204 protein-coding genes, 1 tRNA gene, 1 pseudogene and 3 riboswitches (1 of these 209 cut by a window edge) are annotated in these 230,686 nt (G+C 60.0%); of the genes and pseudogenes, 105 read left to right on the top strand and 101 right to left on the bottom strand.

Going from position 1 to position 230,686, the window contains the following annotated elements; translation table 11 throughout:
* From odhB to mdh, 6 genes are all read right to left on the bottom strand, one after another.
* Positions 1–1,018, bottom strand: the 5' portion of a protein-coding gene (odhB, locus tag OO25_RS13030; protein ID WP_040180595.1) for a 2-oxoglutarate dehydrogenase complex dihydrolipoyllysine-residue succinyltransferase. It extends 536 nt beyond the left edge of the window; only the first 1,018 of its 1,554 coding nucleotides appear in the window; it begins with the start codon at positions 1,016–1,018; the stop codon falls past the left edge of the window.
* A gap of 6 nt (positions 1,019–1,024) precedes the next feature.
* Entirely contained in the window at positions 1,025–3,982 is a 2,958-nt protein-coding gene (locus OO25_RS13025) for a 2-oxoglutarate dehydrogenase E1 component (protein ID WP_040171235.1), read from the bottom strand.
* A 264-nt stretch (positions 3,983–4,246) separates the two neighbouring features.
* Positions 4,247–5,131, bottom strand: coding sequence for a succinate--CoA ligase subunit alpha (gene sucD / locus OO25_RS13020; protein ID WP_014873464.1), 885 nt, complete (start codon positions 5,129–5,131; stop codon positions 4,247–4,249).
* 74 nt (positions 5,132–5,205) lie between these two features.
* The gene (locus tag OO25_RS22800; RefSeq protein ID WP_139044783.1) at positions 5,206–5,724 is read right to left on the bottom strand and encodes a hypothetical protein; all 519 of its coding nucleotides are present in this window, start codon (positions 5,722–5,724) and stop codon (positions 5,206–5,208) included.
* 4 nt (positions 5,725–5,728) lie between these two features.
* Positions 5,729–6,922, bottom strand: a complete 1,194-nt coding sequence (gene sucC / locus OO25_RS13015) for an ADP-forming succinate--CoA ligase subunit beta (RefSeq protein WP_040180593.1) — start codon at positions 6,920–6,922, stop codon at positions 5,729–5,731.
* Between the two features lie 613 nt (positions 6,923–7,535).
* A complete protein-coding gene (gene mdh / locus OO25_RS13010; protein ID WP_014873467.1) occupies positions 7,536–8,498 on the bottom strand; it encodes a malate dehydrogenase in 963 nt (320 codons plus the stop codon).
* A gap of 163 nt (positions 8,499–8,661) precedes the next feature.
* On the opposite strand from mdh, the gene OO25_RS13005 reads away from it, so the two are divergent.
* Positions 8,662–9,417 (top strand): sulfite exporter TauE/SafE family protein, encoded by a 756-nt coding sequence (locus OO25_RS13005; RefSeq protein WP_040180591.1) that lies wholly within the window; start codon positions 8,662–8,664, stop codon positions 9,415–9,417.
* Between the two features lie 110 nt (positions 9,418–9,527).
* Here OO25_RS13005 and OO25_RS13000 read toward each other — a convergent pair whose 3' ends face one another.
* The gene (locus OO25_RS13000) at positions 9,528–9,857 is read right to left on the bottom strand and encodes a hypothetical protein (protein ID WP_096707435.1); all 330 of its coding nucleotides are present in this window, start codon (positions 9,855–9,857) and stop codon (positions 9,528–9,530) included.
* A 384-nt stretch (positions 9,858–10,241) separates the two neighbouring features.
* On the opposite strand from OO25_RS13000, the gene OO25_RS12995 reads away from it, so the two are divergent.
* The 15 genes from OO25_RS12995 to OO25_RS12930 all read left to right on the top strand — a co-directional run bounded on the left by OO25_RS12995 (position 10,242) and on the right by OO25_RS12930 (position 22,142).
* Complete coding sequence (locus OO25_RS12995; protein ID WP_040180589.1) at positions 10,242–11,096, top strand: CoA ester lyase; 855 nt, start codon at positions 10,242–10,244, stop codon at positions 11,094–11,096.
* A gap of 35 nt (positions 11,097–11,131) precedes the next feature.
* Positions 11,132–11,680, top strand: a complete 549-nt coding sequence (locus OO25_RS12990; protein WP_040180587.1) for an NnrU family protein — start codon at positions 11,132–11,134, stop codon at positions 11,678–11,680.
* A 6-nt stretch (positions 11,681–11,686) separates the two neighbouring features.
* Positions 11,687–11,890 carry a DUF1737 domain-containing protein gene (locus OO25_RS12985; RefSeq protein WP_040104187.1) on the top strand — a complete coding sequence of 68 codons (204 nt, stop codon included), beginning with the start codon at positions 11,687–11,689 and terminating at the stop codon, positions 11,888–11,890.
* A complete protein-coding gene (locus tag OO25_RS12980) occupies positions 11,890–12,921 on the top strand; it encodes a MaoC family dehydratase (RefSeq protein WP_040180585.1) in 1,032 nt (343 codons plus the stop codon). The genes OO25_RS12985 and OO25_RS12980 overlap by 1 nt, the downstream gene beginning before the upstream one ends.
* An 81-nt stretch (positions 12,922–13,002) precedes the next feature.
* Entirely contained in the window at positions 13,003–13,635 is a 633-nt protein-coding gene (locus OO25_RS12975) for a histidine phosphatase family protein (protein ID WP_040180583.1), read from the top strand.
* Positions 13,636–13,667: 32 nt separating this feature from the next.
* On the top strand, positions 13,668–14,357 hold the full coding sequence (locus tag OO25_RS12970; RefSeq protein WP_040171221.1) for a DUF1194 domain-containing protein: 690 nt from the start codon (positions 13,668–13,670) through the stop codon (positions 14,355–14,357).
* Between the two features lie 191 nt (positions 14,358–14,548).
* The gene (gene sdhC, locus OO25_RS12965; protein WP_040171217.1) at positions 14,549–14,932 is read left to right on the top strand and encodes a succinate dehydrogenase, cytochrome b556 subunit; all 384 of its coding nucleotides are present in this window, start codon (positions 14,549–14,551) and stop codon (positions 14,930–14,932) included.
* A gap of 18 nt (positions 14,933–14,950) precedes the next feature.
* Positions 14,951–15,322 carry a succinate dehydrogenase, hydrophobic membrane anchor protein gene (gene sdhD, locus OO25_RS12960; RefSeq protein ID WP_014873477.1) on the top strand — a complete coding sequence of 124 codons (372 nt, stop codon included), beginning with the start codon at positions 14,951–14,953 and terminating at the stop codon, positions 15,320–15,322.
* Between the two features lie 15 nt (positions 15,323–15,337).
* Complete coding sequence (gene sdhA, locus OO25_RS12955) at positions 15,338–17,143, top strand: succinate dehydrogenase flavoprotein subunit (RefSeq protein WP_040180582.1); 1,806 nt, start codon at positions 15,338–15,340, stop codon at positions 17,141–17,143.
* A gap of 87 nt (positions 17,144–17,230) precedes the next feature.
* On the top strand, positions 17,231–18,142 hold the full coding sequence (locus OO25_RS12950) for a hypothetical protein (RefSeq protein WP_242407043.1): 912 nt from the start codon (positions 17,231–17,233) through the stop codon (positions 18,140–18,142).
* Entirely contained in the window at positions 18,142–18,276 is a 135-nt protein-coding gene (locus OO25_RS23375) for a hypothetical protein (protein ID WP_255352596.1), read from the top strand. Before OO25_RS12950 ends, OO25_RS23375 begins: the two co-directional genes overlap by 1 nt.
* Positions 18,277–18,292: 16 nt before the next feature.
* Complete coding sequence (locus OO25_RS12945; RefSeq protein WP_014873480.1) at positions 18,293–19,072, top strand: succinate dehydrogenase iron-sulfur subunit; 780 nt, start codon at positions 18,293–18,295, stop codon at positions 19,070–19,072.
* A gap of 212 nt (positions 19,073–19,284) precedes the next feature.
* A complete protein-coding gene (locus OO25_RS12940) occupies positions 19,285–19,485 on the top strand; it encodes a hypothetical protein (RefSeq protein ID WP_040180578.1) in 201 nt (66 codons plus the stop codon).
* Between the two features lie 507 nt (positions 19,486–19,992).
* Positions 19,993–21,174 (top strand): type III PLP-dependent enzyme, encoded by a 1,182-nt coding sequence (locus tag OO25_RS12935; protein ID WP_040180576.1) that lies wholly within the window; start codon positions 19,993–19,995, stop codon positions 21,172–21,174.
* Positions 21,175–21,266: 92 nt separating this feature from the next.
* Positions 21,267–22,142 carry a DUF1989 domain-containing protein gene (locus OO25_RS12930; protein WP_040180736.1) on the top strand — a complete coding sequence of 292 codons (876 nt, stop codon included), beginning with the start codon at positions 21,267–21,269 and terminating at the stop codon, positions 22,140–22,142.
* Between the two features lie 74 nt (positions 22,143–22,216).
* On the opposite strand, the gene deoD is transcribed toward OO25_RS12930, so the two are convergent.
* The 3 genes from deoD to OO25_RS12915 form a co-directional block, all read right to left on the bottom strand.
* A complete protein-coding gene (gene deoD, locus OO25_RS12925) occupies positions 22,217–22,921 on the bottom strand; it encodes a purine-nucleoside phosphorylase (protein ID WP_040180572.1) in 705 nt (234 codons plus the stop codon).
* Positions 22,922–22,944: 23 nt separating this feature from the next.
* Positions 22,945–23,262, bottom strand: coding sequence for an H-NS family nucleoid-associated regulatory protein (locus OO25_RS12920; RefSeq protein WP_040180570.1), 318 nt, complete (start codon positions 23,260–23,262; stop codon positions 22,945–22,947).
* Positions 23,263–23,382: 120 nt separating this feature from the next.
* Positions 23,383–25,350, bottom strand: coding sequence for a protein meaA (locus OO25_RS12915; RefSeq protein ID WP_040180569.1), 1,968 nt, complete (start codon positions 25,348–25,350; stop codon positions 23,383–23,385).
* 341 nt (positions 25,351–25,691) lie between these two features.
* Here OO25_RS12915 and OO25_RS12910 point away from each other — a divergent pair, with 341 nt between their 5' ends.
* The 6 genes from OO25_RS12910 to OO25_RS12885 all read left to right on the top strand — a co-directional run bounded on the left by OO25_RS12910 (position 25,692) and on the right by OO25_RS12885 (position 32,715).
* On the top strand, positions 25,692–27,095 hold the full coding sequence (locus OO25_RS12910) for a 1-acyl-sn-glycerol-3-phosphate acyltransferase (protein ID WP_040180567.1): 1,404 nt from the start codon (positions 25,692–25,694) through the stop codon (positions 27,093–27,095).
* A 161-nt stretch (positions 27,096–27,256) separates the two neighbouring features.
* A complete protein-coding gene (ccrA, locus tag OO25_RS12905; protein ID WP_040180566.1) occupies positions 27,257–28,537 on the top strand; it encodes a crotonyl-CoA carboxylase/reductase in 1,281 nt (426 codons plus the stop codon).
* A 320-nt stretch (positions 28,538–28,857) separates the two neighbouring features.
* Complete coding sequence (locus tag OO25_RS12900; RefSeq protein ID WP_024098459.1) at positions 28,858–29,577, top strand: LuxR family transcriptional regulator; 720 nt, start codon at positions 28,858–28,860, stop codon at positions 29,575–29,577.
* A gap of 94 nt (positions 29,578–29,671) precedes the next feature.
* Complete coding sequence (locus OO25_RS12895) at positions 29,672–30,313, top strand: acyl-homoserine-lactone synthase (protein ID WP_040180563.1); 642 nt, start codon at positions 29,672–29,674, stop codon at positions 30,311–30,313.
* Between the two features lie 108 nt (positions 30,314–30,421).
* Complete coding sequence (locus tag OO25_RS12890; protein ID WP_040171190.1) at positions 30,422–31,960, top strand: AAA family ATPase; 1,539 nt, start codon at positions 30,422–30,424, stop codon at positions 31,958–31,960.
* Complete coding sequence (locus OO25_RS12885; RefSeq protein ID WP_040180561.1) at positions 31,957–32,715, top strand: SDR family oxidoreductase; 759 nt, start codon at positions 31,957–31,959, stop codon at positions 32,713–32,715. The genes OO25_RS12890 and OO25_RS12885 overlap by 4 nt, the downstream gene beginning before the upstream one ends.
* Positions 32,716–32,810: 95 nt before the next feature.
* Here OO25_RS12885 and OO25_RS12880 read toward each other — a convergent pair whose 3' ends face one another.
* The 18 genes from OO25_RS12880 to pcaF form a co-directional block, all read right to left on the bottom strand.
* Positions 32,811–33,701: a TIGR02186 family protein gene (locus OO25_RS12880; protein ID WP_040180558.1), complete on the bottom strand. Its 891-nt coding sequence runs from the start codon at positions 33,699–33,701 to the stop codon at positions 32,811–32,813.
* A gap of 1 nt (position 33,702) precedes the next feature.
* Entirely contained in the window at positions 33,703–34,626 is a 924-nt protein-coding gene (locus OO25_RS12875) for a sulfite exporter TauE/SafE family protein (RefSeq protein WP_014879074.1), read from the bottom strand.
* 233 nt (positions 34,627–34,859) lie between these two features.
* On the bottom strand, positions 34,860–35,825 hold the full coding sequence (locus tag OO25_RS12870; protein WP_040171186.1) for an ABC transporter permease: 966 nt from the start codon (positions 35,823–35,825) through the stop codon (positions 34,860–34,862).
* Positions 35,825–36,919 (bottom strand): ABC transporter permease, encoded by a 1,095-nt coding sequence (locus OO25_RS12865; protein WP_040171184.1) that lies wholly within the window; start codon positions 36,917–36,919, stop codon positions 35,825–35,827. Before OO25_RS12865 ends, OO25_RS12870 begins: the two co-directional genes overlap by 1 nt.
* Positions 36,920–38,449, bottom strand: a complete 1,530-nt coding sequence (locus tag OO25_RS12860; RefSeq protein ID WP_014873497.1) for an ABC transporter ATP-binding protein — start codon at positions 38,447–38,449, stop codon at positions 36,920–36,922.
* 198 nt (positions 38,450–38,647) lie between these two features.
* Entirely contained in the window at positions 38,648–39,643 is a 996-nt protein-coding gene (locus OO25_RS12855) for a BMP family protein (protein ID WP_040180556.1), read from the bottom strand.
* Positions 39,644–39,772: 129 nt separating this feature from the next.
* Positions 39,773–40,189, bottom strand: a complete 417-nt coding sequence (locus OO25_RS12850; protein WP_040180554.1) for a GNAT family N-acetyltransferase — start codon at positions 40,187–40,189, stop codon at positions 39,773–39,775.
* 64 nt (positions 40,190–40,253) lie between these two features.
* Positions 40,254–40,850, bottom strand: a complete 597-nt coding sequence (tsaB, locus tag OO25_RS12845; protein ID WP_040180553.1) for a tRNA (adenosine(37)-N6)-threonylcarbamoyltransferase complex dimerization subunit type 1 TsaB — start codon at positions 40,848–40,850, stop codon at positions 40,254–40,256.
* The gene (locus OO25_RS12840; RefSeq protein WP_014873501.1) at positions 40,840–41,403 is read right to left on the bottom strand and encodes a NifU family protein; all 564 of its coding nucleotides are present in this window, start codon (positions 41,401–41,403) and stop codon (positions 40,840–40,842) included. The genes tsaB and OO25_RS12840 overlap by 11 nt, the downstream gene beginning before the upstream one ends.
* 162 nt (positions 41,404–41,565) lie before the next feature.
* Positions 41,566–42,021, bottom strand: coding sequence for a universal stress protein (locus OO25_RS12835; RefSeq protein WP_040180550.1), 456 nt, complete (start codon positions 42,019–42,021; stop codon positions 41,566–41,568).
* Between the two features lie 86 nt (positions 42,022–42,107).
* The gene (locus OO25_RS12830) at positions 42,108–42,974 is read right to left on the bottom strand and encodes a branched-chain amino acid aminotransferase (protein WP_040171169.1); all 867 of its coding nucleotides are present in this window, start codon (positions 42,972–42,974) and stop codon (positions 42,108–42,110) included.
* Between the two features lie 126 nt (positions 42,975–43,100).
* Positions 43,101–43,868 (bottom strand): Phenylacetic acid catabolic protein, encoded by a 768-nt coding sequence (locus OO25_RS12825; RefSeq protein WP_040180546.1) that lies wholly within the window; start codon positions 43,866–43,868, stop codon positions 43,101–43,103.
* Between the two features lie 62 nt (positions 43,869–43,930).
* Complete coding sequence (locus OO25_RS12820; protein ID WP_040180543.1) at positions 43,931–45,004, bottom strand: 2Fe-2S iron-sulfur cluster-binding protein; 1,074 nt, start codon at positions 45,002–45,004, stop codon at positions 43,931–43,933.
* A gap of 9 nt (positions 45,005–45,013) precedes the next feature.
* Positions 45,014–45,487, bottom strand: a complete 474-nt coding sequence (gene paaD, locus OO25_RS12815) for a 1,2-phenylacetyl-CoA epoxidase subunit PaaD (RefSeq protein WP_040180541.1) — start codon at positions 45,485–45,487, stop codon at positions 45,014–45,016.
* 70 nt (positions 45,488–45,557) lie between these two features.
* Positions 45,558–46,331: a 1,2-phenylacetyl-CoA epoxidase subunit PaaC gene (paaC, locus tag OO25_RS12810; protein WP_175304833.1), complete on the bottom strand. Its 774-nt coding sequence runs from the start codon at positions 46,329–46,331 to the stop codon at positions 45,558–45,560.
* Positions 46,331–46,615 (bottom strand): 1,2-phenylacetyl-CoA epoxidase subunit PaaB, encoded by a 285-nt coding sequence (gene paaB / locus OO25_RS12805; RefSeq protein WP_008557866.1) that lies wholly within the window; start codon positions 46,613–46,615, stop codon positions 46,331–46,333. Before paaB ends, paaC begins: the two co-directional genes overlap by 1 nt.
* Before the next feature lie 74 nt (positions 46,616–46,689).
* Positions 46,690–47,667 carry a 1,2-phenylacetyl-CoA epoxidase subunit PaaA gene (gene paaA / locus OO25_RS12800; RefSeq protein ID WP_040180536.1) on the bottom strand — a complete coding sequence of 326 codons (978 nt, stop codon included), beginning with the start codon at positions 47,665–47,667 and terminating at the stop codon, positions 46,690–46,692.
* A 23-nt stretch (positions 47,668–47,690) separates the two neighbouring features.
* Entirely contained in the window at positions 47,691–48,893 is a 1,203-nt protein-coding gene (gene pcaF, locus OO25_RS12795; RefSeq protein ID WP_040180534.1) for a 3-oxoadipyl-CoA thiolase, read from the bottom strand.
* A 351-nt stretch (positions 48,894–49,244) separates the two neighbouring features.
* Here pcaF and OO25_RS12790 point away from each other — a divergent pair, with 351 nt between their 5' ends.
* From OO25_RS12790 to OO25_RS12760, 7 genes are all read left to right on the top strand, one after another.
* On the top strand, positions 49,245–50,891 hold the full coding sequence (locus OO25_RS12790; protein ID WP_040180733.1) for a sulfatase-like hydrolase/transferase: 1,647 nt from the start codon (positions 49,245–49,247) through the stop codon (positions 50,889–50,891).
* Between the two features lie 274 nt (positions 50,892–51,165).
* On the top strand, positions 51,166–53,259 hold the full coding sequence (locus OO25_RS12785; protein ID WP_040180532.1) for a 3-hydroxyacyl-CoA dehydrogenase NAD-binding domain-containing protein: 2,094 nt from the start codon (positions 51,166–51,168) through the stop codon (positions 53,257–53,259).
* Between the two features lies 1 nt (position 53,260).
* A complete protein-coding gene (locus OO25_RS12780; protein ID WP_040180529.1) occupies positions 53,261–54,436 on the top strand; it encodes an acetyl-CoA C-acyltransferase in 1,176 nt (391 codons plus the stop codon).
* A gap of 89 nt (positions 54,437–54,525) precedes the next feature.
* Positions 54,526–55,725 carry an acyl-CoA dehydrogenase family protein gene (locus tag OO25_RS12775; RefSeq protein WP_040180528.1) on the top strand — a complete coding sequence of 400 codons (1,200 nt, stop codon included), beginning with the start codon at positions 54,526–54,528 and terminating at the stop codon, positions 55,723–55,725.
* Positions 55,722–56,867, top strand: a complete 1,146-nt coding sequence (locus OO25_RS12770) for an acyl-CoA dehydrogenase family protein (protein WP_040180526.1) — start codon at positions 55,722–55,724, stop codon at positions 56,865–56,867. The genes OO25_RS12775 and OO25_RS12770 overlap by 4 nt, the downstream gene beginning before the upstream one ends.
* Complete coding sequence (locus OO25_RS12765) at positions 56,848–57,312, top strand: PaaI family thioesterase (protein ID WP_040180523.1); 465 nt, start codon at positions 56,848–56,850, stop codon at positions 57,310–57,312. The genes OO25_RS12770 and OO25_RS12765 overlap by 20 nt, the downstream gene beginning before the upstream one ends.
* Positions 57,313–57,375: 63 nt before the next feature.
* Positions 57,376–58,881, top strand: a complete 1,506-nt coding sequence (locus OO25_RS12760) for a class I adenylate-forming enzyme family protein (RefSeq protein ID WP_040180520.1) — start codon at positions 57,376–57,378, stop codon at positions 58,879–58,881.
* 64 nt (positions 58,882–58,945) lie between these two features.
* On the opposite strand, the gene rpe is transcribed toward OO25_RS12760, so the two are convergent.
* Entirely contained in the window at positions 58,946–59,635 is a 690-nt protein-coding gene (gene rpe, locus OO25_RS12755) for a ribulose-phosphate 3-epimerase (protein ID WP_040180518.1), read from the bottom strand.
* A gap of 176 nt (positions 59,636–59,811) precedes the next feature.
* Between rpe and phnC the strand changes: the two genes are divergently transcribed.
* The 5 genes from phnC (at position 59,812) to OO25_RS12730 (ending at position 64,653) form a co-directional block, all read left to right on the top strand.
* Entirely contained in the window at positions 59,812–60,630 is an 819-nt protein-coding gene (gene phnC, locus OO25_RS12750) for a phosphonate ABC transporter ATP-binding protein (RefSeq protein WP_040171131.1), read from the top strand.
* 57 nt (positions 60,631–60,687) lie between these two features.
* A complete protein-coding gene (phnD, locus tag OO25_RS12745) occupies positions 60,688–61,596 on the top strand; it encodes a phosphonate ABC transporter substrate-binding protein (protein ID WP_040180517.1) in 909 nt (302 codons plus the stop codon).
* 159 nt (positions 61,597–61,755) lie between these two features.
* Positions 61,756–62,625 (top strand): phosphonate ABC transporter, permease protein PhnE, encoded by an 870-nt coding sequence (gene phnE / locus OO25_RS12740; protein WP_040180514.1) that lies wholly within the window; start codon positions 61,756–61,758, stop codon positions 62,623–62,625.
* Positions 62,622–63,992, top strand: a complete 1,371-nt coding sequence (phnE, locus tag OO25_RS12735; protein ID WP_040180513.1) for a phosphonate ABC transporter, permease protein PhnE — start codon at positions 62,622–62,624, stop codon at positions 63,990–63,992. The genes phnE (OO25_RS12740) and phnE (OO25_RS12735) overlap by 4 nt, the downstream gene beginning before the upstream one ends.
* 46 nt (positions 63,993–64,038) lie before the next feature.
* A complete protein-coding gene (locus OO25_RS12730) occupies positions 64,039–64,653 on the top strand; it encodes a chloramphenicol acetyltransferase (RefSeq protein WP_040180510.1) in 615 nt (204 codons plus the stop codon).
* Positions 64,654–64,696: 43 nt separating this feature from the next.
* On the opposite strand, the gene phnF is transcribed toward OO25_RS12730, so the two are convergent.
* Complete coding sequence (phnF, locus tag OO25_RS12725; RefSeq protein ID WP_040180507.1) at positions 64,697–65,431, bottom strand: phosphonate metabolism transcriptional regulator PhnF; 735 nt, start codon at positions 65,429–65,431, stop codon at positions 64,697–64,699.
* A gap of 108 nt (positions 65,432–65,539) precedes the next feature.
* On the opposite strand from phnF, the gene phnG reads away from it, so the two are divergent.
* From phnG to phnN, 7 genes are read left to right on the top strand one after another with little or no spacing between them, the layout of a single operon-like run.
* Positions 65,540–66,016 (top strand): phosphonate C-P lyase system protein PhnG, encoded by a 477-nt coding sequence (phnG, locus tag OO25_RS12720; protein WP_052463870.1) that lies wholly within the window; start codon positions 65,540–65,542, stop codon positions 66,014–66,016.
* The gene (gene phnH, locus OO25_RS12715) at positions 66,016–66,612 is read left to right on the top strand and encodes a phosphonate C-P lyase system protein PhnH (protein WP_040180506.1); all 597 of its coding nucleotides are present in this window, start codon (positions 66,016–66,018) and stop codon (positions 66,610–66,612) included. Before phnG ends, phnH begins: the two co-directional genes overlap by 1 nt.
* A 3-nt stretch (positions 66,613–66,615) precedes the next feature.
* The gene (locus tag OO25_RS12710; RefSeq protein ID WP_040180505.1) at positions 66,616–67,725 is read left to right on the top strand and encodes a carbon-phosphorus lyase complex subunit PhnI; all 1,110 of its coding nucleotides are present in this window, start codon (positions 66,616–66,618) and stop codon (positions 67,723–67,725) included.
* Between the two features lie 42 nt (positions 67,726–67,767).
* Complete coding sequence (locus OO25_RS12705; protein WP_024098421.1) at positions 67,768–68,625, top strand: alpha-D-ribose 1-methylphosphonate 5-phosphate C-P-lyase PhnJ; 858 nt, start codon at positions 67,768–67,770, stop codon at positions 68,623–68,625.
* A complete protein-coding gene (phnK, locus tag OO25_RS12700) occupies positions 68,625–69,395 on the top strand; it encodes a phosphonate C-P lyase system protein PhnK (protein ID WP_040180503.1) in 771 nt (256 codons plus the stop codon). The genes OO25_RS12705 and phnK overlap by 1 nt, the downstream gene beginning before the upstream one ends.
* Positions 69,396–69,404: 9 nt before the next feature.
* On the top strand, positions 69,405–70,088 hold the full coding sequence (phnL, locus tag OO25_RS12695; protein WP_040180502.1) for a phosphonate C-P lyase system protein PhnL: 684 nt from the start codon (positions 69,405–69,407) through the stop codon (positions 70,086–70,088).
* Entirely contained in the window at positions 70,085–70,657 is a 573-nt protein-coding gene (gene phnN / locus OO25_RS12690) for a phosphonate metabolism protein/1,5-bisphosphokinase (PRPP-forming) PhnN (protein WP_040180500.1), read from the top strand. The genes phnL and phnN overlap by 4 nt, the downstream gene beginning before the upstream one ends.
* Here the strand turns inward: phnN and OO25_RS12685 are convergent.
* Complete coding sequence (locus tag OO25_RS12685; protein ID WP_040180498.1) at positions 70,639–71,322, bottom strand: DUF1045 domain-containing protein; 684 nt, start codon at positions 71,320–71,322, stop codon at positions 70,639–70,641. The two genes, phnN and OO25_RS12685, sit on opposite strands and share 19 nt — an antisense overlap.
* Before the next feature lie 52 nt (positions 71,323–71,374).
* On the opposite strand from OO25_RS12685, the gene OO25_RS12680 reads away from it, so the two are divergent.
* A complete protein-coding gene (locus OO25_RS12680) occupies positions 71,375–72,517 on the top strand; it encodes an alpha-D-ribose 1-methylphosphonate 5-triphosphate diphosphatase (protein ID WP_040180497.1) in 1,143 nt (380 codons plus the stop codon).
* Between the two features lie 73 nt (positions 72,518–72,590).
* On the opposite strand, the gene OO25_RS12675 is transcribed toward OO25_RS12680, so the two are convergent.
* Genes OO25_RS12675 through OO25_RS12645 form a run of 7 tightly spaced genes read right to left on the bottom strand, consistent with a single transcriptional unit; the run spans position 72,591 to position 79,134 of the window.
* Positions 72,591–73,070 (bottom strand): class I SAM-dependent methyltransferase, encoded by a 480-nt coding sequence (locus OO25_RS12675; RefSeq protein ID WP_014879105.1) that lies wholly within the window; start codon positions 73,068–73,070, stop codon positions 72,591–72,593.
* Complete coding sequence (locus OO25_RS12670; RefSeq protein WP_040180495.1) at positions 73,071–73,829, bottom strand: polysaccharide deacetylase family protein; 759 nt, start codon at positions 73,827–73,829, stop codon at positions 73,071–73,073. It abuts the gene before it with no gap.
* The gene (locus OO25_RS12665) at positions 73,826–74,968 is read right to left on the bottom strand and encodes a glycosyltransferase family protein (RefSeq protein ID WP_040180493.1); all 1,143 of its coding nucleotides are present in this window, start codon (positions 74,966–74,968) and stop codon (positions 73,826–73,828) included. Before OO25_RS12665 ends, OO25_RS12670 begins: the two co-directional genes overlap by 4 nt.
* Positions 74,965–75,555 carry a histidine phosphatase family protein gene (locus OO25_RS12660; RefSeq protein ID WP_040180492.1) on the bottom strand — a complete coding sequence of 197 codons (591 nt, stop codon included), beginning with the start codon at positions 75,553–75,555 and terminating at the stop codon, positions 74,965–74,967. The genes OO25_RS12665 and OO25_RS12660 overlap by 4 nt, the downstream gene beginning before the upstream one ends.
* Entirely contained in the window at positions 75,552–76,670 is a 1,119-nt protein-coding gene (locus OO25_RS12655) for a glycosyltransferase family 4 protein (protein ID WP_369808860.1), read from the bottom strand. Before OO25_RS12655 ends, OO25_RS12660 begins: the two co-directional genes overlap by 4 nt.
* The gene (locus OO25_RS12650) at positions 76,667–77,926 is read right to left on the bottom strand and encodes a glycosyltransferase family 4 protein (protein ID WP_040180491.1); all 1,260 of its coding nucleotides are present in this window, start codon (positions 77,924–77,926) and stop codon (positions 76,667–76,669) included. The genes OO25_RS12655 and OO25_RS12650 overlap by 4 nt, the downstream gene beginning before the upstream one ends.
* Complete coding sequence (locus OO25_RS12645) at positions 77,923–79,134, bottom strand: glycosyltransferase family protein (protein ID WP_175304832.1); 1,212 nt, start codon at positions 79,132–79,134, stop codon at positions 77,923–77,925. Before OO25_RS12645 ends, OO25_RS12650 begins: the two co-directional genes overlap by 4 nt.
* A 441-nt stretch (positions 79,135–79,575) precedes the next feature.
* On the opposite strand from OO25_RS12645, the gene OO25_RS12640 reads away from it, so the two are divergent.
* On the top strand, positions 79,576–81,918 hold the full coding sequence (locus tag OO25_RS12640) for a mechanosensitive ion channel domain-containing protein (protein WP_040180730.1): 2,343 nt from the start codon (positions 79,576–79,578) through the stop codon (positions 81,916–81,918).
* 4 nt (positions 81,919–81,922) lie between these two features.
* On the opposite strand, the gene OO25_RS12635 is transcribed toward OO25_RS12640, so the two are convergent.
* From OO25_RS12635 to OO25_RS12615, 5 genes are read right to left on the bottom strand one after another with little or no spacing between them, the layout of a single operon-like run.
* Positions 81,923–83,299, bottom strand: a complete 1,377-nt coding sequence (locus OO25_RS12635; protein WP_040180488.1) for a CoA transferase — start codon at positions 83,297–83,299, stop codon at positions 81,923–81,925.
* Positions 83,300–83,336: 37 nt separating this feature from the next.
* A complete protein-coding gene (locus OO25_RS12630) occupies positions 83,337–84,491 on the bottom strand; it encodes an ABC transporter permease (RefSeq protein ID WP_040180487.1) in 1,155 nt (384 codons plus the stop codon).
* Positions 84,488–85,516 (bottom strand): ABC transporter permease, encoded by a 1,029-nt coding sequence (locus OO25_RS12625; protein WP_040180485.1) that lies wholly within the window; start codon positions 85,514–85,516, stop codon positions 84,488–84,490. Before OO25_RS12625 ends, OO25_RS12630 begins: the two co-directional genes overlap by 4 nt.
* A 12-nt stretch (positions 85,517–85,528) precedes the next feature.
* The gene (locus tag OO25_RS12620) at positions 85,529–87,472 is read right to left on the bottom strand and encodes an ABC transporter substrate-binding protein (RefSeq protein ID WP_040180483.1); all 1,944 of its coding nucleotides are present in this window, start codon (positions 87,470–87,472) and stop codon (positions 85,529–85,531) included.
* Positions 87,465–89,243: an ABC transporter ATP-binding protein gene (locus tag OO25_RS12615; RefSeq protein ID WP_040171084.1), complete on the bottom strand. Its 1,779-nt coding sequence runs from the start codon at positions 89,241–89,243 to the stop codon at positions 87,465–87,467. The genes OO25_RS12620 and OO25_RS12615 overlap by 8 nt, the downstream gene beginning before the upstream one ends.
* Positions 89,244–89,519: 276 nt before the next feature.
* Here OO25_RS12615 and OO25_RS12610 point away from each other — a divergent pair, with 276 nt between their 5' ends.
* The 3 genes from OO25_RS12610 to OO25_RS12600 all read left to right on the top strand — a co-directional run bounded on the left by OO25_RS12610 (position 89,520) and on the right by OO25_RS12600 (position 91,557).
* Positions 89,520–90,029, top strand: coding sequence for a class I SAM-dependent methyltransferase (locus tag OO25_RS12610; RefSeq protein ID WP_040171083.1), 510 nt, complete (start codon positions 89,520–89,522; stop codon positions 90,027–90,029).
* 112 nt (positions 90,030–90,141) lie between these two features.
* Positions 90,142–90,771, top strand: a complete 630-nt coding sequence (locus OO25_RS12605) for a glutathione S-transferase family protein (protein ID WP_040180480.1) — start codon at positions 90,142–90,144, stop codon at positions 90,769–90,771.
* A gap of 120 nt (positions 90,772–90,891) precedes the next feature.
* Positions 90,892–91,557 carry a TetR/AcrR family transcriptional regulator gene (locus OO25_RS12600; RefSeq protein WP_014879118.1) on the top strand — a complete coding sequence of 222 codons (666 nt, stop codon included), beginning with the start codon at positions 90,892–90,894 and terminating at the stop codon, positions 91,555–91,557.
* A gap of 9 nt (positions 91,558–91,566) precedes the next feature.
* Here the strand turns inward: OO25_RS12600 and OO25_RS12595 are convergent, their stop codons facing one another.
* A complete protein-coding gene (locus OO25_RS12595) occupies positions 91,567–94,989 on the bottom strand; it encodes an indolepyruvate ferredoxin oxidoreductase family protein (protein WP_040180478.1) in 3,423 nt (1,140 codons plus the stop codon).
* A 139-nt stretch (positions 94,990–95,128) separates the two neighbouring features.
* Between OO25_RS12595 and OO25_RS12590 the strand changes: the two genes are divergently transcribed.
* Positions 95,129–95,599 (top strand): Lrp/AsnC family transcriptional regulator, encoded by a 471-nt coding sequence (locus OO25_RS12590; RefSeq protein WP_040171079.1) that lies wholly within the window; start codon positions 95,129–95,131, stop codon positions 95,597–95,599.
* A gap of 48 nt (positions 95,600–95,647) precedes the next feature.
* On the opposite strand, the gene OO25_RS12585 is transcribed toward OO25_RS12590, so the two are convergent.
* A complete protein-coding gene (locus tag OO25_RS12585) occupies positions 95,648–96,040 on the bottom strand; it encodes a DUF3307 domain-containing protein (RefSeq protein ID WP_014873552.1) in 393 nt (130 codons plus the stop codon).
* A 294-nt stretch (positions 96,041–96,334) separates the two neighbouring features.
* On the opposite strand from OO25_RS12585, the gene OO25_RS12580 reads away from it, so the two are divergent.
* Both OO25_RS12580 and OO25_RS12575 read left to right on the top strand, forming a co-directional pair.
* Positions 96,335–99,292 (top strand): ABC transporter transmembrane domain-containing protein, encoded by a 2,958-nt coding sequence (locus tag OO25_RS12580; RefSeq protein WP_040180477.1) that lies wholly within the window; start codon positions 96,335–96,337, stop codon positions 99,290–99,292.
* A gap of 70 nt (positions 99,293–99,362) precedes the next feature.
* The gene (locus tag OO25_RS12575; RefSeq protein ID WP_040180476.1) at positions 99,363–100,211 is read left to right on the top strand and encodes a fumarylacetoacetate hydrolase family protein; all 849 of its coding nucleotides are present in this window, start codon (positions 99,363–99,365) and stop codon (positions 100,209–100,211) included.
* A gap of 99 nt (positions 100,212–100,310) precedes the next feature.
* Here the strand turns inward: OO25_RS12575 and OO25_RS12570 are convergent, their stop codons facing one another.
* From OO25_RS12570 to OO25_RS12535, 8 genes are all read right to left on the bottom strand, one after another.
* Complete coding sequence (locus OO25_RS12570) at positions 100,311–101,543, bottom strand: mandelate racemase/muconate lactonizing enzyme family protein (protein ID WP_040180474.1); 1,233 nt, start codon at positions 101,541–101,543, stop codon at positions 100,311–100,313.
* A 29-nt stretch (positions 101,544–101,572) separates the two neighbouring features.
* Positions 101,573–102,664, bottom strand: coding sequence for a Zn-dependent alcohol dehydrogenase (locus tag OO25_RS12565; protein WP_040180471.1), 1,092 nt, complete (start codon positions 102,662–102,664; stop codon positions 101,573–101,575).
* A gap of 146 nt (positions 102,665–102,810) precedes the next feature.
* Positions 102,811–104,160 carry a lyase family protein gene (locus OO25_RS12560; RefSeq protein ID WP_040180470.1) on the bottom strand — a complete coding sequence of 450 codons (1,350 nt, stop codon included), beginning with the start codon at positions 104,158–104,160 and terminating at the stop codon, positions 102,811–102,813.
* A 181-nt stretch (positions 104,161–104,341) separates the two neighbouring features.
* Positions 104,342–105,130 carry a 3-oxoadipate enol-lactonase gene (gene pcaD, locus OO25_RS12555; protein WP_040180467.1) on the bottom strand — a complete coding sequence of 263 codons (789 nt, stop codon included), beginning with the start codon at positions 105,128–105,130 and terminating at the stop codon, positions 104,342–104,344.
* A 94-nt stretch (positions 105,131–105,224) separates the two neighbouring features.
* Positions 105,225–106,427, bottom strand: coding sequence for an endonuclease/exonuclease/phosphatase family protein (locus OO25_RS12550; protein ID WP_040180464.1), 1,203 nt, complete (start codon positions 106,425–106,427; stop codon positions 105,225–105,227).
* Positions 106,428–106,464: 37 nt separating this feature from the next.
* Positions 106,465–107,439 (bottom strand): threonine/serine dehydratase, encoded by a 975-nt coding sequence (locus OO25_RS12545; protein ID WP_040180463.1) that lies wholly within the window; start codon positions 107,437–107,439, stop codon positions 106,465–106,467.
* On the bottom strand, positions 107,436–108,254 hold the full coding sequence (locus OO25_RS12540; protein ID WP_040180460.1) for an alpha/beta fold hydrolase: 819 nt from the start codon (positions 108,252–108,254) through the stop codon (positions 107,436–107,438). The genes OO25_RS12545 and OO25_RS12540 overlap by 4 nt, the downstream gene beginning before the upstream one ends.
* Positions 108,255–108,306: 52 nt before the next feature.
* Positions 108,307–108,993, bottom strand: coding sequence for a haloacid dehalogenase type II (locus OO25_RS12535; RefSeq protein WP_040180458.1), 687 nt, complete (start codon positions 108,991–108,993; stop codon positions 108,307–108,309).
* 187 nt (positions 108,994–109,180) lie between these two features.
* Here OO25_RS12535 and OO25_RS12530 point away from each other — a divergent pair, with 187 nt between their 5' ends.
* Positions 109,181–109,609, top strand: a complete 429-nt coding sequence (locus OO25_RS12530; protein WP_040171057.1) for a peptidylprolyl isomerase — start codon at positions 109,181–109,183, stop codon at positions 109,607–109,609.
* Positions 109,610–109,691: 82 nt separating this feature from the next.
* Positions 109,692–110,786: a nitronate monooxygenase family protein gene (locus OO25_RS12525; RefSeq protein ID WP_082035333.1), complete on the top strand. Its 1,095-nt coding sequence runs from the start codon at positions 109,692–109,694 to the stop codon at positions 110,784–110,786.
* A gap of 53 nt (positions 110,787–110,839) precedes the next feature.
* On the opposite strand, the gene OO25_RS12520 is transcribed toward OO25_RS12525, so the two are convergent.
* The 3 genes from OO25_RS12520 to fabA are packed head-to-tail and all read right to left on the bottom strand — an operon-like array spanning position 110,840 to position 113,424.
* Positions 110,840–111,631 (bottom strand): enoyl-ACP reductase, encoded by a 792-nt coding sequence (locus tag OO25_RS12520; RefSeq protein WP_014873565.1) that lies wholly within the window; start codon positions 111,629–111,631, stop codon positions 110,840–110,842.
* 6 nt (positions 111,632–111,637) lie between these two features.
* A complete protein-coding gene (fabB, locus tag OO25_RS12515; RefSeq protein ID WP_040171054.1) occupies positions 111,638–112,867 on the bottom strand; it encodes a beta-ketoacyl-ACP synthase I in 1,230 nt (409 codons plus the stop codon).
* A gap of 47 nt (positions 112,868–112,914) precedes the next feature.
* Complete coding sequence (fabA, locus tag OO25_RS12510; RefSeq protein ID WP_040180455.1) at positions 112,915–113,424, bottom strand: bifunctional 3-hydroxydecanoyl-ACP dehydratase/trans-2-decenoyl-ACP isomerase; 510 nt, start codon at positions 113,422–113,424, stop codon at positions 112,915–112,917.
* A 235-nt stretch (positions 113,425–113,659) separates the two neighbouring features.
* Between fabA and irrA the strand changes: the two genes are divergently transcribed.
* A complete protein-coding gene (gene irrA / locus OO25_RS12505; protein WP_014873568.1) occupies positions 113,660–114,076 on the top strand; it encodes an iron response transcriptional regulator IrrA in 417 nt (138 codons plus the stop codon).
* Positions 114,077–114,082: 6 nt separating this feature from the next.
* Here irrA and OO25_RS12500 read toward each other — a convergent pair whose 3' ends face one another.
* Positions 114,083–114,991, bottom strand: a complete 909-nt coding sequence (locus OO25_RS12500) for a LysR family transcriptional regulator (protein WP_040180454.1) — start codon at positions 114,989–114,991, stop codon at positions 114,083–114,085.
* A 124-nt stretch (positions 114,992–115,115) separates the two neighbouring features.
* On the opposite strand from OO25_RS12500, the gene OO25_RS12495 reads away from it, so the two are divergent.
* Entirely contained in the window at positions 115,116–115,913 is a 798-nt protein-coding gene (locus OO25_RS12495; RefSeq protein ID WP_040180452.1) for a phytanoyl-CoA dioxygenase family protein, read from the top strand.
* 39 nt (positions 115,914–115,952) lie between these two features.
* On the opposite strand, the gene OO25_RS12490 is transcribed toward OO25_RS12495, so the two are convergent.
* Positions 115,953–116,822, bottom strand: coding sequence for a glycosyltransferase family 2 protein (locus OO25_RS12490; RefSeq protein ID WP_175304831.1), 870 nt, complete (start codon positions 116,820–116,822; stop codon positions 115,953–115,955).
* A gap of 142 nt (positions 116,823–116,964) precedes the next feature.
* On the opposite strand from OO25_RS12490, the gene miaB reads away from it, so the two are divergent.
* From miaB to trpB, 17 genes are all read left to right on the top strand, one after another.
* Entirely contained in the window at positions 116,965–118,290 is a 1,326-nt protein-coding gene (gene miaB, locus OO25_RS12485) for a tRNA (N6-isopentenyl adenosine(37)-C2)-methylthiotransferase MiaB (protein WP_040180449.1), read from the top strand.
* Between the two features lie 214 nt (positions 118,291–118,504).
* Complete coding sequence (locus OO25_RS12480; RefSeq protein ID WP_040180729.1) at positions 118,505–119,065, top strand: OmpA family protein; 561 nt, start codon at positions 118,505–118,507, stop codon at positions 119,063–119,065.
* Between the two features lie 11 nt (positions 119,066–119,076).
* Positions 119,077–119,379, top strand: coding sequence for a hypothetical protein (locus OO25_RS12475; RefSeq protein ID WP_014879141.1), 303 nt, complete (start codon positions 119,077–119,079; stop codon positions 119,377–119,379).
* A 153-nt stretch (positions 119,380–119,532) separates the two neighbouring features.
* Positions 119,533–120,540, top strand: a complete 1,008-nt coding sequence (locus OO25_RS12470; protein ID WP_040180448.1) for a PhoH family protein — start codon at positions 119,533–119,535, stop codon at positions 120,538–120,540.
* 122 nt (positions 120,541–120,662) lie between these two features.
* Positions 120,663–121,193: an rRNA maturation RNase YbeY gene (gene ybeY / locus OO25_RS12465; protein ID WP_040171032.1), complete on the top strand. Its 531-nt coding sequence runs from the start codon at positions 120,663–120,665 to the stop codon at positions 121,191–121,193.
* Positions 121,194–121,198: 5 nt separating this feature from the next.
* The gene (locus OO25_RS12460) at positions 121,199–122,098 is read left to right on the top strand and encodes a hemolysin family protein (RefSeq protein WP_040171029.1); all 900 of its coding nucleotides are present in this window, start codon (positions 121,199–121,201) and stop codon (positions 122,096–122,098) included.
* Entirely contained in the window at positions 122,095–123,606 is a 1,512-nt protein-coding gene (lnt, locus tag OO25_RS12455) for an apolipoprotein N-acyltransferase (protein WP_040180446.1), read from the top strand. Before OO25_RS12460 ends, lnt begins: the two co-directional genes overlap by 4 nt.
* Before the next feature lie 61 nt (positions 123,607–123,667).
* A riboswitch (SAM-SAH riboswitch) is annotated at positions 123,668–123,716 on the top strand.
* A gap of 6 nt (positions 123,717–123,722) precedes the next feature.
* The gene (gene metK, locus OO25_RS12450; protein ID WP_040171023.1) at positions 123,723–124,904 is read left to right on the top strand and encodes a methionine adenosyltransferase; all 1,182 of its coding nucleotides are present in this window, start codon (positions 123,723–123,725) and stop codon (positions 124,902–124,904) included.
* Between the two features lie 165 nt (positions 124,905–125,069).
* Positions 125,070–125,789 carry an ATP-dependent Clp protease proteolytic subunit gene (locus OO25_RS12445; RefSeq protein WP_040180727.1) on the top strand — a complete coding sequence of 240 codons (720 nt, stop codon included), beginning with the start codon at positions 125,070–125,072 and terminating at the stop codon, positions 125,787–125,789.
* 92 nt (positions 125,790–125,881) lie between these two features.
* Entirely contained in the window at positions 125,882–126,646 is a 765-nt protein-coding gene (locus OO25_RS12440) for a tRNA (guanosine(46)-N(7))-methyltransferase TrmB (RefSeq protein WP_040171022.1), read from the top strand.
* Between the two features lie 133 nt (positions 126,647–126,779).
* Positions 126,780–128,129: a 3-phosphoshikimate 1-carboxyvinyltransferase gene (aroA, locus tag OO25_RS12435; protein WP_040171018.1), complete on the top strand. Its 1,350-nt coding sequence runs from the start codon at positions 126,780–126,782 to the stop codon at positions 128,127–128,129.
* Complete coding sequence (cmk, locus tag OO25_RS12430; protein WP_040180445.1) at positions 128,126–128,731, top strand: (d)CMP kinase; 606 nt, start codon at positions 128,126–128,128, stop codon at positions 128,729–128,731. Before aroA ends, cmk begins: the two co-directional genes overlap by 4 nt.
* A 326-nt stretch (positions 128,732–129,057) precedes the next feature.
* On the top strand, positions 129,058–130,737 hold the full coding sequence (gene rpsA / locus OO25_RS12425; RefSeq protein ID WP_014873584.1) for a 30S ribosomal protein S1: 1,680 nt from the start codon (positions 129,058–129,060) through the stop codon (positions 130,735–130,737).
* Positions 130,738–131,070: 333 nt separating this feature from the next.
* Positions 131,071–131,355, top strand: a complete 285-nt coding sequence (gene ihfB, locus OO25_RS12420; RefSeq protein WP_008560927.1) for an integration host factor subunit beta — start codon at positions 131,071–131,073, stop codon at positions 131,353–131,355.
* Positions 131,355–131,705 carry a lipopolysaccharide assembly protein LapA domain-containing protein gene (locus tag OO25_RS12415; RefSeq protein WP_014879148.1) on the top strand — a complete coding sequence of 117 codons (351 nt, stop codon included), beginning with the start codon at positions 131,355–131,357 and terminating at the stop codon, positions 131,703–131,705. The genes ihfB and OO25_RS12415 overlap by 1 nt, the downstream gene beginning before the upstream one ends.
* 7 nt (positions 131,706–131,712) lie before the next feature.
* The gene (locus OO25_RS12410) at positions 131,713–132,366 is read left to right on the top strand and encodes a phosphoribosylanthranilate isomerase (protein ID WP_040180444.1); all 654 of its coding nucleotides are present in this window, start codon (positions 131,713–131,715) and stop codon (positions 132,364–132,366) included.
* Between the two features lie 155 nt (positions 132,367–132,521).
* On the top strand, positions 132,522–133,775 hold the full coding sequence (gene trpB / locus OO25_RS12405; RefSeq protein WP_040180443.1) for a tryptophan synthase subunit beta: 1,254 nt from the start codon (positions 132,522–132,524) through the stop codon (positions 133,773–133,775).
* Positions 133,776–133,852: 77 nt separating this feature from the next.
* On the opposite strand, the gene OO25_RS12400 is transcribed toward trpB, so the two are convergent.
* The 7 genes from OO25_RS12400 to OO25_RS12370 form a co-directional block, all read right to left on the bottom strand.
* Complete coding sequence (locus OO25_RS12400) at positions 133,853–134,236, bottom strand: DUF2237 family protein (RefSeq protein ID WP_040180442.1); 384 nt, start codon at positions 134,234–134,236, stop codon at positions 133,853–133,855.
* 9 nt (positions 134,237–134,245) lie between these two features.
* Entirely contained in the window at positions 134,246–135,409 is a 1,164-nt protein-coding gene (locus OO25_RS12395; protein ID WP_040180439.1) for a serine hydrolase, read from the bottom strand.
* A gap of 77 nt (positions 135,410–135,486) precedes the next feature.
* The gene (gene pth, locus OO25_RS12390; protein ID WP_040170989.1) at positions 135,487–136,233 is read right to left on the bottom strand and encodes an aminoacyl-tRNA hydrolase; all 747 of its coding nucleotides are present in this window, start codon (positions 136,231–136,233) and stop codon (positions 135,487–135,489) included.
* 198 nt (positions 136,234–136,431) lie between these two features.
* Positions 136,432–137,061 carry a 50S ribosomal protein L25/general stress protein Ctc gene (locus OO25_RS12385; RefSeq protein WP_040170986.1) on the bottom strand — a complete coding sequence of 210 codons (630 nt, stop codon included), beginning with the start codon at positions 137,059–137,061 and terminating at the stop codon, positions 136,432–136,434.
* 124 nt (positions 137,062–137,185) lie between these two features.
* Positions 137,186–138,352, bottom strand: a complete 1,167-nt coding sequence (locus OO25_RS12380) for an alpha-hydroxy acid oxidase (protein WP_040170984.1) — start codon at positions 138,350–138,352, stop codon at positions 137,186–137,188.
* A 136-nt stretch (positions 138,353–138,488) separates the two neighbouring features.
* Complete coding sequence (trpA, locus tag OO25_RS12375) at positions 138,489–139,280, bottom strand: tryptophan synthase subunit alpha (protein ID WP_040171747.1); 792 nt, start codon at positions 139,278–139,280, stop codon at positions 138,489–138,491.
* Between the two features lie 112 nt (positions 139,281–139,392).
* Positions 139,393–139,905 (bottom strand): acyloxyacyl hydrolase, encoded by a 513-nt coding sequence (locus OO25_RS12370; RefSeq protein WP_040180725.1) that lies wholly within the window; start codon positions 139,903–139,905, stop codon positions 139,393–139,395.
* Positions 139,906–140,201: 296 nt separating this feature from the next.
* Between OO25_RS12370 and ychF the strand changes: the two genes are divergently transcribed.
* The 4 genes from ychF (at position 140,202) to OO25_RS12350 (ending at position 144,174) form a co-directional block, all read left to right on the top strand.
* On the top strand, positions 140,202–141,299 hold the full coding sequence (gene ychF, locus OO25_RS12365) for a redox-regulated ATPase YchF (protein ID WP_040170983.1): 1,098 nt from the start codon (positions 140,202–140,204) through the stop codon (positions 141,297–141,299).
* Between the two features lie 155 nt (positions 141,300–141,454).
* A complete protein-coding gene (locus OO25_RS12360; RefSeq protein ID WP_040180438.1) occupies positions 141,455–142,375 on the top strand; it encodes a nucleoside hydrolase in 921 nt (306 codons plus the stop codon).
* Between the two features lie 176 nt (positions 142,376–142,551).
* Positions 142,552–142,641: transfer RNA gene (locus OO25_RS12355), tRNA-Ser, on the top strand.
* A gap of 63 nt (positions 142,642–142,704) precedes the next feature.
* Complete coding sequence (locus OO25_RS12350) at positions 142,705–144,174, top strand: tyrosine-type recombinase/integrase (protein WP_040180437.1); 1,470 nt, start codon at positions 142,705–142,707, stop codon at positions 144,172–144,174.
* Here the strand turns inward: OO25_RS12350 and OO25_RS22795 are convergent.
* Positions 144,158–144,438: pseudogene (locus OO25_RS22795) on the bottom strand (Bro-N domain-containing protein). The gene OO25_RS12350 and the pseudogene OO25_RS22795 overlap by 17 nt on opposite strands.
* Before the next feature lie 1,053 nt (positions 144,439–145,491).
* On the opposite strand from OO25_RS22795, the gene OO25_RS12340 reads away from it, so the two are divergent.
* Positions 145,492–146,127 carry a recombinase family protein gene (locus tag OO25_RS12340; protein ID WP_040180433.1) on the top strand — a complete coding sequence of 212 codons (636 nt, stop codon included), beginning with the start codon at positions 145,492–145,494 and terminating at the stop codon, positions 146,125–146,127.
* Positions 146,128–146,130: 3 nt separating this feature from the next.
* Here the strand turns inward: OO25_RS12340 and OO25_RS22570 are convergent, their stop codons facing one another.
* Entirely contained in the window at positions 146,131–146,784 is a 654-nt protein-coding gene (locus tag OO25_RS22570; protein ID WP_082035332.1) for an Eco29kI family restriction endonuclease, read from the bottom strand.
* A complete protein-coding gene (locus OO25_RS12335) occupies positions 146,781–147,986 on the bottom strand; it encodes a DNA cytosine methyltransferase (RefSeq protein ID WP_040180432.1) in 1,206 nt (401 codons plus the stop codon). Before OO25_RS12335 ends, OO25_RS22570 begins: the two co-directional genes overlap by 4 nt.
* A 373-nt stretch (positions 147,987–148,359) precedes the next feature.
* Between OO25_RS12335 and OO25_RS12330 the strand changes: the two genes are divergently transcribed.
* Positions 148,360–149,058 carry an SDR family oxidoreductase gene (locus tag OO25_RS12330; RefSeq protein WP_040180724.1) on the top strand — a complete coding sequence of 233 codons (699 nt, stop codon included), beginning with the start codon at positions 148,360–148,362 and terminating at the stop codon, positions 149,056–149,058.
* A 20-nt stretch (positions 149,059–149,078) separates the two neighbouring features.
* Here OO25_RS12330 and OO25_RS12325 read toward each other — a convergent pair whose 3' ends face one another.
* Both OO25_RS12325 and OO25_RS12320 read right to left on the bottom strand, forming a co-directional pair.
* Positions 149,079–150,176, bottom strand: a complete 1,098-nt coding sequence (locus tag OO25_RS12325) for a DegT/DnrJ/EryC1/StrS aminotransferase family protein (RefSeq protein ID WP_040180431.1) — start codon at positions 150,174–150,176, stop codon at positions 149,079–149,081.
* A complete protein-coding gene (locus OO25_RS12320) occupies positions 150,176–150,610 on the bottom strand; it encodes an FdtA/QdtA family cupin domain-containing protein (RefSeq protein WP_040170965.1) in 435 nt (144 codons plus the stop codon). The genes OO25_RS12325 and OO25_RS12320 overlap by 1 nt, the downstream gene beginning before the upstream one ends.
* A gap of 425 nt (positions 150,611–151,035) precedes the next feature.
* Here OO25_RS12320 and OO25_RS12315 point away from each other — a divergent pair, with 425 nt between their 5' ends.
* On the top strand, positions 151,036–151,980 hold the full coding sequence (locus OO25_RS12315) for a glycosyltransferase (RefSeq protein WP_040180430.1): 945 nt from the start codon (positions 151,036–151,038) through the stop codon (positions 151,978–151,980).
* A gap of 29 nt (positions 151,981–152,009) precedes the next feature.
* Here OO25_RS12315 and OO25_RS12310 read toward each other — a convergent pair whose 3' ends face one another.
* Complete coding sequence (locus OO25_RS12310; protein WP_040180429.1) at positions 152,010–152,672, bottom strand: GntR family transcriptional regulator; 663 nt, start codon at positions 152,670–152,672, stop codon at positions 152,010–152,012.
* A 161-nt stretch (positions 152,673–152,833) separates the two neighbouring features.
* Between OO25_RS12310 and OO25_RS12305 the strand changes: the two genes are divergently transcribed.
* From OO25_RS12305 to OO25_RS12285, 5 genes are all read left to right on the top strand, one after another.
* The gene (locus OO25_RS12305) at positions 152,834–153,793 is read left to right on the top strand and encodes a dihydrodipicolinate synthase family protein (RefSeq protein WP_040180428.1); all 960 of its coding nucleotides are present in this window, start codon (positions 152,834–152,836) and stop codon (positions 153,791–153,793) included.
* Complete coding sequence (locus OO25_RS12300) at positions 153,784–154,728, top strand: proline racemase family protein (protein ID WP_040180427.1); 945 nt, start codon at positions 153,784–153,786, stop codon at positions 154,726–154,728. The genes OO25_RS12305 and OO25_RS12300 overlap by 10 nt, the downstream gene beginning before the upstream one ends.
* Positions 154,728–156,158, top strand: a complete 1,431-nt coding sequence (locus tag OO25_RS12295) for an aldehyde dehydrogenase family protein (protein ID WP_040180425.1) — start codon at positions 154,728–154,730, stop codon at positions 156,156–156,158. The genes OO25_RS12300 and OO25_RS12295 overlap by 1 nt, the downstream gene beginning before the upstream one ends.
* Positions 156,159–156,211: 53 nt before the next feature.
* Positions 156,212–157,462 carry an FAD-binding oxidoreductase gene (locus OO25_RS12290; RefSeq protein WP_040180424.1) on the top strand — a complete coding sequence of 417 codons (1,251 nt, stop codon included), beginning with the start codon at positions 156,212–156,214 and terminating at the stop codon, positions 157,460–157,462.
* A 167-nt stretch (positions 157,463–157,629) separates the two neighbouring features.
* Positions 157,630–159,912, top strand: a complete 2,283-nt coding sequence (locus tag OO25_RS12285; protein ID WP_040180422.1) for a methyl-accepting chemotaxis protein — start codon at positions 157,630–157,632, stop codon at positions 159,910–159,912.
* 144 nt (positions 159,913–160,056) lie between these two features.
* On the opposite strand, the gene OO25_RS12280 is transcribed toward OO25_RS12285, so the two are convergent.
* The 8 genes from OO25_RS12280 to OO25_RS12245 all read right to left on the bottom strand — a co-directional run bounded on the left by OO25_RS12280 (position 160,057) and on the right by OO25_RS12245 (position 167,788).
* Positions 160,057–161,208 carry a M56 family metallopeptidase gene (locus OO25_RS12280; RefSeq protein ID WP_040180421.1) on the bottom strand — a complete coding sequence of 384 codons (1,152 nt, stop codon included), beginning with the start codon at positions 161,206–161,208 and terminating at the stop codon, positions 160,057–160,059.
* Entirely contained in the window at positions 161,198–161,593 is a 396-nt protein-coding gene (locus OO25_RS12275; RefSeq protein ID WP_014873615.1) for a BlaI/MecI/CopY family transcriptional regulator, read from the bottom strand. Before OO25_RS12275 ends, OO25_RS12280 begins: the two co-directional genes overlap by 11 nt.
* A 155-nt stretch (positions 161,594–161,748) precedes the next feature.
* Positions 161,749–162,027 carry a DUF2160 domain-containing protein gene (locus OO25_RS12270; protein ID WP_040172601.1) on the bottom strand — a complete coding sequence of 93 codons (279 nt, stop codon included), beginning with the start codon at positions 162,025–162,027 and terminating at the stop codon, positions 161,749–161,751.
* A complete protein-coding gene (locus OO25_RS12265; protein ID WP_008561997.1) occupies positions 162,027–162,824 on the bottom strand; it encodes a carbohydrate ABC transporter permease in 798 nt (265 codons plus the stop codon). The genes OO25_RS12270 and OO25_RS12265 overlap by 1 nt, the downstream gene beginning before the upstream one ends.
* Before the next feature lie 14 nt (positions 162,825–162,838).
* Positions 162,839–163,702 (bottom strand): carbohydrate ABC transporter permease, encoded by an 864-nt coding sequence (locus OO25_RS12260; RefSeq protein WP_008561161.1) that lies wholly within the window; start codon positions 163,700–163,702, stop codon positions 162,839–162,841.
* Positions 163,702–164,817: an ABC transporter ATP-binding protein gene (locus OO25_RS12255; RefSeq protein ID WP_040172605.1), complete on the bottom strand. Its 1,116-nt coding sequence runs from the start codon at positions 164,815–164,817 to the stop codon at positions 163,702–163,704. The genes OO25_RS12260 and OO25_RS12255 overlap by 1 nt, the downstream gene beginning before the upstream one ends.
* Positions 164,818–164,824: 7 nt before the next feature.
* Positions 164,825–165,901, bottom strand: a complete 1,077-nt coding sequence (locus tag OO25_RS12250; protein ID WP_040172608.1) for an ABC transporter ATP-binding protein — start codon at positions 165,899–165,901, stop codon at positions 164,825–164,827.
* Positions 165,902–166,054: 153 nt separating this feature from the next.
* The gene (locus OO25_RS12245) at positions 166,055–167,788 is read right to left on the bottom strand and encodes an ABC transporter substrate-binding protein (protein WP_024098336.1); all 1,734 of its coding nucleotides are present in this window, start codon (positions 167,786–167,788) and stop codon (positions 166,055–166,057) included.
* Between the two features lie 327 nt (positions 167,789–168,115).
* On the opposite strand from OO25_RS12245, the gene OO25_RS12240 reads away from it, so the two are divergent.
* Positions 168,116–169,246: a class I SAM-dependent RNA methyltransferase gene (locus OO25_RS12240; protein ID WP_040180420.1), complete on the top strand. Its 1,131-nt coding sequence runs from the start codon at positions 168,116–168,118 to the stop codon at positions 169,244–169,246.
* Between the two features lie 28 nt (positions 169,247–169,274).
* On the opposite strand, the gene OO25_RS12235 is transcribed toward OO25_RS12240, so the two are convergent.
* Positions 169,275–170,183, bottom strand: coding sequence for a 2-dehydro-3-deoxygalactonokinase (locus OO25_RS12235; protein WP_040180418.1), 909 nt, complete (start codon positions 170,181–170,183; stop codon positions 169,275–169,277).
* A 777-nt stretch (positions 170,184–170,960) separates the two neighbouring features.
* Here OO25_RS12235 and OO25_RS12230 point away from each other — a divergent pair.
* From OO25_RS12230 to OO25_RS12220, 3 genes are all read left to right on the top strand, one after another.
* Positions 170,961–171,686 (top strand): sugar transferase, encoded by a 726-nt coding sequence (locus tag OO25_RS12230; RefSeq protein ID WP_040180722.1) that lies wholly within the window; start codon positions 170,961–170,963, stop codon positions 171,684–171,686.
* Positions 171,687–171,760: 74 nt separating this feature from the next.
* Entirely contained in the window at positions 171,761–172,834 is a 1,074-nt protein-coding gene (locus OO25_RS12225) for a CpsD/CapB family tyrosine-protein kinase (RefSeq protein ID WP_040180416.1), read from the top strand.
* Between the two features lie 72 nt (positions 172,835–172,906).
* On the top strand, positions 172,907–174,193 hold the full coding sequence (locus OO25_RS12220) for a chain-length determining protein (RefSeq protein WP_040180415.1): 1,287 nt from the start codon (positions 172,907–172,909) through the stop codon (positions 174,191–174,193).
* Between the two features lie 33 nt (positions 174,194–174,226).
* Here the strand turns inward: OO25_RS12220 and OO25_RS12215 are convergent, their stop codons facing one another.
* Complete coding sequence (locus OO25_RS12215) at positions 174,227–175,591, bottom strand: oligosaccharide flippase family protein (RefSeq protein ID WP_040180413.1); 1,365 nt, start codon at positions 175,589–175,591, stop codon at positions 174,227–174,229.
* A 144-nt stretch (positions 175,592–175,735) separates the two neighbouring features.
* On the opposite strand from OO25_RS12215, the gene OO25_RS12210 reads away from it, so the two are divergent.
* The gene (locus OO25_RS12210; RefSeq protein ID WP_040180411.1) at positions 175,736–176,953 is read left to right on the top strand and encodes a glycosyltransferase family 4 protein; all 1,218 of its coding nucleotides are present in this window, start codon (positions 175,736–175,738) and stop codon (positions 176,951–176,953) included.
* 18 nt (positions 176,954–176,971) lie between these two features.
* Here the strand turns inward: OO25_RS12210 and OO25_RS12205 are convergent, their stop codons facing one another.
* The 8 genes from OO25_RS12205 to OO25_RS12170 all read right to left on the bottom strand — a co-directional run bounded on the left by OO25_RS12205 (position 176,972) and on the right by OO25_RS12170 (position 195,911).
* Entirely contained in the window at positions 176,972–177,814 is an 843-nt protein-coding gene (locus OO25_RS12205) for a glycosyltransferase family 2 protein (RefSeq protein ID WP_040180409.1), read from the bottom strand.
* On the bottom strand, positions 177,811–180,381 hold the full coding sequence (locus OO25_RS12200) for a hypothetical protein (RefSeq protein ID WP_040180408.1): 2,571 nt from the start codon (positions 180,379–180,381) through the stop codon (positions 177,811–177,813). Before OO25_RS12200 ends, OO25_RS12205 begins: the two co-directional genes overlap by 4 nt.
* Positions 180,378–181,280 carry a hypothetical protein gene (locus OO25_RS12195; protein WP_040180406.1) on the bottom strand — a complete coding sequence of 301 codons (903 nt, stop codon included), beginning with the start codon at positions 181,278–181,280 and terminating at the stop codon, positions 180,378–180,380. Before OO25_RS12195 ends, OO25_RS12200 begins: the two co-directional genes overlap by 4 nt.
* Positions 181,277–181,990 (bottom strand): 4'-phosphopantetheinyl transferase, encoded by a 714-nt coding sequence (locus OO25_RS12190; RefSeq protein ID WP_040180404.1) that lies wholly within the window; start codon positions 181,988–181,990, stop codon positions 181,277–181,279. Before OO25_RS12190 ends, OO25_RS12195 begins: the two co-directional genes overlap by 4 nt.
* Positions 181,987–186,633 carry a MupA/Atu3671 family FMN-dependent luciferase-like monooxygenase gene (locus tag OO25_RS12185; RefSeq protein WP_040180402.1) on the bottom strand — a complete coding sequence of 1,549 codons (4,647 nt, stop codon included), beginning with the start codon at positions 186,631–186,633 and terminating at the stop codon, positions 181,987–181,989. Before OO25_RS12185 ends, OO25_RS12190 begins: the two co-directional genes overlap by 4 nt.
* Positions 186,630–187,700, bottom strand: a complete 1,071-nt coding sequence (locus OO25_RS12180) for a glycosyltransferase family 2 protein (RefSeq protein WP_052465672.1) — start codon at positions 187,698–187,700, stop codon at positions 186,630–186,632. The genes OO25_RS12185 and OO25_RS12180 overlap by 4 nt, the downstream gene beginning before the upstream one ends.
* On the bottom strand, positions 187,697–194,182 hold the full coding sequence (locus OO25_RS12175; protein ID WP_040180400.1) for a type I polyketide synthase: 6,486 nt from the start codon (positions 194,180–194,182) through the stop codon (positions 187,697–187,699). Before OO25_RS12175 ends, OO25_RS12180 begins: the two co-directional genes overlap by 4 nt.
* Positions 194,183–194,447: 265 nt before the next feature.
* Positions 194,448–195,911, bottom strand: a complete 1,464-nt coding sequence (locus OO25_RS12170; RefSeq protein ID WP_040180399.1) for a membrane protein — start codon at positions 195,909–195,911, stop codon at positions 194,448–194,450.
* 161 nt (positions 195,912–196,072) lie between these two features.
* On the opposite strand from OO25_RS12170, the gene OO25_RS12165 reads away from it, so the two are divergent.
* Complete coding sequence (locus OO25_RS12165; RefSeq protein ID WP_040180397.1) at positions 196,073–196,825, top strand: WecB/TagA/CpsF family glycosyltransferase; 753 nt, start codon at positions 196,073–196,075, stop codon at positions 196,823–196,825.
* A 19-nt stretch (positions 196,826–196,844) separates the two neighbouring features.
* On the opposite strand, the gene OO25_RS12160 is transcribed toward OO25_RS12165, so the two are convergent.
* Together OO25_RS12160 and OO25_RS12155 are read right to left on the bottom strand one after the other, a co-directional pair.
* Positions 196,845–197,828 carry a glycosyltransferase family 2 protein gene (locus tag OO25_RS12160; RefSeq protein ID WP_040180395.1) on the bottom strand — a complete coding sequence of 328 codons (984 nt, stop codon included), beginning with the start codon at positions 197,826–197,828 and terminating at the stop codon, positions 196,845–196,847.
* Complete coding sequence (locus OO25_RS12155) at positions 197,828–198,937, bottom strand: glycosyltransferase family 2 protein (protein WP_040180393.1); 1,110 nt, start codon at positions 198,935–198,937, stop codon at positions 197,828–197,830. The genes OO25_RS12160 and OO25_RS12155 overlap by 1 nt, the downstream gene beginning before the upstream one ends.
* Positions 198,938–199,121: 184 nt before the next feature.
* On the opposite strand from OO25_RS12155, the gene OO25_RS12150 reads away from it, so the two are divergent.
* Complete coding sequence (locus OO25_RS12150; RefSeq protein ID WP_242407042.1) at positions 199,122–200,060, top strand: glucokinase; 939 nt, start codon at positions 199,122–199,124, stop codon at positions 200,058–200,060.
* A gap of 26 nt (positions 200,061–200,086) precedes the next feature.
* Here OO25_RS12150 and OO25_RS12145 read toward each other — a convergent pair whose 3' ends face one another.
* The 3 genes from OO25_RS12145 to OO25_RS12135 all read right to left on the bottom strand — a co-directional run bounded on the left by OO25_RS12145 (position 200,087) and on the right by OO25_RS12135 (position 207,069).
* The gene (locus tag OO25_RS12145; RefSeq protein WP_040180390.1) at positions 200,087–203,752 is read right to left on the bottom strand and encodes a translocation/assembly module TamB domain-containing protein; all 3,666 of its coding nucleotides are present in this window, start codon (positions 203,750–203,752) and stop codon (positions 200,087–200,089) included.
* A complete protein-coding gene (locus OO25_RS12140) occupies positions 203,749–205,692 on the bottom strand; it encodes an autotransporter assembly complex family protein (RefSeq protein ID WP_040180388.1) in 1,944 nt (647 codons plus the stop codon). The genes OO25_RS12145 and OO25_RS12140 overlap by 4 nt, the downstream gene beginning before the upstream one ends.
* A 144-nt stretch (positions 205,693–205,836) precedes the next feature.
* Complete coding sequence (locus OO25_RS12135; protein ID WP_040180387.1) at positions 205,837–207,069, bottom strand: urate hydroxylase PuuD; 1,233 nt, start codon at positions 207,067–207,069, stop codon at positions 205,837–205,839.
* 181 nt (positions 207,070–207,250) lie between these two features.
* Between OO25_RS12135 and OO25_RS12130 the strand changes: the two genes are divergently transcribed.
* On the top strand, positions 207,251–208,225 hold the full coding sequence (locus OO25_RS12130) for a LysR family transcriptional regulator (RefSeq protein ID WP_040180385.1): 975 nt from the start codon (positions 207,251–207,253) through the stop codon (positions 208,223–208,225).
* Between the two features lie 85 nt (positions 208,226–208,310).
* Here OO25_RS12130 and uraH read toward each other — a convergent pair whose 3' ends face one another.
* Positions 208,311–208,682: a hydroxyisourate hydrolase gene (gene uraH, locus OO25_RS12125; RefSeq protein WP_040172655.1), complete on the bottom strand. Its 372-nt coding sequence runs from the start codon at positions 208,680–208,682 to the stop codon at positions 208,311–208,313.
* Positions 208,683–208,836: 154 nt separating this feature from the next.
* Between uraH and puuE the strand changes: the two genes are divergently transcribed.
* From puuE to OO25_RS12110, 3 genes are all read left to right on the top strand, one after another.
* The gene (gene puuE, locus OO25_RS12120; protein ID WP_040180383.1) at positions 208,837–210,252 is read left to right on the top strand and encodes an allantoinase PuuE; all 1,416 of its coding nucleotides are present in this window, start codon (positions 208,837–208,839) and stop codon (positions 210,250–210,252) included.
* A 43-nt stretch (positions 210,253–210,295) separates the two neighbouring features.
* Complete coding sequence (locus tag OO25_RS12115) at positions 210,296–210,781, top strand: ureidoglycolate lyase (RefSeq protein ID WP_040180382.1); 486 nt, start codon at positions 210,296–210,298, stop codon at positions 210,779–210,781.
* A gap of 140 nt (positions 210,782–210,921) precedes the next feature.
* Positions 210,922–212,349: a uracil-xanthine permease family protein gene (locus OO25_RS12110; protein WP_040180380.1), complete on the top strand. Its 1,428-nt coding sequence runs from the start codon at positions 210,922–210,924 to the stop codon at positions 212,347–212,349.
* 105 nt (positions 212,350–212,454) lie between these two features.
* Here OO25_RS12110 and OO25_RS12105 read toward each other — a convergent pair whose 3' ends face one another.
* The 4 genes from OO25_RS12105 to OO25_RS12090 all read right to left on the bottom strand — a co-directional run bounded on the left by OO25_RS12105 (position 212,455) and on the right by OO25_RS12090 (position 215,970).
* Positions 212,455–213,516 carry a type I glyceraldehyde-3-phosphate dehydrogenase gene (locus tag OO25_RS12105; protein ID WP_040180378.1) on the bottom strand — a complete coding sequence of 354 codons (1,062 nt, stop codon included), beginning with the start codon at positions 213,514–213,516 and terminating at the stop codon, positions 212,455–212,457.
* 48 nt (positions 213,517–213,564) lie between these two features.
* Complete coding sequence (locus OO25_RS12100; protein ID WP_040180377.1) at positions 213,565–214,077, bottom strand: hypothetical protein; 513 nt, start codon at positions 214,075–214,077, stop codon at positions 213,565–213,567.
* 111 nt (positions 214,078–214,188) lie between these two features.
* Positions 214,189–215,019 (bottom strand): bifunctional allantoicase/(S)-ureidoglycine aminohydrolase, encoded by an 831-nt coding sequence (locus OO25_RS12095; RefSeq protein ID WP_175304828.1) that lies wholly within the window; start codon positions 215,017–215,019, stop codon positions 214,189–214,191.
* Between the two features lie 180 nt (positions 215,020–215,199).
* Positions 215,200–215,970: an IclR family transcriptional regulator C-terminal domain-containing protein gene (locus OO25_RS12090; protein ID WP_040180370.1), complete on the bottom strand. Its 771-nt coding sequence runs from the start codon at positions 215,968–215,970 to the stop codon at positions 215,200–215,202.
* Between the two features lie 401 nt (positions 215,971–216,371).
* Between OO25_RS12090 and OO25_RS12085 the strand changes: the two genes are divergently transcribed.
* The 9 genes from OO25_RS12085 (at position 216,372) to queF (ending at position 225,798) form a co-directional block, all read left to right on the top strand.
* On the top strand, positions 216,372–217,823 hold the full coding sequence (locus OO25_RS12085; protein WP_040180369.1) for a glutamine synthetase family protein: 1,452 nt from the start codon (positions 216,372–216,374) through the stop codon (positions 217,821–217,823).
* Positions 217,824–217,946: 123 nt separating this feature from the next.
* Positions 217,947–218,052, top strand: a riboswitch (glycine riboswitch).
* Position 218,053: 1 nt separating this feature from the next.
* Positions 218,054–218,122: riboswitch (glycine riboswitch) on the top strand.
* 102 nt (positions 218,123–218,224) lie between these two features.
* Positions 218,225–218,431 (top strand): hypothetical protein, encoded by a 207-nt coding sequence (locus OO25_RS12080; protein WP_139044781.1) that lies wholly within the window; start codon positions 218,225–218,227, stop codon positions 218,429–218,431.
* A 30-nt stretch (positions 218,432–218,461) separates the two neighbouring features.
* Entirely contained in the window at positions 218,462–218,824 is a 363-nt protein-coding gene (gene gcvH / locus OO25_RS12075; protein WP_024098303.1) for a glycine cleavage system protein GcvH, read from the top strand.
* Positions 218,825–218,965: 141 nt separating this feature from the next.
* Positions 218,966–221,815, top strand: a complete 2,850-nt coding sequence (gene gcvP, locus OO25_RS12070) for an aminomethyl-transferring glycine dehydrogenase (RefSeq protein WP_040180366.1) — start codon at positions 218,966–218,968, stop codon at positions 221,813–221,815.
* A 145-nt stretch (positions 221,816–221,960) separates the two neighbouring features.
* The gene (locus tag OO25_RS12065) at positions 221,961–223,199 is read left to right on the top strand and encodes an acyl-CoA dehydrogenase family protein (protein ID WP_040180364.1); all 1,239 of its coding nucleotides are present in this window, start codon (positions 221,961–221,963) and stop codon (positions 223,197–223,199) included.
* 263 nt (positions 223,200–223,462) lie between these two features.
* Positions 223,463–224,161 (top strand): 7-cyano-7-deazaguanine synthase QueC, encoded by a 699-nt coding sequence (gene queC / locus OO25_RS12060; RefSeq protein WP_040180362.1) that lies wholly within the window; start codon positions 223,463–223,465, stop codon positions 224,159–224,161.
* Entirely contained in the window at positions 224,161–224,514 is a 354-nt protein-coding gene (gene queD / locus OO25_RS12055) for a 6-carboxytetrahydropterin synthase QueD (protein ID WP_040180361.1), read from the top strand. The genes queC and queD overlap by 1 nt, the downstream gene beginning before the upstream one ends.
* Complete coding sequence (queE, locus tag OO25_RS12050; RefSeq protein WP_242407040.1) at positions 224,511–225,308, top strand: 7-carboxy-7-deazaguanine synthase QueE; 798 nt, start codon at positions 224,511–224,513, stop codon at positions 225,306–225,308. The genes queD and queE overlap by 4 nt, the downstream gene beginning before the upstream one ends.
* A gap of 25 nt (positions 225,309–225,333) precedes the next feature.
* Positions 225,334–225,798 (top strand): preQ(1) synthase, encoded by a 465-nt coding sequence (queF, locus tag OO25_RS12045; RefSeq protein WP_040180360.1) that lies wholly within the window; start codon positions 225,334–225,336, stop codon positions 225,796–225,798.
* A gap of 469 nt (positions 225,799–226,267) precedes the next feature.
* On the opposite strand, the gene truA is transcribed toward queF, so the two are convergent.
* Entirely contained in the window at positions 226,268–227,044 is a 777-nt protein-coding gene (gene truA / locus OO25_RS12040) for a tRNA pseudouridine(38-40) synthase TruA (protein ID WP_040180358.1), read from the bottom strand.
* Between the two features lie 145 nt (positions 227,045–227,189).
* On the opposite strand from truA, the gene OO25_RS12035 reads away from it, so the two are divergent.
* Genes OO25_RS12035 through OO25_RS12025 form a run of 3 tightly spaced genes read left to right on the top strand, consistent with a single transcriptional unit; the run spans position 227,190 to position 230,193 of the window.
* Positions 227,190–228,605: a YcjX family protein gene (locus OO25_RS12035; protein ID WP_040180355.1), complete on the top strand. Its 1,416-nt coding sequence runs from the start codon at positions 227,190–227,192 to the stop codon at positions 228,603–228,605.
* Entirely contained in the window at positions 228,602–229,141 is a 540-nt protein-coding gene (locus OO25_RS12030) for a GNAT family N-acetyltransferase (protein ID WP_040180354.1), read from the top strand. The genes OO25_RS12035 and OO25_RS12030 overlap by 4 nt, the downstream gene beginning before the upstream one ends.
* A complete protein-coding gene (locus OO25_RS12025; RefSeq protein ID WP_040180352.1) occupies positions 229,138–230,193 on the top strand; it encodes a YcjF family protein in 1,056 nt (351 codons plus the stop codon). Before OO25_RS12030 ends, OO25_RS12025 begins: the two co-directional genes overlap by 4 nt.
* A 107-nt stretch (positions 230,194–230,300) precedes the next feature.
* On the opposite strand, the gene OO25_RS12020 is transcribed toward OO25_RS12025, so the two are convergent.
* The coding region (locus tag OO25_RS12020) for a group III truncated hemoglobin (RefSeq protein ID WP_040180350.1) at positions 230,301–230,686 on the bottom strand (386 nt) is incomplete at its 5' end.

Below are 230,686 nucleotides of genomic sequence, written 5' to 3'. Positions count from 1 at the left end.
GCTTCTTCAGGAACAGGTCCTTGTACTCGTTGCGCAGGGCCATCACCTCGGTCATGTCGACCTCATTGTAGGTGGTGAGCATGGCAGCGGTGTTTTGACTGTCCTTCAGACGCTTGGCGATGGTCTGGCGCAGGCGGGTCATTTTCACGCGCTCTTCACGGGCGGCGTCATCTGCAGCAACCGGCGCGCGCACAGGTGCCGCCGCTGCTGGGGCCGAAGTGCTGGCAGCCGGTGCAGCTGCGGCAGCGGCCACGGCACGGGCGACGTCATCTTTCATGATGCGGCCATCACGACCACTGCCTTGCACCTGATCTGCAGAGAGGCCGGCCTCAGCCATCGCCTTCTCGGCGGAAGGTGCGTTTGCGATATCCTTGGCCGGACCGCCCTGGCCTGCGGGGGGCGTGGTATATTGCGCCCCACCTGCGGTTTCGCCTTTGCTGGGCGTAGGCGTTACGGCACCTGCTTCGCCGCCGGAGATCACGCCAAGTTTGGCAGTCGCATCGACGGTGCTGCCTTCTTCAGCGGTGATCTCGGTCAGGATACCGGCAGTTGGGGCTGGGACTTCGACTGAGACCTTATCCGTTTCCAGCTCGCAGAGCATTTCGTCCTGCGCGACGCTGTCGCCGACCTTCTTAAACCAGGTTGAGACCGTGGCCTCGCTCACAGATTCACCGAGGGTCGGTACCATGACATCGGTGCTGCCACCACCGGCATTGCCTGATTCGGCTGCGGGAGCGGATTCGGCCTTGGGGGTGTCCGGGGTGGAGGTGCCGGAGGAGGCGCCTTCAGCAATGGTTGCCAGCAGCGCATCAACGCCGACGGTTTCGCCTTCGGCGGCGACAATCTCACCCAGGGTACCGGCGGCAGGGGCCGGGACCTCAACGGTGACTTTGTCGGTTTCCAGCTCGCAGAGCATTTCGTCTGCTGCAACCGCGTCCCCCGGCTTCTTGAACCAGGTGGCAACGGTGGCTTCGGTCACGGATTCGCCCAGGGTGGGCACGCGAACTTCGGTGGTCATGGGGTGTTATCCTTCGATGCTCAGCGCTTCGTTCACGAGCGCAGCTTGTTGGGCTTTGTGTTCGCTGGCCAGGCCCGTTGCGGGCGAAGCCGAGGTGGCGCGACCGACATAGGTCGGGCGGCTGTGCTTGGCGCCGATGCGCGTCAGCACCCATTCGATATTGGGCTCGATGAAGCTCCAGGCGCCCTGATTTTTGGGCTCCTCCTGACACCAGACCACCTCAGCACCTTTGAAGCGCTCAAGCTCCTTCACAAGGGAGATAGCAGGGAACGGATAATATTGTTCAATCCGCATCAGATATACATCGTCAAGCCCACGGGCGTCGCGTTCTTCCAGAAGGTCATAGTAAACCTTGCCCGAGCAGAGAACGACGCGCTTGATTTTGTCATCGGCGACCAGCTTGGTGTCGGAATTGCCATGCTGGGCGTCATCCCACAGCACACGGTGGAAGGACGAACCGGTGGTGAACTCTTCTGCCTTGGACACGGCCAATTTGTGGCGCAGCAGCGATTTCGGCGTGACCAAAATCAGCGGCTTGCGGAAGGTACGGTGCAGCTGGCGGCGCAGGATGTGGAAGTAGTTCGCCGGTGTCGTGCAATTCGCCACGATCCAGTTGTCTTGACCACACATCTGCAGGAAGCGTTCGAGGCGCGCGGAGGAGTGCTCCGGCCCCTGGCCCTCAAACCCGTGCGGCAGCAGGCAGACCAAGCCGGACATCCGCAGCCATTTGCTTTCGCCGGAGGAGATGAACTGATCGAACATGATCTGCGCACCATTGGCGAAATCACCGAACTGCGCTTCCCAGAGCGTCAGTGCATTGGGTTCGGCGAGTGAATAGCCATACTCGAAGCCCAGCACAGCATACTCGCTGAGGGCCGAGTCGATCACCTCATAATGGGATTGCCCGCTGCGGATATTGTTGAGCGGATAGTATCGTTCCTCGGTGTTCTGATTGACGATGCCGGAATGACGCTGGGAGAATGTACCACGGGTGGCATCCTGTCCGGACAGACGCACCGGATAGCCCTCAGTCAGAAGAGAGCCAAAGGCGAGCGCCTCCCCGGTTGCCCAATCGATCCCCTCGCCGCTGTCCACCATCTTGGCACGTGCGTCTAGGAAACGGCCGATGGTTTTGTGGACTGGAAATCCCTCGGGCACACGGCTGAGAGCGGTGCCGACCTCTTTGAACGTCTCGGGCGACACAGAGGTCTGGCCGCGCTGGTAATCGGTGTCCTTTTTGTCGAGGTGGGACCAGCGGCCATCCAGCCAGTCCGCCTTGTTCGGCTTGAAGTTTTTACCGGCTTCGAATTCCTCATTCAATCGGGCTTGGAACGAGGCTTTCATATCCTCGATCTCACCCTCGGGGATCAGGCCATCCTTCACCAGACGCTCGGTATAAAGCGACAGGGTTGTTTTGTGGCCCTTGATCTTCTTGTACATTAGCGGGTTGGTGAACATGGGCTCGTCGCCCTCGTTATGGCCAAACCGGCGGTAGCAGAAGATATCGAGAACGACATCCTTGTGGAATTTCTGGCGGAATTCCGTGGCGACCCTGGCGGCGTGAACCACAGCTTCCGGATCGTCACCGTTGACGTGGAAGATCGGCGCCTCGACCACCAACGCATTGTCGGTGGGGTAAGGCGAAGAGCGCGAGAAATGCGGTGCCGTGGTAAAACCGATCTGGTTGTTCACCACGATATGCATAGTGCCGCCGGCCTTGTGACCGCGCAGGCCGGAGAGGGCGAAGCATTCGGCCACAACGCCTTGGCCTGCAAAGGCTGCGTCACCGTGCAAGAGGATCGGCAGCACCTTGGTGCGCTCGCTGTCCTTGAGCTGATCCTGCTTTGCGCGAACTTTGCCAAGAACAACCGGGTTCACGGCCTCAAGGTGGGAGGGGTTCGCAGTCAAGGACAAGTGAACGGTGTTGCCGTCGAATTCACGGTCGGAAGAGGCGCCGAGGTGATATTTTACATCTCCCGATCCATCAACATCTTCGGGCTTGAAGCTGCCGCCCTGAAATTCGTTGAAAATCGCCTTGTATGGCTTCTGCATCACATTGGCGAGCACCGATAGGCGTCCGCGGTGTGGCATGCCGATGACGATATCACGGATCCCCAGCGCGCCACCGCGCTTGATGATCTGCTCCATTGCCGGAATAAGGCTCTCGCCACCGTCCAGACCGAAGCGCTTCGTGCCCATGTATTTGACGTGCAGGAATTTCTCGAAACCCTCTGCCTCAACCATTTTGTTGAGGATCGCCTTGCGGCCCTCGCGGGTAAAGCGGATTTCTTTGTCATAGCCCTCGATCCGCTCTTTCAGCCAGCTGGCCTGTTCGGGATCGGAGATATGCATGTACTGTAGCGCAAAGGTGCCACAATAGGTCCGCTTCACAATGCTGACGATCTGACGCATCGAGGCGACCTGAAGCCCCAGAACATTGTCGATGAAGATCGGGCGGTCCATGTCCGCTTCGGTGAAGCCATAGGTGCGCGGATCCAGCTCGGGATGCTGGGCCTCCTCGCGCATACCGAGGGGGTCGAGATTGGCGGCCAGATGGCCACGGATCCGGTAGGCCCGGATCAGCATCAGGGCCCGGATCGAATCCAGCACAGCGCGCTGGACCTGATCATCGGTGACTTCGACGCCCTTGGCAGCGGCCTGGTCCTTGATCTTCTTGCCAGCACCCTTGGCCTCTGCCGGGGCCGGCCACTCGCCCGTCAGCGCGCCAGTCAGATCATCATTGGGGGCAGGCGGCCAGTCGGCGCGCGCCCAGGAGGGGCCAGCGGCCTCCGCCTTCACATCAAGTTCTGCGTCACCCATCTGCCGAAAGAACTCAGCCCAGGCGGCATCCACCGCGTTGGGATCATTGGCGTATTGGGCATAGAGCTGCTCAAGATACTCAGCATTGTGCCCCTGCATGAAGGAGGAAGCATGGAAGAGTTCGTTAGGGCTCTGGTCGGTCATGTAAGTACCTCTTGCGGGTTGGGACCGGTTCTAGTGCGACCTGGGGTCATGAGTGACAGCCTGATCAGAAGGCGTTTCGGAAGAGTAAAACGCCTCTGGAATCCTGCAGCAGATAAGATCGGCCTCTGGAGGTAACAATCCTATCGACAAAAGGATCCCTGAAACGGGAAGAAGAGCGCCCATGACAGGCGCTCATTTTCCGGACAGACGGTTCAGATCCGTCCGGAAAGTGATCTTGGATGCCGTATGAGGCAGGCTGTGGCATTACTTGCCGATCGCTTTCAGAACCGCCTCGCCCAGTGTGGCGGGGCTGTCGGCGACGACGATGCCAGCGGATTTCATCGCCTCGATCTTGTCTTCGGCACCACCTTTGCCGCCTGCGACGATTGCGCCAGCGTGACCCATGCGACGGCCCGGAGGGGCTGTGCGGCCTGCGATAAAGCCCGCGATGGGCTTCCAGCGGCCTTTTTTCTTCTGCTCGGCGATGAATTCTGCCGCTTCTTCTTCAGCGGAGCCACCGATTTCACCGATCATGATGATCGACTGGGTCTCATCATCGTTCAGGAACATGTCCAGCACGTCGATGTGTTCGGTGCCTTTGATCGGGTCGCCGCCGATGCCGACAGCGGTGGACTGGCCCAGACCGATGTCTGCGGTCTGCTTCACCGCCTCATAGGTCAGGGTGCCCGAGCGGGACACAACACCGACCGAGCCACGCTTGTGGATGTGGCCAGGCATGATGCCGATCTTGCAGGCATCAGGCGTGATCACGCCGGGGCAGTTCGGGCCAATGAGGCGCGATTTGCTGTCTTCCAGCGCCCGCTTGACTTTCATCATGTCCAGAACCGGGATGCCCTCGGTGATGCAGACAATCAACTCCATCTCGGCATCGATGGCCTCAAGGATGGAGTCAGCTGCGAAGGGGGGCGGCACGTAGATCACAGAGGCATTCGCCTCGGTCACATGCTTGGCTTCATGCACGGAGTTGAAGACCGGCAGGTTCAGGTGGGTCTGGCCACCCTTGCCCGGTGTCACGCCGCCGACCATCTTCGTGCCATAGGCGATGGCCTGTTCGGAGTGGAAGGTGCCCTGCGAGCCAGTAAAGCCCTGACAGATCACTTTGGTGTTTTCGTCGATAAGGACTGCCATTTTAGGAGTCTCCTTATTAGTGCGGCTTGGCCGCTGTTACAGCGCTGAGGAAGCTAAGCTCTCCAGCAAATGCCTTAGTTCGCGAGGTGGACAGAAACGATCGTCCCCGAGGTTGAAGCCTGAAGGCTGATCTCATTCGTGCCCTTGATGAAATAGGTGAACTTTCTACCTTTTCTGAACGTCCTTACTTCCTTGCGGTAGCCCTGCGCAGAAAGAACACGTTCAGCTCTCGCGAAATATGAAACCATTTCATTGCGGGTTTTTGGGGTGATTGTCACAAAACACTCATCTCCCCGAACCGTGGTAACGTATACTTCGGGGTCCTCGAAGCTTGAGGACGCTAGGAAAGGTTTAGTTGACCAAGCGTCCAAACTTTTCCTGAAGCCGACACTGCTCAGGGTCTCAATAGGAGTTCCTGACTGCAAATAACCAATGCAAAATTTGGCACCATGGTCAAAGGCTGCATCTGCTGAAACAGATGTTTGGCTGGACCCAGCTGCCGCAGTTCGAGGCTGCGTGTCTTGCGTGGCTGAGCCAGTGGTCTGGCATGCCGCAAGCGCTAAAATCGGAAGGGAGAAGATGAGCTTCCGCAAAGATTTACCCTTTCACCGCTTTCACGATTTTCTCGGCGCCGTCGGACAGGTTGTCGGCTGCGATGACATCAAGACCGGAGGTGTTGATGATGTCTTTGCCGGCTTCCACATTGGTGCCTTCGAGGCGAACAACCAGCGGTACCTTCAGGCCGACCTCTTTCACCGCGGCAACCACGCCCTCGGCGATGACGTCGCAGCGCATGATGCCGCCGAAGATGTTGACCAAGATGCCTTTGACGTTGGGGTCAGAGGTGATGATTTTGAACGCCTCGGTCACTTTCTCTTTGGTGGCGCCGCCGCCAACATCAAGGAAGTTCGCAGGCTCAGCGCCGTAGAGTTTGATGATGTCCATGGTGGCCATCGCCAGACCTGCGCCGTTCACCATGCAGCCGATCTCACCGTCCAGAGCGATGTAGTTCAGATCGTATTTGGAGGCTTCCAGTTCCTTGGGGTCTTCCTCGGTGGTGTCGCGCAGTTCGGAGATATCAGCGTGGCGGTAAACCGCGTTGCCGTCAAAGCCGACCTTGGCGTCCAGCACTTTCAGATCACCACTGTCTGAGACGATCAGCGGGTTGATTTCCAGCATCTCCATGTCTTTTTCGACAAATGCCTTGTAGAGTTGGCCCATCAGCTTGACGCATTGCTTGACCTGTGCGCCTTCAAGACCCAGCGAGAATGCGATGCGGCGGCCGTGGAACGCCTGATAGCCAGTTGCCGGATCAACGGAGAAGGACAGGATTTTCTCGGGGGTGGCTTCAGCAACTTCCTCGATGTCCATGCCGCCCTCGGTGGAGCAGACAAAGGAGATGCGCGAGGTTTGGCGATCCACCAGCAGCGCGAGGTAGAGTTCGGTCTGAATGCCGGATCCTGCCTCGATGTAGATGCGGTTCACCTGCTTACCGGCGGGACCGGTCTGATGGGTCACAAGGGTGCGGCCCAGCATCTTCTTGGCTTCGGCAGCGGCTTCTTCAACCGATTTGGTCAGGCGCACGCCACCTTTTTCGCCCGCGTCAGCCTCCTTGAAGGAGCCCTTGCCGCGGCCACCAGCGTGGATCTGAGCTTTGACCACCCAGAGCGGGCCGTCCAGCTCACCTGCTGCGGTTTTGGCATCTTCTGCCTTGAGCACCACACGCCCGTCCGAAACCGGCGCGCCGTAGCTGCGGAGGAGGGCCTTGGCCTGATATTCGTGGATGTTCATCTGAAACTGTCCCGTCTGGCTGCAATTATCTTGATCTAATACGCCGTCATAGCGCCAATGTTTAAAGGGTTTTCTTACAGCTGGTAAAAAAATGCCGAAGATTTATCGATTTTGTGATCACGGCTTTCCGACGTGTGATCACAAATTTACAGGAGGTGAACGCGGTTGATTCGATAGGAGTGGTTTTGATCAACTCCGACTGTAAGTTACGCGGATGCGGCAACAACCGCATTAAGGTGTAACTGATTTGGCCGCGGTATTGCGGCTTGGTCCGGATCCGCATGATGGCTTTGGAAATAGTGGGGTGCCGACTGCCAAGGAGGTCGGAAGCACCGATATTATTGCGGACATCAAGACAGGTGATGTGATCCCGTCCGAGGCTTTCGGCGGGGAGAATCAAGGCTTCGGACGGGTTATCTGATGCTGGAGTAAGATATTGTTAGTTGGCCGAAAACTGACGTCGTGGCTCGGGCGGATCTCATTTTGGCGTGCGTGGGGCTGCACCTGAGGGGGTGCGACGCCGCGCTGAGAGGAGCCATTTAGGGAAGAGGCAAAGGAAAAGGCCCGCCAATCGGGCGGGCCTTCACAAAGTTCGTGGTGTTCTGGTTGGATCTTAGGCCAGCGAGCCGTCGATACCTTTGCAGGCCTCAACCAGACCTTTGACCGCGTTGACGGAGTTGTCGAACATGGTCTGCTCATCCGAGGTCATTTTTATGTCGATAACACGTTCGATGCCACCAGCACCGATCACTGTCGGCACGCCTACATACATGCCTTTGAGGCCGAGGGCGCCATCAACGTAGGCCGCGCAGGGCAGGACGCGTTTCTGATCCTTGAGGTAGGCTTCGGCCATCTCAATCGCGGAGGTCGCAGGTGCGTAGAAGGCGGAGCCGGTTTTCAGCAGACCGACGATCTCAGCGCCACCATCCCGGGTACGTTGGACAATCGCGTCCAGTTTTTCCTGGCTGGTCCAGCCCATCTTGACCAGATCAGGCAGCGGAATACCGGCAACGGTCGAGTAGCGCGTCAGCGGCACCATGGTGTCGCCGTGGCCGCCCAGAACAAACGCGGTGACGTCTTTCATGGAAACGTTGAACTCTTCCGCCAGGAAGTGGCGGAAGCGGGCGCTGTCCAGCACGCCGGCCATGCCGCAGACTTTCTCGTGGGGCAGGCCGGAGAACTCCCGCAGAGCCCAGACCATTGCATCCAGAGGGTTGGTGATGCAGATCACAAACGCGTCCGGTGCGTGGTCACGGATGCCTTCACCAACGGATTTCATGACCTTGAGGTTGATGCCCAGAAGGTCATCGCGGCTCATGCCAGGCTTGCGCGGCACGCCGGCCGTCACGATGCAGACGTCTGCACCAGCGATATCCTCGTAGGATTGGGTGCCCTTCAGCTTGGCGTCAAAGCCTTCGGAAGGACCGGATTCAGCGATGTCGAGCGCCTTGCCTTCGGGGGTGCCTTCGGCAATGTCGAACAGGACGACGTCGCCGAGTTCTTTCAGTGCTGCGAGGTGGGCAAGTGTGCCACCGATCTGACCTGCGCCAATCAGGGCGATTTTGGGTCGAGCCATTGGAATTTATCTCCGGTCCGGTTGTGATTGCCGGGAGGACTAAGCCGTTCCGTGGCTTGGCGCAAGATCCCTGCGCCGGGAAGGCCGATGTGCCGCAGACTGTTCAAATCGGACAGATGCGTTTAAAAAACCGACATATGAGGCACTTAGAGGGATTTCTCAGATGCCTGAGATTACAGTGATGTTTTTTCTGGTAGCGGTATTGGCAATTACGTTTGCCGGTGTCTCCAAGGCCGGTTTTGGATCAGGCGCGGCCTTTGCGTCATCTTCGATTCTCGCTGTGATTGTGGAGCCCGGCGTGGCGCTTGCCTTTATGTTGCCTCTGCTGATGTTGATCGATGTGGCCACGCTACGGCCATATTGGGGGCGCTGGCGGTTGTGGGAGTCGTTCTTGTTGATCCTCGGCGGGTTACCAGGCGTGGCATTAGGGGCGGCGTTTTATAAATCCGTCGACGCCGATGCCATGCGGGTATTGATTGGAGTGATCTCGGTATCTTTTGTGGTCTGGCAGCTCTACGGGCAGCTCAGGGCGCGATTGGCCACGCGGCGCGATAAGGCGGATGTGACTGGCGTTGTAGCCGGCTTGGTTGCCGGGTTTACCAGTTTCGTGAGCCACGCTGGTGGTCCGCCGGCGGCTGTTTATCTGCTTGGCCGCAATATGAGCAAAACGGAGTACCAAGCCTCGACCGTGTTGGTGTTTAGTATTCTGAATGCCGCAAAGTTTGTTCCCTACGCAATGCTAGGGATGGTGACGCCCGCCTCATTGACGCTGGATCTGATGTTGGCGCCCTTTGCCCTGCTGGGGGCTTGGATCGGGGTCCGCTTACATCACAGGGTATCTGAGCCGGTCTTTTTTGGGCTGACCTATGTGCTGTTGATTACCACCGGAACGAAGCTGATTTGGGACGGGCTGACCTGAGCGGGGGCGGATCTTGCGCTGCTGGCAGAGGGCCGTTGTCACACGGCCCCTCCGCCGGCTGGTCAGATCGGATGTCTCACCCCTAAGGCTCATCTTGCGAGGAAGCCCGCTCAGGCGTCACTGTCGACGACTGGTAAGGCCTCCGCCAGAAACTCATAAGACTGGCCCGAGGCCACAAGACAGGTCACGCCGCCGGGGGTGGTGATTGTGATGGTCCAGCTGCCGGTATCCGCCGAGGCGAATGTTTCCATCACCACGCCGCGCTGGCCGATGCCAATGCTCTGCCGACTTTCGCCGTAGCGTTCGGCAAGGCGCTTCACCACCTGATCGCGGGGCGCGCAGTTGTTGCTGGTCTGTGCGACAGCGGGCAGTGCCATCAGGGCGAGTGCTGCCAAAGCGGCGCTTTTGAGGACTGCAAGTTCAAACGTCTTCTTCAACATGGGTTTTACCCTTTCCGGAAGATCCGGCGGTGGGCTTGCCCTTCGGGTCATTTGATCAGACCCGGACAGGGTGTGCGCCGTGCCGGTATCGCGTCATCGTCTGCACGGGCTGCTGTGCCCGCTCCCGGATGTATGATGCCGTTTTGGTTCGATCCTCATCCGGTGCAATCAGAGTGACGAAAAGAAGCTGACATCCTCTTAACGGCCCGTTCTCGGGGGTCGAGTCGAGCGATAATAACTGTTTATCAAGGCTTTATTGTGATCACAGCCCTTCGCGCTTGCTGTGTCGACGCGACTTATTCTGCGGTGCGGCATCATTTCACTTGAAAGCTTACTTTCAATTATGTAGCCGTTTGCGCAACAAAATGACTCAGGAGGTAACTCATGGATCCGCGCACACGCCCCTATCGGTCGGTTCTGTATATCCCGGGGTCCAAGCCTCGCGCGCTGGACAAGGCCCGCAATCTGCCGGTGGATGCGATCATCTTTGATCTTGAGGACGCGGTCTCGGCGGATGAGAAAGAAAACGCCCGCCAGACGTTGGAAGAGGCGCTGCGCGAAGGGGGCTATGGGGCGCGGATGAAGATTGTTCGGATCAACGGATTGGATACCGAATGGGGACGCGCTGATGCTGCGGCTGCGGCCAAGATGGACTGTGATGCGATCCTGTTGCCCAAAGTCTCCTCCCCAGCAGATCTGGACACTCTGGCAACCATCACAGGGAATAAACCGCTGTGGGCGATGATGGAAACTCCGCGCGGCATGTTGAACGCCGCAGCCATCGCCGCGCATCCGCTTTTGCACGGCATGGTTATGGGGACAAATGATCTGGCGAAGGAGCTGCAGGTGCGCTTTCGTCCGGATCGCTTGCCGCTGATGGCGGGGCTGGGTCAGTGTCTGTTGGCGGCCAAGGCGGAAGGTGTGGTCATTGTCGACGGGGTCTATAACGCCTTTAAGGATGCCGAAGGGTTGGAAGTTGAGTGCAGTCAGGGCCGCGACATGGGGTTTGATGGCAAGACATTGATCCACCCGGCGCAGGTGGATGTGGCAAATGCCGCCTTCGCCCCTTCCGAGGACGAGATTGACCTCGCGCGACGTCAGATCGCGGCGTTTGACGCCGCAGAGGCAGAGGGGCAGGGTGTGGCTGTTGTGGATGGCAAGATTGTCGAGAACCTGCACGTGGTCACTGCCCGCGAAATTCTTGCAAAAGCGGATGCAATCACAGCGGTTTCAGCCTAGGCGTTGGGTCGGTCATAATTCTTTGGGAGACTGACATGGCATTGTTGCTTCTAGGCATCCTGATTTGGTGGGGCGCCCATTTTTTCAAACGTTTGGCGCCGGATGCGCGCGCGGCTCTTGGTGATCGTGGCAAGGGGCTGATTGCGCTTATCCTGCTGGCGAGCGTGGTCCTGATGGTGATCGGTTACCGCGGTGCGGAGTCGTTTGATCTGGCCCTGCCGCCGCCGTTTTTCACACATATCAACAACACGTTGATGCTGTTGGCGCTTTACTTCACCAGCCCTGGTCCCAGCAAAGGCGCGCTGTTTTACAAACTCCGCCATCCCATGTTGCTGGGCTTTGCGATGTGGGCGGTCGCACATCTGCTGGTAAACTGGGATCTGGCCTCCTTTGTGCTCTTTGGGAGCATGCTGGTCTGGGCGCTGGCGGAAATGGTTGTGATCAACCGCGCTGAGCCAGTCTGGACAGCAAACCCAAAGGGCAGCCTTGCCAAGGATGCCATGTTCTTTGTCGCGTCGATCGTCCTATTGGGTGTGATCGGCTATGTTCACGGGCTGATCGGCCCCTCGCCGTTTCCGGGGTAATCACTGATGAAACTCTATCGATTTCTGTCTGAGGACGACACCTCGGCGTTCTGTCACAAGGTGACCGATGCGCTGAACAAAGGGTGGGAGCTCTACGGAAGTCCGACCCAGACTTTCGACCCCGTGAAGGGGATCATGCGCTGCGGTCAATCTGTGGTGAAAGAGGTGCCCGGCACCTATACCCCCGAGACCAAACTGGGAGAGCACTAATGGCCAAGACCAATCCGGGCCGCTTCTTTGAGGATTATGCCGTTGGCGATGTGTTGCATCATGCGGTGCCGCGCACCGTCTCGGGGGGGGAGCGCGCATTGTATCACGCGCTCTACCCGGCGCGACATGCGCTCTACTCCTCGGATGAATTTGCGCGCGGATGTGGTCTGGCGGGCGCGCCGCTAGAGGATCTGGCGGCGTTCCACATGGTCTTTGGAAAGACCGTTCCGGATGTTTCGTTGAACGCGGTGGCGAACCTAGGCTATGCCGAAGGGCGCTGGCATCTGCCGGTCTATGCCGGAGATACCCTACGCGCCGAAAGCGAAGTGATTGGAGTCAAGCAGAATTCCAACGGCAAATCCGGTGTCGTCTATGTTCGTACACGTGGCCTCAATCAGCGGGGTGACTGCGTGCTGGACTATGTGCGCTGGGTCATGGTGCGCAAAGGCAACCCGGAGGCGCCCGCGCCTGAGACCTGTATCCCCGAACTCACCCGGGTGATCCCGGCTGAGGATCTGGTCATTCCCGAAGGGTTGGATTTCTCCAGCTATGATTTCACGCTCGCGGGGGAGCCGCACCGCTGGGGCGACTATGCGGTGGGGGAACAGATTGACCACATCGACGGTGTCACGGTCGAAGAGGCCGAGCATATGCTCGCAACCCGGCTGTGGCAGAACACGGCCAAGGTTCACTTTGACACCACGGCTCGGCCGGATGGATCGCGGCTGATCTACGGCGGGCATGTGATCTCCATGGCGCGGGCGTTGTCCTTCAACGGCTTGGCCAATGCGCAGATGATTGTTGGATTGAACGGGGGCGCGCATGCAAACCCCTGCACATCCGGTATGACAATCCGTGCCTGGTCGGAGGTGCTGGACAAGGTTGAAACCCGCGCGCCCGGCATCGGGGCGATCCGCTTGCGACTGGTCGCGACCAGCGGGGGTGCTCCCTTCCGGCTGAAGGGGGAAGATGGCAAATATCACCCGGAGGTTCTGCTGGATCTCGACTACTGGGCATTAATGCCATTGTGATAACAGCTGGCGGAGGCGCTTTCTGTTTCGAAATCGGCCTTGGCTGGGACCTTCTCACAGGCGAAGCAATGTGCAAAAGCCATGAACATAGGTGATCCGGGAACAGTTCTTTACATCTCGCATCCGCAGGTGACGGTTGACGCAACAGTTGCGGTGCCGGATTGGGGTTTATCCGACGTCGGGGCCTTGCGTGTGGCGGAACTGGCGCAGCGCTTCGCTCGGTTGCAGCTGGCAGGAAAGGCGGCGGTGATCTCCAGCGCCGAGCGCAAAGCCGTCGAGACCGCCGCGCCACTGGCGGCAGCGCTTGGGGCTGCTGTCGACCAGCGCAGGGAGCTGCATGAAAACGACCGAACCAGCACGGGCTATCTGCCAGCGGCCGCATTTGAAGCGCAGGCAGATGCGTTTTTTGCGAGTCCCTTGCAATCAGTGCGCGGTTGGGAGCGGGCGGTGGATGCGCAAGACCGCACCCTGCGGGAGATATGCGCCCTCGAGGCGGACCACCCGGACAGCGCGTTGATTGTCTGTGGTCACGGCGCAGTGGGCACTTTGCTTTTCTGTGCCTTGGCAGGTGTGGAAATTGACCGGCGTTGGGATCAACCGGCAGGTGGTGGCAATTGGTTTGCCTTCGATCGATGCAGCCGGAAACCACGTGACCATTGGGCGCCAATCGAGACCCTGTTTGAGGGTGGCGCAATGGGGTGCGAAAATTTATAGGGATGCGGGTCGGTTTTGGCTAAGCTCAGGATATGCGGATCCTTCAACTGATGGTTTTCATGCTTTTTGCTCAGGTGCCGATACAGGCGCGCGCCTGTGATCTGGCATTGGTGCTGGCAGTGGATGTCTCCGGCAGCGTCGATGTCGAAGAATACCGCACACAGATGGAAGGCCTGGCCGCAGCATTGCAAGACGGTGTCGTGGCGGAGGCCCTGGTTCGGGCACAGGCACGGATTGCTTTGATTCAGTGGTCAGGCAGCGGCCGACAAGAGGTGACTATTAGTTGGCGACATGCTTCGGATTTTCGATCCCTAGACCAGCTGGCGGCTGATATCGCGGCGGCGCCGCGGCCCTGGCGCAACTATGCAACAGGCATCGGAGAGGCACTGCAGCTGGCCATTGAGCAATTTCAAACCGTACCCGGATGCCGCCGCCGGGTGATTGATGTCTCTGGCGACGGGCTGTCTAACGAGGGGGTGGAGCCTGCCGCGGTGCGAGGTGCGCTCGGCGCGGCTGGCGTTACGGTGAATGCCTTGGCCATTGAGGAGAGCGAGCCGGATCTGACGGCCTATTTCTTTGAGCAGGTCATCTTTGGAGCGGACGCCTTTGTTCAGACCGCAGCAGGGTTTGAGGACTATCCGCAAGCGATCCGTAAAAAGCTGTTACGCGAAGTGGCGCAGCAGAATGCCGGATTGGGCAGCTTTCTCACGGCGATCCCATAAATTCGCGAACACCATGTGATTCTGTAAGGATTCCAGCGGCTCTTGTTTGTGATCACTTATCGGAAGCGTGTGATCACATATTGTTGTTTTAGCGGCATTCCAAAAAATAACTGCGCATTTTTACCCCTCGTTTGCGTGACAGGACGTAAAAAACCGCTAAAACGTCGTCAGCTAACCGGAAAGGAGCCAACATGGCCGATGTAAATCGGGGCAACCGCCCGCTTTCGCCACATTTGCAGGTCTATCGCCCGCAGATCACTTCGATCACCTCGATCCTGACGCGGATTACGGGCAATGCCCTTATCGTGAGCGCGTTGCTGATCGCCTGGTGGTTCCTGGCGGCGGCAACCTCTGAAGACTACTTCCGCACTGCCAATGCTGTAATGACCAGCTGGTTCGGCGACATCGTGATGAGCCTGTCGGTGCTTGGCCTTTGGTATCACACGCTGGCCGGTGTGCGTCACCTGATCTGGGACAACGGCAAGATGCTGGATCTGGAACCTGCGCAGAAACTGGGCTGGTTCGTCATTGTCGGGTCGGTTGTCCTGACTGTCCTCACCCTTGTTATCGTTTGATCTGAAGGAGCAATCGCAATGCGTTATTTGACAGATCGCAAGCGTGCCGTTGGCATGGGTGCTGCGAAATCCGGCACGGCACACCACTGGTCGATGCAGGTCAGCTCCATCGGGCTGCTGATCTTGGTGCCGTTGTTCGTGTTTACTTTTGGCTCGGCGCTGGGCGGATCTTATGAAGAGATCACCGCCTACTACGCTCGCCCGTTTCCCGCACTTGTTGCTTTGCTGACCATCTGGGTCGGCATGATGCACTTCAAATCCGGTGCGCAGATCATGATCGAGGACTATGTGCATGGCTTTGCCGGTCGTCTGACGATCATTCTGGTCACCTGCCTGTCTTATGCCGTGGCCGCGGTCAGCGCCTATGCGCTGATCCGCCTGGCGCTGTAAATCCCGAGGTTTTCAATGGCTGCTTACGAATACGAAACACATGATTATGACGTGGTCGTGGTTGGCGCCGGTGGTGCCGGCCTGCGCGCCACCCTCGGCATGGCGGAGCAGGGGCTGCGCACGGCCTGCGTGACGAAGGTCTTCCCGACCCGCTCGCACACCGTGGCGGCCCAGGGCGGCATTGCGGCGTCCTTGTCCAACATGGGGCCTGACCACTGGCAGTGGCATATGTATGACACGGTCAAAGGGTCTGACTGGCTCGGCGATACCGATGCGATGGAGTATCTCGCGCGTGAAGCGCCCAAGGCGGTTTACGAGCTGGAGCATTACGGCGTGCCGTTCTCGCGCACCGAAGAGGGCAAGATCTACCAGCGTCCCTTCGGCGGCCACACCACCGAGTTCGGCGAAGGCCCGGCGGTGCAGCGCACCTGTGCCGCCGCTGACCGCACCGGCCACGCAATCCTGCACACGCTTTATGGCCAGAGCCTCAAGAACAACGCCGAATTCTATGTCGAGTATTTCGCCATCGACCTGATCATGTCCGAGGACGGGCAGTGCCAGGGCGTGGTGTGCTGGAAGCTCGATGACGGCACCATGCATGTCTTCAACGCCAAGATGGTGGTGCTGGCAACTGGCGGTTACGGCCGTGCCTATTTCTCCGCAACCTCTGCGCATACCTGCACCGGTGATGGCGGCGGCATGGTGGCGCGCGCAGGCCTCGCACTGCAGGACATGGAGTTCGTGCAGTTCCACCCGACCGGCATCTACGGCTCCGGCTGCCTGATCACCGAAGGGGCGCGGGGTGAAGGTGGGTATTTGACCAACTCCGAAGGCGAACGCTTCATGGAGCGCTACGCGCCCCAGTACAAGGATCTGGCGCCGCGTGACTATGTTTCGCGTTCGATGACGATGGAGATCCGCGAAGGCCGCGGTGTGGGTGAACATGGTGATCACATTCACCTGAACCTCAGCCATCTGCCAGCCGAAGCGTTGGCGGAACGCCTGCCGGGGATCTCCGAAAGCGCGAAGATCTTTGCCGGTGTGGATGTGACCAAGGAACCGATTCCGGTTCTGCCAACGGTACACTACAATATGGGCGGTATCCCGACCAACTACTGGGGTGAGGTGCTGAACCCGACAGCCGAGGATCCGACCGCTGTGGTGCCGGGTCTGATGGCTGTGGGCGAGGCGGGCTGTGCCTCAGTTCACGGGGCCAACCGGTTGGGGTCCAACTCGCTCATCGATCTTGTGGTCTTTGGCCGAGCCGCGGCAATCCGTGCGGGCAAGGTGGTGGATGCTGATGCGCCCAACCCTGTTCTTAATCAGGCGCAGGTGGACAAAGCCTTCGACCGGTTTGATGGTCTGCGCTATGCCAAGGGCGGCATCCCAACCTCGGATCTGCGTTTGGAGATGCAGCGGACCATGCAAAGCGATGCCGCGGTGTTCCGCACATCGGAGACCATGGCGGAAGGTGTGACCAAGATGACCGCCATCGCAGCAAAGATCGACGATCTGGCTGTGACCGACCGGTCGCTGGTCTGGAACTCTGACCTGATGGAAACGCTTGAGCTGACCAACCTGATGCCAAACGCATTGGCGACAATTGTCGGGGCCGAGGCACGTCAGGAAAGCCGTGGTGCCCATGCTCATGAGGATTTCACCAGCCGGGACGATGAGAAATGGCGTGTCCATACCGTGAGCCGTGTTGACGGCAACAAGGTGGATCTGTCCTATCGCCCGGTTATTGTGGATCCTCTCACCACTGAGGCCGAAGGCGGCATCAGTGAGGCGAAGATCGCCCCCAAGGCGCGGACGTTCTAAGGCCGTGATGCGCGCAGTTCCTGCATATCACATGACACTCAGCGCCCCCTCGCGGGAGCTGAGTGTACATGGTTGGGGGCTGCTATGATGGCACTGGAGCAAGACGTTTCGACACCACCTCCGGCATCTGCTGCAGAACAACCCGGCGGTTGGCCATGTCTTGGTTGGCAGCCTGATGTCGCACTGCGCCTGTTCGGAATGCGACGGTCCGGCAATCATGCCGTTGCTAACTGGTTGCAGCGCAACGCGCCGGGGCAGCAGGCTCTGTTCTTCAACAACTGCAAATCGGCCCGCATGCCGCTTTCGCACCATCAGGGAATAGAGCGAAATACCGTGGGCCTGTCGCGGTCAGAGGCGCGTGATCTGCCAGCGCTTGGGGCGTCAATGGCCTCGGGTGGCCTGCTGTTGATTTCTTACGAGGACACTGTTCCGTCGGATTACAGTCTGGATCGTCCCGTCTCGGGTGATCTGGATGAGCGCCTGCTGAGTGGTGATATTCTGCTGTTGCGTGGGTTTTTGAACTGGTCCGCGTCGTTGTTGAAGAAGCTTCAGGGCAACCCTGCTTTTTCTCTGGTTCAGCGTAACGCCGTGCTGCTGCGGGCAATTGACAGCTATCGGCGCATGCTGGAGCTGGCCTCACATGCGGATGAACTTGCGCTGGTGGTGGTTGACTACGACCGATGGATGCGCAGTGCTCACTATCGGACGGATCTGCTGGATCGCCTGGATTTGCCCTGCGCAGACAACACCCTCGGCAAGATACAAACCTACGGCGGTGGCTCGTCCTTTGACAAGGATCGGGGCGACGCCGATTTCGATCTGAAGACGGATAAACGCTGCCGACAGATGGCGGAGGACGCAGAATATCAGGCGATTTTGCACCTCGCGGCCCGTGATGAGGCACTGCTGGCAGCTTTGGCGCGGCACTACCCCGATGATGCGACCCGGCTGTCACAGCTGGCAGAGCATCCCCCTTTTGCGGCGGGAGGGCTGTTCTAATGCTGTCCCGAGCCTATGAAATTGCGGCTGGCATGGCCGCGACACCCAAAGATCTGCGATCCGGCCTGTCCGGGCCGCAGACACCGATCTCCTGCCTCCGCAGCGCCTCGCGCCTGCGGATGGTGGGCAGCTAAGCAAGGAGAACGATCTATGGTCGAATTCGCACTTCCGAAAAATTCCAAGATCACCACGGGTAAAACCTGGCCCAAGCCCGAAGGCGCAACCAATGTGCGCAAGTTCAGCATCTATCGCTGGAACCCGGACGACGGCAAGAACCCGCAGGTGGATACCTATTTTGTCGATATGGACAAATGCGGTCCGATGGTTCTGGACGCGCTCATCAAGATCAAGAATGAGATTGATCCAACCCTGACATTCCGTCGGTCGTGCCGCGAAGGGATCTGCGGCTCTTGCGCGATGAACATCGACGGCATCAATACGCTGGCGTGCATCTACGGGCTGGATGAAATCAAAGGTGACGTGAAAGTCTATCCGCTGCCGCATATGCCGGTGGTGAAGGATCTGATCCCTGATTTGACGCATTTCTATGCGCAGCACGCCTCAATCATGCCGTGGCTGGAAACCAAGACCAACCGCCCTGCAAAAGAGTGGAAGCAGTCTATCGAGGATCGCAAGAAGCTTGATGGTCTTTATGAATGTGTGATGTGTGCCTCCTGTTCGACGTCCTGCCCCAGCTATTGGTGGAACGGTGATCGTTATCTTGGGCCGGCCGCACTGCTGCATGCCTACCGCTGGATCATCGACAGCCGGGATGAGGCGACACCGGAGCGCCTGGACGAGCTGGAAGATCCCTTTAAGCTCTACCGCTGCCACACGATCATGAATTGCGCAAAAACCTGTCCCAAGGGCCTGAACCCGGCCAAGGCTATTTCGCACATCAAACAGATGATGGTGGAGCGCGCGGTCTGATCTGACGCAGAGTACGTATTCTCAAACGCCGCTCGGGAACCCTGGGCGGCGTTTTTCTTTGTATCGTCAGACTCTGTTTTGTCAGAGATCGCTTGCGTATGGGGTTGCGCTGCGCGCATGGCGATCTTGTTGAAACGGAGGGTGTGTTAGCGCGCTCACAGGCATAAATTCCTGAGCAGGGGAGAGGCATTCTCTTGAGCAGGAGCGATCACATGACCGATCAAGCCGCGACGCAATTTCACCGGACGGCTGCCAATTCGTCGGCATCACCGAAGGCAGGGCGAGCTGCCGAAGCACTGGCACATCTGGAACAGGCCTGGGCTTACTATGTGCCGGAACCACGCGTGGCTTCCCGCGCTATCACAGAGCCTGCGACCACTGAGGGCGTTGTCGATTACTACGCTGCGGCCTGATTGGTCGGAGCAGGGCGGCGTTGGCGACAGTTGCGGCTGATTAAAACGGTAGATAGACAGGCCACATGCCCGTGTTGATCCTCTTCCTGTTGCTTGGCGTTTTCGGATATTTCCTTTGGCGGCACAAAACGTCCAGTCTGAGCCGACATTGTCGTTGGCGGCAGGAACGCGCGGCTGACCAATGGAGATGTGCGGCTTGCGGGGCAGTACAGCCCGGCTCTGCGGCGCCAAAACTATGTCTGCGGCAGGCGGGGTAGGTAGGGGCGTTCCCTGAAACCACGATGTTCTATGGCCGGTGAGATCGCTGAAACACGGCACGTGCGACTATCCCGTATAAGTTGAGTGATGGGGCGAAAAAAATGCTTGATCGACTCATTGCTTTGGTGGATACGGCGCACAGACGCCAACGCACGCGCCTCTGTCCCAAGGGTTATCCCCCATGGTTACGTAGCGACGGTAACGTCTCTGATTGAAGTGAGCGGTCATAGATGGCCGGGTCTTTTGGAGATGACCATGAACGCAAACGTAACCGGGCAACTTGCCCGTCAAGATGCTATTGTCCCCGTTTCTCGCCACCTGTCTTACATTGCACAGAACGCGTTTGACCGACCGACACTGGTGATCGACAGTCAAGCTGTTGCCCGGCAATACGCCGCCCTCGCGCAAGGTCTGGGCCGCGCCCGTATTCACTACGCTGTTAAAGCCAATCCGGAGCCGCAGATCCTGAGGCGCCTGACCAGCATGGGATCCAATTTCGATGCGGCCAGTCGGGCTGAGATCGAGATGTGTCTGGCCGCTGGCGCAAAACCGAAACAGATTACTTTTGGCAACACCATCAAGCGCCCGGCGGATATCGCTTTCGCACATGAGATCGGTATCACGCATTTCGCCGTTGATGCCTTGGCAGAGATGGAAAAACTGGCTGAGCACGCGCCGGGTGCGCGGGTTTGTATCCGTCTGCTGGTTGAGGCGACCGGCGCTGATTGGCCGTTGAGCCGTAAGTTCGGCTGTACCCCTGCGATGGCGCTGACCCTGATGGACCGTGCCCGCGCCCTTGGTCTATGCGTATCTGGCCTTTCCTTCCATGTCGGATCGCAGACCCGTGATCCGCAGATGTGGGCCGACACGCTTGATCAGGTGGCGCATGTCTGGCGCGCGGCCAAGAACGCCGGACATGAGTTGACCCTGCTGAACATTGGCGGCGGTTTTCCCGCCAGCTATGGCACTGAGGTGATGGCGCCGAACCGCTACGCGCAGGACGTAATGGCGCTGGTGAACGCGCGGTTTCCAGACGCCTGCGAAATCATGGCGGAACCGGGCCGCGGGTTGGTGGCAGAGGCAGGCGCAATCGCGGCAGAAGTTCTACTGGTGTCGCGCAAGGATGCGGGTGATCTGCACCGCTGGGTCTATCTGGATATCGGGAAATTCTCCGGTCTGGCCGAAACCATGGACGAGGCGATCCGCTATCGCATCACCACGGATCATGGTGACGGGCAGACCGGTCCCTGCATTCTGGCGGGCCCATCGTGTGATAGCGCCGATGTGCTCTATGAAAAGCAGCTTTATCAAATGCCGCTGGAGCTGAAAGCCGGAGACCGCGTCGTGATCCATGCCTGTGGCGCCTATACGACCACCTATGCATCGGTCGGGTTCAATGGCTTCCCGCCGCTGGATGTGGTGGTGATCTGACGTCAGGCGGCTTCGGAATGCGGTCGCAATCACCGCTTGTCTCGGGGCGTCGCTTTGGCTTTCATGGCGCAAACAATAAAGAGGTTTGCGCCATGTCCAATACTGAGCTCCCAAACGCCGAGACAGGGTTGCCATCTGATGCAGAGGAGCGGCGCGCGATCCCGCCAGTGATCTGCTATCCCAATGAAACGCTGCCAAAGCCGGATTTGCCACGATACCTTGCAGCGCGTGAGACAGCGCAGAAGACCGATGAGGTGGTTGTTGCCCCGCGCCAGGCGGCTTGTTTTCGTGTCGCAGCCGGCAGTTTTTTCCGAATTACATCGGTCGAAGGGGCGCAGGTGGGGGACCTGAACCTCTGGAACGACGCCGATCTGAGCGAGCGGTTTTTCTCCGGCAAGACGCGGGCATTGCACGGAACCCATGTGACAGCCGGGGAGAGACTGTGGAGCACACTGCCGCATCTGCGCCCCATGGCAACCATTGTTGCCGATAGTCTTGGCTGGTACGGAATCGACAGCTACGGTGGTTCAGTACATGACGTGATCGGCACACGCTGCGATCCCTATACCGGCAATCTTCTCGGCGGCGGCCATTATCACCACTGCTGCCACTCCAATCTGACCCGCGCACTGGCTGATGAACTGAACCTATCGCTGGCAGACGCGGAGCGGCATGTACACGACGTCCTGAACGTTTTCATGTGTACTGGGTTTACCCGCGATACCGGGCAGTATTTCATGAAGGCCAGCCCGGTACGCCCCGGCGACTATCTGGAGTTTTTCGCCGAAATCGACCTGTTGGGCGCACTAAGTGCGTGTCCTGGGGGCGATTGTGGATCGGAACACACCAGCGATAGTGCAGCGTGCTACCCGCTGTTGGTAGAGGTCTTTACGCCCGAGAGCACTGCGTTGGACGGCTGGCAATCGCCTGCGCACAATGGCTACGATGGCAGTCATGGGCGCAGCTGATCTGCGATCCTGCCAATAGGAAAAAGGCAACGCCTGAGGCGCTGCCTTTTTTCGGACTACAGCGTTTGATCAGTTCAGGCGAAAGCCGCCTCAAGTGCGATTTCCACCATATCTCCGAAGCTGCGTTCGCGCTGATCGGAGGGCAGCGCCTCGCCTGTACCAAGGTGGTCGGACACGGTCAGCACTGCCAAGGCGCGACATCCGTAGCGCGCTGCAAGCGTGTAAAGTTCAGCAGCCTCCATCTCGACGCCCAGAATGCCGTGGCGCACCATTTGTTCGTTCAGATCCGGGCGTTCATCGTAGAACACATCTGACGAATAGATGCCGCCGACATGCGGGGTCAAATCATGGGTCTCAGCGGCTTTTACGGCCGCCTGAAGCAGGGACCAATCGGCACAGGGAGCGAAATTGACCTCTTTGAAAATCCCGCGTGATGGAGAGCCAGTGGTTGTCGCTGTCATGGCGAGGATCACATCGCGGATCTTCACCTTATCTTGCATGCCGCCACAGGATCCGATGCGGATCAGGGTTTTTGCTCCATAGTCGCGGATCAGTTCATTCACGTAGATTGACAGGGATGGCATGCCCATCCCGCTGCCCTGAATCGTCACCGGATGACCATTCCATGTACCGGTGAACCCCAGCATTCCGCGCACCTCATTTATAAGGCGCACATCTTTCAAAAATGTTTCAGCAGCCCATTTTGCGCGGTAGGGGTCTCCTGGCAACAAAACGGTTTCGGCAATCTCGCCCTTGGCGGCCCCGATATGAACAGTCATTTTCTATCCTCAGTTTCGAAAAATCAGATTTCCAGGTCGGAGATATCAACGCCAGAGGTCAGTGCTGCATGAACCCAATGTGGTTTGCGGCCACGGCCAGTCCAGGTTTCTTCCGGGTTTTGAGGGTTGCGGTATTTCGGAGCGGCCTTGGTTTTCTTGGCAGTGCTACGGCCATTGCCAGCAATTTCATCCAACGAGAAACCGAATTTGGCGGCGGCTTCTTCAGCGGCTTTTAGTGCTTCGATACGTTCGCGCTGCTCTGCGTCTTTCAACGCCTTTTCAACGTTCGTCTGCAATTCCAAAAGCTCTTTTCGCGACATCGATGTGAGGTCAACGGCCATTTTTTATCTCCATGAATGAATGCACGACGCGATACGCCGAGGTGCATTCATTTATGACCCCATATTCTCGGAGATTTCACCAAGAAAATTGTTTCGATTATTTTTATTCGCGAAAATCCGCTAATGCGCAGCCGTTTCTGGTTGTTTCGCAAGTTCGACAATGTCTCCCATGATTGCGTTGAGCTCAAAATCCTTGGGTGTATAAACACGAGCCACCCCCATCTTTTTCAAGCGATCAGCGTCATCGTCCGGAATGATTCCTCCGACGATAACCGGAACATGCGCAAGACCGGCCTCTGTCATTCGGCCCATCAGCTCTTCGATCAGGGGGAGGTGGCTGCCGGAGAGGATCGACATGCCAACAACATGGGCGTCATCCGCGATGGCCGAGGCGACCAGTTCCTCCGGGGTCATGCGAATACCGTCATAGGTGATGTCCATGCCGCAGTCGCGGGCCCGAAAGGCGATCTGCTCGGCACCATTTGAATGGCCGTCGAGGCCAGGTTTCCCGACCAGAAATTTCAGGCGGCGGCCAAGTTGATCGCTCACCGCGTTGACCTTGTCGCGCAACTCATCCAGACCTTCAGTCTTATTGGACACCGACCCTGAAACGCCTGTCGGGCCACGGTAGGTGCCATAGACTTTACGCATTTCCTCTGCCCATTCGCCGGTGGTGACCCCTGCTTTGGCTGCGGCGATGGAGGGCGGCATAATATTGTCACCGTTTTGCGCTGCGGTCCGCAGAGCCATGAGCGCTGTTTGAACAGCGTTATCGTCACGTCCACTGCGCCAGTTATCTAGGCGGCTGATCTGCTCTTGCTCGACCGCCGGGTCGACCACCATGATGCCGCCGTCCTCGGTCTGTAGCGGAGATGGCTCACCCTCGGTCCATTTGTTGACGCCAACGACAACGGTCTCGTTTTTCTCAATCCGGTTCAGGCGTTCGGCGTTGGAATCGACCAACCGGCCTTTCATGTATTCAATGGAGGCCACCGCGCCGCCCATGGATTCCAGATTCGCCAACTCAGCACGTGCGCCTGTCTTCAGGTCCTCAACCTTTGCATCCACAGCCGGGTTGCCATCAAATAGGTCGGCATATTCCAGAAGATCGGTCTCATAGGCGAGGATCTGTTGCATCCGCATGGACCACTGTTGATCCCAGGGGCGGGGCAGGCCAAGCGCCTCATTCCAGGCGGGCAACTGCACCGCGCGGGCTCGCGCTTTCTTCGACAAGGTCACAGCCAGCATCTCGATCAATATACGGTAAACATTATTCTCCGGCTGCTGTTCAGTCAGGCCCAGCGAGTTCACCTGCACGCCGTAGCGGAAGCGGCGGAATTTGGGATCCTCGACGCCGTAGCGGTCGCGACAGATTTCATCCCAAAGGTCGACAAAGGCGCGCATCTTGCACATCTCGGTCACGAACCGGATGCCCGCGTTCACGAAGAAGGAAATGCGACCGACCATAGCCGGGAAATCCTCCGGGGCGATGCGCGGTTTCAGCTCGTCCAGCACCGCCTGCGCGGTTGCGAGCGCAAAGGCCAGCTCCTGCTCAGGCGTCGCGCCCGCCTCCTGCAAATGATAGGAGCAGACGTTCATCGGGTTCCATTTGGGCACATTGGTGTAGCAGTACTCAGCCACATCAGCGATCATCTTGAGGCTGGGCTTGGGGGGACAAACATAGGTGCCCCGGCTCAAGTATTCCTTGATCAGATCGTTCTGCACGGTGCCTTGCAGTTTCGACACATCTGCGCCCTGCTCCTCCGCCACCGCGATATAAAGAGACAGCAGCCAAGGGGCAGTGGCGTTGATGGTCATGGAGGTGTTCATCTGTTCCAGCGGAATCTGGTCGAACAGGGACCGCATGTCGCCCAGATGGCAGACCGGCACGCCAACCTTGCCGACTTCGCCGCGAGCCAGGACGTGGTCGCTGTCATAGCCGGTCTGCGTTGGCAGATCGAAGGCGACTGAAAGACCGGTTTGCCCTTTCGCCAAGTTGGCACGGTAGAGCGCGTTGGATGCGCTGGCAGTGGAGTGGCCCGCATACGTGCGGATCAGCCAAGGGCGGTCTTTTTGCATCTGCGGCATCGTCAGCCTCCCAACAGAATTGCGGTAATTATATTTCTCTGAATGGATCTAAATAGTAATTATAGACCCGTGTCAATTCGCTGCGTTGCGGCATGATCAATGTGGTCAAGGCGGCAGGCAGCTGCGCGATGTCGTATTTTGCCATAAAGCCTGTTCTGGCTCTCATGCCTGAATGAGAATGCGGCACATGCTCCAGTGTGCAGAATGTCTGCTGAAGGCGCCTATAGTGCATTGATTTTCGCCTGTGGGCGGCGATCGCCTAGACGGGATAGATGCCGGCTCCTGCCTCGCCATCGGTCAAAGTGCTTGTAAACGCTGTAAGCATGGGGAAGGGTCTGAGAATGACGCAGACTGTGGAACTCCCGCTTTGGCTCTTTGTGCTGATCCTGTTGTTTGCTGCGACTACATTGGCGTCGCATTTTCTGTTCCCTTCGGTACGGTGGTTCTTTCGTCGTCGACTTGAGCGTGCGGTGGCGCGGCTCAATCGGCGGCTCGAGCGCCCTATTCAGCCATTCAAACTGGCGCGGCGCTACGACATGATCCAACGGCTGATTTACGACCCGCAGGTGGCACAAGCGATCGCGGATCATGCGCGTAATATGAGTATTCCCGAGAACGTCGCCTTCGAGGAGGCCCGCCGCTACGCGCGTGAGATTGTACCTTCATTCTCTGCCGTTGCTTATTTCAGCATTGCGATCCGCTTGGCTCGGTTTCTGTCCAACGCAGTTTACCGGGTGCGCCTCGGTTACGTCGACGAAGCCGCGCTCAAGGCCATAGATCCGGAGGCGACAGTGGTGTTTGTGATGAACCACCGTTCAAATATGGACTACGTGCTGATAACCTACCTCGCTGCAGATCGGTCCGCGCTCTCTTACGCGGTGGGGGAGTGGGCGCGGGTTTGGCCCTTATCACGGTTGATCCGGGCGATGGGCGCGTATTTTATCCGTCGGAAGTCACGAAATGATCTCTATCGCCGTGTTCTTGCAACCTACGTACGATTGGCGACGCAAGGCGGTGTGACACAGGCGATGTTTCCCGAGGGCGGGCTCAGCCTGGACGGAGCCCTGGCCGAGCCGAAGTTGGGGCTGCTTAAGTATATTGTCGATGGGCAGTTGGCCCAGGGCGAAGGGGGGCGGGATGTGGTTTTTGTGCCGGTCGCTCTGAATTACGACCGCGTCCTTGAGGACAAGATTCTGACGTCGGCGGCCCAAGCCGGAGAGCGGCGGTTTCGTCCGCGCATCCACGTGGTCGTCATCCGAATGCTGCGTCAACTGATGCTCTGGCTCACAGGACGCTACCAACGGTTTGGATATGCGGCGGTCAGCTTCGGGCGTCCACTCAGCCTACGGGCGTTTATGTTGCGCGACGGGGAGGGAGATGCGCCGACCGTTTTGGCGGAGGAGTTGATGGGGCGGATTGGTGAATGTGTTCCGGTTCTGCCGGTGGCTCTGGCGGCCGCAACGCTGGTGCGCTTGTCGTCTGGTTCCGACCCGTTGAGCCGGTCTGAGATCGAACAGGCGATGGAGAGGCTACTGGCACAGATGCCCTTTGCCCATATTCATACGCCGGGCGGGGGGCAGGGTTACGCAGCGGAGGTCGGGCTGCGTCAGCTGACAGCCCGGGGGATCCTGGAAGAGCACCAGAACCGCTATCAGGTGGTCGCTGAGCGCCGGGATCTGCTTGTCTACTATGCGAATTCCATTCGACATCTCGTCCCTGATCTGCCCGAAACGCAGGCTGAATAGGGCGGTTTTGCTGCGAGTGCAAAGGAATATTCCGCGTCCGCTGGGTTATAAAATTACCCAAATTGAATAAATGATGTTGCATTGTTGCTTGGTGAATCTTATTCCCTAGGTAGCAGCTGCGATTCTGCATTGCGGCGAACAGCGGAAAAAAGGAGGCCAGCATGGCTTTGGATACGCAGAACGGCGCCCTCTCCTACGAGGCCCCTGAAAAAGAGCTCTACGAGATCGGTGAACTGCCTCCGATGGGATATGTGCCGCAGAAAATGTATGCGTGGACAATCCGCAAGGAACGCCACGGCAACCCCGACACCGCCATGGTGCAGGAGGTTGTCGATGTGCCTAAGCTGGACAGCCACGATGTGCTCGTTCTCGTGATGGCGGCCGGGGTGAACTACAACGGTGTTTGGGCCGCACTTGGCACCCCCATCAGCCCCTTCGATGGGCATGGCGCCCAGTTTCATATCGCAGGTTCCGACGCCTCTGGCATTGTCTGGGCGGTTGGCGACAAGGTGAAGCGCTGGAAGGTCGGCGACGAGGTGGTGATCCATTGCAATCAGGACGACGGTGATGATGAGGAATGCAACGGCGGCGATCCAATGTACTCCCCCAGCCAGCGGATCTGGGGCTATGAGACCCCTGATGGATCTTTTGCCCAGTTCACCAATGTTCAGTCACAGCAGCTGATGCCGCGCCCCAAACATCTGACATGGGAAGAAAGCGCCTGTTATACGCTGACACTGGCCACCGCTTACCGGATGCTGTTCGGTCATGAACCACATGATCTGAAGCCTGGCCAGAACGTACTGGTTTGGGGTGCCTCGGGCGGCCTTGGCTCTTATGCGATCCAGTTGATCAACACCGCCGGCGCCAATGCCATCGGCGTGATCTCTGACGAGAGCAAACGCGACTTCGTCATGGGGTTGGGGGCCAAAGGTGTCATCAATCGCAAAGACTTCAATTGCTGGGGCCAGCTGCCGACAGTGAACACCCCTGAATATGCCAATTGGTTCAAGGAAGCGCGCAAGTTTGGCAAGGCGATCTGGGACATCACCGGCAAGGGCAACAATGTTGACATGGTGTTTGAACATCCGGGCGAAAGCACATTCCCGGTCTCGACCTTTGTTTGCAAAAAGGGCGGTATGGTTGTGATCTGCGCCGGTACCACCGGCTATAACCTGACCTTTGATGTGCGCTATATGTGGATGCATCAGAAGCGCCTGCAGGGTTCACATTTTGCGCATCTGAAACAGGCGGCCGCAGCGAACAAGCTGATGGTAGAGCGTCGTCTGGATCCCTGCATGTCTGAGGTCTTCTCTTGGTCGGACCTGCCGGAGGCCCATATGAAGATGCTGCGCAATGAACATAAACCCGGCAATATGTCCGTTCTGGTTCAGGCGCCGCGTACCGGGCTGCGGACCCTGGAAGATGTCTTGGCAGGGTAGAACCTCCAGCTGATTTCTGTCAGTTTCGCCCCGCCAGTCACCGATAGGACTGGCGGGGTTTTTCGTGTGTTTGGTACGTTGTCCCTCAGCGGATCGTGACGTTGGAAGGGCAGGCGACTTGGTGCTGATGGGGCAGACATTGTGTGGCGGCGCACTAGATAATCCCTTATGAAATAAAAATTCGATCAATATGCTGGCATGTCGTTGACGCTTCCGCGACGATCGCGGCACAAAGACTAAGAACGCGGTTTGTAGAGCATACCAGCAGCCGCAACGGTGCAGGGGACCTGTGCCAAGACTAAGTGAGATTCAGGCAATTTATGGCAACCAAAGTTAATCTTGATCTGATCCTTGAGGTATTGGACGCGACGACCTCGGTCGATGGTCTGCAGGAGATCATCCAACGGGTCTGCGATACCTTCGAGGTTGATCATGCCATGTACCATTGGGTGGATAGTGCGGGCGATCACTATCATTTTGGCACCTATTCGCAGGGCTGGGTCGAGCGCTACCAGGAAAAGGCCTATGTGCGCGTCGATCCTGTCATTATCGGATGCTATCAGCGTTTCCACCCGGTCGACTGGCGCCGCCTTGACTGGTCCTCCAAACCCGCGCGTGAATTTCTGCAAGACGCCTTGGCGCATGACGTCGGCAACCAGGGATATTCGATCCCGATCCGGGGGCCGAACGGGCAATTTGCGCTGTTTACGGTCAGTCACAATTGCGATGATGATACGTGGACCCGGTTCACCGACAAACACAGCCGTGATCTGATTCTGATCGGGCACTACTTCAATCGCAAGGCGCTGGAGTTTGAACCCGATCGCAGCCCGGAACATGTGCAACCGCTGTCCCCGCGCGAGATTGACGCGCTGACCCTGCTAGCGATGGGCTATAGCCGCGCCCAAGTAGCGAAAACGCTGACAATCTCCGAGCATACTTTACGTGTCTATATCGAGAGCGCGCGATTCAAATTGGGGGCCATCAACACCACCCATGCCATCGCGCGTGCACTGAGTCTCGGGCTGATCATCATTTAACGCGTTGAAGCTACAGGCATTCATTAACCTTATAGTTGAGAATCTCTTCTGGTCGTAATCTGGTCCCACTTTTCTATCTAAAGGGGACTAGATTATGCTTCGCTATGTATATGCACACGACCTGCACCAGCACCGTGAATTGGCCCATTCGATGTTTGTGGACCGCGCCGATCAATTCAAGACGCGGCTCGGGTGGGATGTCTCGGTAGATGCTCAAGGAGAAGAGCGCGATGAATATGATGCGCTTGATCCGCTCTATGTGATTTGGGAGCAGGCGGATGGCCGTCACGGCGGCTCGATGCGGTTTCTGCCCTCCACTGGCCCGATCATGGTAAACGATGTCTTTCCTGAACTGACTGGAGGCGACGCAATCTGTAGCCCGCTGATCTGGGAATGCACGCGGTTCTGCCTTTCGCGTGATGTCAGCGGTAACGTCGCCGGAGCCCTGACCTTGGCCGGGCTGGAGATCATGCGCAACTTCAATATAGCCCATTTTGCAGGGGTGTTTGACCGCCGTATGGTCCGGATCTACCGGTCGCTTGGTTTTAGTCCGGACGTCATTGGCACCATGGGCAAGGGGCGGGACCGGATCTGCCTCGGCCTCTGGGATTATTCGTCGGAAACCTATCACCGCGTTGCACAGAAGGCGGGTATTCAGCCAGAGCTGTCGACATTGTGGTTTGATCGTTCGTTTGGCGGGGCAGAGGAGCCTGGACCCGTCGCCCTGACCGGCTGACGGCTGCGCTGAAGAGGACGTTAGAGGCAGACCTGACCGCTGCCAAAACCGGGACATGCAGGGCCGTCTGCTCTGGTGCAGCCGGCCCTGCCCCTGTAGGGTCGCGACATGAGCGCAGCACCCATAAAATTCTCCGATGATCAGGCGGTTGCCTTTGATCGCGTCAGCAGTCTTCTTCATGACGCGGGGGTCGATCTGGAAGATGATCTGCTACACCCGCCGCGTGGTGACGGCGGTGCAATGGCTGTGATCGGCAAGGCCGGTTCCGGCAAAACGCTGTTGCTGGCGGAGCTGTACAAGGCACTGGAGAAAGCCGGTGTTGAAGTCGTATCGGGCGACTATGAAAGCCGGAAGAAAAACGAGGACCGCCGCACGCTTGCGATCCTGGCGCCGACAAACAAAGCGGCCAGTGTTCTACGCCTGCGGGGTGTGCCTGCAACCACGATTCACCGAATTCTCTACACGCCGGTCTATGATCCTGAATACGAGCGAATTGCCGAATGGCTGGCCGGTAGCGGTGACGAGCCGGAAATTGAAGGGTTGACCGAGGAGGCGCTGGCCCGTGCCAAAGCCTTCTATGAGCGCAATAAATCCATCCCGGGCGCCTTGGCGGCTGCCGGGCTGCGGGGGTCCGATTTCATCACCGGCTGGAAACGCCGAGAGGAGCCGCTGGACATCGGCTTTATCGATGAGGCCTCCATGCTGGATGACCGCCAGTTTCAGGATCTGAAGGAGATTTTTCCGACATTGTTGCTGTTCGGAGATCCCGCACAGCTGGCGCCAGTGAACCAATCAGGTGCGATGGTCTTTGAGACACTGCCGGAAGAGCGCAAGCTGATCCTCAACCGCATACATCGCCAGGAGGCCGGCAACCCTATTCTGGATCTTGCCCATGCGCTTGCAGATCCCGACGTCGGTTTTGAAGATTTTGAGCGTATGGTCGAAGATCTCTCCCACCAGGATGAGCGCGTCGTCTGGGGTCAGCGGGTGGAGGTGGATTTGATGGCGCGTTCCCCGGTCTTGGTCTGGCGCAACAACACCCGAATTCGGCTGCTCAACGCCTTCAGAAATGTGCATGGTGCCCCGGAAGACAGTCTGCTGGCGGGCGAACCGCTGATCTGTGATGGCATTGAACTGCCGATGAAACACCGCAAGAAACGGTTGGATCTGGAGGCCCGTGGTCTGATCAAGGGCGCCCAGGTGATCTATCTCGGGCCGGGCCGGAAACCGGGGTTTTCGCGTCTTCATGTGATGGGAGCAGAAGATCCGCAGGTGTCCGCCGCGTCAATTGTGAAGATCGAGAAACCCGAAGAAGAAGAGCCCTTCATTCCGTTTGCCGCGCGTATGGGGGCCGCGTTTCTGCATGGGGCAGCGGTCACCATTCACAAGGCCCAAGGGTCGCAGTGGCCAACGGCACAGGTTTTTGCCCCGGACATCTACGCGGCTGCGCGGATGGGACGGGTGGAGGCTGGTCAGCCCCTGTGGAAGCGGCTGACCTATGTCGCCATCACACGGGCACAGGAACGGCTTATCTGGGTGGTGCGCAACCGTCTGGCAAAGCCAACCGGCCCGCTGCAGGTGGACGACCTGCGCGCAGCACCAGCCAGCGCTCTGACATTGGAAATGCAGGAGGACAGCCCGGTATGAGCGCAATGGACGAAACCTCCAGGCGAACGATCCTGATCACCGGTGCAAGTTCTGGTATCGGTCGTGCCGTGGCTGAGGTGTTTCTTGAGAAGGGCTGGCAGGTTGGCCTGGTGGCGCGTCGTGCAGAGCAGTTGGAAGAGGTCGCACAGGGGCGTGACACAGCTCATGTTCTACCCGCTGATGTGACAGACCCAGACGCAGTGGACCACGCCTTTGATTGCTTCGCAACGCGGGTAGGGCGGTTGGATGTGCTGTTCAACAACGCCGGTATATTCACCCCTTCGGGCACCATTGACGAGATTGAGCTGGAAGATTGGTTTGCCGCTGTCAATGTGAACTTAAACGGTATGTTTTTGGCAGCGCGCGCGGCCTTTCGCCAGATGCGCCGGCAATCACCACAGGGCGGCCGGATCATCAACAACGGATCCATCGCGGCCCATGTGCCGCGCCCAAGATCAACGCCCTATGCCGCGACAAAATCCGCGATTACCGGGCTGACCCGTAGCCTGTCGTTGGACGGGCGCCCCTTTCAGATTGCCTGCGGGCAAATTGATATTGGAAACGCGCGCACCCCCATGGTGGAAGATTTGAGCGCGCGCCAGATTGCAGCAGATCCGACAGCCGCACCAATGGAGACCTTTGCTGTGGCAGATGCCGCACAGTCAGTGCTGCATATGGCAGATCTGCCGCTTGAGGCGAATGTGCAATTCATGACGGTCATGGCGACGACCATGCCCTATATCGGACGCGGCTAGGCAAGACGCGGGCGGCTCCCGCCCGGTACGATACCAGCAAGCTGGCGACGCACCCGTTGGGGGTGGCGCCGCGCTTTGCGCGGCGAGGGCTGTCCTTAACTCCTGCGCAGGAGGCGGAAGGCGGCGGAAGCACCCCAACCTGCGGCGATCGCAATGGCCAATGACATCAAACCGTAGAGAAACGGCTGTTCGCGCGACATCGCGTAGAGAAAACGCTCCAGCCCCACCTTGCGCACGTCTATGCTGGTTTCGTACTGCGCCACCACTGATCCCCCGCGGGTAAGCAGGATGCGCGTGCTATAAGCCCCTTCGGTCAGGTCGGCAGGCATGTCAATCGCGGTGCGAAACAAGGTCTGCTGATCCACCGCGACGGTATTTTCCCGTAGCGAGTAGAGATCATTGTCTGAGCGGATGCGGATCACGGCTTCGGCGAATTGCTGGGCACCACGGATGTGCATCCCCGCCCCAACCGAGCGGATCGCACGACCCACCGACACCCGATACCGCAGATCTTCGGTATCGCTCAGCACCTGCGAGAGGGGCGCGCTGGTGGCGACCGCATAAAAACTGGGGGCCGAATCCACCAGAACGCTGTCAGTATTGACCCAAATGCCCAGCTTTTTCTCCTTGCGCCGAACCATCACCGGAGACGCCGGGCCGGACACTGCGACAATCACCTCAAGCGGGTCATCCTGCGGGATCGGTGCCTCGCGCTTCACGGCGCCAAAGATCAGGATCTCCGAGCCGTCAAAGTTGGCAGTGATGGCCACACGGTCCTGGCTGAGTCCCAGGACAACCTCTTCGCGCGGTCCGGCTGCGGGTTCAATGTCGGCTAGGTTGGTGGCGGTTTGCGCTGCCGTTGGGGCTGAGGCAAGTGGCGTGAACGGCATCGCCAAGAAGACTGCTGCACAAAGCCGTCGACTGGCGCCGCGCCAGCCTGAGCGCACCTTGATTTGGTGATTACGATGGGTAGCGCAACGGAGCATCTTAATGGCCCCCGTCGCTGCCGAGCGAATAGAGCTCGGACGGCATGAGCAAGAGGTCCAGACCGAGCTTGACACAGACCACGATCACCATGAGGGCGAGCAGGATACGCAACTGCTCTGCCTTCAGATAAACCCCAATCCGAGTGCCGATCTGCGCACCGATAACGCCGCCGACCAGCAACAGAACCGCAAGGACGATATCCACAGTGTAGTTCGTGGTGGCGTGGAGCATGGTGGTGAAGGCCGTCACCAGAATGATCTGAAACAGCGATGTGCCCACAACAACTTTGGTTGGCATGCCCAGAATATAGATCATCGCTGGCACCATGATGAAACCACCACCAACCCCCATGATCGCTGCCAGAATACCGACAACGACACCGACCAGCAGTGGTGGAATGACCGAAATGTAGAGACCAGACGTGCGAAATCGCATCTTAAATGGCAGAGCATGGACCCAACCACGCTGTCTGCGGGGTGCTGGCGCCGCGCCTGCGGAGGCCTTGGATTTTCGGATTGCGTTCAGGCTTTCGACGAACATCAGCCCGCCAACCACACCAAGGAAGACGACATAGCAGAGTTTGACCAGTAGATCGACCTGACCAAGCGCCTTGAGATAGTTGAAGACCACCACCCCGAGCGCAGCGCCCAGCAGACCTCCGGCTTGCAGGACCAGACCCATCTTGATGTCGACGGTTCGCCGCCTGAAATGCGCAAGAACGCCGGAAAAAGAGGAGGCGACGATCTGATTGGCCTCGGTAGCTACGGCAACCGCCGGGGGGATGCCGATGAAAAACAAGAGCGGCGTCATCAGAAAGCCGCCGCCAACCCCGAACATGCCGGACAGGATGCCGACCATACCGCCGAGCCCCAGAAGCAGGAATGCGTTGACCGACACCTCGGCGATGGGAAGATAAATCTGCATATCAGTGTTAGACCGCAGCACCTGCGTAAAATCAACTGTCGATGCCGCTGTGCAGAAAACAGGACTGATGCTGTGGGGAAAACTGGACCTATGATTTTCGGCAGGGGGCCCGGTGCTGTTGATTGCTGTTCGACGTGTGCAAGTAGAGTGAAACGCAAAACGCCCGGCCATGGCCGGGCGCTCGACGATGTTTCCGCACAGTCCCAAGGGACTATGCGGAATGGAGCTGGATATCAGCGTTCCTTGACGTAGGGCTCACCGCCGGCCTTGGGCGGTACGGCCTTGCCAACAAAGCCAGCCAAAATCACGACTGTCAGAATGTAGGGCAACGCGTCCATCATCTGAACCGGGATCACAAAGGTCCCGATTTCGATGTTCTGGAACCGGAGGGCAACCGCTTGCAGGAGGCCGAACAGAAGGCAGGCTCCAAGCGCATGCCACGGACGCCACTTCGCAAAAATCAGCGCTGCCAAGGCAATGAAGCCCCGGCCTGCGGTCATGTCCTTCACAAACCCGGCCTGAAGCGCGGTCGCAAGATACGCACCTGCGATCCCGCAAAGGAGGCCGCAGATCATCACGGCAGCGTAACGCAGCCCGACCACGGACACACCGGCGGTATCAACGGCTGCCGGGTTCTCCCCAACGGCGCGCAGGCGCAGGCCAAAGCGGGTGCCAAACAGGATCCATGCGGTCGCGGGAACCGCTAGGAAGGCCAAGTAAACCAGCACGGAGTGGCCAGACAGCAGCTCGCTATAGATCGGGCCCAGTACCGGCACATCCGCCAGTGCATCCGCAAACGGCAGATTGAGTGGTTCAAAACGACCACCTGAGAACAGGGACGGGGTACGACCGCCCTGCTGGAACCAGTCCTGCGCAATCAGCACCGTCATGCCGGCAGCGAGGAAGTTGATCGCCACACCGGAGATCAGCTGGTTGCCACGGAAAGTGATCGAGGCAAGGCCGTGCAGCCCGCTGAGGACCAATGAAGAGGCGATACCGGCCAAAAGGCCCAGCCAGACATTCCCCGTGGTCGCGGCAACCGCAGCGGAGAAAAATGCAGCCATCAGCATCTTGCCTTCAAGGCCAATGTCGAAAATGCCCGCACGTTCAGAGAACAGACCTGCCAGACAGGCCAGGAGCAGCGGCGTGGCAAGGCGAACGGTGCTGTCAAGCACCTGGATCAGAGTCAGAAAATCCATCACGCTTTCCCCCGGCGCAGAGCGAGGAAGATCCGCTCCAGCGGGCCTCTCACCATATTGTCCAATGCGCCCGTGAACAGGATCACCAGGGCCTGAATGACCACGATCAATTCGCGCGGGATGCTGGTCCAGAGCGCCAGTTCAGCGCCACCCTGATAGAGGAAGCCGAACAGGATCGCGGCAAGGAACACACCAAAGGGATGGCTGCGCCCCATAAGAGCCACGGCGATGCCGATGAAACCGGCGCCTTCGGTGGAGTTCAGAACCAGACGCTCTGCCTCCCCCATCACATTGTTGGTGGCCATCATACCGGCCAGACCGCCTGAGATCAGCATGGCAATCATGGTGATCTTGACCGGTGAAATCCCGGCATAGAGCGCGCCATATTCAGAGTTGCCATAGGCCCGAATTTCATAGCCAAGCTTGGTGCGCCAGATTAGCAACCAGACGGCGATACAGGCACCAACAGCCACAAGAAAACTGACATTTGCTGGCGCCGCCTTGGAAAACTCGATGCCGATAGGCGCCAGAAGTTCATGCAGCGACGGCAGGTGAACGGCTTCAGGAAAGCGGGCTGTGGCTGGATCCATTGATCCTTCTGGGCGCAGCAGGTTCACCAGCACATAGTTCAGCACCGCAGCAGCGATGAAGTTGAACATGATGGTGGTGATCACGATGTGGCTGCCGCGCTTTGCCTGAAGATAGGCTGGAATGGCCGCCCAGGCTGCCCCGAACAGCGCAGCACCAAGGCTGGCAAAGATCAATGCAAGCGACCAATGTGGCCACGGGATATACAGGCAGACCAGGGCGACCCCAAGGCCGCCGAGCATGGCTTGACCTTCACCGCCGATGTTGAACAGCCGCGCGTGGAAGGCCACGGAGACTGCCAGGCCCGTGAACAGGAAATTGGTGGCGTAGTAGAGCGTATAGCCCCAGCCATAGGTCGATCCCAGCGCGCCGGATACCATCAGGTTCACCGCGGCGATCGGGTCTTCACCAATGCCAAGGATCACCAAGGCAGACAGAATTGCGGCCAATATGAGACTGATCAGCGGGATCAGCACGACATCGGCCCATTTAGGCATCTTATCCATTTACGCGGCCTCCCCCGCGACGCCGGCCATCAACAGGCCTAGCTCTTTCTCATCTGTCTGATCTGCCGGGCGTTCGCCCATGATCATCCCGTCAAACATCACAGCAACACGGTCGGCGAGCGATAGGATCTCTTCCAACTCGACCGAGACCAAGAGGATAGCTTTTCCCTGATCGCGCAGTTCGACGATCTGCTTGTGAATAAACTCGATGGCACCGATATCGACGCCCCGTGTGGGCTGGCCGATCAGCAACAGCTCCGGGTTGCGCTCGATTTCGCGGGCCACAACGATTTTCTGCTGATTGCCTCCGGAGAAATTCTTGGCAGCGAGCCATGGATCCGGCGGACGCACGTCAAACTTGGCCATCTTGGCTTCTGTATCGGCGCGCAGGGCGGCGTTGTTCATCAACAGACCGCGCTGGTACTCAGGGGCGTGGTGATAGCCAAATGCGACGTTTTCCCAGGCGTGGAAGTCCATGATCAGACCTTCGCGCTGACGGTCTTCGGGAACATGGGCCACATGGGCTGCGCGACGGGCGCGGGCGTCAGATCCGGCACCAGACAATGGCAAGGGCGCACCATTGAGGCGAATGCTCCCCTGACCTTCACGCATGCCACCCAAGACTTCCATCAGCTCGGATTGGCCATTGCCTGCAACACCGGCGATCCCCAGGATTTCTCCGGCTCGGACGGTCAGATCAATGTTCTTAACACGCGCGACACCCGCCTCATCAACAACGCTGAGATTCTCAATCTCGAGGATCGGTTTGCCAGGGGTCGCGGGGACCTTGTCGACGCGCAGCAGCACCTTGCGACCGACCATCAGCTCGGCCAGATGCTCGGGGCTGGTCTCGGCGGTCTTTACGGTGGCGGTCATCTCGCCACGGCGCATCACTGACACCGTGTCGGTATATTCCATGATCTCGCGCAGCTTGTGGGTGATCAGGATGATCGTTTTCCCCTCAGCGCGCAGCCGGTCCAGAATGCGGAACAGCTGATCCGCTTCTGCCGGGGTCAGCACGCCGGTCGGTTCATCCAGAATCAAAATGTCGGCCTGCCGGTAGAGCGCCTTCAGAATCTCGACGCGCTGTTGCATACCCACGCCGATTTCGTCGATGCGCGCATCAGGGTCAACGTTCAGCTCATACTCGGCTGCCAGATCCTTCAGCGATTTTCGCGCCTTGCTCAGCGATGGCTTTAGCAGCCCACCGTCCTCGGCACCCAGAATGATATTCTCCAGCACGGTGAAGTTTTCAACGAGCTTGAAGTGTTGGAACACCATGCCGATACCGGCTGAGATCGCCGCTTGGCTGTCGGGTATTTCGGTCCGTTTCCCGTGAATCCAAACTTCGCCTTTATCGGCCTTGTAGAACCCGTAGAGGATGCTCATCAGCGTTGATTTGCCCGCTCCGTTTTCGCCGATAATCCCGTGGATCGTGCCAGGGGCAACACGGATTGAGATGTCCTTATTGGCCTGAACCGGGCCAAAGGCTTTGGAGATGCCTTTTAGTTCAATTGCTGGTGCCGTCATTCGGGCTCCCCTTATTCATCCTCGATCAGTTGGCACAGATCCGCGTCACAGCGACGAGCGGTTAACATGTGCATTTTAGCCAACCTAGGAAAAACCAAACCCGGAGGCGGCAAAGGCGCAGCCTCCGGGCAATATGAAACCCCCGGTCACCACCATGATCGCAAGGGGATCACGGTGGGCCGGGGGGCAGTTCAGTGCTTAGAAGGACAGAGCCGGGCAGCTGTCGTCCGACATATAGTCATGCACGGTGATCTCACCGGTTGCGATCTTGGCAGCCGCGTCATCGGTGGCAGCGGTCATCTCTTCGGTGATCAGGGACGCATTGTTGTCGTCAACTGCGAAGCCAACACCGCCGTTCGACAGGCCCATGACAGAGAAACCTGTTTCCAGCTCAGGACCGTCGGAGAAGGCTTCGAACACAGCGTTGTCGACGCGCTTCATCATGGAGGTCAGGACCTTGCCCGGGTGCAAGTGGTTCTGGTTGCTGTCCACGCCGATCGACAGGATGCCTTCGTCAGCTGCGGTCTGCAGTACGCCAACGCCAGTGCCGCCTGCTGCTGCATAGACAACGTCAGCGCCCTGGCTGATTTGCGCTTTGGTCAGCTCGGAGCCTTTGACCGGGTCATTCCAGGCCGCCGGGGTGGTGCCGGTCATATTGGCGATCACGGTTGCGTCCGGGTTGGCCGCTTTTACGCCCTCGGCGTAGCCACAGGCGAATTTGCGGATCAGCGGGATATCCATGCCGCCGATGAAACCAACGGTGCCCGATTTGGATGCCTTGGCTGCCAGCATACCCACGAGGTAGGAGCCTTCGTGCTCATTGAAGACCACAGAGCGGACGTTGGGTGCATCGACAACCATGTCGATGATCACGAATTTGGTGTCCGGGTAGTCTGCAGCGACTTGACCGAGTGCATCTGCGAAGGCAAAGCCTGCCATTACGATCGGGTTGGCGCCCGCTTCGGCAAAGCGGCGCAGCGCCTGCTCACGCTGAGCTTCGGACTGCAGTTCGATTTCGCGGAAGCTTTCGCCGGTCTCTTCTGCCCAACGCTGCGCGCCGGTGAAGGCTGCTTCGTTGAAGGACTTGTCGAACTTGCCGCCCAGATCGAAGATCAGCGCCGGTTCTGCGATCGCAGCACCCGCTGTCAGCGCCACGGCTGCCGCGGCGCTCATCAGGGATTTCATCAGGGTCATAGGGGTACTCCCAATTTGTTGTTCTTGATGCGGCCAGTTTGACCGCCCCAACCCATGTGTTTTTAAAAAGGTGCGACAATTTAGGCCGTAGGCTGCGGAAAGGGTCAACCGTTTTTTGACCTTTTGGTGTTATTCTGCGCTTTCGGCCTTGCGTAAACTGACGCTCATGAGCACTGCGTCCACTGCTGCTGTGCCTTGGCGGGGGTAGTATCCGACCCGTCGGCCGCTCTCTGCGAATCCATAAGCCTTGTACAGGCTGCGGGCCGGTTGGTTGTCTTCTGCGACCTCCAGAAACCCAACGGTTGCACCATGCGCCAAGGCGACCTCCCACCATCTCTCCAGAATCGCCTGCGCCAGACCTTGCCGTTGATGATCGGGGTGGGTGGCAATCGTCAGCAGTTCCGCTTCTCCCGCAACGACGCGGCCAAGGGCAAAACTACGCGCATCCCCGACGGTATAGCTGAAGGGGCTGTCCAGCAGGGCCGCAAATTCGCGTGCTGACCAGGGGCGACCCTGCAGAAAGGCAGCCTGATGGGTGCGGGCCATCTCCTCCGGCGTCGGAGGGCTCGGCTGGTTATGCACGGGTGTTGTCATGGTCAGCAGGTAGATTTTAGCCGTCAATCAGTGTTGGCGGTGCGTCTTTGGCGGGAGCGGCATCAGCCGCTCGCAGATATAGCGGGGCCGGGGCGGATATAGTGTCTTTGTAGCGCGCTGCAGCCCTGCGCGCGATTGTTTCGGCAATGCGCGGTGGCGTCGCCTCGGCAACCAATTCCAGCCTCAGCGCGGTTGCGATGGCTTGCGCTTCGGCAAGCGGCATCAGCCGAGGGTCTTCTCCGGGGGGGTGCGCGTAGACCTGATCACGTGGCGCAGGTACCGCGGCGAATGTGCCGGGGTGCTCACGCGCCTCAAACCCGCTGACGCCGACGGCGGGGATTTCCAACCCCAGTGCCAGGCCTCTCGCAGCTGAGACGGCAATGCGAATGCCGGTGAAGTTGCCCGGACCCACGCCAACTCCCAGCGCATCAAGATCCGCCCAAGTCACTCCGCCCTGATCCAGCACCTCTTCCAGCAGCGGTATCAGACGCTCCGCCTGTCCGCGCGCCATTTCTTCGCAGGTCTGCGCGAGGATGACGTCACCCTGCAACAAAGCGGCCGCGCAATGCGCGGCCGATGTATCAAATCCAAGGACGAGGGCGTCAGACGGCAACGGGGCGCACCTCGGTCACTTCCGGGATGTAGTGACGGAGCAGGTTTTCAATGCCCATTTTCAGGGTCAGCGTTGAAGACGGGCAACCCGCACAGGCACCTTGCATGTGCAGATAGACAACGCCGCGATCAAAGCCATGGAACGTGATGTCGCCGCCATCTTGTGCCACCGCAGGTCGCACACGGCTGTCGAGCAGCTCTTTGATCTGGTTGACAATTTCGCCATCCTCGCCAGTGTGTTCAGCATGGCCCGAGGTTTGCTCACCGCCCTCTGAGATGACGGGCTGGCCGGACTGGAAATGCTCCATCACAGCGCCCAGGATCGCGGGCTTGATGTGGTCCCACTCAACGGTGTCAGCCTTGGTGACCGTGACAAAGTCATTGCCAAAGAACACGCCGGTGACCCCGGAAACGGCAAAGATTCGCTGCGCCAGAGGCGAGCTGCCTGCGGCATCGGCGGTTGGAAAATCAGCGGTGCCCATCTCCAGAACAGTCTGGCCCGGCAGGAATTTCAGCGTCGCCGGGTTGGGCGTGGATTCGGTCTGAATGAACATGTCGGGCCTCCTTAAAGCGTGGCAGAGATATGCGCCTCCGACCCGCTTAAGTCAAGATTTGGAACAATTCTAAATTCGAAAGCCCTATCGGGCCGTGCTGGCGCGTCCGGGTCCAATCTCCTCAGGAGGAGAAGGGCAACCGTGCTGGCAGGTCAGAAGCGATCAGGTGATCGCTTCCAGTTTTTCCTTGGACAGATCGCCGGGCACAATTGTGATCGGCACCGGCAGGCTGCCGGATGAGCGGCTCAGTTGAGTAACAAGCGGGCCTGGACCTTTGCGATCATCCCCCGCGCCCAGCACCAGAACACCGATTTCGGTATCGGACTCGATCTGGGCGATGATCTCGGGCACGGCTTCGCCTTCACGGATCACCAGTTTCGGTTTAATCCCCTGACGATCACGCATCCATTTCGCAAAAACTTCAAAATGCGCATGTATGCGTTCACGGGCTTCCTCCCGCATCACTTCGCCGACGCCGATCCAGTGGTTGAACTCATCCGGGGGAATCACCGAAAGGATCTCCACCCCGCCGCCGGTTTTGGCAGCGCGCATGGCAGCGAACCGCATCGCGTTCAGGCATTCCCGGCTGTCATCCAATACGACAAGAAATTTGCGCATATTGATCCTCTGGTTGTTCCGATTGGATCATGGCGCAAGCGATCCCATGGTGCAATAGACGAGCACGCGGCGTCACGCGGCCGGGATCAACTGCCGTTGCTTGTGGCCCAGTCCCAGTAAAGGTCGCGGGTTCGTTTGGCGATGGGGCCGATCTGATACTGGCGATCGTCAAAGGCGGTGACCGGGGTGACTTTGCTCATATTGCCCGACATGAAAATCTCATCGGCCTGTTCAAAATCCGTGTAGCCCAGGACGCTCTCGTGAACCGTGACACCATCGGCGCGCAGGTTTGCGATATGTCGGGCACGTGTGATCCCGGCAAGAAAGGTGCCGTTTGCGATTGGGGTGAAGACCTCTCCGTCACGCACCATGAAGATATTTGCCGTCGCGGTTTCAGCGACATTGCCCATCGCATCCAACGCCAAGGCGTTGCTGAAGCCTTTGGCGCGGGCTTCACGCAGCATACGGGCGTTGTTAGGATAGAGGCAGCCTGCCTTCGCATTCACCACCGCGCTCTCAAGGATGGGCCGCCGAAAGGAGGTGCGGGTCAGTGTGGCGGAGGCGGTCGGGGGCGCCATCGGGATCTCTTCCAGGCAGAGTGCGAACTGGGTGCTTTCGGGCCCCGGAGCAATCATCGTGGAATCGCCGCCTGTCGCCCAATACATAGGCCGGATGTAGACGGCCGCGCCGGGTGCAAAGAGAGATAGGCCGTCTTTGGCGATGGCGACCATATCAGCGACACTGACGGTCGGCGCCATCATAAGCGCCTCAGCGGAGGCATTGGCGCGGGCGCAGTGCAGATCAAGATCGGGGGTGACCCCATCAAACAGACGCGCCCCGTCAAACACCGAGGACCCGAGCCAGGCCGCATGGTCTGCAGCCTTCATGATCGCGACATCGCCATCGTGCCAGCTGCCGTTGAAATAGGTGCGAATGGTCTTGCTGATCGCCATGCCGGGCCTCGTCCTGTGGGTGCTGGAGTGGGGTGACCCTAGGGCGCAATGGGTCAGTCGTCCAGACCTTTTCCTGCCATCTGCGCCTGGGCGTATTGCCAGATCTGAGCGATCACTACGCTTTGGTCAGGCGGGCTCTGGGGCCTCCAGCCCCAACTCTCGCAGAACGCCGCGCATCTCGCTTTGCCACCTGGTGCGCAGGTCCGCATTGCTGCGGTGGCGCAGGCCGAGCGCACAGAGGGTCTCGAACTTGTCAGAGGCATCAGCGCCAAAGCTGATGGCCACCCGGGGCCACCAATAGTGGATGGATTCTTGCAACATGTTGATGTCGCCTTCATGCACCAATCGCGACAGCCCTTCGTGGGCAAGACGCGCATGATGGGCTTCGACGGGCTGAATCGCGCGGAAGGCTTCAGCCAATGGTTGGTAGGAAATCATCGACAACTCTGCCAGCTGCACAGCGACCGCGCGGCCCATCAGAAGGTTCATAACCACAGCATCGGCCCACCCTTCCAGCGGGTAGTTGAATACTGCAAGGCGCCGGTCGTGTTTGGAACGGCTCTGATCCAGCCCGGCCTCGCGATCCAGGCGCGCAGTCCAGGGGTGATGATCCACATAGCGTTCGGTGTCGGCACCGAAATCACCCATGACCTGCAAAACACGATCAGCGTTGGCGGTTTTTTCCAGCACTATCCGGGCCGCAGCCATGCGGGATTTGATGCCCGGACCTTCGTTGATGATATCAACGAATCCCGCCGCGCCTGCAAGCGCGCTGTCGACGAAGCTGGCCATGATTGTCATCAACTCAGCGCGGTAGCGCGGCGGCACATTGGATGGATTGCTAAGGACGCCACCGGCCGCCAGATAGCTCTCGATGCTCATCTCATCATTCATGCCATGGTCTCCTTGGGTCTGCTGATGGGGGGCTGTCGCTGCCTGCGCCCTAACCTAATGGGCTATTGATCGTAGTCCACCACCACTTTGTCACTGAGCGGATAAGCCTGACAGGACAAGACATAGCCTTTCTCGACTTCGTAGTCCTCAAGCGCATGGTTGGCGACCATCTCGACCTCGCCCTCCAGTACCTTGCAGCGGCAAGTGGAGCAGACGCCGGCTTTGCAGGCGTAAGGCGCGTCCATCGCGTTTTCCAGCGCGGCGTCCAGCAGGGTCATGTCCTTACCCATCTCGATGGTCTGGGTGGCGCCGTCCAGTGTGATGGCGGCCTTGGTCTGGTTCGCGCCCGAGGTGGCATCGCTTGCGGTGACGGTGCGTTTGGCGCGTCCCGGCTGGGCAGAGGCGAACAGCTCGAACTTGATCTGACTGTCACTAAGGCCGGCCGTACGCAAGGCACTGGCGATGCCCAGCATCATCGGCTCGGGGCCGCAGATAAAGGCGGTGTCGACCGACTTGATGTCGATCCAGTGCTCGAACAGCTGCGCGCATTTGTCCTCGGTCACGAGGCCGGTGAAGAGGTCGATCTCCTGCGCGTCAGACTCCAGCACATGGATCACGTTGAGTCGGCCCATGTACAGGTTCTTGAGATCCTCCAGCTCTTCGCGGAACATGATCGTGTTCACGCCCTTGTTGGCATAGACCAGCGTAAAGGAGGCGTTGGGTTCGGCCGCCAGCGTGGTCTTAAGGATCGACAGCACCGGCGTGATGCCTGAGCCGCCGGCAAAACCCAGATAGTGCTTCTCCGCACTTGCATCGAGCGGTGTGAAGAATGTGCCCATCGGCGGCATCGCCTGCAGGGTGTCGCCAGGTTTCAACTCGGTATTGGCCCAGGTTGAGAAGGCGCCGCCGTCAACACGTTTGATGCCGACTTGCAGGATACCCTCGCCGCGCCCGGCGCAGATCGAATAGCTGCGGCGCAGCTCCTCGCCGTCGAAGTCGCGGCGGAAAGTCAGGTATTGGCCTTGGGTGAAATCAAACTCCTCAGCCGCACCGCCCGTGGGCTTCAGGGTGACCACTACCGCATCGCGGATAGTTTTACGGACATCGGTGACTTCTAGGTCGTGAAAGCGCGCCATCAGGTCTCCTCAGATGCACTTGAAATAATCAAAAGGTTCAAGGCAGTCCTGGCAGCGCCAGTGAGCCTTGCAGGGTGTCGAGCCGAACTGGCTGACCTTGGTGACTTCTGTACTGCCGCAGTGCGGGCATTTTTCGGGCCCGCCTGCGGCTTGGGGCGGGGCGATGCCGTAGGCCTCCAACTTGGCGCGGCCCTTGTCGGACAGCCAATCGGTGGTCCAGGCAGGGGAGATCTGGGTCTTCAGTCTCAAATCCGCAATGCCGTGGCCGCGCAGGGCTGTTTCGATATCCAGGGCAATCACTGCAGTTGCCGGGCAGCCAGAGTAGGTAGGGGTGACTGAGACAACCAGAGTTTCCCCATCCCAGGCCACACCACGGATGACGCCCAGATCCACCAGTGAAATCACCGGGATTTCCGGGTCGGGCACAGCGTCGAGCCACTCCCAGATCTGGTCAATGCTTGGCTGAGTTGTCACCTGGCTCATCCGGTCTATCCTCACTGGCTGTTTCGCCGACCCGAGGTCGGGGGCCGCCCCTAGTACGTTGGCCGTGGCCTTACCACTTGGCGCCGGGATAGGCGCGCTGCAGCCATTGCATTTGGGTCAACAGGTGACCCAGATGTTCCGTGTGCATGGCACCGGTACGCCCGCCTTTGTGGGCAAAGCGGCTCTCCGGGATGGTTAGGGTCGCATCGCTCAGCACGCGGGAGACCAGCGCATCGTATTCCTCACGTAAGGACGCAGGATCGGGGGCGATGCCCGCCGCTGCCATCTCGGCATCCACAGCGTCCGACTGGAACATCTCGCCCACATAGGGCCACAGATAGTTCAGCGACTCCTGCATCCGGCGGTGGCTTTCTTCGGTGCCGTCACCCAAGCCCACCACAGTGTCGGCGGAGCGTTCCAGGTGATAGGCAACCTCTTTCGAAGCCTTCTCGGCGATGGCTGCAACCCGCTCGTCCGAGGACTTCATCAGCCGACCCAGCTGGATCGAATGCCAGGCGTCGAACAGGAACTGGCGCATCAGGGTGCGGCCGAAGTCGCCGTTCGGCACCTCGCACAGCAGCACATTGCGAAAATCCCAGGCGTCGCGCAGGAAAGCCAGATCATCGGCAGATTTGCCGTCTCCCTGTACCTCAGCCGCGAGGCCGAGCCACATCTGGGTCTGGCCGATCATGTCCAGCGCGGTGTTGGCCAGCGCGATGTCTTCTTCCAGCACCGGCGCATGGCCGCACCATTCGCTGACCCGGTGGCCGAGGATCAGGGTATTGTCCCCCATCCGCAGCAGGAACTGGGTGAATGCCTCGTCCTTGTTAATATCGGCGGTCATTACATCGCCCCCACTTCTTCGGGGATGTCGAAGAAGGTCGGGTGGCGGTAGACCTTGCTTTCCGACGGCTCATAAAGCGGGCCCTTGTCGCTGGGCGAGGAGGCGGCGATATGGTTTGCCTCAACCACCCAGATCGACACGCCTTCGTTGCGGCGGGTGTAGACGTCGCGGGCGTTCTTGATCGCCATTTCGGCGTCGGGCGCATGCAGGGAGCCGACGTGGCGGTGGCTCATTCCGTGCTGGCCACGGATAAAGATTTCCCAGAGGGGCCATTCGTTTTTCATGTTTCAATTCCTCCTGGCTGAAGGGGGCGCCTTCGCAGCGTCAAAAACGGGCGGAGCGCCAAAAATGCTTGGGGTTACTCGGCGGCGTGCCGACGTGCGGCTTTCTTTCTGGCGTGGGCCAAGAGCCCGTCACGCACCCATTTGCCGTCGTCCCAGGCCTTGTTGCGGGCGGCGAGGCGGTCTGTGTTGCAGGGGCCGTTGCCCTTCAGTACGTCGTAAAACTCTGACCAGTCCGGGTCGGTGTAGTCATAGTGACCGCGTTCCTCGTTCCATTTCAGGTCCGGGTCGGGGACGGTGAGGCCAAGGTATTCGGCCTGCGGCACGGTCTGGTCGACGAACTTCTGGCGCAGCTCGTCATTGGTGTTCATCTTGATCTTCCAGGCCATCGACTGGGCGGAGTGGACCGAGTCCTTATCGGACGGTCCGAACATCATCAGCGACGGGTACCACAGGCGGTTCAGCGCATCCTGCGCCATCTTCTTCTGTGCGGGCGTGCCCTCCGCCATCTTGCGGATCGCGTCATAGCCCTGGCGCTGGTGGAAGCTTTCTTCCTTGCAGACGCGGATCATCGCGCGGGAATAGGGGCCGAAGGAGGTCCGCTGCAGCGGCACCTGATTCATGATTGCGGCCCCATCGACCAGCCATCCGACCGCGCCGATGTCGGCCCAGTTCAGCGTCGGATAGTTGAAGATCGACGAATACTTCATGCGGCCGTCCAGCAGCATTTCGGTCATCTCATCGCGCGACACACCCAGCGTTTCCGCCGCACAATACAAGTACAGGCCATGGCCGGCCTCATCCTGCACCTTGGCGAGCAGGATCGCCTTGCGCTCCAACGTCGGGGCGCGGGTGATCCAGTTGCCCTCGGGCAGCTGGCCGACGATTTCCGAATGCGCGTGCTGGCCGATCTGGCGGATCAGCGTCTTGCGGTAGCCTTCGGGCATCCAGTCCTTGGGCTCGATCTTCTCGCCCGCGTCGATGCGCGCCTGAAAGGCCGCCAGCTGTTCCGGATCGTCCTGGGTCGCTTCGGATTTGACCATCTGAGCATACATGTCTGGGACCTCCCTTGGGTTTGTTACACGCGTTCCAGGATCAGGGCGGTGCCCTGTCCGACGCCGACGCACATGGTGCAAAGCGCATAGCGCCCGCCGGTGCGTTGCAATTGATAGGCGGCGGTCAGCACCAGCCGCGCGCCGGACATACCCAGCGGGTGGCCAAGCGCGATTGCACCGCCGTTGGGATTAACATGGGGTGCATCGTCGGCAACGCCAAGTTCGCGCAGTGTCGCAAGGCCCTGCGAGGCAAACGCCTCGTTCAGTTCGATCACGTCCATCTGTTCGATGGTCAGGCCGGTACGCTCCAAAACCTTGCGGGTGGCAGGCACCGGGCCGATGCCCATGATGCGCGGCTCGACCCCGGCAGCGGCCATGCCGACGATGCGGGCCATAGGCTTCAGGCCGTTCTTCGCGGCCGCGGCCTCATTCGCCATCAGGATCGCCGCAGCACCGTCGTTGACGCCGGAGGCGTTGCCGGCTGTCACGGTCTTGTCCGGGCCGTTGACGCCCTTGAGGCCCGCCAGCTTCTCAGCCGAGGTGCCGGGGCGGGGGTGTTCGTCGGTGTCCACCACCAGATCATCGCCCTTGCGCTGGGGGATGGTGACCGGGGTGATCTCGTCGTTGAAGATACCGGCCTCATGTGCTGCGGCCCAGCGGGCCTGGCTGCGGGCGGCGAATGCGTCCTGATCCTCGCGGGAGATGCCGTAATCTTCGGCCACATTATCGGCGGTCTGCGGCATCGAGTCGGTGCCGTACATCTTCTCCATTTTCGGGTTCACGAAACGCCAGCCGATGGTGGTATCATAGATTGCGTTGGCGCGGGTGAAGGCGGAAGTCGCCTTGGGCATCACGAACGGCGCGCGGCTCATGCTTTCGACGCCGCCGGCGATGGCCATGTCGTAGTCGCCAGCCTTGATCCCGCGTGAGGCCATGCCGACCGCATCCATGCCGGAGGCGCAGAGCCGGTTGATCGTGGTGCCCGGTACATCCACCGGCAGGCCTGCCAGCAGTGCTGCCATGCGCGCCACGTTGCGGTTGCTTTCGCCGGCCTGATTGGCATCACCCAGGATCACATCGTCCAGGCTGCTCCAGTCTACATCCCGGTTGCGGGCGGCAAGCGCGGCAATCGGCAGAGCGGCAAGATCATCGGTCCGCAGCTTGCTGAGCGCGCCGCCGTAGCGGCCGATTGGGGTACGGGTGGCATCGCAGATGAAAGCATCCATGGGTGTTCGCGTCTCCTCAGTGGCGGCAAGTCATAAGCCGACCATATAGTCGGTAATAGGTTCAGAAGTGATTCTCGGCAAGAGAGATGTAACCATAAAGTTCATTTTCTAGAAAACTTGTAACATATTAATGGTCTGCCACCGGCTGATTTGTCAGCGCGGTGCAGTGTTGATGCGTCCAGCCTGGAAGCCTGTTTCGCTGAGCGATGAGATGTGGGATAGTTTACATGTTGACTAAATTTGTGCCTGCACTCTGACTGGCAAGGGCCTTGGCCTGCACCTTTGACGAGCGTGTCAGTAGCAGGCAGAGACAGTCAAAGGCAGAGACTGCCACAGGCAGAGGAGGGCTTGGTGAATATTCTCTACATCATGTTTGACCAACTGAGGTTCGACTATCTCAGCTGTGCGGGGCATCCGCACTTGCAGACACCGCACATTGACGGCCTGGCGCAACGTGGGGTGCGGTTTGCGCGCGCCTATGTGCAATCGCCGACCTGTGGATCTTCGCGTATGTCCAGTTACACAGGCCGCTACCCATCAAGCCATGGCGTGCAATTTAATGGCTACCCTCTGCGTGTCGGTGAATGGACGATGGGTGACCATCTGCGCAAGGCCGGGATGAGCTGCCATTTGATTGGTAAAACCCATATGGTTGCAGATGCCGAAGGGATGCAGCGTCTTGGCCTTGCTCCTGACAGCATTATTGGCGTGCGTCAGACGGAATGTGGTTTTGATCCGTTTGTTCGTGATGACGGGCTTTGGGCCGAAGGACCGGACGGCTTCTATGATGGCAAGCGCAGCCCCTATAATGAGTATCTCAAGTCGAAGGGCTATCCGGGTGAGAACCCGTGGAGTGATTTTGCAAATGCCGGTGCCGAGGGGCAGGATGTCGCCTCGGGCTGGTTCATGGTCAATGCGGACAAGCCAGCCAATATTGCTGAGGAAGACAGCGAAACCCCATGGCTTACTCGTGAGGCAATGCGGTTTATTGAGGCGGCGGAACAAGACGGTGATCAGCCTTGGTGCGCGCATCTGAGCTATATCAAACCGCATTGGCCCTACATCGTGCCAGCCCCCTATCATGATATGTATGGTGCCGAGCATGTGCTTCCGGCTGTGCGCAGTGCCGCCGAGCGGGAGGAGGCTCATCCCGTGTTCGAGGGGATGATGAACAATCAGATTGGTCAGGCCTTTTCTCGTGATGAGGTGCGCGAGAAGGTGATCCCGGCCTATATGGGATTGATCAAACAGGCCGACGATCAGATGGGCCATCTGTTTGCCTGGCTAGAGGCGACGGGACGCATGCAGGACACTATGATCGTGCTGACGTCAGACCATGGAGATTACCTCGGCGATCATTGGCTGGGAGAAAAGAACCTGTTCCACGAACCGTCGATCAAGGTGCCATTGATTATCTATGACCCGCGAAGTGAAGCGGATGCCACACGCGGAACCACTTGTGATGAGTTGGTTGAGGCGATTGATCTGTTGCCGACATTTCTGGAAGCAGCGGGAGGGACGCCTGCTCCACATATCCTTGAGGGGCGCTCTCTGATGCCATGGCTACTTGGCGAGATGCCCGAATGGCGCGACTATGCCGTCGCAGAGTTTGACTATGCGACGCTGCCGTTGTGCGAAAAGCTTGGATTGGCCCCCAAAGACGCCCGCTTGTTTATGGTGGTCGATAAGCGGTGGAAGTTCATGCACGCAGAAGGCGGTCTGCGCCCCATGCTGTTTGATCTTCAGGACGATCCTGATGAGTTGATAGATCTTGCTAAGGCAGGCGCGCATCAGGAGGTGATTGATCTGATGTATGACCGTCTGTTGGAGTGGGGACTGCGGATGTCTCAGCGCATCACGCTATCGGACGAACAGATTGCCACGCGGCGGGGAAAGTCAGCCCGGAAGGGGATCCTCTTGGGAGTCTACGAGGCGTCCGAGGTAGATGACACATTGACTGAGGCCTACCGGCGACCAATCCCAAAACCCGCGAACTGATTGCAATTGTCGGTTCTGAAGAGACGCACCGTCATATGCCGCAGATGTTGAGCGACGCTTGGCAAGCCGCAGTGGGGCGCGGCATGATGGGTCTTGTCAGCTTGCAGAGCCATATCTAGGGTGAGTTCCATGTTGCGGAATAATGTTCCGCATTGCGAAATTGATAGGGCCGAAGCCTGCGCCGACTAAGGATAGTCACGCCGCAGACCGGCTCCGGTGAGCTGCGCCGTGCTAAAATCCTGATCGGCACCGCCCGCAAAAAGAGGAAAGTTCCATGACCGAAGCCATTGTCTACGAGCGGATTGGCGACATCGCAGTTCTTGCCGCGCAGAACCCGCCGGTAAATGCACTTGGTATAGATGTGCGCCGCGGTCTGTTGGCAGGAATTGAGCGGGCCGAGACGGAAGGCGCGCGAGCCGTATTGATCTATGGCGAGGGGCGGACTTATTTCGCGGGTGCTGATATCCGTGAATTTGGCAAACCCATGGAAGAACCAGGCCTGCCGGACCTCTGCAATCGTATCGAAGCCGCCAAGCTGATCGTCGTATCGGCCCTGCACGGCACAGCGCTGGGCGGTGGGTTGGAGGTTGCACTTTCCTCGCACTACAGGATCGCCGTGCCAGGCGCCAAGATGGGGCTGCCGGAGGTCCATCTGGGGATCATTCCAGGCGCCGGTGGTACCCAGAGGCTACCTCGCGTCGCAGGGACAGAGGCCGCATTGGAGATGATCACGACCGGCCGCCACGTGGCCGCTGCCGAGGCTTTCGATAAGGGCGTTATTGATCGTATTGCTGAGGGCAGCCCGCGCGAGGTTGGACTGGCCTATACCCGTGAACTCCTCGAACAGAATGCGCCGCGTCGCCCGATCTGTGACATGCCCGCGCCGGAGCCCGTCGATTTTGATGCCACATATGAGCGTGTTCTGGCCCGTGGGCGCGGCCAGCTCTCCCCGGCGATTGCGGTGCGTGCGGTCCAGGCCGCCTGCGAGGCGCCAAGTTTTCTTGATGGTGTGCGGCAAGAACGAGAATTGTTTATGAAGCTGATGCAAAGCGATCAGCGGCAGGGGTTGATCCACGCTTTCTTCTCGGAACGGGCGGTCAGCAAACTGCCCGAGCTTGCTGATGTAACTCCTCGCGATATTGCCGCAATGGGGGTCATCGGCGGTGGTACCATGGGGGCTGGCATCGCGACAGCTGCGCTGATGGCAGGACTGTCGGTTGTGCTGATTGAACGGGACGAGGCGGCCTCGGTTGCGGCACGGGAGCGGATTGAAGGCAATCTCAAGGGCGCGCTGAAGCGGGGCAAGATCAGCCAGTCACATTTCGACGCTATTCTCAATGAGGCGCTTGAACTGGCAACGAATTATGCTGCTCTGTCGCAGGTCGATCTGGTGGTCGAAGCTGTTTTTGAAGACATGGATGTGAAACGCGACGTTTTTGCAGCGTTGGATGAGCATTGCAAACCAGGCGCCATTCTCGCCAGCAACACATCATATCTGGATATCAATGACATTGCGGCCGCCACCGGTCGGCCATCTGATGTGATCGGACTGCATTTTTTCTCGCCCGCACATGTGATGAAGCTGTTGGAGGTGGTGGTCGCGGATCAGACCGCGCCCGATGTCGTGGCCACCGGTTTCGCCCTTGGCAAAAGGCTGCAGAAAACCTCAGTACGCTCCGGCGTCTGTGATGGCTTCATCGGCAATCGGATCATGAACAGCTATCGCAAGGCCGCTGACTACATGGTTCTGGACGGCGCCTCTCCCTATCAAATCGACAAGGTGATGACCGGGTTTGGCTTCGCCATGGGGCCGTTTGCGGTGGCCGACCTCGCGGGGTTGGACATTGGCTGGGCCGCGCGCAAGCGTCGCGCGCCGACACTCGACCCACGTGAACGGGTGGTGCATTTCTCTGATATGCTATGTGAAGGCGGCGATTTCGGGCAGAAAACCGGTCGCGGTTTTTACGTCTACGAAGAGGGCAAGCGTGGCGGGACGCCGAATCCACAGGTCGCCGAATACATCGAACGCGATCAGCGCGATCAGGGCGTGACGCCGCAGGTTTTTGCCAATGACGAGGTTCTGCGCCGCTACATGTGCGCGATGGTCAATGAGGCGGCAAAGGTCGTCGGTGAGGGCATCGCTCGCCGTCCTCTGGATGTCGATATGGTGCTGCTGTTTGGCTACGGTTTCCCCCGGTTCTGGGGCGGCCCGCTGAAATGGGCGGACCTGCAGGGGCTGGACAGCATTCTCAAGGATATTCGTCGCTACGCCAAGAAAGACGCCTTCTTCTGGCAACCGGCCCCGCTGTTGGAGCAATTGGTTGCCGAAGGGCGCAGCTTTGATGACCTCAACAAGGAGGCCCGCTGATATGAAACAGGCTGTTATCGTTTCCGCCGCCCGCACCGGTCTGGCCAAATCCTTTCGTGGGTCTTTCAATCAGACGCATGGCGCCACTTTGGGTGGGCATGCGGTCGCCGCCGCTGTTGAGCGGGCGGGTCTGGAGGGGGGTGCAGTTGAGGATTGCATTATTGGTTGCGGCTTTCCCGAAGGGGCGACAGGGCACAATATCGGGCGCCAGATCGCTTTGCGCGCCGGCTTGCCGCAGTCTGCGGCTGGCATGACGGTGAACCGGTTCTGCGCGTCGGGCCTGCAGACCATTGCGCTGGCGGCGCAGCAAATCACTGCCGAAGGGGCCGGACCGATGGTTGCGGGCGGGGTGGAGAGTATCTCCATGGTGCAGCCCAATGTGACGCAGGTGCAGGATCCCTGGCTACAAGAGCATAATCCTGACGTCTACATGGCGATGATTGACACGGCGGATGTCGTGGCTGAGCGCTACGGTATCAGCCGGGAGGCGCAGGACGCCTATGGCCTGCGCAGTCAGCAGAAAATCGCAGCAGCGCAGGATGCGGGCATCTTCGACGATGAAATCGTGCCCATGCAAACGGTTATGGCAATAAAGGACAGGGACACCGGAGAGATCAGTCATCGCGAGGTCACGGTAAATCGGGATGAATGCAACCGCCCGCAGACGACATTGGACGGGCTGGCCGGACTGGAACCGGTGCGCGGTGCAGGCAAATTCATCACCGCAGGGAATGCCAGCCAGCTCTCGGATGGTGCGGCTGCGGTTGTGATGATGGAGGCCGATGAGGCCAGTCGCCGCGGTCTTGATCCTATGGGGGCGTTTCGGGGATTTTGCGTGGCGGGCTGCGCGCCCGATGAAATGGGCATTGGTCCCGTGCATGCCGTACCGCGCCTGCTGGAGCGGCACGGGGTGACGGTGGCAGATATTGACTTGTGGGAACTGAACGAAGCCTTCGCAAGTCAGGCGCTTTACTGCCGCGACAAACTCGGCATTCCGGATGAAATCTGTAACGTCAACGGCGGTTCAATTGCGATCGGCCACCCGTTCGGCATGACGGGTGCCCGGATGGTGGGGCATCTCCTGCGTGAGGGTCGCCGACGCGGCGCCAAACTCGGGGTGGTTACCATGTGCATAGGCGGCGGCATGGGCGCGGCGGGCCTGTTCGAGATTTATTGATTACAACCGCGCGCGGCTCGCCATGTTGAGGGGAGCGGGACGGACAAGTCAAACATAGCAGCCAATCAGCACGGGGAGGTGCGCGGCATATGGATCTGAATTATTCGACCGAGGACCTTGCCTTTCGCGCTGAGGTCCGCGCGTTTTTGGACGCCAAGCTGCCTCAGGATTTGTCGGATGCCGTGCGTCTGGGGCGCGGGTTGGGCAAGGAGGGGCACGATCGCTGGCACAGTATTCTGAATGAGCAGGGCTGGTTGGCACCAACCTGGCCAGAGGAATACGGGGGCTGCGGTTGGAACGCGGTTCAGCGTCATATCTTTGAGGAAGAATGCTGCCGCGCCCATGCGCCACGCATCGTCCCCTTCGGACTGACCATGTTGGCGCCTGTTTTGCAGAAATTTGGTTCCGACGAACAGCGCGCCCATTTTCTACCAAAGATCCTTTCGGGGGAACATTGGTGGTGTCAGGGGTATTCCGAACCGGGTGCGGGTTCTGATCTTGCCAGTCTGCGCACCCGGGCCGTTCGTGACGGGGATCATTACGTGGTCAACGGGCAGAAAACCTGGACCACGCTCGGCCAATACGCCAACTGGATTTTCTGTCTCGTGCGGACCGACCCGGACGCGAAACAGCAGGAGGGCATTTCCTTTCTGCTGATCGATATGGATACGCCCGGTATTGAGGTGCGACCGATCATCCTGCTTGATGGCACCCGCGAGGTGAACGAAGTCTGGTTCACCGATGTGCGGGTGCCGGTTGAAAACCTGGTTGGCGAGGAAAACAAAGGCTGGACCTACGCGAAGTATCTGCTGACCCATGAGCGTACGAATATCGCAGGCGTGGGGTTCAGCCAGGCGGGGTTGGAAGCGGTGAAGCGGCTCGCACGTCAGCAGATCCATCGTGGCCGCCCGCTGATTGAGAACCCGCATTTCGCGGCGCGGCTGGCCCGCGCAGAAATCGACCTGATGGCTATGGCGACCACCAATCTGCGCATCATCTCTGCCGCCGCCCAAGGTCAGGCTCCGGGCGTGGAGAGTTCGATGCTCAAAGTGAAAGGCACCGAAATCCGTCAGGAAATCAACGATCTGGCGCGTCGTGCTGCTGGCGCTTACGCGCTTCCCTTCGCGTCCGAGGCTTTGGCTGGCGACAACAGCACCCTTGCTCCGCCGGAGGGCAGCGACACCGTTGCGGCGCAGTATTTCAACAATCGCAAGTTGTCGATCTTTGGCGGTTCGAACGAAATCCAGAAAAACATCATCGCTAAGGTATCGCTGGGAGGCAGGTCATGAACTTTCAGCTGACGGACGAGCGGCAGATGTTGCAGGATAGCCTGCGTCGGTTTCTTGCGGACCGCTATACGGTGGCTGCGCGAACCGAGGCGATTGCGGATCCTTCGGGGTATTCCCCTGCGATTTGGACACAACTGGCTGACTTGGGCGTGCTTGGCGCCTTGTTGCCCGAAGCGGTCGGCGGATACGGCGGCGCTGGCTTTGACATTGCGACGGTCTTTGAAGAGTTGGGTCGTGCGGGTGTGGTTGAACCGGTCCTTGATTCAGCAGTGCTCTGCGGTGCCTTGTTGTGCGGGCCAGGTGATGCGCAGCCGTCGCGCCGTGATCGGGAATATCTTGAGCGGCTGGTTGCGGGAGACCTGCAATTGGCCTTCGCCCATGGGGAGCCGACCAGCCGCTACGAGCGCACTTGGGTCGAGACCACCGCGACTGGTGATGGGCAGGATGTTGTCCTGACGGGCCGCAAAACCGTGGTGGTCAATGCTGAGGCGGCGGAGCTGTTGATTGTCTCTGCGCGCGAAGGAGGAGCCTCTGGTGACCGCGACGGCCTGTCACTGTTTCTCGTTGACCCGCAAGCGGCTGGGGTGCGCATGCAGGGCAGCGCGCTGCTGGCCGGCGGCAGAGCCGCAGAGGTTGAGCTGGACGGTGTCCACCTGCCGCACTCAGCGCGTCTTGGTACAGCAGGCGGGGCCGCTACCCGGATCGAGACCGCATTGGCTGCAGCGGAGGTTGCGCTGGCGGCAGTGACCCTTGGTGCGATGGAAACGGCTACGCGGCTGACCATGGATTATCTCACGACGCGACGACAATTCGGGCGGCCAATCGGGACGTTCCAGGCGCTGCAACATCGTGTTGCTGAGATGTTGATTGAGGTCGAACAGGCGCGCTCTGCGGTGATCAATGCCGCGGGCCACCTTGAGGATACCCCGCAGACACGCGACCGCCACATTGCGGCTGCACGCAATCTCATTGGTCGAACCGGGCGTCAGATCGCCGAAGAGGCAATCCAGCTGCATGGCGGCATTGCAATGACCGCAGAATATGAGCTGGCCCATATCGCCAAACGCATCGTGATGGCGGAACATCGCTTCGGCGACGCGGACACTCAGCTGGAGCGGTTCATTGACCTCTCGGCAGCCTGATCCGATATCGTCAACCAACTCGCCGGAGGGCGGAGAGGCGCCGGTGCCAGTCAAACGGATCATTGAGGATCCGGGCTGCCAGCAGCTGGTCGGCTATCGCACTGAAATTGACACGCGCACTGGAGCCTGTCGTGCCTCACTGGAGCTCGCACCGCAACATCTCAACCGCAATGGTCTGTTGCATGGTGGCATCGTTGCGACATTGATGGACGTGGTTTGCGGCAATACTGCCTCGCAGCATTTCGATGCGCTGGCGCACCCGCCGGTGGTCACCGTATCGTTGACCCTCTCTTATGTGACTGCTGCACGCACGGGCCGGGTTGAGGCCACCGCCAAGGCAACCGGTGGCGGCGCATCGTTGGCCTATGTCGCAGGCGAACTGGTGGACAGCGGTGGCCAAGTGCTCGCCACGGCAAGTGGCGTATTCAAAAGGATACGCGGCTGACGCGCGCCCATTGTTTCTGCGTCGGGTGCCCGACACGGCCCATAAAATCACAGGGGATGATCCATGACGCTATGGCACGAATACCTTGAAGCGCACGCGCGCCAACGCCCCACGGCCCCGGCTTTTGGCGACAGTGGTGGCGCGCGCTGGACCTATGGTGACCTCGCGCGGGCCTGCGACGCATTACGGACACATCTGGCCGACCTAGGTGTCGGGCCGGGTGATCGGGTGATGCTGCTTTGCGAGAATTGCTGCACCGCGGTCGCGGCGTTGTTTGCCACATCACAGTTGGGAGCCGTGGCGGTTCCGGTCAACGCCCGGATGAGGGCGCCTGAGGTGGACCGGATCTTCGCTCATGCCAAGCCTGTGGTGGTTCTGCTGACCGCTGCGGCCTCGCCTGACGCGGCCGCCCATGCCAGCCGTCTCGGCGCGCAGGCTATTGAAGGCGACTTTGGCCGCCTGCATGTTGTTTCTCAGGATGCAGATGGCAGATCCCACGTGCAGATACCCGAGGGGTTGGCGGTACTCCTTTATACGACAGGTACCACCGGCGATCCGAAAGGGGTGATGCTAAGCCACAACAATCTGAAGTTCGGCGGCGGTGCCTCGGCACGGTTGCGCGATATGACCAGCGAGGATGTGGTCTACGGTGTGTTGCCCCTTAGCCATGTGTTTGGCCTTGCGTCGGTTTTAACTGCTTCCGTGATGATCGGAGCCGAGGTGCGGCTTGAGACACGGTTCACGCCGGAGCGTTTTTATCAGGCGCTCCGGTCCGGGGTCACGCTGGTCTCTGCGGTGCCACAGATGCATGCGCTGGTGATGCAATATGCCAAGGAGCAGGGGCTGGACCACCTCGGCAGTCCGGATTTGCGCTATGTGTCGTCCGGTGCTGCGCCGCTGGATCCCGATTGGAAACGTCGGGCCGAGGCGTTTTATGGCGTTGCCTTGCAAAACGGATACGGCATGACCGAGGCAACCGCAGGCATCTGTGCCACACGCAACGGTTTGGGTGACCCTGATACGTCGGTTGGTCCACCGCTGCCCGGTGTTGATCTGCGTCTGGATCAGAGCGTTCCGGGTGGTGGCGATGGGTTGGGAGAGATCTGCCTGCGGGGCGGCAATGTCATGCTGGGATATTTCGCCAACCAAGAAGCCACGCAAACCGTCCTTGATCCAGCGGGCTGGTTGCGCAGCGGCGACATCGGGCGTTTGGACGAAAATGGCAACCTTCATATTGACGGGCGTGCCAAGGAACTGATCATCCACGGCGGCTTCAATGTCTTTCCGCCAGAAGTCGAAGCGGCGCTGAACGCCCACCCGCAGGTGGTTCAATCCGCTGTAGTCGGTCGCCCGCAGGGCGGAGATGAGCAGGTGGTTGCCTTCGTAGAGGTGGCGGTTGGGGATGAGCCAACGGTGAGTGAATTGCGTGCCTTCGTGGCGGAGCAGCTTGCAGGCTACAAACGGCCCGGTCTCTTCATCCTGACGGAGCAGCTGCCAGCCGCACCGACAGGGAAGATACTGAAGCACGTGCTGCTGTCACATTTTGCGGATCAACTGCCCGCCGTATGATCCCACAAAGAAATAGAGGCGCCCGACAGGACGCCTCTTACTCAGGGGATCTGCCCGCTGGGTCTTATGCCCAGACACCGCTTGCAGCGGCGCGGATGTTGCGAATGTTCTCGCCGTAGACCTCGAGGTTGTCGACAGAGCCGCCTTTGAAGACGGCGGAGCCCGCTACAAGAACGTCGGCACCGGCTTCGGCAACCAGTGGTGCGGTTTTCGGATCAACGCCACCGTCAATCTCGATATGGACCGGACGATCCCCAATCATCGCTCGCAGGCTGCGGATCTTGCTGGTCATATCAATGAATTTTTGCCCGCCAAAACCGGGGTTGACGGTCATCACGCAAATCAGGTCGGTCAGGTCAAGGAGATGCGCCACTGCCTCAGCAGGGGTGCCGGGGTTGAGTGCGACACCGGCTTTCATCCCGGCAGCACGGATCGCCTGCAGGGTGCGGTGGATGTGGGGGCCTGCCTCAACATGGGCGGTCAGTACATCGGCGCCCGCATCTGCATAAGCGTCAATATAGGGATCAACCGGTGCGATCATCAGGTGGACGTCCATCACGGTTTTCACATGGGGGCGAAAGGCCTTAACCGCCATCGGACCAAAGGTGAGGTTGGGCACAAAATGCCCGTCCATCACGTCGATATGGACCCAATCGGCCCCCTGGGCTTCGATGGCCTGAATCTCTTGGCCAAAATTGGCAAAATCGGCGGACAGGATAGACGGTGCAATCTTGATGGAGCGGTCGAAAGACATGGCAGCGGTTCCTTGGGTTCATGGACAGCGTTTCGCCGCCATATAGCGGCTTGGAGGCTGCGCGCCTAGGGGGCAGTGGTGGGCACGAGGGATGGCGTTACAAAAGCTTCACCGCGATGACACACAAGTTTTGATCTCTCCCCTTAGGCAGTCCGAGACAGAGACGGGAGCCTCAGGTGCTGCGAATTGACAAACTGACCAAGAGATTCGGCGATAAAATCGCGGTGGATACCGCCACGCTGGATATCGATAAGCCTTGCATGATCGGCATCATCGGCCGGTCCGGGGCTGGTAAATCCACGCTGTTGCGCATGATAAACCGGCTCGGTGATGCCAGCGAGGGGCGGATCCTTTTCGAAGGGCGAGACGTGACCCAATTGCGCGGCAAGGAGAAGCGCGCCTGGCAATCGGATTGCGCGATGATCTTTCAGCAGTTCAATCTGGTGCCGCGCATGGATGTCGTATCCAACGTGCTGCACGGTACGCTCAACCGACGCTCAACCTTGGCGACGCTGTTCAATCTCTATCCGATGGATGACATCCACCGTGCGATCGACATTCTTGATCGGCTGGGCATTGCGGAACACGCCGCCAAACGGGCAGAGGCACTCTCCGGCGGTCAGCAGCAACGCGTCGCTATTGCCCGCGCCCTGATGCAGGATCCGGCGATCATTCTCGCCGATGAACCGATTGCCTCACTGGATCCGATGAACGCACAGACCGTGATGGAGGCCCTGCGCCGTATCCATGAAGAGGATGGCCGGACTGTGATCGCGAATCTGCACACGTTGGACACGGCGCGCCGCTACTGTGACCGCGTTGTTGGCATGCGCGATGGGCGTATCGTCTTTGACGGGCTGCCAGAGCAACTGACCACGGGTGTTGCCCGCGAAATCTATGGCGCCGGTGATGATTTCTCCGAAGCCGCCACCTCCACCGAGATTGAGACCCTGAACCGTACCAAACCGCGCCGTCAGCCAGCTGTGGCTGTTTGATCGCATTTCCAAACCCGGCCGCGTCTGTGCCGGGATGACCAACCAGAGAGATTGAATATGAAAAACCTGTTTGCTGCCATTCTGGCGACCACAGCCCTGACCGCACCCGTTCTGGCAGATACCTCGGAGATTCAGGAATTCCGCATCGGTATTCTCGGTGGCGAGAATGCTCAGGATCGTTTGAACAACAACGAGTGTCTGCGCCAGAAAACCGAAGATCTGCTTGGTGTTGAAACCAAGCTCTTTGCCCCAGCGGATTACAACGGTGTCATTCAGGGCCTGTTGGGCGGCACCATCGATATGGCATGGTTGGGCGCATCGGGTTACGCCAAGACCTACCTGAGCGATCCGGCGGCTGTTGAGCCTATCCTCGTGAAGGTAAACAACGATGGTGGCTACGGCTACTACTCCGTTGGTTTTGCCCGCAAGGACAGCGGCATCACATCGCTGGACGACATGCAGGGCAAGACCTTTGGTTTTGGTGACCCGAACTCCACCTCCGGGTTCCTGATCCCCTCAATCGAGATCCCTGAAGCAACAGGGGCGACGATGACGTCGGGAGACTATTTCGGTGAAGTGAAATTCACCGGCGGCCATGAACAGACCATCGTTGCGGTCGCGAATGGCGATGTGGATGCGGGCGTCAGCTGGGCCGACGGCCTGGGGGAGTGGGAAGATGGCTTCAACTCCGGCGCGCTGCGTCGGGCTGTTGATGCGGGCCTCGTTGACATGAATGATCTGGTGCAGATCTGGCAGTCGAAGCCGATCCCCGAAGGTCCGGTGGTTCTGCGTACAGAATTGCCCGAGGATGTAAAACTGAAGATGACCGGCCTGATGGCATCCCTGAAATCAATGGATGCGGAGTGTTTTTACGGTGTCGCAGCAGGCGAGGCCAAAGGTTTCATGCCGATCACCCATGACGCCTATGAGGTGATCATCGAAGCGCGGAAATTGAAGTCCAACTAATTTCAGCACCAAAGCGTGCGGGGGCGGAGCGTGAGCATCGCCCCCGCCATTTTGACGGCCAATTGCCAAGAGCCCGCACAGGTCAGCGAAGATGCTCATCCGATAGCGTCACTGTCCCGCAGGCTGTTGACACAGTTGCTGCCACACAGGATCCCAGTCATGACACATGCAACAGTCTCGGCCCGGCCAGTGGCTGATATACAGGCCGATTATCAGGCATTAATCCAGCGAAAACGCTTGTATGGCGGGGTCATTCTGGCGGTATTTGTCGCCATGATGGCAGCCGGTTTCCGGATTGCAGATGATCGCAATGCCGGCTCATTCTGGAATGGCATTACCCATGTTTTCGACTACCCCTCCGAGGTGCTGTCAGAAGCGGTTGAGAAGCTCTTCCTGCTGCCGACACATGTTTTGCAGTTCTTCCCCGCGCTGATTGAGACATTGAATATTGCGGCCGCGGCCACGCTGATTGGTTTGATTTTCGGCACTGTTCTGTCGCTGTTGGCGACGCGGGGTCTGGCCCACTGGCCTGCCTTGATCCCGGTCTTTCGCCGGTTGTTGGATATCTTCCGCGCGATCCCGGAAATCGTGATCGCGCTGGTTCTGATCTTTCTACTGGGTGGCGGCCCTGTGCCTGCGATGATTGCGATTGCAATCCACACGGCAGGGGCGCTGGGTAAACTGTTCTCGGAAGTGAATGAAAATGCATCCTTGAAACCGGTCGAAGGGCTGGCCTCTGTCGGTGCTGGCTGGGCGCAGCGCATGGTGTTGGGCGTTTTCCCTCAGGTTGGCCCAAACTATGTCAGCTACGCGCTCTTGCGGTTTGAAATCAATATTCGGGCTTCGGCGATCCTCGGTTTCGTCGGGGCCGGCGGCATCGGGTATGAGCTGCGCAACGCGATGTCCTGGGGGCAGGGACGCTACGACGAAGCTGCTGCAATCTTTCTTCTGCTGTTTTTCACCATCGTCCTGGTGGATCAACTGTCGGGCCTGCTGCGTGACCGGTTGACCCACGGAGCCAAACAATGACGACTTTTGACACGACCGTCCCGCCGACCCTGCGCAAATTGGATATGGAACGCCTGTTCATACGCAAGCGCGCCTTGAGCCTGGCGTTGCCGCTGTTGGTGCTTGCCTATCTTGCCTATGTGTTCGTCGCCTTTGATGTGGCGGGGCTGGCCGAGCGGATGAACCCGAAGAATGCGCGCACATTGGTGGCGGACAGCTACAGTTATAAGACCCACGTCACCCGCGACAATCGCAGCGGTGCCGTCAGCGTGGCCGTTGAGGGAGAGCGCAAGGGCGCCTATCCGGACGGGCAGTCTCCGGAGTGGGTGACGCTCCCCGATACCTCTTCGCAGGTGACGATCATCGACCTCGAAGATGGCTATGAGGTCCGGTTCGGTCCTGAGACCATCACCTTTGACATACCCGGCTATGGCACGATCCGCGCAACGCCAAGCCGCAGCGCCGGTGTGCAGGCGGAATTCCCGGCGGGGGAATTGCCGGATTGGATCAATGCCTCCAAGAACCGGCTGGCCGTCACCACGGACGCCGGGCGCCTGACAGTGACCCGCAACCGGGCGGAGGTGTTTCGCTATTTTGCCGGTTGGGAGCTGTTTTTCTTTACCTTGGACAGCCCGTACCATGGCATGGGCATCGGTGAGTTGATGACGCGGGCTGCAACCGGCGAAGCCGGTGCGATTTTTCATGATGTCTGGACCAATAAGATGTGGCGTCATCAGGATGTCGCCTGGGCGATTTTTGAAACACTTCTGATGGCATTTCTGGGAACGATGGGGGCGGGTCTGATTGCGCTTCCGCTGGCCTTTGCGGCCACCCGGAATTTCATGCCGCTGCGCGCGGTTCGCTTTGCCACCCGTCGCGTGTTTGACTTTGTGCGCGGGGTGGATTCGCTGATCTGGACCGTTGTTCTGGCACGGGCCTTCGGTCCTGGCCCGCTGACTGGGGCGCTGGCAATTTTGGTGACGGACACCGGAACCTTCGGTAAGATCTTCTCCGAAGCACTGGAAAACGTCGATCAGAAACAAATCGAAGGCGTCGCCTCAACCGGCGCCAAGCCGGCGCATCGCTACCGGTTTGGCGTGATCCCGCAAATTACACCGGTCTTGCTTAGTCAGCTGCTCTACTTTCTTGAGTCGAACACCCGCAGCGCGACAATTATTGGCGCCATCACCGGTGGTGGCATCGGGTTGCTACTGACGCAGGCAATCATCACCCAGAAAGACTGGGAAGAGGTCGCTTACTACATCGTATTGATCATCCTCATGGTGATGTTGATGGACTGGCTCTCTGGCTGGCTTCGTCGCCGCCTGATCAAGGGAGAGCCGGGTCGTAAGGCGCGCCGCCAAGGGGCCGCGATGTTGCTGCCCTGATTGTCGGGGCTTCGTCTCACTGATGTATCCCAATGAAAGCTATCAGATGCCTCGTCTCTCTGCCGATCACCCGTATCGGCACCCCAATTGTGCCATCACCAACAGCCAGTTCGGCGCATTTGTCGAAATCGGCGCAGACAGTCGCGTGCTGAACAGCCGGTTTGGCGACTACAGCTATTGCGACAGAAACTGCGATATCGCCAATGCGGAAATTGGGAAATTCTCCAATATCGCCAGTGCAACCCGGATCGGGGCCACCGACCATCCCCTGCAAAGGGCTTCCTTGCACCATTTCCTCTATCGGTCGTCAAGCTATTGGGATGGTGTGGAGGATGACGCAGCTTGGTTTGATCATCGGGCCAGTCGTATGGCGCATATTGGGCGTGATACCTGGATCGGTCACGGCGCGCTGATCAAGCCCGAGGTAACGGTCGGCCATGGTGCAGTTGTGGCGTCGGGTGCGGTGGTGACCAAGGACGTAGCCCCCTATACGATTGTCGGGGGTAATACGGCCCGGCTGATCCGCCGCCGATACACTGAGGCCGTCGCTGAACGTATGATGGCGTTGGCGTGGTGGGACTGGGAGGACACCCGATTGAAGGCCGCAGTTCCCGATTTTCGCCTGCTGAGCGCTGAGGCGTTTCTGGAGAAATATGCTTAGCCTCCGTCGGGGCCGATCTTAGGTCCGTGTGTGTCGTTGCCGACTAACCGCGATCCGCTTTGCCGCTATTTGGGTCGCTGACCGTCAGGGTGACGCGGTCTCCCGCAAACCAAGTACGCCCGAATTCAACCGGGTCACCGTTTGGTCCGGCGTTGATACCGGTGGTTCGCAAGATTGGGCTGCCTTCGGAAATCTTCAGATGCAGGGCCTGTGTCGCAGTTGCAAGCTTGGCAGTGATACGGGTCTCGACCCTGGTGAAATCAGCAACGCCACAGTGTTTCAGCGCTTCCGTTACTGACTGGGTCTCTTTCAGTGCGGCAAGCAGATCCGGGAAGCCGTCTGCCGGAAAGACGCTTTGAAACAGCGCGATGGGTTCACCATCCGCCAGGGACAGCCCGTCGTAGACATGGACGGCGGCACCGGGATCAAGGCCCAACGCCTCTGCTTCGCGCGGGCCGGCGGCGCGGGTCTCTAGCGTCAGGATCCTCTTGGCGGGAATGCGCCCCAGACGGGCAACGTTCTGGTGAAACCGCACCCGTTTGCCAATCGGATACTCCGTCGGCTGCGCAGCGACGAAGACGCCGGCCCCCCGTCGGGCATGGACCAACCCCTGATCTGCCATCTCAGACAAGGCGCGCCGCACAGTGTGCCGGTTGACGCCGAAACGACCCGCAAGCTGGACTTCGGGCGGGAGCTTGTCACCGGTCTGATATCGTCTTTGCGCGATGTCGTCGGTGAGGCTGATGGCTATGGATTTCCAGACTGGAGTGCGGGCCATGTCATGAAACTTTCACAAGGTTGTCGTTGCGTGGTGACGGGCAATTCGGCTAACATTTGTCTAGTTGTATAGATTAACTAGACAAACAAGCCAAGAGGCTTAGACAAGATGAACAGTGAAAAGAGCATGACAGCGGGTGAGAATGGCAATCACGCCAACCGCAAGGCGTGGATGAGCCTGCTGGCCACGGCAGACGCAAAAGCGCTGCAAGATCTGTGGCAGGACTACGGATGCAATCCCGATCACACATGGCTTCGTCCGCCGGAGGTTGGTGGCGTCATGGTCCAGGGACGTATGGGGGCCAGCGGCGCGCCCTTCAATCTGGGTGAGATGACTGTCACGCGCTGCGCGCTGACACTGCCGGATGGCACTGTCGGGCACGGATATGTGCAGGGGCGCAGCAAGGGTCAGGCAGAGACTGCGGCCAAGGTCGATGCGCTGATGCAGACAGGCGCAGCAGAGGATGTTCGTCGCCAGATTCTGTCACCGCTTGAGGCTGCAAGGCAGGCGCGAAAAATGAGCCGAGCTGCAAAAGCCGCTGCGACAAAAGTTGATTTTTTCACCATGGTGCGAGGGGAAGACTGATGTCGTCACAAACCCAGACGTCTCATTTCTCCGGAGGTTTCACCGCTCCGCCGATCCAGTCAGCAAAAGCGTTTCGCGCTGCGATGACCGCCATGGCGCGGCCCGGTGAGATCAAAGCCATTACTGGCGCCACTCCTCCCGAAGGGCTCTCGGTTGCGGCAGGATGCCTGTTGTTGACGCTCTGCGATCCAGATACGGGCCTCTATCTTGCCTCCGACGTGGACCGCCCGGCTGTGCGGGACTGGATTACCTTTCACACAGGCGCGCCTTTTGTCAGGCCGGAACAGGCTGACTTCGCCATCGGCGGATGGTCGGCACTGGCGCCGCTGGATTGTTATCGCATCGGAACGTCGGAGTATCCGGATCGCTCGGCGACCCTGATTGTGGAGTTGCCGTGCTTTGACACGCCCAACGCCGAGTTGCGTGGCCCCGGCATCAAGTCCAGCACCGAGATTTGGCTGCCAGACGCCGGTCCGTTTCAGGCCAATTCCATGCTCTTCCCACTTGGCTTTGACACCTATTTTACCGCCGGTAGCCAGGTTTCTGCGCTGCCCCGATCCAGCCGGATCACGCCGCTTTCCAATAAAGGAGGCTAAGACATGTATGTAGCCGTAAAAGGGGGCGAACGGGCGATTGACAACGCCCATGCCTGGCTCGCCGAGGAACGCCGTGGAGACACTTCTGTGGCGGAGTTGAGCCTAGCCCAGATCCGCGAACAGCTTAGTCTTGCCGTCAATCGTGTGATGGCGGAGGGCTCGCTCTATGATCCTGATCTGGCGGCACTCGCGATCAAGCAGGCGCGCGGGGATCTGATCGAAGCGATCTTTCTGATCCGCGCCTATCGCACCACCTTGCCACGGTTTGGCACGACACGGCCGGTTGAAACCAGCCGCATGGCCTGCGACCGCCGGATCTCTGCAACATTCAAGGACGCGCCGGGTGGACAGGTGCTGGGGCCGACGTTCGACTACACCCACCGGCTTTTGGATTTCAAACTCGCGGCGGAGGCCGATGCAGAACATCAGCCGCAGGCGCAGACAGCCGAGCCTAGGGATGAACACACCCCGCATATTCTGTCCTTCCTTGACGGTGAGAACATCATTGAGCAGGAACCCCAAACAGATGCCGAACCGGGTGATTTGACGCGGGAGCCGATGTCATTTCCGGCGAGCCGGGCGGTGCGTCTGCAGTCGCTGACCCGAGGCGATGAGGGCTTTATTCTTGGCATGGCCTATTCGACCCAGCGTGGCTATGCGCGCAACCATGCCTTCGTGGGTGAGTTACGTATCGGCGCCGTGCCGGTGGAGATGGAGATCCCCGAACTTGGCTTCGCCATCGAGATTGGCGAGGTTGAGTTGACGGAATGCGAGACTGTGAACCAGTTCAAAGGATCGAAAACCGTGCCTCCGCAGTTCACCCGTGGCTACGGGCTGGTGTTCGGTCAGTCAGAACGCAAATCTATCGCCATGGCGCTGGTCGATCGCGCCCTGCGCTGGGAAGAGCTCGGTGAAGACAACCTCGGCGCCCCCGCGCAGGACGAAGAGTTTGTCCTGAGCCATGCGGATAATATTCAGGCCACCGGTTTCCTGGAGCATATCAAGCTGCCGCACTACGTGGACTTCCAATCCGAATTGGAACTGGTCCGCAAGCTGCGCCGCGAGGCAGCAGAGTTGGCAGAACAAATGGCAGCACGGGAGGCGGCACAATGAACGGCGTATGCCACAGGGCCGATTTCAGGAAAGGTGCCCAAGATGTCTGACTATAATTTTGCCTACCTTGACGAACAGACCAAGCGGATGATCCGCAGGGCGATCCTGAAGGGGCTGGCGGTGCCGGGCTATCAGGTTCCATTTGCGAGCCGAGAAATGCCCATGCCCTACGGCTGGGGCACGGGTGGCGTGCAGGTCTCTGCTGCGACGTTGACACCAGATGACACGCTGAAGGTGATCGACCAAGGGGCCGACGACACCACCAATGCGGTGTCGATCCGGAAGTTTTTTGAAAACACCGCAGGCGTGGCCACCACCGAGGAAACCGCAAAGGCCAGTGTCATCCAGACCCGCCACAGGATCCCGGAGGCTGAGCTGAGTGAGGATCAAATCCTTGTCTATCAGGTGCCGATCCCGGAGCCCTTGCGCTTTCTTGAGCCGCGCGAAACCGAAACCCGCAAGATGCACAGCTTGCAGGAATACGGATTGATGCACGTGAAACTTTATGAGGATATCAGCCAACACGGCGCCATCGCGACCTCCTATGCGTATCCGGTGAAGGTCGCGGATCGCTATGTTATGGATCCGTCTCCCATTCCAAAGTTCGATAACCCCAAGATGAACATGGCGGCGATCCAGCTGTTTGGCGCGGGGCGTGAACAGCGCATCTATGCCGTCCCGCCTTATACCGAAGTGGTCTCACTCGACTTCGAGGATTACCCGTTTGAGGCCAGCAAGGCAGATCATCCCTGCGATCTCTGCGCGGCGGAGGACAGCTATCTGGATGAGGTGATCCTGGATGATGCGGGGAACCGGATGTTTGTCTGCTCCGACACGGACTATTGCCGATCCCGGCGTGACGCGGGCCATCTCGGCCGCCTGAGCGAGGAGGCCGCGTGATGACGCCGCTGTTGCAAGTAAAAAACCTGGCCAAGATGTATGGCGCGCGGATTGGCTGCACGGATGTGAGCTTTGATCTCTATCCGGGCGAAGTCATGGGCATCGTCGGGGAAAGTGGGTCGGGAAAATCGACCCTGTTGAACAGTATGGCCGGGCATTTGACGCCGGATCGGGGTGAGGTGATTTTTGATACCCGTTCTGACGGACCTGTGGACACGGTCACCATGTCGGAACCGGCACGTCGCATGCTGGGGCGCACGGATTGGGCCTTTGTCCATCAGCATGCGCGCGACGGTTTGCGCATGTCTGTGTCAGCTGGTGGTAATATCGGTGAGCGGTTGATGGCGGTGGGGGATCGCAACTATGGCAACATCCGTGCCAATGCGACGGATTGGCTGGGCCGGGTCGAGATCGCCGAAAGCCGGATTGATGATCGGCCCTCCGCTTTCTCAGGTGGTATGCAGCAACGGTTGCAGATTGCCAGGAATTTGGTCACCGGACCGAGGCTGGTCTTCATGGATGAACCCACGGGCGGGCTGGATGTTTCGGTACAGGCGCGACTGCTGGATTTGCTACGCAGCCTGGTGCGCGAGATGGGGCTGAGCGCGATCATCGTGACCCACGATCTCGCGGTGGTGCGGCTTTTGGCGGATCGGCTAATGGTCATGAAAGACGGCCATGTCGTCGAGACAGGTCTGACCGATCAGGTGTTGGACGATCCGCAGCATGCCTACACCCAATTGCTGGTTTCCAGCGTACTTCAGGTCTGAGGATCCGAGATGATTGAACTTCAAAACGTGAGCAAGAGCTTCATCTTGCACAATCAAGGCGGCGCGGTCATCCCGGTCATGGAAGGCGCGAGCCTGCAGGTTGCGGCAGGGGAGTGTATTGGCCTTACGGGTGCGTCCGGAGCCGGAAAATCGACCCTGATGCGGGTGATTTACGGCAACTACCTGGCCGCCTCCGGGACGGTCATGATCGGTGGAGTGGATGTCGCTAGGGCAGCACCCCGCGAAATTCTGTCGCTGCGACGCGAGACGCTGGGCTATGTGAGCCAGTTTCTGCGGGTGGTGCCGAGGGTGCCGACACTGGATGTCGTGGCGGAGCCGCTCTTGGCTGTTGGGGTTAATCCGGCGGCGGCGCGCGACCGAGCAGCAACACTGCTCGCGGGGCTGAACATTCCCGAACGCCTTTGGCAGCTCAGTCCGACAACATTTTCCGGTGGGGAACAGCAGCGGGTGAACATCGCGCGGGGTTTTGCCCATACCTATCCTGCGATGTTGCTGGATGAGCCGACCGCGAGCCTTGATGCGAAAAACCGCGCCACGGTTTTGAGCCTGATCGAGGAGGCGAAGGCGCGCGGCGCGGCCATCATTGGAATTTTCCATGATGAGGCTGCGCGCGAACAGGTCTGTGATCGCTTTGTCGATGTGTCCGCCTTCACACCGAAGGCCGCCCTATGAGTCCGGGATCAATCAAAGCACCGGTGATTGCTGTGGTCGGCCCGTCCGGCGTCGGCAAGGACAGCCTGATGGAGGCGCTACTTAAGCGCATTCCGGGCTTGGTGAGGCAGCGCAGGATCATTACCCGCGCACCGGAACTCGGCGGGGAAGACTACGACGCTGTGACAGAGGATCGGTTTGCAGCGCTTTGTGTCGCGCCGGGTTTTGCCCTGCACTGGGAAGCGCATGGGCTACGCTATGCCATACCGCGGGATATTGACGAGCTGCGCAATCGGGCCTCGGGTGTTCTGGTGAACCTCTCACGCAAGGTACTGCTGGAGGCTGAGGCGGCCTTCGGCACGTTGGTTATTCTTTCTGTCACGGCAACACCCGAGGTGCTCGCCGAACGGCTTATGACGCGCGGGCGTGAGGATCGCGCGGAGATTGAGCGCAGGCTTGCCCGTGCGGCAACACCTATGCCTGCCGGATTGTCGCAGGTGATTGAGATCGACAACAGTGGTCAGTTGGAAGAGGCGGTCCAAGCAGCGGAAACCGCCCTGATGCCCTGGCTTCAGCCGGAAAGGGTGTGACGATGCAGCAGGTGAAACCGTCCGTCGCTGTCCTCACCAACCAAAGCCAGATCGCCAATGACAAAGGGCGTTGGCAGCTGGGGAACCAAACGATCCTGCAACACAGACTCTATGGCAGGCAGCTCCGCTTTGGGCCGCTTGCCGCTCAAGGTGATGTGGAAGCGGAAACTGTCGCCTACATAAGGGTAGCCCCATGTCACCAGCGCTTGTTCCTGTGCGGGAGACAACCCACTGGCGCGTCGTTTCTCCAGCTCATCAAGTGTGGCGGGGGCGCGAAATTCATCCAGATCGCGAACGCAGTCAAATGCAAGACGGTTCAACCCCAATTGATCCCCGCGCGGGCACAGGGCGAGGAAACGGCCAAGTCGGGTCAGGGACAGCCCGTCCAGTATCACCGGTTTTGCAGCAGAGGCGAACTGCGCAAACCGCTCGGCCAGCGCGTCAAATGTCGTACCCTCCGCAAGCCGAAACGGTGGCTTTATGGTCGCGTGCAGCCCGTATTTGCGCGGCACATCGGTGATGGCCGCCACGTCGAGGCCGGTGCCGGTGGGATGGTCCAACGGAGATCCCTCATGCACGTCCCAACCCAGCCAACTGGATGCAAACCGGCTCCATTCCGCCTGTGCAGGCGGGACATAATAGATCGCGTATCGCGTGACTGTCACAATGGCCTCCTAAGTGTGGCCCGTTCTATAGCTCAAATTGTGTGAAATTCAGATGACAGAACCTTTGATCCTTGCCAATGCCACTCTTGTCCTTCCCGGTGAAACCCGCGTCGGCTCCATTACCCTGACAGAGGGGGTGATCACTGACATTGCGGATGGCGCATCCGTTCCCAAGGGCGCTGTTGATCTTGACGGTGATTATCTTTGCCCTGGTCTTGTGGAACTGCACACGGATAATCTGGAACGCCATATCCAACCCCGCCCCAAGGTAGATTGGCCCCACGCCGCAGCGATTATCGCACATGATGCTGAGCTGGCAGGCACCGGTATCACCACAGTTTTCGATGCGATGCGGGTGGGCTCCATCAAAGCGGCGGAATCCCGATATGGTGCATATGCGCGCAGCCTTGCAAGCGAGCTGCTTGAGTTGCGCGAGCAGGATGCGCTGAAAATCAGCCATTTCCTGCATCTGCGCGCCGAAGTCTGTTCTGAGACGCTTGTTAAAGAGCTGAACGAATTTGGTGAGGCCGACCGTGTCGGCCTTGTCTCCTTGATGGATCATACTCCAGGGCAGAGACAGTTCCGTGATATGTCGAAGCTGGAAGCCTATGTCAAAGGCAAGCACGGCTTTGACGACGATGGTTTCAAGGCGCATGTCGCCGGGTTGAAGCGCATGCGCGACATCTACGGTGATCTGCACGAGGTGGAGGCCGTGAAGGCCGCGCGCCGCTTTGGTGCGGTCCTGGCAAGTCATGATGATACAACCGCAGAGCAGGTGGCGGTGTCCGCCGGTCACGGTATCCATTTGGCGGAATTTCCCACCACGGTAGAGGCCGCGCGGGCCTGTCACGACCATGGTATCAAGGTGATGATGGGGGCACCTAACCTGATCCGGGGGGGATCGCATTCCGGCAATGTCGCAGCCAAGGATCTGGCACAGCTGGAACTCCTTGATGTGTTGTCCTCGGACTATGTGCCTGCGGCCCTGTTGCTGGCGGCAGCGCAGCTTGGCGAACTCTGGGGCGATTTTGCGCGTGGTCTGGCAACGGTCACTTCGGCCCCGGCGGATGCGGTCAATCTTACGGATCGTGGGCGTATCGACATTGGCAAGCGGGCGGATTTGATCCGCTTTCGAATGCGGGCTGGCGTTCCAGCGCTGGGTGCGGTCTGGTCGCGTGGCAATCGTGTCGCCTGATCCTAGGGTGTAAGATGCAACAAAAAACGCCCCGGACTGTTCCGGGGCGTTTTTTTCGAGCATCGCGGGGCTCTCATCTCACCTGATAGAAAAGATAGCGCCCAGGAGGTATCCCTTGCGGGCCGTCCAGCTCATCAAATCCGACGAGGGGCTGACCAGAAACGATGATCCCTCCCTGTGCCATCACAGCCGCAATCGCCGGGGAGAGAGCGGCGGCTTCGGCAATGTCTTTTTCTTTCACACCAAAACCAAGGTCGTAATGGGCCAATATGATCGGGCTGCGTTCCTGTGCCAGCTTGTCCAGCATCGGGCGCGCCTCGCCTTGCAGGAAATCAGCCTCTGGCGGCACACAGGAGGGGTGGCATTGCAGCACCCGGTCAATAACGCGAACCCGCCGGTCCGGCAGTGTTTCGCGCAGGTGATCATAGGTGCGCCCGTTGCCCAAACCGATGTCGAGCACATCCCCGGCAAGGTTGCGAACCTGCTCTGCGGCCCAATTCAGCCCATCCCGCTGCGCGGTCAGACGGCGCAGCATGGAATCCAAGCGGCTCATTCAGATAATCCTTTCATCAAATACCCAGGCGCGCCCCGGACCATCCAGCAGGCGCCGCATCACATCCTCGCAAAATCCCCAGGTCGCATCATCCTGCACCAGATGATGGGTCAGGATGCCGTAGGGTTCGGCGACATCGGCGTGCCCCTTACGACGCGCGGCAAGCTGTGTCACCAGCTGTGACAGCAGCAGCGTTGGCGCTACAAGCCCGCGCGAGCCCTTCCAGTCAATCGGGTCGAGGTGGGTGTTGATCTGCCAGAGCCCCGGTGCCGCTTTTGCTCGGCGGCGCGGGGTGAAGGTCGACAGGGCGCTGTAGCCCAACCCCGCGAGCCAGGGTTCGACGTCGGGATCTATCCGGTTCCAGGGCGGGACAAACATGGGTCGCAGCCGGTCACCCAACAGGTCGCGCAACCGGTTCAGAGCATTTTCAGCGTCCTCCAACACATCGTCGATTGGACGGTGGGTGCCAAATTCCGCCTTCTTGTCACCGGTGCCTGCGTGGTTTTCATGCGCCCAGCCATGCACGACGGGCACCAATGTATCCACGTGCGCCAACCGGGCGGCAAGGGCGGGCGTGGCATCACGCGCAACAATCGCAAGATGGGCGGGCAGGGCCAGGCGTTCTGACAGCTCAATCAGTCGGTCCAACTGGGGCGTGGGGGCAATAGCGTCGTCGTCGCGCCACCAGATTGGCAGGATCAACCCATCGTCCTGCCATCGAGAAAGCTCGCGGTCCAAACTGGTCCAATCCGGTGTCATGCACGCTCCTTTGCCAAGTTGCACGCAATCTCTACCGTTCGGGCGGCGCCGTCAAACCGGAAGCCATCTGTCGGTCGGGCAGGGGCGGAGATGACGTCCTCCAATGCCGCGCAAAGCAACTCCGGCGTCAAATCGGCGGCAGCCAGAGAGGTGATGCCGTCGAGTGGTGTGAGACTGGCGGCACGCAGAGATTGCTCCACTTCGTTGCCCGCATCAAAGGGAACAATCACCGCAGGCACACCGGTCTGTAGCAAGTCCAGTGCGGTGTTGTAGCCGCACATGCTGACTGAGGCGGCAGCGCCCTGCAGCATCTGGCGAAAGTCTGGCCGCGCTGGCTCCAGAATAGCATCCGTCTCGCCATCCTTCGCTTTTAGATGCGCGATTTCCTCCGCTGCATTATTTCCGCCTATCAGGATGCGCCATCGCAGGGCCGGTCGCAATTTGGCGGCTTTTGCAGCAACCCGATAAAGTGCAGACCCAACGCTGCCGCCACCGGCGCTGACAAGGATCTCGCCTTTGCCAACACCCTCAGGATGCGGCACCGGCGCAGCTGGAGCAACGTATCCCGTGTAGTGAAGTTTCTCCGAGATTTCGGGTGTCACCGGCCATGAGGCCTCCAACCGGGTGGCCTGCGGGTCGGAATGCACCAGCATGCCGTCGTAATGTGCCGTCAGGATAGTAGCGGCATCCTCCGCCTTCTTGGGTTTTGAAGGCGGTGCGAGAATGTCGCGTATTGATGCCAGAATGACCGGAGGTCTGGGCAGAGTGTTGGCCGTATCCAAAAGTGCCAGAAACTCCCGCTTCAGGCTGCGCCGACCGAAGGGAAACAACTCGGTGATCAGGATATCGGGTTCGACATCTCGAAGTGTATCGCAGAGCTGTTCAACACGATTGTTGAGATAGGTGTCGTCCGCCTGCTCGCCGGTTGGAGCCAGCAATCTGTTAAACGCCACGCCGTCAGAGCGCAGCGGCGGCAGCTGGATCAGATCGACGCCGCTGTGATCAAGGTGGGGTGCGGGTCCGCCGCCCGATACCACATAGGTCCGATGTCCGGCAGCGGCGAAGGCACGACCCAGCGTCAGGGCACGGGACAGATGTCCTGTGCCCAACAGATGCGTCACGGCAATCAGAACTTTCATTCCGCAGCCCGTTTGCTGAGGCGCACTGGTTCGGCAATGGGCGTGAGCGTGCCGTTGCCATCAATCTCCACTACGAACAATCGATTGCGCTTGATCTGAAACGGGGCGGGGCCGTCAAAATTCCAGCCATGAGCCCGGGCGAGGATCATCCGCATGATGCCGATATGGCAGACTGCAACGGTGTCTTCTGTCAGATGCGCAAGCCAAGGGGAGATCCGCTCCCAGACCTCCTGCGGGGTTTCCCCACCGGGCGGGCGGTAGTGCCACCCCCAATTTTCAATGTCGCGAAACCCGCTGGTTGGATCGGATTTAAGCTCCTTGCCGTGTTGCCCTTCCCAGTCGCCCCAGTTCATTTCAATCAGGGCTGGGCTGGTTTTAGGCGGGCGCCCTGCGACCAGCTTCGCGGTTTCAGCCGCGCGTTTAAGGGGGCTGGACCAGAGGGACGCCCGATCCCATGGCGCGGGGAGGGACTGCGCGGAAAGTTCAGCGTGGGCAGTGTCGTCCAGCGAGATGTCACTGCGCCCCTGTATGCGGCCGGCGCGGTTCCAATCGGTGTGGCCGTGGCGCAAGAGAGCAAGCCTGATCATGATGGGATCTCCAGCAAGGGTGAAAGGGCTGACCACAAACGTTGTGCGGCCGCCGGTGCAAGGTGCCGGTCTGCGATCCGGCTGCGAACACGGCTCGCCTGTCGGTCACACAGGGCGGGATTATCAAGTACCTGTATCAGTGCTTGTGCATACCCCTCGGATCCGCTGTTCGGTTGCGGTGTGAGTGCAGGGAGCTCCCACCTGGTGACAACGTCACGCAGACCCGGGCGGTCTTGTGCCAGGACCGGAACCCCGTGGGACTGGGCCTCCAGATAAACCATCCCGAATGCCTCGTTGACGCCTGGCCAGACAAAGATGGAGGCTTGTCTATAGAACATGCCCAAGGCGTCCCGGTCTAACTCCCCCAGAAAACGCACTTTGTTGCCAAAGCGCGACATCATCTGCTCTACCTCGGATCGGGCCGGGCCGTCTCCGACGATATCCAGTCGCCATGGTCGCGACACCTGAGCCAGCGCGTCGGCAAGAAGGCGATAAGACCTGAGTTTGTCACCCTCCCTCATCATACCGACACAGAGCATGGCGCCGGACCGGTCACTGGGCTCCGGCAATCGATGATCCGGCAGAAACGGCGGCAGGTGAACCAGATGCTGATCGCGATACCTGTCCCGCAACAATGTCTGGTGGTCCTGCTGCGTCAGATAGAAAATGACAGAGGCTACGTCCGCTGCGTCATGGGCGGCTTGGGCAAACTCGGACCAAGGACCCGACAGGCGCTTCTTGGCTCGCGTCGACTCCACTTGCACGTAGGGGATCGCAAGTCGTCGGGCGACGGTTGGTCCGATTAGATCGGGCGCTTTGTAATAGTTGTGGTAGGTCAGCCAGAGATCCGGTCGCTCCGCTTTTGGCGCCGTTGCTATCTCGGTACAGATGCGGTCGACTTCCTGCGCCGCCTTGGCGCGCAGAATTGCCTGACGCTCTACATCGCCTGATTTGTCGAAGATCCGCAGTTCGCTGGCCAATGTGACCACCGCGCCAGAGACAGAGAGCAAACCCATCAGGTTTCGCGCCATTTCGCGGTCGCCGGAGGGGACCGGATGGCGCGGCGATTTCATTGGCGCGTAAAAGGCTATAGTTCGGCCCTGGCCAAGCGTCATGCGTTTTGCATCATGAGGGTCAGCCGTTCCGACAGGCGTGCTATACCGGGGTCCATTCCGAAATCGCTGCGCAGCCGACCCAAGGCAGCCTCTGCCATGCGGGCCGCCTGCTCGGGGTTCCGACTGAGGATCAGGATGGCTTCAGCCAAAGCCTCCGGCGTGTCCTCGCTGAGCAGGCCATGGGTGCCGCTTTCGATGAACTCTGGGATAGCTGATACTGCCGTGGACAGGATCGGCAGACGCTGGGAGGCGGCTTCCATCAGCACATTGGGCAAGCCGTCCCGATCACCATCACGAGCAATACGACTGGGCAGGACGAACAGATCGCAGGCGCGCATGGCGGCGATCACCTCGGGCTGATCGCAGGCGCCGCGCCAAGTGATGCGGTCCGCGACCCCGACGTCCTCGGCGATACCCTGCAACAAATCCCGCATGTCACCACCGCCGATATGGGTCCAATGCCAATCCATACTTTTCGGCAGAAGCGCCAGCGCACCGATCAACCGGTCAAAGCCTTTCTTTTCGACCAGCCGCCCCACTGACATCAGGTGCAGCGGATCGCCCGGTGCGCGCCATTTACGCTGCGGGGGCGAGGGGAACCGTGACAGATCAAGTCCGTGGTAGATTAGATCAACGCGGTCACTGCGGTCTGCCATGTCCTGCAGGTGTTTCGCACCAAATCCGGTGCAGGTCGCACCAAAGGTGGCCCCATGGCTCTTGGCCGCCAGTTTCTCCTGCAGTTCCCAATCAGGGGAGGTCCAGATGTCCTTGGCGTGGGCCGAAAAACTCCACGGCAGGCCGCGCATAATTGCCGCATAGCGCGCGACAGAAGACGGCGTGTGCAAAAAATGTGCGTAGAGACCGAGCACCGTGTCGGGCATTTCAGCAGCCAGAACACAGGCCTGGCCAAAGCGGCGAATTCGGTTGCGGGTTGGATCGCGACGCAGATCTTCGCGCCAAATCCGATAGGCCGTCTGGTAGCCAGGCATCGTTTTGGCCTGACCCCGCGCGGCCCAAACGCGATCTGGCTCCTGATAGAGATACTCCGGCAGATAATGGACTGCCGCAGTCAGTTTTTCGTGCAGGGGGTGGCGTTTCACATCTGTGGGATGGCGCAGAGACCAGATCTCGAACTGATGACCTGCCGCTTCCAACGCGACCAGCTCCTGCGCAATGAAGGTTTCAGAAAGACGTGGCCAGCCTTTTACAACAACGGCAAGGGGCGGGCGGGATGGCGCGGTTGATCCGGTAGTCATTCGTCAGCCTTTCCGTTGGTGCCATGCAGCAGCGCATCGACACGGTCGGTCACGTAGTCCAGCCCGTCCAGCAAGCCGTCCGGGATCGCAGCGGAGGGGGGCGGCTGATCGGCAAGCGCGCGAATGGCCCGGATCATTGCCTCAGGCGTCCAACCGTCGCGGCGTTCGTCGAGCATCGCTGTCAGTCCAAGCTCTTCGGCGCGGCTTGCCCGGATCCATTGCTCAAGTCGCGGTGTGGTGCGCGGAACGATAACGGCGGGTTTGTCAAAGGAGAGCACTTCGCAAAACGTGTTGTAACCGCCCATGCAGACAACCCCTTGAGCGCCTGCAAAGAGGGTTTCGATCTCGGATTCGAAACCTACCGCGGTGACCCGACCGTCAAGCGCGGCCACGCGGGTCTCGAATTCGGTTCTGGTGTCGCCGGACAGAAACGGGCCGTAGACCAGCATCGCGCGCGGCGCCAGGTCCGGATCCCGTTCATAGGCGGTCAGCACGAGATCCACCATCATCGCGCCGTCACCACCACCGCCGGGAGTAATCAGCACATAAGGTTGCTCGGGTGGTGTGCCCAGATCACCCAGATCGCGGCGCAGATACCCGGTCCAGTGCATGCGCGCCTGCGCCTCAGAGCTGAGCGGAAGCCCGGCTGTCGGATCATAAACGGAGCGGATGCCGTAGACCCAGATCTCATCATAGAACTGTTCGGTGGCCGCAACTGCATCCTTGCGCGCCCATTCAGCGGCCAAGACCTCCGGTTCATCCAGCACGTCGCGCAACCCAAGGATCAGCTGTGTGTTTCCATTGGACTTCAACTCGTTGAGGGTAGGCAGCAATTCCCCGCGAAATCCTGTCGGTTCCTTGTCAACGATCAGCACATCGGGGGCGTATTGCAGCGCGGTTGAACGGATCAGCCCGGCGCGCAGAGATGTGGTCTCTTCAATCGACATGCCCATCGTGCGCGACGCATAGGAGCCGTCCGAGCGTTTGATTACGCCGGGCAGTCGCACATGGTCGACCCGGGAGGGAAAGGCGAAACGCCCCGCCACAGGAGAACCGGTCAAGATCAGAGCTGAGGCCGTCGGATCAGCATGGGTGATCGCGCCTGCCAGTGCCCGAGACCGCCTCAGATGGCCCAGCCCGAAGGTATCGTGGCTGTAGAGCATGACACGCGCCCCGCGAAGGGCGCTGGAGGGGGCGTTGGCTGTCATAGCTGGGCCTGCGTCTGGAGAGAGGGAAGGGTGGTGGCGGCACCGGCATGATCTAGCAGGTTGCCGTCGCAGCGGATGATTGGACACATCTGTCCACCTCCCGCATCAGCGGCTGTGCGTGTTGGCTTGGCCAGGGTCCGCCTCAGCATAGTGTCGCCTCAGGTTGCTCAGCCTGACACGCTACGGGCCAAGGCACAGATCGTTTCTGCGTCCGGCCAAAACGTGGAAGGCGGCCTATGGCGCCCGTCGGCCCCGTCCCGTCCTTGCGTCTCACGCGGTACGCTGAATTTTCTATAACGCGCAGAGGCATAAGTTGCAATCAAGCGCTGAAGGACTGCAATAATCCCGGCCTCTTCATCCATGTAACCGTGCAAAGACTTGATATTTTCACCGTTTTGCGGCCTTGGTGAAGAAATGGTTACAATTTCAGAGGTGGTGCGTATGCGGCGACTGGTATCGCAATTTCTTATCTGCTTGATCGTGGCGCTCTCCTTTGCGGTCAGCGGTACCTCTGAAGCACTGGCGCAGGCCACGGCTTCCACCAGCGAAGATGATCTGGCTAGAGCGATCGAACAGGCGGCTGATAGCGGGGTTGGCGTGATCATCGTGGATGGGCGTGGGAAACTCGTCTCCCCCTCGGATACACCGACCGACGCCACCCCGGTTCCTGCGACAGATCAGATGGACGGCGCCTCGGCGCTGATGAAGGCACAATCCGAGGTCGAGCAATTCGGCGCTGCCTTGGAAAGTCGCCTTGAAGCGATGCCCTATTCGATATTCGAAGTGCAGTACATTCTGCGGCAGACCAGCCCGGACGGCCGCATTATCACCTATGTGAAGGTGCTTGGCTGGAGTCTGTTCCTATTGTTTATCGGCCGTTGGGTCTCGGTGGAGATCTACGGCAAACGGATTGCCAAGAAGCATGTGGTGGCACGGATCAAGGAGAACCCCGAGGGCTATCAGGACAAAATGCCGTTTCTGGTATTTCGCTTTCTCATGGGCGTGGTCGGAACCATTGTGGCCATGGCCTTTGCGCTGTTGACGTCCTACCTGATCTTCGGATCGTCCGGGAATTCATCGGTGAAGTTCACCGTTACCGCCATCTACACCGCGTTCTTCCTGTCCAGATCGGTCTCGGATTTGTGGCGGATGGTGCTGTCCCCCTACCTGAGCCAATACCGCATCCCCGTTTTTTCGGATCGGGATGCAAGGCGCCTTTACGTCTGGGCCTCTGTGCTAGCGACCTACGACATCTGTTCAGTGCTTTTTGCCACCTGGGTCGGGGATTTCGGCCTGAACTACAATGTTTATGCGCTCGTCTACGGCGTGCTGGCGCTGGTGGGCACTTTGGGTAACCTTTTGATGGTGGTGATCAACGCCCGCGCGATTTCCAATGCAATCCGCGCAGGCCGCCCGCCCGAGGCCTGCTCATGGCTGGTCCGGCTGCTGTCTGTGGTCTGGGCGCCGGTTCTGGTGATCTACATCATCTTCGGCTGGCTGGAATTGGCCTTCGATCTGGTGCTTGAGCGCGATATGTCGCTGCCTCTGATGGCTGGGAGCTACTCGGTTCTAACCTCGATCCTCGTGGTCTACGGTATCATCAACTATGTGATTGAGCGTTTCTTCAACCGGACGCGGCGGCGGGCTCCAGTTGAGAGTGCTGCCGGTAGCGACGAGGATGACGCCGTCTCTGATGGCGATGCCATTGAAATCGCGCCGCAGCAGCGGCATCCGGTTGCCACCTTCGAAGATCTCGCGCGTCGAATAGCGGGTATTTTAGCGTTCACCGTCGGTTTCTTCGCAATGGTTGCCATCTGGAATCCTGAGGCCGCTTGGATGGAGAATTCCCGACTGTCACGGGTGAGCGACATCATCGTGATCCTGTTTATCGGCTACATCGTCTATCACATCGCCCGGATCTGGATCGACAGCAAGATCGACGAAGAGGTCGGAGATGTGCCCGTCGGTGAGTTGGGCGACGAAGGTGGTGCCGGTGGGGCCAGCCGGCTTGCCACCTTGTTACCCCTGTTTCGGGGCGCCATTCTCGCGGTTGTCGTGGTGTCCATCATCCTGATCGTCCTGTTGGAACTGGGGATCAACGTCAGCCCGCTGTTTGCCGGTGCCGGTGTTGTTGGCCTTGCCGTTGGCTTCGGTTCACAAACGCTGGTGCGGGATATCTTCTCGGGTGCGTTTTTTCTGGTCGATGACGCCTTCCGCAAAGGCGAATACATCGATATCGGCGATGTCAAAGGCACGGTTGAACGCATCTCTGTTCGCTCGTTTCAGCTGCGGCATCATCTCGGAGCCCTGCACACCATCCCTTTTGGGGAAATCCGGGTGCTGACCAATTATTCTCGTGACTGGGTCATGATGAAGCTGCCGCTGCGGGTGACCTATGACACCGACGTCGAAAAGGTTCGCAAGCTGATCAAGAAACTGGGACAGGAATTGCTGGATGATCCGGTGATCGGTGACACATTCATCCAGCCCCTGAAGTCGCAGGGCGTGATCGAAATGCAGGATTCCGCGATGATTATCCGGGTCAAATTCATGACCAAACCCGGTGATCAATGGCTCGTGCGCAAGAAAGTGTTTCAGGAAATACGCGACCTCTTTGCTCGTGAAGGGGTCAAATTTGCCCACCGTGAGGTCACCGTGCGTTTGGCGGAAGATCAAGCAGATCAGGCGCCGAAGGATAAGCGTGATCTCGCAGTCGGCGCGGTTCAGGCCGCTATTGATGAGGATCTGATGGATGTGAACGATGGCGGGGGAGACGACCGCTAACGTCTTATGCGGGCCAGACTGGTGCGGCAGTACCTGCGGCTGTTGCAGGCTGGTCCCAGCGCATCGGGGTTTCACCAACCTTCAATGGCGGCAGCAACCGGCGCCCCGGCCCCCAGCTCGCTAGCTCAATTTGGTTGGCGTAATCGGCATCTGCCGCGCCCATGAGCGGGCCAATCGGAGAGCTGTCGTCACCGTGATGCTCTGTCAGGGTCGCAAGCGCATGAGCGGTGCGGGCCAAGGACAGGCGGGCATCTCCGACGGGATCGCCCTGGCTGGCCTTGGTCAGAGCATTCAATACAGCGGCAGCCATCAGATAGCCGGTGGCGTGGTCCAACGCCTGAACCGGTAGTGGTACTGGTTTGGCCGATGTATCAGGCGCGATCTGCCCACCTGCCATCCAGTGCCGCCCACGCTCCGCGATGCCGCTGCTCATCTGTACGAGGCTGTCAAAGCCTCTGCGTTTGGCCCATGGGCCGCTCCAGCCATAGGCATTTAGCCGCACATCAATCAGGTTCGGAGTGAGCTTTCGCAGTCTTGAATTATCGTATCCCAGCCCCTCAAGCGCGCCGGGACGAAAACCATGCACCAGCACGTCAGCCTTTGCCAGCAGGGCTTCGAATTGATCACGTCCCTGTTCGGAGCGCAGGTCCAGGGCTGACATCTGTTTACCCAGTGAAATATCCTGAAGAACACCGGGCTCATCCCATCCCGGCGGGTCGATCCGCAGCACCGTCGCACCAAACGCCGCCAGGGTTCGCGTCGCTACTGGACCTGCCAGAACACGGGTGAGGTCCAGTACCCGAAGCCCTGCCAAAGGTCGCTCCGGTGTGGCTTCGGGCCGCTCCCGCATGTGAATAGGGCGGGCATTGCTCCATGCGATCAGCGGCTCCGATGCGACAGCCTGCCCTTGCGGATGGGTTTGCCACTCTGCGGCGCTGCGCATGGCTGCGGCAACGCCGCCTGCGGTAACAATAGCCTGTTCCAACGTATCGCCCGGCTGTTGTGCAACTGCGTCGCGAACGGCTTCCGGCTCGGGGTTGCAGCCCAGAACATTCAGCGCAGCCGCGCGATGATGGGGCAGGTTGGTGTGAAGGCGGATCCATCCATCAGCGGTTCGATAGTCACCTGCCAGAGGATCCCAGAGATTGGGCATCTCCCAGCCCTCAGGACGAAAACTGTAGCGAAACCACAGCGCGGCACGGCGTTGATCTAGGGTGATTGGCAGCGCACCTGCGGTGAGATTTGTGGCCTTCATCAATTCTGCGAGGGCGACCCCGACCGCCGCCAGCGAGCGGTTGGCCAACTCCGAAACAGCATAGCAGCTTGGCCAGTGATCGCCGGGGATCACGCGGAACATGTCGTGGTCGGGAAGATCGCGCATTGCCGCCCCTTTTTGGTGGTTGTTAGACCGGCGTGGCTTATTGCTGATAAGGATCCAGACTGTCACGCAGCCCATCGCCTAGGAAGTTGAACGCCAGCACAACAACGATGATTGGAAGCATTGGGATAGCGGTCCAAGGGTAGATTTCTATCGAGGCAAGGTTCTGTGCATCATTAAGCATAACCCCCCAGCTTACCGCAGGCGCGCGCAGACCAAGGCCGAGGAACGACAGGGCCGTCTCCCCCAGGATCATCGCTGGGATCGACAGCGCGGCTGAGGCAATCAGATGCGACATGAAATTCGGTAGCAGATGTTTGCGAATGACCCGTCCTGACGACGCGCCCATCATTTCGGCTGCGCGCACATATTCTTCTTCTCGTAAGGACAAGAATTTTGCCCTGACTGAACGCGCAAGACCGGGCCAGTCGAGAATGCCCAGAATGATAGAGATCACAAAAAATACCGCAACAGGTGACCAGTTGGAGGGTACAGCCGCCGAGAGCGCCAGCCACAATGGCAACTCTGGCAGGGACCGCAGGATTTCGATCATACGGTTGATCGTCCAGTCCAGTTTGCCACCGAAATATCCGGCCAGAGAGCCAAAGAAGATGCCTAGAATGAAGGACACGGTGATACCGATCAGACCTACGGTGAGGGAGAGCTGTGCGCCATAGAGAATGCGGCTGAAGACATCGCGGCCCAAACGGTCGGATCCCCAGATGAAGAGCGTGGCACCTTCAGGGGCGCAGAAAAGATGCGTGTTGGAGGGGATCAGCCCAGCAATCTTGTAAGTCGCGCCCTCACAGAAATACCGAAGCGACTGTGGGTTCTCCAGATCGGGTTTGAAGATCCATTGGAAGGTTTCGAGATCCGCCTCCGAGGTCATCGGATAGATGAACGGCGCGCGAAGACTGCCTTCGTGAAACAGATTGATGGACTGCGGAGGCGAATAGATATGCTCACTGTCGCGATCGTTTGGCCCATATGGCGCAATGAAACCAATGACCGGAAGCAGCAGATAGCAGACCAGCAGGAAGATACCTGAGGTGAGGCCCAGTTTGTGTGTTTTGAATTTGCGCCAGATCAGAACCCAATTGGGGGCATCCAGATCCTTGCGCTCCAGCTCTTGCAGGGCTGCATCCGGATCATAGGGGGTGGTGTCGACATAGCGATTGTCGGGCTGTGTGCTCATCGCTTGCGCTCCTCATAACAGATGCGGGGATCCAGCATGACGAGCAACACATCGGAAATCATGGTCCCGATCAGCGTCAGCAGCGCAACAAACATCAGGACAAACCCGCTGAGGAACATATCCTGTGTCTTAAGAGCAGTCAGCAGGGTGGGGCCGATGGTCTGCAGGCCCAGAACGACAGAGACCAGAACCGAACCGGAGATCATTGCGGGCAGCAGATTGCCAATATCCGCAACAAAGGGATTGAACGCCACGCGCAGGGGATATTTGGTGAGCATTCGTGCCGGGGCCATCCCTTTTGCGATGGCGGTTTCCACATAGGGTTTGCCCAGTTCGTCCAGCATATTGGCACGCAGGCGCTGCATCATGGCGGACGCACCAGAGGTACCGATGACGAAGGTTGGCACGATCAGGTGGATCAGGATGGACTTTACCTTGTCCCAGGTCATGGGTTCGCCTTCATAGGAGGGATCCATTAGCCCGCCTATGGGCAGGTCGAAATATTTGTGCCCGTAATAAAAAAGGATCAGTGCCAATAGGAAGTTTGGCGTGGCAAGCCCAAGGTAGCCCACGAAGGCGGAGGTGTAATCTACCCAGGTGCGTGATCGGGCCGCTGCCAGAACGCCCAACGGAAGCGCGACAAGATAGACAAACAACACTGCCGCAACATTGACCAAAACCGTAAGCCAGAGGCTCTCACCAACGATTTCGGCAACCGGCCGGTCAAATTCAAAAGACCAGCCAAAGTTGCCCTGTATCATACCGGAAAACCCATGTGGGCCGGGCATAAACCCCATCCAGATCATATATTGCTGCCAAAGGGGGCGATCCAGCGCATATTCTTTTCGCAGAAATTCGGCTTTTTCGACGCCAGAAGACTGACCAGAGGCGCGCAGCTCAGCGATTTGGTTGGACAGGTAGTCACCCGGAGGCAGGTTGATGATGATGAAAATCAGCACAGACACCACCAGCAGCGTCAGCAACATGGTTCCGAACCGGTAGATGGCGTAGCGCAGGATCTCCATTAACGCGGTTCCTCAGCCCTTGCCATCTTCGAAGAAGAACTCATCCGGGCGGTAGATGCCAAAATGGGCGCCGGGATCCCAGGCCCAAATCCCTTGTTGCGGTACATTGCGCAGTCGGTTGCTGACCACAACCGGTTGCGGTGCCGCAGCGACGAGGCCGATAGCGTAGACCTCATCCGCGTGGATCTTCAGCATTTCCTGCCAGGCGCGTGTTCGCTCTTCATCGGTCTTGGCCGCTTCCCAGTCATGCCAGAGTGTCATGAGCCTTTGCGCGGGTTCAAGGTCGGGAGCCTCGCCAACATCGCCACCGGTCTGGTGGTACTGGCCCCATTTTGGCCAGGACAGAAACACCTGATCCGTTGGTGCCAGATACGCAGGCGAGGTGTAGGTCTGTGGCAGGCCATTGTCCCAGCCATACCAGACGGACGCCATGGTGGTGCCGGAAAACACCCGGTTGCGCAGGATGTCACGATCCAGCGGACGCATCACCAGTTTGACACCGACATCGCGCCAATCGTCCGAGATGATCTGCAAAGCGTTTTCGACCTCCTGCCGCTCCCCGGCCGTTTCCACAACCAGTTCCATCGGTCTGCCATCGGGGAGTTTGCGAATGCCATAGCCGTCGCGCTCGTTCAGACCGGCCTCATCCAGCAGCTGATTGGCCAGCTCAGGATCATATTGTGCCCAAGCCGCGCGGAGGGCGGGGTCAAAGAAAGGGCTGGCCTCCAGAACCGTCATGGCACCGGGCTTTGCCAGCTTGAAATACAGCGCCTTGTTGATGCCTGCGCGGTTGATCGCCACGGACAATGCGCGGCGAACACGGGTGTCGCGCAGCACTTGGCGCCACTGGTCGTCGTTGACGTTGAGATTGGGATAGATGGCGATTTGCGACGCGGTGCCATTGCCCCAGAGGTAGGTCTTGTAGTCAGCGCCATCGCTTTCGCCCTTGCGCAGGATCGGAATGTCGCGAAAGCCAAGGCCACGGGCCTGAAGATCTGCCTCACCGGCATTGGTCTTGGCGGCGACCAGCCCACCTGCCACGATTTCCATCTCGACCGTGTCGATGTAGGGCAGCTGAACGCCACGGCTGTCGACACGGTGATAATAGGGGTTGCGAACGAAGAGGTGTCGGATTTTCTTGCCCGAGGTGGCGTTGATCCAGGGCTGAAGGGTCGGCAATTCGTGATTGTCGAACTTGTACATATTGTCGAGCTTGTTGTGCAGCGCGGCCCAGCTTTTGACCCGGGCGTAGTCGACCTCCTCTGCAAGTTTTGCGGGGTCCGCATAGTCTGCGTGAAACTGTTTCAGATAGGCGGAGGGGCGATAGATAAACGGCGGGCTGGCCTGTGCGAGGCTGTGTAGGAAGCTGGGGTTGGGGGCCGCCCATTCGTAAATTACGGTTGTTTCATCGGGGAAGCTGACCGTTGGTAGGGCGCCATCCACCTTCAGGTAGTCTGGTGCGCCTGTAGGATTGAGCAGCAGGTTATTTGCCACGTCTTTCCACCAATACTCAAAATCGGCTGAGGTAAACGGGTCTCCGTTCGACCAGCGATGACCGGGGCGCAGTTTCAGCGTGAACCGTCGATTGTCCTCAACCTCGAAGTCCAACAGTATATCGGGCTGTAGCTGGTAGTTTTCGTCGTAGCCCGCCAGCCGGGCGTAACCATAGACAACCATCTGCCGGATGTCTTTGGACCGAGTGACCATCGTGTTGAGGGTACCGCCCTGAATGCCGGGCTGACGCCCCTTAGCTTCCAGATCAACCACCAATGGCACTTCGGGCAGGCGCTCGGCAATCGGTGGCAGGTCGCCGGAATTGACCTCCTGCTCCCAAAATCCGCTTTCGACCAACGCTGCCGGATTGGCGATAGCAGAAGAGGCTATGGCAAGGGGCAGAACATGGGCCAAAAATGCGCCAGTTGCGAGGGTCTTCAGGGATTGGCGCAGATTAAACATGACATCGTACCTTATGTCCGGGTTCCACATGCACCAAAGGCGGGGCCGTGATGCCAGAGAATTTGAAGCGATCGGGCCAGCTGTCGGGTGATCCGGCACCCTGGGCGACCAATTTGAGGTTGATCGGGCGCGTAATGCTTGGCTCTGGTTGGGCGGCTATCAGTGCCTTCGTGTAGGGATGCTGCGGGTTATAAAACAGCGTTTCAGGCGGTGCCTGTTCCACCACCATACCACGACGCATCACCGCAACCTCGTCGGCAATGCGGGCCACAACAGCGAGGTCGTGACTGATAAAGAGGTAGGAGAGCTGCTGTTGGTCGCGAATATCCTCCAACAGGCGCAGGATCTGTTCCTGAACCGAGACATCCAGCGCTGAAGTCGGCTCGTCGCAGACAATCAGTGACGGATCCAGCATCAGCGCACGTGCAATGGACAGTCGCTGCCGCTGACCACCGGAGAACGCATGCGGATATCGCAGCAACATCTCAGGCTGCAGCCCCACCAATCGCAACATCTCAGCAGCGCGATCCCGGCGACTGCTGCGGTTGCCCAGGCCATGGATTTCCATCGGCTCGACCATGGCATCCTGAACCCGCATGCGCGGCGACAGGGATGAATAGGGGTCCTGAAACACCATCTGTGCAGCTTTTTGAAACGTCGTCCGACTGCTGCGGTTCATATCGTGAACGGCAATCGGTGTCGCGTCGGATGCAGACCTGAACAGCACCTCGCCGCCAGGATCGGGCATTTCGGCACCCAGTGCGATGCGGGCAGCAGTGGTTTTTCCGGAACCGCTTTCGCCAACAATCGCCAGTGTTTTGCCGCGCGGCAACGCCAGGTTCAGTTCCTTGCAGGCGTGAATAAGGGTCGGGGCTGACCAGCCTTTGCCTGCGCGCAATGCATAGGTTTTGGAGACATTCCGCAGCTCAAGGATCAGGTCGTCGCTTGGCACCGGGGTGACAGGTTCAGGCGTTTCGGGGATTTGCGGTGCTGCCTTGAACAGAGCTTGGGTATAGGGATGCGCTGGCGCGCCAAGAACGGTTTCCGCACTGCCGGCCTCCATTACGCGGCCCTTGTGCATGACAACGACCTGTTCGGCCATATTGGCGACCACACCCAGATCATGGGTTACCAGGATCATGGCCATGCCCGTGTCGCGCTGCAGATCTTTCATCAGTCCAAGGACTTGGGCCTGTGTTGTCACATCCAGCGCGGTGGTCGGCTCGTCCGCGATCAGCAAATCAGGTTTGGCAACCATTGCCATCGCAATCATCGCCCGCTGGCGCATCCCGCCGGACAGCTCAAACGGGTAGGATTTGTAGGTGCGTTCGGGATCGGGGAAGCCCACACGTTCAAAACAGGTCAGAACCTCGCGCTTGGCCGCGCTTTCGCTTTTTCCGCCATGCAGCCAAAGGACTTCGGCAACCTGGTTCCCAATCCGGTGCAGCGGCGAAAGCGAGCGCATGGGTTCCTGAAAGATCATCGCGATCTCATTGCCGCGAATATCGCGCATTTGCCGCTCGCCAAGGAGCCGCAGATCCCGCTCTGCACCGCCATTGACACCGCGCCACAGCATCCGGCCATGCCGTATCTGCGCGGCCTTTGGCAGAATGCGCAGAACGGCGCGGCAGGTCACAGTTTTGCCGGACCCACTTTCGCCGACAAGGGCAACGGTTTCTCCGGCAGCGACGGAAAAATTCACGTCCTGTACAACCGGGTCGCCCTGGCCAAATCCGATACTGAGGTTTTCGACAGACAGCAGAGGCGTCATTTAGCCTAAGCCACCAAGCCGTTGAGGCGCTTGCATAGCGGTTCCATATCCCCTGTTTTTTCGCCCACTGTCGCGCGCCACTGGGGCAATAGTCAAATCCCATTTCCATTCACTAAAGATCGATGTCGAAAATTTGAGCGTATGAGAGCGGCTAAACCTCGTGCTGTAGCGCCCGAACACCTATCGATAGGATGCTACACATTCGCGACAATCTCTGGCACAGCTGTCGCGGCAGGCCGCCTTCTGGCGCCAATCGTTACCCAAGGGGAGAATGCCATGAGCGAGCAGAACACCACCACCCGTCTGGATCTCTTTATCGACCGGATGGTCTCCCAACGGGCCTGCTTGGATGCGGCAATCACGCAGACAGCGGGCAGGAGCGAACCGGTTTTCGAATTGGGCCTGGGCAACGGGCGCACCTTTCACCACATGCGGGAGCGTATCCGAGATCGTGATGTTTATGTGTTTGAACGGGCGGTGGCATCGCACCCGGACAGCACCCCTGCGGAACATTTGACCATTCTCGGTGATGTCCGCGAAACTCTGCCTGCGGCGCGCACCCGGTTTCCTGCGGGCGCCAGCCTGATCCATGCGGATCTGGGCGGGCACAACCGGGAAAAAAACGACACCTTTGCTAGGATGATTTCACCTTTGATTGAACCGCTGCTGGCGATCGATGGTTTGATGGTGTCCTCTGACCGGATGTATTTCGACACGCTGGCGGAACAGCCGTTGCCGGAGGGAGCTGTACCGGGGCGCTGTTTCATCTACCGTCGAACTGCCTGACACGTCTTCGCCTTGCCGCACTGCTCTTAACGACGTTGGGTTTCTCTGGCCTCATCAGCAAAAACCAACCTAGGCTGATCCGGGATGATGGGCACTGGCAAGAGGTGACACGATGATATTCTACGACTGCAGCACTGCACCGAACCCGCGGCGGGCGCGGATGTTCATCGCGGAAAAAGGTTTGGACATCGAAACGCGGGACATCTCCATCGCCAAGGGGGAGCAGATGTCCGAGGAATTCCGCGCCATCAACCCGCAGGCGACGCTGCCGGTGCTGGTGACCGACGGTGAGCTGATCTTGACCGAGAATCTAGGGATCGCAGCCTATCTGGAAGCGTTGCACCCTGAGCCCCCCTTGATGGGGCGCACACCTGAGGAAAAGGGGCAGGTCCTGATGTGGCATGCGATTGTCGAGGCGCAGGGTGGTCTGCCTATTGCCGAGGCATTGCGCAACAGCCACCCGGCCTTTGCCCATCGGGCCATTCCGGGCCCGGACAACCATGCGCAAATCCCTGAGTTGGCAGAACGGGGTCGTAGTCGAACGCAGAAGTTCTTTGATCTGTTGGAGGCACGATTGCAGCAAAGCACCTTTGTGGCGCTGGATAATCTGACCCTTGCCGATATCGCTGCGTTTGTGTTTGTCGATTTCGCGCGCGTTATCAAAATGCGTATCCCTGAGGGGAATACTGCCACCCGTGGATGGTACGACCGGATCGCCGCGCGACCCAGCGCTCGACTGTAGGCGTTCTCTGGAAGAGGCGTCTGGCGCATGGATGGACAGTGGCCGAAAACAGCGGCAGATTGAGGGCGCTTTCTGTGGCTGCTCTGCCGCGTTCTCGATCCAATAATTCAGGGGCCTGATATGGCAGATAAACCCGTTCTGCATCGTGACGATCCAGATGCCGCTCCGCTGGTTGGCAACATCAAGGTTACCCGCGCGGATTGGCTGAATGTTGCCATGGATGTTCTTATTACCGATGGGGTGGAACAGGTGAAGGTGCTGGCCCTCGCCGAGCGGATGGGCGTGTCGCGCTCCTCATTCTACTGGTACTTCAAATCACGCCAGGATCTGCTCGACGCGCTGCTGACCAGCTGGGAACAGACCAATACGATCGGCATGATCGGGCAGGCTGAGGCGCCGGCTGAAACCATTGCGGCGGCAGTGCTGAATGTGTTTCGCTGCACCGCCAATCCGCAGCTGTTCAACACGGCATTGGATTTCGCGGTGCGTGACTGGGCGCGCAGATCCGGTCATGTACGCAATATTCTGGATATGTCTGATGCCCGGCGGATCGACGCGCTGACGGCGATGTTCCGGCGCTATGACTACGCGGAACGCGACGCGGAGACGCGGGCGAAGGTGCTCTACTATATGCAGCTGGGATACGACATGGCAGGCCTGAATGAGCCCTATGACCAGCGGCTCAGTATGACCGGTGCCTATTTGGAAGTGTTCACAGGGCAAGCAGCCAGCCCCGAAGAGCTGGCCGAATTTGCGGACTATGCCAGAGAATTCTGGCGTCCTTGACCGGTGATATCAAAGTGACTCCAGCTGGGTGTTGACCTCGGCTTTGACCTTTTTAGCCGCCGCCATCCTCACAGGACCATAACCCCGTATATCCATGGGGGCGCTCAGCACTTTCAGCCAGGCGTCATGATGCTCAGGTGAATAGCGCTCCGTGGCAGTGGTGATGATGGCCTGATACCACGTCAGCAAGTCGCGGTGCAGACGCGCCTCTTCGTGGCGCCCAAATGGGTTCCAACGGCTGCCACGCATGCGGCGACCCTTGGCGAGAAGGCGCAGCGCGGGGCGCATCCAGGAACCGAACTGCATTTTCTGAGGACGTCCGCGCGCATCTGTCTTCCGGCTGAGAAGCGGCGGCGCGAGGTGATAATTCACTCGAAAGTCGCCATCAAACTCGGCTTCAAGCTGATGTCTGAAGCTTTCATCGCTCAGCAGACGGGCCACCTCAAATTCGTCCTTGTAGGCCATCAGTTTGAACAGCGATCGCGCCGCAGCGGTCACCAGGGTGTCTGACCCGCTTGCGGGGAGCGCGTTGCGCAGCGCCTCGAGCAGGGCGGTATAGGACTGTGCATAGGCGACGTCCTGATACCCGGTCAGGAAGGTGGCGCGCCGGTCAATCAGTTCTGCCAGCGTTTCCTCAGGGGCTGCTGCTTCATCATAAAGTTCGGACAGGCGCGTAGGGTCGTGGGCAAATGCACGCCCGATGGCGAAGGCCAGGCGATTCTTCTCGATGGCGACCCCGTTGAGCACAATTGCCTGATCCAACGCTCCGAGGCTCACGGGCACCAACCCTTTCTGCCAAGCAAAGCCAAGCATCATCACATTGGCCAGAACCGCATCACCGAGGAGGGTCTCAGCCGCCTCGTTTGCGTTGAACCCTGACAGATTTTCGGCACCGATGACATCCGAGATGGATTTCTCACGCAGGTTGGCCATCAGGTCTGCATCTCGACGTAGGACCAGATCGCCTGTCGGCATTTCGGCGCGGTTCAGTACCATCTTGGTGCCCGTGCGATAATGGGCGGAGGCTTTGGGCGCAGAGCTGACGACCACATCACAGCCGATGACGGCGTCTGCGGCACTTTGGTCGATGCGCACCTGATGCAGGGCATCCGGTGTATTGGACAGGCGAATATAGCCCAACACTGTGCCAAACTTCTGCGCAAAGCCGGTGAAATCCAGCACGCTGGCACCTTTGCCCTCCAGATGGGCAGCCATTGTGATCAGCGCACCTACGGTGACCACTCCGGTGCCACCAACACCTGTCACCAGAAGATCGAACGGCTCTTTCAGTGACGGTAGGGCCGGGGGTGGCAGATCTGTGGTCAACGCCGAAGCATCGATTGCAGCGACCTCCTTCTTGCGTCGTGTCGCGCCCTCGACGGTCACAAAGCTGGGGCAGAAGCCGTTCAGGCAGGAGAAATCCTTGTTGCAGCTGGAGAGGTTGATTTTACGCTTGCGACCAAAGGGTGTTTCTTTTGGCTCAACGCTCAGACAGTTGGATTCCACAGAGCAATCGCCACAGCCCTCGCAGACCAGATCATTGATGAAGGCAAAACGCTTGGGGTCCTCCATCGTGCCGCGCTTGCGGCGGCGGCGCTTCTCAGTGGCGCAGGTCTGTTCGTAAATCAGGACGGTGACGCCCGGGATCTCGCGCAGTTCGCGCTGGACGCTGTCCATGTCGCGTCGATCATGAAAGCTGGTGCCTGCCGGGAACTCCGACTTGGAAAATTTCTCAATGTTGTCCGACACCAATGCGATCCGGTCAACGCCTTCGGCGCGGCAGGTCTGGGCGATGCCTGAGACACTCACCGGGCCATCTACCGGCTGACCGCCCGTCATTGCAACGGCGTCATTATAGAGAATCTTGTAGGTGATATTCGTATCGGCCGCGACCGCCTGACGAATGGCCAGCGAACCAGAGTGATACCACGTCCCCTCACCAAGGTTCTGAAACACATGTTTGCCGCCATTGAATTTGGAGGCGACTGTCCAAGGCACCCCTTCGCCGCCCATCTGGGCGTAGCCAGCGGTGTCGCGGTCCATCCAGCTCGCCATAACGTGACAACCGATACCGGAATTTGCTTTGCTGCCTTCGGGCAGTTTGGTCGAGGTGTTGTGAGGGCAGCCCGAGCAGAAATACGGCGTACGGGTGGCACCCGGTACATTCAGCAATCGGGGTGGTTGCGCGGTCAGGGAATTCGCCCGATCCAGCAGGTTTTCCTCCGGGAAAAACCGGTTCAGCCGTTCTGCAACAATCGGCACCAAGGTCAAAGGGGACAGCTCACCGGTCCAAGGGATCAGCGGGTTGCCCTGGCTGTCATGTTTGCCAACCATCCGCTCTGGTTTATCGCCAGGCCAGTCGTAGAAGTATTCCTTGAACTGGCTTTCGATTATACCGCGCTTTTCCTCGACGACCAGAACCTCCTGTTTGCCCTTCACAAAACGCAGCGCCTCCGTTCGAGCAAGCGGCCAGACCATGCCAACCTTGTAGATATCAATGCCCAAACGCTTGCAGGCGGCCGGATCAAGGCCAAGCAACCGCAGTGCTTCCATCAGGTCGAGGTGACCCTTTCCAGTGGTCACAAACCCGAACGTCGCTTTTGGCAGGTCATAGATCCGGGTATCAATCGGGTTGGCCTCGGCAAAGGCACGTACCGCACGCAGTTTGGCGTGGATCCGGGTTTCGATCTCGGGAGAGGGGAGATCGGAGCGGCGGATATGCAGGCCACCTGGGTAGTCCGGCAGCTCCGGGTAGGTGAAATTGCGGTCCGGGCGCAGGTCCACCGAACGGGCGCTTTCCACGGTTTCCGAAACGGCCTTAAATCCGACCCACGTGCCGGAGTAACGCGAAAGCGCAAAGCCATATTCGCCGAATTGCAGGAACTCAGAGACATCGGCAGGGTTCAGGACCGGCATGAACCACGACATGAAGGCCACATCGGATTGATGGGGCATGGAGGAGCTGACACAGCCATGGTCATCGCCCGCAACCACCAGCACGCCGCCCTTTTCTGATGAGCCATAGGCGTTCCCGTGTTTCAGAGCATCGCCGGATCGATCGACACCCGGTCCTTTGCCATACCACATGGAAAACACGCCCTCGACCTCACAGTGAGGGTCGAGAATGGCTTGCTGCGCGCCCAGAACAGCGGTTGCGCCTAGATCTTCGTTGACGGCAGGCATGAAGGTAATGTTGTGCGCATCCATGCGTTTGCGACTGCGCCAGAATTCCAGATCAACTCCACCCAGCGGCGACCCGCGGTACCCGGAGACAAAACCCGCCGTGTTCAATCCCGCAGACTTGTCGCGCCGGGCCTGATCCAACATGACCCGTGCGAGTGCCTGTGTGCCGGTCAGGAAAACGCGGCCTTTGGTATACTCATATCGGTCATCCAGCTGGTAGCTGCGGAAATCATGGCTGAGCTGGGTCATGGAGGCATCCCTTGCATCAAAGTGGCTATCATCTGAAAGAATAACCCGGTCATGTAGAAAATGTGTGCCAGATTGTTTGTTTGCAGACCAAAAAGTGAATATACGTACCATCATGTGAGGTAATCTGGAAAATATTGCCATGAGTGATGAATTGGTGCTGGATGAGCGTGACCACCGCATCCTGACACTCCTTCAGCAGGATGCGCGGATGTCGAATGCGGATCTGGCTGACGCTGTCGGCATGTCCACCTCAGCGCTGTGGCGACGGGTGCGTATGCTTGAGGAGGCTGGCATCATCGAACGCTATGGTGCCGTTGTGAATTCAAAGGCGATGGGACTGGGGTTTCATGCCATCGTCCATGTCCAGCTGACACGTCATGATCGTGATAAGCTGGCAGATTTCATCAGGGCGGTGGAAACCAGCCGTCTGGTTCAGGAATGTTATGCGACCACTGGGCAGTCAGACTATCACCTGCGCGTGCTGGCGCCTGATCTGGACGCCTACAACCGATTTCTGGAAGAGTTTCTGTTCCGCTTGCCTGCGGTGGCCAGCGCGCAGACAAATGTGGTTCTGCGGACGATTAAACGCGACGAACCGGTGGCGCCCTAGGACGGGCCGAATTGGTGACGGGGTGTGCGCCGCTCGTCTCCGGGGGATCTAACCGAAACTCACATGGGCCCAGGCCGCTGCCATCGCCAGATAGGTGAGCTGGTGCAGCGCCTGATCGGTCCCCATTGCACGCCAATAGACAGCCATATCGGGCGCCAACTCTTTGCGCTTGGAATAGCAGGCCTTGCAATAGTCGATATTGAAATGGGCGACCCATTCCAGTGCGCAGATAATCAGAACAAACCCGACCGGTGCCCCCATAATCACAAATGCGATGATCGACCCCAATACATGAACCCCGGCATGTTGCGCGCGCCCCGCATGCAGATATTCCCCGCGGCCTGACAGCATTTTAGGCGTCTGCAGATAAAAATCGGCAAACATGTGCTTGATCTGAAGCAGGCAGAGCAATCCCAACAGGGATGCGAGAGGATCTGACAAAGGAACGGCCTCATTTTGTGTCGCGAGCTCTGAAAGCTTACGTATTTTTTGGATGCTGGCAAATGGCCTGTAACAGTATTCGTCGCGACGCCCCGTCAACTGTGTCGTATCTCAGTGTAGTCATGAGGCTTGTGAAGGACCTTTGATGACGGGATCGCCCTGTTGCCATTGCCTGCAACGGGCAATCCGGGCTAGGCATATCAGGATCCGTTTCCGCAACTGTCGCCATTTCGGAGCCTTCCAATAGAACGCACTCTCTTTCGGTTTATCTGGACTTACTCCAAGCGCGACCAGTTGGTCTTGCTGTTGGTTACCGCCTGCCTGTTTCCACTCTTGTACCTGACACTGGAGCTGCCAAAGCGCATCATCAATGATGCTATCGGTGCCCAAAGTTCCAGCATTGATCTGTTTGGTTATGAGCTGACACAGCTGCACTACCTTTGGCTGCTGTGTGGCGGGTTCCTTGTGGCGGTGCTGGCCCATGGTCTGCTGAAGATGCGCATCAACACGATGAAGGGCATTCTGGCCGAACGGATGTTGCGGCGGTTTCGCTATCGGTTGATCTCGCGCGTGCTAAGGTTTCCGCAGCCATATTTCGAGCGGGTCAGCCAGGGTGAATTGGTCTCCATGATCACATCCGAGAGCGAACCCATGGGTGGGCTCATGGGGGATGCGGTCAGCCAGCCGGTTCTGCAGGCGGGTCAAATGCTGACCATCCTGTATTTTCTGTTCATGCAGAATGTCTGGTTCGGGTTAGCGGCTGTTGCGCTTATTCCGTTGCAGGGCTGGTTGATCCCGATGTTGCAGCGCCAGATCAACCTGCTGAACAAGAAACGCATTCGCCAGATTCGGGCCTTGGCCTCCGAAATAGGAGAGAGTGCGGCGGGGGCGTCGACCCTGCGTCTGAATGGCGGCTGGCGCTACCGGATGGCTGTGATCACTGACCGGCTTGGCTGGCTTTATGACATCCGGTTTGAGATCTATCAGAAGAAATTCTTCATGAAGTTTCTCAACAACTTCATCACGCAGTTGACGCCGTTCCTGTTCTACGCGGTGGGCGGCTACTTGGTGCTGGAGGGCAAGGTCTCGCTTGGCGCGTTGGTTGCAGCTCTCGCAGCCTACAAGGATTTGGCATCGCCCTGGAAGGAGTTGCTGGCCTACTACAACCAGACGCAGGATATGGCGTTGCGTTGGGATGTCATTCTGGAGCGGTTCGATCCTCCGGGAATGGTTGACGAGGCGTTGATGACTGGCGCACCGGATGAATTGCAGCGCCTGAAGGGTGATATCGTCGTTGATGGGGTCAATGTTCGTGACGCCAATGGCAATCTCGTTCTGGAAGATCTGAACGCGCGGTTTCCGGCAGGGAAGGTGATTGGCGTCGCCGCCCCGTCGGAGGAAGACCGCCGCGCCTTGGCGGGGCTGCTGACCCGGGAATTGCTGCCCTCGGCCGGTGAGGTTTCGATTGATGGCCAGAATATGCGCGACATTCATCAGGCGGTGATCGCTGCACGTATCGGGCATGCCACCTCCCGACCGGTGTTGTTTCAGGGATCGTTTGGCGACAATGTGATGATGCCGATCCGACAGCGGCCACTGGGAGCCGCACAGGATCTGCGGCGGTATGATGTGGCGCAGCGGGCAGGCAATAGCCCCGATCCACTCGACGCGTCGTGGCTGGATCCGGCCCTCGCCGGGTTCTCCAGCGAGGCGGAGCTGCGCGACTGGTGGCTCAGGCTGGTTTCAGGCATTGGATCTGACACCGCGCTGTTTCGCCGCGGGGTCGAGCAACGCTTTGAGGCCTCAAGCCACCCGGAACTGGCGCAGCAACTCGTCGATTTGCGGGGCACCGTACAGCAGGCCGTCATCGACGCGGGCTTAGATGACTATGTGCATTTCTTGGCACCTGATCGGTACAACCCGGCACTGCCAGTGGCTGAAAACCTGCTTTATGCGACCACACAGGGCCGCATGAGCGAAGACGTGCTGCGCCAACAGGACGATTTCCTTGATCAACTGCGTGACCTCAATCTGGACGCGGATCTTGTGGCCCTTAGCCGTGATGTCGTGGAAATGCTGCGGCAGATCTTTGGTATCGATGGCACCGATCATCCCCTGTTCCGCAAGCTGGGTCTGGAGGCCTCGGCCTATGAGGGCGCGCTCGCGCTGGTGGACAAGACCCGTAACGATGGTGTCTCCGCGCTGAGCCATGAGGAGCTGGCGCGGTTGCTGATCGTCCCCTTCAGCATTTCTGCCGAGCAGATCGGTGCGGCGTTCAGCAGTGAGATGGAAGAGCGCATTCTGGCCTTCCGGCAGAGCCATTCCAGCCAGCTGATGGCGACCCTGGATGATATTTTCGAACCGCTTGATGACCGGGCATTTGCACCTGGCTTGACGGTTCTGGAAAACGCCCTGTTCGGCAAAATTTCCGATAGCGCCGGCGGGCGGGCGGAAGAGGTGCAGAAACTTGTCTCGGATGTGCTGGTTAAGAACGGTGTCCGTGATCACGTGGTTGAGCTGATCTTTGATCTGCCGATTGCGCTGGGCGGGCAGGGGCTTGCAGCCAGTTTTGCCGAACCGCTTGCGTTCTCTCGTGCGTCCATCAAACGTCCCGATATCTTGATCTTGGACGCCGCTATGGCGAGTTATGATCTCGACACCCGGATCGCGATCCATAAGAATCTGCGCCAGCTGTTGCCGGACACCACGCTGATTTACCTTGGCAGCAGCTTCGAGAGCCCGGATGTTTTCGACGGCTACTATGAACTGCGTCAGGGACGACTGGTCAGCGACAGCCCGGTTGCGGATGCGGTCAGCGATGGCGCGGGGAGTGCTGACCTTGCGCGCAAACTCAGAGCACTGGAGCAGACAGAGCTGTTCTCCGAACTCAATCGCCGTCAGCTGCGTCTCTTGGCCTTTGGCGCGCGCTGGTACACGGCAAAGGCTGGTGACACCGTGTTTCTGAAAGACGATGAGGCCAGCGATGGCGCGTATATGGTGCTGGAGGGGGAGGCAGGGCTATACCTGCCGCAGGACGGGGAGGCACATCGCCTGGTTGCCAAGGTCGGCGCCGGTCGTCTGGTCGGCGAATTGGGTCTGATCCGGAAGGAACCCCGTGCCCTCAGCATGATTGCGGAAACCGATTTGACCTGTTTGCGGATTGGTGAGGAGGAGTTCCTTGCGGTTGTCGAAAACGATGCAGCGACCGCGTTTAAACTGTTGCAAGTCGTTGCAGGCTATGTGTCAAGTTGATCGCTTTTGAGGCACTGTATACGCGTCCATGAGAGGCGCGGGCGTTTGGGATCGAGGGGAGGCGACTGCCATGAAATTACTGAGATACTATAGTGATGCCGGTATTCGTCCGGGTCTCAAAGCCGACGATGGCACTCTGAGAGACCTAGGCGAGCATATCGCGGATCTCACGGGCGCAGAACTAGGGCATGACACGCAAGCGAAGCTGGCATCGCTTCCGCTGGCAGATTTGCCGATCGTTCAGGGAGGGCCGAGGTTGGCCCCCTGCGTTGGCGACGTCGGCAAATTTCTCTGTATCGGCCTGAACTACCGGGATCATGCTGAGGAGGCGGGACTTGCGATCCCACAGCATCCGATCCTGTTTCTAAAGGCGAATTCAGCCATCAGTGGCCCAAACGATCCAGTGGTTTTACCGCGCGGCGCGCAGAAAACCGACTGGGAGGTGGAGTTGGGCGTGGTGATTGGGAAAACAGCCAAATACATCGGGATTGAAGACGCGCTTGACCATGTGGCGGGCTATTGCGTGGTCAACGATGTCTCGGAGCGATCTTTCCAGATGGATCTGTCCGGGCAATGGACCAAAGGGAAGAGCTGCGACAGTTTCGGCCCGATTGGCCCGTGGCTGGTAACACCCGATGAGGTTCCCGACCCGCAGCAACTTGCGCTTTACTGTGATGTGAACGGCAAGCGCATGCAGCAGGGTCACAGCAGTACGATGATCTTCTCCGTCGCAGAAATCATCTCACATCTCAGCCAGTTGATGACACTGCACCCCGGTGACCTCATTGCAACCGGGACACCGCCGGGGGTGGGGATGGGGCAGAAACCCGACCCGATCTATCTGAGGGCGGGCGATACCCTGCGGCTAGGCATCGATGGGCTGGGTGAACAGCAGCAGCATATCGTCGAAGACAGCTGACTGTATTTGTTCATTGCATGCACTCCCGCCCGTCGCCGGATCTTGACCAAGATCCGGCCCCGTTGGGTCAGGCCGTGCGCCTTTCCGGCGTGGCGCTGGTTATTCTTCGATAGGAGGGGCACCACCTATAAAACTGTTGCCCTCGGCATAGTTGCATGGGGCATCCTGCATGTTGAGGTGCAGATCATCCCCGATAAAGGGATGGGCGCGGGCTAGATCTTCGTCGACCTCGATGCCAAGACCTGGCGCGTCTGACGGGATCACGAAACCGTCCTCCACAGTGATCCCCTGTTTAATCAGCGCCGCATGAAACGGTGTCTCGATTGTTTCGATCATCAAGAGGTTGGGGATTGAGGCTGCAAGCTGGATATTGGCCGCCCACTCGACAGGACCGGCGTAGAGATGAGGCGCCATCTGTGCGCCGAAGACTTCGGCGATGGCCGCAATTTTCTTGGTCTCCCAGATGCCGCCGGATCGCCCCAAGGCCGGTTGCAGGATTTCTGCCGCACCTGCCCGCAAGATGGCGGCGAACTCCGCTTTCGTTGTTAGCCGTTCCCCTGCCGCGACCGGGATGCGGACCCGATCTGCGACCCGAGCCATATCTGCGACCAAATCGGGGGGCGTGGGCTCCTCAAACCACAGGGGTTCATAAGGTTCCAATGCTTGACCGAGCCGAATAGCCCCTGCTGGCGTAAACTGACCATGGGTGCCGAACAATAGGTCTGCCCTGTCGCCGACAGCTTTGCGGATCGCGCGGCAAAAGGCGACGGATTGGGTGATGTCAGATTGGGCCGGCATATGCCCCCCCCGCATCGTATAGGGACCGGCGGGGTCGAATTTGACCGCAGTGTAACCTTTTTCCACTGCTGAGATTGCGGATTCGGCCGCCAGTTCGGGCGTGTTCCAGAACGCATCAATATCGTGATGGGGCAGCGGGTAAAGATAGGTATAGGCACGCAGCCGGTCGTTCATTCGCCCGCCAATCAAAGCGTGAACTGGCCGGTCACGATCCTTGCCGAGGATATCCCAGCAGGCGATCTCAAGGCCAGAAAAGGCGCCCATGACGCTCAGGTCGGGGCGCTGCGTGAAACCCGATGAATAGGCCCGCCGAAACATCCATTCGATATTTTCGGGATTCATGCCCTGCATATGCCGCTCAAAGACATCGCGGATCACATGTGACATTGCGTCAGGGCCAACGGAGGCGGCGTAACATTCACCCCAGCCAGTAATACCGGTGTCGGTGGTCATCTTGACCAGAATCCAATAGCGCCCTCCCCATCCCGGAGCGGGGGGAGCGGTGACAATGATGTCTAGGTCTTGCAGTTTCATGTCAGGTTCTTCCGTGTCTGCTCAGAGGTCTATCGGTCAAAAAGGATGACGTTGCGGCGCGCCGATCCTGTTTTTGTATCGGCAATTGCTGCATTGATGTCTTCAAGGCTCCAACGCCCGGAAATCAACTCGTCCAGCTTTAGGCGCCCCTGCTGATAAAGGTCCACCATCCACGGAATATCGCGCTGAATTACCACATCACCCATTTTGGAGCCGATCATGCCTTGTCCGATGGCGGCCATGATGACCGGCTCATAGCTGGCTTTTGCGCCCGAGTGCGGCATGCCGATCATCACCATGCGCCCACCGATGCCCAGATATCGCGTGGCCTGCTCATAGGCCGGGATAGCGCCAACGGTGACCAGAACAACATCGGCCCCTCTGCCACCAAGAGCCTTGTACGACGCCTTCCATGGCGCGTCGAGGCGGCCGAGGACTGTGTGGGTCGCGCCAAACTCCTTGGCAATCTCCAGCTTTTCCTCGCTCAGATCGACGGCAACGATCCGGCGCGCGCCTGCGATGCGGGCGCCCTGGATCGCATTGAGGCCAACGCCCCCCGCGCCGATCACAACAACATCCTCGCCCGCGCGCAGTTTTGCGGCGTTCACTGCAGCACCAACGCCCGTGATGACGCCGCAGGAGATAAGCGCGGCGACATCTTTGGCTATTTCGCTTGGGATTTTTACGATCTGGCGTTGATCCACAACCACTCGTTCTGCAAAGGCACCGCAGGCCATTGCCTGCATCAACGGCGCACCGTCAGCGGTTTTGAGCGGGCCGTTGACTGCATCATAGGGGGTTTCGCATAGGGTGGGCGCACCGCCTGCGCAGCTGGGACAGCTGCCACAGGATCGGATCAGAGTGACGACAACGCTGTCCCCCGCAGCGAAGCCCTGTACATTGTCGCCGACGGCGCTGATCACGCCAGCGGCTTCGTGGCCATAAACGGCAGGCAAAAACCCACCCCAGGCGCCCTCTGCAAAGGAGATGTCGCTATGGCAGATCGCAACGGCGTCCAGTGTCACCTCAACTTCTCCAGTGCGAGGCGCGGCGAGCTGGACATCTTCGATCACGAGAGGGCTACCAAACTCGTGGCAGACGGCGGCTTTGATGGTTGGCATGCGATCTCTCTCCCTGTTTGCAGGCCACGGTGGACCGGGGGGAGGAGGGCTGCAAGTCTGAAACCGTCAGTGAAACGTCGTATCCCGAGGCACATAGGCGCAGGGAGAGCAGGATGGGCCCGCCTAGATCGCTGATGAGCAGCGTATCACGTCGATTCTTTGCGGCCTTTCAGAGCGGCTACTGTTTTTACAAATCGTTGTGCCTCGTCCGGGGCTGACCCAAGTTGCCGGGTTGCGTCAAAGAGTGTTGCGTGATCCAGCTCTGGAAATTGCGCGGCAGCAACCTCTTGCAGGGGTACGCCCTGCTGTGCTGCCTTGACACAGAGATCCTTGACCGCGGCCTGCGCCTCACCTCGCCGCATCTGTTCTGCCAAGGCAAAGCTCAGCGCTTCTGCATAGGTTGTCCCATTGGCAGCGTGGAGGTTGCGCAACATCTGCTTGGCGTCTGGCGCCATCCCTTTTGTCATGGAGACAGCCGTCCGGGCGGCTGTTGCGGCGCAGAAAACGATCTGTGGAAGGCTCAGCCATTCGCCAAACCAGCTGGCGCCGTCGCGTTGGTGCTGATGCGCGGCGGCATGATGCAGAGCCGAAAGCTGTGCGGTCGCCTGCGATGCCAGCGCGATCAGCGCTGAGGCGGCAACCGGGTTCTGTTTCTGCGGCATGGTTGAGGACGCACCTGCCGTGCTGGTTGTCAGCTCGTCAATGCCGCTTTGGCGCAGGGCCAGGCAATCGGTCCCCAATTTCCCGATTATAGTGCAGGCGCGGGTGAGCCAGTCCGCGATCCGCAGAACCGGGCTGCGATCCGTGTGCCAGCTGCGATGCGGATCCGCCAGCGACAATCCCGCAGCCATTTCGGCGCGCAGCTCGCTGGCCTTGGATCCCAATGCGCTGGCCGTTCCAGCAGCACCGGACAGTGACACCAGCAGACAGGTTTGACGGAGCACTGGCAGCTCTTCGAGCAGTGCAGCCAGAGGCTGCCCCCACGTGGCCACAACGGCCCCGAAGCTGGTCGGGGTGGCCAACTGACCATAGGTGCGTGCAGCCATCGGAAGGTTGGCATGGGTGTCGGCCATATCGGAAAGTTGCTTAAGCAGGGTGAGCAGATCAGTCTCAACAGCTGCAAGTGCCTGCCGCAATCGCAGCATCAAAGCGCTGTCCATAATATCCTGCGAGGTTGCCCCCCAATGCACATATTGGGCGTGCTCCGGTGCGTTCATTTCCTCCCTCAACGCATTCACCAGACCGGGCACGGGGACGCCATTCTGTCCGGCCGATTGGGCCAATGCACCGGGGTCCAGAGCGACCTCCATCACCGCGCGGCCAATCGCTGCAGCGCTCTCTTCCGGGATCAGGCCGAGCTTGCCCTGCGCCTTGGCCAGTGCCCCTTCGACCAGCAGCATGGCACGGATTTCTGCGCTGTCTGAAAACAGCCGGGAAATATCTCCCGCAGGAAACAATGAAGCATAGAGCTGACTGTCGAAGAGAGAAGCGGCCATCAGAGATCTTTCACCAAGGGTTGCTATGACTGCTGCTATCCGGTTGGGGCAGCAATAGGCGGCAAATGGGGTATATTCAGGTCTGTTACCCTATCGTGAGGGCGGTCGGCTACCATTTGTGCCAGATATTGTGGTCGCTCGCACGCTCCCGAAGGCGCACCGGGCCGCGGCCCAGCAGCCATCAGATATGGCCTTGCTCCCTCAGGAAGGTGATCAGACGATCCGCAAAAGCCTCGGGCTGTTCGACACAAGGTATATGACCGGCGCGGCGGATCAGCTCGAACTTGGAACCGGGGATGAGGTCGACGGTTTCGCGTACCAGATCCGCCGGTGTCGCGCCGTCGTCTGAGCCCGCAATGCCTAAGGTCGGCAATCGTAAACCACTGGTCGGTGTGTAAAAATCTGTGCCTGCGATCGCCGCGCAGCATCCGATGTAGCCCTCGACCGATTGCTGGAGCAGGTGGTCGCGCCAATGAGACAGCTCGGGCGACTTGCGGAATGCCGGGGCAAACCATCGCTCCATGATGTTGTCCGCAACGGCCTCAATCCCATCACGCTTGATCGCCTCAATGCGCTGTTGCCAGCTAGCGGCAGTCCCGATCTTGGCGGCGGTGTTGGACAGCACCAGCCCACGCATCAGATCCAGCCGCTTGATCGCCAGCCCTTGCGCGATCATGCCGCCGATAGACAGCCCGACGAAGATGCAGCCCTTCACCTGCAACTGGTCCAGTAACCGCTCGGCATCGCGGACCAAGGTGCCCATGGCGTAGGGGGCAGGCGTTGCAGGTGTCCCGCCATGGCCACGCAGATCATAGCGGACAATGCGCAGTTCTTTTGGCAGCCGTTCTACCACCTGATCCCAGACATGCAGGTCAGTGCCAAGAGAATTGGCAAAGACCAAAGGAGGTCCGTCGGCGGTTCCATCCAGTTGGTAGTGTAGCTGGACATCGCCCAGTTCAGCGAATGGCATAGGGGGCTCCGGGGTGTGTTCGGTCGCGCTTTCTAACGCGGGCTACCCGTCAGGTAAAGTCAGCCGGAGCGTGAAGAAATAAGCCTATGCGACCCTAACCCGCAGATTTGAGCCGCATATGAGCCATGATCTGCCCGTGATCAGAGGCGAGTTTGTTGTAGGGAGCTTCGGGATGGCTGCCATCAGTCAGATGGTCATTGAAGACGCTGAAGTATTCCATCTCTCCGATGTGGCCCGCCCAGTCCGGATCAAAATGGCGGGACATGTAGATCTGATCGATGCTTTCATGAACGCCGCCAAATGCCGTGGTGTAGACCACATCGCGGAGCGACTTTCTGAGGAATTGCTTTTCTGCTGACCGCAATCGAAACCTATCAATGGTTTCACGGATGTGCCGATCCTCCTCTGCACTGTAACGGTCGCCGGTGTGCCGGGCGTCATGGCGCAGCATCCAGGAATAATTCCTAAACGGCGTCTCGCCGCTGATGATTTCGGAGCTGACGGCGTTTTCCCCGTCATTGAAATCTCCCAATACCATGACCGGACGGTTCTGTTCCAATTCGTCCAAGACCATCCGCCGCAGCACCCAGGCCTCAGCCATACGGCGCAGCGCAGCACGCAGCGCGCCCAAGGCGCGACCACCCGCATCATAGGCTGTGAGCACGGTCTCGGGCGGGTAGGGTGCGCCTTGCGGGGTGATGAACTCACCCAGTTTGGATTTCAGATGACAGTTGAAAACGCTGACAATCTGCCCAGCGACGGGAATCCGGGCCTTCATGATCGGGCGCGACAGCCGTCTCAGCGTGTAATAGCCCGCGTCCTCTTCGCCACCAAGACAGGCCATCGGAATATCCAGGGGTTGCGGCAGATCCTGAATAATCTCGACCGGCTCAGCGAAGCCATATCGCGACAGGATAGCAAGGCCCGGGCGCCGTTTCCCTGGTGTTTCGCTGTCGTTTATGTTGGGCGCAAAGGCCAGCTCAGCCTCAGTGTAGGGCGTATAGGCCAGTTTGCGGAAAATTGCCTTGCGATGATAGCGTTTGGACCGGTCAGGCAGGCTGGCGGCATTTGCCTCCTGCCCGCGCCGGTCGGTCTCAGCGATGATCTCACGCAGCGGCGTTTCCTCGAAAATCTCCTGAAACCCGACAATATCGGCATCCAGGGTCAGCAGCTGATCAGCCATCCAATCGGACTTCCACGCGTATTCCTCCGGCGTGTAGCTTTGAAATTTATAGTATTCCTGATCCGGGCCTATCAGGTTTTTCACGTTGAAGGATGCGATGGTGAATTCGGTCATATGGTACTCCAAACTCGATAAGGGCGGTTATTCGGAGTCAGCCGAACCGATGCAACGCCTCGGCAAAAAGGGCTGCGTCGACGTTGCCGCCTGTTGCGATAGCGATTGTGGCAGGGCCGCTCAATTGGTCACCATGGAACAGGGCGGCTGCGAGAGACACCGCGCCACCGGGTTCCAACACGATCTTCAGACGTGAAAAGGCCAGCGCCATGGCGCGCATCGCGTCCTCTTCGCTCACCACGATGCCGGAGCTGCAGAGACGCGACAGAATGGGGAAGGTGATGTCGCCCGGTGCGGGCGTCAGGATTGCATCACAAAGTGACCCTGCAGAGGCCTCGTTCCGGCAGATTTCACCTGCAGCCAGTGATCGGGCGACATCATCAAAACGCTCAGGTTCACAAGGGCTGACTGTCATCTTTGGCGCGGTCTGTTTCAGAGCAAGCGCGACGCCGGCGGTCAAACCACCACCACCGCAGCACACCAGTACATCCGCTTCGCTCACGCCAAGGTCCGCAGCTTGGCGGGCAATCTCAAGGCCAACGGTGCCTTGGCCGGCGATCACCTCTGCGTCGTCGTAGGGTTTGATTAGGGTAAGGCCGCGCACCTCTGCCAGTTCTGCTCCGATGGCATCACGGTTGTCTTTAGTCCGGTCGAACAAAACCACCTCCGCGCCGAGCGCGCGCGTATTGGCAATCTTGATGGCTGGCGCATCCTGCGGCATCAGGATCACGGCGGGCGTCGCATGTGCGGCAGCCGCAGCGGCCACTCCCTGTGCATGATTGCCACTGGAATAGGCCAGTACGCCACGGTGTCGCTGGTCGTCGGACAGTGCAGAAAGGGCAGCCCAGCCGCCGCGAAACTTGAACGAACCAGTGTGTTGCAGGCACTCGGCCTTGACCAGGACACGGCGTCCGGCAATGTCATCCAGAAACGGCGAAGATAGCAACGGCGTCTCCCGTGCGTGACCACTCAGGCGGTCGGCAGCTGCGGTAATCGCGGCAAAGGATGTCATTGAACAATCTCCAGAATGCGATGGATAAGCGCCAGCGACTCGGGCTCATCAAGGAAGGGGACATGACCCCGGTCCGGGACCTCCACGGCGAGCAGCTTCGGTAGGTGGCGCTGCATTTTTTGGTAGGTATCGGCGCTGAGAATATCCGAATTGCCCCCACGGATGACGCCCGATGGCACCTCCCTGAGGGATTGGAACAGCGGCCACAGATCCGGCGGCGGCCCGGCGGCTGCCTGTGCCAGTAAGGCGTCGCGCAACCGCGCGTCGTAGCGTAGGGCCAAACCGTCCTGTGTCTGGGTGTAGAAAACCTCCACCTCCTCGCGCCAACGCGCCATTGGCACATCGGGAAATGCTGGGGCCATATGTGCCGCCAGCACCGAGGCGGCCTGTTCATGAGTTTTGGCCACTGGGCGATGCCCGACATAGGCCATGATCCGCGCGATGCCATCCGCTGGGATTTCTGGCCCTACGTCGTTCAGGATCACGCCAGCCAGCCTGTGTTTGTGCAAGGCGGCCAGCGCCATAGCAACCAGTCCACCGCGAGAGGTGCCAAGAAGTGTGACGCGACCAATATTTAGATGATCCAGCAGCTCAATCACATCCTGTGCCTCACGTGGGACTGAATAGCTGTGAATGTCCTCGGCGTATTGCGACCTGCCTCTGCCGCGTGCATCCAGCGTGATCACGCGATGCCCACGGATGTGCGGCCGAAGATATCGAAAATCCTGCCCGTCGCGGGTCAGACCGGCCAGACACAGCAAGGGGGGGCGGCCCTCCATGCCTGTTTGGTCGGGATCGTCATAGGCGAGCTGCATCCCATCCGAGGTGGTGAAGACTGAAAGCGGTCCTGATGTAAGCGACACAGGGTTATGTCCCAAGCAATGTTGGAATACTGCTCAGGTCGCTCAGGATATGATGTGGCGTCCAAGGCAGGCGATCCATCGGTTCACCGCTCCGATTGACCCAGGCTGTGGTGAATCCATACCCTGCCGCGCCGGCGGCGTCCCAGCCGTTGGAGGAGACAAACAATACCTCGTCGCGCTGACAGTTGAACCGTTCCTCGACGAGGTCGTAGACCTGTGCATCGGGTTTGAAGACCCCGACGGCCTCGACGGACAAGACATCGTCCAGCAGCCCGCTCACCCCGGCCGAGTTGACTGCACCTTCCAGCATCTTGGGTGATCCATTGGACAGGATCGCTGTCTGCAGCCCGGCCGTTTTGAGCGCGCGCAACATCTGCGGCACCTCCTCATAGGCCTGAAGCTGCCAATAGAGATCGAGCAACCGTTTGCGGAGTTGCGGATCCCCACTGAGGCCGGTGGCCTCCATCGCCCAGTCCAAACCATCTTGGGTGACCTGCCAGAAATCCGTGTGGGCGTCGGTGATGGCGCGCAGCCAGGTGTATTGCAGCTGCTTCAGTCGCCAATGGTTGGCCAGCTCGGCCCAATGGTCGATCAGATGCGGAAACTCTGGTTCCTGGGCAGCTTGCCGCGCGGCCGCCGTCACGTCGAACAATGTGCCATAGGCATCGAAGATACAGGTTGTGATCGCCATGGGGTCTCCCGTCCGGTGTCCTGCGGTTGCGTCAGCCTAGGCGCAAAACGGGCGTCAATTCCAGCCACAATGCGGTGCATTCCGTGACAAACAGCTACCAGTTCGGGGCGCTGGTCGGTTGGGTTTACATCAGGGGTGGGTCCTATACTGTGCGCGCCTTTGTAACGTGAAACCAACTGGAGGTCCCATGACCGAGGTAAAAAGCGGCGATACCGTACGCATCCACTACACAGGCAAGCTGACAGACGGCAGCGTCTTTGACAGCTCCGACGGGCGCGAGCCGCTTGAGTTCACCGTTGGCTCCGGTCAGGTCATTGAAGGTATGGACGCTGGTCTGGCTGGCATGACCGCAGGCGAGAAAAAGACGCTCAACATTCCTGCTGATCAGGCCTATGGCCCCAGCCATGATGAGGCGCGTCAGACCATCCCGCGCGAAGGCATTCCCGATGACATCCCGCTTGAGGTCGGCACCCAGCTGCAGATGCAGGCTCCAACCGGGGAAGTTCTGCCGGTAACCGTGGTTGAAGTGACCGAAGCGACCGTGACCCTTGACGCCAACCATCCGCTGGCGGGCAAGGATCTGATTTTTGATATCGAATTGGTATCAATCAACTAAGACGGGATGAGGTGGCGCCTCTTGCGCCGCCTCATCAAACCGGCTTTTTGCGCAAATAGGATTTGTGGCGAAAGAGGGTGAGATGAGCGGGATTTCCACGTCAGCAGCATTGATGGATCGCTTGGGGATATCCGTGCCGATCCTGCAATCTCCAATGGCGGGTGTCAGTACGCCCGAAATGGCGGCGGCCGTCAGCAATGCGGGCGGGCTCGGTGCTCTGGGCATCGGCGCGGCACGTGTCGAACAGGCCGAGAAGATGCTTGTTCAGACAGCGGCACTGACCGAGCGGCCCTTCAATGTCAACGTGTTCTGCCATCAACCTGCCACCGCCGACCCTGTGCGAGAGGCAGCTTGGCTTCAATATCTATCACCGGTGTTCCAAGGCTTCGGCGCGACGCCACCGCAGGGTTTGCGCGAAATATACACCAGTTTTTGCGTAGATCGCGACATGCAGGACATGTTGATCGCGCAGCGCCCGGCGGTTGTCAGCTTTCACTTTGGCCTGCCTTCGCAGGATGTCATCGCGGCATTGAAAACCGCAGGTGTCGTAGTGCTCGCCACCGCAACCTCGCTGACTGAGGCCCGTAGCCTGGAGCGCGCTGGCATTGATGCCATTGTTGCGCAGGGGTGGGAGGCGGGCGGCCACCGGGGCATTTTTGATCCCACCGGTGAGGATGAGCGGATGCAGACCTTACCGCTGGTTCGCGAATTGGCGGCGGCACAGACGCTGCCGGTGATTGCCGCGGGCGGGATGATGACCGGGGCGGATATCGCCGATGCTCTGTCTGCAGGCGCTGCAGCGGCGCAGCTCGGCACCGCCTTCATTGCCTGCCCGGAGAGCAGTGCCGACGCAGGATATCGGGCAGCCTTGTTGGCCGACGATCCCGAAACGGAAATGACCGCGGTGATCTCAGGTCGTCCGGCACGCTGCCTGAGCAATCGATTTACCGATTGGGGGCGCCAGAACCGTGATGTTGAGATCCCGGATTACCCTATCGCTTATGATGCCGGGAAGGCGCTGAACGCGGCGGCAAAAAATCGTGATGAGGTTGGCTATGGTGCGCAATGGGCAGGGCAGGGTGCCGCCCAATCGCGGGCGATGCCAACGGCCGAGCTGGTCGCCACGCTTGCAGGGGAATTGACAGTAGCGCAGCAGGGGAGCCGTACGCCGGAATAAGAAAAGGGCACCGCTGCGGGTGCCCTTCGGTCTTTGGTCGCGATTAGTCGCGGTCAGAGATTGTCCTGCTGCGGCATTCCAAGGACGTGAAACCCTCCGTCGACGCGAATGACTTCTCCGGTGGTGCAGGCTCCGGCGTCAGAGGCGAGGTAGACAGCGGTTCCACCAACGGCTTCCAGCGTTGCATTGTCCCGCATCGGGGCGTTCTGCGCCGTATGCTTGAAGGTTTTGCGCGCACCACCGATGGCCGCACCGGCCAGGGTCTTCATCGGGCCGGGGGAAATCGCGTTGACACGAATCCCTTCCGGGCCGAGGTCATTGGCCAGATAGCGTGTGGCGCTTTCCAGGGCTGCCTTGGCGACGCCCATGACGTTGTAGTTGGGGACGACACGGTTTGACCCCTGATAGGTCAGCGTCAGCAGAGTACCGCCCGCATCCTTCATCAGCGGATAGGCCCGGCGGGCCACCTCAACAAAGGAATAGGCCGAGATATCCATCGAGTTCTTGAAGTTTTCGCGGCTGGTATCAAGGAACCGCCCGGTCAGCTCCGCCTTGTCTGAATAGGCAATAGCGTGAACGACAAAGTCGATGCTATCCCAACGTGCAGACAGCTGTTCGAAGGCTGTGTCGAGTGAGGCATCGTCAGTCACATCGACATCGACCATGAAATCGCTGCCAACGCTCTGCGCCAGCGGCTCAAGACGCTTGCCGAATGCCTCACCCTGATAGGTAAAGGCCAGGTCCGCTCCGGCCTCAGCCATGGCCTTGGCGATACCCCAAGCGATCGAACGATCGTTGGCGACCCCCATGATCAGGCCACGCTTGCCCGTCAATACTCCTGACATCCGCCGTTATCCTTTGTACTTGCTCAAGACCATTGAGCCATTGGTGCCACCAAAGCCGAAGCTGTTGGTCATCACGCTGTCCAGACCGGCGTTTTCCACCAGCTGGGTCGCGACCTCTGCGGGTTCAATACCCTCGGCCAGGGTGTCGACATTGATCGACGGGGTGATGAAGTCGTTGTCCAGCATCAGAAGGCAGAAAATTGCCTCCAAGGCGCCAGCCGCGCCCTGTGCGTGGCCAGTCATCGATTTGGTGGACGAAATCGGAGGGACATTGCCCGCACCGAAGACGCGGCGGGCTGCTTCGACTTCGCCGACGTCGCCAACCGGGGTCGAGGTGCCATGGGCATTGATGTAGTCTACTTTGCGGCCATCCGGCAGGGACTGAAGGGCCAGACGCATCGCGCGTTCGCCGCCTTCACCAGAGGGGGCGACCATGTCGTGCCCATCGGAGGTCGCGGCAAAGCCGGTGACTTCAGCATAAATTTTGGCGCCGCGGGCCAAGGCGTGATCCAGATCTTCCAGCACAACAATGCCGCCGCCGCCGGAAATCACAAACCCGTCACGATCCTGATCGAAGGCGCGCGAGGCTTTTTCGGGCGTGTCGTTATATTTCGACGACATTGCGCCCATCGCGTCGAACAGGCACGAAAGCGTCCAGTCCAGCTCCTCGCCGCCGCCGGCAAACATCACATCCTGCTTACCCATCATGATCTGCTCGGCTGCGTTGCCGATGCAATGCAGCGAGGTCGAGCAGGCAGACGTGATGGAGTAGTTGATGCCCTTGATCTTGAACGCGGTCGCCAGGTTGGCAGAGATCGTGGAAGACATACATTTGGGCACTGCGAACGGCCCGATACGCTTGGTCGCGCCGGTTTTCAGAACGGTCTGATGGGCGGTCAGCATGGCCGATGTGGAGGGCCCACCTGAGCCTGCAACAAGGCCCGTGCGCTCGTTCACCACCTGATCGTCGGACAGGCCGGCATCAGCAATCGCCTGGCTCATTGCGATATGAGCATAGGCCGCGCCCGCGCCCATGAAGCGCAGGGTGCGTTTGTCGACATGGTCCGCCACATTCAGCTTGAGCGTGCCCGCGATCTGGCTGCGAAAGCCATGTTCGGCCATTTCAGGGCTGGCTTCGATGCCAGATTTCCCTGCTTTAAGAGAGGCAAGGACCTCTTCGGCATTGTTCCCGATGGACGAGACGATGCCCAGACCGGTGACGACGACACGACGCATGCTGCGTACTCCTATGCTGTTTCAGGGGGCCAGAGGAAAGCTGCGGATCAGCTCTCGGACAGGGCCACCTTCATGTCTTTGACCTGGTAGATGACTTCGCCATCTGCCTCGACGATCCCATCGGCAACACCCATGGTCAGGCGGCGGGTCTGGATCGCCTTGGTGAAGTCGATCTTGTAAGTCAGCAGCTTGCGATCCGGGCGCACCATACCGGTCAATTTGACCTCACCGACACCCAGAGCATAGCCGCGCCCCTGCCAGCCGCGCCAACCGAGATTAAAGCCGGTCAGCTGCCAGAGACCATCAAGACCAAGACAGCCGGGCATGATCGGGTTGCCGGGGAAATGGCAGTCGAAAAACCATAGCTCAGGGGTGATGTCGAACTCGGCTGTGATGTGACCTTTGCCATGGGCGCCGCCATCTGCGGACACATCGGAGATGCGATCCATCATCAGCATGGGGGGGGCGGGCAGCTGCGCATTGCCAGGGCCAAACAGCTCGCCTCTGGCGCATTTTAGCAAATCGTCTTTGTCAAAGCTGCTGGGGTAATCGGCCATGCTGGCGCTTCTCCTGCCTATGTTATCATCGTCTATCTGGCCCCCTGTAGCACCCGTTTCGACTCTCCTGCAAGGGTTCCGGGCGCAGCGGGACAACCGGCATCCCGCCTGTGGCCTTCAGGTTTTTCAACTGTAACAGTCTAGGAGGAGGTACTGACGCCGCGCAAATTGAATTGAATACAGTGACCCTTTCGGCCTATAAATACGTCCAGCAACGCTATGCAGGACCTGCTTTATGACGCCAACACCCGCAGATATCGCTACCAACTGGCTGGAAACAGCCGGATTGCGCCCGACTCGTCAGCGGGTGGCGCTGGCAGAATTGCTCGTGGGCGATGGCAAACACCGCCATGTCACCGCTGAAAGCCTGTTTGACGCAGCCAAAGATAAAGGGGCCGCTGTGTCCCTTGCCACCGTCTACAATACGCTTCGCGCGTTTTGCGATGCGGGTGTGTTGCAGGAAATCACTGTGGATGGCTCCAAAAGCTATTTTGACACCAACACCCATGACCATCCTCACTTCTATTGGGAGGACGAGGGGCGTCTGTCAGATGCGCCATCCGACCAGTTGGTGATCAAGAGCCTCCCGGCGGCACCGCAAGGCGTCGAGATTGCCTCTGTGGATGTTGTGATCCGTCTGCGCAAGATCTGAAGATCTTCACTGATCCAGTGAACCGGCCGTTACCACGTCTGCCAAAATGCCTTGTGCGCGCTGGATCACGCTGCCGAGCGCAGCACGGCTGTGGCTGATCAGCACAAGAGGCTCCTTCGCAGACGCGTCACTGATCGGAACCGAGACCAATCCGGGCCCGTGGTAGGAATTTGTGCCGGGTGGTCTGCTATAGGTGATGCCAATGCCCTCGCCGTGGGCGGCCAAGCTGCACAACAGATCTACTGACGCGGCGCGATGGGTGATGCGGGGCAGGGTGCCGATAGATTTGAATAGCCCAAGCATATGGCGCACGGAGTGCCCCTCTTCTGATAGAATCAGCGGTTGCTCAGCGAGATCTGCCAGCGACAGCTGATCCCGCCCTGCCAGCGGATGGCAGTGCGGCAGCAGTGCAACGGGCGACCGGCGTACCAGCTCCTGGCGCATAAAACTGGCATCCACGCCAAGGTCGTAGCTGACGGCCAGGTCAATATCCCCAGCAATCATCGCGGCGATCAGTGGTTCAAAATGGTCGACCTTGTAACGGATCGCGACACCCGGGAGGGCCGTGCGAAGACGCTTAAGAGCCGGGGCGAGCAGGAAGGGCGCGAGGTCAGTAAACCAGCCAACCGTCAGCTGCTGGCCGGTCGCATCCTCGCTGCCTTGGCGTTCCAACCGTGCAGCCTGCTCCAGCAGCGCTTGCGCACGTGCTGCGAAACTGCGTCCCTGCGGTGTAAGAACCACCGCGGCGCCACGACGGCGCAGAAACAAGGTCTCCCCCAACTGCGCCTCAATCCGCGCGAGGGCGGTGGACAGCGCAGGCTGGCTGACATGCACCGCCGCCGCTGCGGCGGAGAGGCTGCCGTGCTGCGCAATAGCGCAGACGTATTCGTAGTGGCGCAGGGTTAAATATAACATCAGATTATTTTTTGCATATTAAGATATTATTTGAGCATGCTCAGCCTCTGTGTGCAAGATCGGGGGCAAGCAGGCCAAAGCGCCCGCGCTCGCAGCCCAGATTTCGATCCCAAGGACAATCCCCATGCCTCATCCCCTCATCACTCAGGATCATATCGATCAGTTCCAACGCGACGGCGTGGTGCTGATACGCGGGCTTTTCGCGGATCAGGTGGAGCTGCTCCGCGACGGCGTGGAGGCCAATATGGCTGAGCCCGGCCCCTATGCCTCTAACAACGAAAAAAAAGGCCAGACAGGGCGCTTCTTTGACGACTATTGCAACTGGACCCGAATCCCGCAGTTTGAGGAGGCGATCAAACACTCACCCGTCGCCGAGGTTGCAGCTGATCTGATGCAGTCCAAACGCGTTCAGATGTTTCATGATCATGTCTTGGTAAAGGAGCCGGGCACCTCCATGGCGACACCCTGGCATCAGGATGGTCCCTACTATTTTGTTGAAGGCCAGCAGACCATAAGCTTCTGGTCGCCGCTTGACCCGGTCACGGATGCATCACTGCGCTGTGTCGCCGGCTCTCACCGGTGGGAGAAAGAGGTCCTGCCGACACGGTGGGTGTCTGAAGAAGGGTTCTTTGCCGATGAGGGGCAGTACATGTCGGTTCCGGATCCAGATGCTGAGGGCATGACAGTCAAAGAATGGGAGATGCAGCCGGGTGATGCGGTCGCATTCAATTATCGCACCCTGCATGGAGCGCGCGCCAATACCAGCCGCTCCCGTCGTCGTGCCTTTTCGCTGCGTCTTGTCGGAGATGATGCGCGCTACATCGAACGCCCTGGACCCACGTCGCCGCCATATCCCGGCCATGAGATGACGCCGGGTCAGATTCTGCGCGAGGATTGGTTCCCGGTTCTGTTGCAGCGCTGATGGATATCTGGGTCTGGGCTGACGAGACGGCTCAGACCTTCAGAACCACTGCCCCGGTTCCATCAGCCCCAGATCAAGAAGCTGGCGCGAGTGCCAGTCAAACGGAGCAGAATTGTGCCAGCGAAAGTTATCAATCTCAAAGGAGGACCCGGGATTGCGCTTCAGCGCCTTTGCTGTCCGAAACGAGCAGATGGCCGCCGTCAGATTGTGATGCCAGGGGCAGGCGTAGGTGTTGTACTCCGGCTCACTAAAGCGGTGATCGTCGAACAGATGCAGGTCAGGTTTGGCGCGAAATAGCGAAATCCGGTCGATCTTGCGACTGGCGGCCGGAATGTGTTCCTCATACCGCCAGCGCACGCCGCCGTAGAAATCCAGCTGACGGTCCAGCGGGTGACCCGTCTGCGGATCGTTGCGCGATTGGGCGTAATAGCCGGATTTGTCCAGATGTGCAGTGTCCAGAGAAACCCCATTCGGCGCCGCCGCAAGATCCCCGGCATAGAGATCGATGACATAGCTCAGCATCGCGTCACGGCGTTCTTCAGCGTGAAAGCCCAGCAGTTCCACAACGTTCCGGCTCTCGCAGAAGGGATAGAACAGGTATTCGGCGTTGTAGCAGTAGTAGAGCCAACATCCGGGTGCGGCCGCCGCTATGACTTTGTTTATGGCTTCAAACACGGTATCCCGCCTGCTGCAATCATACGGCACACGCTCGATACGTGTTTCCAGATCATAGGGGATATCAAAGGCATCGGGCATAAACACCACGACCGTCGCGAAGCCTAGATCAAGGTGGTGGCGCAGGGTTGTTGCGATCTCAACCTTGTCTTCGACAAAGATCAGGGCGACAGGCCCTTTTGTCAGGGCCGTTTTGGCATGTTCGAGAAATCCCTCGAGTGATAAATGCATCATATCCGATTGCCTGCTGCTCTCTGCCAGTGCCCTTATCTGGCGGTTGCTGCTAAAATCGGGTAATCGGGGCGGCATTGCAAGCAGAGCCGTTTCCGGCTATGCCACGCCGCTGTTGCGACCCTCCGCTGAAAAGGTTGTCCCCATGAGCGCCCCGAAGAAGCTGTTTATCAAGACCTATGGCTGTCAGATGAATGTCTATGACAGTGAACGCATGGCCGAGGCGCTGGGCGGCGAAGGCTATGTTGAAACCAAATCGCCTGATGATGCGGATATGATCCTGCTGAACACCTGCCACATCCGGGAGAAGGCCGCGGAAAAAGTCTATTCCGAACTGGGCCGCTTCAAGGGGCTGAAGGCGGAGAAACCGGATCTGAAGATCGGCGTCGCAGGCTGCGTTGCGCAGGCCGAGGGACAGGAAATCATGCGTCGTCAGCCGCTGGTTGATCTGGTGGTTGGCCCCCAAAGCTATCACCGCCTGCCAGAAATGGAAGCCAAGGCGCGGACCGGCGAAAAGGTGCTGGACACCGATTTCCCTGAGGAAGACAAATTCGAGAAGCTGAAGAACCGCCCCAAGGCCAAGCGTGGCCCGACCGCGTTTCTGACGGTGCAAGAAGGCTGCGACAAATTCTGCGCCTTCTGCGTGGTGCCCTACACCCGCGGTGCCGAGGTCTCGCGCCCGGCGGACCGCATCCTGCGAGAGGCGCAGGATCTGGTCGAACGCGGTGTGCGAGAGATCACCCTGTTGGGCCAGAACGTGAATGCCTACCACGGCGCCGGTCCCAATGGTGATATGACGCTGGCACAGCTGATCTGGGAGTTGGACAAGGTCGATGGGCTGGAGCGCATCCGCTTCACCACATCGCACCCCAATGATATGCAGGACGACCTGATCGAGGCGCATGGCACCTGCGCCAAACTGATGCCCTATCTGCACCTGCCGGTGCAGGCGGGGTCCGACAAGATCCTGAAGCGCATGAACCGTGCGCATACCGCCGAAAGCTATCTGCGGCTGATCGAGCGCATCCGCGCCGCGCGGCCTGATATCCTGATCTCCGGCGATTTCATCGTCGGCTTCCCGGAAGAGACCGAAGAGGATTTTCAGGCGACTTTGGATCTGGTGGAGGAGGTCAAATATGGCACCGCCTATTCCTTTAAATACTCCACCCGCCCCGGCACCCCGGCAGCAGAGCGCGCGCAGGTCGACCCTGCCGCCGCTGACGACCGGCTTCAGCGACTGCAGGCTCTGCTGACAAAACAGCAGCGTGAGGTTCAGGACAGCATGGTAGGTCGTGACGTCACCGTGTTGTTTGAGAAGGCAGGGCGCTTCCCGGGTCAGATGGTCGGGAAATCCGACTATCTGCATGCGGTCCATGTCGCGGATTGTGACCGGGCCATCGGGGATCTCGCCCGGGTGCGGATCCTGTCCTCCGGGGCCAACTCGTTGGCGGGTGCGCTAATCGAAAAGTAACTGGCGGTGTGGTAACGGCTGGTACCGCGTCGACCGCGCCATGGTCTCAATCCTGCTACGGTGGCGTGAAACTTCTGATTTCCTTAAGCAAATGATTGCAATTTGCGTCCTATACCTGCGAATATTGCGGGACTGATCCGCAAGTGGCTCTTGCCGCATGCTTGGGGTGCGCCTGCGAACGACTGGTGAAGGGAATTTGGGTGTGTTGAAATCACTGACGAAACAGCTGGGCGGGGTTCTTTCTGCTGCTGCCGCGACCATTTGCCTGAGCGCTGGTGCGTTGATGGCGCAGGATGCAGGCGTCGGCGCTGTGATCGGCCAGAGCTATGTGCCAACCATCTGGGTGGATCCCGACGGTTGCGAACATTGGGTGATGGATGATGGCGCCGAAGGGTTCATGACCCCGCATGTTACCCGCGACGGAAAACCGGTTTGCCGTCGTGGTGATATCTGCGGCGTGATGCCCAGCGATCAGTTCTTTGCCACCAACAGGCATCACATCAGCGCCGCAGGGCAACAGCGCCTGCGCGAGTTTTTCCAATCCGCCAATGCGCGTTCGTTCATCATATCCGGCCATACCGACAGTCGCGCATCGGATGAGTACAATATGCGCCTGTCCCAGCGCCGGGCAAATGCGGTTGCTAAGGTCGGCCAATCGGTCGGCGCGCGCATCCTTGAGGCGCGCGGCTACGGCGAACGCGATCCGCGTGTCCCCAATGATTCTGCCGCCAACATGGCGCAGAACCGCCGCGTTGAAATCATCTGCCTGCGTTGAGGAGCTTAGTCATGTCATTTCTCAAAACTGCGCTTCTGGTGTCTCTGGCCGTTGGTCTGTCTGCCTGTGGAGACAAGGTCGACAAAACTGTGGATCGTGGCTTTGATAGTAAGCCTTTGTCCCAACTGACAGGGGATCCTGGGATTTGGGTGGATCCTACTGGCTGCGACCACTGGATTATCGACGATGGTGTGGAAGGCTATCTGTCGCAGCGGCTCGCACCTGATGGGCGGCCAGTGTGTTCCGGTGTGGCGCCTCCCAATACCGTAGTTGGTCCGTTCAAATCGGGCTCCAGCGTTGAGGATCCGATCTGATCGGATCAGCCCGGATGTTCAAAACGCAAGCTGTTGGCCGCCCTCTCGGGGCGGCCATTTTGTTTCAATCGCGTGAAATTGCGGATGCGCAGCTTGCGCCGGGGCGAGTCGAGGGGCACACTGAGAGAACACCGTCAAAGACAGGAGACCGGATTGGCCATTGGCACTTTGACCCCATCGCAGGAGCAGGATGCCTCCCACGAGGCGCTGCTTGAATTTCCCGATAACCGACTGCTGATTGATCTGTGCGGCGAATACGACCGCAATCTTGCGACGCTTGAGCAAAAGCTCGGTGTGCAGATCGTCCGGCGTGGCAACCAGCTTTCGGTGCTGGGCGAAGAAGCTGCGCGCGACCAGGCGGCAGCAGTTCTGGCCGCACTGTATGATCGGTTGGAAACCGGTCGAAGCGTAGAGGCCGGCGACATTGATCGCGAGCTGCGGATGGGGCAGGAACAGGTCGCCGACCCCGGCAGCCAGCTGGAGATGTTCCGGGGGGGCAAGGTCGAGATCAAGACCCGCAAGAAACTGGTCGAGCCACGCACCGATGCGCAAAAAGCCTATGTTCAGTCTCTGTTCGAACATGAGCTGGCATTTGGCATCGGTCCGGCCGGTACCGGTAAGACCTATCTGGCTGTCGCGGTTGGGGTCAGCATGTTCATCACTGGCCATGTCGACAAGATCATCCTTAGCCGTCCCGCCGTAGAGGCTGGCGAGAAGCTTGGGTATCTGCCTGGCGATATGAAGGACAAGGTCGATCCGTATATGCAGCCGCTCTACGATGCGCTGAACGATTTTCTGCCGGGTAAGCAATTGGCGAAGCTGTTGGAAGAAAAACAGATCGAGATTGCCCCGCTGGCCTTTATGCGCGGTCGCACGCTGTCCAATGCCTTTGTCGTGCTGGACGAGGCGCAGAATGCCACAACGATGCAGATGAAGATGTTCCTGACGCGTCTGGGCGAAGGATCGCGTATGGTGATCACTGGCGACCGCAGCCAGGTCGATCTGCCGCGCGGGGTCACATCAGGGCTGGCAGATGCCGAACGGTTGCTGAGCAGCATTCCCAAGGTGAGCTTCAATTACTTCACGTCGCGCGACGTGGTGCGGCATCCGCTTGTGGCCGCCATCATCGAGGCCTATGAGGCGGATGAGAAACCCGCCTGATCACATTCGTCACGGATTGATCTTGTTGGATAGTATGAGGCCGGGTTCCACGGTGTTGACATATGGAACCCGCGCCGACATCGCATGCGACTGCGGACAGCCTTGGTTGTGAGATTTGAACAATGACCCTCGACATCTCCCTAGATGACAGCCGTTGGCAGGACGCCGACCTCATCACATATGCGGAACAGGCGATCCATGCGGTGCTTGGGCATTTTGGTCTGGATGTTGACGATTGCGAGCTGTCTCTGCTGGCTTGCGATGACGCACGGATCATGGAGCTGAACACTGAGTTTCGCCAGAAGGCGAAGCCTACAAATGTGCTCAGCTGGCCCGCGGAGGATCTTTCACCAGAGGAGGCGGGCGACGAGCCGCTGCTGCCTGAGGCGGATTTTACTGGCGAAATCCCGCTGGGTGATATTGCGATTGCCTATGAGACCTGTGCACGCGAGGCAGAAGATGCAGGCAAACCTTTGGCGGATCATCTGCGTCATTTGATCGTTCACGGAGTGTTGCATCTTTTGGGTTACGATCACATTCGTGACCCTGACGCCACTTTGATGGAACGTCTTGAGGTGCAGATACTTGGCAAAATGGGTATCGATGACCCATATACTTTGGATGACAGTCCCAATCAGGGGCGTATCGGATAGGAACGATGGACGATATAGACGGAAGTTCTAACGCAGCGCAGGGCGCGCTGGAGAACAAGGGCAGCGCTGACAACAGTGTCGCGGCTGCACAATCAACGGGGTTTCTGGGGCGAATTTTCGGCTCCTTCGCCCCGGCAGAGACTGAAGGCGACGTGACTACCGGTCCGGACAAGCGTCTGCCGAACCAGCCGCATGGGATGATCAACCTCCGCCGCCTGCGGGTCGAGGATGTGGCCATTCCCGCAGCGGAGATTGTCGCGATCCCGGTTTCCACACCCAAGGATGAACTGGTTCAGATTTTTCGCGAAAGCGGTTTTACCCGGATTCCCGTCTATGAGGGCACGCTGGATACGCCCATTGGCTTTGTCCATCTCAAAGATTTCGCCCTGATGCATGGCTTCAACGGCACCGAGGCGGATTTCGGTCTCGAAGGCATGGTGCGACCGCTTCTGTTCGTGCCGCCGTCGATGACAATTGGTGTTCTGCTGACCAAGATGCAGGCCGAGCGGCGCCACATGGCGCTGGTGATTGATGAATATGGCGGAGTCGACGGCCTACTGACCATCGAGGACTTGATCGAGCAGGTTGTCGGCGAGATTGAGGATGAACATGATGCCGGTGAGGATCAGACCTGGTTTCGCGAGAAGCAGGGCTGCTACGTCGCACAGGCCCGTACCCCACTGGATGAATTCGAGAATGAAATCGGTCGGTCGCTGACAAGCCACGAGGATGTGGACGGTGAGGAAATCGATTCCCTTGGCGGGTTGGTTTTCATGCTGTCTGGTCGCGTACCTGCCCGGGGAGAGGTGATCCAGCACCCGGATGGGCCTGAGTTTGAGGTCATGGACGCTGATCCGCGCCGTATCAAGCGACTGCGGGTGCGGCTGCCGGATTGTTCGGGATGACCACTAAGGTCTGGTCGGCGACCAGCCTTCGGCCCGCGTTCCTACCTGCTACTACCGCTGTCGCAGCGGGCGGGTTGCTGGCGTTTGCATTGGCGCCGTTTCACGCGCTTTGGTTGGTGCCGCTATGCCTTGGTGTGGCTGGATATCAGCTGCTTCAGGCGCCTTCGCCCCGCCAAGGCGCGCTGTTTGGCTGGTTTCTGGGAACGGCCTACTTTTCCGTCGGCATGATCTGGATCTACGAGCCATTTCAGATTGATGCAGACCGCTATGCCTGGATGGCGCCTATTGCCGTCGTGGGCCTCGCGGGCGGGTTGGCGCTGTTTTGGGCACTGGCATTTGGTGTTGCGGTGCGGTTTGGGCAAGGGGCAGCTAGGCTGTTGTTGCTCATCGCTGTGCTGTCGCTGGCGGAGTTCGCGCGGGCCTATGTCCTGACCGGCCTGCCTTGGGCCGCTTTCGGGCAGTTCTGGATCGATACCCCAGCTGCGCAGTTGCTGGCTTGGATAGGGCCACATGGCCTGAGTCTCCTGACCTTGGTTGCCACCGTGCCACTTGGCTTGATCCGCCACCGCCCGGTGGCTGCGCTGCTGCCGGTCATTGCAGTGAGCGCCATCGTGGTCTTTCTGCCCAAACCCCCTGCTGCCGTGCTGACAGAACATACGCTGCGCCTTGTGCAGCCAAATGCGCCTCAGGATCAGAAATGGCACCCGGACCTGCGCTGGTCGTTTGTCGAACGGCAGTTGGAGTACTCGCGTGCGCCTGCTGCTGATGGATCGAAGGTGGATCTCATCCTCTGGCCGGAAACGGCGATTCCCCTGATGTTGAACTACGCCGAAGATGTCTTGGATGAGGTTGTGTCTGCCGCTGGGGATACGCCGGTGATGTTGGGCATCCAGCGTAGAACAGATGGGCAATATCACAACTCAGCGATTGTACTGGAGGGCAGCAACGTTCCTGCCCAGATCTATGACAAGGCGCATCTGGTCCCGTTTGGGGAGTATATACCGGCGGGCAATCTGATGGCGCGTTTTGGCGTGCATGGTTTTGCGTCGCAGGCCGGGGCGGGCTATGCGGCGGGGCCGGGACCTCGGCTTTTGGATCTGCCTGTGGGAAAGGCATTGCCGTTGATTTGCTATGAGGCCGTGTTTCCGCAGGATGTGAATGCCGCACCGGGGCGGGCAGACCTGCTGATCCAGATCACCAATGATGCGTGGTTCGGGACCTATTCTGGCCCCTATCAGCATCTGGTTCAGGCGCGGATGCGCGCGATTGAACAGGGCTTGCCCATGGCGCGCGTTGCGAATACCGGGATCTCGGCCATGATTGATCCCTATGGCCGGATTTTGGACGCCCTGCCTCTGGGCGTTGCGGGCTATCTGGATGTGGTGCTGCCTGCACCGCTGCCACGAACGCTTTACGCACAGACCGGAGATCTGCCGGTGTTTCTTTTCTGCATCGTCCTTGGCGGGCTGGCGCTGCGACGCAGCACCACACTTGCACGCGGGTCATAGCTGCTTAACCTCTGGGCATTATAGATTGACGACACACGTCTCCCCGCGTACTGCGGTTCGATTACTGCCACAACGGCTTCCTGGCGTGGCAGGCTAAACCCAACGGAGCACCTTTCATGACCCGCACGAATTATACTTTCACCTCGGAATCGGTTTCCGAGGGACACCCGGATAAGGTCTGTGACCGTATTTCGGACGCCGTTCTGGACGCCTTTCTGAGCGAAGAGCCTGAGGCCCGCGTCGCGGCCGAAACCTTTGCGACCACGAACCGCGTGGTCATTGGGGGGGAAGTGGGTTTGTCGGATCAGGACAAACTGCACGATTACATGGGCCGCATCGATGAGATCGCCCGCGCCTGCATCAAGGACATCGGCTACGAGCAGGATAAGTTCCATCATGAGACGGTGGAGATCACCAACCTGCTGCACGAGCAATCCGCCCATATCGCCCAAGGCGTCGATGCCGCTGCCGACAAGGAAGAGGGCGCAGGTGATCAGGGTATCATGTTCGGTTTCGCGACCAATGAAACACCCGCACTGATGCCTGCACCGATTCAGTATAGCCATGCAATCCTGCGGCGCCTCGCTGAGGTGCGCAAGAACGGCACCGAGCCGACGCTGGGCCCGGATGCGAAATCGCAGCTTTCGGTGGTCTATGAGAATGGCAAACCGGTGCGTGTCAGCTCGCTTGTGCTGTCGACCCAGCACCTGGATGAGACGCTGACCTCCAACGACATCCGCGCCATCGTAGAACCCTATTTCCACGAGACCCTACCCGAAGGCTGGTTGACCGATGAGACCATCTGGCACGTCAATCCAACCGGTAAATTCGTTATTGGTGGTCCCGACGGGGATGCGGGCCTAACTGGGCGCAAGATCATCGTCGACACCTACGGCGGTGCCGCCCCTCATGGTGGCGGAGCGTTCTCCGGCAAGGATCCGACCAAGGTTGACCGCTCAGCGGCCTATGCGGCGCGCTATCTTGCCAAGAATGTTGTGGCGGCGGGGCTTGCAGATAAATGCACGATTCAGCTGTCTTATGCGATTGGCGTTGCCAAACCGCTGTCGATCTACGCCGATACTCATGGTACGGGCGATGTGGATGCGGCCAAAATTGAGGCGGCGATCGATCGGATTATGGATCTGACGCCGCGCGGTATTCGCCATCACCTTGGGCTGAACAAGCCGATCTATGAACGCACCGCGGCCTATGGTCATTTTGGTCGCGAGCCGGATGCTGATGGCGGTTTCAGCTGGGAGCGGACTGATCTGGTTGAGGCGCTGACAAAAGCGATCTGACCCAGTTCCATATGTCCAATTTGTGTTGAGAACAGGCGGGGGTGTCCCCGCCTTTTTTCGTGTGGGCGTTACATCCGGCGGTTTCAGATGTGCAAAGCACTTGGAGATCCGGGTATTTTGCGGTCAGTATAGTTCTGTAATTGCAATGTTATGGAGCTGACTTTGATGGGGTCTCGCTGCTGGTTCATCCTGCACCTGCGCGCGTGTCGGCGGCTTGCGCTGTGGGGATTGGCCTGTGTGCTGGCAGTCTCGTTGATACCGCATGCGGCGCAGGCCCGGCAGTCGCTTCCACCCAAGTTCAAAATTGATGGGACAACGCTGATCTACGATACAGACAATCTGGTTGCGCAGGAGGTTGATGGCACGCAGCACGCAGAAACCGGTGAAATCAGCGATGATGATATCGAACCCTTTCGCGATATTCTGGATGCCAACCCCGCCATAACGCGGCTCCAGCTGAACAGTGGGGGAGGCAGTGTCTACGCGGGTGAGTCGATCGCGGATATTGTTCAGGATCACGCGCTGGATACCTGGGTGGTCGGAGAATGCATCAGCGCCTGTGTTGATATCTTCTTGGCCGGCAATCGACGTCAGATGACCCTCGGGTCGAAGATTGGCTTTCATCAGCGCGACTGGGCACCGAAAGCGGTGCAGAGCTATTATCGCCTGTGGCGCAAGGATGAAAACTGGGCCACACCGTTTGAATTCGGGACCTGGATTTACCGTGATACGCAGTCAGAGGTTTTTCGCCATCTAAAGTATATGATGCAGCGCGGTGTGGATCCGGCCTTTGCGATTGAGACGCTGAAAACCAACCCCGAGGATGTCTGGTACCCGACCCGGCTGCGTCTGATGGCGGCGGGGGTGCTGCGCGAGACCCCCTAGAGCGGGGTCGTCGCGGTGGCTGGCTTGACCCAGACCGCTGCATCGGGCAGAGGGGCGGCCAGGTTTTGAACGCTCGATAGGAAAAATCCCCGATGTCTGATGACACCAAACCCAACCAGGCGCCCTCCGGCGATAGTCGGCCCAACGCGGTTGATAAACATCAGAGTGGTGCGCCTTGGCGTAACTTCTACGGGCGCCTGAAGGGCAAGCAGCTCAAAGACAGCCAGCAGCGCTATATTGACGAGGATCTGGCCTCGCTCAGCCCCGGCGCGGTGGGTTGGGATGTGAACCCGGATCGTACACCCTTGGATCTGCAGAACATGTTCGGCGGGCGTGACGTCTGGCTGGAAGTTGGCTTTGGCGGTGGTGAGCATTTGGTGCATCAGGCCAAATCGAACCCGGATGTCGGCATCATCGGTGCGGAACCCTATATCAACGGCGTCGCAATGCTGCTGGGCAAAATCCGCCGCGCAGGCGCGGATAATATCAAGGTCCATCCCGGTGATGCCCGTGACCTGATGGATGTCTTGCCGGAGCAGTCGATTTCCCGCGCGTTTCTGCTCTATCCTGATCCTTGGCCAAAGGCGCGCCACCATCGGCGCCGTTTTGTCACGCAGGAACATCTGGCACCACTCGCAAAATGCCTGAAACCGGGCGCGATCTTTCGGGTGGCTACGGATATTCCCGACTACGTTCGCCAGACCATGGAAGAGGTGCCGCAGGCCGGGTTCGAGTGGCTGGCAGAGGGACCGGATGACTGGCGCGTGGCTTGGGATGACTGGATCTCGACCCGCTATGAGCAAAAGGCCCTGCGCGAAGGCCGTACGCCTCATTATATGACATTCCGTCGCCTCTGATCCTGCTGCCTGACCTTGCTCTGTGCGTGGTGCAATATCTTGCGGGGCGTGGCGGCAATGGGAAAACACGCTGGACCGACACCAAGCGATTGGGTAGTCCAATTGTGAACGCTAGCATTTCGAAAGGCTCCTCATGTCCGGACACGGTACGCCCATCCCGATGACCTCGCACCGCGCGGATCCGCTGACCGGCATTGCCGAGGTTCCGGGCGACAAATCAATCTCGCACCGCTCGCTGATCCTGGGCGCGCTGGCCGTGGGGGAGACCAAGATTTCGGGCCTGCTTGAGGGCGAAGACGTCTTGGATACGGCCAAGGCGATGCAGGCCATGGGGGCGGAGGTCATCAATCACGGTGGCGGCAATTGGTCTGTGCATGGTGTGGGCGTTGGTGGGCTGGCGGAACCGGACCAGGTGATCGACTGCGGGAACTCCGGCACTGGTGTGCGCCTGATCATGGGGGTTATGGCGACCTCTCCTATCACGGTTACCTTCACAGGGGATGCCAGCCTCAACAAACGACCAATGGCGCGGGTAACTGATCCGCTCGCCCTGTTTGGGACCCAGTCTGTTGGTCGTTCCGGTGGGCGTCTGCCTATGACAATTGTTGGAGCTGCGGAGCCGACACCGGTGCGCTATACGGTTCCCGTGCCCTCGGCGCAGGTGAAATCCGCGGTTCTTCTGGCCGGGCTGAATGCTCCGGGGCAGACAGTCGTGATTGAGAAAGAGGCCACCCGAGATCACTCCGAGCGGATGCTCGCGGGGTTTGGCGCCGAGATCACTGTCGAGGATACGGATGAGGGCCGGGTCATCACACTGACCGGGCAGCCTGAGCTGAAACCGCAGGTCATCGCGGTGCCGCGTGACCCCTCGAGCGCTGCCTTTCCGGTCTGCGCTGCACTGATTACGCCGGGGTCTGATGTGCTGGTACCCGGCATTGGCCTCAACCCGACGCGGGCGGGTTTGTTCTATACCCTGCAGGATATGGGCGCGGATCTGACCTTTGAAAATATGCGTGAAGAGGGCGGTGAGCCGGTCGCGGATCTGCGCGCGCGCTACTCGCCCGATATGAAGGGGATTGACGTCCCGCCGGAGCGCGCGGCCTCGATGATTGATGAATATCCGGTGCTTTCGGTGGTGGCGTCCTTTGCGACGGGCAAGACCATGATGACCGGCGTGAAGGAGCTGCGGGTAAAGGAAAGCGACCGGATCGACGCAATGGCGCGGGGGCTGCGCGCAAATGGTGTGATGGTTGAAGAGGGAGAGGACTGGTGGGCCGTTACCGGTCTGGGACCGGAAGGTGTGCCCGGCGGAGGCACCTGCGAGAGCTTCCTTGACCACCGGATCGCGATGTCTTTCATGGTGATGGGCATGGGTGCCCAGAAATCCGTGACTGTCGATGATGGTACGCCCATTGCCACGTCCTTCCCGATCTTCACCCCGCTGATGACCACGCTGGGGGCGCGGCTAGAGACAACGGCATGAGCTTTACCGTTGCAGTTGATGGCCCGGCTGCCGCTGGCAAGGGCACGATTTCTCGGGCGGTTGCGGCCCATTTCGGATTTGGCCATCTGGATACGGGCCTGCTCTACCGTGCGGTTGGCGCGCGGATGCTTGCCGGGGACAAACCGATAGAGGCCGCCCTTGCACTGCTGCCGGATGATCTTGAACGGCCAGAATTGCGCACAGCGCAGGTGGCACAGGCCGCATCCAAAGTGGCCGTGATTGCTGAGGTGCGCGCGGCGCTAGTTGATTTTCAGCGGGCTTTTGCCCGCCGTGCAGGCGGGGCGGTGTTGGACGGGCGGGACATCGGCACGGTGATCTGCCCGCGCGCGCAGGCCAAGCTTTTCGTGACAGCCAGCGCCGAAGTCCGTGCGCAGCGCCGCTTGCAGGAGTTGATGGCAGCGGGCAATCCCACCAGCTATGCCGAAGTTCTGGAAGATGTTAAGGCGCGGGACGCACGCGATACCAACCGCTCGGAATCGCCGTTGAAACCTGCCAGCGATGCAGTGCTGATTGATACCAGTGCTCTCACGATTGATGAGGCCGTGGCGATGGCCATAGCGGCGATTGATGCGCGGCGCTAGCCTGATCCGGTTGCTGTCACGGCTCCACGGTCCGTGATCACGCGCCGTCTGAACCTGCTGCGGACTCGTGACCGTTCGCCGCTCCTCGGTGCCTGATGACGGTTTCCCTTGCGCCGGAGCGGGAATCCGCATACTAAACGCGCTGTCACTATAGAGGCGGTTAACGCACGGACGGCATTCTGAGCAGGGTCGGGGCATACCTCGGCCCTTTGTGTTTGTTTGATCAGACCGGCCTGTGCTGCGCCTCATAAGGACCAATCTTCAAGACCGGCGGAAACAACCGCCCGGCCAGATAAAACCGATTTGTAAAGGAAACCTGAGACCACATGGCTCAAGACACATCGATGGAGGAATTCGAAGCCCTCCTGAACGAAAGCTTCGAAATGGACACCCCCGAAGAGGGTTCCGTTGTTAAAGGCAAGGTCATCGCGATCGAAGCGGGCCAAGCCATCATCGACGTCGGCTACAAAATGGAAGGCCGCGTTGAGCTTAAAGAATTCGCAAACCCTGGCGAAGCTCCCGAAATCTCTGTTGGCGACGAAGTAGAAGTCTACCTGCGCGCTGCTGAGAACGCCCGTGGCGAAGCTGTTATCTCCCGTGAGATGGCGCGCCGCGAAGAAGCATGGGATCGCCTGGAAAAAGCATACGCAGACGACCAGCGCGTCGAAGGTGCTATCTTCGGTCGCGTCAAAGGCGGCTTCACTGTCGACCTGGGCGGCGCTGTTGCATTCCTGCCCGGTTCGCAGGTTGACGTTCGCCCCGTGCGCGACGCTGGCCCGCTGATGGGTCTGAAGCAGCCGTTCCAGATCCTGAAGATGGACCGTCGTCGTGGCAACATCGTTGTGTCCCGTCGTGCAATCCTCGAAGAGTCCCGCGCCGAACAGCGTGCCGAAGTCATTGGCAACCTGTCCGAAGGTCAGGCAGTGGATGGTGTGGTCAAGAACATCACCGAATACGGTGCGTTTGTTGACCTGGGCGGCGTTGACGGCCTGCTGCACGTCACCGACATGGCATGGCGCCGTGTGAACCACCCCTCCGAGATCCTGTCGATCGGCGAAACCGTCAAGGTTCAGGTCATCAAGATCAACAAAGAGACTCACCGTATCTCCCTCGGCATGAAGCAGCTGCAGGAAGATCCGTGGGATCTGGTTGGCGCCAAATACCCGCTGTCCTCCGTGCACAAGGGTCGCGTTACCAACATCACCGATTACGGTGCATTTGTTGAGCTGGAGCCGGGCGTCGAAGGTCTGGTTCACGTCTCCGAGATGTCCTGGACCAAGAAAAACGTCCACCCGGGCAAAATCGTCTCCACTTCCCAGGAAGTCGACGTCATGGTTCTGGAAATCGACGGCGCCAAGCGCCGCGTGTCCCTGGGCCTCAAGCAGACCATGCGCAACCCGTGGGAAGTGTTTGCAGAAACACACCCCGAGGGCACTCAGGTCGAAGGCGAAGTCAAGAACATCACCGAATTCGGTCTGTTCATCGGCCTCGACGGCGACATCGACGGCATGGTTCACCTCTCCGATCTCTCCTGGGACGAGCGCGGCGAAGACGCGATTCAGAACTACCGCAAAGGCGACATGGTTTCGGCCGTTGTCTCCGAAGTGGACGTCGAGAAAGAGCGTATCTCCCTGTCGATCAAAGCCCTGGGCGGCGACAAGTTCGCTGAAGCCGTTGGCGGCGTGAAGCGCGGGTCCATCGTGACCGTGAACGTCACCGCCATCGAAGAAGGCGGCATCGAAGTGGAATACGAAGGCATGAAGTCCTTCATCCGCCGCTCCGATCTCTCCCGTGACCGTGCCGAACAGCGCCCTGAGCGTTTCTCGGTTGGTGACAAGGTTGACGTGCGCGTGACCAACGTGGACGGCAAGACCCGCCGTCTGGGTCTGTCGATCAAAGCACGCGAAATCGCGGAAGAAAAAGAAGCCGTCGAACAGTATGGCTCCTCCGATTCCGGTGCGTCCTTGGGCGACATTCTGGGCGCAGCGCTGAAAACAGGCGACTGATTTCAGTAGCCAGCCTAGGCTGAAGACTTTGGAACGGTCCTGCCCCTAGGGGTGGGGCCGTTTCTTTTTGTCGCAGGCTGCTCTGCCCTAGCCTGGGAGTGGGCACGGGCGAAAAATCGCTGCGAATCACAAATACAATTGCGACCGCTTGCAGCGGAATTGAGGGGATCCCATCTCGGCTTTGCGGGTCGAAGTCGCCAGAACTCGCCTAATGATAGGCAAACGCTGACTTATTTGCGGGGCAGGCCTGCATCCACTGTTCCCGGTTTGAGGTTTTGTACCTATAGTCGTGGGATAGAAACTGTGCCTAGCTTGGCTTGGGAGGGCCGAGAAATGATCCGCTCGGAATTGATCCAGAAGATTGCAGACGAAAACCCGCACCTGTATCAGCGTGATGTGGAGCGGATCGTGAATACGGTGTTCGAAGAGGTGACCGACGCAATGGCGCGCGGCGACCGTGTGGAGCTGCGGGGCTTTGGTGCCTTCTCAGTGAAACAGCGGGATGCGCGGGTTGGTCGCAATCCCCGCACGGGTGAAACGGTCCATGTTGAAGAAAAACACGTGCCGTTCTTCAAGACAGGTAAACTCTTGAGGGACCGCCTGAACGGAAAAGCCTGATGCGCTATATTCGCTACGCCTATCTTGGGGTGATTGCCATCGCCCTTATTTCTGTCTCATTGGCAAATCGGGGTCTGGTTGAGCTCAAGCTGATGCCGACTGCCTTTGCCGAGTTTTTGGGCTATAATTTCCGCATTGAACTGCCCCTGTTTGTGGTTGTTTTGGGTGGCATCGCTGTTGGCCTGATCATTGGCTTCATCATTGAATGGCTGCGTGAACACAAACACCGTCGTGAGGCAGATCTGAAGGCCCGCGAAGCCAAGAAGCTCTCGCGGGAGGTCAATCGCCTGAAAAAGCAGAAGCACGAGGGCAAAGACGAAGTCCTTGCTATACTCGACGAAGCAAGCTGACGCTCTCATGATGGACATTCGGGTTAAGATTTGCGGGCTGAAAACGCCGCAGGACATCGTCGCCGCAGCAGATGCTGGCGCGGCCTATATCGGCTTCAATTTCTTTGCAAAATCCCCTCGCTCAGTGACTGTAGAGGAAGCCACGGCGCTTGCCGTCGAGGCACCCGTCGGCTTGTGCAAGGTGGCGTTGGTGGTCAATCCGGATGACGCCATGCTGGATGAAATCACCACCGCAGTTCCATTGGATATGATCCAGCTGCACGGGCAGGAGACGCCGGAGCGCGTGGCCGAGGTGAAGGCGCGCTATGGTCTGCCTGTGATGAAGGTGCTGGGGGTGTCCACTCTCGAGGATATTCAAAGGATCGAGGCCTATGAGGCCGTTGCCGATCAGATTCTGGTGGACGCCAAGGCGCCGAAGGGCGCTGTCTTGCCGGGCGGAAATGGCTTCACCTTTGATTGGGGGCTTCTGGCGCGCAAGAAATACTGGCGCACCCCTTGGATGTTGGCCGGTGGTCTGACGCCCGAGAACGTCGCAGAGGCGATCCGCGTCACGGGGGCGCGTCAGGTCGATGTCGCCTCCGGTGCCGAAAGTGCGCCCGGTGTAAAGGATCCTGCCCGCATTCGCGCGTTCTGTGCAGCCGCTGGCGCGCCGCGCCGCTGAGGCGCGCATATCGGCGTTACACGCCTGACCTTACTTACACACCTGACCTTAGCGCCGCGACATTGCACATCAGACCCTAGAATCCGCTGCACCTCTCTTTACCCGGAGCAGGCCGCGCTATACTCATATCGAGCGCCGCGAAGAAGGAAAGAACCATGGCCGAAGATCTATTCAACAGCTTCATGAACGGTCCCGACGAACAGGGGCGGTTTGGTATTTTTGGTGGGCGGTTCGTCAGCGAGACTTTGATGCCGCTGATCCTCAGCCTGGAAGAGGAATATGATCGCGCCAAGGACGACCCTAGTTTCTGGGCGGAGATGGATGATCTCTGGAAAAACTATGTCGGTCGCCCCAGCCCGCTTTATTTCGCCGAGCGGCTGACCGAGCATCTGGGCGGCGCGAAGATCTATTTGAAACGGGATGAGCTGAACCATACTGGCGCGCATAAGATCAACAACGTGCTTGGGCAGATCCTTCTGGCCCGCCGCATGGGCAAGGATCGGATCATTGCGGAAACCGGCGCTGGCCAGCATGGCGTGGCGACAGCTACGGTTTGCGCCAAGTTCGGCCTGAAATGCGTGGTTTACATGGGCGCGCATGATGTGCAGCGTCAGGCGCCCAATGTGTTCCGCATGCGCCTCCTGGGGGCCGAAGTCATCCCGGTGACCTCTGGCCGTGGCACGCTGAAGGATGCCATGAATGATGCTCTGCGGGATTGGGTGACCAATGTGCACGACACGTTCTATTGCATCGGCACAGTGGCCGGGCCGCATCCCTATCCGGCCATGGTGCGGGATTTCCAGTCGGTGATCGGCAAAGAGGTTCGCTGGCAGCTGGCCGAGCAGGAGGGCGAGGGGCGCCTGCCGGACACCGTAATCGCAGCGATCGGTGGCGGCTCCAATGCGATGGGGCTGTTCTATCCGTTCCTTGACGATAAATCGGTCAATATCATCGGTGTTGAGGCCGGCGGAAAAGGCGTTGATGAAAAGATGCAGCATTGTGCCTCGCTCACTGGCGGGCGTCCCGGCGTGTTGCACGGCAACCGGACCTATCTGTTGCAGGATGATGATGGCCAGATTCTGGAAGGCTTTTCCATCTCTGCCGGGCTTGATTACCCCGGCATCGGCCCGGAGCATGCCTGGTTGAACGACATCGGCCGCGCCGACTATGTGTCCATCACCGACAAGGAAGCGCTGGAGGCGTTCCAGCTGTCTTGCGCTATGGAAGGCATCATTCCGGCGCTTGAGCCGAGCCACGCGCTGGCCCATGTGATGAAGATCGCGCCCGACCTGCCAAAGGACCATATTGTCGTGATGAACATGTGTGGTCGTGGCGACAAGGATATCTTTACCGTCGCGCGTCACCTGGGGTTTGATATGTCGGATACCGAGGGTCGCGACAGCGACTGATCCCGGCAGAGCGAAGAAAACAAAAGGCGCCTCGCATCGCGGGCGCCTTTTTGCGTTTCTGGTAACGGGTCATGACCTCAGGCCACATCACCCGGCAATGCATGGTTTTGCAGCACGCTGAGCGGTACGATCTCCAGCGCGCGTTTATGTGTCGCTGCCAGATTGACCTGCGGCGCGCAGCCCTCGTCGGCGGCTTGCAGGAAGCGTCCAGCGCAGAGGCACCAGCTGTCGCCCGCTTTTAGCCCTGCAAAGCCGAATTCAGGTCGTGGGGTGGACAGATCATTGCCGACGTATTTGGAATAAGCCAGGAATTCGTCAGTCATCACCGCGCAGACCGTATGGCTGCCCTGATCCTGCGCGCAGGTGTTGCAATGGCCGTCCCGGAAAAACCCGGTCAAGGGAGTGGTGGAGCAGGTGGCCAGTGCCTCCCCGTTCACATTTATGCTGTCGTCCTGATCCATGGGGCTATCCTACAGTGATTTTGCCAATGCGCGCAGCATTTTGATGTTTTCATCCGCAACACCAGGTTTGCGGAATCCCCGGTCGGCGCTGGTCACCACAACGACGACGTCGCGGCCTTGGTTGATGTAGATATATTGCCCATAGACGCCTCTGGCCAGAAATTCACCCGGAACCGCGTTCTTCGGGATCCACCATTGAAACCCATACCCGATCCGGCCTGCCTTGGTCGGCGCGGATGGGCGGGTCGAGGCCGCGATCCAGGCCTGTGGCACAATCTGTTTGCCGTTGTAGCGGCCGTTCTGGGCGATCATCTGGCCGAAGCGGCCGTAGTCGCGTGTGGTTTGATTGATGCCGCCAAGAACAAACGCAACGCCTTCGCCGTCCGTCAGGTAGTAGCCAGCGCGTTCCAGCCCTAGATGCCGCAGTATTTTCTCGGACAGCAACTCGGGGACCGGGCGCCCCGTTGCACCACGAATAACCATGCCCAGAACATGGGTGTCGATGGACACATATTGCCAAGCTTCGCCCGGTCCTCCGATTGTTTCCGTCAGGCCTGCGGCGAAATCATCCATCGTCCCACCAAGCGCGAGAGTACGGCCCATCCGGTTGATATCGGAATCGTAGTCCAGATAGTCCTCGTTGAACTTCACGCCGCTGGCCATATTCAGCACGTTGCGGATGCTGGCCGTTTCATAGGCGCTCCCCTTCAGCTCTGGCGCATAGTCGATGACCAAATCATCCAGAGAGCGGATCTTGTCCTCTCGCAGCAGCACGCCGAAGAGTGCGGAGAGATAACTTTTTGCCATCGACCAAGAGATCCGCAAATCATCGGGCCCTGTGCCCTGATAGTAGCTCTCGTGGCGGATCTGGCCGCCTTTCAACACCAGCAGGGAGGTCACTGTGCGGCGGTTGATCCAGTCTTGTGCACCGGGAGGCAAGGTCATCTCCACCCCGGATTGCAGGGCGCTTACCGCGCTGTCGCCGCGATCAAGCGGTGCAGTCAAAAATGCACCGTCCATATTTGAGAAATTGGAAACAATACGATCTTCGTCAAACAGCGTGTTAACGGCCATCAGCCGGCTCAGTTGCTCGCGCTGCCAATAGGCAAGAGCCCCGGCGAAGATCAGTAAGACAATGAGAAAATAAGAAAATAACTTTAAACATCGACGCATAATAATCCTCCTCGGACACGGCTGAGCCTAGCCAGCCGTAGTCCGTACGCGCAAACAGGACGCAACGGAAACTTTGGTTACTTGAACTTGTTTAGAAGCCGTTCAATAGCCGACGGCGGGGTGTCATCGGCGTTCTCTGCAGCGGATGCCTCTGAGGCAAGGGGAGCCGTCTTCTTGGTGTCGGGCTGTGCCGCTTTTTTTGAACTGGTGACAGCTTTACGCTCTTTGCCTTCTGCGCCGGAACCAGAGCTGCGCGGGGGGGCGACGCGCAGCGCCACAGCATTCATGAATTTTCCACCGTCCCCTGCGGCCAGCTGGGCGGCACCGTCGGAGATTCCGCGCATCAGGTCATCGAGCCAGGCTTCATCTGCCTTGGCAAAGTCGCGCAATACATAGCCTGCGACAGCGTCCTTGTGACCGGGGTGGCCGATGCCCAAGCGGACGCGGCTATAGTCGGCGCCAATATGAGAATGGATCGACCGCAACCCGTTGTGACCCGCATGTCCGCCGCCTTGTTTGACCCGGGCTTTGCCCGGTGCCAGGTCCAACTCGTCGTGAAGGACGGTCACATCAGCAGGGGTCAGTTTATAAAACCGCATCGCCTCGCCAACGGATTGGCCGGACAGATTCATGAAGGTCTGCGGTTTCAGCAGCAGCACTTTGGTGCGCCCAAGAACGCCTTCGCTGATCTGTGCCTGAAACTTGGATTTCCACGGCGAGAACCCATGGTCGCTGGCGATCTGATCCAGAGCCATGAAGCCAATATTGTGCCGGTTGCCTGCATATTTTGCACCGGGATTTCCAAGACCAACAAATAGTTTCATGCACACTTCAACGATGTGTTTGGGATAGGGAACTGTCTTATGGCGCTACATCGCGCGTTTCAGGGAAAAAATCCAGACCCCGCATATCATTCTGTGGTGAGCAGGTGGTCGGTGCGACAGGCCTTCACTCACGTACAGACAAAAAAAGCGAGGCCAAAACCGGCCTCGCTCTCACGTTCCAAACCTTTCGGTCGGAGCTTATTCTTCTGCGGCCGCTTCGGCTTCGTCTTCAGACTCTTCGTTGTCTGCGGACTTCAGGCCCGACGGAGCGGAGATGTTGGCCACAACGAAGTCGCGGTCGATGGTCGGCTTTGCACCTTCAGGCAGCTTGATCGCCGAGATGGTGACGGTGTCGCCAACGTTCAGACCGGCGAGATCAACAACCAGCTTCTCAGGGATGTCACCTGCGGTCACAACCAGCTCTACCTCAGGACGTACGGCGGTCAGAACGCCGCCACGCTTGATGCCGGGCGCTTCTTCTTCGTTGATGAACTCAACTGGAACGAAGAGGTTCACCTTCGAGGTGCGACGCAGGCGCATCAGGTCGAAGTGGGTCGGCAGGTCCTTGACAACGTCACGCTGAACGTCGCGGCAGATCACGCGCACGTCTTCCTGACCTTCCACTTTCAGGTTCCACAGAGTGGACTTGAAGCGACCGGCTTTCAGTTTTTTCAGCAGTTCGTTGAAGGGGATCTGGATGGATACGGGATCCGCATCGCCACCAAATACAACACCAGGAACCATGCCAGCACGACGTGCTGCACGAGCGGCGCCCTTGCCCGACCCCGTACGTTCTTGGCAAACAAGATCAGGAATCTGACCAGCCATGATAATTCTCCAATTTGATAATGGGGGTGCCTCCAAGGCTGTCACCCCGCGTGAAGCCGTGCGCATAGACCGGATTGGCCGATATTGCAAGTCGCAAACCGGATCAGGGCTGGCGCGGTGCCAGCTATTCCTGCCAGCGTCCGCCGAAATCTTCCGGTACCAAGAGATTGTGGCGGCCAAGATCAGCCACGGATTTCTCGCCGCACAAGGCCATGGTGGTGTCCAGCTCCTTATGCAGGACCTCCAGCGCTCGGGTAACCCCTTCCTGGCCCATCGCACCAAGCCCATAGACAAAGGCGCGTCCGATCATGGTGCCCTTGGCCCCCAGTGCCAGCGCTTTCAGCACGTCCTGACCAGAGCGGATACCGCTGTCCAGATGAACCTCAATCTGATCACCAACCGCATCCATGATTGCGGGCAGCATCTGAATTGAGCTGAGCGCGCCGTCGAGTTGGCGGCCACCATGGTTAGACACCACGATGGCATCTGCTCCGAGCTTTGCGGCCATCTTGGCATCTTCGACGTCCAGAATACCCTTCAGGATGACCTTGCCGTCCCAGAGTTCGATGAGCTTGGCGATTTTGCCCCAGTCAAGCGAGGGATCAAACTGTTCGGCAGTCCAGGCGCCAAGTGATGAGGCGTCGGAAATACCCTCCACATGACCGACGATATTGCCGAAATTGCGCCGCTTGGCGCCTAGCATTTGTAGTCCCCAGGTCCATTTCGTCATCAGATTGGCAAGGGTCTTGGGCGTGAGCTTTGGTGGGGCAGAAAGGCCATTCTTCAGATCCTTGTGGCGTTGGCCTAGGATCTGCAAATCCAGTGTAATCACCAGAGCTGAGCATCGGGCATCCTTGGCCCGCTGGATCAGGCGGCGCACATAATCATCATCCTTCATGGTGTATAACTGGAACCAGAAAGGCTTGGTTGTGGCGTCGGCGACTTCTTCGATCGAGTTGATGGACATGGTCGACAGCGTGAAGGGCACGCCAAAGGCTTCAGCCGCGCGCGCGGCTTTGATCTCGCCATCCGCGTGCTGCATGCCCGTCAGACCAACCGGGGCGAGGGCAATAGGCATCGAAACGTCCTGCCCAATCATCTGACTGGCTGTGCTGCGCCCAGCCATATCGACGGCCACGCGCTGGCGCAGGCGGATCTTTTCAAAGTCGCTGGTGTTGTCGCGAAAGGTCTGCTCGGTCCAGCTGCCACTTTCCGCATAGTCATAGAACATCCGTGGCACGCGGCGTTCGTAGATGCGTTTCAGATCGTTGATATTGGTAATGACCGGCACGGCTTTGTCCTCACCCCTGAGTTGGTAATAAATTCTTACCAATTAGAGGGCGAAAGCGCAATCCATGATCTCGACACAGCAAAAAGGCCGCACCAACCCGGCGCGGCCTTAGTAAAGGTTGTTACTGAATAATGACTTAGGCGGAATGCGCACCATCAGCGAGGGATTTGACGAAGCTGAGGACCTCGCCCACCGGTTTGCCGGCACCGATCTGGCTGACGATGGCCGAGCCGACCACGGCGCCATCTGCAACGGATGCGATGGCTTGTGATTTTTCGGGTGTGTTGATGCCGAATCCAACGATGACGGGCAGATCTGTCTTTGATTTGATCCGGGCCACTTCAGGGCCCACATTGGTTGCTTCGGCTTCTGCGGCTCCGGTGATCCCGGTAATCGAGACGTAATACACAAATCCAGAGGTGTTTTGCAGCACGCGGGGCAGTCGTTTGTCATCTGTGGTCGGGGTCGCCAGGCGAATGAAATTCAGCCCCGCTTCCTGTGCAGGTAAACAGAGTTCGCTGTCCTCCTCGGGAGGCAGGTCCACAACGATCAGCCCATCGATGCCCGCCTCTTTGGCGTCCTTGAGGAAGGTGTCGACGCCGCGGCTGTAGATTGGGTTGTAGTAGCCCATCATGACAATGGGTGTGGTGTTGTCTTCGGCGCGGAAAGCACGCGCCAGCTCCAGCGTGCGCTCCAATGTCATGCCAGCTTCGAGCGCGCGCTGACCGGCCAGCTGGATGGTTGGGCCATCCGCCATCGGGTCAGTGAAGGGCAGGCCCAGTTCAATCACGTCCACGCCCGCCGCAGGCAGGCCCTTGACCAGTTCAAGCGAGGTGTCGAAGTCAGGATCGCCCGCCATGACATAGGCGACGAAGGCCTTTTTCTCGGCGGCTTTCAATTCGGCGAATTTGGCGTCAATGCGGGTCATGATCGGGCCTTTTAGATGTGTCCGCCCCGGTGTGCCGAATGTTTCGGCGGAAATCAATCCCGTGCGCCTCATTGTCCCCGCAGTGCCGCAGAAGATGCCGTTTGATGACCGATTAGCCGTTGAACGGGACATGCCAACGCAGCAGCAGTGAATTCACCCCCGGATTGATGTCCGCTGTTGACGCGTTGGACTTATGGGTCAGAGCCAGCGACAGCGATTTGCCGTTTGCAAATTCCTTGCCGACGGCGATGGCGCTGCGAATTTCAAAGGTGGATCCCAAGTCGTTCAGCCTTACACTTTCGGTGTAGGCGCCGGGCATCACACTGGTTTCGATAAACCAGCCACGTTGCAGGTGCCATTTGCCGACTGCGCCAGCACCGATGAACAGATCGCCGGTGGTCTGCACGTCCAGCGCCGCGCCAAAGGATGCATCGAAATTGCCGCGTTGCCAGAACGCATCGTGCTGATATTCAACTGACACCAGCGCACTGTCCTCAGCGCCATCGCGGGAGAAGCTTGAATATCCTGCACCGAATATCCAGTCGCCGGCCGTGGCGGGCAGGGGGGTGGCCAGCATCAGGGCGCAGGCGAGGGGGGCTGCTGTAACGAAGGTGCGTAAAGTCATATTCGTAATCTCGTGTTGGTCAGCTTGATTGAAATGATCTGCGAAATCAGGGAAATGTCCACTGTCCAATAGGCCAAATGCATCACGCCCTGTTCAAAGGAACGCGAGTGTCGCCAAATGGTTGCACCTCTTGCTGACTTTTTATGTGCTCTGCATCGGTGCCGACAATCCTAGCGGTGATCATGCAGCGCAGAGGGGCCGGTGGATTGGAGTCGAGGCGTGAGCCGGAGATGCGCGCTTGCGTCACCGCAAAATGCTGCCTAGAAGCACCTCCCAAGTGGCATCAGGAGGCCGAAATGGGCTTTAAAATGGGAATCGTGGGTCTGCCGAACGTCGGCAAGTCGACCCTGTTCAACGCATTGACGAAAACCGCATCGGCGCAGGCGGCGAACTTTCCGTTTTGCACCATCGAACCAAACGTCGGCGAAGTTGGCGTGCCGGACGCCCGGCTGGACAAGCTGGCGGCGATTGCCGGGTCCAAACAGATCATTCCGACCCGGATGACTTTTGTGGATATCGCAGGCCTCGTCAAAGGCGCCTCGCAAGGTGAAGGTCTGGGCAATCAGTTCCTGGCCAACATCCGTGAAACCGATGCTATTGCCCATGTGCTGCGGTGTTTTGAAGACGGCGACGTGACCCATGTGGATGGCCGCGTCGATCCGGTGGCCGATGCTGAGGTGATTGAGACTGAGTTGATGCTCTCCGATCTGGAAAGCATTGAGAAGCGTCGCGCCAATCTGGTGCGCAAGCTGAAGGGCAATGACAAGGAAGCGCAGCAGCAGGATCGCCTTTTGGCGGACGCGCAAGCAATGCTAGAGGAGGGGAAACCCGCCCGTCTGGTCGAGGTCGACGCCGAGGACGCCAAGGCCTGGAAAATGCTGCAGCTGCTGACCACCAAACCAGTGCTCTACGTCTGCAATGTCGGTGAAAGTGAGTCCGTCGAAGGCAATGAATATTCTGCCAAAGTGGCAGAGATGGCGGCCGCCCAGGGCAATTCCCACGTGATTATCTCCGCCCAGATTGAGGAGGAGATCAGCCAGCTGGAGCCGGAAGAAGCTGAGATGTTTCTCTCTGAAATGGGGCTGGCCGAAGCCGGTCTGGATCGCCTGATCCGTGCAGGCTACGAGCTATTGCATCTGGAAACCTACTTCACCGTCGGCCCTAAGGAGGCCCGCGCCTGGACGATCCGCACAGGTACCGCGGCACCGCAGGCGGCAGGCGTCATCCATGGCGATTTCGAGAAGGGTTTCATCCGGGCAGAAACCATCGCTTATGAGGATTTCATCGCCCACAACGGTGAGCAAGGCGCCAAGGAGGCGGGCAAAATGCGCGCCGAAGGCAAGGGCTATGTCGTGAAGGACGGCGACGTTCTGCACTTCCTGTTCAACACCTGATCACTTGCAGAATTTAGACAACGCTCAATGCCCGTCTTCTAGCGAAGGCGGGTATTTTGTTGAGAGAGTTGTCGTCTATTCCTGAAAGTGGCAGGCTTGAGTTATCGCTAACGAAAATGCTAAACCCTCACGATTAATCAGTCGGAAGGATAAAAATGACAAAGCTGATCATCGACACGGATCCCGGTATCGACGATGCCATGGCGATTTTCTACGCAGCGGCAGCGCCTGACATTGATCTACTGGGGCTCACCACGATCTTTGGCAATGTGACCACCAAAACCGCGACCCGCAACGCGCTGCGCCTGCTGGAAGCTGCTGGTCTGGACCTGCCCGTTGCGCACGGCGCAGAAACACCGCTCGTGCTGCCGCCCTTCACGCCTTCGGCCCATGTGCACGGTGCCGAGGGTTTTGGTGATATCCCGGCCAAGACTCCAAAGGGGCAGGCCCTGGACGAGGACGCGGCTGATTTCCTGATCCGCATGGCGCGTGAACACAAGGGCGATCTGGTGGTTTGCCCGATTGGTCCATTGACCAACATTGCCCACGCGATCCAGCGCGACGCTGAGTTCGCAAAGAACGTGAAACGCATCGTCATCATGGGTGGCTCGCTTGAGGAGGGTGGAAATATCACTCCGCATGCAGAGGCCAATATCTATCATGATCCCCATGCGGCTGATGTTGTCTTTGGCTCCGGTGCGAAGGTTGAAATGGTGGGCCTTGATGTGACCCACCGTATCCTGTGCACCAAAGACGATTTCTCCGCTATAGCGGCGACGTCACCGGAATTGGGTGGCATGCTGCAGGAAATGTCGGTCTTCTATTTGCATTTCTACGAAACGGTTGGAAAGTTCGACGGCTGCTCCCTGCATGATCCTGCTGCGGTCATCGCCTGTACCCATCCGGAGTTGTTCACTGCACGTGCGGTGGCAATGGAAGTGTCCTGCGAGGGCGAGACATCGGGCGAAACCCGCCTCGCCTCTGACAACGCCCGCCAGCCCATCGATGTCTACATGGGTGTTGACGCAGACGCTGTGAAATCTCTCTTCCTGAAGCGGCTTGCCATCCTGCCGTAAGCAGCGAGAGCGGGCCCCGCAGATCATTACAAACAGAGTAATATATCGCCCCGCCGCATCACATCGCGGTGGGGCGATACTGGTTTTGGATCTCCGACTGAACGCGCGGAAATTTTTTCCCAAAAAGCGCATTTCGCCCTTGTTCTCAGCTTGGTTGCGCTGATAGACGGGTCAGCGGAGACGTGGCCGAGTGGTCGAAGGCGCTCCCCTGCTAAGGGAGTAGGCCCGGAAGGGTCTCGAGGGTTCGAATCCCTTCGTCTCCGCCATCATACATAAGTACTTGTTTTCTAAGGTGATAAATCCGTGTGGTACGCTCAGGGGCGTGGTACATGATGGACCACAACAATCAGATGACAAATGTGTCGGGCGAAACGAGGCCTGACATGCAGTATCTCACCAAACCGCGAGGCAAAGGATACTCGCTGCGGATGACCACACCGGAGGCGCTCATCGGGTCGATCAACCCGTGGACGGGCAAGCCCTTTGGCAAGGAAATCAAGCTTGGCCTGAATACCCGACGCCATACTGAAGCCATTCGCTTGAGGGATATTCGTTTGGGGCAGATACGTCAGCTTGAAGCGGATGCGCTCACTGGGGCCGGACGAAAGAGTGTCGGTAGTATCATTGATCTAAGCCCGGAGAACGCGGCTGAGTGGCGTCAGATGAGAGCCGAGGCCAGTGACCCTGACGCGCTCGACCACGTATTGACGAGCAAATTGGAACAAGCCGAGAGAGAAGGCGCTGGCAACAAGGCGAAGAGGTTCGCGGACATTGTCTTCAAAGGTGCGCTACCTCTTGAGCAGGCTTTGGAAAACTATCTGAAGGAACGCAGCGAAGGCAATCCCTACGGGTATGACCCGCTGGCGAAAACAACAGCCCTGAATGTTCGGTCATCGGTAAAACACCTGATAGCATTTCTGGGCGGGGAAAGCCCAACTCTACACGATGTGACGCCGGAAAAAGCACACCAATTCCGCACAGAGTACCTACCTCACACTGCCAAGGTGAAACCTCCAACCGTTGCCAAACATATGACACTTCTTAGGGGCATGTGGACTTGGGCGATATCCGACAAAAGGTACTTGAAGACACGGAGCGGGAAACCGTTCGCAAACCCTTGGGTCGTTGAGGGGCGCGGAACCCCAAGAAAACAAGCGACAAAACCGAAAGCTGAAGACGCTCGAACAGCCTTTTCTCCTGAAGAGGTGACAAAACTACTGCTTGGTTTTCCTCAATGGGGAAGTCGGCAAGGCGATCTTATGAGACTCGCATTGGCAACTGGTTGCAGGGTGGACGAGATAGGGGCGCTGAAGCTGCAAGATGTCGCGAATGACGGCACAGGTTTTCAGGTGACCAAAGGAAAGACCGCGAACGCCTGCAGGTTCGTGCCAGTTGTTGAAGATGCCCAGCGCCTGCTACGCCACCGTATCGATCGGGTACAGGCCGCGCAGGCTGATATTGCGCTTGAAGAACAAAGGCTTTTCCCCGAATGGCCGCTGAAACCCTCAACCCAGAAGGTCAACTCTGCGTCACAATGGTTCACTCGATATCGTCGTGAGACGTTGGGGAAAGAAACAGACGGGAGGCTTGCACTTCACTCTTTCAGGCATACGTGGCGCACGACCGCGAGAAGGGCTGGCGTCCCAGAAGATCGAATTCACGAACTCGGAGGCTGGGAGGGGTCTAAAAACACTTCGCGGGTATACGACCACGGACTGACAGAGCAACAGCTCAGAGAGGTACAGGGGGAAGTCTGGGCGGCCTATCAAGCCGCTGGATACCTCAAAGCTTTTGGCTGAAGTTACCGTCCTTGCGGATTGCAGGCAACACGGTTCCGGTGACCCAGTCTTGGAAAGCGCGGGCTTCCGGTTTGTCCGAGCGCATGATGATCTTGTAGAGACCGCTCTCACTAATGAGCTGAGGCTTCCTCCCCCCAATCCGATTGGTGGAGAGCAAACTTCGGTCTGATCTAAGTTTGCCGTGGCGTCGGTCACGTTCTTGATGGTCAACGTCTCGCAAACATCCTTGGCGACGAACCAAGGCTCCCCGTCGATGTCGATCACGCGGATGGGTGTAAGGTGGAGGGCCGCACAGGGCCGCTGAGTGAGTCATTGACGCACATGTCGAGCGATTGCGACCTCAGCCTGCCGCCACGCGCTTTCGCCTATCAGCGAGTCTCTCCGTGCCGCTACGAGGCTTTGGGTTTGGGTGCCACCATTGCAGAACAGAAATTCTGCGGGGGCCTCTCTGGGGTAACTGCAATCTGAAGCTCATGCTTCGGTGTAAGTCACCAGACCTCTCTTTCTCGACCCTGAGCGATCATCTTGGGGGGGTAAGGGGGGGCATCTGGGGATGCATCTGAAGCTATATAGTGAAGGTAGCTATAGCTATGGAAGAGGTCAGGGTCGTCCTCGTCGTAGAGGAAAGACCCGAACACCTATGCAGCTTGGTGGAAGCCGGAGCTTCTCTCGCTGAAGATCACTTGAAGTCGTACCACCACGACGTGGTTGACGCCGGGACTGATGAGATGACTGGTTATCAGATGAACAGTGGTGGTGAAATACCGCGCTGAAAAATGCCACAAAAATCTGAGAGCCTTACCTATATACCATGATCGACCACAATTCCCCCATACCGGGGTCTCGTAGGGCAGGAGAGGCGCGGCGTGATGCTACGCCTTTCCCCAAATGCTTCAGACTGCAGGGGCGCTACCCTTGGGCCAGAACAGCTGCACCCGCCCAAGGTCAACCCACCTTTCGTGAGCATCGGCTTCGAACAGAGGCCTTAGCCACGGTGGCGAAGGGCGCACAACTGCGGTAATGTGTAAGAAAACGAGGGAGATAGTGTAGGCTTTCATCTGCGTTGTCCTTTTTGTTGAACTCCGCAAGGGACCTCCGATGCCACATGGCATTGAACGCCTTGCCCCTATCAATACCGAGTTGTCCTTTGAGGTCAGTGCGGCAACTTGACTCAGGTTGGCGCATTTATCGCTTTGTCCGTTAGGGTATACCTCCACGTACATCCCTAGAGCTGTCCGCAAGCGTGTACGTAAGGGTTGACCTGAGTCTTCGTACACCATAGCCATCGTACACAACCACAACGGACATGAGGGCATGATGAGCAAGACCATCCTGTATGCACGGGTTTCCACCACGGACCAAACTCTTGACCACCAGAAGGCGCAGGCAGAGGCAGCGGGCTTCGTGATTGACGAGGTGGTGGCCGACCATGGGGTCTCAGGCGTCAGTACCACGCTGCAGGAGCGGCCAGAGGGGAAGCGGCTGTACGACAAGCTGCGCCACGGGGATACGCTGGTGGTGCGCTGGGTGGACCGGCTGGGGAGGAGCTATCAAGACGTCACGGACACGATCCGCCACTTCATGAGACAGGGCGTCGTGGTGAAAACGGTGATCAACGGGATGACCTTCGATGGTGCAACTCAGGACCCTATGCAGGAGGCCGTGAGAGACGCGCTGATAGCCTTCATGGCTGCCACGGCACAGGCACAGGCCGAGGCCACGAAAGAGGCTCAGAGGGCTGGCATAGCTGCTGCTAAGGCTGACCCGAAGAAGTATCGGGGGAAGAAGCCAAGCTATGATCGTAAGGCGCTGGGCGTCGTCATCGACATGCTGGGCAGAGGGGAGGGAGCGTCGGCCATCGGCAAGGCAACAGGACTGTCTCGACAGACGGTCTTGCGGATCAAGGGCGATCCAGTTGCGGCTGAAGAAGCACTTGTGCGTTGGCGGATGTAGTGATTACTCCCTCTTGAACAATCGTCCATCGACTGCTTTCGGCGGCCGGGAGCGGAGGTGCTCCTCGACCTCATTGACTATGCTTTCAACGCTTTCTGGACGTGGCTGACATTTTTCAGCCCAAGCACGGCCGGGATGAAGGACATCCCACCGAGAGCGCTTCTGTTTGAAGCGACCAGCTCCAGGTGTGTGGTTGCCGAAGCCATCAACTGTCGTGTTCCAGATTGGGGCATAGCGTGAGATCATCAAGTTTTCACCCAAGGGTATCCAGATGTCCTCGACCGCAAGGAAGCGGCACCAAAAGTGTTCGATAGAAAGGTTGCTTGCGGCTTGAATACTGTCTGCGTGTTCTTTCAACCGTTTCTTTAGGTCATTGCCCGGAGCTGACGTCGTGAGTCCTCCCTTCCGGCCTCCTTTTGGGATTGCCTTGCCGACATAGATGGGAGCCTGCCAAGCTTGCCGTGAGTTGGAAGCGGATATAGGCGAATAAGCAGGGTAGTCGCCTTCATAGTATATGACGTAAACGCCAGCGCCTACGACTTGGCCTACATCACCCAATGGAACCGGCTTGGTTTCTAAGAGTGCCTCTCCCACTGACGCAGCAAGATTTGCACGTGCTAAGGGATCAAAGGGACGGTAGTCGTTGTCCGAAGTCAATGCGCCTTCCTCTTCGCGATTTCACGCCCTTTCGCCAAAAGCAGGTGCTTTGCTACTTCCGATGCGACAGATTGGGCGAGGACCACCGGAACGGCATTTCCAAGTTGCCTCATGGTTTCAGACCAAGCGCCATGAAATACGTATCCGTCGGGAAAGGTCTGCAGTCGAGCGCTTTCACGAACAGTGAAATACCTAACGCTACCGTCTGGGCGCACCATCATGTTTTCCCCGCCGGGAACCCCGTGGTCTCCCGCCTTTAGTGCCTTTGCGGGCAGGTCAATGGGCGACCCGGTATGCCCCGGATAAACCTTTGCTCCCAACTGGAGCCGATGGTCAAGGATACCGGGAGGGCAACGCCCATCTCTGCGCGGCTCAGGGAGCCCTTGCAACGCTTCTCTGACTGTCCTCCACGGACTCAGTGAAATGTCGTTCCGCTCCCTTAGTCTCTCGATGCGCCGTTTCATGCGGATGGGTTGAGCAGGAATGTCCTTCTTGGCAACTTGGTTGCGATCCCAGTATTCGCCAGTGACCCATTGGTCTCGCAGGAGAGCGTCCAGACTATGGGTTTCATCCGGGAACTCGAACTTGGCGTCCTGATCTTCCCGAAAGCCGACGATGAATACGCGTTCACGCTTTTGAGGAGCGCCAAAGTCCGCCGCATTGAAAAGACTCCTAACCACGCCATACCTCAAGCCCTTATCGCCTGTGGAAGTTTCTTCGGCTGCAAGCCTCTTGAGGTGGTCGTGCCAAGTTTCATCTTCGCGCATCCCAATGTCTGGCATGGACATCCGCAGCTCAATGTAATGCAGGTAATTTGTGAAGCTCGAACGGGTAAGACCCTTTACGTTTTCGATTATGAACGCCTTCGGGCGCACCGCCGACAACACGTCCGCAAACGCACTGAACATATCGCGATCATCACGGTGGGCTTGGTGCTTGCCACCTATGGAAAAAGGCTGACAAGGAGGTCCGCCAGAGACAAGGTCGATGTCGCTGGGAAGGCTGTCGTAGTCGATATTACGTACATCGCCAGAAATCACCCTCAGATTTCTGACAAGTGGATGCCCTCGTTCCTTATTCTGGCGCAGTGTTTCACACGCCCATTTGTCTTTTTCGACCGCCGCGACAGAGTGGAAGCCCGCGAGTTCTGTGCCAAGCGCAAGGCCGCCAGCACCTGCAAACAACTCAAGTGATCTAAGCATGGAGCTTGTGCCTCCGTTTTTCGCGGCATGTAGCATTGATTGGTGCATCTAAGTCAACATCTATGGTTCAAGTGGACCTCAAGCATTACAAGAATGAATTTGTTTACTATCTCTGAACTTACACGTTTATTGACTGCGAGTTTGTGGTCCAAGTTGACGAACACACAATTTTGGACCACATTTTAGTCGTAAGATTTTGAAAACAAAAAGGTATTCTAAATTGGGTTCGAATCCCTTCGTCTCCGCCATACATACATCTGAATGCTATTGCGAATAGGCGCTAGCCGCACCTCCGGACGGGCGCGCTTGGGCTGTTGCTGACGCGTTTGTTGAGCGCTATCCGTAACCTTGCAGGTTGTGGTATGAGGTCGCTTTGAAAAAGAATATTCTGATCGTTGGAGGCTCTTCGGGTGTTGGTCTGGAACTGGCCCGACACTATGCCTGCGAGGGGCATCGCGTTACGATTACTGGGCGGGTTGATCCGGGGTGCGCTGGCGTGCAGTTTCACGCGCTATCGATCACCGATGATGTTGCAGACTTAACCGCTCAGCTTGATGAATTGGCAATTCAGCTTGGGGATGTGCAAACTCTGATTTATTGCGCCGGATTTTTGCAGCGCGGATCGATTTCTCTGCTGGAGGATGCGGCGCTTTCGCAGATGACAAATGTCGGGCTGCTTGCACCGATGATGGTGATCCAGCGCCTTGTTCGGCAGGCATCGGGCCCGCTCAAACTGATGTTGGTGACCTCCAGCTCGCAATATAAACCGCAGCCCGAAATGCCCGCTTATTGCGCGGCCAAGGCGGGCTTGGGAATGCTGGGCGCAGCGCTGGTCCGGGGCGAGGGGATTGGCAAGGTGCGGGTTGTGGCGCCGTCCGGTATCCAGACGAAGTTCTGGGCGGGCAGCGGCGCGGATACGTCGACCATGCTGGAACCGGGTTGGGTCGCGCAGCAGATCGTTGCCCTGTCCAGTGGTGCGTTCAAATACAAATACGCCAAGCTGCTGCGCCAGCCGCCCAGTGTGGAGGTTGTCGAGCACCTGGACAATGATTTCCTGCCGATCAACCCCTGACGGCGCTCAGGGTGGGGCGATCAGGCCAGCTGTCTGAGACTTTGGATCACATGATCGATCTGCGCAGCGTTCAGATGCGGGCCGATAGGCAGGCTAAGCACTTCCCGTGCCAAGGTAGCCGCCAGCGGCAGCGCCTCATCCGTCAGGCCCATATCGCCGTAGGCCGCCTGAGCATGCGGTGGGATAGGGTAATGCACCAGCGTCTGAACGCCGGTCTGCGCCAGATCGGCCGCGAGCCGGTCCCGTTCCGGATGACGTACCACGAACAGATGCCAGACCGGGTCGGCCTTTGCGGCGACATACGGCAGGGTTAGGCCCAGCCCGTCCAGCTCTGACAGATAACGGGCTGCGATCGCCGCGCGCCTCGCATTCCAGTCGTCTAGCACCGCAAGCTTGACCGACAGAAAGGCGGCCTGAACCGGATCGAGGCGGCTGTTGAAGCCTGCGACCTCATTGCGATATTTCTCCCGCGAACCGTAATTCCGCAGCAGCGTCAGCCGCTCAGCCAGAGTGTCGCAATTGGTGGTGACCGCACCGCCATCCCCCAGCGCGCCGAGGTTCTTGCCCGGATAGAAGCTCCAGCAGACGATATCACCGGCACCGCCGATGCGGTGCCCATCCCAGCATGCGCCATGCGCCTGCGCTGCATCTTCGATGACCTTCAGCCCAAGATCGCGCGCGGCTGTCATGATCGCGGTCATATCCGCAGGTTGCCCGTATAGGTGGACAGGTATGACGGCTTTGGCTCCGGAAACCATGGCGGCCCGAATACCCTCGGCGGTGATATTGTGGGTCGCGGGATCAGGCTCCACCGGAACCGGGATTGCACCACATTGGGAGACCGCGAGCCAGGTGGCGATATAGGTGTTGGAGGGGACGAGGACACGGTCGCCCGGCCCGATGTCCAGCGCCACCAGGGCGAGCCTCAGGGCGTCCAGTCCATTGGCCACGCCAAGCGCGTGCGAGACCTCGCAGTAGCGGGCAAAATCTTGCTCAAACCGGGAGACTTCAGGGCCGAGAATGTACCAGCCGGACCGCAGGCTCTCCAGCATCTTCGGTTCACTCTGCTCTGCCAGCTCATCATACGCGGCCTTCAGGTCAAGGAAGGGAACCTGCATCACTTGACTCCGACTGCTTGGCGGAAGGCGCCGTAGTCGCGGATATAGTCCCCCTCGTCATAGGGCGCAGAGGCCATGACCATGCAGACCGCGCCCGACGAGAAATTGTCGAGATAGCGCCACATCATCGGGCAGATATAGATGCCAAAATAAGAGCGATTGAGATGGAAGCGTTTTTCATTGACCCCGTCATCCAGAACCACATCAAAGCTGCCCGACATCGCAATCATGAACTGATGCAGGCCCTTATGGGCATGGGCGCCGCGATCGGACCCACCCGGCACATCATAAAGGTAGTAGACCCGTTTGATATCAAACGGGATGTGGTTCATCCCTTCGACAAATGTCAGATTGCCGCGGGCGTCTTCGATCTTGGGCAGGTCAATAAATTTGCAGTCGCTGAGGGGCAAATCCGTACTCCGGTATTGTGACATCGACCCGCTGTCGCAGCTGATCGGAACAGGCGTCGGATTTCCCACCACAAGAGTGCGATCCGGTCTAATCTATTGGCTCAGTTGTCTATCATATTGTCGTCTCCGATCAATCGAATTGGACAGACTGCGGATGGGCTGCGGTACTTGGCTGCGACAAGGGCACGCCTTGCGCAGGACGCCGTTCTCTAGTCCTGGGCCATGCCGCTCAGCTAAAGGGGAGAGAGTGAGCGGGGCATGACACGGCAAGCGACGTCTTCCATGGAACCGCGGAGCGAACTGTTCTATTGATGGGTCACAGCTTCAGACCCCTGGTTGGCGTCACGCGCAGACCGCAAACAGGACGCGCCTGACCATGAGTCCAGCGCGGGAGGCGGCGGCAAAATAATGGATTTTCTGCGCGACCGTGCAGGTAGGATTGGGTTGAAATGAACAAATACCGGTATTCAGTTGTGCTTCTCACCTACAATCAGCAGGACTATGTGAAAGAGGCGGTTGAGGCGGTTCTTGCGCAGGAGAGCGATCCGATCGAGATCCTTCTGTCGGATGATTGCTCAAAGGATGAAACTTTCGAGGTAATGAAGGCGCTGGTTGCCGATTACAAAGGTCCGCATTCTGTCGTGTTGAACAAAAATCCGCAGAATTTGGGCGTGAACAAACATATCGAACGGTGTGTTGAACTTAGTTCTGGCGACGTTATCATTGCGGCCTCTGGTGACGATATTTCTTTGCCGGGTCGTGTGGCGCGCACCATTGAGGTCTTTGAGCGAGACGATCCGCTTCTGTCCTTCTCACATGGTCGGGTTGAGACATTGGACGGCAAACCTATGCCGAAATCCTATGCAAAAGCCACCTTCTATACCCGAACCGATGCGATGTCTGCCGCCTGTTCCATGCAGTTGTTCCTCGGTGCGACCTGTGCATGGCACAAAGATCTGTTCCGCAAGTATGGTCCCATTCAGTTTGCGGATTGCTACGAGGATCTTGTTCTTGGTTTTCGTGCAGCGCTTGAAGGCAGGGTGGCGTTCATCGACGAGGAGCTCATTGTGTATCGCGTCGGTATGGGCCAGACCAGCACAGCCCGGCACATTGCGGATGCGGAGGCCTTTCGAAACAAGCGTTTGATTGAGGTTGGTCGAGAGATTTTCCTTCTGCGTCAGCGCCTTGCAGATGCGCAGGTGTTTGGCCTCAGTGACCAAGATCCAATTGTAAAAGCCATGCGTCGCCGACTGGAGGAACGACAATTGCGCCGATCCTATCTGGAAGGAGGGTTGCGAAAGCTCGGGGTCTCAGCTTGGAGACATCCCTCATGGGTGCTGGGATTTGCCCTATCCGAACGCCGTCGCCTCAAAAAAGCGCTCAATCCCGCCTGAGCGCCGCCGAGGGCATCGATCCGTAGGCCTCAACCAAGGTCTTTCAGAGTGTCCAGCAGGGTTTTGCAGGCGCCGGTGATGTGGTCGCGGGTGAGCGCCGCTGCAAGGTCGGCATCTCCGGCAACACAGGCTTCCCAGATCGCGAGGTGCTCGGCATTGGCGCGTTCGTTGCCGTTGGACAGTACCAACTGCGCCCGCAGATAACTGTCGACGCGATCCATCGCATTGTCGATCACATCCATATGATACTGCAGCCCGCTTTCCCGGTAGAGCGTGGAGTGGAAATCGCGGTTCAAATCACCCCAGGTCATCGGGTCTTCGGATTGCGAAAACGCCTCTAGACAAGCTTTCGCGGTGGAGATGGCGGTGGGGGACATGCGCGGCACCGCGCGGCGGATAACTTCAGATTCCAAAACGGCCCGGAAATCGAAGATTTCCTGAGCTTCCTGGGCTGACAGGCCAGAGACCACGGCGCCTTTGTAGCGTTGGGTTTTTACCAGTCCTTGCTCTTCCAGACGCGAAATTGCTTCGCGCACGGGGATTCGGCTGGTGTTGAACATCTGGGCAATTTCATCCTGCCGCAGCGGTTCGCCTTCCTTCAGGTCGCCTTCTATGATGGCCTTGCGCAGGGCGTCGAAAACAATCGTCGAGGCGGAGGCGGTCTTGGATATATCTACGGATTTCAACTTCATAACTGCGCTCCCTGCCGTCGTTATATCCCTGATCATGGTCGAGGGGGAAGTGTACATAAATCAGATATTGAATATTGGATCCAATATGCATTATGAAGGCGTCATCAGCGCCGGGCGCGCCTTGCGGGCCCAGGTTCAAACCCATTGGAGAGGATCCAACCATGACAAACCCTGTGTTCTCCGGCTGCATTCCGGCCCTGATGACCCCCTGTACCGCAGATCGGCGCCCCGATTTTGATGCGCTGGTGAAAAAGGGGCAGGAGCTGATCGCAAAAGGCATGTCCGCGGTGGTCTACTGCGGCTCCATGGGCGATTGGCCACTGATCAGCGATGCTGAGCGGATGGAAGGGGTCGCCCGACTTGTTGCGGCTGGCGTTCCGACCATTGTCGGCACTGGTGCCGTCAACACGATGCAGGCCGCAGCCCATGCCGCCCATGCCGCAGAGGTGGGGGCTGCCGGTCTCATGGTGATCCCGCGCGTCTTGTCACGAGGCAGCTCGGTTGCCGCACAACGCGACCACTTCGCCGCGGTGCTCTCTGCTGCGCCAACGTTGCCGGCGGTGATCTACAACAGCCCCTACTATGGGTTTGCCACCCGGGCGGATCTGTTTTTCGATCTGCGTAAGGATCATCCCAACCTGATTGGGTTCAAGGAATTCGGGGGCGCTGACGATCTGCGCTATGCGGCTGAAAATATCACCTCTCAGGACAGCAGTGTCACCCTGATGATCGGTGTCGATACCACTGTATTCCACGGGTATGTCAACTGCGGGGCCGGGGGTGCTATCACGGGGATCGGGAATGCGCTGCCGGACGAGGTCCTGCACCTTGTCGCCCTTTGCCAACGCGCAGCGAAAGGGAACGCCACCGCTCGGCGTCAGGCTCTGGAGCTGGAAGCAGCGCTGGCGGTGCTATCCTCCTTTGATGAGGGGGCGGATCTGGTCCTTTATTACAAGCATCTGATGGTGCTGAATGGGGATAGCGAATACCGCCTGCACTTCAATGAAAGCGACCGATTGAGCGCCAGCCAACAGGCCTATGTCGAGGCCCAGTATGCGCTGTTTCGCAGCTGGTATGCGGATTGGAGCCAGCAGCCCGACATCGCCGCCCTATGCGCGTAATCGACAGCCATACCGGCGGCGAGCCGACCCGCCTGATCCTGTCTGGCGGGCCGGATCTCGGCGGTGGATCACTGGCAGAACGGGCGCATCGGCTGTTTCGGGATCACCGCGATTTCTGCAGCGCAGTGCTGTCCGAACCACGCGGTCACGACGCTATGGTTGGTGCCTTGTTGGTGCCGACCACCGATCCGGCTGCCGCGGCAGCGGTGATTTACTTCAATCCGATTGGACCGTTGGGCATGTGCGGTCACGCCACCATCGGCACCGCCGTGAGTTTGCATCATCTGGGCCGTCTCGATCTGGGGCGGCATCAACTCGAAACGCCGGTCGGCACCGTTGGCGTGCATTTGCAGGCAGCGAACAGGGCTGCCGTCGAAAATGTCGAGAGTGATCGGTATCGCGCTGATGTTGCGGTGGAGGTGCCGGGGCAGGGGCGGATCTCCGGCGACATCGCCTGGGGCGGCAATTGGTTCTTTCTGACCCCGGATGTCCCGGCACCGTTAACCCTGGCCCATGTCGACCAGCTGACCACCAGTGCTGTTGCCCTGCGGCAGGCCCTGGCGGAGCAGGGGATCACCGGCCGCGATGGAGCAGCGATTGACCACATCGAATTTGTCGGACCACCCCTGACCCGCGTCGGTCACGCGCGCAACTTCGTTCTTTGCCCCGGAACGGCTTATGACCGGTCCCCCTGCGGTACCGGGTCTGCGGCGAAGCTGGCCTGTCTGGCCGCAGATGGTGATCTGGCGCCGGGTGTGACCTGGATCCAGGAGAGCGTGATCGGTAGCACCTACGCGCTGCACTATCGGCCAGGCCCGACCGGAGGCGTGATCGCAACAATTGCCGGTACGGCCTTTGTGACCGGCGACACTGTTCTGAACTTTGACCCTGCCGATCCCTACCGGGCGGGGATCACCAGCCAAGAGGTATATTGATGGAATATAGAAACCTAGTCGCAGGCGACTGGTCAGAGACCGCCGCCGCCGCCGCCAATATCAATCCCTCCGATACGCAGGACGTCTTGGGATACGCTGCCAATAGTCCGGCGGAAGATATGGAGCGCGCGATCGCCGCTGCCCGAGACGCGGCTCCGGGATGGGCGGCCAGCACGCCACAGCAGCGATTTGATGTGCTGGACGCCATCGGCACCGAAATTCTGGCCCGCAAGGCTGAACTGGGAAAACTGCTCTCTCGCGAGGAGGGCAAGACCCTGCCTGAAGGGATTGGCGAGGCCGCACGCGCCGGGCAGATCTTCAAATTCTTTGCAGGCGAAACCCTGCGCCAGGCGGGGGAAATCCTTGGCTCGGTACGGCCCGGTGTCGGCGTCGAGGTGACGCGCTCTCCGGTGGGGGTTGTCGGCTTGATCACGCCTTGGAATTTTCCCATCGCCATTCCCGCTTGGAAGATCGCGCCGGCGCTGGCCTATGGCAATGCGGTTGTCCTGAAACCGGCTGAGTTGACGCCGGGGTGCGCGCATGCTCTGGCGGAGATCATCAGTCGCTCGGGTTTGCCGGAGGGGGTATTCAACATTGTGTTCGGCACAGGCAGTACGGTTGGTCAAACGCTGGTGCAAAGCCGCCATGTGGATGCCATCTCCTTTACCGGTTCGGTTGAGACCGGCAGCGCCATAGCGGCAGCCTGCGGGGCGCAGCGCAAGAAGGTGCAGCTGGAAATGGGTGGCAAGAACCCGATGGTGGTGCTGGATGACGCTGATCTTGAGACGGCGGTGGACGCCAGCCTCAACGGTGCGTTTTTCTCCACAGGTCAGCGCTGTACCGCATCCTCACGGCTGATCGTGACCGAGGGCATCCACGACCGTTTTGTTGCGGCACTTGGAGAGCGGATGACGGGCTTGCGGGTCGGCAACGCTCTGGACGACAGCACTCAGATCGGCCCGGTTGTGGATGAGCGGCAGTTGGAGAAGGATCTCTACTATCTCGACCTGGCCGCCAGTGAGGGCGGGCAGGTGCTTGGGGGGCAGACGCTTCAGCGCAGCAGCAAGGGGTTTTATCTGGCGCCCGCGCTTGTCACCGAAACGTCAAATGACATGCGGATCAATCAAGAGGAGGTTTTTGGTCCGCTCGCCTCTGTGATCCGCGTGGCAGATTATGATGAGGCTCTGGCGGTGGCCAATGACACGCCTTTTGGCCTCAGCGCGGGGATTTGCACCCGATCTCTGAAATATGCCACGCATTTCAAGGCACATGTCGAGGCTGGCATGGCGATGGTGAACCTGCCCACTGCGGGCGTTGACTATCACGTGCCCTTCGGTGGCGCCAAGGGGTCCAGCTTTGGTGCGCGCGAACAGGGCAGCCATGCGAAAGAGTTCTATACCAAGGTCAAAACCGCCTATACTCTGGCGTAAAGACGGTCAGGTGGCGGGGTGAAAACCTCGCCACCGTTACGAAGGCAGGGCAGATGTCAAAAACGATTGTGGTTATCGGGGCGGGTGTTGTCGGTGTCAGCACGGCGCTGCGCCTGCAGAGTGAGCTGGCGCCAACGAACGGACAGGTCATCCTGCTGGATCGCAAAGGTGTCGCCGAAGAAACATCTGCGGGCAACGCCGGGGCCTTTGCATTCACTGATCTCGAACCACTGGCCACACCGGGGATCATGAAAAAGGCACCGGCCTGGCTGCTGGACCCGCTTGGCCCGCTGTCGGTGCCACCGGCCTACGCTCTGCAATTGACGCCTTGGCTGATCCGCTTTTGGCGCGCCAGCTGGCGGGACCGATATCAGAAGGTGGTCAGCGCCCAGGCATCCCTGATGCAGTTGGCCCAATCGGCGACCGAACGCCAGATCACCGACACCAAAGGCGAGGCAATGATGCAGCGCGACGGTGCCCTGCAGCTCTACGAATCTGAGGCTGAGTTCGCCGCCAGCCAGCGCGGTTGGCAACTGCGCCGCGATCACGGCATCCGGTTCACCCTGTTGCATAGCCCTGCCGAAATTGCCGAGATCCAGCCGGGGCTTAGTCCCCGGTTCACGCATGCAGGCTTCACCCCTGACTGGATGAATACCTGCGATCCGAAAGCCTGGGTCGAACACCTCTTTCAGGTTTTCTTGGCGCGGGGTGGCCAACTGCGCCGGGCAGAGGTGCGTGATCTGGAAACCGGCGGTGAGAAACTGCATCTTCTGACAGACGGGGAGGGTGTCCGGGCTGACGCTGTGGTCGTGGCTGCAGGGGCGTGGTCGCATCAACTGACCCGCCGTTTGGGCGACCCGCTGCCGCTGGAGACAGAGCGCGGCTACAACACCACCTTGCCCGCAGGCTGCTTCGATCTGCGCACGCATATCACCTTCTGCCGTCATGGCTTTGTGGTGAGCCGTATCCGCGGCGGTGTTCGGGTCGGAGGCGCGGTTGAGCTGGGAGGGCTGAAACGGCCTGCAAACTACAAACGCGCCGATACGCTGTTGGCGAAGGCCGCGCGGTTCATGCCAGAGCTGGATACCGCAGATGGCACCCGCTGGATGGGGTTTCGCCCATCTCTGCCTGATAGCCTGCCGGTGATTGGCAGCGCCAAACGTGATGCGCGGGTGGTCTATGCCTTTGGGCATGGTCATGTCGGGCTAACCCAATCGGCCGCCACGGCAGAGCTGGTCGCAGATCTGGTGCTAGGACGCGATCCGGCAATTGATCTGGCACCGTTTGCACCGGACCGTTTCTAATGTCTTGAGTCGGCTTCACTTCTGATACGGCTGCAAGGCACGGCGGGGCGTCGCCTTCGCGCGCAATGTGCGCAAACCGACCGTGAACGAAATCGAAGGAATTGCATGGCTATCTCTTAGGGCACTCCGTCGCTTTGCGGCAGAATCGGCACTATCAAGGAGGAGACATGCGCGTCATGCCCAAGACCCCGAAACTCTCGCTCAAGCTGAAATTGCCGCTGATCATGGTGGCACTGACAGCAACGTTTCTGGTGACAGTCTCATTTCTCGTCTACTCGATGGCTGAAAGAAGCATTCGTGATTTTGTTTATGCCTCAAAGGAAACCACCGCTCGGTCTGGCGAGCAGGCGCTGACTTTCATGATCGAAGCCGCGCGTCGCGATTTGTCGATCAATGCCTCCCAGCCGACCGTGTTCCGCGCCATCAACAACTTTGACCGTGTTTATAAGATGATCGAGGAGGAGCCTGTCGGTTTTCTGCGACGTCACTACATAGAAGAAAATCCCAATGCTGCGAATGAACGCCATCTGCTGAGCGATCCTGGTGACGGATCATATTACAGCCAGTCGCATGCGACCTACCACCCGACGTTTCTGCAGTCGTTGCAGGTCAACGGCTATGAGGATCTCTATCTTCTGAATGCCGCTGGACAATTGCTCTATTCGGTCAAGAAGCGCGAGGATTTCATTCAGCAATTTGGCTCAGGGGCCAATGCCGATAGCGGTCTGGGGCAGGTCTTCAATGCCGCACTCAATGTCGAGGCTGGTCAGGTGGTAACCGCCGATTTTGCCGCCTATGCCCCAGGCGGCGGTGCCGCAGGTGCCTTTATGGGGGTGCCGGTGTTCAACAAAAAGAAAGAAGTTATTGGTGTGATGGCGGTGCAAATCTCCAGCGCCTCAGTTGTGACGGCGCTGACGTCTAACATGAATGTGGATGGCCATCAGAACATTTTCCTGGTGGGCAAAGATGGCATCGCGCGTAGCCCGTCTGTGATCGAGGGCCAGTTCGCGACAGGCGACCAATTGCCCGACAGTGCGGAAATCAAAGCCGCCACCGCCGGTGAGGCCGGGATGTTTGAAGGCTCCACTTCCGTGTCCGGCGAACAGGTGATCGCCCTTGTCAAGCCTTTGAATATCGCGGGGTTCGACTGGTCTTTGGTGCTTCAGACTGATGAACATGAGGCCTTCGCAAAGGTGACGGAGATTCGGCTCGTTGCAATGCTGATGATCGGTGCTTCAGTTCTGATTGCGATTGTGGTGTCTTTTGTGGCCGCGCGCCATGTCACCCGCCCAATTCTGGCGCTGCGCGAAGCGACCAATGCGCTGGCTCAAGAAGACTATGCGAGTGAGATCAGCGGTCGTGGCCGCGGCGACGAGCTGGGCGATCTGGCCCGAAGCTTAGATACTTTCCGGGACAAGTTGCTGATTGCGGATGAGGCCGCAGATCGCGAGGAAGAAGCCTCCAAACAGACCGCCGCGGTGGTTGAGGAGATGAGTGGCGCCCTCGCCGAATTGCAGCGAGGCAATCTGGCGTGCGATATTGAGCAACCGTTTGTCGAGCACTACGAAATTCTTCGGGAAAATTTCAATCTTAGCCTAATGAATCTACGCGATTCACTCGCAGAGGTGGTGGATGCTGCGCACAATGTCGACAAGTTCTCGGAAGAGCAGCGTGCTTCTGCGGAAGAGATGGCACACCGGACAGAATCCCAGGCCAGCACATTGGAGGAGACTGCCTCTGCACTACAGGATTTGACCAATAGTATTCGCGAGACCGCCGACCGGGCCGGGCAGGTGGATGAAACCATGCGTGGCACTCGCAATGAAGCCGAGCACAGCAATCACATCGTCACTTCTGCCGTCCAGGCGATGGATCAAATCCAAGAAGCCTCGCAGCAGATTTCGCAGATTATCAATATGATCGACGATATTGCGTTTCAAACCAATCTGTTGGCGCTTAACGCAGGTGTGGAAGCCGCGCGCGCGGGTGAGGCTGGTGCGGGCTTTGCGGTTGTCGCCTCAGAGGTACGCGCCCTTGCCTTGCGGGCCTCTAAAGCTGCGGGAGAGATCAAGGGACTGACCTCGGCCAGCGAAGAACATGTTGCAAACGGTGTCGCCATGGTTGGCCGCGCGGGGGATGCGCTGAGCGGGATCATCGATAAAGTCACGAATGTCTCCGACTTGATTACTGAAATTGCGGATGGTGTGCAGAAGCAATCCAAGGGTTTGGAAAACATCAATAATGCCGTGGGGCGTCTCGATGGCACCACGCAGCAGAACGCGGCGATGTCCGAGGAAGCCTCCGCAGCCAGCCAGCTGCTCCAGAATGAAGCACAGGCGCTTACTGGCGTGGTGTCGCGGTTCCAGCTTGGAAATGGTGCCGGGCATGACAGTGTCGACGACTGGGGAACGGCCAACGATGCTGGAAACGGGGCGCACTCTTATGGCTAATCGACAATGGCCCGTCGATGCTGATAGGCCCGGCAACATGATCGATCTGACTGGCCGTATCAGGGGTTAGTGCAGAGTGTACTCACGCACCGACTCTGTCGGGCCGGGGAGCCCGGCTCAATCTCAACCACGCGCCCGGCAGGCTTATTTGCTCAGGGTCATGAACCCGCCTTGCAGTGCCGTTACCGCCGTCTGGCTGGTCTCAGGCACGGCGTTTCGATGGGCCATACGCTCAAGGTTGACGATCGTCGACAGCATGATGCGGTCATGGCTCCAATCGCCGGGGCGCTGCATCAGCAGTGCGGTGGCCAACACTCCAGTCGCCAGCATGGCGGAAACCAGCATCCAGCCGAACAGATGCGTGTCCTGTGGTTGTGCCGCGGTGACCACATCAATCCGCCGCGCCAATGTTGCCCCGCGGCGCACCTCGCGCCGATCAACCAAGGCCACCGACGGGCTGCGCTGGACAAAGCGGATTGGATCCTGCGCCGCCAGTGCGCAGGCTCGGATCAGGCATTCGCAATAGGCACGAATATCGCGTTGGCCTCGGGTCATCAGCGCCTGATCGCAGGCAAATTCCCGCAGCATGCGGACTTCACGACGCCAGAGGTGATAAGCCGGGTTCCAGAACAGAAGCGGCCGCAGCGCCTCCAGCAGGAATTCGCATTCAACGTCTCGCTGGCGAAAATGCTGCAGCTCGTGGGCTACGCTCAACCGCAGGTCCGACGGATTGGTGATCAGCGCGGATGGCAACACGACGTAGCGAGTGATCAAGCCGCGGGTGGAGAAGGCAACTGTGCTCTTGTCACTGATGCGAATCTGAACGCCGCCCAGATGTTTCCAGACGTAGGCCTGCTGCAGCGATGCCCGCAGCCGCAGTGCCGCTAATGTCACCTGTGCCACGGAGATTACGGCGCCGACGATCAGCGCAGCCACGGCAAGCTGAGCCCAAAGGCTGCTCTGCGCCATCAAGGCCCGCACCAGATCCTCGCGCAGGCCAAGAATGCTCTCAAACCGTGTGGCGCTCATGTTGACATTGCCCTGCAGGTACTGCGCGACCAGCATGTCCGACAGGGTCGGCGGCTGCGACACGACATAGGTGGTCAGCGCCACCACCAGCATCGGGGACAAGGTCAACAAAAGCGTCATGCCATTCAGCAACCGCAGCTGTGGTCGAAACGCCGGGCCCAATCGGCTACGCGTCAGGATCGCGCGCAACGCCAGCCAAAGCGCGGTGCCCGCAAACAACAGTAAGTTCAGGTCAATATAGGCGTTCAGAAAACTCTCAGCGTTCATCGTCCCCCAACCTTTCATTCAGCAAGGCCCGTATCTCCACGAGCATCTCGTCGGTGACATCTTCATCATCCACCAGGCGGGCTACCAGGGCCGCCGGGGCGCCGTTGAAGAGCTTGCTCGAAAGGTTCTTGAGAGTGGTTTTCTGATAATCCGCCTTGGGCACCGCTGGGCGGTAGACCAAGGATCTGTCAGCCCGTTCGCTGGTCAGAAACCCTTTTTGTTCCATAATTTTCAGCACGGTTGCGACCGACGTATAGGCGCGTTCCTGACGTTTGTTCAGTTCCGCCAGAATATCGCGCACCGTGCCGCCGCCGGTTTCCCAAACAACGGTCATGAACTCGAGTTCAACCTCTGTCAAAAGCGGGTTGTCCTGTTTCTTACGCATCATGTGGTGTCCGGTTCTCTTAGGCTTTGATCATGCTAGGGGATCGCAGGCGCGTTTGAAAACTATTTTTTTAGAAGTTCAGCATCGAGGCCGCAGGTGTCAGGCAGAACGGCGTGTAAAAAAGGGGCCCTGCAGACAGGACCCCTCGTGTTTTATCACACTTTCCAGAAGGTGAAGGCAAACCAGACAACCGACAGGCCCAGCGGCCACCACAGCGGCATTCCCACCAATCCCAGCCAGGCCAGGAAGATGTAGGAGGTGCCCAAAAGGCTGATGAACAGCCGGTCGCCGCGGGTTGTCACAAGCCCCAGTACACCTTTGCGGGCGTCACCACCGGGGCTGCGGATTTCCAGAACGATCATCAGGCCGATGGCCGAAAAGATCCCGATAAAGACCAGTGCCGTAGGCCAGGTCCAGGCCATCCAACTCAGCATTATACCCTCCCCATCGCAAAGCCTTTTGCGATGTAGTTACGGACGAAGTAGATCACGATTGCGCCCGGAATGATTGTCAGTGTGCCAGCCGCCGCCAGAAGGCCCAGCTCATAACCGGCGCTCGAGGCGGTTTTGGTCATGGTGGCCGCAATGGGTTTCGCGGCAACAGCGGTCAGGGTCTTGGCCAGTAGCAGCTCCACCCACGAGAACATGAAGCAGAAGAACGCCGCCACGCCCACGCCAGCCTTGATCGACGGGATGAAGATTGTGGCAAAGAAGCGCGGGAAGGAATAGCCATCCACATAAGCGGTTTCATCCAGCTCTTTCGGGATGCCGCCCATGAAGCCTTCCAGGATCCAGACCGCCAGCGGAATGTTGAACAGGCAATGCGCCAGAGCTACCGCGAGATGGGTGTCAAACAGCCCAACCGCCGAATAAAGCTGGAAGAACGGCAGCGCGAAAACCGCAGCAGGCGCCATCCGGTTGGTCAGCAGCCAGAAGAACAGCTGCTTGTCACCCAGAAAACGGTAGCGCGAGAACGCATAGGCCGCAGGCAGGGCAACAGCGACAGAGATCACCGTGTTGATCGACACATAGATGATTGAGTTGATGTAGCCCCAGTACCAGCTGGGATCGGTGAAGATCGTGGCGTAGTTTTCCAGCGTGAAGGTCTGCGGAAACAGCGAGAAGCCGGACAGGATTTCATTCGTCGTTTTGAAACTCATCGCGACCAGCCAATAGATCGGTAGCATGAGGAACAGGATATAAACGATGGGGACGATGGTACGTTTTTGCATCGAAGTATCCTCCTTTAGTTTTGATCGTCTTTGGTCATGACGGTGTAGAACAGCCAGCTGACCAGAAGTGTGATTGCAAAGTAGATGAGGCTCATCGCCGCCGCCGGACCAAGGTCGAACTGTCCAAGCGCGATCTTAACCAAGTCGATGGACAATAGTGTTGTCGAGTTGCCGGGACCACCGCCGGTCAGAACAAACGGTTCGGTGTAGATGTTGAAACTGTCCATGAACCGCAGAAGGATTGCGATGGTCAGAACGGTTTTCATCTTTGGCAGCTGGATGAAGCGGAACACAGCCCAGTTGGAGGCACCATCGATCTTTGCGGCCTGATAATAGGCATCCGGGATCGACACGAGGCCAGCATAGGACAACAGCACCACAAGCGAGGTCCAGTGCCAGACGTCCATGGTCACGATGGTGATCCAGGCAGCGACAGGATCTTGGGTCATGTCATAGTTGATGCCCAGCGTGTGGTTCAGGAAATACCCCAGCAGACCGATATCGGGCAGGGTGAAGATGTTCCACATCGCGCCAACCACGTTCCACGGGATCAGCATGGGCAGCGCCATCAGCACCAGACACACCGGCACCCAGAACCCCTTGCGTGGCATCGACAGCGCAATGGCGATGCCCAGCGGGATTTCGATGATCAGGATCAGGAAGGTGAACATGAACTGGCGGCCAAGCGCCGCATGGAATCGGTCGGACCGCAGGATCTGCTGGAACCAGTCCAGCCCCTGCCAGAAAAAGACGTTGTCACCGAATGTCTCCTGAACGGAGTAGTTGACGACGGTCATCATCGGGATCAGCGCGTTGAAGGCAACGAGCAGAAGGACAGGCAGGACAAAGAACCACGCCTTTTGGTTTTCGGTTTTCATTATGCCTGCTCCTCGGTCTCAGTCTTGGTCTCGGTGGCAGATTGGGCAGCCTCTGTCGCGATCCAGCCATCGACGTAGAGCCGGGTCTGATCCTGACGGAAGGACAGGTGGACAGCTGCCCCCTTGGCTGGGCCTGCACCTTCGACCACAGCGTTGATCCGCTGACCTTCGGCCTCGCATTCCACAACTGTGTGGCGGCCAACATCCGAAACCTTGGTCACGGTTGCGGGCAGGCCGCTGTTGGCGAGGGACACAAACTCAGGCCGGATGCCGACCTCGGTCTTGCCTGCGGCGTCCCCTTTGATCGGGCCTTCCAAGGCAATCGGGTGGGCACCGATATAGGGCTGGCCCGCGCGCAATTCACATGGCAGCACGTTCATACCCGGTGAGCCGATGAAATGACCCACAAACGTATGCGCGGGGCGTTCAAACAGCTCAACCGGCGTACCGATCTGAACCACTTCACCCAGCTGCATGACAACAACCTGATCAGCAAAGGTCAGCGCCTCTGTCTGGTCGTGGGTCACGTAGATCATTGTGGCCTTCACGCGCTGATGGAGTTCCTTCAGCTTGGAGCGCAGTTTCCACTTCAGATGCGGGTCGATCACAGTGAGCGGTTCGTCGAACATCACCACGTTCACATCTTCACGGACCAGCCCACGCCCCATGGAGATCTTCTGCTTGTTGTCCGGTGACAGGCCAGCGGCGCGCATCGTCAAGAGATCGGTCACTTCCAGCATCTCGGCGATTGCCATGACGCGTTCCTTGACCGTCGCCTCATCGCGACCACGGTTGCGCAGCGGAAAGGCCAGGTTGTCGTAAACGGTCATCGTGTCGTAGATCACCGGAAACTGGAACACCTGCGCAATGTTGCGCTGATCCGGCGGCAGTTTGGTGACGTCCTTGCCATCAAACAGGATCTGGCCTTCGGATGGCACCAAAAGGCCGGAGATGATGTTCAGTAGGGTGGATTTGCCACAGCCGGATGGACCAAGCAGCGCATAGGCCCCGCCGTCCGTCCAGTCGAGGTCGATTTCCTTCAGGGCGTAGTCTGACGCGCTTGACGGGTTTGGCATATAGCTATGCCGCAGTTTTGAGAGTGTAATCTTAGCCATTTGCGCCTCACGCCACGCGGGAGCCATCAGGGGCAAACACATATGCCGCCGACGGATCCATGTAGAAGTCATGCTGCTCACCCACTTCATAGGGGTGAACGCCTGCCGAAAGGGAAACCCAGCTGCCGTGGTCCACATCCAGCCCCATGTCGAAATGGGCGCTGCTTTCGGACCCGGACAGCTCCGTCACCTGTACCTGACCGGAGAGCTGCACCGTGGTGAGAGGTGTCGCCACGGGCAGCACGTGGTAGGGCCGGATCGCAATCGTGTAGGGCCCATCCGCCAGATCGGCTGCCGCGCCGGTCAACGACCAGCTGACATCCTGGCCAAGGCGCGCTGTGCTGCCCTGTTTCACGATGGGGGCTGTATTGATTGGCGGATCCGAGAACACCCGCGCTGCGGCGACGTTTTCAGGATTGCGATAAATATCAGCGGTCGTGCCAAACTGGGTCACGCGCCCATCCTGCATCAGGGCGGTTTTGCCCCCTAGCAGCAGCGCTTCTTCCGGTTCGGAGGTCGCATAAACCACCACGGCGCCACGCCCGGCGAACAGCTCAGGCAGCTGATCGCGCAGTTCCTCGCGCAGTTTGTAGTCCAAGTTTGCTAGCGGCTCATCAAGGAACACTGCGCGGCTTTCCTTGGCAATTGCGCGGGCCAATGCGGTGCGCTGCTGCTGACCACCGGACAATTCATGCGGGCGGCGATGCAGCATCGGGCGCAGCTGCAGGATATCGGCGGCTTCTTCGACCCGGCCTTCAATCTCGGACTTCGCCATGCCAGCCACCTTCAGCGGCGAGGCGATATTCTCGTAGACGGTCATATGGGGGTAGTTGATGAAGAACTGATGCACCAGGCTGATGTTGCGTTTCTGGGTGCTGAGCGCGGTCACGTCCTGGCCATCCATCACCACCTGTCCGCTGGCAATCGGGTCGAGGCCGGCCATCATCTTGATGAGAGAGGTCTTGCCAGACCCGGTGGCGCCCAGAAGGACGTTGAAGTGACCCGGTTCCAGCACAAGGGAGGTTTCCTTGATATGCAGCTGGGCGCCGACGCGTTTGGTCACATTTATGAGTTCGAGTGCCATCTTGCTTTGACTTTCCGGCGGACGGCCTGTTGCGCGCGGCATGCGCGATCATTTTTTAGGGGAAAGGGGTGCCCCGGAGCGGGCCAGCCAGGCTCCGGGGCGAAAGTAGGGAGCGCAGCGGACAGATCCGCACGCTCCCCACGGGAGGAGGGGTTACTCAGATGCCCAGCGGGCAACCAGCTCGTCGTAGTTGACGGTCTGGCCCTGAGGCTTCTCGTTCTCCAGCTTCGGCTTGGCGCCACCGTTGGCATACCACCAGTCGGCGTCTTTCTCTTCGTTCAGACGCGGGCCGCAGCCACCGTAGACATTTGCCTGCTCGTCTGCACGCTGCATACGGGCCATGGTGATGTCCATTTCTTCGGCCAGACGGTCCATGGCTTCCTGCGGGGTGAAGGCGCCGGAGTTGACGTCACCAATCTGCTGCCACCAGATCTGGGCCAGCTTCGGATAGTCAGGCACGTTCACGCCGGTCGGGGACCATGCAACGCGGTCAGGCGACCGGTAGAATTCGACCAGACCACCCAGCTTGGGTGCGCGCTCGGTGAAGCTCTCGTGGTTCACAGAAGAGTCCCGGATGAAGGTCAGACCAACGTGGGATTTTTTCACGTCGACGGTCTTGGACACAACAAACTGAGCATAGAGCCAGGCCGCCTTGGCGCGATCCACCGGGGTGGATTTCAGGAAGGTCCAGGACCCAACGTCCTGATAACCAACCTTCTGGCCTTCTTCCCAGTAGGGACCATGCGGGCTGGGGGCCATCCGCCACAGCGGGTTGCCTTCACCGTCAACGGTGTTGTTGCCTTCGGACTGCGGCTTCACCATGTCGGCGGTGAACGCAGTGTACCAGAAGATCTGCTGAGCAACGTTGCCCTGTGCGAGAGCGGGCAGCGACTGGTAGAAGTCATAGGACGCCGCACCCGGAGGGGCGAATTTGCGCAGCCATTCATCCCACTTGCGGATCGCATAGACCGCAGCCGGACCGTTGGCAGCACCACCGCGGGTTACGCTTGCACCGGCAGGGTTACAGGAATCCGCTTCCATGCGGATGCCCCATTCGTCGATCGGCACACCGTTCGGCTCACCTTTAGAACCAGCACCAGCCATCGACAGCCAGGCATCGGTCATACGCCAGCCAAGGTCAGGCGCGCGCTTACCATAGTCCATGTGACCATAGATTGCGGTACCGTCGATTTCCTTCACGTCATTTGAGAAGAATTCGGCGATGTCCTCATATGCGGACCAGTTGACCGGAACGCCCAGATCGTAGCCGTATTTTTCCTTGAACGCGGCCTGCAGGTCTTCGCGGTCGAACCAGTCCTTGCGGAACCAGTAGAGGTTTGCGAACTGCTGGTCGGGCAGCTGATACAGGTCGCCATCGGGACCGGTGGTGAACTGCGTGCCCATGAAGTCACCCAGATCGAGTTCCGGGTTGGTGACGTCAAAGAAATCACCTTCCATCATGTCGGTCAGGTTGTAGGCCAGTTGCAGGCGCGAGTGGGTGCCGATCAGGTCGGAATCGTTGACGTAGGCGTCATAGAGGTTCCGCTTGGTCTGCATCTGGGTCTGCACGGCCTGAACCACTTCGCCCTCGCCGAGGATCTGATGGTTCACCTTGATGCCGGTGATTTCCTCAAATGCCTTGGTCAGAACTTCGGACTCATAGCTATGCGTCGGAATGCCTTCGGACAGGACGTTGATTTCCATACCCGAGAACGGTTCGGACGCCTTGATGAACCACTGCATTTCCGACAGCTGTTCGTCCTTGGTCAGAACCGAGGGCTGGAATTCTTCGTCGATCCATTTCTTGGCAGCTGCCTCATCGGCATAGGCTGCCTGTCCCGCGACCACGGCAATAACCGCGGCTGCGGACAAAAGATACTTACGCATCTTTCTCCTCCCTAGTGATTTATTGTGGCCAGAGATGCCTCGTTGCACCCGGCTGACAAACAGGTTCCACACCGGGGTCTGCCTTGTCAAACTAATTTTTTAGTTTGACGTAATGGTATGATTTTAAAGTACAATGAATTCACCTTAAGGGAGAGTTTCTTGATCGTCTCGCAGTGGCCCCCTGTGCTGCATCGCGGCAAATGCCGCAGGAATCCCGTTGTGCGGGATCCGAACCAAGTTGCAGGCGGATGCCGAAGACCGGGGAGGGCAGGGCAGCGGATACACTTTGGCGTCGCTGACAATGGTTTTTATCGCTAAGGAGAGGTCATGGACACAAGCGATACATTCGAAATCTTCCTGACCGCCCCGCCGGGGATGGAGCAGACCCTGCAGCGCGAAGCGGTGGAGGCCGGGTTTATAGGTGCAAAAACCGTGCCCGGCGGTGTCACATTTGAGGGCGCTTGGCCGGATGTCTGGCGTGCCAACCTGCACCTGCGGGGCGCGGCGCGGGTTCTGGCGCGGATCGGGTCATTCCGGGCCTTCCACCTTGCCCAACTGGACAAACGGGCGCGCAAATTCCCCTGGGCCGATGTGCTCCGCCCCGATGTCCCGGTGCGGGTTGAAACCACCACCAACAAGAAGTCGAAGATCTACCATGCCGGCGCTGCCACCCAGCGTATCGAACGGGCGATAACCGAAGAGCTCGGGGCGCCGATCAGCGCCGATGCCCCAATCAAGGTGAAGCTGCGGATCGAGGATAATCTCTGTACCTTCAGCGTCGATACCTCGGGCGAGGGGCTGCATAAACGCGGCCACAAAACAGCAGTCGGCAAGGCGCCGATGCGCGAAAACCTCGCCGCGCTGTTCCTGCGTGATTGCGGCTATGATGGCGAGGAGCCGGTGGTGGATCCGATGTGCGGCTCCGGTACCTTTGTGATTGAGGCCGCGGAGATCGCGCTTGGCCTGCTGCCGGGGCGCAGCCGCAGTTTTGCCTTTGAGCAGATGGCCAGCTTCGACCCCGAAGGCTGGGCAGAGTTGCGGGCTAAGGAAACTCCGCGCTACACCCGCGCCCGATGCTATGGCTCAGACCGCAACGCCGGCGCCGTGGAGATGGCCGCCGCCAACGCAGAGCGCGCAGGTGTAGCGGATCTGGTCCAGATCACTCAGCAGGCAGTCAGCGATCTGACGCCGCCGGATCTCGGCCCGAATGATACGCCGGGACTGGTGATCGTGAATCCGCCCTATGGCGCACGCATCGGCAACAAGAAGTTGCTCTACGCGCTCTATGCCGCCCTGGGGGAAACGCTGATGGCCGGTTTCAGCGGCTGGCGGGTTGGGATTGTTACCAGCGAAACCTCATTGGCCAAGGCCACTCAGTTGCCGTTCAAACCCTTTGGCCCTCCGGTGGCCCACGGTGGGTTGAAAATCCGCCTGTTCCAAACAGGTCCACTGCCCTAGGAGCAAAGCCCGCAGTGAGGGGGTCGTGTCAGGCGGTCATTGCGCGCCAGGCACTGACGAGGCCCGCCAGGGCCATGCGGTCGGCATCTGTCTGCGTCACCGGCACCCCTTGGTGGTCAAGTGCCGCCTGATAGAGTGTGTCGAGCGGTGCGGGCGCAATCAGTGCAATATTCTGCCCCAGCCAATAGGCGCGCGCTGCCGACAGCTCAGCGCCAAGAAGCACCCCCCACAAACAGGCGGCACCGGTGTTGCCGTGCGCCCCCTGTGTGGCTTGCAGCTCCGCCAACCGCGCCGCCAGCGCTTCTGGCTTTGATTGGATGGTGTCAATAGCTGCGGTCAGCTCAGCGCGCTGTGCGCCATCATATGCAGGCGTTTCGCTGAGACTGAGGCTCGCCGCCAGACCTTGCCAGAGCTGCGCCGTCATGAAGCTTTGAAAACTGACCACCTCATTCGCACTGATCAGCGCCCAATGGGTTGTCGCCCCAGCAACACAGATCACGCCGTCCCAATCCGGATTGAGACTGAGAAACCCGGCAATGCGATTGCAGGCGCCGCGCATCACGGCGGGTGGGGTGGCCTGCGACAGCCCGCCCAGCACCCGCAGCGGATGGCCTCCCAGTGTCGCATCGCCCATGGGCCGCTCGGCGACTTTTGCCGGCACCGTGATGGTCCCGGTATCGCCACCGCGCAGACTGTCGTCGCTGAGCAGGATCGGCGTATCAACCGCGCAATCGTGCAGCTGGCTGATCAAGGCAGTGACATCCGCCATCAACTCGCCCGTTGATCCGGCGGAGACCTGCTGTCGCGCCTCCCCCTCGTGCATCAGCCAGACCGTGATCCGCCCGTCTGCATGATCCGCCGCGATCCAGTTGGCAGATTTGATCGCGGAGTGTCCGGCGGGAGATGCGGAGGTTGGGTCGGCAGATGTAGGGCACATATGGTCGTCCTTCGATCTTGGTCGTGATCTGGAATGCAGCGCGGCCCCGAACAGTTGGCAATACCAAACGGGGCAGCCATTCGCGTTCTCCATGCCAAGTTCCGGCCTGATGATCAACGCCGGTCCTGCCTTATTCTTCTGGGCTACGAAGATTATTCACTCTTATGGCCGAGAGATAGGGTTAACGTCCCGGAGGAGTTGAATTCTGGGACAACGCTGAATTATGCGTGACTCATCGCTGATTCCTTATACTTTTGGGTAGGCAGCGCGGATAGTTCCTATCCTTTTGAGGAATTGTTTCTCAGCTGGCGCCCTGATTTACTTAATTTTAAGCAAATAGCGCCCTCTCTCGGTTTTTACTGAGATTTGTCTAAAATTGCTTTATTAAGAAATTGCCGCAACTGCGGCTTGGATGGCGACCTAAAAGGGCCGCTTGATTGGGACGAAGGTTCCAGCCGCATGGGGGTGTGGCTGGAGAAAAACCATCGATCTTACTGGACTTGGGGCCCGGGGCGCTGCCGTGTCGGGATACTCAAATTGGTGCGAGTGCACCCGCTGTTGCGGGGCGAAGACGCTGTTGTTTCAGCGCATGGGTAAAAGCCGTGGGGGCTTTCTAGATTGGGGTTGGAGATGAAGGATTTCGTGCAAGAGGGGGCTGCACGCCCGTCCGGTGCTGTGACCGGCCGGGCCAACTGGTCCTGCTGGCCGTCACTCGGCAACGGCTGTCTGGTTGCTCTCGTGGGTGATGCCCCCGTCATCGGGACAGGTGTTGCCAATATGAACGCAGCGGTTTCAGCATCGCCATCTTCGTCACGGCGCAACGCAACCGGTTCTCTGAAGACGTTGCCTGCTATGGCTGGCACAGTGAGCGCGGGCGGGGGGGCTGGATCACCGAGTGGTTATGCCAGCTTTGGAAAGCGTTGCCTGGATATCTTCTTGGTGCTTTTGACGCTGCCGATCAGCTTGCCGCTGATCCTTATGGCCGCACTTGCGTTGTGGTTCGAGGGCGGCAACCCGTTTTATACGCAGGACCGTCTTGGCCAGCGCGGTCGGGTCTTCTCTATCCTGAAACTGCGCACTATGGTTCGCGACGCAGAACAGCTGCTGGAGCGCCATCTGGCCAGCGATCCGGCGATGCGGCGTGAATGGGATGAGACGCAGAAACTGAAAGAGGACCCGCGCATCACCCCGGTTGGTCGCTTTTTGCGCACAACCTCGCTGGATGAGTTGCCGCAACTTTGGAACGTCCTGATCGGCGAGATGAGCCTTGTTGGCCCGCGTCCAATGATGCCGGATCAGCTGCCGCTCTATGGCGATGCCACCGCCTATTTCGAACTGAAGCCCGGAATTACCGGATTGTGGCAGGTTTCCGTTCGCAACGAGAGTGGTTTTGCTGTGCGTGCCCGCGCGGATGCCGACTATCATGGCGATCTTTGCCTGCGCACCGATGTTGATCTCATCTGGCGCACCGTTGGTGTCGTGCTGCGAGGTACCGGATATTAACCGTCCTGGGCTAACTGTGATGGCCGGGCTATAGGCGGGTTCTGCCGAACGTGGTAGAACGTCAAGGGGGTTTCATGAAAGATGTGATGACCGGACCGGAGACCCCTGGCAGCTGTGCACAGAAACTGGAATGGGACGATCCCTTCGCGATGACGCAACAAGGCTTCAAGAGATTTCGCCGCCGCAAGGGGCGCGACACCTCGGCACCAGAGCATGACCCCGCTCTGTCCGAGCGGGCCGACTCTGGATTGTCGACATCGCACAGCAGCGGAACCAGCGCCCGCGATATGGCGGCTTCATCCGCCAAAGCAACCGCGCGCCTGTCGCAGGATGGGGAACGTAACCGCTTCGCGCGTCGCCCCAAAACTGGCAAGAGCCAGCCGATTGAGGGGCTTGCGGATACCGACCCACAATCACAACACCTGCCAGCGACCTTACCCGAGGTCTGGGAGCGGCTGCACCGGGTGCCACTGGACATTCGCGGGCATCAGCTCGCCCGCTCCCCGCTGGTCAATTTCTTCCGCAACTCTCCGACAGCAAATGCCTTTGATCTGCTGCGCACGCGGTTGCTGCACAGTCTCAAGGTGCAGGGTTGGAAACGCGTCGCCATTGCGGCCCCTACGACAGGTTGCGGTGCAACGTTTTCTGCCGTTAATCTCGCCCTCAGCATGGCGCGAGTACCCGGAAACCGCACGGTGCTGATGGATCTCAATTTTCGCCGACCCGGTGTTGCCTCGGCGCTGAAACTGCCCCCATCGGGGGATATGCCGGGTTTTTTGGCTGGGGATCTGACGCTGCCTGAACACCTGATCCGGCCGGCCGCTTCGCTTGCGGTCGGGCTGACGGCGGCGCCAGATCGCAACGCGGCTGAAATCCTGCACGACGGGCGTTGCGCCAGTGTGATTGATGACATGGTGTTGAGCACCGGCGCCGATGTTGCATTGTTCGATCTGCCGCCGGTTCTCGAACATGATGACGCCGCAGCCTTTCTGCCGCAGGTGGACGGGGTTCTGCTGATCGCCGACGGCACCCGCACCACCGCCAAACACCTTGCGGCCTGTGAAAAACTGATCGACGGCCAGACCCAGCTGCTGGGCGTCAGCCTGAACCGGGCCCGCGGTGCCGGTCTGCTGCAATATGGTCAGTAGATGCCGCCACGCGCCCCGTCGCCGCCCTGTAACCTGACATTCACCCAACCGTAACCAACGACGAGCCAAGACATGGGACCGATCCGCACTCTGGATGACATATTGGATATGCTGCGTCGGCGCGCGTCGGTGATCTTCTGGGTCATCCTCCTTGGCGCCATGGTCTCGCTGTGGGTGGCGGCCAAGCAGCAACATTTCTACGAAAGCTCGGCGGTCCTGCAGATCACCCGACCAAAGATCGCTGATGATTTGGCCAAGTCCACCGTCGACGGCTCGTCCGCACGTCGCTTGCAGCTGATCGAACAGCGCCTGATGGCCCGCGGGTCGGTTCTGGATATTATTGAGAAATTTGGCCTCTATCAGGACCTGCCGGGTCTGGTCCCGTCGGAGAAGGTGGCCCTGCTGCGCGAATCTGTATCGCTCACCGGGGTGGCCGCCGCGCGGGAGGGCTTTGCCGATGATGGCACGATATCGGTGCTGACCATCTCCGCGCTGATGCCGACGCCGGAGCAGGCACAGGCGGTTGCCAGCGAATTTGCCACCCGCACGATCGAACTCAGCCAAAGCTCCCGGATTGAGCAGGCCCGCGAAACTCTGACCTTCTTCGTGGATAAGGAAACCGCCCTCATCAGCGAGGTGGCTGAGCTGGAGAATGAAATCACCGCTTATCGCAATGCCAATAACGTCGCCCTGCCCGGCGGGATTGAGATGCGGCGGGAAGAGATTTCGACCCTGAACACCGGCCTTCTGGAGATCGAGCGCGAGCAGATCGAATTGCGTAGACAGGCGGATCAGACCACCTCGAACCAGCGACAGGCAACCGCTCAGCGGATGCTCGAAGTTTTTGAGGAGAAACTGGCCACGCTTGATGCACAGCGGGAGTTGCTGTTGAACCGTCGCAGCGCTCTGGAGCGTTCGCTGGAAACCACCCCGGAGGTGGAGCGCCAGCTGGGTGTTTATGAGCGCCGGATGGGGCAGTTGCAGACCGAGCTTGAGTTGATCTCCCAGCGCCGGACCGAGGCAGAGGTCGGCTTCCGTCTGGAGGCATCGCGCCAGTCAGAGCGTTTGACAGTGATTGAATCTGCACCGCTGCCGGATTATCCGGCCACTGGCGGGCGTAAGAAAAAGGCACTGATGGGCGGGGTTGCCAGCATCGGATTGGCGTTGGGCATCGCGTTCCTGCTGGAACTGCGGCGCCCGGTGCTGCGCAGCGTGGCACAGATGGAGCGGGAAACCGGTCTGACACCTGTTGTCGCCATTCCTTTTCTCGACACGTCCTCGAAACGCCGCGGCATCTTTGCGCGGCTGCGCATGGCTTTGGGTGGGCGGCGGCGTACCGGAACGGAGCCAAGCGGGTGAACTCAGCCACGCACGGTTGACAGATGGCAGGCGTCACCCGACCGCGTTGATCATCTCCGCCAGCCTGTTCCAGTGCCACCAGATCGCCGACAGCCCGACAGCCGCTGCAAGGCCGGTGAACAACAGATCGTGCAGCGGGTCCCAGACATGATGCTTGGTCGCCAGCCAGATCATCACCGGATAGGCCAGCACCATCGCCAGTGCGAGTGCGGCAATCCCGCCCGTTAGGCCAAACAGGATTACCCCGGCCAGAAACAGCCCCGTCTGCGCCAGCGCCCGCGCAGCGGTAAAGACAAAGAACGAGCGGCTGTCCCCAGCAGCCAGCGCGGCCTGATCATAGGTCATGGTGATAACCGCAGGCACCATCGCCAGCGCAATCAGCACCACCATCGGGCCTGCATAGCTATAGCGCGCATCGTAGAGCAGATCGACAAGCCAAGGCCCCAGCCAGGCCATAGCCAGCAGGATAGTCAGGATCATCGCGCTAAGCCCGGCCCGCAGCTGCCGTTGTTTGCGACGATACTCAGGCGCCGCATGCGCAGGCTTGTCGCGATAGACCGGGATCATCAGCCGCTGGTTCACCGCATGGCCCAGTGCCATCGGGAAACTCGCCAGGAAAAACCCGATATTATAAATGCCCAGCACATCCAGCGGGACAAATTTGCCCAGAATAGCCCGATCTCCTTGAGAGGTCAGAAACCAGAAGGCGGTGGACAAGAAGATCCATTTGCCAAAATGCAGCAACTCCTTCAGCGCCTTGGCCTCCCAACGGAACTGGCTGCGCCGCCCCGGCAGTCCCAGATGCACAGCCAGCAGAAACGCTGCCGCCTGCAGAACGCTGCCAAGCACCAGCGCCAGAACCGACTGCGTCCACCAGGCCAGTAGGACCATGGCGCCAATGCCAATGGCTTGGCTGAGCAGCTCCAGCGCGGTCAGCCGCCCGACCAGAAGATGTCGATGCGCAGTCTCAACCCGGATCGGATCGAACCCGTTGATCACCAGCGCCATTCCGGCGATCGGCAAATACCACAGCAGTTCGGGCGCCTTATAGAATTGCGACACCGGCCAGGCCAGAAGCAAAGTCATCCCCCAGAGCGCGAAGCCGCGCACCACCTGAACGCTCCATGCCGTGTCGAGGAAATCCGGATCGTCACCGCGCTTGCTCTGGGCGATGGACGGCCCAATTCCCATGTCTGAAAACAGCGCCAGCCCGGTGATCACCACGCTGACCAGCGCCATCAGGCCAAATGCTTCGGGAAACAGCAGGCGCGTCATCACCAGATTGGCCGCCAGCCGCAGGGCCTGACTGCCGCCATAGCCCATCATCAGCCACGAGGCCGAGCGCAGCACGCGCGCTGCGAGGCTTTCACCTTGGAAGAGCGACAGGACTTGCTGCATCAATATCCTCGAAGTTTTGCGATACACTTGCGACACTGATCCTCAAAGGCGTCAATTCCACGGCGCCTTCGCGGCAATGCTGGGCAAGCGCGGCAACTGACGATACCCTGCGATAACTCTTGCATAAAATGGGCCGTCGTCCTCGTGAAAATAGCGTATATCCTGAACACCTATCCGCAGCCGTCGCATAGTTTCATTCGGCGTGAGGTGCAGGCGCTGGAGCGTCAGGGCCATATGATCCACCGGATTGCCATGCGCCGGTCCGGCGCGCCTTTGGTTGATCCCGGTGATCAGGCTGAGCAGGGCCGCACCACTTATGTGCTTGAGGCCGGAGCGCTGAAATTGACCGCAGCCCTGCTGCGGTCCATCATCCGGGCGCCCGGTTCCGTGATATCTGCATTGCGTATGGCCTGGCGGCTGGGCGCTGCTTCGCAGGTTGGTCGTTTGCGCCACCTGATCTATCTGATGGAGGCGGCCTATGTCGCCGAGTATGCGGCCCAGCATCAAATCGCCCACCTACATGCACATTTCGGCACCAACGCCACAACAGTGGCCATGCTGGCAGAGGCTCTGGGTGCGCCGGGTTACAGTTTCACCACCCATGGGCCGGAGGAATTCGACGCGCCTGAGTCGTTGTCGCTGGGGGAGAAAGTCGACCGCGCCAGATTTGCCGTCGCCATCAGCAGTTTTGGCCGCAGTCAGCTGAGCCGCTGGGCCGCCTTTGGCAGCTGGGAGCGACTGAAGGTGGTCCATTGCGGTATTGAGCCTGCGCGCTTTGCCGATCCCACGCCTCTGCCCGAGGGGCCGCTCCGGCTTGCTGCGATTGGTCGGTTCGTGGAACAGAAGGGCCAGATGGTGCTGATTGAGGCGATGGCGCAGCTGGTCGCGGATTACCCTGACCTGCATCTGGCGTTGATCGGTGATGGAAACATGCGCCCCGATCTTGAGGCGGCGATTGACCGTCATGGGCTGGGCAATCACGTGACGCTGACCGGCTGGCTTTCTGAAGCCGAGGTGAGAGGCGAGCTGGCGCGCGCGCAGGCGCTGGTAATGCCGTCTTTCGCCGAAGGCCTGCCGATGGTGGTGATGGAAGCTATGGCCTCCGCGCGCCCGGTGCTTGCAACCTATATTGCCGGAACCCCTGAACTTATTCTGGCGGGGGAAACCGGCTGGCTGGTGCCAGCGGGGGATCCGGGCGTTCTGGCGCAGGCCATCCGGGACCTCGCCGCCACGCCCCATGCTGAGCGGGCTGCCATGGGACAGGCCGGGCGCGCCCGTGTGCTGCTACGTCACGACAGCGATGTCGAGGCAGCGAAACTGGCGCAGCATGTCCAAGCCGCCCTGCCACGGGACTCGGGCTAGGCCCTCGACCAGATATACCTATCGCCCACGGGTCCAGCGCGCCTCGTTTCGGGTGCGAAACAGCGGTGATTTCACAGCCAGCGCCACGGCAGCATAGGTCATGAACCCCGCCGGATCACGTAGCGCCAACCGCAGGATCGCAGCTGGGTCAGGGCGGTGGACATCCTCATTGGTCAGCAGAGCGGGAAACCGTTCTGCAATCTCTGCCACTCCGGCATTCTGGCGCCTGCGCACCCGCACCAGATTGCGAAACCCCTCGATCAGCGGCCATTGGTAACTGGCCTGCACCCGGACCCGCTCCGCAGGAGCAAAGCTAAGCCGGGCAAAGATATCATCTGCAATGACATCCGGCCATTGCCCCCAGCGCGCCCGCCCGGCGCGGTTCATCGCAAAGAGGCCGAACCCCGGCACCCCTTCGCGTACAAAGGGCAGCTTTGCCCAGAACCGCCCATATAGACGGCTGACCCGGCTGCGGGCAGGGAATAGCTGCGGCGTGCCGCTGGCATAGCGTGGTTGATCCCCGGTCAACGCGGCGCAGATCTGTGCCATCAACGGGGGGGATACGATCACATCTGCATCCAGATAGACCAGAACAGATCCGGCGGCGCGCAATTCACCCTCTGCAAGTGCGCCGATTTTTCCACCCTCGCGCCGGTCGATCACAGCACAGGTCCACCCCTGCGGTACCGCCACTGCACGAGCCTCCGCGACGGTGCTGTCGGTGCAGCCATTGGCGATTACCAGCACCTCTGCCCGTATATCCTTCGGCAAGGGATCGCTCGCAAACAGCGCCGACAGGCAGGCCCCGATATAGCCCGCCTCATTGTGGGCCGGGATCAGCACGCTTATGAGCGGTGTCATTTTGCCGCCTCCAGCGCGCGCCAACGCGGATTGTCATCGCTCACATAGCGCAGGCTGCCCCAGCTGCCCCATTTGCCGGGGGATGAAACATCCGAATAGGCGGTGAACAGGTGGCCGCCTATCTCCGGCCAGCCTGCCAGAAGACTGCGGTACAGCGCGCCCATCTCTTCGGTGTAATTGAAATGGCTGAAGAACCCGGTCAGCATTTCATCATCCACCATCGCGCCAAGACCCACCACATGGCTGCCGCCCTCATACATGATCAGGTCAAGCCCATGCGCCTCAGCGACCTTGGCATGATAGGGCAGGACCCGCCCCAAAAGATCGCTGACAGTATCCTCGGAACTGCCGGAGGCAAGCCCGTCGCGCAGTTCTGCGGCGGCCAGGGCGCTGGCGGCATCATATTGGTGGGCCTCAACAAATTCCCCAGCTGCGGCCCCGCGCAGCCCCTTGGCCTCAGCGGCCGCTGCAGCCTGTTCCCGGCTTTGCGCGATCCAGGCGCGCAGGGTGGCTGCACGGTCGGGCAGGCCAAGAATGCCACCAAAATAGCCGGTCACCGCATAGGCATCAAAGAGGCGCGCGGGCGGGCGCCGTGCTGGGTCTTCGGCCACCCAAAGGGGCGCCGCCAATATCTGCTCTTCCAGCCCCAACCAGCCGGTCTGGGTGGAGACCACACGCACCAGATGATCCTCTGCCGCGTCGCCGAAGACATCCGTCCAGATCATCGCAACTTCGGCGGCGCGGCCCCCGTAAAACTGCATCCACAGATCCTGCCCACCCCAACGCGCACGGGCCTGATCATCGGCCCAGACCGCCTGTTCGAACTGCCAGTTCCAGACCTCGTTGGAGTATTCCACATAGGCGGTCAGTCCGGGGTCCAGCTGGTCGCGGACCAGTCGCGCATAGTTGCCGATATAGATATCGTCGGCCATATGCGGCAGCGTGAACCACGGATCGGCTTGCAGGTGATTTGCAAGTGCCACCAGCACCTCCGCCGGGGCACCCTGCGCCGTCCAACTGTAGTCCTGCACCCGCGGGCGATCTTCCCAGCCGACCTGAGTGCTGTCGTTGGTGGCCATCCAGTCCATGAATCGCAACGCCGCAAACCCGCGCAACCGGGCGATCCAATCCGGGTTGAACAGCGCCCCCGCCTGCCAGTCGGGCAGGTGTTTTTCCATCACCACAGTGATGTTGCGCACGTAGTCGCCGACCCCTTGCCGGTCACTGCGCTGAATGCGGATTTCAACCGCGCCGGCCCCCGGGGTATAGTCAAAGCGGATTTCGCTTTTGCCGTAGCGGATGTTCCTTGCCCGGCCAGTGACCTCGATAATCCCGTCGCCTTCGAATTGCAGCACATACCGCCCCGCAAGGCTGCTGGCCTCTTCCGGCAGATCCGTGAGGATCAGGGTGCCGACCGAGCCCAGTTCCGGCGGGATGGCAGTGGGCCAGCCCTCCGGGTCCAGGTATCCCGCTGCCGCCAGATCCGAATAATCCGCACCCCCCCACTGGCCTGCGATATGTCCAATCCAGGGGCGCGCGGTCTTGAAATGGTCGAGGAAGGGCGCCTGCGGACTCCAATCAGCGATAGAGGAAAGGTTCATTGCAATCGGCTGCTTGGGCACGTCGATCAAAGCAGGTTCTGCCCGCGTCGTGACAGCGTCAGACGCAACGCTCTGGCTGGCTTGCACCGGCTGGTTCAAGGTGGGCAACACCGGATCCGAGGGCAGGGGCGGCGGATCTGAGGGCAGGGAGGCCCTTTGCACCCGCTCCCGTGCCGCATCCCAGGCGATCTCCTGCAGCCGTCGCGCCAGTGCGGGCGCGGGCGCCTTATAGCGACCGCCCCATGATGAGCGCAGCTGATGCGGCAGGCCGACGGGCGACTGGCCGGTCAGCACCGCATATTGCAGGGCAGAGAGGAAATAGAACCCCAGATCATTGGGGTGAATGTCGTCGGCGAAGACCTCCTCGATCCGGCTCAGGCCCGGCACGGTTCCGGCCTGAATGGCGTCATCCAGCCGGGCCATCGCCTGGCCCGCCTTCAGCAGTTTGATCTTGCCGCCGGTTTTGCGGTTCACCGTATCGACAACGCTCTGCCAGCGCGGCAGATCCGCCGACAAACGGTCGCGCCATGGCATCGCCGCGCCCGCGTCAAATGGCACCTCAACCCCGGTGCCGCTGCTCAGACTGTGCCAGGTCTCCTGCAGATAGACCTCGACCTCGGGATTGGCACTATGGGCGAGGGTGTAGAACTCTGTCAGCGCCCCCTCGGTATCGCTCCATTTCAGATGGTTGGCGAGCGGGATCGCTTCGGTCACGATCAGAACATCTATGCCGTCGACCAGCCGTGTGCGGGCGTTAATCCCCTCGGCCTGATCCGCATGGGCCCAATTATAGCTGAGCGGGGCGCCGTTGATGATCTGCGCCTCGACCGTGATGCTGTCGCCTGTCTGCCCGGCGGCAAGGGCGGGTTGCTGCGTCAGCAGCTGCTCCAGCATCACTGGATTGTCGGGGCCGAACAGGGAATGGCCGACCATGACCACGCTGGCGACCAGATCCGCCAGTGTCATGAGGACACGCCGGTGCGTGGGTGGCTGGTGATCACCTGCCAGACGATGTTCTGCACTTGCCGCGCGGCTTCAGCACTTAAGGCATCGGCCGGGGTGCCATCGGCGCGTTGCAACTGATGGGGCAGGCCAACCGGGGAGCGCTGATAAAGTGTACTGACATGGGTAAGGGCAACAATATAAGCCCCCAGGTCATTGATATGGATCTGATCCAGCGCCCCCTCCTCGGTGCGGGCAAAAAGGTCTTCGCGGTGGGTCAGCCCGTCGATCTGTCCGGCCTCAGCAGCGCGGACAACCGCCGCCATCACCTGGCCCGCAGGGATCAGATAGGCGGGGCGCTTCGGGTTGCGACGGCTGTCCGATCCAGCCAGCCCGCCAAGCCACAGCTGATCCAGATCGCCGTCAATCCGCGCCAGCCAGCCATCAGCGGTATCCAGCGGGTGCCAGGTTTCATAGAGATAGATCCGCGTCTGCGCGGCACCAGCGCGCGCCAGATCTGCCCACTGGCGAAAATACCGCGCTCCTTTGAAATAACGCAATGCATCGCGCAGCTCGACCATTTCGGTCAGCACAACGGCGTCATAGTCGCCCGATCCAATCGCCTCGCGCGCGTCGCGCCAGACCGGAGGCGTGTTCACCTGATTGAAATGCAGGATCTCCAGATCCGGCTCCCAATGATCCTGTAAGGGCGTGCCGGAGCCAAGCTGGCTGTTATACCGATGCCCCTCCGGCGCCAGTTGTTGTACCATATGCGGCATATCCGGCCCAACCAGTGAGTGGCCAAGGTGGAACACCCGCATCGGCCCCTCCGGCGCGGTCAAAGGTGGCAGCGCGAAGGGGGTCGCCTGCGCGCCGATTGGCAACAGGGACAGAAGTGCCAGAAAACCACGCCGTCCGATCATTGCACCTGCGGCAGCTGTGCGGCGGTCGCGATCAGCCCCTCCCCGATGACAAATCGCCCCTCAATCCTGTCCCCCGTCAGGAAGGGCAGTTGATCAGCCGTAAACCGCGCAGAAAACTGCCCGCTGATCTGATCGGTGTCGTTTGCCATACGCATCTCCAGTTCCATCCCGTCAAAGCCGAAAAACCGCTCGCTCAGGCGATATTGGCATTTATACGCGGCTTCTTTGGCAGAAAATATCACTTTGGCCAGTTGGCCGGGGTTGGTCTGCTGTGCCAGCCAGAGACGTTCCGCCGGGCGGCAGATCTGCGGGATCAGATCATCGGCGAGCGGCGTGTCCTCCTCGACGTCAACGCCCAGTCCGCGCATCTGCTGCGGTCGGGCGGCGACGGCAACGGCGGTGCTGCGGCAATGGCTGATCGACCCAACCAGCTCGGGCGGCCAGATCGGCGCGCGTTTTGGCCCGACGGGAATTGCGCTGGGTGTCAGGCCCAGCGTTGCCATTGCCTGATGCGCCGCGGCACGGCCTGCTGCGAACTCTCGCCGCCGCTTCGCCACCGCGTTTGGCGACAGGCAGGCGGCCTCCTCAGGGAAGGGCACGGGTGGATCTCCCTGCGGATCGCAGACCTCCACTGCAACACCATCTTCAAACAACGGGCGGATCAGCGCCCGGTGCCGCGCGCTGCGCAAGGATGGCTCAACCAGGGTCATCCGCTGCGGGCCTTGCGGTTGGCGCGCATTGCGCGGCGCTTGGACATCATGTCGGATTTCGCTGCGGCGTCGACGGCGGGTTCGGCCACGTGCTCCTCAGCGGGACCAGCGCCGGTCAGCGCGTCAATGTGGCCTGCCAATCCCGACAGGGTCGGGAAGCGGAAGATATCGGTGATCGACAGCTTTGGCACATCCAGCGCGCCACGAATGTCGCGGTGGGCCTGTACCGCGAGCAGGGAATGGCCACCCAGGGTGAAAAAATTATCCTCTGCCCCGATGCCGCTGACGCCAAGGATACCGCTCCAGATTTCGGCAATCTTGCTCTGTGCCCCGGCGCTGAGCGGCGCGTCGGAGGTGGGCACGGAAATCTGTACCGGTTTTGGATCGGGCAGCGCCTTGCGGTCGATCTTCTTGTTTGGGGTCAGCGGGAAGGCGTCGAGATGTTCGATATGGCTCGGCACCATGACCGCAGCCAGTTGCTGCGTGAGTGCGGCCTTCAGCGCCGCCTGATCCGGTGCCACAGGTCCGGTTACATAGGCGATCAGCCGGGTGTCGCCAGCGGTTTCGCGGGCGATAACAACGGCCCCGGTAATGCCATCCATCGCCGCCAGCGCGGCCTCGATTTCGCCCAGTTCGATCCGCTGGCCGCGGATTTTGACCTGATGATCGCTGCGGCCCAGGAATTCCAGCTGACCGTCGCTGCGCCAGCGCACCAGATCCCCGGTGCGATAAAGGTGGGTTGAGGGGACATGCGTCCCCGCATCGGCAAAGGGATCAGGAACAAAACGCTCCGCCGTGAGATCTGGGCGCTGCCAGTAACCGGCGGTCACACCGGCACCGCCGATCAGCAATTCGCCGGGCACCCCAATCGGCTGCGGGGTCAGGCTGTCATTGACGACATAAACAGTGGTATTGGCAATCGGCACACCGATCTGCGCCGTGCCAGTTGGCACCTCCGCAAGCGACTGCATGGTCGACCAGATGGTGGTCTCTGTCGGGCCATACATATTGTGGATGTCGGCATCGGTTGTCGCGCGCAGGCTGGCCACCAGATCGCCCGGCAGCGCCTCCCCCCCGATGAACAGATGCGAGAGCCGCCCCAGCACCGGGCGCGCATCGGCGTCTGCGGTGATCATCCGGGCCATCGACGGGGTGCATTGCATATGTGTGACGCCGTGGCGCAGGATCTGCGCCGCAAGCGAGACATCCTCCGCCGCCAGCTGTTGCGGGGCGTTGGCAAGGCGCAGGACCTCCGCAAGGGGTTTCAGCCCCTCCAGCACGATCTCCGGTGCAATGCCGTAGTCGATCAGGCAGGCGATCTCATCAACGCCGATCTGCTTGAGCTGCTCCACCCGCTGCAGGGCATCGGCAATGGTACCAAACAGGCCAGAATCCTCAAAATACCGTTCAAAAGCAAAATCGAGAATGGCCTCCAGCTCCTCTGCCGAAAGCATGCCGAGGTCCATTTCAAACGGGTTTTTCACCCCTTCTGGTTTTTTGAACGCAGGAAAAGCCCAGGCGTATTGCTTGATCAGACCAGCCGCCGCGCGCAGGTAATCCTTCATCGGTTCTCGGGCTGTGGCGCGGGCGTCTTCGCGGGTGTCCGCGAGATAGCTGTGCAGCATCAGCGTGACCTTGTGATCGCGCGGGTCGTGACCGGCGGCGCGCAGGGCATCATGATAGATGGTGATTTTGCCCGCGACCTCCTCAATGCTTTGTCCCAGCAGATGGGTCAGCACATTGGCCCCGATACTGCCCGCCTCACGCCAGGTTTCGGGGTTGCCTGCCGTGGTGACCCAGACCGGCAGCTCCTTTGACACAGGGCGCGGCTGGGTCAGAACCGCGTGTTCGCCACCATCCTTGCGCGGGAAGGCGACCTCCTCTCCGCGCCAGAGTTTCCGCACCGTCTCTATAGCCTCGAACAGCGCAGGCTTATTGGCGGGGGGCGTATTTTCGGGGCGCAGGATGAAGTCATCCGGCTGCCAGCCAGAGGCGAAGCCTATACCTGCGCGTCCGCCGGTCAGATTGTCGATCACCGACCATTCTTCGGCAATGCGGGCCGGGTGATGCAGCGGCGCCACGCAGGACCCCGCGCGCACGCCGATATTTTTCGTCACTGCAGCCACCGCCGCGCCGGTCACTGCCGGGTTCGGATAGGGCCCGCCGAAGGCGTGGAAATGTCGCTCTGGTGTCCAGACCGCGTTGAACCCGTGCTGATCGGCGAATTTTGCCCCCTCCAGCAGCAGTTCATATTTGCGCGGGCCGGGACCATCGTCATTGCCCCAGTAAAACAGGTTGAAATCCATGCCGCGATCACTGGTGGCGACCGGGCCATTGGACAGCTGCAACCGCGCCTCATCACTGGACAGCACCAGTTTGAAGCCGCGCGACAAGGTCCAGAACAGTTCCAGCACCGAGATGTCGAACGACAGGCTGGTCACCGCCAGCCAGCAGTCCCCCGGCTGATGCGGGATGCGGTCATCCATGGCGGCAAAGAAATTCGCAACATTGCCATGGCGGACCATCACGCCCTTGGGCGTGCCGGTGGAGCCGGACGTATAGATCAGATAGGCCAGATCCTCTGGTGTGGGCGCTGTGGCAGGCGTTTCGGCCACAGTTTCGGCCACGGCGGAGATCTCGGGCAGGGCGTCAAGGCACAGGATATCGGCCGACAGGTTGCCGGGCAGCTGGTCGCGGTGCCCGGTGTCGGTCAGGATCACGCTTGCGGCGCTGTCGGTGATGAAATGCGCGATGCGATCTGCCGGATAGGCCGGATCCAGCGGCACATAAGCCCCGCCTGCCGCCATCGTGGCAAGGGCAGCAATCACCAGATCAGGCCCGCGCCCCAGGTAAATACCGACATGGCTGCCCGGCTTCACTCCACGGTCACGCAGGAGGGCAGCCAGATGATCAACGCGAGCAGAGAGCTCGGCATAGGTCAGGCTCTGATCCTCATAGACCAGCGCCGTAGCGTCCGGGGTTCGTGCAACCTGGGCTGCAAACTCCGCCGGTATGGTGCTTTGCCCGATGTCGGAACGGGCGGTGCTGTTCCAGTCCACCAACATCTGGCGTCTTTCGGCCTCCGGCAGGATCGGCAAATCGGCGATGGTGCCACCGGCGGCCGAGGTCAGCGCGTCGATCAGCAGTTCGGCCCGCCCCACCAGCAGCTCGGTCGCTTGCGCATCCAGCCGCGCAATATCAATGTGCAGGGCCAAAGCGCCCTCCGACAGGGACAGGGTCGCTGCACAACCGTCGATATGCTGCGCACGCCCCAGCATGCAGCCAATATCCGGACAGAAACCGCTGCCCCCGGTCTGTCGCAACTCCGGCGCACGGGCAATGAGATCAGCGGCAAAACCGCCGCTGCTGCGGGTGCTGCCCAGCTCTGCAGCCAATTCGGACCGCAGATCGTCCAGGGGCGCATCGCGGCGGGCCTGCACCGGCACCCAGTTAGAGATCAGCCCCGCGATGGCAGTCTCCTGCAGCGCGTCCGTGCTGAGCGCGATGCCAGCAGCCTCCGCACCGGAGCTGGATAGCATGAGGGCAAGAGCGACGCTCAGCACATCGACCTCTGTCAGGGGTGCATCGTTGGACAGCGTGAGATGGTTGATTTTGGCTGCACCATCAGCTGCCGGACCTGCCAAGGGCAGATCCACAGCGGGCAGGGCCGCCAGCGCCTTGCGCCATTTACCCTCGCTGGCCTGCGTCGCGGCCATTTGCCGGGTCAAATCGCTGCGGGCCGCTGCATCAAGAGACGGAAGACTATCCCCGGTTTTGACATGGTCGACGGCGCGGATCGGTCGTCCGTCGCAGTGGTGCAATCCGCCAATCCGCAGCGCGCCATCGCCGCAGGCCAAGGTCATCGTCGTGTCGTCCACGCTCAGCACAGTGCCCGGCGCGCCGGATCCCTCTGCGATCTCTGCGGTGCCGATCAACGCTACTGGCGCCTCGCTGGTTGCAGGTAGTTGGATCTTGGCAGCACAAAGCGGGTTCCAGTACCCGTTGAAATCAAGGGCGCGCACCAGCCGCTGCAGGTCCGCGGCGGATTGCGGCAGATCCAGCAATGCGCCTGCTTCGGGCCGGTCAGCGCGTGTATAGAGTTTGCGGGTACTGAAATCCTGCGCCTGTCGCGCCAGTGTGCCGGTTTCCAGCTGCCCTAGTACATCGCCGAAGCTGTCCATCGCGGCGGCGTAGCATTTGGCATTGAGACTATAGGCCGTCTCATCCCCGGCAATCGCAAACAGGCGCTGGGCGAGGATATCACCTTCATCCACGCCGCCCTCGATCATGTGCCAGGTGATCCCGTAGTCCTCAGCCCCTTCAATCAGGGCCCAGTTCGGGGTGTTGAGACCGGCATAACGCGGTAGCGGGCCATCATGAAAATTGACGCCGCCATTCGCTGCGCGGGCCAGCACGCTGTCGGGGATGATCTCAAGGTTCGCGATGGACAGCAGCCAGTCCACAGACCCGTCAAAATCGCGTGCGTCTTCAAGCACAGTCAGGCCCTTGTCAGCGGCCCACTGGCGGATTTCGGCGTCTTTTGTGACCACAGCGGCGATGCTGTGGCTGCGGGCCAGCAATGTGTCCGCGCAGGCAACAAGCAGTGATTTATTGCCAAGAACGATACAGGAGAATGGGGTCATTTCTGCTCCTCCGGTTGAGACGGGGTCTGGCGCGGTTCCATAGGTTGGTTTTTTCGGCGGCGAAAGATCGCGCGGCTGTGATGAACGATCAGATCCCGCAGAAAATAGGGTGGATCGGAGGCCGGTTTGTCCGACACCAGCCGCCGCAGCCCGTAGAGCAGGCTGCCGCTGATCAGCGCCAATGTGGCCCCAACCGTGTAGGCGCGCCCATGGGTGCTGAGAAAGTAATGCAACCGGCTGTCGAACCAGTATTGCGGGGTGCGCTGCCAGTCTTTCATCCCGGTCGAGGCGGATCCCACATGGGCCACCTCGCTTTCCGGCAGATAATGCGTGCTCCAGCCCGCGCGGGCGGCACGGTGGCACAGCTCGGTTTCCTCAAAGTAGAGAAAGAACGTCTCGTCAAACCCGCCTACCGCATCAATCACTTCGCGCCGGATCATCAGACTGGCACCAGCGGTCCAATCCAGCTGTGTCGGGGTGGTGGGGATTTCCATCGGCACCACGGCATCTTTCAGCAGGCGCGTCACGATGCCGGTTCGCACCGAGGATTCAAACTCCCCCGCGATGGTGGGAAAGCGAAAGGCGGTGCAATGAGGCGTCCCATCGGTGCCGCACACATAAGAGCCGACCAGACCGGCGCTGGGGGTCGCTTGCAGAAAATCTCGCAACGCGCGGATCGCGCCCGGCTGCACAAAGGCATCTGAGTTCAGCAGATAATAGAACTCCGGGGCGCTGCCATCGGATAGGCCAAGGCGAAAGCCGATGTTCATGCCCGCGCCAAACCCGCCGTTGCGGTCGCTGGCGATCAGACGCAGGCGGCCGCTGTCGAGCCAGCCGCGCGCCTGCACCGCCGTGAGCAGCTGCTCATAAGAGCCATCGGCGGAGCCATTGTCGATGATCACCACTTCGCCGGGCAGCTCTTCCATCTGCTCCAGCGCGGCAGCGGCGCAGTCCAGCGTCATCTGCGGCGTCTTATAGTTCAGGATGATGGTCAGAATGCGCGCATTTGTACCGCCCGACGAGGTGTCCGAAGGCTGCGCGGCGGAGGGGGCGTTGGCGTTGGTCATTCTGCCGCCTCCGCGGTGCTGCGGGCCAGCGCTGCGGCGTCGGCGGCATCCAGTCGCGCCTTCACCTCTCCAGCCAGCACACTGACATTGGGCACCAGAACCATACTGTCGTGATCGCCGGGCACCTCGACCACCTCAACGGCGGGGGCCCAGCGGGTCCAGTCGTTGTCATCAAAGACATATTCCCGCTCGCGGCTGACCCAATTCCCGGCAGAGACCTGCCAGTGCCGGTCAAGTGGCGGGCGGAACAGCGTCATGGGCCCGGACCACGGGCGCAGATCATAAGCGGGCAGGGCGGCGCGGAAGGCCAGTTCGACCTTGCGGTTGTTGAACACTGGCGCTGCGCTGTCGCCGCTGACAGCATAGCGGCGTTTCTCGATCTCCCAGGCGATGCGATTGGTGATCCATTCGCCCAGATAGGCGATCCCCTTGCTGCGCAGTTCGGCCCATTTGATCAGCGCCTTGTCGCGGCGCGTCAGCTCTGGACGCAGCGGGAGCGGCGTGTCCAAGAGGATCAGAGCGGAAGTCTCTTCACCCTCAGCCTGCAGTTGCTGGGCCATCTCATAGGCGGTCAGCCCGCCGCCGGAGAACCCGCCCAGCAGATACGGCCCCTCTGGCTGGACACCGCGGATCTCCGACAGATAATCACGGGCCGCTGCATCCAGACGATCATGCGGCGCATCCTCGCCGATCAACCCTCGGGCCTGCAGCCCGTAAACGGGACGGTCCTTGCCAACCATAAGGGCCAGATGGCGCAGGTTCAGCACGTTGCCAAACATGCCCGCCACCAGGAAGAACGGTCGCCGCCCGGTGCCATCACCGGGGTGTAGCTGGACCAGATGGGTGTAGCTGGGGGTCTCGGCGGCGGTGTCACCTGCACTCTCAACCGGGGTCTCGGTGGTGAGACCGCCACCGGTGCGCGCAATCACCAGCTCTGCCAGCTTGGCAACAGAGGGGGCCTCAAACAGGGTGGAGATCGCCAGATCCACCCCAAAGCTGCGCTTGATCTGCGCAAACAGCCGAACCGCGATCAGAGAATGGCCGCCAAGGTCAAAGAAACTGTCCTCAACCCCGACCTGCGTCACGCCAAGGAGACGCGCGAACTGAGCGGCGATATCTTCCTCCACGGCATTGCGCGGGGCAAGGTACTCGGTGTCCAGCTGTGGTCGCTCAAAGCTCTGGTCGGTGTCGGCATTCTGCGGGGGCGGCTGATCGGCTTGCGCCATCAGATCCGGCAGCGCCAGCGACGAGACCACCACCTGCGACAGCCCGGTGGCGAGCGCCCGGCGCAAGGCCTCGGGACCGTCCTCGGCACGGATTCCTTGCGCGATATTGCGGTGAAGGCGCCTTTCCTCCGGCGACAAGGGCTGCGCGCTGCCGGATGCCATCAGTCCCAGATCCTCGGCGCTGGCGTCAGCGCCGTCCGCCGGGGCCAGATTGGTCGCACCGGGCAGCTGCTGCATTTGAAACCCACGCATTTCTGCGACCACAGTGCCATCCGTAGCGGCCAGCGTGATGTCGAACCGCGCGCTATTTGCAGAGCTGTCGACCAGCCGCATATGGCTCAGCAGGTCAATCGGCAGCGGCGCGAAGATCTGGATGCTGTCATAGGACACCGGCACCCAAAGCGCGCTGCCCCGATAGGCTGGGACCAGATCAATGGCCCAGCCGGTGGCCAGATCCATCAGCCCGGGGGGCAGAAGGGTGCCATCTTTTTCGGCAATCTGCGGTAGCTTCAGTCGGGCAAGACCTTCTGCGGTTCCATGGCGTATCTCTTCCAGAACATGCCAGCGTGGACCGAATTTAAGATGTGCTTCCTGCGGTGTTTTCAGCCGCTCCGCCGGTGTGGTCTCCGATACCTCCGGCATGCGAAGCCTCAGCTGAGGGATATCGACCGGCGCTTGCGTGTCCCGGTCAAGATCGGTGTCCAGCAGCGCCTGTACATGCAGCGCATAGCCTTCCGCCGTACGGCTGTAGACCGCAAAATCATAACCCCGCTCCACCGGAGTCAGCCGGACGATCATATCGCAGGGCGTTCCTGCCACCACCAGAGGCCGCAGGAAATAGAGATCGCGCAGCGCAAAAGGCGCGTCATGGCCCAGCTCCGCCAGCGCCTCAGCGGCATATTCGAAATATCCGGTGCCGGGGATCAGCGCGGTGCCATCCCTGGTGCGATGTTCATCCAATATCCACTGATCACTGCTCAATCGGCGGTGAAACAGCAAACTGCCGTCATGGGCAAACTGGCGGCTGTCAAACAGCGGTTGATCGCAGGGGATGGGGTCGCTGCCCGCCTCGGGCTTGTGTGCGCCGAGGGCCTCCGCCGCCATCCCGACGTCCGCCCAGACACCCCAATCGACAGATACCACATGCGTTCTCTGATCCGGGGAGGCAAGGGCGCTGCGATGTTTGGCAAAGGCATTGAGGTATTCATTGGCAGCCACATAATCGACCTGACCAATCGGGCGCGTTACCGCAGAGGAGGAGGAAAACAGCACCATCAACTCCAGCTGATCTGCGCCGAAGATGGCGTCGAGCACTCTGAGCCCGCTGACTTTGGGAGCCAGAACCTGAGCGATATCCTCTTCTGTTTTGGCCAGAACCGGCGCATCGTTGATCTGGCCGGCGCCGTGGATGACGCCGGTGATCGGGCCAAAGATCTCCTCGGCTGTTGCAACAGCGGTGCGCATTTGCTCGCTGTTGCAGACATCTGCGGCCAGCGGCAAGACGCGGCCTTTCCCAAGTGCGTCCAGCGCCATCACGGCGCGGATGCGTTGCGCGGTTGTATTGGCCGGGCTGTGACGATTGAGATAGCTGTCCCAATCGTCGCGCGGCGGCAACCCGCCGCGCGAGATCAGCACCACATTGGCGTTAAAGCTTTGCATCAGGTCCGCCGCGACCGTGCGTCCAATGCCGCCATAGCCACCGGTGATCAGATAGGTGCCACCTTCACGGAAGCCAGAATGCGACGATGCAGGCGCACTGTCTGGCAGTGCCACTGGGCGCCACCGCAAGGCATAACGCTTGTCACCGCGCCAGAGCGCCGTGTCATTCGCAGGTTCCGAGAGCAAGTCCTCCAGCAGGCGGTCAGTGATTGACATCGGAGCCTGATCCGAAAGCCAGCGACGCAGGCCATTGGGGCGGGTTGGCAGTTCGATATCGACCGTGGCGCAGGTCAGGCCGGGGATCTCGCGCGGCAGCACGCCGGCAGGGCCGGCAATCATCGCCTTTTCCGGGTACGGCAGCGGCTCATTGCGCAGCTGTGCCGCCCCGGTGGTAAAGACCGTCATATGCAGGGGATGCGGAAGGTCAATCTGGGCCAACGCCTGCCCCAGCGCGGTCAGCGCATAAAACCCCATCTCCAGATTACGATCAAAAAAGGAGGCGCCGGGGCGGAAGCTCTCGCCCTCAGTGACCAGCCAGAAATGGCCAATGCGACTTGGCAGCAAATCCGCCAGCGCGAGATCGGCAAGCAGCGCATCATAGCCCGCGCGCCCCTGTTCCGGGGCCAACATATAGCGGCTCTCGCTCAGCTGGGCATAGGTGTCGCCGGGGGTGACCCGCACCACCCTGTGCCCTGCCTGTTCCAGGCGCGGCGCCAGATCGGCACACAGCCCGGTGTCATCCTCAAACAGCAGCCAGGTTTCAGGTTGCTGATCCAGTTCGGTGGTAACATCAAGATCGCAGCTGGCCAGCGCTGGTCGCCAGCTGGGGCGCGATCCCCATTGTGACATGTCGTCATGGCGCTGGGGCGCGCTGATTGCTGTGTCCGCAGTGGCCGGGGCAGCGGGTTCGATGAAATAGCGGCTGCGCTGAAACGCGTAGGTCGGCAACGGCAGACGCTGGCGGCGGGCATCTCCCCAGATCTGATCCCAGTCCGCCTCCAGCCCTGCGGCCCAGAGCCGTCCGATCACGCCAAAGAAATAGGCATCATCGGCCATCATCTGGTCGGGGTGACGCAATGAGCTGAGCACCTGACCGGGCTTGATCGCCGGGGCCATCTGCGCCAGCGAGGACAAGGCCTTGCCGGGGCCAACCTCGAGATAAAGCCGGTTGGGTTGCTCGGCGAGCGTTTCGAGGCAGGCGGAAAACATCACCGTATTGCGCAGCTGACCGACCCAATACTCAGGGTCGGTAGCCTCCGCATCACTCAGGATCTGGCCGCTACGGTTGGACAGGATTGGGCGACCGGGGGCGGTTAAGGTCAACCCGCGCAGGAACTTGCGGTACTCGTCCAAAATGCCTTCCAGCATACGGCTGTGGGCAGCTATGTCGATCTGGATGCGTTGGTGATCGACTTCATCCGCGGTCAACTGCGCTGCCAGCGCATCTAGTGCGGCCTGTGGTCCAGAGACAGCTGTGAGGCGGGGGGCATTGACGCTGGCAATGTCCAGATCCGGCGACAATCTGGCCTCAACCTCCTCCAGCGGCAGCGAGATCGACAGCATGCCGCCGGCGGGTACGTTGTCGAACAGCCGCCCACGCAGCAGCACCAGATCGATGCAATCCTCAAACGACAGCACCCCGGCCAGACAGGCTGCGGTGTTCTCCCCCATGGAATGGCCCACCAGAGCGGCGGGGCGCACGCCCCAGCTGATCCACAGTTGCGCCAGCGCGAATTCCACGATCATGATCAGCGGCAGCTGCGCGGATGGCTGTTGCAGGCGCGCATTTGCGGTGTCTTCCTGCCCCGGATCCGGCAGCCAGAGCGCGCGAATGTCATAGTCCAGCTGGCCCTCAAGGTGATCCAGACCCCGGTCCATCCAATCGGCAAAAACCGGTTCGGTTTCATAGAGATCCCGCGCCATGCCCGCATATTGCGCGCCGCCACCAGGGAACATGAAGACCACCTCAGGGGTGCTTTCGGCGCAATCATGGTCAAACACCCGCCTTGGATCGCCCGTGTCCAGCAGGGCGGCGGCTTCCTCAGGGGTTTCGGCGACCAACGTCCGACGCTTGGCAAAGCCGCGGCGGCCTTCCTTCAGCGTGTAGGCCACATCTGCCAGTGGCAGATCGGGATTGGCGCGCAGATGGGCGGCCAGGGCCGAAGCATTGGCATTGAGTGCTGCTTTAGAATGGCCAGACAAGCAAAGCACCTGAAACGGGAAATCGCTTTCATCCGAGGCGGGGCGGGGGGCGGCTTGTTCCAGCACCGCATGGGCGTTGGTGCCGCCAACCCCGAGCGCGTTGATCGCAGCACGGCGGGGGCCTTTGGCAGAGGTCCAGTCGCACAGGCGGTCGTTGACCACAAAGGGTGAGGTTTCAAAATCAATGGCCGGGTTGGGCGCCTCATACCCCAGGCTAGGCGGGATCTGGCCATGATGCAGCGCCAGCGTTGTCTTGATCAGCCCGGCCACACCGGCGGCCGTATCCAGATGCCCGATATTGGTCTTCACCGAGCCGATACGGCAATAGCCGACCGCAGGCGTGGTCTCGCGGTAGGCTTCGGTCAGGGCCGTGACCTCAATCGGGTCGCCCAGATAGGTTCCAGTGCCATGGCATTCGACATAGTCGATGGTATCCGGCGGCGTCTCTGCCGCGCGCAGCGCCTGCCGCACGGCGCTGGCCTGCCCCTCGACCGAGGGGGCGAGATAGCCTGCCTTATCCGCACCGTCATTATTGATCGCCGAGCCCTTGATGACAGCCCAGATGTGATCGCCATCCGCCAGCGCGTCCTCCAGGCGGCGCAGCGCAACCGCCCCCGCGCCGGAGCCAAAAACGGTCCCCTGTGCGCGATGGTCAAACGCATGGCAGTGGCCGTCCGGCGACAGGATCTCGTTCTCTTTGAACAGGTAGCCGCGGCCCTGTGGCAGCTCAATCGTAACGCCACCGGCAAGAGCCATCTCGCACTCACCTTCGCGCAGGGCCTTACTGGCGTAATGCACTGCCACCAGAGAGGTCGAGCAGGCGGTCTGGATGTTGACGGACGGGCCTTTGAGGTCGAACACATGGCTGACGCGCGTGGATAGGAAATCCTTGTCGTTGCCGGTGTGGCGCAGCAGGAACATACCGACATCATCGACCAGCGGCCTGTTGGAGCAGATGTTGAAGTAGAAATAGCTGCCCATGCCGCAGCCGGCATAGACTCCGATCGGACCATCAAGGCTTTCGGGTGGATGACCGGCATCCTCCATCGCACCCCAGGCGACCTCCAGGAATTTGCGGTGTTGCGGGTCAAGGATCGCGGCTTCTTTCGGGCTGAAACCGAAGAAGTCGGCATCAAACTCAGCATAGCCCTCCAGCGCTGCGGTGGCGGCAACATAATTGGGGTCGGACAGTGTCTCAGGGTCTTCGCCTGCGGCTAAGAGGTCGTCTTCGCTGACAGGGCGGATCGATTCCACGCCGTCGCGCAGATTTTGCCAGAATTCGCCGGGGGACTGGGCGCCCGGCACGCAAAGTGACATGCCCACAATGGCAATATCCCCGCTGTAACGCGAGGCATCAAACGGAGTGCGATCCGTGGTTTTCCCTGATGTCTTCAATTGCCCCAATCGTCCTCAAATCATGTGCCCGACCCTAAATGCAGTACCGGACAAAGCCCCAACCAATTAACAACACCGACCGCCCAATTCGGGTGGTCCTGCACAGTGGTACGAATTGGCCCCCAATCTTCGAACAGGGCGTTCGCCCGCTGGCCCCCAAGCCGACGGAAAACCCTGTGCTCCGCGAGAACCCTGCAAAATATATACGGTATCGTTAGGGACGGATTGTGTCCAATCCGGCCAAAATTGCGAAGAGAATGCGGCACTACAGAACACTGCGCCGTTTGCGCGCTGGTGGCGCTGTTGCCAGCGCCTGATAGCCATCGAACAGCTGCCGTTTGGGCGTAAAGAGACCTGGATATCGCAGCCGCTCAGCATAGCCCAGAACAGACCCGGCACATAGCCATGTCACCGGTGTCAGTGTTGCGTTCAGCAACATGTCCACCAATGTTGCGGCCAGCATCAGGGCCAGAGGGGCTGCAAAAGGCGACAGCGTAGACGCGGCATGGCGACGCATCTGTTGCCACAGCAGAACCAACGGCCCTGCCAATAATCCCATCTCAGCGATATAGCCGACCCAGCCGAAGGTGCCAAAAACCAGAATCCAGCGCCCATCAGGGATCGACTCGATCTCGCCTGTCTCCAGATTTCGCACCAGATTGCGCCCCCAGCCACCCCAGCCGAACCAGGGTTTGTCAGCAGCGCGATCCAGCATCAGCGCTTCATTGGTGAACCGAAAACCCAAGGATTGCGCGCGTTCGGGGCTGAAGGCCTGCGCCTGAGCCAGAATCGCCTCCACTGGCACCAGCCCGAGATTGCGCAGCATCGGGTAGACAATCGCCACCACGCCCAGTGCCAGGGCAAGCCGCATTTGCATCCGGTAAGACGCCATGGCGACAAAGGGGGTGAAGACAAGACCATAGACCAGCGATGCAATGCTCTTGCAAAGCACCAGCACCCCAAAGAGATAGACCGCTGCAAGGGTGTATCGGCGCTTGTCCGGATCCTTTGCGCTGCGGGCCAGTGCTGTGGCGGCCAGAACCGACATCAGCATGAACAACGCCAGCCACAGACTGTGCGGCAGGAACACGATGGGGCGGAATCCGCCTTGGCGCATCGTCTGGCTGAAGTCATGCTGAAAAAAGCCATAGATCCAGGTGTTTAGCTGCGGGCTGAAGCGGATCTCAAACAACGAGGGGACGGAGTAGACCAGCCCTGCCACCATCAGCACGATCACCAATTGGCGTTGCTGGTCCGGATGCGACAGATAGCGCCGCGCCAGAAAGAACGGCAGCAGCACAATCATCTGGTTGATCATCACCGAGCCGAGATCGCGCCAGCGCAGGCCGGGCAGGGCGTAGGTCGGAAAGACGATGGGCTCGGCGTTTTCAATCACCCGGAACACAATCGGGTCGCCATTGGTCAGCACGGTGGCAATCACCGATCCCAGAAAAATCGCCACAAGCGCACGCATCACCGGATGGCGTGGCCAGATCTCAACCCGTTTGCGCAAGATATAGGCGCAGATCACAAAGGCAACGACAGCCGGAATGGAATCCTTGTCCATATCTGGCACCAATGGCAGGTCGAACACGGCAAGGGGCGGCAGGAACAGATAGCCGCCAATCACGCACCACAAAATCGCCTGCTGCAACGACAGGCGCTGAAACATCTTATGAGCGATCACCGGCCAGGCGATCAGCATCAGATAGGCCAGTGCATTTGGCATTGCGTGCGGACCCTACGCTCCTATTTGCCCCCTTGATCATGACTTTAGCCCCAGATGTCTGTGCTGTCGCCCGCATTCGTATTCTGAGGTAAACTCTTGAAACAAAGGCGGGGCCATGTGATCGAGGAGGAGGCTGGCTCTTATGCATTGGGGGGAAGCAGGTGTATTTTGACATAAAGGACACGCGGATCGATGTGAATATTGCCGATCCGGCGCGGCTCGAACAGGCGGTGATGGGGCATTTCCAAACCCGCCGCGGCTTTGCATTGGCGACGGTCAACCTCGATCATCTGGTGAAAATGCGCAGCTCGCCTGCGTTTCTGAAAGCCTATGCCGCGCAGGATTTCGTGGTTGCGGATGGCCGCCCCATTGTCTGGTTGTCGCAGCTGGCACAGCGGCCTGTGGCATTGATGCCCGGCTCTGACATGGTGGTGCCGCTGTGTCGCTGGGCGGCCCGCGCCGGGGTGCCAATCGCCTTGGTGGGCAGCACCGACGTGGCACTTCAGGATGCTTCGCGCGCCTTGCGGGCTGAGGTGCCCGGGCTTGAGGTGGCGTGGTGTCACGCGCCCTCGGGTGTGTTTGATCCCAGCAGCGCGGAGGCGGAGAAAATTCTGTCCGAGTTGGCGCGCAAACAGATTGGTTTGTGTTTTCTGGCCCTTGGCGCGCCGAAGCAGGAAATCATGGCTGCCCGTGGCCGCGCCCTGGCCCCGGAGGTCGGCTTTGCCTCGATTGGGGCGGGATTGGATTTCCTCGGTGGGCACCAAAACCGCGCGCCTGCCTGGGTGCGCGCACTGGCACTGGAGTGGTTGTGGCGCGCCCTGAGCAGCCCGCGCCGTCTGGGGCCGCGGTATTTGCGCTGCATGGCGATCCTTCCGGGCCAGCTGCTGCATGCGTTGCGGCTGCGCCACCCCTGATCAGGTCGGCGTTCAGAGGTTACTTATATTCCAGCAGCCCGCGATTGCGTCCGCGCAGCCGCAGCCAATGATATTCCAGCGCGCCCTGTGCTTCGGCAAATTTGCCAAGCACGGAATAGAGGGCACGGGTGCGGCCCATCCTGCGCGAGAGGCGCAGACCCTGCGCGGGATAGATCAGCAGAAGCAGCAGCGCCCAGCCTGAAAACGGCAGGAGTATCAGGATCAGTAGCGGGATCCCGGCCCCCCAAAGCAACGCACGCCGTGTTTCAGCAACCCAATGGCGTTCGGGACCCGCGCCATGCAGCGCGGCACCTTCGGCAAAGGCAAAACCAGCACGACGGCTGCGTTGCCACCATTGCGAAAATCGGTGCATCTGCGCGTCATGCAACGTCATCTCCGCATCCAGCCGCCAGATGCCCCAGCCGGCCCGCGCCAGACGCAGACACAGCTCCGGTTCCTCACCCGCAATCAGATCGTTGCGATAGCCGCCGACCTCCTGCAGGGCGCGAAGCCGCATCAGCGCATCCCCGCCACAGGCCTTGGCCGGGCCGATGGGCGTGTTCCATTCGTCGTCGCACAGTTGATTGTAGATTGAGGCCTCGGGCTGGCGTTCCCGCCGTCGCCCACATACGACCGCCAGCTGCGGGTCAGCCTCCAGCCGTGCGGTTGCGGAGGCGATCCACCCGGGCACCACCTCGCAGTCGCCGTCCACCAGCTGCACGTACTCACAGTCGCCATCCAGATGGGCCAGACCTGCGTTGCGGGCGCGGGCAGCTGTAAACCGTTGGCTCATATCGAGGCTGATCACCTTGATCCCCATCGCCTCGGCGGCGGCAACCGATCCATCAGTTGATCCGCTGTCGACATAGATCACCCGGCGGACCTGTCCTTGCAGGCTGTTCAGGCACGCAACCAGCCGTGCGCCCTCGTTGCGGCCAATCACCACCGCGTCAACGATGGGGGACGTGGGAGCCGGGGGCGCGGGAGAGGACACATCGGGCATCAGTCTGCAATCTCCGCCAGATAGCGCGCCGAAACCTGCAAAAACCCGGCCTTGCGCAGCGCTGCAGGTCCGGTTTCGGGGCCATCGTATTTCTGCGCAGTTTGCGACCACAATGTCAGATCAGGCCTCTTGGCAAAGCCCGCAACCCGCAGCGCATCCTCGCCATGGGGGATGGCGTCCGCCGCGAGCGAGGCCTGATCCCGGGCCATCGGATCATTGGCAAATTTATAGTGTTTCAGCACCGCCATCGTGTCGGCCACGCGGACGCCGGCCGACACATGCGGATGCACCGCCGGGTCGACGTCCGTGCCGATAAACACCAGCGGGTGTTTGCTCAGGCAGCAGCGCTCCCCGAAGACAGCACCGCGTATGCCGCCAAACTGCATCTTGGGCGGGGGCGCATCGGGGATCTGGTTCCGGGACAGGAAAAAACCCAGCCCACTGGCCGGATCGTGATAGGGCAGCGCGCGGACGGCGCTGATATCGTAATGGCAAAAACTTCGCTGTACCTCAGGGTAGGATTGCTGCGCCACCGACCGCAGCGGTGCCTGCGGGAACATCTCCAGCATCTGGGCCATCATCGCGCTGTACCCATGCCGGTTGAGATAGCGCAGAAGCCCGCTCAGGCCGAGCTGGGCCTGTCCCTCGAAGTCAAGGATTTCGTCCATATCGGCAAAAAGGCACCAGCGATCCGCAGAGAATCTGCGCGCTGCATAGCCGCGAAAGATATTCTCGAACCGCCCCCAGGGGAGGCGGCATTGCAACACGGTCACATCTGACTCCTGCGCCAGTTGCGCCAGCGTGCCATCGGTTGATCCGGTGTCGCAGAAGACAAAATGCGACACCCCAAGCGCGCGGTAGTGGGCCAGGAACACATCAAGGTAATAAGCGCCATCCCGGACCAGCGCGACCACGGTCACAGCCTCACGCGGTAGGTCAATTTTCCGGGGCCCCGACAGATGCCGGAGTGAGATGCGAAAGCGCAACCGGTCAAACGGCAGGCCGATCTTGCTGTCGAACCAACCCAGAAGGCGCGACAGCATCCGGCCAGTCATGGGGCCGGACGGGACCGGGGCCGCTGTGCGGGAGGGATCTGTCGTGCCGGTCATCGGAGCTCCTGTCTGACAACTCCAAACTGTGCAAAACAACCATCTGTGGCAAGCACATTGCGGGGAGGCGCTTGCAATGTTAGCGCTAAAATTATGACTGTCGCAGAATTGCATTTCGGCTCTGAATACGGCAGTGTCTCGCAAAATTCGGACATTCAGAAAGGCAGAGCACATGGGCTCGGATATGACAGTGCTGGTTGGCGACGTGGGCGGCAGCAATACCCGGCTGGCCCTTGCCGGGCCTGAAATCGGGGTCACTGCCCTGCAAAGCTTTGCCAATGATAGCTTTTCCAGTCTGGATGATGTTCTGGCGGCCTATTGTGCCCAGCCGGATCTGCCGCCGCTGGCTGGCGCTTGTATTGCCGTGGCAGGGCCGGTTTACGGCAATGAGTATCAGCTGACCAACCGTAACTGGCAGGGTGCCGCCGCGGATCTTGCGCAGCAGTTGCAGCTTGGTGCGGGTGCGCGGGTGGATGTGATCAACGATCTGGCCGCGCTTGGCCATTCGCTGCCTGCACTGATCCCGGGCCAGCTGTCGTCGCTGCGGGCGGGGCATCAGCGGGGCACACAGGCGCTGGTGGCGGGCATCGGCACCGGCTTCAACGTGTCGCTTTCCGTGGATGGCCACACTGCAGAGGCGGAGATGGGCCACACCAGCCTGTCGGCCCCCGTTGCCCGTGGGCTCGCGGATCTGCTCGGCGCTCGGGCAGGTGAATTTGCCACCAACGAAGACCTGTTCTCGGGACGGGGTCTGGTGCGGTATCATCAGGCCTTGCACGGTGTTGCCGCTGAAGGTGGCGCGCAGATCGTGGCGGATTATCTCGCCGATGGTGACAGCCCGGCGGCCAAAACAGTCACCAGTTGGGCGCGGCTGTTGGGGGATTTCGCCCGCGAGCTGGTGCCGACTTATATGCCGGGGCAGGGGATCTTCTTTGCGGGCAGCGTGGCGCGCGGCATTCTTGGCACCCCTGCCTGTGAGGTGTTCCTCAACAGTTTCCTGCAACCTGCCACCGGCGTGCAGAGCCGCTGTGAAACCACGCCGCTCTGGTTGATCACCGATGATGCCGCCGGGGTTAGCGGTGCAGCACGTTTCGCGATTGAAAGAGCCGGTCGCGGCAGCTGACGCACCTCAGCGGGTGAGGGCGCGCGTCAGTAATCGCGCTTGAAGAACAGACCAACGCCGGTTTCGCCCTCGCCATCAACCTTGCCTGTGACGGTCAGGCTTTTGCTGACATCCAGGTTGATGCTCAGCTCGCTGTCGCCACGGGTGTTAACGTTGAAATCGGTGTAGACGTTCTCGGACACGTAGCCGCCGATATCTAGAAGTCCCGCGCCAAGGTTGTCGAGCCCGAGTTCCACATTGCTGGCCCCGGTCTCGTCCCGCAGCTTGCCCTCGGCGCGGTTGCTGCCACCTCGCCCGCTGAGGGTGGCGACCGATCCGGCCAGCCGGGCCAAGGCCAAGGGGGACAGATCCTGAATATTATCCCCGAACAGCAACAGCGCCAACGCCTCCTCGCTGGGGCGTTCCGGGTCGGAGGTCACCTTGATCGAGGGGCTGTCAATCAGGCCGGAAAGTTCCAGCGTTGCGGTGCCCTCGGAGGTCGCGGCGGAAGAGCGCAGCAGCAGATAGGGGCGCAAATCGCCCTGCAGAGTGATTTGCCCCTCGTCCAGCGCCAACCGCCGTCCCAGAATATCGAAGGTGCCCCGGATCAGGCTGATCTGGCCAGCGGGCGCCAGATTGGCGGTGCTGCCACGCAGCTGGATCTGGCCACCCAGTTCGGCGCGCACACCGCGCCCACGGGCATTGATGCGATTTGGCGCGCTGATTAGCACATCCAGCAAAGTCCGGCCGGACCCGCTGCTGCCGCCATTGCCGCTGTCGATCAGACCGGCGCGGGCACGGGTGCGGCGCACCTCGGCGGGTTCGCCCTGATGCCGGATGTCCGGGATTGGGGCGGCGGTCACAGACCCGCCAGCGGTGGCCAGGTTGATATTGGTCTCGCCCACATCGATCCGCCCGGACAGGCGGTTGGTGCCGATCAGACCACCGGAAAGCGTCAGCGCACCGGACAGCTCGGTTTCATAGGAGAGTTGGTCGCTCAGCCCGATATTGGCCAGGGCGATCTGCAACTGCGCATCAAAGGGCGCGATCAATCCGACCGGTCCGCTAACACGCAGCTGGCCACCATCACGGGGCGCAGCTGTCAGCTGAATATTGGCTCTGGACCGCGCGATAGAGACTGTTGCGTTGATGGCATCGATCCGCTGCGCCGCGGCTGGAATGGCCAATGAGGTACCGCTGGTGCGGATCTGACCGCTCAGATTTGCCAGCGATGGCTCGCCCTTCAGCGACAGATCAAATTGTGCCGGGCCACGGATCAGATTGGGGGAAATGAACGGGTTCAACCCTTCCAAGCGCAACTGCCCCTTGGCATCGATATCGGCGCGACCTTGCACCTCGTCCCAGCTGCCTGCGACGGTGCTGGTGACACCTGCAGGGCCAAGGGCGCGGCTATTGATCTGCCAGACCCCGTCTCGGCGGCGCGCGGTGCCCTCGGCGGTCAACCGTCCCGGCAGTCCGGGCACAAACCGCTGCACTTCGGCCACCAGCGCGTCAAAGGTGATATCGGCGTCGCCCTTGTTCTCGGAGACCGTGCCATCAAGATCCGCAGATAATCCTGCCGGTCCTTCAGCGGCGCCATCAAATGTCCAGACCCCGGCGCGACGGCTGGCGGTGCCCTTGGCGCTCAGGGTGCCTGCAAGGGTGGGCACAAAGCGTTCCAGCGCATTGATTGCTGCATCGAACTGAAGATCGCCATCGCCGTTGGTCGTCATCTGACCAGTCAGTTCTGCCCGGGAGGATTTGGGCCCTCGCAGCTCTGCAACGCCAGAAAACGTCTTGTTGTCACGGGTGATCTCGGCGCTGAACGCTAAGGGGCCAGGCGCCTGTGGCAGGAGTTTCTCCAGCTGTTTCAACGTTGCCCCCAGGGAGAGCTGGCCAGAGGTGCTGCCCAATTGCCCGTTGGCTTGTGCGGTCAGCGCCTTTGCGTCCAGATCAAACCGATCAATGCGCAGCCCGGCCTCATCGCGCGCGGCCTTCAGTGCGATTGTGGTGGTGCCGCCGATCAGGTCGTCAACCGGTTTCAGCCCGGCGGAGAAATCCTGCCCCAGCACCGACAGATCAATGTCAAACGCGCCTGACAGCGGGGTCGCAGAGCCAACAGCTTTGGCTGTCATCCGCCCGTTCAGCGATTGCCCAGCGAGGTCTGAGAACCGGGCGAGGTTCTGAGCGTTGGCTTCGATATCGGCCGCAATCCGCAGCCCGCTTTCCAGCCCGTCGAGGGTCACCGCGCCGGTGGCACCATAGTCTGTGCCCAAAAGCAGCATATCGGTGATGCGCAGCGCCCCCGGGCCATCCGTGGTCACCCGCCCGTCAAAGGTCAGCGCGCTGCCAAGAGCCTCAGCCAGCGCGGGATCTGTGGGCACCAGTCCGGTCAGGGCAGCTGCGATCTGCCCATCCAGTGACAGGCCCTGACTTTGGTCGAGGGTGCCGGTCATTTCCAATTCAGCACGGGTGATCCGCAGGCCCGGATTGTTGAGCCGTTCCATTTGTGCGGCCACGGTCCAATCGCGCCCCGCCGGTTTTTCCGCGCGCAGGGACAGGTCCGTGACGGTGGTGGAGCCGCCCGCCACCGGCAATACGACGGCTTCCTGACCGGGCGGTGGGGTCACATCGGCGCGCAAATCGGCGCTTTCCAACGCCCCACCGGCGGCAACCTCCACAAAGCCTGAGAGGTCCAGTGCCTGCGTCGTGAGGGCCAGATCATCGATCATGACACCGCCCATGGCACGGGTCTGACCGCGCAGCCGGGCCCGCATATCGGGGCCGAAAAAGGGTTGATAAACCGGATCAACCAGTTCTGTGATATCGCCGCTCAGGTCGGCGCGAAATCCGATCGGGCGGCTGCCTTGGGTCGGGTCCGCAGGGGCATCGCCCGCCGCCGCAAGCACCACGGTGCCGCCGATGCGGCGTGTCCCATCGGTGTCCAGCGTCAGATCGGCGCTGAAATCCTCAACCGGGCCGCTGCCTTGCAAGGCAAGACGGATGTCGGGGCCGCCGGGCAGGGCCAATGCGGTGGAAACCAGCCCGCCATCGTTCTCCTCCAGGATCATATCAACGGTGATGGTGCCGGTCTCATTGGCAAACCCCGCCTTGAGGTCGAGCCGGTCGCTGTCACGGTCAAGGCGGGCAATCTGCAAGGCGCTGTCGAGCGTGCCATCGGCCAGGCTCATGGATCCATCAAGGCTCAGCACAGCTGCCACCCCGATCAGATCCTGCCCAAGGGTGAGACGCCCCACCTTGATTTCGCCGATATTGATCGACACCGGCAGCTCGGGCAGCTGGAATGGCGCCGCTTCGGGGGTTGGCAGATCGGGGTCTTCCAGCGGTGCCGCCGGGGCGCGCGCAACATGGATGCGATCCGCCTTCAGCGTATTGACGGAGAAATCGCCGCGCAGCAGGCCCAGCCGGTTCCAATCCAGCTCAGCGCCTTCGATGGTCAGCCAGATGCCTTCACTATCAGCCACCGTCAGCTTTTCGAGCGTGGCCTGTGAGGACAGCGCCCCCTCCAGTCCGGTAACGCGGATGGCGCGGCTCTCACCAGAGAGCGTGTCTTCCAGAAAATCGACCAGCAAGCCGCCGGAGTCTTCACGCTCCTGCGCCAGGGGCGGCGTCGGGGCGAGGGTCAGCGTGGTCGCAAACAGCAGTGGCGACAGCAGGACGGCAGGGCGAAGGGCTGCGAGGAGATGTTTCAAAATGCCTGTCCTATGCCGATATAGAATTGCAAACCATCGTCGCTGCCACCGTCCACCGGATAGGCAAGGTCCAGACGAATGGCGCCAATCCCGGCCACGTCGTAGCGCAAGCCAACACCGGCCCCGGCATGGCGGGCCGAGTCCGAGGAGACAAAACTATCCGCGTCCACCAAGCCGACGTCATAGAACCCCACAAGAGTGAATTTCTCACCGATACGGCCCCGTATTTCGCCAGACAGGGCCAGATACCCGCGCCCGCCTGAGGTGCCGCCCCCCGCAGGCACACCCAGTGATTGGAACTCCTGCCCGCGCACGGAGCCCGCACCGCCTGAATAAAACAGCAGGGTGGGCGACACCTCGGAGAGCGACGGGCCGATCACCGATCCCATCTGCAGCCGTCCTGCCAGCACGATACGGTCGTCACTGCCAAAACCTTTGTAGGCGCGGGCGTCGAATTTCAGCTGCAGGCCGGACTTGCTGCCATCAATCCCGATGAAGGGGACGGCGCGGGCATCAAGATAATAGCCGCTGGTGGCGCTCAGGCTGCTGTCGCGCCCGTCATATTCTGCTCGTAACTGCCCGACCAGATATTTGAACCGGCGCTTGCCAAAGACATCTTCGGCCAGGACGCTCTCAAACCCCAGGGCCGCCTCGGCAAAGAGTTGATCGGAATAGACCCGCCGGACCCCCACGGCGCCCAGTCCACGGGTCGCGGTATAATGCTCTTCGTCCAGCTTCTCTGCCTCAAGCAGGTAGAACTGGCTGTCATCGGGGCCAAAGGCGGCAGGCCGATCCAGGCGCACAGCGACACGCCCGTCGAGGTCATTGGCGCTGCCAATCCCGGACAGCCGGGCTTCAAACCTCAGCCGCTCCGCGCCACCAAAGAGATTGCGGTGCATCCAGGAGCCGCTCACCTCCAGCCCGTCGGAGGAACTCAGCTCCGCGCCGAAGGTGAAGCGCCGAGGCGGTTGATCTTCGATCCGGGCGACGTAGTCGAGGGTGCCGTCAGGATTGGCGCGTTCAGCAGGGCGAATGGTGACAGCGGAAAACGCGCCCGTGCGGCGCAGCCGGGTTGCGGATCTGGACAGAAGATCGGGGTGAAACACCTCACCGGTCGGGAAGCCAGCGATCCGCTGGATCGCCTCCGCCCGCACGGCGGAGGGATTGGCCAGTTGCAAGCGGCCAAAGCGCAGTTGCGGTCCCGGCGCCAGTCGCAAACGGGCGTCAAGCCGCGCCGCAACATGGTTGGCGGTGATTGATTGGCCGCCGATCTCTGCCTGCGGGTGCCCGGCATAGCGCCAGGTCTCAACGCCTGCATTCGCCGCATCGCGCAGCACCGAGGTGGTTGCGGTGCGCCCGGTGGCAAAATCTTCGGGAATATCGACAGTGCGTTTTTGCGGCAGGGGGCTGATCTCGGCGGTGCCGAAGGTAAATTTCTGCCCTGCTTTCACCGTGATCTCAATGGATTTAATCTCGCGCGGCAGGTTCAGCGGCTGGATCCTTGCCGCCTCGCGTCCGTCGACGCGGATCTGCACCACCGGCGAAAAATACCCCTGATCGTAAAGCACCTGCACCAGCGTCCGGTAATCCGACAGCGCTGCGGCCATCAAGGGTTGAACGCCGGTCTCTCCTCGGGCGCTGGTGGCCAGCGTCGCGGAGGCATCCTGCAAAAGATCACGCAAATCACCGTCTGATCCGGGGGCCACCAGCCGCGTCTCCGCTGCCGACAGTGCCGCAGCGCTGCCAAGGCTCAGGCTCGCAGCGCAGATCACGCCGCGACCAAACCGGCCCAAATGGCCACGGCGGGGTATATCACGAACGGAGCGGAGGAGGGCGCGGCAGTAGAACATAAAGGCTCCGAACAGACAAAATCGGCCCTGAGCCACCGCCGGATAACTGGTGCCGTTGGCAAGCATGGGGACCGGGTTCACACCTAGCATAGGGCAAACCCGGAGTGTAACGTCAATGGAGCATGAAGAGTTCCCGGATATTTTCCGTTCAACTCTCTGAAAGCGGGCAATGTGTTCCGGCCTGTGGATGTGAGCGCAGGATCAATGGCGCGGATCAGGCGCTGCAGGGGCAGATTACATCTGCGCTGCGCGGAACCAGGCCCGGATTGCGGCGCGGTCTTCTGGTTCCATATAGGTGATATTGGCCGGCGGCATCGCGTGGGTCACCCCGGCCTGCAGGTAGATCTCGCCCGCACGGCGCGCCACATCCGCTTCGGTTTCCAGCAGTACACCCTTGGGTGCGGTGCGGATGCCGTCCCAGAATGGCTCTCGCGCGTGGCACATGCTGCACCGCCCCATCACGATCTCATGCACCTGCTCAAAGCCCTCGGTGTTGGCCATGGCCAGCGCGGTGCCGCTCAGCGCCGCTTCTTCCCGCGCATCGTCTCCCTCATGCTCAAGCCCGAGTGAGGAGAGGATGATCACACCCAGAAACAACAGCGCTGTCGCCAGCCAGGTCCAGGTGGGGTTCCCGGCGCGGGCATGGCGGGTGTTGAAATAATGCCGGATGGTCACGCCCATCAAGAACACCAGTGCCGCAATCAGCCAGTTGTATTCACTGGCAAACGCCAGAGGGTAGTGGTTCGACAGCATCAGGAAAACAACCGGCAGCGTCAGATAGTTGTTGTGGGTTGAGCGCAGCTTGGCGATTTTGCCGTATTTGGCATCCGGCGCGCGGCCCTCCTGCAGATCCTTCACCACAATGCGCTGGTTCGGCATGATGATGAAGAATACATTTGCGGTCATGATGGTGGCGGTGAAAGCGCCGAGATGCAGCATCATGGCACGGCCTGTGAACACCTGATTGAGCCCCCAGCCCATGGCCACCAGCATCAGGAACAGCAGCACCATCAACAGGGTAGGACGCTCAGCAAGGCCCGATTTGCACAGCCGGTCATAGACCAGCCAGCCCACAGACAGCGTCGCCGCCGAAATCAGGATCCCCTGCCACAGCGCGATATCTGCCTTGGACTGATCAATCAGATACAGCTCGCCACCGACCCAATAGACCACCATCAACAGGGCAAACCCCGAGAGCCATGTCATATAGCTCTCCCATTTGAACCAGGTCAGGTGATCGGGCATCTCGGCAGGGGCCACCAGATACTTGCGGATGTGGTAAAAGCCGCCGCCATGGACCTGCCATTCCTCGCCATGGGCGCCCACCGGCAGGTCCGGCGCTTTGCGCAGCCCCAAATCGAGCGCGATGAAATAGAACGAGGATCCGATCCAGGCGATGGCGGTGATCACATGCAGCCAACGGATGGCAAAGCCCAGCCAATCCCACATCATCAACAGCTCAAACATTCAAATCCGGTCCTTTGTCGCCCTTGGGGTCCGTGACCGCAGGCTTGGTTACATCTCATCCTGCGCGGCGGGACAGCCCCGTAACGCAGCTCAGTCACCCTAGGCAAAGCCGGGTTTCTTCGGTATTCCCATATACTGCCAAACTGTATCAAAAATTCTGGAACAATCGCAGGCCTCTGTCATGTCTTATCTCGACAATATCCGCACCTTTGTCCGGGTCTATGAACTGGGGTCGATGTCAGCCGCAGGGCGTGACCTCAGGGTGTCGCCAGCTGTGACCTCAGCGCGGATCTCGCAGCTGGAGGAGTATCTCGGCGTGCGCCTGTTTCAGCGCACCACCCGCAATCTGACCGCAACCGAGCAGGGGCGCGCGTTTTATGACGGGGCGGTTGCGGTGCTGGATGCGGTTGACGTGGCTGAGGCCAAGGTGATGCATCTGACCGATACGCCACGTGGCACCCTGTTTGTGGCGGCACCTCTGGGGCTTGGGCGACGGCTGCTGGCGCCACAGACGCCGGAGTTTCTGGCGACATATCCCGAAATCAACCTGCGCCTGCGCCTTTCCGATCGGGCCGTGGATCTGACCAGCGAGGGGCTGGATCTGGCGTTTTTCCTTGGCCAACCAGAGGATAGCAACCTGCGTATCCGCAAGATTGCAGACTGCCAACGGGTGCTGTGCGCGTCGCCTGCCTATGTGGCGCGACGGGGGCTGCCTGCCGATGGGTCAGCCTTGTTGCGCGATGGCCACGACTGTCTGAACCTGCGCTATCCGGGGGCGAGTGAGTTTCAATGGCTGCTGCAGACCAGCGAGGGTCCGCGCCGCTTTGCGGTGAGCGGTCGCTATGAATGCGACGACGGCGATGTGTTGACCGATTGGGCGCTGGCAGGGGAGGGCGTGGTGCTGAAACCGCTGTTCGAGGTGGCCGAACATCTGGCGGCTGGGCGGTTGGTTCCGGTTGCCGAGGCAACACCGCCGGTGCCGGTGCAGTTGGCCTGTCTTTATACGCACCGCCGCCATCAGGACCCCAAGACGCGCCTGTTCATGGAGTATATGACCGCGCGGCTGGCTGCGGCACTGCGCGCCGATGGGGCTCAGTCGGATCGCAACCTGGATGACGGTTCCGGGGCTGATCAGGCGGAGACGCCATCCGCCTAGGGCAACAACCCCCTCCCGCCCGCTGCAACCCTCCTGCCGGAGGGCCGCTGCCGTTGGGCATGGCCGCGCAAGGGCGCGGCGGCGTTCAGCTTCCGCGGTATGTGGAATATCCAAACGGCGACAGCAGCAGAGGCACGTGGTAATGCGCGCTGTCATCCGTGATGCCAAAACGAATGGGAACTTCATCCAGAAACAGCACCTCACCTGAGGCCTGCCCGCTGGCCCGCAAATACTCGCCGGCCTCAAACACCAGCTCATAGCTGCCGGTCACAAAATCTTCCTTTGGCAAGATCGGACTGTCGGTACGCCCGTCAGCATTGGTTGACATGCTGGCTATCTCCGCGCGTCCGCGCCCGTCCAGCCGATAGAGCCGGATCGGCAGCCCCGCCGCCGGGCAGCCCCGGGCGGTGTCCAGCACATGTGTGGTGAGATAGCCGGGCTCGGTCCGTGTGGTCATTCTGTATCCTCCTGCTGTCGCGCTACCTCTGCCCGATGGGGCCAGAGGCCGCAAACCTGTGAGATCTGATAGTGTATTCGGGAATATTTGAAAAATCGCGTAGATCTTCTGCCATAGTAATGACTGACAGTCGTTTGCAAAGAGGCCCCCGGCAATGAACAGATATCCCCGCAACATGATCGGATATGGCGCGACGCCGCCCGATGCAGCCTGGCCGGGTAAGGCCAAGGTCGCGGTGCAGTTTGTGCTGAACTTTGAGGAGGGCGGCGAGAACAATATCCTGCACGGCGATGCGGGGTCGGAGGCGTTTCTGTCCGATATCGCCGGTGCGGCGCCCTGGCCGGGACAACGACATTGGAACATGGAATCGATCTACGACTATGGGGCGCGGGCCGGGTTCTGGCGGCTGCACCGCATGTTCACTGCTGCGGATATTCCCGTCACCATCTACGGCGTGGCCAGCGCCCTGGCGCGGGCACCTGAACAGGTCGCCGCGATGAAGGCCGCCGATTGGGAAATCGCTTCCCACGGGTTGAAATGGGTCGAACACAAGGACATGGCCGAAGAGGAGGAGCGCGCCGCGATTGCCGAGGCAATCCGCCTGCATACGGAGGTTGTCGGCACGCGCCCGCGCGGCTGGTACACCGGGCGCTGCAGTGAAAATACCGTGCGTCTGGTGGCTGAAGAGGGCGGCTTTGACTACGTGTCCGACACCTATGACGACGATCTGCCCTACTGGCTTGAGGTTGGCGCGCGGGATCAGCTGATCATCCCCTACACGCTCGAAGCCAACGATATGCGCTTCGCCACGGCGCCGGGTTACATCACGGGGGAGCAGTTCTATCAGTATCTGAAGGACGCCTTTGACCTGCTCTACGCCGAGGGCGAAGCGGGCGCGCCCAAGATGATGTCGGTCGGGCTGCATTGCCGTCTCATCGGCCGCCCGGGCAAAGCGGCGGGGCTGAAGCGGTTTATCGACTATATCCAGGGATTTGACGGCGTGTGGTGTCCGCGCCGCATCGATATCGCCGACCACTGGGCCAAAACCCATCCGCATCAGCGTCGCGAGCGACCCAGCCAGATGACCCGCGCACGGTTTGTCGAGGCGTATGGCGGTATTTTCGAACATTCGCCGTGGATTGCGGAACGGGCCCATGATCTGGAGCTGGGGCCCGCGCATGATCGTGCGATAGGGCTGCATAATGCGCTCTGTCGGATGTTTCGCTCCGCCAGCGAGGAGGAGCGGCTGGGCGTGCTGACCGCGCACCCGGATCTGGCGGGCAAACTGGCCGCTGCCAAGCGCCTCACCGCCGAAAGCACGAATGAACAGGCCTCCGCCGGGCTGGATGCGCTGACGGACGCGGAGCGCACACGGTTTACGCAACTGAACACGGCCTATGTGGAAAAACACGGCTTTCCTTTCATTATTGCAGTGCGCGACCATGATAAGGCGTCGATTTTGGCCGCCTTTGAGCGGCGTATCAGCCATGATCGGGCCTGCGAATTCGCCGAAGCCTGCCGACAGGTCGAACGTATCGCGGAATTCCGGCTGAAGGATCTGCTGCCATGACCTGCCCATCGTCCTTTGGGTGCCCAAAATGCGGGGACCCGCGATGAAAACCGTTGCAATCCAACCCATCAGCGCTGAGGGGTTTGCCCCCTTCGGGGATCTTGTCGATTGCAGCGGGGCACCGGACAAGATCATCAATCAGGGGCTCTGTGGGCGATACCATGACCGCGCGCAACTGGACTTCAGCACTGGCCGCGCGGGGCTGAGCCTGTTCAACGCTGAACCGCGCGCGCTGCCGATGCCTTTGTTGATGGTGGAACGTCACCCGGAGGGCAGCCAGGCCTTCATCCCGATGAGCGAGACCGGATTTCTGGTCATCGTCGCGCCGGATGCGGGCGGCGCACCGGGGGAGCCGCTGGCCTTTGAAACGCGGCCTGGCCAGGCCATCAACTTCCATCGGGGCACTTGGCACGGGGTGTTGACGCCGCTGACCGCACCGGGGCTGTTTGCCGTGGTGGACCGGATCGGCGACGGGGCCAATCTGGAAGAGCATTGGTTCGACACCCCCTATCAGGTGATCCGACCGTAACCGCACAAACAAAGGCGCAGCGCCCCACCGGGCCTTGCGCCCTTTTCTTTCCCATAAAGCACTCCGCCGAACGAGAGTGCTGACACACCGCAAACCAAGACGGACCAACAGACCGCATATCAACAGAGAGGGACAAAACCATGGCCGACGGCTCAATCGGAACGCCAGCCCAGCTGCGCGATCCCAACTACACCCCACCGCTGGCAAAGGCGGTGCCTCTGGGCATCCAGCACGTGCTGGCAATGTTCGTTTCAAACGTGACCCCTGCCATCATCGTCGCCGGGGCGGCGGGATTTGGATTTGGCTCGAACTCTCCGGATTTTCCCGAGCTGTTGTATTTGATCCAGATGTCGATGCTGTTTGCCGGGGTGGCGACGCTGCTGCAGACGCTGACCCTCGGGCCGGTTGGCGCGGCGCTGCCAATTGTGCAGGGCACCAGCTTTGCCTTTCTGCCGATCATGATCCCGCTGGTTGCGGGCAAGGGAGTTGACGCGCTGGCCGCCCTGTTTGGCGGCGTGCTGATCGGGGGGCTGTTCCATGCGGTATTGGGCCTTTTCATCGGGCGCATCCGCTTTGCCCTGCCGCCGCTGGTCACCGGGCTGGTGGTCACGATGATCGGTCTCGCGCTGGTCAAGGTGGGTATCCAATACGCGGCCGGCGGCGTGCCTGCGATTGGCACCCCGGAATATGGATCTCTGCTCAACTGGTCAGCGGCGCTGGTGGTGATCATCGTCACCTTGGGGCTGAAATTCTTCGCCCGTGGGATGCTGTCGATCTCGGCGGTGTTGCTGGGGCTGATCGTGGGCTACCTCTATGCGATGATGATGGGGATGGTCACGGTTGAGGCGATCGGTAACAGCTGGTCGCGCGCCAGTGCCTTTGCCCTGCCGGTGCCGTTCAAATACGGGATCGAGTTTTCCGCAGCGGCGATCCTCGGCTTTTGTCTCATGGCGCTGGTCTCGGCGGTGGAAACCGTCGGGGACGTCAGCGGCATCGCCCGTGGGGGTGCAGGCCGGGAAGCCACGGATAAGGAAATCGCCGGGGCGACCTATGCCGATGGTTTCGGCTCTGCGCTGGCAGGTGTGTTTGGCGGCCTGCCCAATACTTCCTTCAGTCAGAACGTTGGCCTGATCGCCATGACCGGCGTGATGAGCCGCCATGTCGTCACGATTGGCGCGCTGTTCCTGATCCTCTGCGGGCTGGTGCCCAAGGTCGGCGCGATCATTCGCACCATTCCGATTGAGGTGCTGGGCGGCGGCGTCATTGTCATGTTCGGCATGGTGGTGGCCGCCGGGATTTCGATGCTGTCGGATGTGGACTGGAACCGCCGCAACATGGTGATCTTTGCGATCTCACTCTCCATCGGGCTGGGGCTGCAGCTGGAGCCGGGCGCGGTGCAGCATCTGCCGGACACGCTGCGGATCCTGATGACCTCTGGCCTGCTGCCAGCGGCGCTGATCGCCATTGTCCTGAACCTGGTGCTGCCGCATGAGCTTGCCAGCGAATCCACGGAAGAGGTTTCCGGCGGCCTTTCCGGTCAGGGCCGGGGCAGCCTGCCGGGGGAATAACGCTACCGGCCTAAGTCAGAACAGAAAATAGGGGCCGCAGCAGATTTGCGCGGCCCCCATTTTTGCGAAGAATATGCCAAATCCGGTCGGGGGAGGCTTGGCGTGTTATGCGCCCTCGGCCATCAGCCGCGCCATATCCAGCATTCGCGCGGAAAAGCCCCATTCATTGTCGTACCAGCCAAACATTCGCAGCTGATGGGCGCCCGTCACCCGTGTTTCCGGTCCGGCGATGACCAGCGATTCCGGGCGTGCCCGCAGATCGGAGGAGACCAGCGGTTGATCGGTCCAGCCCAGCACTGGCGCGGCCTCGACGGCGGCGCGCAGCACGTCGGCAATCTGATCGCCCTGCATCGGGCGCTCTGTCTGCACCACCAGATCCACGGCGGAGACGCTGGCGGTCGGGACCCGTACCGCAGCGCCGCTGATCCGCCCCGCCAGATGCGGCAGAACCTCGTCAATCAGATGGGTCGCGGAGGTCGTGGTCGGCACCATCGAGAGCGCGCCACCTCGCGAGCGGGCAAAATCCCCTCGCGGCGCATCGACCATCGGCTGGGAATTCGTATAGCAGTGGATCGTGGTCATATGGGCGCTGTTGATGCCCAGCTCCGCGTCCAGCAGTTTGACCAGCGGGGCCAGCCCATTGGTGGTGCAGGAGGCGTTGGAGATGATCCTTCCATCCCCCAGCTCCGCCTCATTTGCGCCCAGAACAACCGTGCGTTCAGCTGCGGGGGAGGGGCCGGAGATCAGCACCTTGCGCGCCCCGGCAGACAGGCCACGCCCCGCCACATCCGAGGTCCGTGCGATGCCGGTGCATTCCAGCACCACATCAACACCCGACAGGTCCAGCGTGCTGAGATCCGCGCTCTGGTGAAAGCGGATCACGCGGTCGGCGATGCGCAGACTGTCGCCGTCGATCGCCACCGGATCGGGGTAGGGCCCAAAGGTGCTGTCGTATTGAAACAGATAGGCGCACATGTCCAAAGGCGCGATATCGTTGATGCAAACCAGCTCAATCCCGGCGCCGCGCGGCGTGGTCAGGATCTGGCGCAGAATAGCGCGGCCGATACGGCCGAATCCGTTGATTGCAAGTTTCATGGCCAAGCTATGACAGGGCGCGGCATCCGGCTCAATCCGCAACAGCGGCAATCGGCCCTCCGTTTCGGTCACATTTTCCCGCGCGGTGTTTCAATGGGCTGCTGTCTGTCTGATCGCGGCTTAACGACAGACCAGATCCGCGAAATATGCTCCGTTGATCGAACGCACCATGCTGTCGATCCGCGCGCGGCAGCCGGTGGCTGCGAAAAACGCACGGACGGCTTGTTTGGCGCTCAGAACCGCAGGTGGGCGCAACGGGTCAAGTTCCGCATTCAGGCGCTGCGCCATGTAACGCCCAGAGTTGAGACGACCGCTTTCGCTTTGCCGTTCAGCCACCGGGGCAACATGCCAGCTGCGGCCCAGAACCTGAACCACGCTTACCTGCGCCGCGGGGTCTGATCCGGCACCGGCTGCGGTCGGCAGGGTCAGCAAGGCAGGGCCAAGGGCGGCTGCCAGCGCGAGACCACACACGCGCCGGGCGGTATGTGTGCGCAGGCATCCGGGCCTTGTTTGGGCAGGCGCGACACGGGGCACCGATGCTCTGCGATGACTGCCCGAATACGCCAGCAGGGTCATTAACCCCAGAGCCAAGGCAGTGAACGCAACTGTGAACGCGGCAGATATGATTGACATGGGCGCAGGCTCCGTCAGGGCGGGCCGAGGTCGGCCCGCGTGCAGGGGGTTGGCTACTCCTGACACCTTAACGGTGCTGCGCGTTCTGGCAATGGCCACGCGTGCCCTTGGTTAGCGCGGTGGGCTCAGCGGCATATGCCGGTTGACGTCTTTGTAGAGCAGATAGCGGAAGCGCCCCGGCCCACCCGCGTAGCAGGCTTGTGGGCAGAAGGCGCGCAACCACATGAAGTCACCGGCCTCCACCTCGACCCAATCCTGGTTAAGGCGATAGACAGCCTTGCCCTCCAGCACATACAGCCCGTGTTCCATCACATGGGTCTCTGGGAACGGAATGACGCCACCGGGTTCGAAGGTGACGATGGTGACATGCATATCATGGGACATATCTGTGGGGTCGACGAAACGGGTGGTGGCCCAGCGGCCTTCGGTGTCCGGCATCACTGTTGGGGCAATGTCGCGCTCATTGGTGATCAGTTTTGCGGGCTTCTCGAGCCCCGGCGCCGCCTCCCAGCGTTTGCGGATCCAGTGAAACCCGGCCACGCTGTTGCTGCTGTTGTGCAGGGTCCAGCCCGCGCCCGCCGGAATATAGGCATAGCCGCCCGGCGTCAGAATATGCTGCGCCCCGTCAAGGGTCAGACAAACCTCGCCCTCCGTCACGAACAGCACGGATTGTGCGGCGCTGTCATGTTCGGGCGCGTCGGAGCCGCCACCGGGTTGCAGTTCGACAATATATTGCGAGAACGTCTCGGCAAAGCCGCTCAGCGGGCGGGCAATGACCCACATCCGCATGCCCTGCCAACCCGGCAGATAGGAGGTGGTGATATCGCGCATCGTGCCCTTAGGGATGACTGCATAGGCATCGGTGAACATGGCGCGGTCGGTCAGCAACTGCTCCTGACCGGGATGGCCTCCCTGAGGGGTGTAATAACGCGGCGCGGTCATCGGCGGTCCTTTCGTGATGCTTGCTGCATTTATGCGGACTCGCAGGCGGCGCTCCAAGGGGGGCGCTGCGGATAACATCCTTCGCGAAATTTTGAATATCGGGCGGCGAGGCGGCGGCCGGTAGCAGTGATGGCGCATATAGGGCAGGGGGGCATCTGCCCCCATCCGCCGCATATCTGCTTAGAGATCAGCCAACGCCTGGCTCTGGCGCAATTCAGCGGCGCAGAGTTGCAGTGCGCGTAACGACAGTTCTGTATCCTGCGCCGGGTTCACCCCGCGCGGGGAGGAGCTGCCAACAACAATCGGCCGCTGCTCCGGGCGCGACACCGGCACCGCATAGCCGATAATGCCGGTCTCAAACTCGCTGTCAGTCACCGCATAGCCCCGCTGTCGCGCCGTCGTGACCCGCTCAAGGATCTGCTCCGGCTCGGTCAGCGATTGTTCGGTGTGGCGGGGCATATCCGTTGTTGCCAGTGTTTCAGCAGCGGCGTCTGCCGACAAACAGCCCAGCAGCATCCGGCCCAGACTGGTGTGAACCAGCGGGATATGGGCCCCGGCCGTGAACCCGTAGGTGACCGGCGCATGTTCGACTGTGGACTGCGCCAGCAGCAGCACACGCCCTTGATCCAGCGTTGCAAGGGTAATCTCCGCACCCAGACTGCGCGCATGACGGTTGAGCACCGGCTGTACCTTGCGGCCAAATTGATTGGCCTGAAGAAACCCGCCCGACAGCGCCAGCACCTGTGGCGTCAGCGACAGGACACGGCCCTGCTGGCGCAGATACCCCGCCTGCACAAGCGTCAGCGCCCCGCGTCGCGCGGTGGCGCGGTCCTGGCCGGTGCGTCGGGCAATATCGGCCAGTGTCAGCGTCGGCGTTGCAGCATCAAATGCAGCCAGAACAGCCAGCCCCTTGGCAAAGCTGGAGGAAATATTTCGGTCTTGTTCACTCATTGTCTATTCCACAAATACGCGGCAGCGCGCCCCTCCGGTCACCGCAACATGCACTCAAACAGGCTCACCATCCTGTCTGTGGCTCCATGGTGCGACTTCCATGGACCTGGTTCATGATTGGCGAGTTCCTAGATGTCCCCATTTTGCCACCTTGAGTGGTATGTTGTTTTCGGTCTTCAGCTAGATGCGGAAATCCTTGCCAAATTTGCAGTTTTTCCGTTTGGCTCCTGATAAGAGACTGGACCTGAACTAGTTTTTTAGTTCAAGCTTAAATTATCCACATGCATAACAAAAGCGGTGCAGCAGGTGGGCATAGAGGTTACCGGACGCAACGTCACAAATTGGGGGCGGTTACGTGACGGTGTCCGGGGGTGCGTACAGGAAGAAGGCCGGATCACAAGATGACAACATCGCTCAACAAGGGCGCGCTGGCGCGCAACGGGCTACTTTCGGACCAGGCCTGCCACGATGCGGAGGCGGTATTGGCGCAATGCGAGGCCGCGCGGGTGGAAACTGTGCGGGTGCTGTTTGCCGATCAACACGGCATTCTGCGTGGCAAGACCTTGGTTGCTGCCGGTCTGCGGTCGCTGTTCGAGCAGGGGATCGCGGTGCCCTCAACGCTTCTGCTGAAAGACACCGCGCATCGCACTGTCTTCCCGGTGTGGAGCGAAAACCCGGAGGAGGTGGTAACGCCGATGCAGGGTGCCAGTGACGTTCTGCTGGTGCCGCGTCCTGAGACCTTTCGGGTGCTGCCCTGGTCGCCGCATTCGGCCTGGATCTTCTGTCATGTGGCCTTTCACGACGGCGCAACCGTGCCCTTCGGCTCAGCCCATGTGTTGGAGCATGCTGTGGCAACGCTGGCGGAGCAGGGGCTTCAGACGGTGGTCGGGCTGGAGGTTGAGTTTCAGATTTTTGAGCGGGTCGACCCTGCGCTGGGCCACGCCCAGCAGGGCATGCCAGGGGCACTTGTTGAGACGCGCAACCTCATCCAGGGGTATCAGTATCTGACCGAAACCCGCTACGCTGAGGCCGAGGGCATTCTGGATGCCCTGCGTCGTCATGCGCAGGCGCTGGGCCTGCCGGTGCGCACCGTGGAAATCGAGATGGGGCCGAGCCAGTTCGAGTTCACTTTTGACCCCGCTGACCCGATGACGCAGGCCGACGCCATGGTGATGTTTCGCACCATGGCCAAGGAGGTCTGCGCTGCCAACGGGTTGCACGCCAGTTTCATGGCCAAGCCCCGGCAGGACCATGCCATGGCCAACGGCTGGCATATCCATCAATCGCTGATCGACACCCAGAGCGGGCGCAACCTCTTCATGCCGGAGGTCGCGGGCGCGCTGACCGCTGAAGCCAGCGGTTGGATTGCGGGTTTGCTCACCCATGCGGAGGCCGCCTCAATTCTGGTGGCGCCAACCGTGAACAGCTACAAACGCTATCTGCCCTATCAATTGGCCCCCAATCGGGTGCAATGGGGAGAAGACAACCGTGGCGCGATGCTGCGGGGGCTTATGCGGCCCGGTGATCCCACCAGCCGGATCGAAAACCGCGCGCCAGACAGCACCGCCAACCCGTATTTTGCACTGGCTGCCCAGATTATCGCGGGCAGTGAAGGGCTGATGGCGGGCAGGCAGGCGCCGGCCCCAACTGCGTCGCCCTATTCTGATGACGCGGAGAAGCTGCCGCGCTCGTTGGGTCAGGCCTTGCAGGCCTTCTCCTCATCGGAGCTGTTTCGCAGCGCGCTGGGGGAGGATGTGGTTGACTATCTCACCCATCTGAAGGAGGTCGAGTGGTCCCGCTATCTGGATACTGTCAGCGAATGGGAACAGGCCGAATATTTTAATCTTTACTGATGGTTATGCGCCATCACAGCCCATCGCTTGACGGCTGTCGGATTCGGCGATGCCACCTGTCGGAAATGCCACCAGACGGCGGCATTGCAGCTTGAAGAGAAACGATATTATTGCTAGCGTATACAGGCGTATGCGGGAGAACCAGCGCGGTGGCAATTGACCGCCGACTTTGGTGCCGAAGGAGCAACCGCCCCGGAAACTCTCAGGCCACAGGGACCGCAGGCGCAACACACTCTGGAGAGACCCTGATCACATCGGGGCGCCGAAGGGATAGCGATCTCAGGCAAAGGGACAGAGGGGGCATCACATCGTGCAGGCATGGCCTGCGCGTACGATTTGATGCCGGGACCATGCCACCACAGCGGATCGGACCGGCCCTGAAACACATGGGATGGATCGGCATGGCTGCTGAGACTTCGGGACAACCAGACTTCTCCCGCGCGGATGTGCGCGGGGTCCCCGGCGCTGGCGCGCCTCTCGTCGACCTACCCTGCGTCGACCTGCTTGGTCGGGACCGGGCAGAGGCCGCCGTTATCATCCCCGTGATGCCGCAGATCACCACCACCAAACCGCGACCGTCCAACCGGGCGGGCCGCCGCAGACGCTGACGCCAGCGCCACCTCCAAAGGAAGAGACCGATGAAATTTACCGAAGAACACGAATGGCTGCTGCCGGAAGGCGACGATCTGATCACAGTGGGCATCACCAGCCACGCAGCCGAGCAGCTGGGTGATGTCGTGTTTGTGGAACTGCCCGAGGTCGGCACCGAAGTGTCCAAAGATGATGAGATCGTCGTGATCGAATCCGTCAAAGCCGCCTCCGATATTCTGGCGCCGCTGGACGGTGAGATCGTCGAGGTGAATGAGGCGCTGGCCGACAATCCCGGCAAGATCAATGAGGATCCGCAGGGCGATGCCTGGTTCTTCAAGATCAAACCCTCCGATCTGTCGCCGATGGACGATTACATGGATGAAGCCGGGTATAAGGACTTCATCGGTTGATCCTTCCACCCCGCCTGCGCCTCTCGCGCGGCGGGGTTTTTTGATCGCTGTTCCCGCATAGATCGCGGCAACCAGCCGCAAGATCGGGCCTGCCCGCAGCCTCCTGCTGCCTTAACCTCCTGTTGCTGAAGAGGGCGACATATGTCTTTTGAACCCACGGATTATCTGCCGTACGACTTTGCCAACCGCCGCCACATCGGCCCGTCACCCGAGGAAATGGATGACATGCTTGCCGTGGTCGGCGCCAAGAGCCTGGACGCGTTGATCAACGACACCGTGCCCGCCACCATCCGTCAGGCCGCCGCGCTGGAGTTTGGCCGCCCCCTATCCGAACGTGAGCTGCTGCATCACATGCGTGAGGTCGCGGGCAAGAACGTTCTGAAGACCTCGCTTATTGGTCAGGGCTACCACGGCACCGTGACCCCGCCCGCGATCCAGCGCAACATTCTGGAAAACCCGGCCTGGTACACGGCCTACACGCCCTATCAGCCCGAAATCTCGCAGGGCCGTCTTGAGGCGCTGCTGAACTTCCAGACCATGATCTCAGACCTCACCGGTCTGGAAATCGCCAATGCTTCGCTTCTGGATGAGGCGACCGCCTGCGCCGAGGCGATGACTGTGGCGCAGCGGGTCTCCAAATCAAAGGCCAAGGCGTTTTTTGTCGACCGCGACTGCCATCCGCAGAACATCGCCGTGATCCAGACCCGCGCCGCGCCGCTGGGGATCGAGGTCATCGTCGGCAACCCGGATAAGCTGGACGCCTCGGCGGTCTTTGGCGCGCTGTTCCAATATCCCGGCACCTATGGCCATGTGCGCGATTTTACTGATCACATCGCCCAGCTGCACGCGCATAAGGCCATCGGCGTTGTCGCGGCAGATCCGCTGTCGCTGACCCTGCTGAAGGAGCCGGGCGCGATGGGTGCCGACATCGCTGTCGGCTCGACTCAGCGCTTTGGCGTGCCGGTTGGCGCCGGTGGTCCGCATGCGGCCTATATGGCCACCAAGGATGCCTATAAACGCGCGATCCCGGGCCGCATCGTCGGCGTGTCAGTCGATGCCCATGGCAACCGCGCCTATCGCCTGTCGCTGCAAACCCGTGAACAGCACATCCGCCGGGAGAAAGCGACCTCCAACGTCTGTACCGCGCAGGCCCTGCTGGCGGTGATGGCGTCTATGTATGCGGTCTTCCATGGCCCCAAGGGTCTGAAAGCCATCGCGCAGCGAATCCACCGCAAAACTGTCCGTCTGGCCAAGGGGCTGGAGGAGGCAGGCTTCAGGGTGGATCCCAGATCCTTCTTCGATACGATCACCGTGGATGTTGGCCCCTTGCAGGAGGCGGTGTTGAAATCCGCCGTGGACGAAGGGCTGAACCTGCGCCGGGTTGGCGAAACCCGCGTTGGCATCACCCTGGATGAGGTGACCCGCTCTGAAACCATCGAAGCGGTCTGGCGTGCCTTCGGCATCCGCCGCGGCGACGATGATTTCACGCCTGAGTATCGCGTGCCGGAGAACATGCACCGCACATCCGATTACCTGACGCATCCGATTTTCCACATGAACCGGGCCGAGACCGAGATGATGCGCTATATGCGCCGTCTGGCCGACCGCGATCTGGCGCTGGACCGCGCGATGATCCCGCTAGGCTCCTGCACGATGAAGCTCAACGCCGCGGCAGAAATGATGCCGCTCAGCTGGCCGGAATTTGCCAATATCCACCCCTTTGCGCCTGCTGATCAGATGCAGGGCTACGCCGAGATGGTCAGCGACCTGTCAGAGAAACTGTGCCAGATCACCGGCTATGACGCGATTTCCATGCAGCCGAACTCTGGCGCGCAGGGCGAATATGCGGGCCTTCTGTCCATCGCGGCCTATCACCGCGCCAACGGGCAGGGCCATCGCAACATCTGTCTGATCCCGATGTCAGCCCATGGCACCAACCCGGCCTCTGCCCAGATGGTGGGGTGGAAAGTTGTGGTGGTGAAATCCGCCGAAAACGGCGATATCGACCTCGATGATTTTCGTGAAAAGGCGGAGAAACACGCCGAAAACCTCGCAGGCTGCATGATCACCTACCCCTCGACCCATGGCGTGTTTGAGGAAACCGTGCATGAGGTCTGCCAGATCACCCATGACCACGGCGGTCAGGTCTACATCGATGGCGCCAATATGAACGCGATGGTGGGCCTGTCGCGTCCTGGCGATCTGGGCGGCGATGTGAGCCACCTGAACCTGCATAAAACCTTTGCCATCCCGCATGGTGGTGGCGGCCCCGGCATGGGTCCGATTGGGGTGAAGGCGCATTTGCAGCCACATCTGCCCGGTCACCCCGAAACCGGCGGGGAGGAAGGCCCGGTCTCGGCCGCGCCCTTCGGCTCTGCCTCCATCCTGACCATCAGCTGGGCCTATTGCCTGATGATGGGGGGTGCGGGTCTGACCCAGGCGACGAAGGTGGCGATCCTCAATGCCAACTACATCGCCAAGCGTCTCGAAGGGGCATATGACGTGCTCTACAAGGGACCTACGGGCCGCGTCGCGCATGAGTGCATCTTGGACACGCGCCCGTTTGAGGCCAGCGCCAATGTCACCGTGGATGATGTGGCCAAACGTCTGATCGACAGCGGTTTTCACGCACCAACCATGTCCTGGCCCGTTGCTGGTACCCTGATGGTGGAACCCACCGAGTCCGAAACCAAGGCCGAGTTGGACCGGTTCTGCGAAGCCATGCTGTCGATCCGAGAGGAAATCCGTGCAGTTGAGGCAGGTGAGATGGATGCGGACAATAACGCGCTGAAAAACGCCCCCCACACGATGGAAGACCTCGTGAAAGACTGGGATCGCCCCTATTCCCGCGAACAGGGCTGCTTCCCTCCGGGGGCGTTCCGGGTCGACAAATACTGGCCGCCGGTGAACCGTGTCGACAACGCCTACGGCGACCGCCATCTGGTCTGCACCTGCCCCCCGATGGAGGACTACGCAGAGGCGGCAGAATAAACCGCTTGCAGACGGGCCCTTCGGGGCCCGTTTTCTTTTGCCTAGCTGCGGTGATCCGCCCGTGACGTCCCGTCACGCGGCTGGACAGCGCCGCAATCCGCGCGCCATGCTGCGGTCAAACGAAACAATCAAATGAGGCGCCGGGATGGATATGAACTTGGGAATGCGGAGCGAAAACCGCGCGCTTCTGGACCGGGTGGCGGCGATGATCCGCGACGAGATCATGCCGATGGAGGCCGCGTATCACGCCGAAATCGGCAAGGGCGACCGCTGGCAATACACTGACCGGCAGGCCGAAATCCTTGAAGGCCTGAAAGCCAAGGCGAAGGCGCAGGGTCTGTGGAATTTCTGGCTCACCGACAGCGACAAGGGCTTTGGCCTCTCCACCGTGGAATACGCCTATTTTGCTGAGGAAATGGGTAAAACGCCGCTGGGGGCGGAGGTCTTCAACTGCTCCGCGCCGGATACCGGCAATATGGAGGTGTTTGAGCGTTACGGCACCGAGGCGATGAAACAGCAATGGCTGGCGCCGCTCCTGCAGGGAGAGATCCGCTCGGCCTATCTGATGACGGAGCCGGATGTCGCCAGCTCTGACGCCACCAATATCTCCATGGCCTGCGTGCGCGACGGTGATGATTATGTGCTGAATGGCGAAAAATGGTGGGCCTCCGGGGCTGGGGACCCGCGCTGCAAGGTTTATATCGTCATGGTGCGTACTGGCGGCGACGACCTGCCCAAACACAAGCGCCAGTCGATGGTTGTGGTGCCTGCGGATGCGCCGGGGATTGAGGTGCTGCGCCCGATGGAGGTCTACGGCCATGATGACGCCCCCCACGGGCATATGCATATCCGCTTTTCGAATGTGCGCATTCCGGCAGATCATATGCTGCTGGGAGAGGGGCGCGGGTTCGAGATCGCGCAGGGCCGCCTTGGGCCGGGCCGCATTCACCACTGTATGCGCGCCATTGGTCAGGCCGAAAGCGCGCTGGAGCAGCTCTGCCGCCGCTCACTGCGCCGCGAGGCCTTCGGCAAGCCGCTGGCCCAGCTGGGCGCCAACTACGACATCATCGCCGAATGCCGGATGGAGATCGAAATGGCGCGTCTCCTCTGCCTTAAGGCGGCGTGGTATATGGATCAGGGGGACGCCCGCGCTGCCGCGCCCTGGATCAGCCAGATCAAGGTGGTCGCCCCCCGCGTCGCGCTGAAGGTGATCGACGAGGCGGTGCAGATGCACGGCGGGCAGGGCATCAGCCAGGACACGCCGCTGGCCCAGGCCTGGACCCATGTGCGGACCCTGCGCCTTGCCGATGGTCCGGACGCCGTCCACCGCAGGCAGGTCGCGCGGGCTGAGTTGAAAGCCTACAGTCAGGAAAATCTCGGTTAACGGTCTGCCCCGGCCCCTTGCGGAGTGCTGGGAAAACGGACGTCCAAAAACCACTCTCAGGCGCTCTCCACTAGGAGGGCGCTTTTTGTGTTTGGGCTAATGATCTGAAAAGAAACCAAAAAATACGTCACGCCAAAGTCGATCACCGCAGATCCTGACGTGGCGGAAATTTTCTGTGGATATCTTGCCGTGGTTAACGGCAGTCGCTATACGCACGCCTTCCGGTCGCAGCCTACCCGGATATCAAAACAAGGACTGAAAACTTGAAAACACTTGTCATCTGCTCGGGCGGGCTCGATTCCGTGTCCCTTGCCCATATTCTTGCTGCCCAAGGGCAGCTCTCGCGTTTGGTGTCGTTCGACTATGGACAGCGTCATCGCAAGGAACTCGATTACGCCGCCGCCTGTGGGCAACGGCTTGGGGTTCCGCATGAGATCATCGACATGCGTTCGATCGGCGCCGCGCTCAGCGGTTCTGCATTGACCGATGATATCGATGTGCCGGACGGGCATTACGCCGAAGAGACCATGAAGGTCACGGTTGTGCCAAACCGCAATGCCATCATGCTGACCATTGCCTATGGGATTGCCGCCGCCAAGGGCGATACGGCCGTGGCAACGGCGGTGCATGGCGGCGATCACTTTATCTACCCGGACTGTCGCCCGGCGTTCACCGATGCCTTCGACGCGATGCAACGCATGGCGCTGGATGGCTATGCCGATGTGTCGCTGGTGACGCCTTTTGTGCATCGCTCCAAAGGAGACATCGTTGCCGAAGGCGCGGCGGTGAACACCCCCTTTGCCGAGACATGGTCCTGCTACAAAGGCGGCGAACATCACTGCGGGCGCTGTGGCACCTGCGTTGAACGCCGTGAGGCCTTTGATCTGGCGGGGGTCGTGGATCCCACAGTCTACGCTGACCCGGATTTCTGGCGCACCGCCATCAAAGAGGGGGGCGCATAATGTTCCGGATCACCAAGGAATTCCACTTCTCCGCATCGCATCAGCTGACGCATCTGCCAGCAGATCACCAATGTGCCCGGCTGCATGGGCACAACTACATCGTGGTGATCGAACTGGCGGGCTCTGAGCTGAACAGCGATGGGTTTGTGCGGGATTATCACGAGCTTGCGCCGCTGAAGAACTACATCGACGGCAGCTTTGATCACCGCCATCTGAATGATGTGATGGAAGGCCCCTCCACCGCAGAAAACATGGCGCGCCATTTCTATGACTGGTGTGCTGCCCGCTGGCCGGAAACCGCCGCGGTGCGGGTGTCTGAGACGCCCAAGACCTGGGCGGAATACCGACCATGACCGAGGTTCTGATACCGCGCGCCGTGCGCGCGACCGGTGACACACCCTCCCCTGCGCATAGGCAGGGGGCCAGCCGTTCGGCGCCGACCACGCTGCGTATCGCGGAGATCTTTGGCCCGACGATCCAGGGCGAAGGGGCGCTGATCGGTGAACCCACCGTATTTGTCCGCGCAGGCGGCTGTGACTATCGCTGCAGCTGGTGCGACAGCCTGCATGCGGTGGACAGCCGCTACCGCGACACCTGGGCGCCGATGGCCACGGATGAGGTCTGGCAGGAGGTGACCCGCCTCAGCGGTGGTCAGCCGCTGACGGTCTCGCTCTCAGGTGGCAACCCGGCAATTCAGAACTTCGCGCCGCTGATCGCTTTGGGCAAGGAGGCAGGCTATCGCTTCGCCTGCGAGACACAGGGCTCCATCAGCCAACCTTGGTTTGCGGCCCTCGATACGCTTGTGCTTAGCCCGAAGCCGCCCTCCAGCGGCCACCGCGTGGACTGGCAGAAATTCGACCATTGTCTGTTGGCTGCCAGGGGCTGCGATCAGATCGTGCTGAAAATCGTGATCTTCGATGACTGCGATTACGATTGGGCCAAGGCGGTGGCACATCGCCGACCTGACCTGCCGCTCTACCTGCAGCCGGGCAACCCTGAGGTCGACCCCGAGACCCCAGTGGATCTGACCGCCGCCACCGAACGGCTGCATTGGCTGATTGAAAAAGTAACCGCCGACCGCTGGTTTGCCCCCCGTGTGCTGCCGCAGCTGCATGTGCTGGTCTGGGGCAACAAACGTGGCGTCTGAACGCGTGGAGTGAGGAGACAACAAAATGACTGATGATATCTACAAAGACCTGAAACAACTGGGCGGGGCCACGGTGATGCCCGCAAGCCCCGAAGACGCCGAGCTGGAGCGGGTGCCCAATCCACAAGCTGATGTGGCCTACAACATACGCTTCACCGCGCCGGAGTTCACATCGCTCTGCCCGATGACGGGCCAGCCCGATTTTGCCCATCTGGTGATCGACTACGTGCCGGGCAAATGGCTGGTGGAGAGCAAATCGCTGAAGCTGTTCCTGGGGTCATTCCGTAACCACGGCGCATTCCACGAGGATTGCACGGTGTCGATTGCGCGCCGTCTGGCCGATTTTCTTGAACCACAGTGGTTGCGCATCGGCGGCTATTGGTACCCGCGTGGTGGTATCCCGATTGATGTGTTCTGGCAGACTGGCCCGCTGCCTGAAGGGGTCTGGATCCCAGACCAAGGGGTGCCCCCATACCGCGGTCGCGGCTGACCCGGTGCCATCGGAACTCCGCTACCCATCCTTCTGGCGCTCTTGGTCACGTATTTCTGCAGCGCGCTCCGGCTCGTAAACTTCCAAACCTCTTGGCGTTCATCCAACCGCAGCGGACCCAAGTTGTGAGGGGCTCTACGGTGGTGTGATGGCAGCGCCGGGAAGAGGGGTGCGTATCTGCTCCGCAATGCGTTTCAGCCCGAAGTGGCGACAATCTGGCCGACGCTGATTGTCGTTTGATCGGGTGACCGTAGACATCAAAGCCGGCAGGGGTGGACGGCACATCCAGTGGTGATTCCGTGTCACGTCTTTTGCTGCTGGCCCTGCGCTCGGCAGCTGGTCGTTAGAGACGACGGCCACGGCTGCCCATCACGACCCCGGCTCTGCCGCCATCTCTCAGTTCCAGGCGCAAATCTTGGCACGCTTTTCTGCAATGAATCGCGCAGTCGGATACGGCTCACTTGGAAAACTATTCCGCAATCTCAAAGGGATCGTCAGGGTATCCGACGCGCGCCAGATAGAGCCCGTGACCGGGGCAGACCGGCCCGCAGGCGGCGCGATCCTCGGCCTCTAGCGCGGTTTTCACATCCTCGGGCGCCCAGGCTCCCGCGCCGACCCGCTCCAGCGTGCCGACAAAGCTGCGCACCTGATTGTGCAGGAAGGACCGCGCGCGCACATGAAAATGAATCTCCGGCCCTGAAAAACCCTGAACCCGCTCAACCCGCAATTCGTCCAGTGTCTTCAGCGGGCTTGCCGCCTGACAGATCGACGACCGGAAGGTGGTGAAATCATGCTGACCAATCAGATGATTGGCCGCCTCCTGCATCGCGTCGGCGTTCAGATCGTGATTGAGCTGCCAGACCTGTCCGGCCTCATGGGTTGCCGGGGCGCGCCGGATCAGGATGCGAAACAGATATTGCCGCTCAACCGCAGAAAATCGCGCGTGCCAGTCTCCCTCCACACGGGCGCAATCGACAATCGCCACGGGCGCTGGCTTCAGGTGGAAATTCAGCGCCTCGGACAGGCGGAACGGATCCCAATCCTTCACCATGTCGCAATGCGCAACTTGACCCAGACCATGCACGCCGGTGTCCGTGCGCCCCGCCGCTGCAATCGTATGCGGGCCGGGTTCCAGCCGCGCAAGCGCATCCTCGATCGCCCCCTGAACCGAGGGCTGATCTTTCTGGCGCTGCCACCCGGCGAAGGGCGCGCCGTGATATTCGACTTTCAGAGCAAAACGCGGCATGGGCGGGCAAGTAACGCGGCTGCGGTTGCGGCACAAGTCCCTGCCACTACTGCGCCGGGGTGGTATCACGCCCCGCCAACGCCTATCTTGGTCGGATTGAACAAGGATCCGGTCCAACGCAGGGGCCGCAAGGCGGGGCAAACCTTTGGGACTATCATCACTGGCAGACGGGGTTTTGCGCAGCGTCGAGGGGGCGGGCGCCTCCCTATCTGAGAGCCTGTTTGAACCCTCGATCCGCCTTGGCGTCACCGGTCTGGCCCGCGCGGGCAAAACGGTGTTCATCACCTCGCTGGTGGCCAATCTGATGAACCGGGGCCGTATGGTGCAGCTGTCTGCCGCGCGCGAAGGACGGATTGAGACGGCGTTTCTGCAACCCCAGCCGGACGACACCGTGCCCCGCTTTGACTATGAAAATCACCTTGGCGCCCTCACGGGGCCGCGTCCCTATTGGCCCGACAGCACTCGGGCCGTGTCTGAGCTGCGGCTCAGCCTCAGGGTCCAGCCCAACGGGCTGCTGTCGGGCTTGCAGGGGCCGCGCACGCTGCATCTGGATATCGTGGATTACCCCGGCGAGTGGCTGCTGGACCTGGCGCTTCTCGACAAATCCTATGCTCAATGGTGCGATGAGGTGCTGACCCGCATTCGTGGTCGCGCGCAGGCGCAGACGTTTCTGGATCTGGCGCAAAAGGCCGACGCCACCGCTCCGCATGATGAGCCGCTGGCGCAGGATTTGGCCGGGGCATTTGCGGCCTATCTGCAGGCCGCCCGAGCCGCTGGCTACTATGATTGCACACCGGGGCGCTTCCTGCTGCCCGGCGATCTGGCGGGCTCCCCGGTGCTGACCTTCGCGCCAATCCCGCTGTCGGATACCGCTCCCCGCCGGTCCCTGCACCGCGAGATGGAGCGCCGATTTGAGGCCTATAAATCCAAGGTCGTCAAACCCTTCTTTCGCGATCACTTCGCCCGCATCGACCGGCAGGTGGTGCTGGTTGATGCCCTGAGCGCCATCCATTCCGGCCCCCGCGCTGTGGAGGATCTGCGCCACGCGATGACCGATATCCTTGCGGCCTTCCGTCCGGGCCGAAACGGCTTTCTGCGCCAGATCCTGCGCGGCAAACGGGTGGAGAAAATCCTGTTTGCGGCGACCAAGGCTGATCACCTGCATCACCAGCAGCACCCCCAGCTGACCGCCATCATCGAGGCGCTGACCCGCGACGCGCGGGATCGCGCCCGCTTTGCCGGGGCGGAGACGGCGGCCCTGTCGCTCGCCGCGCTGCGTGCCACGACGGAGGAGCTGCGCAGCCACAATGGCAGCGATCTGCCTTGTGTGCGCGGCACCCTTCTGGACAGCGGCAAACCGGCCGCGTTTTATCCCGGTGCCCTGCCGCAAGATCCCTCGCACCTGCTGACCCCGGCCCGTCAGGGCGCCGAAAGCTGGCTCGATGGGGATTATCAGGCCATGGCCTTTTCACCGGCCCCACTGACCCTGCGCCCCGGCGATGGCCCGCCCCACATCCGCCTGGACCGGGCGGCGGAATTCCTGATCGGAGATCGCCTATGACAGCCTCATCCCCGCCCATCCTGCGTGTTGCGCGCAGCACCGATGCCGGCAAGATCGCCGAGATCCTGCACCGCTTCGAGGTTGATACCCCCTGGATGCCCAAGCAGCACACCGGGGCCGAGGCGATCAGCTTTTGCGGCACCATGATTGATCGCGGCTGGGTCACCATCGCGCAGATCGACGGACGGGTAGAGGGGTTTCTGGCCCGCGACGGTGCGGAGATCTGCGCGCTTTATGTGCGCGACACGGCGCGCGGGCAGGGGCTTGGCCGCTTGCTGCTGGATTATGCCAAATCGGTGCAGTCGCCGCTCCAGCTCTGGACGTTTCAGGCCAACGAAGGCGCGCAGCGGTTCTACCTGCGCGAAGGCTTCGTCGAACAGACCCGCACCGATGGCGCGCGCAACGACGAAGGGTTGCCGGATATTCAATACATCTGGCCCGCACCCTCGTCGAAGCCTGAACTCAAACCCCGCACCGCCGCAGTGACAAAGCCCTCAGCCGGCAAACCGGATCGCCCGAAGAAGGACACGCCATGAGCCGCAAGGATGCCGTCCTCTTCGACCTAACAGACAGCGCCACCGCAGACGAAACCCCGGATGTGGCCAGCGCGCCGCCGGTCCCGGATCTGGACGGCGCCAGCAGCGACCTGCCGCAGCCCGCGCTGGCGCAGGCCGCCGCGCTGGCCAGCCGTCGCCCCTCGCGTCTGGCGCGCTGGTTCTGGGCCTGTCTGACGGCGCTGATCGGCGCGGTCATCTCGGTCGCGGCCTGGGAGTTTGTCACCGGGCTGATTGACCGCGTGCCGCTCCTGGGCTGGGCCATCACCGCAGGCTTTGCCGTGGCCGTCCTTCTGGCCCTCCTGATGGGCCTGCGTGAACTCGCAGCCCTCTCCCGCCTGCGCCGGGTCGAGAGCCTGCGCAACGCGCAACCGCTGCTTTCAGCGGACCCGACCGACCCCGCTGGGGGCCAGGCCGCTGATGCCACAGCTGATCTGAAGGCCGCCCGCGGCTATGTTGCGGGACTGGAACGGTTTTACCGCGGGCGCAAGGATCTCACATGGGGGTTGGCCCGACTGGACGAGCGCAAGAGCGACATCATGGACGCCGACGCGCTGCTGCATCTGGCGGAGGCAGAGCTGCTCGCGCCGCTGGATGCCCGCGCCCTGCGCGTGGTTGAGGGCGGCGCCCGGCAGGTCGCAACCGTAACCGCGCTGGTGCCCTTGGCGTTGGCCGATGTGGTGACGGCGCTGGTGACCTCGCTGCGGATGATCCGCCGCATCGCCGATATCTACGGCGGGCGCTCCGGCTTCTTCAGCTCCTGGCGGCTTACCCGCGCGGTGCTCGCCCATCTGGTGACCACTGGCGCTGTCGCTGTTGGCGATGACCTGCTGGAACCGGTGCTGGGCGGATCGATCCTGTCCAAACTCTCCCGCCGTTTCGGCGAAGGTCTGGTGAATGGTGCGCTCTCCGCCCGCGTTGGCATCGCCGCCATGGAAGTCTGCCGTCCGATGACCTTCTCCAAGGCGCAGAAACCCCGGACCCGCAAGGTTATTCAGCGCGCCCTCACTGGCCTCTTCACCAAAGACACCTAGCCACACGCCCCAGGCTCATGCCTCGCATGAGCCACGCCCAAGGCCACAAGGAGGCGCTGGCCCCGCCAGGGCATCTATCGGCGCGGGAGCACCTGTGCTTGCGCGGATCAGAACAGCTTTGGTGGTGCGTCTTTTGGCTGGCGCATGGCGACGATCCCGGTGCGAAACCCTTCGCCGATCCGGTCCGCCAGGGCGCCCCATTGCAGCGCGGTTCGTTCCGGCAGCTCCGCCTGCAAGACCTCGTGAAACAGGCCCAACCAGATCGCAAAATGCTCGGGCTTTACATCCGGCCGGCTGACATGCACCCGCATCGGATTGCCGCTGTAACATTTCTCCCGCAGGATGGCATTGCGCCAGAACCGGGTGATCAGCGCCTCATGCTCCGGCCAATCCTCCACATGCGCCGAAAACACCGGCCCCAGTACCGCATCGCCGCGCACGCGGGCATAGAATATATCCACCACATAGGCGATCTGCTCTGCCGTAATGTCAA

This window comes from Phaeobacter sp. S60, assembly GCF_000826845.1.
GTDB classification, from domain to species: domain Bacteria; phylum Pseudomonadota; class Alphaproteobacteria; order Rhodobacterales; family Rhodobacteraceae; genus Phaeobacter; species Phaeobacter piscinae.
Note: the sequence above shows the minus strand (reverse complement) of the source record. Positions and strands in the feature narration are given on the sequence as shown.

Excerpts from the sequence above, each read along its gene's own strand:
- miaB (WP_040180449.1), top strand. The coding sequence starts at position 116,965 with ATGAGCGCCCCGAAGAAGCTGTTTATCAAGACCTATGGCTGTCAGATG.
- OO25_RS12610 (WP_040171083.1), top strand. The coding sequence starts at position 89,520 with ATGAGCGAGCAGAACACCACCACCCGTCTGGATCTCTTTATCGACCGG.
- OO25_RS12870 (WP_040171186.1), bottom strand. The coding sequence starts at position 35,825 with ATGGATTTTCTGACTCTGATCCAGGTGCTTGACAGCACCGTTCGCCTT.
- OO25_RS12785 (WP_040180532.1), top strand. The coding sequence starts at position 51,166 with ATGACCGAAGCCATTGTCTACGAGCGGATTGGCGACATCGCAGTTCTT.
- OO25_RS12540 (WP_040180460.1), bottom strand. The coding sequence starts at position 108,254 with ATGCAGCTCGCCTATGACGATCCCGACCAAACAGGCATGGAGGGCCGC.
- paaB (WP_008557866.1), bottom strand. The coding sequence starts at position 46,615 with ATGAAAAACGAATGGCCCCTCTGGGAAATCTTTATCCGTGGCCAGCAC.
- OO25_RS12920 (WP_040180570.1), bottom strand. The coding sequence starts at position 23,262 with ATGGCCGTTGACCTCACATCGATGTCGCGAAAAGAGCTTTTGGAATTG.
- OO25_RS12875 (WP_014879074.1), bottom strand. The coding sequence starts at position 34,626 with ATGCAGATTTATCTTCCCATCGCCGAGGTGTCGGTCAACGCATTCCTG.
- OO25_RS12475 (WP_014879141.1), top strand. The coding sequence starts at position 119,077 with ATGTCATTTCTCAAAACTGCGCTTCTGGTGTCTCTGGCCGTTGGTCTG.
- OO25_RS12570 (WP_040180474.1), bottom strand. The coding sequence starts at position 101,543 with ATGAAACTGCAAGACCTAGACATCATTGTCACCGCTCCCCCCGCTCCG.
- OO25_RS12655 (WP_369808860.1), bottom strand. The coding sequence starts at position 76,670 with ATGACGCTTGGCCAGGGCCGAACTATAGCCTTTTACGCGCCAATGAAA.
- OO25_RS12910 (WP_040180567.1), top strand. The coding sequence starts at position 25,692 with ATGACGCAGACTGTGGAACTCCCGCTTTGGCTCTTTGTGCTGATCCTG.
- OO25_RS12360 (WP_040180438.1), top strand. The coding sequence starts at position 141,455 with ATGACAAAGCTGATCATCGACACGGATCCCGGTATCGACGATGCCATG.
- OO25_RS12115 (WP_040180382.1), top strand. The coding sequence starts at position 210,296 with ATGAAAACCGTTGCAATCCAACCCATCAGCGCTGAGGGGTTTGCCCCC.
- OO25_RS12335 (WP_040180432.1), bottom strand. The coding sequence starts at position 147,986 with ATGCTTAGATCACTTGAGTTGTTTGCAGGTGCTGGCGGCCTTGCGCTT.
- phnL (WP_040180502.1), top strand. The coding sequence starts at position 69,405 with ATGATTGAACTTCAAAACGTGAGCAAGAGCTTCATCTTGCACAATCAA.
- OO25_RS12180 (WP_052465672.1), bottom strand. The coding sequence starts at position 187,700 with ATGACCAACGCCAACGCCCCCTCCGCCGCGCAGCCTTCGGACACCTCG.
- OO25_RS13000 (WP_096707435.1), bottom strand. The coding sequence starts at position 9,857 with ATGTTGAAGAAGACGTTTGAACTTGCAGTCCTCAAAAGCGCCGCTTTG.
- OO25_RS12560 (WP_040180470.1), bottom strand. The coding sequence starts at position 104,160 with ATGGCCGCTTCTCTCTTCGACAGTCAGCTCTATGCTTCATTGTTTCCT.
- OO25_RS12295 (WP_040180425.1), top strand. The coding sequence starts at position 154,728 with ATGGAATATAGAAACCTAGTCGCAGGCGACTGGTCAGAGACCGCCGCC.
- OO25_RS12185 (WP_040180402.1), bottom strand. The coding sequence starts at position 186,633 with ATGACCCCATTCTCCTGTATCGTTCTTGGCAATAAATCACTGCTTGTT.
- OO25_RS12640 (WP_040180730.1), top strand. The coding sequence starts at position 79,576 with ATGCGGCGACTGGTATCGCAATTTCTTATCTGCTTGATCGTGGCGCTC.
- OO25_RS12660 (WP_040180492.1), bottom strand. The coding sequence starts at position 75,555 with ATGATCAGGCTTGCTCTCTTGCGCCACGGCCACACCGATTGGAACCGC.
- OO25_RS12710 (WP_040180505.1), top strand. The coding sequence starts at position 66,616 with ATGTATGTAGCCGTAAAAGGGGGCGAACGGGCGATTGACAACGCCCAT.
- OO25_RS12135 (WP_040180387.1), bottom strand. The coding sequence starts at position 207,069 with ATGTTTGAGCTGTTGATGATGTGGGATTGGCTGGGCTTTGCCATCCGT.
- OO25_RS12645 (WP_175304832.1), bottom strand. The coding sequence starts at position 79,134 with ATGACAGCCAACGCCCCCTCCAGCGCCCTTCGCGGGGCGCGTGTCATG.
- OO25_RS12285 (WP_040180422.1), top strand. The coding sequence starts at position 157,630 with ATGCGCGTCATGCCCAAGACCCCGAAACTCTCGCTCAAGCTGAAATTG.
- OO25_RS12085 (WP_040180369.1), top strand. The coding sequence starts at position 216,372 with ATGACAACATCGCTCAACAAGGGCGCGCTGGCGCGCAACGGGCTACTT.
- OO25_RS12370 (WP_040180725.1), bottom strand. The coding sequence starts at position 139,905 with ATGACTTTACGCACCTTCGTTACAGCAGCCCCCCTCGCCTGCGCCCTG.
- OO25_RS12150 (WP_242407042.1), top strand. The coding sequence starts at position 199,122 with ATGACAGTGCTGGTTGGCGACGTGGGCGGCAGCAATACCCGGCTGGCC.
- OO25_RS12890 (WP_040171190.1), top strand. The coding sequence starts at position 30,422 with ATGAGCGCAGCACCCATAAAATTCTCCGATGATCAGGCGGTTGCCTTT.
- OO25_RS12595 (WP_040180478.1), bottom strand. The coding sequence starts at position 94,989 with ATGACCCAGCTCAGCCATGATTTCCGCAGCTACCAGCTGGATGACCGA.
- OO25_RS12605 (WP_040180480.1), top strand. The coding sequence starts at position 90,142 with ATGATATTCTACGACTGCAGCACTGCACCGAACCCGCGGCGGGCGCGG.
- OO25_RS12665 (WP_040180493.1), bottom strand. The coding sequence starts at position 74,968 with ATGAAAGTTCTGATTGCCGTGACGCATCTGTTGGGCACAGGACATCTG.
- OO25_RS12025 (WP_040180352.1), top strand. The coding sequence starts at position 229,138 with ATGAGCCGCAAGGATGCCGTCCTCTTCGACCTAACAGACAGCGCCACC.
- sdhC (WP_040171217.1), top strand. The coding sequence starts at position 14,549 with ATGGCCGATGTAAATCGGGGCAACCGCCCGCTTTCGCCACATTTGCAG.
- OO25_RS12780 (WP_040180529.1), top strand. The coding sequence starts at position 53,261 with ATGAAACAGGCTGTTATCGTTTCCGCCGCCCGCACCGGTCTGGCCAAA.
- OO25_RS12495 (WP_040180452.1), top strand. The coding sequence starts at position 115,116 with ATGCCTCATCCCCTCATCACTCAGGATCATATCGATCAGTTCCAACGC.
- uraH (WP_040172655.1), bottom strand. The coding sequence starts at position 208,682 with ATGACCACACGGACCGAGCCCGGCTATCTCACCACACATGTGCTGGAC.
- OO25_RS12940 (WP_040180578.1), top strand. The coding sequence starts at position 19,285 with ATGACCGATCAAGCCGCGACGCAATTTCACCGGACGGCTGCCAATTCG.
- OO25_RS12265 (WP_008561997.1), bottom strand. The coding sequence starts at position 162,824 with ATGCAAAAACGTACCATCGTCCCCATCGTTTATATCCTGTTCCTCATG.
- OO25_RS12110 (WP_040180380.1), top strand. The coding sequence starts at position 210,922 with ATGGCCGACGGCTCAATCGGAACGCCAGCCCAGCTGCGCGATCCCAAC.
- OO25_RS12130 (WP_040180385.1), top strand. The coding sequence starts at position 207,251 with ATGTCTTATCTCGACAATATCCGCACCTTTGTCCGGGTCTATGAACTG.
- trpB (WP_040180443.1), top strand. The coding sequence starts at position 132,522 with ATGGCCGAAGATCTATTCAACAGCTTCATGAACGGTCCCGACGAACAG.
- OO25_RS23375 (WP_255352596.1), top strand. The coding sequence starts at position 18,142 with ATGCTGTCCCGAGCCTATGAAATTGCGGCTGGCATGGCCGCGACACCC.
- sucC (WP_040180593.1), bottom strand. The coding sequence starts at position 6,922 with ATGAACATCCACGAATATCAGGCCAAGGCCCTCCTCCGCAGCTACGGC.
- trpA (WP_040171747.1), bottom strand. The coding sequence starts at position 139,280 with ATGACCCGCATTGACGCCAAATTCGCCGAATTGAAAGCCGCCGAGAAA.
- OO25_RS12205 (WP_040180409.1), bottom strand. The coding sequence starts at position 177,814 with ATGACACCGCTCATAAGCGTGCTGATCCCGGCCCACAATGAGGCGGGC.
- OO25_RS12850 (WP_040180554.1), bottom strand. The coding sequence starts at position 40,189 with ATGGCCCGCACCCATCAGGCTGCCTTTCTGCAGGGTCGCCCCTGGTCA.
- OO25_RS12675 (WP_014879105.1), bottom strand. The coding sequence starts at position 73,070 with ATGAGCCGCTTGGATTCCATGCTGCGCCGTCTGACCGCGCAGCGGGAT.
- OO25_RS12880 (WP_040180558.1), bottom strand. The coding sequence starts at position 33,701 with ATGCTCCGTTGCGCTACCCATCGTAATCACCAAATCAAGGTGCGCTCA.
- OO25_RS13005 (WP_040180591.1), top strand. The coding sequence starts at position 8,662 with ATGCCTGAGATTACAGTGATGTTTTTTCTGGTAGCGGTATTGGCAATT.
- OO25_RS12195 (WP_040180406.1), bottom strand. The coding sequence starts at position 181,280 with ATGATCGGACGGCGTGGTTTTCTGGCACTTCTGTCCCTGTTGCCAATC.
- phnE (WP_040180513.1), top strand. The coding sequence starts at position 62,622 with ATGACGACTTTTGACACGACCGTCCCGCCGACCCTGCGCAAATTGGAT.
- OO25_RS12325 (WP_040180431.1), bottom strand. The coding sequence starts at position 150,176 with ATGCAGGTTCCCTTCCTTGACCTGAAGGCCGCGTATGATGAGCTGGCA.
- phnG (WP_052463870.1), top strand. The coding sequence starts at position 65,540 with ATGAACAGTGAAAAGAGCATGACAGCGGGTGAGAATGGCAATCACGCC.
- ychF (WP_040170983.1), top strand. The coding sequence starts at position 140,202 with ATGGGCTTTAAAATGGGAATCGTGGGTCTGCCGAACGTCGGCAAGTCG.
- OO25_RS12995 (WP_040180589.1), top strand. The coding sequence starts at position 10,242 with ATGGATCCGCGCACACGCCCCTATCGGTCGGTTCTGTATATCCCGGGG.
- OO25_RS12160 (WP_040180395.1), bottom strand. The coding sequence starts at position 197,828 with ATGCCCGATGTGTCCTCTCCCGCGCCCCCGGCTCCCACGTCCCCCATC.
- fabB (WP_040171054.1), bottom strand. The coding sequence starts at position 112,867 with ATGCGTCGTGTCGTCGTCACCGGTCTGGGCATCGTCTCGTCCATCGGG.
- OO25_RS12445 (WP_040180727.1), top strand. The coding sequence starts at position 125,070 with ATGGGGTCTCGCTGCTGGTTCATCCTGCACCTGCGCGCGTGTCGGCGG.
- OO25_RS12525 (WP_082035333.1), top strand. The coding sequence starts at position 109,692 with ATGAGCGGGATTTCCACGTCAGCAGCATTGATGGATCGCTTGGGGATA.
- OO25_RS12625 (WP_040180485.1), bottom strand. The coding sequence starts at position 85,516 with ATGGAGATCCTGCGCTACGCCATCTACCGGTTCGGAACCATGTTGCTG.
- phnK (WP_040180503.1), top strand. The coding sequence starts at position 68,625 with ATGACGCCGCTGTTGCAAGTAAAAAACCTGGCCAAGATGTATGGCGCG.
- lnt (WP_040180446.1), top strand. The coding sequence starts at position 122,095 with ATGACCACTAAGGTCTGGTCGGCGACCAGCCTTCGGCCCGCGTTCCTA.
- OO25_RS12140 (WP_040180388.1), bottom strand. The coding sequence starts at position 205,692 with ATGCTAGGTGTGAACCCGGTCCCCATGCTTGCCAACGGCACCAGTTAT.
- OO25_RS12300 (WP_040180427.1), top strand. The coding sequence starts at position 153,784 with ATGCGCGTAATCGACAGCCATACCGGCGGCGAGCCGACCCGCCTGATC.
- OO25_RS12615 (WP_040171084.1), bottom strand. The coding sequence starts at position 89,243 with ATGACGCCTCTGCTGTCTGTCGAAAACCTCAGTATCGGATTTGGCCAG.
- OO25_RS12545 (WP_040180463.1), bottom strand. The coding sequence starts at position 107,439 with ATGACATCCTTTGCCGCGATTACCGCAGCTGCCGACCGCCTGAGTGGT.
- OO25_RS12225 (WP_040180416.1), top strand. The coding sequence starts at position 171,761 with ATGAAAGATGTGATGACCGGACCGGAGACCCCTGGCAGCTGTGCACAG.
- OO25_RS12900 (WP_024098459.1), top strand. The coding sequence starts at position 28,858 with ATGGCAACCAAAGTTAATCTTGATCTGATCCTTGAGGTATTGGACGCG.
- sdhA (WP_040180582.1), top strand. The coding sequence starts at position 15,338 with ATGGCTGCTTACGAATACGAAACACATGATTATGACGTGGTCGTGGTT.
- OO25_RS12500 (WP_040180454.1), bottom strand. The coding sequence starts at position 114,991 with ATGTTATATTTAACCCTGCGCCACTACGAATACGTCTGCGCTATTGCG.
- OO25_RS12030 (WP_040180354.1), top strand. The coding sequence starts at position 228,602 with ATGACAGCCTCATCCCCGCCCATCCTGCGTGTTGCGCGCAGCACCGAT.
- OO25_RS12310 (WP_040180429.1), bottom strand. The coding sequence starts at position 152,672 with ATGAAGTTGAAATCCGTAGATATATCCAAGACCGCCTCCGCCTCGACG.
- truA (WP_040180358.1), bottom strand. The coding sequence starts at position 227,044 with ATGCCGCGTTTTGCTCTGAAAGTCGAATATCACGGCGCGCCCTTCGCC.
- OO25_RS12985 (WP_040104187.1), top strand. The coding sequence starts at position 11,687 with ATGAAACTCTATCGATTTCTGTCTGAGGACGACACCTCGGCGTTCTGT.
- OO25_RS12215 (WP_040180413.1), bottom strand. The coding sequence starts at position 175,591 with ATGCAGCAAGTCCTGTCGCTCTTCCAAGGTGAAAGCCTCGCAGCGCGC.
- queD (WP_040180361.1), top strand. The coding sequence starts at position 224,161 with ATGTTCCGGATCACCAAGGAATTCCACTTCTCCGCATCGCATCAGCTG.
- OO25_RS12460 (WP_040171029.1), top strand. The coding sequence starts at position 121,199 with ATGGACGATATAGACGGAAGTTCTAACGCAGCGCAGGGCGCGCTGGAG.
- OO25_RS12280 (WP_040180421.1), bottom strand. The coding sequence starts at position 161,208 with ATGAACGCTGAGAGTTTTCTGAACGCCTATATTGACCTGAACTTACTG.
- OO25_RS12600 (WP_014879118.1), top strand. The coding sequence starts at position 90,892 with ATGGCAGATAAACCCGTTCTGCATCGTGACGATCCAGATGCCGCTCCG.
- puuE (WP_040180383.1), top strand. The coding sequence starts at position 208,837 with ATGAACAGATATCCCCGCAACATGATCGGATATGGCGCGACGCCGCCC.
- rpe (WP_040180518.1), bottom strand. The coding sequence starts at position 59,635 with ATGTCTTTCGACCGCTCCATCAAGATTGCACCGTCTATCCTGTCCGCC.
- paaD (WP_040180541.1), bottom strand. The coding sequence starts at position 45,487 with ATGAGCCAGGTGACAACTCAGCCAAGCATTGACCAGATCTGGGAGTGG.
- OO25_RS12670 (WP_040180495.1), bottom strand. The coding sequence starts at position 73,829 with ATGACACCGGATTGGACCAGTTTGGACCGCGAGCTTTCTCGATGGCAG.
- OO25_RS12095 (WP_175304828.1), bottom strand. The coding sequence starts at position 215,019 with ATGACCGCGCCGCGTTATTACACCCCTCAGGGAGGCCATCCCGGTCAG.
- ybeY (WP_040171032.1), top strand. The coding sequence starts at position 120,663 with ATGACCCTCGACATCTCCCTAGATGACAGCCGTTGGCAGGACGCCGAC.
- OO25_RS12535 (WP_040180458.1), bottom strand. The coding sequence starts at position 108,993 with ATGGCGATCACAACCTGTATCTTCGATGCCTATGGCACATTGTTCGAC.
- OO25_RS12340 (WP_040180433.1), top strand. The coding sequence starts at position 145,492 with ATGAGCAAGACCATCCTGTATGCACGGGTTTCCACCACGGACCAAACT.
- OO25_RS12770 (WP_040180526.1), top strand. The coding sequence starts at position 55,722 with ATGAACTTTCAGCTGACGGACGAGCGGCAGATGTTGCAGGATAGCCTG.
- OO25_RS12250 (WP_040172608.1), bottom strand. The coding sequence starts at position 165,901 with ATGGCACTCGAACTCATAAATGTGACCAAACGCGTCGGCGCCCAGCTG.
- OO25_RS12530 (WP_040171057.1), top strand. The coding sequence starts at position 109,181 with ATGACCGAGGTAAAAAGCGGCGATACCGTACGCATCCACTACACAGGC.
- OO25_RS13025 (WP_040171235.1), bottom strand. The coding sequence starts at position 3,982 with ATGACCGACCAGAGCCCTAACGAACTCTTCCATGCTTCCTCCTTCATG.
- OO25_RS12155 (WP_040180393.1), bottom strand. The coding sequence starts at position 198,937 with ATGACCGGCACGACAGATCCCTCCCGCACAGCGGCCCCGGTCCCGTCC.
- phnE (WP_040180514.1), top strand. The coding sequence starts at position 61,756 with ATGACACATGCAACAGTCTCGGCCCGGCCAGTGGCTGATATACAGGCC.
- irrA (WP_014873568.1), top strand. The coding sequence starts at position 113,660 with ATGACGCCAACACCCGCAGATATCGCTACCAACTGGCTGGAAACAGCC.
- OO25_RS12820 (WP_040180543.1), bottom strand. The coding sequence starts at position 45,004 with ATGGCGCGCTTTCACGACCTAGAAGTCACCGATGTCCGTAAAACTATC.
- OO25_RS12190 (WP_040180404.1), bottom strand. The coding sequence starts at position 181,990 with ATGACCCTGGTTGAGCCATCCTTGCGCAGCGCGCGGCACCGGGCGCTG.
- ccrA (WP_040180566.1), top strand. The coding sequence starts at position 27,257 with ATGGCTTTGGATACGCAGAACGGCGCCCTCTCCTACGAGGCCCCTGAA.
- OO25_RS12840 (WP_014873501.1), bottom strand. The coding sequence starts at position 41,403 with ATGTTCATTCAGACCGAATCCACGCCCAACCCGGCGACGCTGAAATTC.
- OO25_RS12240 (WP_040180420.1), top strand. The coding sequence starts at position 168,116 with ATGGACACAAGCGATACATTCGAAATCTTCCTGACCGCCCCGCCGGGG.
- OO25_RS12230 (WP_040180722.1), top strand. The coding sequence starts at position 170,961 with ATGAACGCAGCGGTTTCAGCATCGCCATCTTCGTCACGGCGCAACGCA.
- OO25_RS12760 (WP_040180520.1), top strand. The coding sequence starts at position 57,376 with ATGACGCTATGGCACGAATACCTTGAAGCGCACGCGCGCCAACGCCCC.
- OO25_RS12620 (WP_040180483.1), bottom strand. The coding sequence starts at position 87,472 with ATGTTTAATCTGCGCCAATCCCTGAAGACCCTCGCAACTGGCGCATTT.
- OO25_RS12775 (WP_040180528.1), top strand. The coding sequence starts at position 54,526 with ATGGATCTGAATTATTCGACCGAGGACCTTGCCTTTCGCGCTGAGGTC.
- OO25_RS12270 (WP_040172601.1), bottom strand. The coding sequence starts at position 162,027 with ATGCTGAGTTGGATGGCCTGGACCTGGCCTACGGCACTGGTCTTTATC.
- phnH (WP_040180506.1), top strand. The coding sequence starts at position 66,016 with ATGTCGTCACAAACCCAGACGTCTCATTTCTCCGGAGGTTTCACCGCT.
- pcaD (WP_040180467.1), bottom strand. The coding sequence starts at position 105,130 with ATGCCATTCGCTGAACTGGGCGATGTCCAGCTACACTACCAACTGGAT.
- OO25_RS12635 (WP_040180488.1), bottom strand. The coding sequence starts at position 83,299 with ATGCGCGATCTTCCCGACCACGACATGTTCCGCGTGATCCCCGGCGAT.
- rpsA (WP_014873584.1), top strand. The coding sequence starts at position 129,058 with ATGGCTCAAGACACATCGATGGAGGAATTCGAAGCCCTCCTGAACGAA.
- OO25_RS12235 (WP_040180418.1), bottom strand. The coding sequence starts at position 170,183 with ATGTGCCCTACATCTGCCGACCCAACCTCCGCATCTCCCGCCGGACAC.
- OO25_RS12090 (WP_040180370.1), bottom strand. The coding sequence starts at position 215,970 with ATGAGTGAACAAGACCGAAATATTTCCTCCAGCTTTGCCAAGGGGCTG.
- OO25_RS12100 (WP_040180377.1), bottom strand. The coding sequence starts at position 214,077 with ATGTCAATCATATCTGCCGCGTTCACAGTTGCGTTCACTGCCTTGGCT.
- OO25_RS12975 (WP_040180583.1), top strand. The coding sequence starts at position 13,003 with ATGAACATAGGTGATCCGGGAACAGTTCTTTACATCTCGCATCCGCAG.
- gcvP (WP_040180366.1), top strand. The coding sequence starts at position 218,966 with ATGTCTTTTGAACCCACGGATTATCTGCCGTACGACTTTGCCAACCGC.
- OO25_RS12395 (WP_040180439.1), bottom strand. The coding sequence starts at position 135,409 with ATGCGTCGATGTTTAAAGTTATTTTCTTATTTTCTCATTGTCTTACTG.
- OO25_RS12260 (WP_008561161.1), bottom strand. The coding sequence starts at position 163,702 with ATGAAAACCGAAAACCAAAAGGCGTGGTTCTTTGTCCTGCCTGTCCTT.
- OO25_RS12630 (WP_040180487.1), bottom strand. The coding sequence starts at position 84,491 with ATGAGCACACAGCCCGACAATCGCTATGTCGACACCACCCCCTATGAT.
- OO25_RS12730 (WP_040180510.1), top strand. The coding sequence starts at position 64,039 with ATGCCTCGTCTCTCTGCCGATCACCCGTATCGGCACCCCAATTGTGCC.
- OO25_RS12590 (WP_040171079.1), top strand. The coding sequence starts at position 95,129 with ATGAGTGATGAATTGGTGCTGGATGAGCGTGACCACCGCATCCTGACA.
- OO25_RS12885 (WP_040180561.1), top strand. The coding sequence starts at position 31,957 with ATGAGCGCAATGGACGAAACCTCCAGGCGAACGATCCTGATCACCGGT.
- paaC (WP_175304833.1), bottom strand. The coding sequence starts at position 46,331 with ATGACCGCCGATATTAACAAGGACGAGGCATTCACCCAGTTCCTGCTG.
- OO25_RS12200 (WP_040180408.1), bottom strand. The coding sequence starts at position 180,381 with ATGACACTGGCGGATCTGGTCGCCAGCGTGGTCATGGTCGGCCATTCC.
- OO25_RS12170 (WP_040180399.1), bottom strand. The coding sequence starts at position 195,911 with ATGCCAAATGCACTGGCCTATCTGATGCTGATCGCCTGGCCGGTGATC.
- OO25_RS12680 (WP_040180497.1), top strand. The coding sequence starts at position 71,375 with ATGACAGAACCTTTGATCCTTGCCAATGCCACTCTTGTCCTTCCCGGT.
- OO25_RS12520 (WP_014873565.1), bottom strand. The coding sequence starts at position 111,631 with ATGTCAGGAGTATTGACGGGCAAGCGTGGCCTGATCATGGGGGTCGCC.
- OO25_RS12080 (WP_139044781.1), top strand. The coding sequence starts at position 218,225 with ATGGCTGCTGAGACTTCGGGACAACCAGACTTCTCCCGCGCGGATGTG.
- OO25_RS12400 (WP_040180442.1), bottom strand. The coding sequence starts at position 134,236 with ATGGATCAGGACGACAGCATAAATGTGAACGGGGAGGCACTGGCCACC.
- OO25_RS12865 (WP_040171184.1), bottom strand. The coding sequence starts at position 36,919 with ATGGATAAGATGCCTAAATGGGCCGATGTCGTGCTGATCCCGCTGATC.
- phnF (WP_040180507.1), bottom strand. The coding sequence starts at position 65,431 with ATGGCCCGCACTCCAGTCTGGAAATCCATAGCCATCAGCCTCACCGAC.
- OO25_RS12830 (WP_040171169.1), bottom strand. The coding sequence starts at position 42,974 with ATGGCGATCAGCAAGACCATTCGCACCTATTTCAACGGCAGCTGGCAC.
- OO25_RS12490 (WP_175304831.1), bottom strand. The coding sequence starts at position 116,822 with ATGATGCATTTATCACTCGAGGGATTTCTCGAACATGCCAAAACGGCC.
- deoD (WP_040180572.1), bottom strand. The coding sequence starts at position 22,921 with ATGACTGTTCATATCGGGGCCGCCAAGGGCGAGATTGCCGAAACCGTT.
- OO25_RS12415 (WP_014879148.1), top strand. The coding sequence starts at position 131,355 with ATGCGCTATATTCGCTACGCCTATCTTGGGGTGATTGCCATCGCCCTT.
- OO25_RS12255 (WP_040172605.1), bottom strand. The coding sequence starts at position 164,817 with ATGGCTAAGATTACACTCTCAAAACTGCGGCATAGCTATATGCCAAAC.
- aroA (WP_040171018.1), top strand. The coding sequence starts at position 126,780 with ATGTCCGGACACGGTACGCCCATCCCGATGACCTCGCACCGCGCGGAT.
- sucD (WP_014873464.1), bottom strand. The coding sequence starts at position 5,131 with ATGGCAGTCCTTATCGACGAAAACACCAAAGTGATCTGTCAGGGCTTT.
- OO25_RS12565 (WP_040180471.1), bottom strand. The coding sequence starts at position 102,664 with ATGCCAACCATCAAAGCCGCCGTCTGCCACGAGTTTGGTAGCCCTCTC.
- OO25_RS12895 (WP_040180563.1), top strand. The coding sequence starts at position 29,672 with ATGCTTCGCTATGTATATGCACACGACCTGCACCAGCACCGTGAATTG.
- OO25_RS12945 (WP_014873480.1), top strand. The coding sequence starts at position 18,293 with ATGGTCGAATTCGCACTTCCGAAAAATTCCAAGATCACCACGGGTAAA.
- queE (WP_242407040.1), top strand. The coding sequence starts at position 224,511 with ATGACCGAGGTTCTGATACCGCGCGCCGTGCGCGCGACCGGTGACACA.
- mdh (WP_014873467.1), bottom strand. The coding sequence starts at position 8,498 with ATGGCTCGACCCAAAATCGCCCTGATTGGCGCAGGTCAGATCGGTGGC.
- OO25_RS12950 (WP_242407043.1), top strand. The coding sequence starts at position 17,231 with ATGGCACTGGAGCAAGACGTTTCGACACCACCTCCGGCATCTGCTGCA.
- OO25_RS12320 (WP_040170965.1), bottom strand. The coding sequence starts at position 150,610 with ATGTCACAATACCGGAGTACGGATTTGCCCCTCAGCGACTGCAAATTT.
- OO25_RS12970 (WP_040171221.1), top strand. The coding sequence starts at position 13,668 with ATGCGGATCCTTCAACTGATGGTTTTCATGCTTTTTGCTCAGGTGCCG.
- OO25_RS12550 (WP_040180464.1), bottom strand. The coding sequence starts at position 106,427 with ATGACCGAATTCACCATCGCATCCTTCAACGTGAAAAACCTGATAGGC.
- phnN (WP_040180500.1), top strand. The coding sequence starts at position 70,085 with ATGAGTCCGGGATCAATCAAAGCACCGGTGATTGCTGTGGTCGGCCCG.
- pth (WP_040170989.1), bottom strand. The coding sequence starts at position 136,233 with ATGAAACTATTTGTTGGTCTTGGAAATCCCGGTGCAAAATATGCAGGC.
- pcaF (WP_040180534.1), bottom strand. The coding sequence starts at position 48,893 with ATGGATGCTTTCATCTGCGATGCCACCCGTACCCCAATCGGCCGCTAC.
- OO25_RS12440 (WP_040171022.1), top strand. The coding sequence starts at position 125,882 with ATGTCTGATGACACCAAACCCAACCAGGCGCCCTCCGGCGATAGTCGG.
- OO25_RS12575 (WP_040180476.1), top strand. The coding sequence starts at position 99,363 with ATGAAATTACTGAGATACTATAGTGATGCCGGTATTCGTCCGGGTCTC.
- phnD (WP_040180517.1), top strand. The coding sequence starts at position 60,688 with ATGAAAAACCTGTTTGCTGCCATTCTGGCGACCACAGCCCTGACCGCA.
- ihfB (WP_008560927.1), top strand. The coding sequence starts at position 131,071 with ATGATCCGCTCGGAATTGATCCAGAAGATTGCAGACGAAAACCCGCAC.
- OO25_RS12915 (WP_040180569.1), bottom strand. The coding sequence starts at position 25,350 with ATGCCGCAGATGCAAAAAGACCGCCCTTGGCTGATCCGCACGTATGCG.
- OO25_RS12980 (WP_040180585.1), top strand. The coding sequence starts at position 11,890 with ATGGCCAAGACCAATCCGGGCCGCTTCTTTGAGGATTATGCCGTTGGC.
- OO25_RS12290 (WP_040180424.1), top strand. The coding sequence starts at position 156,212 with ATGTCAAAAACGATTGTGGTTATCGGGGCGGGTGTTGTCGGTGTCAGC.
- OO25_RS12825 (WP_040180546.1), bottom strand. The coding sequence starts at position 43,868 with ATGAATGATGAGATGAGCATCGAGAGCTATCTGGCGGCCGGTGGCGTC.
- OO25_RS12705 (WP_024098421.1), top strand. The coding sequence starts at position 67,768 with ATGTCTGACTATAATTTTGCCTACCTTGACGAACAGACCAAGCGGATG.
- OO25_RS12275 (WP_014873615.1), bottom strand. The coding sequence starts at position 161,593 with ATGCGTAAGAAACAGGACAACCCGCTTTTGACAGAGGTTGAACTCGAG.
- OO25_RS12990 (WP_040180587.1), top strand. The coding sequence starts at position 11,132 with ATGGCATTGTTGCTTCTAGGCATCCTGATTTGGTGGGGCGCCCATTTT.
- metK (WP_040171023.1), top strand. The coding sequence starts at position 123,723 with ATGACCCGCACGAATTATACTTTCACCTCGGAATCGGTTTCCGAGGGA.
- OO25_RS12410 (WP_040180444.1), top strand. The coding sequence starts at position 131,713 with ATGATGGACATTCGGGTTAAGATTTGCGGGCTGAAAACGCCGCAGGAC.
- OO25_RS12245 (WP_024098336.1), bottom strand. The coding sequence starts at position 167,788 with ATGCGTAAGTATCTTTTGTCCGCAGCCGCGGTTATTGCCGTGGTCGCG.
- paaA (WP_040180536.1), bottom strand. The coding sequence starts at position 47,667 with ATGTATGCTCAGATGGTCAAATCCGAAGCGACCCAGGACGATCCGGAA.
- gcvH (WP_024098303.1), top strand. The coding sequence starts at position 218,462 with ATGAAATTTACCGAAGAACACGAATGGCTGCTGCCGGAAGGCGACGAT.
- OO25_RS12835 (WP_040180550.1), bottom strand. The coding sequence starts at position 42,021 with ATGCGCAAATTTCTTGTCGTATTGGATGACAGCCGGGAATGCCTGAAC.
- OO25_RS12855 (WP_040180556.1), bottom strand. The coding sequence starts at position 39,643 with ATGACCCTGATGAAATCCCTGATGAGCGCCGCGGCAGCCGTGGCGCTG.
- fabA (WP_040180455.1), bottom strand. The coding sequence starts at position 113,424 with ATGGCCGATTACCCCAGCAGCTTTGACAAAGACGATTTGCTAAAATGC.
- OO25_RS12930 (WP_040180736.1), top strand. The coding sequence starts at position 21,267 with ATGTCCAATACTGAGCTCCCAAACGCCGAGACAGGGTTGCCATCTGAT.
- OO25_RS12315 (WP_040180430.1), top strand. The coding sequence starts at position 151,036 with ATGAACAAATACCGGTATTCAGTTGTGCTTCTCACCTACAATCAGCAG.
- queF (WP_040180360.1), top strand. The coding sequence starts at position 225,334 with ATGACTGATGATATCTACAAAGACCTGAAACAACTGGGCGGGGCCACG.
- OO25_RS12305 (WP_040180428.1), top strand. The coding sequence starts at position 152,834 with ATGACAAACCCTGTGTTCTCCGGCTGCATTCCGGCCCTGATGACCCCC.
- cmk (WP_040180445.1), top strand. The coding sequence starts at position 128,126 with ATGAGCTTTACCGTTGCAGTTGATGGCCCGGCTGCCGCTGGCAAGGGC.
- OO25_RS12385 (WP_040170986.1), bottom strand. The coding sequence starts at position 137,061 with ATGGCTGGTCAGATTCCTGATCTTGTTTGCCAAGAACGTACGGGGTCG.
- OO25_RS12350 (WP_040180437.1), top strand. The coding sequence starts at position 142,705 with ATGATGGACCACAACAATCAGATGACAAATGTGTCGGGCGAAACGAGG.
- sdhD (WP_014873477.1), top strand. The coding sequence starts at position 14,951 with ATGCGTTATTTGACAGATCGCAAGCGTGCCGTTGGCATGGGTGCTGCG.
- OO25_RS12065 (WP_040180364.1), top strand. The coding sequence starts at position 221,961 with ATGGATATGAACTTGGGAATGCGGAGCGAAAACCGCGCGCTTCTGGAC.
- OO25_RS12860 (WP_014873497.1), bottom strand. The coding sequence starts at position 38,449 with ATGACGGCACCAGCAATTGAACTAAAAGGCATCTCCAAAGCCTTTGGC.
- OO25_RS12650 (WP_040180491.1), bottom strand. The coding sequence starts at position 77,926 with ATGACTACCGGATCAACCGCGCCATCCCGCCCGCCCCTTGCCGTTGTT.
- OO25_RS12935 (WP_040180576.1), top strand. The coding sequence starts at position 19,993 with ATGACCATGAACGCAAACGTAACCGGGCAACTTGCCCGTCAAGATGCT.
- OO25_RS12220 (WP_040180415.1), top strand. The coding sequence starts at position 172,907 with ATGGGACCGATCCGCACTCTGGATGACATATTGGATATGCTGCGTCGG.